Below are 214,333 nucleotides of genomic sequence, written 5' to 3' on the forward strand. Positions count from 1 at the left end.
GGAGAGGGCGCCGGTTCCGGCCAGGGCGCGGAATCTCGCGGTCCGGTCGAACGGACGCGAACGAAGCAACAGCATGAAAGAAATCCTTCGGGTGAAAGATGCCTCGGGCATGTGCATGGCGCAATGCCTCCGGGCTGAGGCTCCCTGAAACCGCATCACCTTAGTGACGTGGCACCGCGCTGCGCATGCGCCGTTGGCCGATGTGCCTGTAGGAAATTGCCGATCGCACGCCGATGCATACCGCGGCGCTACAGTCCGCCCATGCGTGAACACCTTTCCACCACCACCGGTCCCCAGCGTCTTCTCTACGGGGCCGCGGCGGCCGTCGCGGTGGCGCTCGTGCCCTGGCCGATGGGCCTCACGGCGCGCGCGCTGGCCGGCTGGTGCGCAGGCGTGGCGGTGTACCAGGTGCTCAGCTGGTGGCTGGCCGAGACCTTCGACGCCCAGCGCACGCGCGAGCGCGCGCAGCAGCTGGACCAGCCCAATGTCGTGATCCTGGTGTCGATGCTGGTGGCGGTGGGCGTGAGCGTGGTCGCCATCGCGATGCTGCTGCAGCAGGTGCGCCAGCTCAGCGGCTGGGCGCGCGGCGCGCACGTGGCGCTGGGGCTGGTGGCGCTGGCGGGCTCGTGGCTGATGATGCACACGATCTACGCCTTCCACTACGCGCACCGCTACTACATCGACCGCAAGGACAGCGCCTCCGACGGCGGGCTCGACTTTCCGGGCAAGGAAGCGCCCGACTACTTCGACTTCATGTACTACGCCTACGTGATCGGCATGACCTCGCAGGTGTCGGACGTGCAGGCCACCTCGCACGAGATGCGGCGCATCACGCTGGTCCACAGCGTGCTTGCCTTCGCCTTCAACATGCTCGTGCTGGCCCTGTCCGTGAACGTGGTGGCCGGCGTGGTCTGAAGAAAACTCAGCCCGCGGCCTTGCGCAGCGACGGCAGCTTGACGATGCCGGTCGACAGCGCCACGCCGCACACGATCACGAAGGCGCAGATCAGCATCCACTGCGTGATCTGCTCGCCCAGGAACACGGCGCCGTAGAACAGCGCGAACACCGGCACGAGGAAGGTCACGGTGAGGGCGCGGGCCGGGCCGGCGCGCTCGATGAGCCGGAAGAACAGGATGTAGGCCACGCCGGTGCAGGCGATGCCCAGCGCCAGCAGCGCCAGCCACGCGCGCAGGCTGGGCATCTGCGCGGGCCAGAGCCAGATCGCGGGCAGCGCGAGGAACAGGCTGGCGCCGATCTGGCTGCCGGTGGCCGTGGTCAGCGCGGGCACGCCCGACAGGTGGCGCCGCGTGGCGCTGGCCGAGATGCCGTAGCAGAGGCACGCCGCCAGGCAGGCCAGCACGGCCCACAGCGCGGCGTGGTTGCTGGCGCCGGCATGCAGGCCGGCGCTGCGGCTGGCAAGCATCGCGACGCCCGCGAAACCGATCACCAGGCCGACGAGGCGCGAGCCGTTCGGCCGCTCGCGGAACCAGGCCCAGGCCACCAGCGCGCCGAACATCGGCGTGGTGGCGTTGAGCACCGCCGCCAGGCCGGTGTTGATGGTCAGCAGCGCGAAGCAGAACAGCGCGAAGGGCATGCCCGAGTTGAAGATGCCGACCGTGAGGCTGGCCTTCCAGTGCTTGGCGATCGACGGCCCCTGGCCGCGCAGCAGCGCAATCGGCAGCAGGAACAGCGCCGCGATGACCACGCGCACGGCGGCCGTCGGCAGCGCGCCGAACTCTGCCGCGCCGATGCGCATGAACAGGAAGGAGGCGCCCCACAGCGCGCCCAGCAGCACGAGGTCGACGAGCCACGCCTTCGGTGCGAGCGCGGCGGGAGCGGGCGAAGGCGTGGGGGCGACGGTGGTGTTGTTGTTCGTTGTGGTCATGCGTCTCTTTGGGGAATGGCGCGGCGCCACATCGAGGGGATGTGGCGCTGTGCCATGGGCGGTGTTTTCTTCTGTCTTACTTGCCGGTCTCGAGTTCGAGCAAGGCGGTCTTGCGCTCGAGCCCGCCAGCGTAACCGGTCAGCGAGCCGTCTGCACCCAGCACGCGGTGGCAGGGCACGATCACGCTGATCGGGTTGCGTCCGACCGCCGCGCCCACCGCGCGCACCGCGGCCGGGTTGCCCACGCGCTGGCTCAGCGCGCCGTAGGTCGTGGTCTCGCCGGCCGGGATGGCCAGCAGCGCCTGCCACACGCCCTGCTGGAAGGCGGTGCCGTGCGACAGGTCGAGCTGCATGTCGAAGTGGCTGCGGCGGCCCGCGAAGTAGTCGCGCAGCTGCGCGGCGGCCTCGACCAGCGCGGGGTGGTCGTCCTTGGTCTGCCAGCCCGTGGTGTCGGGCCAGTGGCGCTGGTGGTCGAACCAGACGCCGGCCAGGCCCTGGTCGGTGGCGGCCATCGTGACGCCGCCCAGCGGCGTGTCGGTGTGCGAGGTGTAAATGACGGTGCGCTTGAATTTCATGGTCTTTCAGGCACGGGGCCTGCCGTTGCGAGGTCGGAAGAAGTGGCGGTCGGCGCGGCGGCCGATGCCGGTTCGGAGGGCGCGGGCGGCGTGTGCCAGGCCCGCAGCACCGCGTAGCTGCGCCAGGGCCGCCAGGCCTGCGAGGCCTCGCCCGCGGCGCGCGCGGTGGTCACGCCCAGCGCCTTCTGCAGGGCCACGTCGCCGGCGGGAAAGGCGTCGGGCCAGCGCAGGGCGCGCATCGCGATGTACTGCGCGGTCCAGGCGCCGATGCCGGGCAGTTCCTGCAGCGCCGCGAGGGTGGAGGGCACGTCGGCGCCCGCATGCAGCGCCAGCCGGCCCGAGGCCACTTCGCGCGCGATGGCCTGCAGCGCGGCCTGCCGCTGGCGCACGATGCCCAGCTGCCCGAGCGCGTCGCCGCTGGCCGCCGCCAGCGCGGCGGGCGTGGGGAAGAGGCGGCTCAGGCCGTCGATGGGCGTGTCGATCGCGTCGCCGAAAGCCTCGACCAGCCGCGAGCCCAGCGTGCGCGCCGCGGCCACGGTGATCTGCTGGCCCAGCACCGCGCGCACCGCGAGCTCGAAGCCGTCGACCGTGCCCGGCACGCGCAGCCCGTCGCCGTGCGGAAAGGCGGCATGCAGCGCGGCGTTGATGGCCATCGGCTCCGCGTCGAGGTCGAACAGCGCGCGTGCGCGGCTGATGACGATCGGCAGCACCGCGGCCAGTGAATCGCTCACGGCCAGCAGCACCTGCTCGCGTTCGAGGTCGAAGCGCAGCTGCAGCCAGCCGGCATGCGCCTGCCCACCGTGCTGCACGCGCAGGGTGCGCGCCAGCCGCACGTAGGTGGGCGTGCTGCCCTTGGCGGGCTCCTTGCCGTCGGCGGTGTGCACGGTCTCCACGCCGCGCAGCGCGCGCCGTGCGAAGAAGCCGAGCATGGCGTTCGCGTCGTAGGGCGGGCGAAAGCCCAGCCGCACTTCGATGGCCTTGCCTTCGCCGCCCTCGGTGCCGCCCGCGCGGCGCAGTGCGCTCGGGTTGAGCCCGTAGTGCTCCACGAAGGCCGCGTTGAAGCGCCGCACGCTCGCGAAGCCGCTGGCCAGCGCCACCTGCGTCATCGGCAGGCGCGTGTCGGCGATGAGCTGCTTGGCGGCCAGCAGGCGGCGCGTCTGCAGGTACTGCAGCGGCGACACGCCGAACTGCGCCTCGAAGATGCGCCGCAGGTGGCGGTCGCTCACGCCCAGGCGGGCCGCGATCTGCGCCGCGCCGGGGCCTTCTTCCGACCAGGCATCGGGTTCGTCGATCAAGCGCGCCGCCTGCAGCGCGAGGATGCGCGAGGCGTCTTCGGTCGACCAGCTGGCCGCGCGCGGCGCCAGCTCGGGCCGGCAGCGCAGGCAGGGCCGAAAGCCCGCGGCCTCGGCCTGGGCCGCGTGGCGGAAGAAGCGGCAGTTCTCGCGCCGCGGCAGCTTCACGCGGCACACCGGCCGGCAATAGATGCCGGTGGAGGTCACGGCCGTGAAGAACGAGCCGTCGAAGCGCGCGTCGTGCGTCTTCATCGCCAGGTAGCAGGCGTCGCTCTCGAGCACTTCGGAGGGGGCGTGGGCGGTAGACATGGGGAAATGATACGGTTTCGACTCGTTTCAACTGGCCGTTTTCGGACATCGATGTCTACAACGCGTTGCCTACAATGCCCGACTCCGAACCAACAGTGACCCCGCCCTTCATGCAGCTCAGCGCATCGATCTTCAAGGCCTATGACATCCGCGGCGTCGTGCCCCTCAGTCTCGATGTCGAAGTGGCCGAGGCGCTGGGCCGTGCCTTCGGCAGCGCAGCCCGCGCGGCCGGCGAGACCGCGGTGGCCGTGGGCCGCGACGGGCGCCTGTCGGGCCCGGCGCTGGTGGACGCGCTGATCGACGGCCTGGTCGCCACCGGCGTCGAGGTGATCGACATCGGCGCGGTCACGACCCCGATGCTGTACTTCGCGGCCCACACGCTGTGCACGAGCGGCATCCAGGTCACGGGCAGCCACAACCCGAAGGACTACAACGGCTTCAAGATGGTGCTGGCAGGCCGCGCGATCTACGGCGACGAGATCCAGGGCCTGCGCAAGACCATGGAAGACGGCAGCGCGAAGCTCGCGCCCGGCGGTAGCGTACGCAAGGTCGACGTGACCGACGCCTACGTGCAGCGCATCGTGGGCGACATCAAGCTCGCACGCCCCATGAAGATCGTGGTCGATTCGGGCAACGGCATTGCGGGCGCGACCGCACCGGCCATCTTCCGCGCCATCGGCTGCGACGTGGTCGAGCTGTTCAGCGAGGTCGACGGCAACTTCCCCAACCACCACCCCGATCCGAGCAAGCCCGACAACCTCCGGGACCTGATGGCCGAACTGGCCAAGGGCCAGGCCGAGCTGGGCCTGGCTTTCGACGGCGACGGCGACCGGCTGGGCATCGTCACGAAGGACGGCCAGAACATCTTCCCCGACCGCCAGATGCAGCTCTTTGCGCAGGACGTGCTCTCGCGCGTGCCCGGCGGCACCATCGTCTACGACGTGAAGTGCTCGCAGCGCCTGGCGCCAGCCATCGAGGCCGCGGGCGGCACGCCGATGATCTACAAGACCGGCCACTCGCTCATCAAGGCGAAGATGAAGGAAATCAATTCGCCGCTGGGCGGCGAGATGAGCGGCCACATCTTCTTCAAGGAGCGCTGGTACGGCTTCGACGACGGCACCTACGCCGGCTGCCGCCTGCTCGAGATCCTGAGCAAGCACCCGGACGCGAACGCCGTGCTCAATGCGCTGCCCACCAGCTTCTCGACCCCCGAACTGAACGTCGCCTGCGCCGAAGGCGAGCCGCACGCGCTGGTCGCCCGGCTCGTGCAGAACGCGCGCTTCGACGCGCCCGCCCAGGTCTCGACCATCGACGGCCTGCGCGTGGACTGGCCCGATGGATTCGGGCTGATCCGCGCTTCCAATACCACCCCCGTGCTGGTGCTGCGCTTCGAAGGCCAGACCGAGGCGGCGCTCCAACGCATCGAGACCGAGATGCTTGCGGTGCTGCGAACGGTCAAGCCCGACGCCACGCTGGCCGCTGCTGCCCACTGAAGAACCTGTGCGTTCCCTGCTGCTTCGCCTCTACGGCGTCTTCACCACCGCCGTCCAACCGCTGGTCCGCCGCAAGCTGCGGCGCCGCGCCGTCGCCGAGCCCGGCTATGCCGTGGCCGTCGAGGAGCGCTTCGGCCACTACGACGAGGCCACCACCGGCTTTGCCCAGTGCTGGGTGCACGCCGTCTCGCTGGGCGAGACGCGCGCCGCCGCCATCCTGATCGCCGAGCTGCGGCGCCAGTACCCGGGCATTCCGATCCTGCTCACGCACGGCACCGCCACGGGCCGCGAAGAGGGCGCCAAGCTGCTCGAGCCCGGCGACACGCAGGTCTGGCAACCGTGGGACACGCCGGGCGCCGTCGCCCGCTTTCTCGACCGCTTCCAGCCGCGCATCGGCGTGCTGATGGAAACCGAGGTCTGGCCCGAGATGGCCGCCGCCTGCGCCGAGCGCCGCATTCCGCTGGTGCTGGCCAATGCGCGGCTCAACGAGAAATCGCGCGCCGCGGCCGAACGGCTCAGCGGGCTGGCGCGGCCGGCGTACTCGGCGCTCGCCGCCGTCTGGGCGCAGACCGAGGCCGACGCGCACCGGCTGGTGTCGCTGGGCGCCAAGGTGGCCGGGATCTACGGCAACCTCAAGTTCGACGCCACGCCCGACGCGCGGCAACTGGCCACGGCCGTGTCGCTGCGCGAGCACCTGCCGCGCCCGATGGTCGTGCTGGCCAGCTCGCGCGATGGCGAGGAGCGGCTGCTGCTCGAGGTGCTCAAGCGCTTCGGCGCCACCTCGCCGGTGCCACCCGAGCAGGGCGCGATCCGCTCGATCGCCAAGCGCGTGCACGACGTGCAATGGATGATCGTGCCGCGCCATCCGCAGCGTTTCGACGAAGTGGCGGCGCTCATCGAGGCCGAAGGCTTCGCGGTGGCGCGCCGCAGCGCGGCCGGCCAGCCGGCCGAGGCCGAGATCTGGCTCGGCGATTCGCTGGGCGAGATGGCGCTGTACTACGGCTTGGCCGACGTGGCCTTGCTCGGCGGCAGCTTCGAGCCGCTGGGCGGGCAGAACCTCATCGAGCCGGCGGCCTGCGGCTGCCCGGTGGTCATGGGCCCTTCGACCTTCAACTTTGCCGAGGCGGCGCAGCTGTCGCTCGCGGCGGGCGCGTCGCTGCGCGTCGAGGGCATGGAGCAGGCCGTGACGGCGGCGCTCAAGCTGGTCGAGAACCCCGAGCGCCGTGCCGCGATGGCGCAGGCTGCGCTGGCCTTTTCGTCGTCGAACCGTGGCGCGGCCGAGCGCACGGCGGCGGCGGTGCTGGCGATTGCGCAGGCGGCGGAGCCGGTGACGACACCTGTGGCCGGCGACGACAGCGCGCCGCCCGAAGCGGCGCGGGCCGAACCCACGCTGGATTGAGCGGCCCGTTGCCGGGTCAGCGCACCGGCGGGTTCAGGATCACCGGCGGCGGCGGTGCCGACGGCATCGTCGGCGCGGGCGGGTTGAACGGCTGCACCGGCACCGGCGGCACCACCGGAATGGCCGGCGGCGTCACGGGCACCACGGGCGCACCCGTCGTCGCGGCAGGCACCGCAGGCGTGCTGCCATTGCGCGCCAGCGTCGCGTTGATCGCGTTCATGTCGTCGGTGGTCAGCGTGCCGTTGGCCTGGCGCAGCTTCAGGTTGCCCAGCAGCACGTTGTAGCGCGCCTGCGCGAGGTCGCGCTTGGTCTGGAACAGCTGGCTCTGCGAGTTGAGCACGTCGATGTTGATGCGCACGCCCACCTGGTAGCCCAGCTTGTTGGCGTCGAGTGCGCTCTGGCTGGAGGATTCGGCGGCTTCGAGCGCCTTCACCTGGCCGGCGCCCGACACCAGCCCGAGGTAGGCCGCGCGCGTGGCCTGCGCCACGCTGCGGCGCGTGCCCTCGAGCACGCTGCGCGACTGGTCTTCGAGGGCCAGCGTTTCCTTGATGCGGTTCTCGGTGGCAAAGCCCGCGAACAGCGGCAGGTTGAAGGTGACACCGACCGTGGCGGCGTTGACGCGCGTGCCCACGGTGCTGGTGCTGGTGCCGGTCGGATTGCGCGTGACGTTGTAGCCGAGGTTGGCGTCCAGCGTGGGCTTGTGGCCGGCCTGCGCCTTCTGCACCTCGAGCCCGGCCACGTCCAGGCCCAGGCGCGCCTGGCGGATCGCCGGATGCACCTCGTCGGCCTGCGCCACCCAGGCGTTGATGTCGGCGGGCTGCGCGGTCGGCAGCACGACCGGCGCGGCCAGCGGCACGGGCACGCTGCCCGGGCGGCCGACCAGCTGGTCAAGCACCACCTTCTTGACCTGCAGGTCGTTCTCGGCGGCGATTTCCTGGGCGATCACGAGGTCGTAGCGGGCCTGGGCCTCGCGCGAGTCGGTGATGGTGGAAGTGCCGACCTCGAAGTTGCGCTTGGCCGAGGCCAGCTGCTCGGCCACGGCCACCTTCTGCGCGCGCACCAGGGCCAGGCTGTCCTGGCTGGCGAGCACGTCGAAGTAGGCCTGGCTCACGCGCACGATGAGGTCCTGCTCGGCAATGGTGAGCACCGCCTGCGCCACCTCGGCCTGGCGCTTGCCCTGCTCGTAGGTGGCCCAGTTGGCGGGGCGGTACAGCGGCTGCGTGGCGTTGATGCCGACGTTCTGCGTGGTGAAGTCGCGCGAGGCGCTGCTGCCGCGGCCGGTGCCGGTCAGGGTGTCGATGTCCAGGTTGCTGCGGTTCACGCCCGCGGTGAGCCCGACGGCCGGCAGGATGCCGGCCTTGGCCTGCGCGGCGCGCGCCAGGTTGGCCTCGTACTGGGCCCGCGCGCCCTGGTAGGTGGCATCGAAGCCGCGCGCGGAATCGTAGAGTTCGTTCAGTGTCTGGCCCTGGGCCGGCAGTGCGAGCAGGCTCGCAATGGCGCTTGCGAGGGCTGCGGAAAGAGGCAGAAGCCGGGGCCTGGGAGGCATTGAACGTCCTTGGGAGGGAAAGAATCAGTAGCGCGGCACGCTCGGGTCGTGCTGCGCGGACCAGGCGTCGATGCCCCCCGCCACGTTGGCGAGCGAGTCAAAGCCGTTCTGGTGCAGAAAAGCGGCCACGCGCTGGCTGCGGGCGCCGTGGTGGCACAGGCAGGCGATGCGCAGCGCGGGCTGTCCGTCGCCGCTGGCGAGTTCGGCCAGCCGGCCGGGGATCTCGTTCATCGGGATCGCGACCAGCGTGAAGCCCTGCGGCGCGACGCTCGCCGTCTGCAGCTCCCAGGGCTCGCGCACGTCGAGCAGCACGGGGGCGGCGTCGGCGTCCTGTGCGAACCAGGCGGCCAGGTCGGCGGGGCGGACTTGATCGATCATTCGGTGGGCCGCTCGATCAGAACGCGAAGCGCGAGGGCTCGGGGAAGTTCAGCAGGCGCGGCGCCACGGTGTCCCAGGGCTGGATCGTTTCCCACTTGCTTTCGCTGGTGCGGGTCACGAAATGGGCGCGCATCATGGGCTCGTCGCCGACGATGGCCGACAGGCGGCCGCCGACCTTGAGCGAACCGAGCAGGTTCTGCGGAATGCGCGCGACCGAGCCGCTGAGCACGATCACGTCGAAGCTCGGGCCGCTGGCCAGCGGCACGGCGCCGTCGGCGTGGCGCACTTCGACGTTGGTCACGCCGTTGCTGCGCAGCGTCTCGGCGGCGCGGGCGGCCAGCACGGGGTTGATCTCGAGCGACAGCACCTGGGCCGCGCGGGCGCCGAGCAGGGCGGCCATGAAGCCGGAGCCGGTGCCGATCTCGAGCACCGATTCGTGCTTCTGGATGTGCAGGTCCTGCAGGGTGCGGGCCTCGACCTTGGGCGACAGCATGAATTCGCCGGGCACCGAGCCGTCGAGCAGGGGCAGTTCCATGTCGAAGAAGGACAGCGTGCGGTGCGCGTCGGGCACGTAGTCTTCGCGGTGAATCTCGGCCAGCAGCTCGAGGATGTCCGACTCCAGCACGTCCCAGGGACGGATCTGCTGTTCGATCATGTTGAAGCGCAAGCGCTCGAGGGTGGGCGTGGGGTTCATGGCGTGGCTTTCCTTGAAGGCTCTGGACGGGACAAACCTTCAATTTTAGGTCGCGCCGATGACGCCACCGCGCCAGTCGGCCATCCGGCGGGCGTCATGCGGGGCTCCCGGGGCGCACGCAGAGGCCGTAGAGCACGGTTTCGCACTGGGTGGCGATGAATTTTTCGGGGTCGAGCGTGCTCACGCCGTCGACGCAGACCATGGCCGAATGCTTCCAGAGCATGAGGAACACCATGGGCGCGACCACCGAGTAGATGGCGTGGTCGATGTCCATGGGCACGAACTCGCCGCGGTCGATGCCGCGCTGCAGGATGCGGCGCAGCAGGTCGTGGCCGGGGCGCACCACCTGCTGGCGGTAGAACTCCGCCAGCTCGGGAAAATTGCCGCCTTCGCTCATCATCAGCTTGGTCAGGCCCGAGGCCTTGGTCAGGCCGACGCGTTCCCACCAGACGTTCATGCAGTAGCGCAGCATTTCGGCCGTCGTGCCCTCGAAGGCCTCGAATTCGGCGTTCCACTCTGTGAAACGGCCGCCGAGGTTTTCGATCACCACGGCCTTGAACAGCTCTTCCTTGCTCGGAAAGTAAAGAAAGAGGGTGCCCTTGGACACGCCGGCGCGGGCCGCCACTTCTTCCGAGCGGGTGGCGGCAAAGCCCTTTTCGACGAACAGGTCGAGCGCCGCCGCCAGCAGCTCGCCCGGACGCGCTTCCTTGCGCCGCTCGCGCTTGGACGGCAGCGGGCAGAACTTGTCGACGAGGGAGCGGGGGGAGGCCATGGTGTTAATGACTGACGGGTTAGTAATGTAGTGACCGGCATCCGGCCCGTCAAGCCGCGACAATACCGGTCCCCGCTTTTTCCAACCCACCCGGAGCCGCGCCATGTCTTCCTCACCGTCGCCCACCGAAACCATCGTGCTCGGCGGAGGCTGCTTCTGGTGCACCGAGGCGGTGTTCGACCGGGTGCAGGGCGTGCTGGACGTCGAGTCGGGCTACAGCAACGGCCAGACCCTGAACCCGAGCTACGAGCAGATCTGCACCGGCCGCACCGGCCATGCCGAGGTCGTGAAGCTCGAATTCGACCCGGCGCAGATCAGCCTGCGCGAGCTGCTCGAGATCTTCTTCGTGGTGCACGACCCCACCACGCTCAACCGCCAGGGCAACGACGTCGGCACCCAGTACCGCAGCGGCATCTACACCACGAGCGATGCCCAGAAAGAGGTTGCCGAATCCGTGATCCGCGAGATCGAGGCCAGCAAGACCTACAGCTCGCCCGTGGTGACCGAAGTGGCACCGCTGGCCAACTACTCGACGGCCGAGGCCTACCACCAGGACTACTTCCTGAACCACCCGAACCAGGGCTACTGCGCGTTCGTGGTCGGCCCGAAGGTCGAGAAGTTCCAGAAGACCTTCGCCTCGCGCGTCAAGGCCTGAGCCTCTTTTTTTCACGCCCCGTGTCCGCCACCCTGCGCCAGACCCCGAACCGCACGACGCGCGCCACCCGCGCGCTCGTCGTCGCGCTGGCGTTCGCGCTCTGGTTCGCCGGCACGATGGGGCTCATGCACCGTTCGTTGCACGTGCCGGGCCTGCCCGCCGCTGCGGCGGCGAAGGTGCAGGCACAGGCCGCGCACCGGCACGACACCGGCCACACGCTGGCCAGCCTCTTCGGCGTGCACGACGACGCCGACTGCCGCCTGTACGACCAGTTGGCGCACGGCACGGGCGTGCCCGGCGTGCCGCTGGTGGTGCTGCCGATGCTGCTGCCGGCGGCCACGTTTGCTTATCTGCAGGGCGAAGCCATCGCCCGCTGGGTCGCGCTCTTCGACGCGCGCGGCCCGCCGTCCACTCGCTGAATCCCCCGTGTTCCGGTTGCCGCACCCCTTCGGGCGGGTGAGGGCGGCCGGTCGTTCCCCGATTCAACGAGTGTTCTTTCTTCATGACCCCCCAATTCCGTCGCAACGCCATCGGCGCTGCCGTTCTTTCGCTCGCCTCGGTGGCGAGCCTGGCCCAGACCGCCGACACCGCCGCCGCCCCAGCCGCTGACCCCTCCAGCCTGCGCGAGGTCACCGTCACCGGCAACCCGCTGGGCGCGAGCGACCTGATCGCGCCGACCACCTCGCTGTCGGGCGATCAGCTGCTGCTGCGCTCCGAATCGACGCTGGGCGAAACGCTGAACAACCTGCCCGGCGTGAGCAGCAGCTACTTCGGCCCCAACGCCAGCCGCCCCAGCATCCGCGGGCAGGACGGCGACCGCATCCGCATCCTGCAGAACGGCGGCGGCGCGCCCGACGCCTCGGCGCTGAGCTACGACCACGCGGTGCCCGTCGATGCGCTGGTGACCGAGCGCATCGAGGTGCTGCGCGGCCCCTCGGCGCTGCAGTACGGCGGCAGCGCCGTGGGCGGCGTGGTCAACGTGATCGACAACCGCATCCCCACCGAGCCCATCAACGGCTTCGGCGGCCGTGCCGAGCTGGGCTACGCCAGCGGCAACAAGGAAAAGAGCGGCGGCGTGCTGCTCGAAGGCGGCAACGACCGCTTCGCCCTGCACGTCGACGCCTTCAACCGCGATTCGAAGGACGTGGCGGTGCCGGTCGACCTCGAATGCAGCAAGCCCGGTCGCCTGTCGCTCGCGCGCCGCATCTGCAACTCGCAGAACGAGGCGCACGGCGGCGCGGTCGGCGGCACGCTGTTCTTCGGCCAGGGCTGGATCGGCGCCTCGGCCAGCACCTACCGCAGCAACTACGGCACCGTGGCCGAGGACGATGTGACCATCGGCATGAAGTCCGACCGCTACGCGCTGGAAGGCGAGTGGCGCCCGGGCGGCTTCATCCGCAGCATCCACGCGAAGGTCAGCCGCACCGATTACCGCCACACCGAGTTCGAGGGCCGCGAGGCCGGCACCACCTTCTCCAACCTGAGCAACGACCTGCGCATCGAGGCGCGGCACGAAAAGATCGGCAACCTCGAAGGCCTGGTCGGCTTCAGCCGCGAGACCAACCGCTTCGCCGCCGACGGCTCGGAGGCCTTCGCGCCGCACAGCCGCACGCGCTCCAACGCGCTGTTCCTGCACGAAGAGCTCGGCACCTCGTGGGGTCGCCTGAGCTTCGGCGCGCGCACCGAGAAGGTCACGGTGCGCTCGCTGGGCTACCCCGACGACCTGTCGGTGACGCGCTTCGCCATCGGCGAGCGCAGCTTCAATCCGCACAGCGCGGCGTTCGGCGCGCTGGTCAACCTCACGCCCCAGTGGCAGCTGACCTCGAACCTGGCCTACACCGAGCGCGCACCGAAGGACTACGAGCTGCTCGCCAATGGCCCGCACGTGGCCACGGCGGCGTGGGAGGTGGGCGACCCGAACCTGGGCAAGGAAAAGTCCACCGGCTTCGACCTGGGCGCGCAGTGGAAGTCGGGCCCGAACACGGCCCGCGTGAACGCGTACGTCACGCGCTTTCGCAACTACATCGGCCTGACCGCGTCGGGCCGCACGCTCGACGAGGAAGGGCAGGTCGTCACCGACCCCGAAGCCACCGACACACTGGCCGAGTACCGCTACGGCGGCATGCGCGCGCGCTTCACCGGCATCGAGGCCAACGGCAACCTGCGGCTGCTGGGCGCCGACGGCTTCGCGCGCATGGCCGACGCGGGCACGCTCGACCTCGAATGGCGCGGCGACATCGTGCGCGCGAAAAACCTCGACACTGGCGAGCCGCTGCCGCGCATCGCGCCGCTGCGCCTGGGCGCCACGCTGGCCTACGGCAACGGGCCGTGGACCGCGCGCGTCGGCTTCGACTACAACGCGGCGCAGCGCCGGGTGCCGAGCGTGGGCGCGCGCGAGACGGACGCGTACACGCTGTGGAACGCGTCCATCAGCTACCGCATGAAGGTGCAGCGCGCCAACCTCACCTGGTACGCGCGCATGGACAACATCGGGAACACGCTGGCCTACACGCCGACCTCGATCCTGACGACCACGGTGTTCCCGAAGGCGCCGCTGCCGGGGCGCTCGCTGAAGGTGGGTTTGCGCGTCACGTTCTGAGGCGCCGGCCTTTCGCGCGGCGGGCGCGCGCTATCCTCGCCGGGTGAATTCGTTCGTCATTTCTTCCCTGCTGCCCGTCGTTCTTCTCATTGCCGCCGGCTACCTTGCCGGACGGCGCCGGTGGATCGGCGGCAATGCGGTGAAAGACCTGTCGAACCTCATCTTCCTGCTGCTCGCGCCCGCGCTGCTGTTCCGCGCCATGAGCACGGTGCACGTGCAGGAGTTGAGCCTGAAGCCCGTGGCGGCGTACTTCATCGCCTCGGGCCTGCTGTTCGCGGCCACGCTCGCGTGGCGCGGCTTCAACCGCACGGGCGCGGTGCTGGCGCTGGCCAACACCTACAGCAACACCGTGATGATCGGCATCGCGCTGATCGGCCTGGCCTACGGCGAGGCCGGCATGGTGGTGCTGCTCACGCTGATCTCACTGCATTCGCTCGTGCTCATGACCAGCGCCACCGTGGTGCTCGAGCTGGCCGTGGCGCGCGAGCACGCGGCGGTGAGCGGCGCCGACCGGCGCTCCATGGCGCGCACCGTGGGGCGCGCGCTGCGCAACGCCATCATCCATCCGGTGCCGCTGCCCATCATCGCGGGCCTGCTGTTCGCGCAGACGGGCCTCGTGATGCCCGAGGTGATCGACAAGCCGATCCAGCTGCTGGGCCAGGCCTTCGGGCCGGTCGCGCTGGTGATGGTGGGCATCACGCTCGCGCTCACGCCCATCGGACGCCACTGGCGCGGCGCGCTGGTGCAGGCGCTGGTGAAGAACCTCGTGCACCCGCTGCTGGTGGCGCTCATCGGCTGGCTGCTGGGCGTGCGCGGCATTCCGCTCACCGTGATGGTGGTGGCGGCGGCGCTGCCCATCGGCGCCAACGTGTTCCTGTTCTCGCAGCGCTATCGCAGCGCCGAAGACCTGGTCACGGCCAGCGTCGCCGTGTCGACCGTGCTGGCGCTGGGCACGCTCACCCTGGTCATGGTCTGGGTGCAGTGGTTGCCCTGACGGCCCCCATTTCTTCCGCGCTTTTCGCGAACTTTTGCCCGACTGAGCGACAGCGCTAGCCCTATGCCGTTTGGCAGGGGTGGCCGTTTGGTGGGCTGGCGAGCGGCGTTCGCGCCCCTACATTTGCCGGCTGATGACGATCTACCCGGCGCGTGTTTCGCCCCTTGCCCTTGCAGTGACGGCGGTGGTCGCGACGGTGATCGCGCTGCACGGCGCGCGCGCGCATGCGGCGGGCGAGGCCAAGCCATGCCGCACGCCCTGCCTGGCCGTTCCCGTGCCGGTTGAGGCACCGCCGGCCAAGGAAGCGGAGCCCAAGCCCGCCGTCGTGCGGCCGGCGCCGAAGCCGCGCCCGCAGATCACCGCCACCGCCGCGCCGGCCCCGGCGCCCGAGGCGCATCGCGAACCCGTCGAGCGGCGCCCCGCGCCATCGAAACGCTGCAGCGAGATCAACATGCGCGCCGCCGTCGGCGAGCCGCTGTCGGACCAGGATATGAAGATATTGAGGAGCCAGTGCTGATGACCACGACCACAACAGCGAACACCGCCGTCCCCCGAACCCTGTGGCACGTGCTGGCGCTGTGCACTGCCGCGCTGCTGGCCACCGCCTGCGCGCACCGCCCCGCGCCCAGCAGCGCCATGCCCTTCGACCAGGCCGTCACCCAGGCGGTCGACGACCTCATGGTGCAGACCCAGAAACTGCCGGCCTTCCTGGCCAAGGTGGAGTCGACGCTGACGCAGCGGCGCATCGTGATCGATCCGCTGCTCGAAGGCGCCAGCGGCCAGCAGACCGAGGTGACGCGCGTGGCCGAGCAGCGCATCGTGCAGCGCATGCAGGCGCAGTTCAAGCAGTTCACCGTGACGCCGTTCAACGCGAACGAGATCGGCAACGCGCAGTACGTGCTCAACGGCACGCTGGTGCGCGACAAGGACGCCTCGGGCGCGCCGTACCGGTTGAACCTCGCCATGACTGAGATCAAGAGCGGCATGGTGATCGCGCAGTCGGTGGCGCGCATCAGCGATGCCTCGCTCGACACGCGGCCCACCGCCTTCTTCCGCGACAGCCCGGTGAACGGCAAGGACCGCGGCGTGGAAGGCTACATCCGCACCGCCGAGACGCCGGCCGGGCAGGCCGCCGACGCGCTGTACCTGGAGCGCCTGCCGACCGCCACGGTGCTGCAGGAGGCCACCGCCGCCTACGAGGCCGGCCGCATGAGCGAGGCCCTGAGCCGCTACGAGGCCGCGTCGAAGCGCGCCGACGGCCAGCAGCTGCGCATCTACAGCGGGCTGTACCTCACGCAGTCGCAGCTGGGCCGCACGGCCGATGCCGAGCGCACCTTCGGCACGCTGGCGCGGCTGGGGCTCGAGAGCAACAACCTGAGCGTCAAGTTTTTGTTCAAGCCGGGCTCGACCGACTTCCTGGCCGACCCGAAGATCAGCGCGGCCTACCCGATGTGGCTGCGCCAGATCGCGCGGCAGGCGGCGCAGATCGAGTCGTGCGTGGTGGTCACGGGCCACACGAGCCGCACGGGCTCGGAGGCGGTCAACGAGCGGCTGTCGCTGCAGCGCGCAACCAGCGTCAAGGCGCGGCTGGTGGGCGAGGCGCCGCCGCTGTCGAAGAAGCTGCGCGAAGCCGGCATGGGCTTTCGCGAGAACATCGTCGGCACGGGTGCCGACGATGCGAGCGACGCGCTCGATCGGCGCGTCGAGTTCAAGGTTGCGACTTGCGAGGCTTGAGGCAGGCTTAAGGGGCCAGGCGTTCGCGCACCCAGTCCGCGCCTTCGAGCCTGTAGCGCAGCCGGTCGTGCAGCCGGCTCTTGCGGCCCTGCCAGAACTCCCAGCGATCGGGCACCAGCCGGAAGCCGCCCCAGTGCGGCGGGCGCGGCGGCGAGAGCAGGTGTTTGGCGGCGTACACGGCGGCGTTCTTCACCAGCACGTCGCGTCCGCTGATCACTTCGCTCTGCGGGCTGGCCCAGGCGCCGATGCGTGAATCGAGCGGGCGGCTGGCGTAGTAGGCGTCGCTCTCCTCGGCGCTGACCCTTTCGACGCGGCCCTCGATGCGCACCACGCGCTCCAGCTCGACCCAGTGGAACTGCAGCGACGCATACGGGTTGCCCGACAGCTCGCGGCCCTTGCGGCTGTCGTAGTTGGTGTACCAGACGATGCCGCGCGCGTCGTAGCCCTTGATCAGCACGATGCGGCTGGACGGCCGCAGGTCGCTGCCCACCGTGCACAGCGTCATCGCGTTGGGCTCGGGGATGTGCGCGTCGACGGCCTCGGTGAGCCAGCGCTCGAACTGCTGGAGCGGGTCGGGGGCGCTGCGGGTCTCGTCGAGCTCGGCGCGCTCGTAGCTCTTGCGCAGCGCGGCCAGCGCGTCCTTGGAAAGAGGAGAAGAAGTCATGCCGGGATTGTTGCGCACATACTTCGCCCATGACGACGACAGAGGCGAACTCCCCGACCGTGATCGTGCTGGCCTCGGGCCGTGGCGAGCGTTTCATCGCGGCCGGCGGCACGGGCTCCAAGCTGAAGGCGCTGCTCGCGGGCCGGCCGGTGCTCGAGCGCACGCTCGACGCGGTGCGCGCGAGCGGCCTGCCGTGGCACCTGGAAGACGCGGGGCACCCCGGCATGGGCGATTCGATTGCCGCCGCGGTGCGCGCCACGCCCCACGCGGCGGGCTGGCTGATCCTGCCGGGCGACCTGCCGCTGGTGCAGCCCGCGACGCTGCGGGCGGTGGCCGCCGCGCTCGGCGGGCGGGTGAATGCCGTGCAGCCGGAGTACCGGGGCGAGCGCGGGCACCCGGTGGGCTTTGCGGCAGGCTGCGGGGCGCAGCTGGCGGCGCTGGAAGGGAACATGGGTGCATCGCCCGTCCTGCGGTCGATGCGTGCCATCGATGCGGTCGTCGACCTGGCGGTGGACGATGCCGGCGTGGTGACCGACATCGACACGCCCGAGGCCCTGGCGCGGGCCGAGGCGCTCTGGCAGGCGCGCGCGGGCGCCTGACCGCTCACACTTTTTGCTTAGTTCTGGGCAACGACCGCGCAGAGCACGCGCGGGCCGGAGTTGCCGGCGGGCTGCGTCGTGAAGTCGTCGCGGTCGCGGTGCACCACGAGCGCGCGGCCGCGCACGTTGTTGGCGGCGCCGTCGGTCAGCGAGATCGCGTGGTTGTCGACGCTGAAGCGCGCCACGCCGCTGGCATCGGCCACGAGGCTGGGCAGCTCGCCGGCATGGCTGCCGGGCGCGGAGAACTTGCCGTGCGTGCCGCCGGCCGGGTTGAAGTGGCCGCCCGAGGCGTTGCCGTTGTTGCCGCAGTCGCCCTTTTCATGGATGTGGAAACCGTGCTCGCTGCCCGGCGCCAGGCCGCGCACCTCGCCGGACACGCGCACGCCGTGGTCGAGGGCGGTGAGCGTCACCGAGCCGCGCGCGGGGTTGGGCGTGACGGCGGCGGTCGGCGTCAGCTCGACCGTGGTGCTCGGCTTGCCGCCCATGCTGCCGCAGGCGGCGAGCACGGCAGTGGCGAGGAGGGCGGTGCCAGTGGCGAGGAGACGGCGATGGATCATTGGTTTTCCTTGTTGAACGGGGTGGAGGGTTGAGAGGACGCGGTGTCCGAAGACCCCGCAACGTATACCGGAGCCGGGGCTGTCCCGCAATCGGCGGGTGTCTGAAATGGCGGCTCGGCGGCCAGCGCCACCAGCCGGGCCAGTGCCGCGTCGTGGATCGCATGGCGCTGCAGTTCGAGCAGGGTCTGGCGCGCGTAGTCGAGCGAGCTGCCGTAGCGGCCCACGGCATTCGCGAAGATGTGGCGGTAGCGCTCGTCGCTGAGCTCGCCCGTGAAGTTGGGGCTGCGCCGCGACAGCGTGAAGGCCAGCGCGCGCACCGGCCCTTCGGCGGTGCCGCATTGCAGCCACTTGGGGTCGTACACGCCGGTCGGCATCTCGCGCAGCCAGAGGCGCTTGAGCGTCTCCAGGCCCTCGGCCTTCGGCACGCGGAACACCACACCCCGGCAACTGCCGCCCGAGAGCAGGCCGAACACCAGGCCCGGCGTCTGCACGCTGCCGCGGTTGACGCGGCTCCACATCTTGAGCGCGCGGTGCCAGCCGTGCACCGAGGCCGCGCGCCGTTCCGCAAAGCCGAATTCGGGCCGCCAGATCAGCGAGCCGTAGCCGAAGAGCCAGAGATCGTCGCGCCCGCCCCAGTCGGCGATCGCGCGTTCCAGCATCGGCTGCGGGTCGCGCAGCGGACGGGGCATGGGGTCGAGACCCGGCGGACCGGGGTCCGGCGCGACGGCTGACACGGGGGTGTCGGGGGTGGCGCCTACAATTTCGTGATCATGGTTCACCGCACCATTATTTACCGACCCCTTTCCTACGGAGACCGCGCTTCCATGAACAACGACGACAGCCAGCAGAATTTCGCCCTCGGCTTCCTGGTGGCATTGATCGCGCTCGTGATCATGTTCGTGATCGGCGTCGCCTTCTGGCACAAGGGCCTGGGCGCGACGGCCGCGCAGGCCAAGCCCGCTGTCGCGGCTTCGGCTTCAGCGGCGCCGGGCGGCGCGGTGCAGGTGACCGAAGTCACCGAGACCGTCACCGTGGTGATCCCCGACGGCGCCAGCATCCGCGTGGTCGGCGGCGTGGTGAACTTCTACTTCGCGACCGGCAGCGCCGACCTCGCACCGGGCGCGGCCGAGGCGCTGGCCCTGGTCATCAAGGGCGTCGAGGGTGGCCGCAAGGCGGTGGTCTCGGGCTTCCACGACACCACCGGCGACGCCGCCGTGAACGAGGAACTGGCCAAGAAACGCGCCCAGATGGTGCGCGAGGTGCTGGCGGGCCTGGGCGTGCCGGCCGAGAAGATCGACCTGCAAAAGCCCGCCGTCACCGCCGGATCGGGCAACAACGCCGAGGCGCGCCGCGTCGAGGTCCGGCTGGTCGACTGAGCGATCCGGCCTTCCGCATCCCCCATCAAAAAACCCGGCATGGCCGGGTTTTTTTGTGCCTGCACGCGACCGGGTGCATGCCTGAGTAATTTCGTATCGTTCTGCGGCCGGATTTCATCGGGGCGTCGCGCTCGAATTGGTACGATGGGCCTCCAGGCCCACAGTCGCGCCGGCGACACGCAGCAAGAGCCAACTTCCCCATGAGCAGCACACACCCCACCGTCCGCGACGTCACCGATCGCATCCGCGCGCGCAGCCGCGACACGCGCAGCACCTACCTCACGCGCCTGGCCGAGATCCGCGCCCGCGACCGCGGCTCCGACCGCATGGGCTGCGCCAACGTGGCGCACGCCGTGGCCGGCATCCCGGCCAACGACAAGTTCAAGGTGGTGGCCGAGCGCGCGCCCAACCTGGGCATCGTCACGGCCTACAACGACATGCTCTCGGCCCACGCGCCGTATCAGGGCTACCCGGACATCATCAAGCACGAGGCCCGCCGCCACGGCGCCACCGCGCAGGTCGCCGGCGGCGTGCCCGCCATGTGCGACGGCGTCACGCAGGGCACGCCCGGCATGGAGCTGAGCCTGTTCAGCCGCGACCTGATCGCCATGAGCACCGCCGTCGCGCTCACGCACGACATGTTCGACGGCGCGCTGATGCTCGGCGTGTGCGACAAGATCGTGCCGGGCCTGCTGATCGGCGCGCTGCACTTCGGCCACCTGCCCACCGTGTTCGTGCCCGCCGGGCCGATGCCCTCGGGCCTGTCGAACACCGCCAAGTCGAAGGTGCGCGAGCAGGCGGCGCAGGGCCTCGTGGGCCGCCAGGGCCTGCTCGAGGCCGAGATGGCCGCCTATCACACGGTCGGCACCTGCACCTTCTACGGCACCGCCAACAGCAACCAGATGCTGCTGGAGGCCATGGGCCTGCACGTGCCCGGCACGGCCTTCATCCAGCCCGGCGACGCCATGCGCGAGACGCTCACGCGCGAGGCCGTGCGCTCGGTGCTCGGCAAGGCCAGCGACACCGCCTTCAACTGCCCGCCCATCGGCGAGATGGTCGACGAGCGCTGCATCGTCAACGCCATGGTCGCGCTGCTGGCCACGGGCGGTTCCACCAACCACCTGATCCACTGGGTGGCCGTGGCGCGCGCCGCGGGCATCCTCATCGACTGGGACGACTTCTCCCAGCTGTCCGACGTGGTGCCGCTGCTCACGCGCGTGTACCCCAACGGCAGCGCCGACGTGAACGAGTTCCAGGCCTGCGGCGGCCCGGGCTTCGTGATCGGCGAGCTGGTCGAAGCCGGCCTGATGCACGCCGACGTGCTCACGGTGCGCGCCGGCGGCATCCGCGAATTCGCCAACATCCCGTCGCTGGCCGGCGAGAACACGCTGCAATGGACGCCCGCTGCACCGCTGCAGAAAGAAGCCGTCACGCGCCCGGTGGCCAGCCCCTTCAGCGCCACCGGCGGCCTCAAGCTGCTCAGCGGCAACCTGGGACGCAGCGTGATCAAGGTGTCGTCGGTGCCCGACGACCGCCACGTCATCGAAGCGCCCGCGCGCGTCTTCGACTCGCAGGCCGCGCTGCAGAAAGCGTTCACGGCCGGCGAGCTGGAGCGCGACGTGGTCTGCGTGGTGCGCTGGCAGGGCCCGCAAGCCAACGGCATGCCCGAGTTGCACAAGCTCACGCCGCCGCTGTCGGTGCTGCAGGGCAAGGGCTTCCGCGTGGCGCTGGTCACCGACGGCCGCATGAGCGGCGCCTCGGGCAAGATCCCGGCGGCCATCCACGTGTCGCCCGAAGCCGCCGCCGGCGGCCCGCTGGCCAAGGTGCGCGACGGCGACCTGATCCGCCTCGACGCCGTAGCGGGTACGCTTGCCGTGTTGCTGCCCGAAGACGAATGGGCCGCGCGCGAGACCGCGACGCTGTCCGACGCGCAACGCATCGCGGACGGGCACGGCCTGGGCCGCGAACTGTTCGCCGGCATGCGCCGCAACGCCCTGACCGCCGAAGAGGGCGCCTGCACCTGGATGTGACGGGGCCCACGCGGGCCGCAAGAAATTTTTGGAGCCATGAGATGACAGACAGACTCACCCCCCTCGACGTGATGCGCGACGCACCCGTCATTCCGGTCATCGTGCTGAACGACGTGAAAGACGCCGTGCCCCTGGCGCGCGCGCTGGTCGCAGGCGGCATCCGCATGCTCGAAGTGACGCTGCGCACGCCGCAGGCGCTGCAGTGCATCGAGGCCATCGCCAAGGAAGTGCCCGAGGCCGTCGCCGGCGCCGGCACCATCCGCAGCGCGGCCGACGCGCAGGCCTCGGCGCTGGCCGGCGCCAAGTTCGGCGTGAGCCCGGGCTACACGCGTGCGGTCGGCAAGGCCTGCCACGACCTCGGCCTGCCGCTGCTGCCCGGCGTGGCCACCGGCAGCGAGATCATGACGGCGCAGGAAGACGGCTACACCCAGCTGAAGTTCTTCCCCGCGCTGCAGGCCGGCGGCCTGCCGATGCTCAAGGCCTGGCAGGGCCCGTTCGGCGACGTCACCTTCTGCCCCACGGGCGGCATCCATGCGGGCAACGCGGCCGAGTTCCTCGCGCTGTCGAACGTGGCCTGCGTGGGCGGTTCGTGGATCGTGCCGACCGACGCCATCCGCGACGGCGACTGGACCCGCATCGAGCAACTGGCGCGCGCCGCGAGCCAGCTGCCCCGCTGAGCATGTCGGCGGATTTCGACGCGGGCGACCTCAAGGTCATCGCGTTCGACGTGTTCGGCACGGTGGTCGACTGGCACAGCGGCATCGCGGCCGAGGTCGAGCGCGTGCTGCCCGGCGTGGACGGCGCGGCCTTTGCACTGGCCTGGCGCGCCGGCTACCAGCCCGCCATGAAGGCCGTGATGGAACGCATCGCGGCCGGCGAGGGCGGCTTCACGCTGCTCGACGAGCTGCACCTGAGCATGCTCGAACAGGTGCTGCACGACTTCAGCCTGGCCGACCACCTCGACAGCGCCGCCAAGCGCGACCTGAGCCGCGCCTGGCACCGCCTGCCGGCCTGGCCCGATGCGGTCGAGGGGCTCACGCGGCTCAAGAAGAAGTTCACCATCTGCACGCTCTCCAACGGCAACATCGGCCTGCTCACCGAGATGGCCAAGCGCGCCGGCCTGCCCTGGGATTGCGTGCTGTCGGCCGAGGTGTTCAAGGCCTACAAGCCCGACCCGCGCACCTACCTGGGCGTGGCGGGCGTGTTCGACGCGACGCCCGGGCAGGTCATGCTCGCCGCGGCGCACCACGACGACCTGGTGGCCGCGCGCGTGTGCGGCCTGAAGACGGCGTACATCGAGCGGCCCCACGAGTTCGGCCGCAAGCAGCCGAAGGACGTGTCGCCGCAGCCGGACAACAGCCTGCATGTGCGCGACATCGTCGCGCTGGCCGACCGGCTGGGCTGCTGATCGATCAGTCCGTGATGAGTTTTTCCACCGTGCGCAGGTTGCGCGTGGTGGTGCTCGACTTGTAGCGGGTCTTCGCGAGCAGCTTCGCCACCGGCGTCTCCAGGCTTTCGCCGCGCGGGCACTGCCAGTACAGCACGCCATCGCCGCGCACCAGCTGCTCGACCTTGGCATCGACCGTGCCGGCCTTGTCCATGATCTCGTCGAGCATCGCGGCGTCGGAGCCGAACACGAGGTACGGATGGTGCGTGTCGTCGATGCGTTCGAATGGGTAGCTCGCCGCCATGTCGGCCACCTGCCGCTGCGTGAGCAGCACGATCCACGCCTCGTAGCCGAAGCACTGGCGCAGCGCCTGCTCGATGCGCGTGCGCAGCGCGGCGGCATCGGGCGCGTCGGTGTCGAACAGCACGTTGCCGCTGGCGAGCACCGTGCGCACCGCGCCGAAGCCGAGTTCGTCGACGAACAGCGCCTTCAGGTCGGCGCTCTTGATCGTGATGCCGTTGACGTTCACGCCGCGCAGCAGGGCGACGTAGCGCGTCAGCGGCGCGTCCTTCTTCTTTGTCTTCGGGCTTGCCATGGCGTGGGGTGCGGCCCGAAACGGCTCAGCGCAGGCCGCCGCCCGCGGCGTTCTCGTTGCGCTGGATCAATTCAATCTTGTAGCCGTCAGGGTCCGTCACGAAGGCGATCACCGTCGTGCCGCCCTTGACCGGACCGGCCTCGCGCGTCACGTTGCCGCCCGAGGCCTTGATCTTCTCGCAGGCTGCGTAGGCGTCGGGCACGCCGAGCGCGATGTGGCCGTAGGCGGTGCCGAGCTCGTAGCTCTCGGTGCCCCAGTTGTAGGTGAGCTCGATCTCGGCCTGGTCGGGGTTGCCGTTGCCGTAGCCGACGAAGGCGAGGCTGTACTTGTACTCGGGGTTTTCCGACGTGCGCAGCAGCGTCATGCCGAGCACCTGCGTGTAGAAGTCGATGGAGCGCTGGAGATTGCCAACGCGCAGCATGGTGTGGAGAAGTCGCATCTCGTGGGTCGTGTCGTTATGGGGGATGGCGCTATTGTCGCCCTCTGCTCTGGGCGATCAAATCGCCAGCGTCAGCAGGTGTGCCTGGTACTTTTTCAGAAAATCCATCAGATGCTGCGGGTACTCGGGCACCACCGCCGCGCGCACGCTGGGGCGCGCCGCCAGCGCGTGGCGCCAGGCATTCACCTTGGGCAGCGCGTCGAACAGGTGCGAATCGCTGATCGCGTCGAACACCTCGAAGTAGCGGAACACCGGTGCGAACACCGCATCGACGAGGCTGAAGGCTTCGCCCGCGAAGTAGGGGCCTTGCCCCAGCGCGGCCTCGACGCGTTCGAACCTGGCGGCCAGCGCCTCGCGCTTCTGCGCGAACACGGCGGCGTCCTGCGTGGTCTCGTAGCCCCACAGGTCGGCGAGGACGGCCGAGCCGAATTCCATCCATGCGCGGTGCTGCGCACGTGCGAGCGGGTCTTCGGGGTGCAGGCGGGCGCCGGGTTGCGTCTCTTCGAGGTACTCGCAGATCACGTTGCTCTCGAACAGCACGGCCTCGGTGCCGTCGGGGCGCTGCACCTTCAGCAGCGGCACCTTGCCCAGCGGCGAGATCTCGAGAAACCATTGGGGCTTGTTCGCGAGATCGATCACGACGCGCTCGAAGGGCACGTCCTTCTCGTGCAGCGCGATCGCGGCGCGTTGCACGTAGGGGCACAGCAGGTGGCTGACGAGGGTGAGGGCCTGGGTCATGGGGCGTTCCGTCTTCGAAGAAATGGGTGGTCGGATCGCCGCGATTCTTGCGGTCCTGAACAACCTTTTCTGGAAAAGCCCATTCGGGCGCCGCCCGGGTGCTACGGCTTGGGAAAAAGGTACGCGCCGGCCGTAGGCTTGAGAAGGGGCTTGAGTTCGGTGAACGGCAGCGCCACCGTGGTGCCGAGGCAGGCGCCGAGCGCATGCGGCACGCCGCTGACCGCGACGGCCAACGCATCGCGCCCGCGGGTGCGCTCGAAATGCAATGCCAGGTACTCGGGCCACACCTCGTCGCAACCCGTGTAGTGCTGCGGGTCTGCGGCGGCTGCGGATTCGGGCCCACGTCCCTGTGCTTTCAGCTGCTTCCCGATCAGCGCCATGAGCGTCTGGCTCGGCACGAACCCGTCCGGCGTCCTGGTGAACGCGCGGAACAGGCGATCGAAGTCGAGGTACTCGCCACGGACCAGGTCGAGTGTGTAGGGCGCGTAGTGGTTGTGGGGATGGGCGCCGCCGCAGTCGGTGCTTCCCGATTCGACGACGCTCATCAGCGTCGGGCTGAGAAAGGTGACGCGCACCGATTCCGCGTCGTAGTTTCCCAGCGAGCCGGCTGCCGGGTGCGTCTCTGTGTAAAGGGTGGCCTTGCATTCGAGCGCGGCGAGGCTGAGCTGTCCGTGCCTGCGCGCGAGGATGGCGTTGACTTTCTCGACCACGCGCGCATTCGGGTGCCGGGTGAGCCGCGGGTAAGAGAAGCGCGTGCGCGGATTGACGACCATGCGCCATGCCATGGGGCCGCTGACGTGCTCCGCTCCATGCTTGAGCGATGTCTGCAGCTTCAGGTGGTCGTAGGGGGCCGTCTCGATGGAGATCGGCGCGTCCGAAGCCGCGCCGGTGGTGTTGCCTGGCGGGATGGCGCGCGTCACCGGCGCAGTGGCGCCGGGACTCCGGTCTGGGTCGTACTGGCGAACCTGTCGAAGCTCGAACGCGACGCTCTGCTTGCCGGGGCCATCGCTCCAGCTTCCGGCAAAGGTGCCTTTGATCACCTGGCCACGCCATGTCGGACCCGGCTGTCGGGTCTGCGCGTCTTCGAACAACGGCGCGTTGCCGCCTTGTGCCGCCCGGTACATCGCCTCGCCCTGGATCGGGAGGGCTTCCACGAGCTTCGTCACCGGCCCGGAGAGTGGAATGTCGACACCGTGGCGGCGATAGAAATACCGCCCGCCGCCGGAGGCATTCACTTCGAGCACGACCTCGCTGGTGCCGAGGGTGCCTTGGTAGACCGTGCGGACTTCTGCCAGGGCCGGCACCGCCGACCCGAGCAACGTCGCCCACGCGAGGAAGAGTCGGGTCGCGTTGCGCATCGTGGGGCCTTCCGTTACGAGGCCGTCTCCAGCCAGTGCGTGATCCGCCCGTTGTGCATCACGCCGATGCGGTCGGCCATCGCATGCGCCTCGGCCTCGTTGTGCGTGACCAGGATCGCGGTCTGACCGGCCTTCTTCAGGATGCCGCGCACCTCGGCGGTCAGGCGCTCGCGCGTGCCGCCGTCGAGGTTGGAAAACGGTTCGTCCAGCAGCAGCAAGGCGGGCGAGGGCGCCAGCGCGCGGGCCAGTGCGATGCGCTGCTGCTGGCCGCCCGACAGCTCGTGCGGGTAGCGCTCGCCGGCCTCGGCCAGGCCGACCAGCGCGAGCATCTCGGCCACGCGCGCCTGCTGCGCCGCGCGGCCCAGGCGGCGCAGGCCGAAAGCGACGTTCTTCGCGGCCGACAGGTGCGGGAACAGCGCGTACTCCTGGAACATCATGCCCACGCGCCGCTGCTCGGGCGGCAGGTGCTTCTGCGGCGACGACAGCAGCGTGTCGCCGAGGCGGATGGTGCCGGCGCGCACGGGCTCGAAGCCGGCGATGGCGCGCAGCACCGTGGTCTTGCCGCAGCCCGAGGGGCCGAACAGGCAGGCGATCTCGCCCGCGGGCAGGTCCAGCGAAAAGCCGTCGACCACCGTGTGCGGGCCGCGCGGCGTGTCGTACGCGAGCTGGAGCGAGTCGAGATGAAGCGGGGAACTCATGCAGGGTCCGTGTCGGGAGGCGTCACCGCCGGCGTCGTGCCGAGCTGGTTGCGCGCCAGCAGCACCACCGGCAGCAGGCCGGCGACCACGATGGCCAGCGCGGCGATCGCGCCTTCCTCGTAGGTGCCGCGCGCGGCCTCGGCATACAGCCAGGTGGCGAGGGTGTCGAAGTTGGCCGGGCGCAGCAGCAGCGTGGCCGGCAGCTCTTTCATGGCGTCGACGAAGACCAGCAGCGCGCCCGCCGCGATGGCGGGCTGCAGCAACGGAAGGTGCACGCGGCGCAGCGTGCCGCCGGTCGTTTCGCCGAGCAGGCGTGAGGCCTGCTCGATGGCGGGGGGAATGCGCGCCAGCCCGGCCTCGATGCCGCCCACGGGCATCGCAAGAAAGCGGATCGCGCAGGCCATGACCAGCACGATGCCCGCGCCCATCAGCGGCAGGCCCTGCCAGCCCATCGCGCCGGCCAGCGCCGCGTCGAAGGCCAAGGCCGGCGTCAGCAGGCCGATGGCGAGCACGGTGCCCGGCACCGCGTAGCCCAGCGTGGCCGCGCGCGCCTGCCAGCGGGCGCGGTTGAGGTTCGTGCCCTGGCTGCGCGAGGCCCAGGCCACGACCAGCCCCGCCGCCACAGCCACCACCGTCACGCCGGCCGCCAGCGCCAGCGTGTTGCCCAGGCTGGCCACGAGGCCCTGCGAAATGCCGCCGCCCTGGTGCAGCCGCTTGCCGCTTTCCCAGACCAGGTACAGCGCGGGCGCGACAAAGCCGATCAGCACCGGCAGCGCCGCCGTCGCGGTCGCCGCCCAGGCCGCGCCGCCGTGCAGGCGCCGGGGCTGCACCGCGCGCATGCGCTGCGCGGAACCGAAGCGCTGGTGCTGGCGGCCGTTGCGTTCGAGCCAGACCAGCGCCACCACCACGAACAGCATCGCGCAGGCGATCTGCGCGGCGCCGGCCAGGTCGGAGCGCGTGATCCAGGTGGTGTAGACCGCCACCGTCAGCGTGTTCACGCCGAGGAATTCGGAGGCGCCGATGTCGTTGAGCGTCTCGAGCAGCGCCAGGCTCAGGCCCACGGCCAGCGCCGGCCGCGCCAGCGGCAGCGCCACGCGAAAGAACGCGCCGCGCCGGTTCTCGCCCAGCGTGCGCGCCGCTTCCAGCAGGTGCGCCGGCTGGGTCATGAACATCGCGCGCGCCGTCATGTAGACATACGGGTAGAGCACGAAGCCCAGCACGAAGATCGCACCCGGCATCGAGCGCAGGTCGGGCAGGCGGAACTGGCGCGGGCTGTCGAAGCCCAGCATCCAGCGGATCGCGCCCTGCACGGGACCGATCGGGTGCAGCAGGTCGAGGTAGGCGAAGGCGACGATGTAGGTCGGCATCGCCAGCGGCAGCAGCAGCGCCCAATTGAGCACGCCGCGGCCGGGAAAGTCATGCGCCGTGACCAGCCAGGCGCAGCCGGTGCCGATCACGAGGACGAGGGTGCCGACGCCCGCGAGCAGCAGCGCCGTGTTGAGCGCCGCCTGCGGCAGCACGTGCGCGAACAGCGGCCCCCAGTGGCCGACGCCCGAGCCGAACGCGAGCCAGGCCAGCGTGAGCACCGGCGCGAGCACGCCGAGCGCGATCAGGAACGACGCGCAGCGCCATGCCGGGCCCGCAGCGCGCAGGCCCGGCGGCTGGCGCCGCGAAATCAGCATTCAGTTGCCGGCAAGGTGTGCCCGGCCATGCAAGGTCACTGGTCGAAGCCGACCTTGTCGACGAGGGCGCTGGCCTGCTTGCGGTACTTGGCAATCTCGGTCAGCGGCAGCGGATCGACCTTCAGTTCGCCGATGGACTGGCCGATGATCGGGTCGAGGGCCACGCCCTTGCGCACCGGGTATTCGTAGTTGGCGTCGGCGTACAGCGCCTGGGCCGGCTCCGACACCAGGAACTCGAGCAGCTTGACCGCGTTGGCGCGCTGCGGCGCGTTCTTGGCCACGGCCGCGCCGCTGATGTTCACGTGCGTGCCACCACTCTTGGCGCTGGCGAAGGTCGGGCGGATCACCTTGATGGCGTCGCCCCACTTGCGCGCGTCGGTGCCTTCCTTGGCGCTCTTCATCTGGCCCACGTAGTACGAGTTGGCCACGCCGATGTCGCAGATGCCGCCGAGGATGTCGCGTGCCACGTCGCGGTCGCCGCCGGTGGCCTTGCGCGCCAGGTTGCCCTTGACGCCGCGCAGCCACTGCTCGGTCTTGGCCTCGCCGTCGTGCGCGATCATCGCGGCCACCAGGGCCGTGTTGTAGGGATGCTGACCGGCGCGGATGCAGACCTTGCCCTTGTACTTCGGGTTGGCCAGGTCTTCGTAGCGGAAGCTGGTCAGCGGCTGGTTCTTGTCGGCGTACAGCACGCGCGCGCGCAGCGAGAGCGCGAACCATTGGCCGTCGGCGCCGCGCAGGTTGGCCGGAATGGCCGACTCGAGCGCGGCCGACTTCACCGGCTGCGTCACGCCGCCTTCGACGAGGTCGACGAGGTTGCCGATGTCCACCGTCATCAGCACGTCGGCCGGCGAGCGCGCGCCTTCGGCCTTCACGCGCTCCAGCAGGCCGTCCTTCACGAACACCGTGTTGACCTTGATCTTGCTCTGCGCGCTGAACGCCGAGATCAGCGGCTGGATCAGCGCCGGCTCGCGCGTCGTGTAGAGCGTGAGCTCGTCATTGGCGGCGTGCGCGGGCAGGGCGGTGAGGGCGAGCCAGGCGGCGGAAACGCCGAGGAGGGCGTGCGCCACGCGGCCCTGGGGGCCGGAACGGTCGGTCATGAAGAGGATCCTCCAGGTGCGGTGAGGTGTTCTAGGAAAGGCATCGGCGACGGCGGAGCCTGTCGCTGATGCGAACAATTATCACTGACAGGGAGGAGCGGGTTTTCCTTTTGGCTTACAGCTTGAGGGCCTACTTGAAACGCCTCACCGCCCCGCAGGCACCTCGAACACCAGGCACGTCGTCGTCGCATGCGCGTACAGCGTGCCGTCCGCCCCGACCAGCCGAGCCTCTGCCGTGGCGAGCTGCTTGCCGCAGTGGATCACCTTGCCTTCGGCGCGCACGCGCTGCACCTTCGGCGTGAGGCCCTTGACGTAGTTCACGCTGAGCTCGGCCGTCGTGTACGCGCGACCGGGCGGCATCATGGTGTGGACCGAGCAGCCCAGGGCCGAGTCGAGCATCGTGGCGACCCAGCCGCCGTGGATGGTGCCCAGCGGGTTCAGGTGCTGCGGCAGCGGCGTGCCCTGGAAGATGGCGATGCCCTTGCTGACCGAGACGATGGTGAAGTCCAGCGTCTTGGCGATGGCGGCGTAGGGAATCTCGCCGTTGAGCATGGCCTGCATGACCTCCAGGCCGGTCTTGCCGGCGACCTGCTCGGGGCGCGCGAGCCCGGGGCCGGGACCGTTCTCGAGGCGCTCGGCGATCTGCCGTTCTTCGGCGATCCATGCGTCGAGCAGATGGGAGGGGGTGTCGGTGAAAGCTTGCTGCGTCATGCCTGTGTTCCTGCTGGGGGCTTTGCGGGGAGGGGGTGATTGCATATGCAATAGTTGCACATACAATAATACCCCATGGACACACCCACCCAACCCCGCGGCTGCACCAGCTTCAAGACGCGCCAGCTGATGCGCCGCCTGACGCAGCACTACGACGCCGAGGTGTCGCGCAGCGGCCTCAAGACCACGCAGTACTCGCTGCTGTCGCACCTCAAGCGCCTGGGCCCGATGCGCCCGGTCGACCTGGCGGGCGAGCTGAAGATGACCGCCTCTACGCTGAGCCGCAACCTGCAGCCGCTCATTACCGCGGGCTGGGTGGCGCAAGTGGCGGGTGCCGACGCGCGCAGCCGGCTGGTGTCGCTCACGGACGCCGGCGATGCCAAGTGGCGCGAAGCGCAGCAGCACTGGAAGACGGCGCAGCTCAAGCTCAATGCGCTGCTGGGCGTGGAGCGCGTGCTCGCGCTGCATGCGCTCATCGACGAATCGCTCGCGCTGCTGGGCACGGGCGAGCCGGCCGACGTGCAGGACTGACGCTTCCCGCCACCCCCACAACGAACACGTTCCGCGTCTACGCAGTCGCGCGGCCGGATTTCCTGTCTCTTCGTTTCTCCCCCGACCCATTCCAACAGTTCCAGAGGTCCCATGTTCGCCACCCACGTCTCCGCATGGCTGCAGCGCCGCGGCATCCACTACGGCTGGATCGTCGCCGCCGTCACCTTCCTGACCATGCTCACCATGTCGGCCGCGCTCGGCCTGCCGGGCGCGATGATGAAGCCGCTCGGCGAGGAGTTCGGTTGGAGCACCGAGCAGATCTCGTCCGCGCTCGCGCTGCGCTTTGCGCTCTTCGGCCTCATGGGCCCGTTCGCCGCGGTGCTGATGGAGCGCTACGGCCTGCGCGCGGTGATGTGCGCCGGCCTCACGCTGGTCGGCCTGGGCATGGCGCTGGTCACCACGGCCTCGCAGCTGTGGCAACTCTTCGTGCTCTGGAGCCTGATGCTCGGCCTGGGCACCGGCATGACGGCGCTGGTGCTGGGCGCCGTGGTGGCCAACCGCTGGTTCGTCGCGCGGCGCGGCCTGGTCGTGGGCATGCTCACGGCCAGCGCGGCCACCGGCCAGCTGGCCTTCCTGCCGCTGGCGGCCTGGATGATCGAGCATTGGGGCTGGCGCTCGGCCATCGTGCCGATCGTGGTCGGCAGCGTGGTGATCGCGCTGCTCGCGCTGTGCCTGGTGCGCAACCGGCCGTCGGACATCGGCCTGCTGCCCTACGGCGAAGCGCCCGGCACGCAGCCGGCGCCGGCGCCCGCCTTCACGATGAACTTCGCCACGCCGTTTCGCGTGCTGCGCGAGGTGGCGACCAACCGCACCTTCCTGATCCTGGCCGGCACCTTCTTCATCTGCGGCCTGAGCACCAACGGCCTGGTGCAGACGCACTTCATCTCGCTGTGCGGCGACTACGGCATGAGCGCCGTGCCGGCCGCCTCGGTGCTCGCGATGATGGGCGCCTTCGACTTCGTCGGCACCATCCTGTCGGGCTGGCTCTCCGACCGCTACGACAACCGCAAGCTGCTCTTCTGGTACTACGGGCTGCGCGGGCTGTCGCTGTTCTGGTTGCCGCATTCCGAATTCACGATCTACGGCCTGGGCCTGTTCGCGATGTTCTACGGCCTGGACTGGATCGCCACCGTGCCGCCGACCGTCAAGCTCGCGGGCGCCGCCTTCGGCCCTGCGAAGGTCGGGCTGGTGTTCGGCTGGATCTTCGCGGCCCACCAGCTGGGCGCGGCCACCGCGGCCTACGGCGCGGGCTTTGCGCGCACGCTGCTGCTGACCTACACGCCGGCGCTGTACACGGCCGGCGCGGCCTGCCTGTTCGCGGCAGTGATCGTCATGGCGATCCGCCGTCCCGCCAAGACCGCCGCCGCACCGGCCACCACCACCAACGCCGCCGCGCGCGCCTGACCGCCGGAGATCCGCATGACCACCCCCCAACAAGCGAACGGCGACCTCGACCCGCGCACGCGCCGCCTGCTCGAGGCGCCCATCATCCCCACGCTGCTGCGGCTGGCCGCGCCCAATGTGCTCGTGATGCTGGCGCAGGCCTCCGTCGGGCTCATCGAGACCTACTTCGTCGGCAAGCTCGGCACCGACGCGCTGGCCGGCATGGCGCTGGTGTTCCCCATCGTCATGCTGATGCAGATGACCTCCAGCGGCGCGATGGGCGGCGGCATCGCTTCGTCGATCGCGCGTGCGCTGGGCGCGCGCCGCCGGGGCGACGCCGATGCGCTGGTGTGGCACGCGGTGGTCATCGCGATCGGCTTCGGCCTGTGTTTCACGCTCGCGCTGCTGCTGGGCGGGCGCTGGCTCTACGGCGTGATGGGCGGCACCGGCGCGGCGCTGGAAGCCGCGCTCACGTACTCGAACTGGGTGTTCGCGGGCGCGGTGCTGGTGTGGCTGTTCAACTCGCTGTCCGCCATCATCCGCGGCACCGGCAACATGGCGGTGCCGGCCAACGTGACGGTGGTGGGCGTGGTGTTCCTCATTCCCGCGTCGCCGCTCTTGATCTTCGGCATCGGGCCGTGGGGCGGCATGGGCATCGCGGGCGGCGCGCTGGCGCTCCTGCTGTACTACCTGCTGGGCTCGCTCGCGCTCATCGCCTACCTGCGCTCGCCGCGCAGCCTGCTGCGGCCCACGCTGGCGGCGTTCCAGATGCGCTGGCCGCTGTTCCGCGACATCCTGCGCATCGGCCTGATCGGCACGGTGTCGACCGTGGCGACGAACCTGTCGATCGGCATCGCCACCGCACTCACCGGCCACTTCGGCGCGGGCGCACTGGCCGGCTACGGCACCGCGTCGCGGCTCGAGTACCTGCTGGTGCCGCTGGTGTTCGGCCTCGGCGCGCCGCTGGTCGCGATGGTCGGCACCTGCATGGGCGCAGGGCTGCGCGAGCGTGCGCTGCGTGCCACCTGGGCTGGCGCGGCGCTGGCCTTCGGCATGGCCGAGGTCATCGGGCTGGCCGCCGCGCTGTTCCCGCGTCCGTGGCTGATGCTGTTCGGCCACGACCCCGTGATGCTCGAGACCGGCGCACACTACCTGCGCGTGGTGGGGCCGCTGTACGGCTTCTTCGGCGTCGGGCTGGTGCTGTACTTCGCGTCGCAGGGCGCGGGCCGGCTGCTGTGGCCGGTGCTCGGCAACATCGCGCGACTCGCCGTGGCGGGCACCGGCGGATGGCTGGCGCTGCGCTGGGGCGGCGGGCTCACCGGCGTGTTCGCGGCGCAGGGTGTGGCGCTGGTGGTGTACGGCATCGTCATTGCTTCGGCCATCGCGGGCGGTGCATGGTTCGGCCGCGTGGGCTGGCCGCGCACGACCCAGGGGCTGCTGCGCCGCGTGGCGCAGGCCTGAAGCGCTCTCGCTATCTCTTCATCAACGAAAGGCTCGTCATGCAGATCAAGGATTCCGTCGTCTTCATCACCGGCGCCAACCGGGGGCTCGGCCTGGCGTTCGCCAAGGCGGCGCTCGCGGCCGGCGCGCGCAAGGTCTACGGGGCCGTGCGCGACCCGAAGAGCATCACGCTCGCGGGCGTCGTGCCCGTGGCGCTCGACGTGACGCAGCCCGCGCAGATCGAGGCCGCCGTGCGCGCCTGCGGCGACGTGACGCTGCTGGTCAACAACGCGGGCATCTCGCGCGGATCGAGCTTCCTGGGCTCGCCCGACGCGGTGGCCGCGGCGCGCGCCGAGTTCGAGACCAACTTCTTCGGCCCCTGGGCGCTCACGCAGGCCTTTGCGCCGGTGCTCGCGTCGAACGGCGGCGGTGCGGTCCTCAACGTGCTGTCGGCCCTGGCCTGGACGACGTTCCCCGGCGTGGCGACCTACAGCGCCACCAAGTCGGCGGCCTGGTCGCTCAGCAACGGCTTGCGCAACGAACTGGCGGGACAGGGCACGCAGGTCACGAGCCTGCACGTGGCGCTCATGGACACCGACATGGCGGCGCGCCTGCCCGGCCCCAAGACCTCTCCCGATGACGCCGCGCGCCAGGCGCTGGCGGGCGTGGAAGCGGGGCTGCCCGAGGTGCTGGCCGATGAGGTCACGCGCCAGCTCAAGCAGAGCCTGTCGACCGAGCGGCCCGCGTATGCGAGCCCGCCGGTCTGACGTGCGTCAATAGCGGTAGGGGTTGTTCGGGCGACGGTCGTAACGGTTGGGCACACCGTCGCCGTCGTTGTCCCGGCGGCCGTGGCGGCGGTCGTCCCAGCCGCGGCGGCCATGGTCGTAATAGCCGTGGCGACGCGGACCGTCGTAGTAGCCCGGGTGGTAGTGGCGCGGGGGCGGCGGCGGGGCGTAGTAGTGATGACGCGGCGGCGGCGCGGGCGTCACGTACACCTGGGCCTGGATGAACGGGCCGCCAGCCTGGGCATGGGCGGGTGCGGTGAGCGCCGCCAGCGACAGCAGGGCGGCAGCACCGAAGGCGAATGTCAGCTTTTTCATGGCGACTCCTGGGGAGTGATTGCGATGCCTCATCGTCGCGCCATTATGTGAAGTTCTTGTAAGCCGGAAGCGAAATCGCATGAAGAGCTGTAAGCCGCTGCGCTCGCGCTTTTTCAGCGTTGCGGGGCCGGCAGCATGCGCCGCAGGGCTTCGAAGAACAGGTCGGACTGTTCCCTCTCGCCCTGGATCTGCGCCGCCACATGCGCGGCCAGCTTGGCGTTGACCGGCACCAGCGGGCGCCCGGTCGATTGCGCGATCACCTGGTGCAGGCAGGCGCGCTCCAGGTAGTACAGGTCGTCGTAGGCGTGGGCGATGGTGCCGCCCGCCACGATCACGCCGTGGTTCGCGAGAAAGGCGACGTCCTTGCCGGCCATGGCGCGCGCGATGCGCTCGCCCTCGGCGTCGTCCAGTGCCAGGCCGTTGTATTCGGCGTCGATGGCGATGCGGTTCATGTAGCGCATGGCGTTCTGGCTGGCGGTGGGGTCGAGCGCGCGGTCGACCGTGAGCGTCAGCGCCGTCGCATAGGGCATGTGGCAATGCAGCACCACGGCGTGGCCCGTGAGCCGGTGCACCGCGCCATGGATGAAGAGGGCGGTGGGCTCCACGCGGTGGCGGCCCGCGAGCACTTCGCCGTGCACGTCGATCAGCACGATGTCGTCCGGGCCGATCTCGCTCCAGTGCAGCCCGCGCGGGTTGATCAGGTAGCGGTCCTGCGCGCCCGGCAGCAACACGCTGAAATGGTTGCACACACCTTCGGACAGCCCATGGTGGGCCGCGGCGCGCAAGGCGAGTGCGAGGTCTTCGCGCAACTGGCGCACGGCGGGGCTGGCGTATTCGGAATCGGCGGACATCGCGGGGGTCTCCTTCTTTCTTGTGGTGGATGGGGCCTGTCGGATCAGGCGCGGACCAGCCCGGTCCAGGCCGCCACGAAGCGCTGCGCGTCCTCGCGCACGGCGGCGGCGGTCTTGCCGGGTTTGTAGAGCGACGAGCCGATGCCGAAGCCGGCCGCGCCGGCCGCGCGCCATGCGCCCATGTTGTCGGGCGCGATGCCGCCCACGGGCATCACGGGCGTGCCGGCGGGCAGCACCGCAAGCAGAGCCTTGACCACGGCGGGCGAGGCCAGCTCGGCCGGGAACAGCTTGAGGCCCGTGGCGCCGGCCGCGAGCGCGCCGAAGGCCTCGGTCGGCGTCATCACGCCGGGCAGGCAGGCCATGCCCAGGCGCGCCGCCTCGCGGATCACTTCCGCGTTGAAATTGGGCGACACGATCAGCTCGCCGCCGGCCGCATGCACTTCGCGCACCTGCTTCGCGTCGAGCACGGTGCCCGCGCCGACCAGCGCGGTGGGAAAGCGCTGGCGCATCAGCGCGATGCTCTCCAGCGGCTGCGGCGAATTGAGCGGCACTTCGAGCAGCCGGAAGCCGGGCTCGACGATGGCGTCGCCCACGTCGGCGGCTTCGGCGGGCGAGAGGCCGCGCAGGATGGCCACGAGCGGCAGGGCCTGCATCGCGGCGTTGAATTTATCGAGGGGCGTGGTCATGGGGCGGGTGTCCTGTCGGTGTCGAGAAAGCCGGACAGCGTGTGCAGTCCGGCCCAGGTGGCTTCGGCGCCGAGCGTGCGCGTGGCGACGCCGGTGGCGCGCAGGGCCAGGGTGTAGCGTTGGGTGAGGGTGGAAGAGCCGATCAGCACGACCTCGCCGACGGCCTGTACCGATTGCGTGCGCAGCTCTTCGCCGATGAGCAGGCCCGACAGGTAGCTCGACAGCTCTTCCCTGGGCATGCGCTCGAACAGCGCGAGCGTGCGCGTGCCGAAGGCGTTGTGCAGCAGGCCGTGGCCGTTCTCGGAGCGCGTCACGCCTTCGAGGAACGCGGCTTCGTCGAGCGGCGCGGCCGCGTCGAGCGTGCGCCCCAGGATCGAGTGCTGGCTCAGCAGCGCGTAGAACTCGCCCGTCATGTAGGTGCGAAAGCCCGCGACGCGGCCTTTCTTGACCGTGGCCCATTTGTTGTGGGTGCCAGGCAGCACGAAGACGCCGTCGTCCAGGCCGGTGATCGTCATGGCGCCGAGGATCTGCACCTCTTCGCCGCGCATCACGTCGGGCACGCCGGCGTGCTCGTCGCTGAGGCCGGGCACGATGGCGATGCGTGCGCCGGGGATGGCGTCTGTGGCGATGATGCTGCGGCCTACTTCGACGCGGCCTGCGGGGCAGGGGCAGTAGGGCGCTTCGACCCAGCCCTGCTTGCTGCCGGCCATGCCGGAGATCAGGCAGCGCGTGTCTGCCAGGCGCATCCAGTCGCCGAACAGCGACTCGAACACGGCAGGAAAGCCGCCCTCGGGCACGGTGAGGATGCCGCGGGCGTCGCTGCGTTCTTCGATGACCTGCCCGCTCGGGTCGAGCAATGCACCGCGTAGCGAGCTTGTGCCCCAGTCGATGGCGATGAGTCTTGTCATGTTTGTCGTCTGTAGCGTTTCGAGAGGTTGTTTGGGGCGCGTGCACAGGCCACCGGGTACTTCCCTCCGCGAATGTCCCCCGGCCTGCGGCCTCCTCCTTGATTTCGCTGCGGGAAGCACCCAGTGCCCTGAGCACGAGGGCACGCTCTGCGTTTGCAGCCGATCAACGACTGCTCTGAACCCGCTCACGTCGACGGGGTGCCTTGCGCAGCGAAATCAAGGAGGAGCCCGAAGGGCGGGGGACATTCGCGGAGCAAGGTACCCCGTCGGCGGGAGCGCGCCCTGGATCTCTCCAAATCAGTGATTGTCTCGCGGCACAAAGGCCCCACGGCGACCACGCAGAAAGGCCAGGTCCGCCCCCTGGTCAGCCTGCAGCACCGTGTCGACGTACAGCTTCCAGTACCCCGAGTCCAGCGGCGCTTTGGGTGCCACCCACTTCGCGCGGCGCTTCGCCAGTTCCTCGTCGCTCACATGCAGGTGCAGCTTGCGGTTCGGCACATCGAGCTCGACGATGTCGCCGTCCTGCACCAATGCCAGCGGGCCGCCCGCAGCCGCTTCGGGCGCGGTGTGCAGGACGACGGTGCCGTAGGCCGTGCCGCTCATGCGCGCGTCGCTGATGCGGACCATGTCCGTGATGCCCTTGCGCAGCACCTTCGGCGGCAGCGGCATGTTGCCGGCCTCGGCCATGCCGGGGTAGCCCTTGGGGCCGCAGTTTTTGAGCACCATGATGCAGTGCTCGTCGATGTCCAGGTTCTCGTCGTCGATGCGCTTGTGCAGGTCGTCGGCGCTCTCGAACACCACCGCGCGGCCCTTGTGCACCAGCAGCTCGGGCGTGGCCGCGCTGGGCTTGATGATGGCGCCGTTGGGCGCGAGGTTGCCGCGCAGCACGCAGATGCCGGCCTTGTCCTTGAAGGGCTCGGCCTGGGTGCGGATGACCTGCGGGTTGTAGTTCTCGGCGTCCTTCACGTTCTCCCACACGCTCTGGCCGGTGACGGTGAGGATGTCCTTGTGCAGGTGGTCGGCGATTTCCTTGATGACCACGGGCAGGCCGCCGGCGTAGCAGAAGTCTTCCATCAGGAACTGGCCCGAGGGCTGCAGGTTCACCAGGCAGGGCAGGTCGGCGGCGAGGCGGTCGAAGTCGTCGAGCGTGAGCTCGACGCCCATGCGCCCCGCAATGGCCAGCAGGTGGATCACGAAGTTGGTCGAGCCGCCGATGGCCGCGTTGACCTTGATCGCGTTCTCGATCGCCTGGCGCGTGAGGATCTTCGACATGTTCAGGTCTTCATGCACCATGTCGACGATGCGCCGGCCCGCCTGCCGCGCGAGCACGTTGCGCCGGCCGTCGACGGCAGGGTAGGCCGCATTGCCCGGCAGGCCGATGCCCAGCGACTCGACCATGCTGGCCATGGTGCTGGCCGTGCCCATCGTCATGCAGTGGCCGTGGCTGCGGTGCATGCAGCTCTCGGCTTCGAAGAAGTCCTGCAGCTTGAGCGTGCCGGCGCGCACCTGCTCACTCATCTGCCACACGCCGGTGCCTGAGCCCAGCTCCTGGCCGCGCCACTTGCCCGAGAGCATCGGGCCGCCCGACACGCCGATGGTCGGCAGGTCGACGCTGGCCGCGCCCATCATCAGCGCGGGCGTGGTCTTGTCGCAGCCCATGAGCAGCACCACGCCATCGAGCGGGTTGCCGCGGATGCTTTCCTCGACGTCCATGCTCGCGAGGTTGCGGTACAGCATGGCGGTGGGGCGCAGGAGCGTCTCGCCCAGCGACATCACCGGGAACTCGAGCGGGAAGCCGCCCGCCTCGTACACGCCGATCTTCACCTGCTCGGCGAGCGTGCGGAAGTGCGAGTTGCAGGGCGTGAGTTCGCTGAAGGTGTTGCAGATGCCGATGACCGGGCGACCGTCGAACTGGTCGTGCGGCACGCCCTTGCCCTTCATCCAGCTGCGGTAGATGAAACCGTCGCGGTCGTGGCGTCCGAACCACTGCTGGCTGCGCAGTTCGCTGGCGGGCTTTTTCTTCGGGGCGTTGCTCATGGGATGTGTCTCTTCGTCGTTGATGCTTTGCGGAAATCCTCAGGGTTTTTCCTGCGGGACGACCGTTTCAATCATCATATGATAAGCGTGACGAGCTGTCGCGCATTCAGGGTTTTCGAGTGGCCGGCACAGGCAAATCCGCCTGAATCCGGCCCCGATACGGGCAGGCAAACAGGCACCGGACACCACCAGAACCACACCCACAGGCAGGCATGATCAAGAACGTTCACGGCAACACGGTCGACCGCATCGGCAGCGACATCGTCGCGGGCCGCTATGCGCCCGGCGCGTCGATTCCGCCGGAGCCGCTCTTGTGCGAAGAGCTCGGCGTGAGCCGGACCGTGGTGCGCGAATCGATCAAGTCGCTGATCGCCAAGGGCCTGGTGACCAGCGGCCCGAAGGTGGGCACGCGCGTGCAGCCGCCCGACCAGTGGAACTGGTTCGACGCCGACGTCATCGTGTGGCAGACGCAGGCGGGCCTGTCGGCCGAGTTCCTGCGCGACCTGCAGGACCTGCGCCGCGTGGTCGAACCCGCCGCGGTGGCGCTGGCCGCCCAGCGCGCCACCGCCGAAGACATCGCCGACATGGAGGACGCCTACGCAGGCATGAAGCGCGCCATCGAATTCGGCGGCGACTACATCACGCCCGACCTGCGCTTTCACCAGGGCCTCATCCGCTCCAGCCACAACCGCATGCTGGTGCAGATGAGCCGTGCGCTGGGCGCGCTGCTGCGCACCAGCTTCGAGATTTCGACCACCCGCAAGAACGGGCCCGCGAGTTCGCTGCCGCTGCACCGCGCGGTGCTCGACGCCGTCATCGCACGCGATCCGGCCGCCGCCGAAAAAGCCGTGCTGGTGCTCATCGACGGTGCGCGCCACGACATCGAGACGGTGCTGGCCTCGCGCAAGAAGATTCCGCGCATCAGCCGCCCGGCGACGCAGCTGAAGGCCTTCCCGCTCTAGACGCGGCGGCCGCGCAGACATCCGATAACAACACTGGAAAGTCAGGAGACGCAGATGCTGATGCAAAGGGCTATCGACGGATTTTTTCGCCTGCTGGAGTTCCTCGTCGTCGTGTGCATGGTGGCGATGGTGGTCATGGTGTTCGGCAACGTGGTGCTGCGCTACGGTTTCAATTCGGGCATTTCGGTGTCCGACGAGATGTCGCGCTACTGCTTCATCTGGCTCACCTACATCGGCGCCATGGTGGCCATGCGCGACGGCGCGCACCTGGGCGTCGACACGCTCATCAAGCACCTGCCGCTCATGGGCAAGAAGGTCTGCTTCTTCCTGAGCCAGTCGCTCATGCTGTTCTGCAACGTGCTCTTCTTCATGGGCACCTACGAGATGCACGAGCTGCAAGTGACCAACATCTCGCCCGTCGTCGGCATCTCGATGATCTGGGTCTACGGCATCGGCTACGTGGTGTCGGTGGTGATGGCCCTCTTCAACATCGACAAGCTCTGGCGATTGTTCCGGGGCCGGGTGCCCGACCAGGAGCTGATCCAGATCATGGAATCCGAAGAACAGGTGCTCGACGCCGCCGCACACGGGAAGGTGGCGCAATGACCGTCACGATCTTCATCGTCTCGTTGCTCGGCGCCATGGCACTGGGCATTCCGATCTCGTATTCGTTGCTGGTGTGCGGCGTCTCGCTGATGGGCTGGCTGGCCTACACCGGCGGGCTGCCGGCCTTCGACAGCCAGATCATTGCGCAGCGCTTCGTCGATGGCGCCGACAACTTCCCGCTGCTCGCGGTGCCGTTCTTCCTGCTCGCCGGCGAGTTCATGAATGCCGGCGGGCTCAGCCGGCGCATCGTGAACCTGGCGATGGCCTGGGTCGGCCACTACCGCGGCGGCATGGGCTACGTGGCGGTGCTGGCCGCGATCATCATGGCCTCGCTGTCGGGCTCGGCCGTGGCCGACACGGCCGCGCTGGCCGCGCTCCTCATCCCCATGATGAAGGCCGCCGGCTACCAGATGAACCGCTCGGCCGGCCTCATTGCCGCGGGCGGCATCATCGCGCCGGTGATCCCGCCGTCGATCGGGCTCATCGTGTTCGGCGTGGCGGGCAACGTGTCGATCACCAAGCTGTTCCTCGCGGGCATCGTGCCCGGCATCCTGATGGGGCTCGCAGTGGGCGTGGCCTGGTGGATCGTGGCCCGGAAGGACAACGTGAAGTCCTCGCCGCGCGTGCCCTGGGGCGAGCGGCTGAAGGTCACGGCGCAGGGCAGCCTGGCGCTGGCGCTGCCGATCATCATCATCGGCGGCATGAAGTTCGGCGTCTTCACGCCGACCGAAGCCGCCGTGGTCGCGGCCGTCTATTCGCTCGTGGTGGGTCTCTTCATCTATGGCGAACTCAAGGTCAAAGACCTGTACCGCCTCACGCTCGCGGCGGGCAAGACCACCGCGGTGGTGATGTTCCTCGTGGCCGCCGCGATGGTGAGCGCCTGGCTCATCACGGTGGCCAACATCCCGACCGAGGTGGTGGCGCTGCTGGAGCCTTTCCTGGACAACAAGACGCTGCTGATGTTCGTGATGATGGTGCTGATCGTCATCGTGGGCACCGCGCTCGACTTCACGCCCACCGTGCTCATCCTCACGCCGGTGCTGATGCCCGTGGTGCTCAAGGCCGGCATCGACCCGGTGTACTTCGGCGTGCTGTTCATCATGAACAACGCCATCGGCCTGATCACGCCGCCCGTGGGCACGGTGCTCAACGTGGTGAGCGGCGTGGCGCGCATCTCGATGGACGATGCCTTCAAGGGCGTGATGCCTTTCTTCATCGCCCATCTGGTGGTGCTGTTCACGCTGGTGTTCTTCCCGCAGCTCGTGACCGTGCCGCTGCAGTGGTGGATGGGGCGCTAGTTCTTCTTTTTTCCTGTCAGTCAGTTCGTTCAACCAACCCCTCGAATCGAAGGAGACAAGCATGTTGTTTCGCAGAACCCTGATGACCGCCGCCCTCGTGGCCGGCGGCCTGCTGGCGTCGACCGGCGCCCTCGCGCAATTTGCCGAACGCACGATCAAGTTCACCAACGGCGTGAACGAAGACCACCCCGTGGGCGTGGGCGTGAAGAAGATGCAGGAGGTGCTGGCGGCCAAGACCGGCGGCAAGATGAAGATCACGGCCTTCTGGGGCGGCGCCGCGGGCGGCGACCTGCCGGCCACGCAAGCCCTGCGCGCCGGCACGCAGGAAATGGTGTGCACCTCGAGCTCGCCGCTGGTGGGCATCGTGAAGGAACTCGGCGCCTTCGACCTGCCGTTCCTGTTCGCCAACGAGAAGGAGGCCGACGCGGTGCTCGACGGCCCCGCGGGCGAGTACTTCAACAAGAAGCTCGAAGCCGCCGGCCTCGTGAACCTGGCCTACTGGGAGAACGGTTTTCGCAACCTCACCAACAGCAAGAAGCCCGTGGCCAAGGCGGAGGACTTCGAAGGCGTGAAGCTGCGCGTGATGCAGAACAACATCTTCCTGGACTCGTTCAAGACCCTGGGCGCCAACGCCGTGCCCATGGCCTTCGGCGAGGTGTTCACCGCGCTGGAGACCCGCACCATCGACGGCCAGGAGAACCCCTTCGTGACCATCGAGACCTCCAAGTTCAGCGAGGTCCAGAAGTACCTGAGCGTGACGCGCCACGCCTACACGCCGTTCCTCATCCTCTACAGCAAGAAGCTCTGGGACCAGCTCAACCCGCAGGAGCAGGCGGTGCTGCGCGAGGCCGCGAAGGAAGGCCAGAAGGTCCAGCGCGAAGCCAACCGGGCGCTCAACGAGAAGTCGCTCGCCAGCCTGCGCAAGACCATGACGGTGAACGAAGTCTCGGCGGCCGAACAGAAGCGCATGCTGGAGAAGGTCAAGCCCGTGTACGACAAGAACGTGCCCAACATCGGCACGGAAGCCGTGGGCGTGGTCACCGACGCGCTGAAGAAGGCGCGCGGGGGCTGACCGAGGCTTTCGGCCATGCGCTGAATGTTTGCAAGAGCCGCGCGGCACCCGCCGCCGCGGCTTTTTCTTTTTGCGGAACCCCTTTCATGAAAATCACGCAAGTCGAAACCATCCGCCTGGGCGAGTTCCCCAACATCCTGTGGGTGCGCCTGCACACCGACGAGGGCCTGGTCGGCCTCGGCGAGACCTTCATGGGCGCCGAAGCGGTCGAGGCCTACCTGCACGAGTGGGCGGCGCTGAAGCTGTTGGGCACCGACCCGCTGCAGATCGAGGCGCGCAACCGCGACATCACGGGCTACCTCGGCTGGCGCGGATCGGGCGTGGAAACGCGCGGCAATTCGGCCGTGGACATCGCGCTGTGGGACCTGTTCGGCAAGGCCGCCAACATGCCGGTGCACACGGCGCTGGGCGGCAAGAGCCGCGATGCGATCCGCATCTACAACACCTGCGCGGGCTACCAGTACATCCGCAGCGCCACGAACCAGACCAGCTCGAACTGGGGCCTGGCCAACAACAATGGGCCGTACGAAGACCTGCAGGGCTTCCTGCACCATGCCGACGAACTGGCCGAGTCGCTGCTGTCCGAAGGCATCACGGCCATGAAGATCTGGCCCTTCGATCCGGCGGCGGAAAAGAGCCACGGGCAGTACATCAGCAACGCCGATCTCGACACCGCGCTCGAGCCCTTCCGCAAGATCCGCAAGGCGGTGGGCGGCAAGATGGACATCATGGTCGAGTTCCACAGCCTGTGGCGCTTGCCGATGGCGCAGAAGATCGCGCGCGCGCTGCAGGAGTTCGACACCTTCTGGCACGAAGACGCGATCCGCATGGACAGCCTGGACCTGCTCAAGCAGTACGCGAAGGACTGCCAGGCGCTCGTCTGCGCCAGCGAAACGCTGAGCTACAAGTGGGGCTTCAAGGATTACCTGCAGACCGGCGTGGCCGGGGTCGCGATGCTCGACCTGAGCTGGTGCGGCGGCCTCACTGAGGCGCGCAAGATCGCGGCCATGGCCGACGCCTGGCAGCTGCCCGTGGCACCGCATGACTGCACGGGGCCGGTGGTCTGGGCCGCGTCCACGCACCTGAGCCTGCACGCGCCCAACGCGCTCATCCAGGAGAGCGTGCGCGCCTTCTTCACCGGCTGGTACAAGGAGCTCGTCACCGAGTTGCCGAAGGTCGAGAACGGCATGATCAGCCTCAACGACAAGCCCGGCCTCGGCCTGGAGCTGTTGCCCGACCTGCACAAGCGCGCCGACGCGATCGTGCGGGTGTCGAAGGCGGCGTAGGGGCGTCGCTATCAGCGGTTGTCGTCGGTGCGCAGCCGCAGCAGGGCGCGCACGAAGCCGTGATCCGAGCGCGAGCGGTCGCGGCCTTCGTGCAGGTGGTCGTTGAAGTAGTCGACGCGGCGCACGTCGCCCAGGCTGTGGCGGCTGCTGGCGACGAACTCCTCGCTCACGAGGATCTGATCGAGCACGTCCGGAAAGCCCTGGTGGATGTGCGAATAGGCCACGTCCTTCTTCAGCGCCGACTCGCCCTGCATCTCGTAGGCGTTGAACAGCGCCACGTCGCGCGCGGCCTTGTCATAGGCCACTTCGGAGGTCGCGGCCACCAGCTGCGTGGTCACGCTGTGCGGGTTGTCGTTGAAGTCGCCCATCACCACCAGCGGCACGTTGGTGCCCTGCAGCAGGTCGATCACGATGCAGCGCAGGGCCGCGGCCTCGGCGCCGCGCATCAGCAAGGAGCGCAGCGAGGCCATCGCGCCGATCTTGCGGTCGTCGCGGTCTTCGAGGGAGTTGCCTTGCGCGTCCTGCAGGAACTTGGGGCGCTTGGACTTCAGGTGCACCGTCAGCACATGCACCTGCTGGCCGTGCTTCATGCGCACGGTGGCCAGCAGGGGCGGGCGCTCGAAGCGCGTGTGCGGGCCGATGCCCGGCACCTCGACCCCGAAGCCCGAGGGAAAGTCGACGAAGGACTGCACGCTGTCCACCTGCAGCCGAGTGACGATGCCGACGCGCGGCGTGCCCTGTGCGCCCGGCCGCCCGGGCGTGCCCGGCGGGCTCGCGGGCGGTGGCGAGTTCTCGGCGCCGGGCACCGAGACGAAGTCGTAGCGCAGGCCGCTGCGGCCGATGGCAGCCTTCAGCGCGGCCTCGTCCCATACCTCCTGCACCGCGAGCACGTCGGCGTTGAGCGCGTGGATGCGCTCGCCGATCCAGTCGATCTTGCGTTCGTATTCGCGCTCGTTGTAGGCGTCCTGGTTCTCGTAGTACACGCGGTTGGGGTTCGCGAGGTTGAGCAGGTTGCAGGTCGCGACGAAGAGCGTGGCGTAGTTGGGCGGGATGTAGGAGGGCATGGCCCGCACATTGTGTCCTGAGACGGTGCAAACGAACCTGCTGCGCCGGCCGCCCCGGCAGAAACGAAAAAGGGCACCGAAGTGCCCTTTGTGGAATCGACGCGTGTATCGACGCGTGTGTGCGTTTCAGCGACCGAACGAACGACCGCCGCCGCCACCGGAGCGGCCACCACCGCCACCGCCGTAGCCACCACCGCCGCCACCCGAGCGGCCACCGCCACCCGACCGGTTGCCGCCGTAGCCGCCACCGCCGCCCGGACGGCCGCCGCGACCGCGACCACCCATGTGGTCGACGCTCGTGCGCAACGGGTCCGGCTGGCCGGCGCCGCCGCCTGCAACGGCTTCGGCGCGCAGGTGCGCGACCTGGTTGGCCTGCGTCGGGCTGTGGCTGTTGCCGTGATGGCGCGGCTGGCGCTCTTCGTGCGGTGCGTGGTGATGCGGCTGCTGCGGCGCGCGCGGCTGGCCTTGCTGCGGGCCGCGGCCCTGTGCGGGACGGGCTGCGCCCTGGCCGCGCGGGCCCTGGCCCTGGCCTTGGCCGCCACCGTTGGCATTGCGGCCTTGACCGCCGCCGCCTTGGCCGCCACCGCGGCGTTGACCGCCGCCATTGCCGCCGCCACCACCGCCGTTGCCGCCACCCTGGCCGGCCTTGTTCTCGCGGATGCGCGACATCATTTCGGTGCGGGCGGCCTTGGCGGCTGCCTGCATGACTTCGCGGCTCGGCGGACGGCCGGCGCCGCCCCAGATCGTCTGGCGACCCATGGCGATCGGCTCGGCGCGCTCGCCTTCTTCAGGACCGAAGCCCTCGACCTTCTGCACCGGGATCGTCTGCTTCGTGAAGCGTTCGATTTCCTGCATGAAGCCTTCTTCGTCCAGGCACACGAAGCTCACGGCCTCGCCGCTCGAGCCGGCGCGGCCGGTGCGGCCGATGCGGTGCACGTAGTCTTCGCTGACGTTCGGGATCTCGTAGTTCACGACGTGCGGCAGCTCGTCGATGTCGATGCCGCGCGCGGCGATGTCGGTGGCCACCAGGGCGCGGATGTCGCCGCTCTTGAAGCCGGCCAGCGCCTGCGTGCGGGCGCTCTGGCTCTTGTTGCCGTGCAGCGCCATCGCCTCGATGCCGTTCTTGGTGAGGAACTCGGCCACGCTGTTGGCGCCGAACTTGGTGCGCGTGAACACGAGCACCTGGCTCCACTTGTTCTCGTTGATGATGTGCGCGAGCAGCGCCTTCTTCTTGCCGCGGCCCACGGGGTGGATCACCTGCGTGATGCGCTGCACCGTGGTGTTGCGCGGCGTGACCTGGATGCTCTGCGGGTTCTTGAGCAGCGAGCCGGCGAGGTCGCGGATCTCGTCGCTGAAGGTGGCCGAGAACAGCAGGCTCTGCTTTTCCTTGGGCACCAGGGCCAGGATCTTCTTCACGTCGTGGATGAAGCCCATGTCCAGCATGCGGTCGGCTTCGTCCAGGATCAGCATCTGGACCTGGCTCAGGTCGAGCATGCCCTGCTGCTGCAGGTCGAGCAGGCGGCCGGGGGTGGCCACGAGGATGTCGACGCCCTTCTTGAGCTTGCTGATCTGCGGGTTCATGCCCACGCCGCCGAAGATCACGGTGGAGTCGAGCTGCAGGTACTTGCCGTAGGTGCGCACCGACTCTTCGACCTGGGCCGCGAGTTCACGCGTGGGGGTCAGCACGAGGGCACGGATGCCGATGCCGCCGAACTTGTTGGTGGCGCTGCGGCTCATGGTGAGCTTGTGCAGCATCGGCAGGGTGAAGGCCGCGGTCTTGCCGGTGCCGGTCTGGGCGCCGCCCAGCAGGTCGTGGCCGTCGAGGACCACGGGAATGGCTTGCGCCTGGATGGGGGTGGGGGTGTCGTAGCCGTGCTCGTGCACAGCCTTCAAGATGGCGGGAGCCAGCTTCAGTTCGTCAAAATTCATTGTGGAAACAACAAGCGCCATACACGGCGCAGTGGCATCGGCCCGCCAAGCGTCGTTTTGGGGTGACGCCGAGCCAGTCAAGGCAGATGAAGGTCAGGGGTGGGAGCCGGAAGACCCGCGGTGATTTGGGGTTTTCTTCGTCCCCGGCAGAGAGCCGGTTTGCGGGCAACTGGACCCGGCAACGAGGACTATTGTCGCATGAGTCGATAATCATGGGTTCGCCGCGCCCGGATCACTGTCCGGACGACCGTGCTTTTACGCAAATCCCAAGCTACCCAAGGTAATCATTCACAGATGGCTCAATACGTCTATTCGATGAACCGCGTCAGCAAGACCGTGCCGCCCAAGCGGCAGCTCTTGAAGGACATTTCGCTCTCTTTCTTCCCCGGCGCCAAGATCGGCGTGCTCGGCCTGAACGGCTCGGGCAAGTCCACGCTGCTCAAGATCATGGCGGGTGTGGACAAGGAATTCGAGGGCGAGGCCCTGCCCATGCCGGGGATGACGATCGGCTATCTGGAGCAGGAACCCAAGCTCAACGCCGAGCACACGGTGCGCGAATCGGTCGAAGAGTCGATGGGCGCGGTGTTCGCGGCCAAGGCGCGCCTGGAAGAGGTGTACATCGCCTACGGTGCCGAAGACGCCGACTTCGACGCGCTGGCGGCCGAGCAGGCCCAGCTCGAAGCCATCATCGCCACCGCCGGCACCGATTCCGAGCACCAGCTCGAAATTGCCGCCGACGCGCTGCGCCTGCCGCCGTGGGACGCCAAGATCGGCCTGCTGTCGGGCGGTGAAAAGCGCCGTGTGGCGCTGTGTCGCCTGCTGCTGTCCAAGCCCGACATGCTGCTGCTCGACGAACCGACCAACCACCTGGACGCCGAATCGGTCGAGTGGCTCGAAGTGTTCCTGCAGCGCTTCACGGGCACCGTGGTGGCCATCACCCACGATCGCTACTTCCTGGACAACGCCGCCGAGTGGATCCTGGAAATGGACCGCGGTCGCGGCATTCCATGGAAGGGCAACTACAGCACCTGGCTCGAGCAGAAGGGCGAACGCCTGGCGCAGGAGCAAAAGAGCGAAGAAGCCCACGCCAAGGCCCTGAAGAAGGAACTCGAGTGGTCGCGCCAGAACCCGAAGGCACGCCAGGCCAAGAGCAAGTCACGCCTGGCCCGCTTCGAGGAGCTGAGCGACATGGAATACCAGAAGCGCAACGAAACGCAGGAAATCTTCATTCCTGTGGCGGAGCGGCTGGGCCAGCAGGTGTTCGAGTTCCACGGCGTCAGCAAGTCCTTCGGCGACCGCATGCTGATCGACAACCTGAGCTTCACGGTGCCGCCGGGCGCGATCGTCGGCATCATCGGCCCGAACGGCGCCGGCAAGTCGACACTGTTCAAGCTGCTCGCGGGCAAGGAAAAGCCGGACACGGGCGAGGTCGTCATCGGCCAGACCGTGAAGATGGCCTTCGTCGACCAGCACCGCGACGAGCTGGCGTCCGACAAGACCGTGTGGGAAGACATCTCCAACGGCCTGGACATCATCAACGTCGGCAAGTTCCAGATGGCCAGCCGCGCGTACGCGGGCCGCTTCAACTTCAACGGCGCCGACCAGCAGAAGAAGGTCGGCACGCTGTCGGGCGGTGAACGCGGCCGCCTGCACCTGGCCAAGACGCTGATCGCGGGCGGCAACGTGCTGCTGCTGGACGAACCGTCGAACGACCTGGACGTGGAAACCCTGCGCGCCCTGGAAGACGCGCTGCTCGAGTTCGCCGGCACCGTGATGGTCATCAGCCACGACCGCTGGTTCCTCGACCGCATCGCCACCCACATCCTGGCCGCCGAAGGCGACAGCCAGTGGACCTTCTTCGACGGCAACTACCAGGAGTACGAAGCCGACAAGAAGAAGCGCCTGGGCGAAGAAGGCGCCAAGCCGAAACGCATGCGCTACAAGGCCCTCAAGTAAGACCAGACGCAGGCGGCTTCGGCCGCTTCGACGACCAGAGCGCGCGGTTCCGCAAGGGGCCGCGCGCTTTGTCGTTCAGGGAGCGTCGTGGTCGACGAGGTCGGCGTCGAGCCAGCCGCGCAGGCTGTTGACGAAGGCGAGTACCTCGACGCGGGGCAGGTCGTCCACGCGCACGACCGCTTCGGTCAGCTGCCCTTCGCGCAGCCGGCGGGCGCGGCCGATGCCGTCGAGCAGGCCGCAGTGCAGCGGCGGCGTGACCCAGCGGCCGTCGAGCCGCAGCGCGATGTTGCCGCGCGTGCATTCGGTGATCTCGCCGTGGCGGTTCCACAGCAGCGTGTCGAACACGCCGGGCGCGGTGGGCGCGAAGGCCTCGTAGTGCGCACGGCGCGTGGTCTTGAAGCGCGAGAACTCGCTGTCGGCCTCGTCGAAGGCGCGCGCGGCCAGTTGCAGGCGCACGCGCGGCGGCGGGGCGTCCGTGGCGAAGGCTTCGGCGCGCGGTTGTCCTTGCGCGTCGAGCAGCAGGCGCACGCGCCATGTGCCTGCGGCATGCGTGGTGCGTAGTTGGTCCAGGCAGGCCGTCACGTGTGCTTCGTGCCACGGATAGCCGAAGTGCGCAGCCGCGTTGCGCATGCGCGCCAGGTGCGCGGGTGCATCACGCAGTGCGCCATCGGCCAGTGCCAGGGTTTCGAGCAGCTCGAAGGAGGTCATGGTTGCGAAGATACCGCCGCGCCGAGAAAGGCGCGCTTGTGCCGCCACTCGTCCCACTCCGCATCCGCCTGCGCGTCGGCCGTGATGCCGCTGCCGATGCCGCAGCGCGCGGCGTTGCCGCGCAGCGTGACGGTGCGGATCGGCACGTTGAAGGTCGCGTGCCCGCCGGGCCGTACCACGCCCACGGCGCCGCAGTACACGCCGCGCGCGTCGGGCTCCAGCGCGCGGATCATGCGCATGGCGCTCACCTTCGGCGCGCCCGTGATGGAGCCGCAGGGGAACAGCGCCGCGAACAGGTCGGCCAGCGTCGTGCCTTCGCGCAACCGGGCCTCCACGTCGGAGGTCATCTGCCACACGGTGGGCAGCGCCTCGGTGTGGAAAAGGCGCGGCACGCGCACCGAGAAGGGCTGGGCCACGCGCGAGAGGTCGTTGCGGATCAGGTCCACGATCATCACGTTCTCGGCGCGCTCCTTGGGCACGGTGCGCAGCCGCAGCGCATGGGCCGCGTCCTCGGCGGGCGTGGCGCCGCGTGGTGCGGTGCCCTTCATGGGGCGCACGAGGATGCGGTCGCCGTCGCGGTCGAAGAACAGCTCGGGCGACACCGACAGCACCTGCTCGTCGCCGGTGTCGATGAAGGCGCCGTAGCCATTGGGCTGCGCCTGCCGCAGCGCGTGGAACCAGGCCTGCGCGTCGCCGTCGAAGGCCGCGCGCAGCGGCGCCGTGTAGTTGAGCTGGTACAGCACGCCGTCGGCGATGGCGCCGTGGATCGCCTGCATATTGCGGTCGAAAGCCTCGCGCGACAGTTCGGCCGTCCACGCGACGGGCGCTACAGCGGGTGCCGGCACATCCGGCCATGGCAACACCTCGTCATGCACGCCGAACCAGGCCAGTGGCCCGTCGGGCGCATGCACCTCGAACGCCGGATCGAACGCCGCGGCGGCCTCGTAGCGCAGGTGGCCGACGCACCATCGGCCTTCGCGGGCCAGCGCCTCTACGGCCTCCAGCACGGGGCGCACCTCGTGCGGCGCATGGGCGACGAGCACACGCACGGGCGTGCCGAAGGCGGCGCACAGCCGGGTTGCCCCGTCGGTGCGCGGGTCGGCGAAATCGATCAGCGTGGACAGCAAGCGCGCGCCCGGGCCTTTTGTCAGGTGGCCGCGCGGACCGGCGCGGCTGCTGCTGCTGCGCCCGCCGAGCCCGCGAGGGCCCGCTTGCGCACCGCGTAGATGTTGTTGCGCAGCGCATAGAGCTCGTCGGCGTACGACAGCGGCACGGCCACCTTGTTGACCACGCGGTCGAGGTCGTCGAGTTCTTCCAGCAGCTTGTCGCGCTCGGCCTGGCTCTGGCGCCCGTCCACCTTGGCCTCGATGTCGCGCAGCCGCGCGTACCAGCGGAACACGCGGCGGCGCACGCGGAACTGGTACAGCGGCGGGATCACGCGGCTCAGCGGCAGCATCAGCACCAGCACGCCGCCCAGCACCAGCCACATGCGCTCGACCAGGTTGCTGGCCCAGAACGGCAGGTAGCGCTGCCAGAAGGGCGGCGTGCCGTTGATCGCGCGGTCGCCCTCGGGGCTCACGGGCAGTTCGCTGGTGCGGGTGTTGGGGAAGTCGCGCGCGCGGTTGAACCAGCCGGCGTCGCTGTGCACGGTCTGCGCGGCCTGCGCGAACAGCTGGCGCAGGGCCGGGTGGGTTTCGTCGCGCGACAGCAGCGAGGTGGTGGCGGCCAGCAGCGACACGTCGTGCAGCGGCAGGTCCTTCGACAGGTCGACCACGCCGCGCGGCAGCGACACGGCTGAGAGGAACGGAAAGCGCCGCGTGTAGGCCTCGGCCTGGCCGAAGTCCATGAGCTGGATGTCGCCCGCGCGCAGCAGGCGCTGCACCTGCGGCGACTGCGGCGCCGAGAACAGCACGATGGCATCGAGCAGCCCGGCCTGCAGCGCCTCGGCCGCGGCGGCCTGCTCGAGGTTCGACAGCAGCAGGTCGTCGGGCCCGAGCCGGTTGGCCTTGAGCAGCCGCTCCATGATCTCGGGCAGCCCGCTGCCGGGCAGGTCGACGTTCACGCGCAGGCCGCGCAGCTGCGTGAGCGAGGTCAGCGTGCCGGTCTTGCGATCGATCTTCTGCGCGGTGTCGGTGCGGTAGAAGAGCCAGATGGGCTCGAAGAACAGCGCGCCCAGCGAGCGCAGGCCGGCCTCTTCGTCGGCCACCGGGTCGGCGCTGCCGCCGCGCACGAAGGCCACGTCGGCGCCGCCGCTGCGCAGCAGCTGCAGGTTCTCGGTCGAGCCCGAGGTGGCCTTGAGCTCGACGGTGATGCCGCTGTGCTTCAGGGCGTCGGCATAGCGCTTGCCGAACTGCGCGTAGGCGCTGCCCGTGGGGCCGGTGGCCAGCGTCACGTGCTTGGGCGGCTGCGGCTGCAGCCACCAGTAGGCGGCCACCAGCAGGCCGATGACGATGAACACGATCGGGCCGGCCGAGGCGATCAGGTCGCGGATCGACAGCAGGATCAGCTTCAGGGTGCGGGGAAACGCCATGGGGTGCCTCGTCGTGCGGTGCGCGGGTCAGCCGCGCGGTGCGGCCAGGTCGGCGGCGCAGGGAATGTGCAGCTCGCCCACGGTCACCGCGCGCGCGGCGCGCACCGCGCGCACGGTGGCGATCGAGGCGGCTTCGGCGGCCATGGTGCTCAGCACGGTCATGCCGGGCGCATCGCCTTCGAGCGGCACGCGGCCGGTGGCCAGCGCGAACAGCGTGTCGCCGTCGCTCATGGTGTGCACCGGGTTGATGGCGCGCGCCAGGCCGTCGTGCGCCACCATGGCGAGCCGGTTGGCCTGCACCTTGGTCAGCACCGCGTCGGTGGCGATCACGCCGATGGTGGTGTTGGTGCCCGCCAGCAGCGGCTTGGGCAGCTCGCCGCGCAGCAGCGCGCGGCGCGTGTCGAGCAGGGCGGAGCCGTCCTCGGTGCGCGCGCCGGCCACGGGCAGCGCGGTGTCGGGGTCGATGACGTCGCCCAGCGAATTGACCGCGATCAGCGCGCCGACCGTGACGCCGCCCACGGTGACCGAGGCGGTGCCGATGCCGCCCTTCATCGCGCGGTGCACGCCGAAGAGCTTGCCCACCAGCGCGCCGGTGCCCGCGCCCACGTTGCCTTCGGCGGGCGCGTCGGTCGAGGCGGCTTCGCAGGCGGCGTAGCCCGCGGCCGCGTCGGGGCGGATGCGCGCGTCGCCCATCGGCAGGTCGAACAGCACGGCGGCCGGCACGATGGGCAGGGTGCCGAAGCGCACGTCCATGCCGACGCCGCGCTCTTCGAGCCAGCGCATCGCGCCTTCGGCGGCGGCCAGGCCCCAGGCGCTGCCGCCCGCGAGCATGACGGCGTGCACTTCCTGCACGAGGTTGCCGGGCGAGAGCAGGTCGGTCTCGCGCGTGCCGGGCGCGGCGCCGCGCACATCGACACCGGCCACGGCGCCGTCGCGCGCAATGATCACGGTGCAGCCGGTGGGGCGGCGGGTGTCGGAGAAATGGCCGACTTCGATGCCGGCGACGTCGGTGATGGCACCGGCGCGAGAAGAGGGGGAAGAAGACGCAGCGGACATGGCGGCCGATTATGGGACCGCGACCTTTACGATCCCCACAATGACAGTTGCAAGAAGTTTCTCCCCCGAGGGCGGCCGCCGCCACGTGGTGGTGATCGGTGCGGGCGCAGTGGGCTGCGCCACCGCCATCGAGGCCCTGCGCGCGGGCCTGCGCGTGACGGTGCTGGAGCCCGGCGAGCCGGGTGGCCCGCAGGCCACGAGCTACGGCAACGCCGGCTGGCTGTCGTCGCACTCCGTGGTGCCGCCCGCGCTGCCGGGGGCCTGGCGCAAGGTGCCGGGCTGGCTGGCCGACCCGCTCGGGCCGCTGGCGTTGCGCTGGCGCCACCTGCCGCGCGCGTTGCCGTGGCTGTTGCGCTACCTGGCCTCGGGCTGGACCGAGGCGCGCGTGCAGCGCACCGCCGACGCATTGCGCGCGCTGCTGGCCGATGCGCCCGCGCTGCATGCGCAACTGGCCGCCGAGGCCGGCGTGCCGCAGCTCATCGAACGGCGCGGGCTGCTGCATGCCTACCGTTCACGCGCCGAGTTCGACGGCGATGCGCTGGGCTGGCGCGTGCGCCGGCGCGCCGGTGTCCAGTGGGAAGAATGGCCGGCGGACGAACTGCGCCGCCGCGAGCCCGATCTGGCCGCGCGCTACACGCTCGGCATCTTCGTGCCCGAAGCCGGCCACTGCCGCAACCCGGGCGCCTACGTGGCGGCCCTGGCGCACCATGCGCTCGCTGCGGGTGCCGAACGCGTCGCTGCGCGGGCCACCGGCTTTCGCATCGAGGGCGGCCGGCTGCGCGCCGTGCGCACCGAGGCCGGCGAGATCGCCTGCGATGGTGCTGCCATCTGCGCCGGCGCGCGCTCGGGCCCGCTGGCCGCGGCGGCCGGCTCGGCGGTGCCGCTGGAGTCCGAGCGCGGCTACCACGTGGTGCTCGAAGCCGCCACGGCCGGCCCGCGAACGCCGACCATGGTGGCCGACGGCAAACTCATCGCGCACTGGATGGACGGCGGCCTGCGCGCGGCCGGCCAGGTGGAGATCGCGGGCCTCGAAGCGGCGCCCGACTGGCGCCGCGCCGAGATCCTGCACGCGCATCTGCAATCGATGTTCCCGTCGCTGGCACCGCCCGCGCCTGGTGCGCCTTCGGTGGCGCACTGGCTCGGACACCGCCCGAGCCTGCCCGACGGCCTGCCGTGCATCGGCCCGTCGGCGGCCAGCGCCGACATCGTGCTGGCCTTCGGGCATGGCCACGTCGGCCTGTGCGGCTCGGCGCGAACCGGGCGGCTGGCGGCGCAACTGCTGGCGGGCGTTGCGCCGGAGATACCGCTGGCGCCCTTCGATCCGGGGCGCTTCAGGTCCTGAGGCTCAGTTCACCGGCGTGATCGACAGCACGGTGAGTGCGCCGTCGACCTTGTCGACGGTGAACTTCACCTTGTCGCCGGCCTTCACCTTGGCGAGCAGCGCCGGGTCGCTCACGCGGAACACCATGGTCATGCCGGTCATCTCGAGGTTCGGGATGTCGCCGTGGCGCAGGGTGATCTTCTTGGCGTCGGTGTCGACCTTGCGGACTTCGCCGTCGACCTGGGGCAGTGTGGCCTGCGCGAACGCCGCGGCGGCGAGCACGAGGGTGGAGAGGGCGGTGAGGACTTTTTTCATGGTCGGGGTTCCTTCCTTGTTTGGATGGGATGAAGGGTGAAGAAGGGGTCAGCGGTAGCTCTGGAAGACGCGCGTGCTGCCGTCGGCCAGCACCAGCAGCACGTCGTAGGCGTCGCGCTGGTCGCCGTAGGCCGGGCCGTCCATGCCGGGCGAGCCGATCGGCATGCCGGGCACGGCCAGGCCGATGGCCTTGGGCTTTTCCTTCAGCAGGCGCTGCATCTCGCGCGCGGGCACGTGGCCCTCGATGGCGTAGCCGCCGACGCGGCCGGTGTGGCACGAACCCAGCTTCGCCGGAATGCCGAGCCGCTCGCGCGCGGGGCCATTGCCCTCGTCGTGCACGCGCGTGGCAAAGCCGTTCTTGTTGAGGTGCTTGACCCAGTCCTGGCAGCAGCCGCAGTTCGGGTCTTTCCAGATCTCGACCATCGGCGCGGCGGCCTGCGCGGCGAGCGGCAGGGACGCGGTGGCGGCGGCGAGTTTCAGGAGGGTTCGTCGTTGCATGGTGGGTTTCCTTTCAGTGGGTCATCGTGCGGGCGCGGCAGCGGCCCGCACGCGCACGCGGCCGGCCATGCCGAGTTCGTAGTGGTCCTTCACGAGGCAGGCGAAGTCGAAGTCGCCGGCGCGGTTGAAGGTCCAGATCAGTTCGCCGGTCTTGCCCGGTTGCACGTGCGCCATCCAGGGCTCGTCGTGCTCCATGCCGGGGTGCTTCTTCATCATGGCGGCATGGTCCTCGATGACGGCGGTGGTGCCAAGCACGAGCTCGTGCAGGTCCTTGCCGCGGTTCTTCAGCCGCAGGCGGATGGTGTCGCCTTCGCGCACCTCCAGGACCGAGGGCGTGAAGGTCATGTCGTCGGCCATCGCGATGTCGATGGTGCGCTTCACGGCGCTGGCCTTGCCGGCGATGCCCCAGGCTTTCTGCTCGGGCGCGAGCGATGCGGCGGCGGCCTTGCCGGCCTCGGGCGCGTGGTTTTCGTGGGCCGTGGCGAAGGTGGCGACGGCCGCCAGTGCGAGGCCGGCGACGAGGGGGGAGAAACGGGTGTTCATGAGTTGAATCTCAAAAAAGTTGGATCGATGCGATCAGTGGTTGTGGGCTCCATGGCCCGAGGGCTTGCGCACGGTGGCGCTGCCGCTGTCGGGGCTGGCGGGCGCGGCGCCCGTCTTGCGCGGCGCCACGGGCGCACCGCTGGCCGACACCTCGCGCGCGACCGTGCCGGCCGGGTGCTTGAACCAGCCCGGGTCGCGGTAGTCGCCCGGCTTCTGGTCGCGCCGCACCTTCAGCAGCGTGAACATGCCGCCCATCTCGGCCGAACCGAAGGGACCGGTGCCGGTCATCATGGGCACGGTGTTCTCGGGAATAGGCATTTCCATCTCGCCCATGTCGGCCATGCCCTTGTCGCCCATCACCATGTAGTCGGGCACGAGCTTCTTGATCTTCTCGGCCACGCCCTTGTGGTCCACGCCGATCATGGTCGGCACGTCGTGGCCCATCGGTCCCATCGTGTGGTGCGCCTTGTGGCAGTGCAGCGCCCAGTCGCCTTCCTCGTCGGCGATGAACTCCATCTGCCGCATCTGGCCCACCGCCACGTCCACCGACACCTCGGGCCAGCGCGCGGTGCGCGGCACGGGGCCGCCGTCGGTGCCCGTGACCTCGAACTCGTGGCCGTGGATGTGGATCGGGTGGTTGGTCATCGTGAGGTTGCCCGCGCGGATGCGCACGCGGTCGCCACGGCGCACGTTGAGCGTGTCGATGGCCGGGAACACGCGGCTGTTGAAGCTCCAGATGTTGAAGTCGGTCATGGTGTTGACCTTGGGCGTGGCGCTGCCGGGCTCCACGTCGAAGCTGCCGAGCAGGAAGCAGAAGTCGCGGTCGACCTTCTCGATCAGCGGATGCTCCGCCTTCGGGTGCGTGACCCAGAAGCCCATCATCCCCATCGCCATCTGCACCATCTCGTCGGCATGCGGGTGGTACATGAAGGTGCCGGGGCGGCGCGCGGTGAACTCGTAGACGAAGGTCTTGCCCGGCGGAATGTGCGGCTGCGTGATGCCGCCCACGCCGTCCATGCCGTTGGGCAGGCGCTGGCCGTGCCAGTGCACGGTCGTGTGCTCGGGCAGCTTGTTGGTCACGAAGATGCGCACGCGGTCGCCCTCGACCACCTCGATGGTCGGGCCGGGCGACTGGCCGTTGTAGCCCCACATGTTGACCTTGAAGCCGGGCGCCATCTCGCGCACCACGGGCTCGGCGACGAGGTGGAATTCCTTGACGCCGGCGTTCATGCGCCAGGGCAGCGTCCAGCCGTTGAGCGTGACGACGGGGTTGTAGGGACGGCCGTTGGGCGGCACCAGCGGCGGTGCGGTGGCGGTCGATGCCTGTGTCACCGGCTCGGGCAGCGCGGCCATGCTCACGCGGCTCACGGTGGTGGCAGCCACGGCCGTGGCAGCGCCCGCAAAGAAGTTGCGACGGTTCATGTCAGTGGCCTCCCGCCGCAGGTTCGTTGGTGGCCGCGGTCTGCAGGGCCGTCATGCCGCCGGGCGAGCTGCCCGTGAGCACCAGTTGAAGGTCGGTGTCGGCCAGCCAGAAGTCGCGCTGGGCTTCCATGCCGGCGTTCACGGCGAGCATGCTCGCGCGCGTTTCGCCGAGCAGCTCCCACACGCTGGCGAGCATGCCGTTGTAGCGCAGCACCATCTCCTCGTTGACCTGCTTGCGCAGCGGCAGCACCTCGTCGCGGTAGCGGCGCGCCAGGGCGTAGGCGGTGTTCCAGCCCTGCCAGGCTTCGCGCGCCTCGCTGGCGGCGAGCACGCCCACGTCGCGCACGCGCGCGGCCGACTGCAGGTACTGCGCCTCGGCGCGGCCGCTGCGGGCCTGGCCCCAGTCGAAGATCGGAATCGGCAGCTCGAGCTCGAAGCCGCGCGTGGTCGATTTCGAGCGATCGGCGTCGTTCTCGAAGGTGGTGTTGCGCACCACGCCCAGTTCCATCGCATTGATCATGCGGGTGGCGTGCGTGAGGCCGAGCGAGCCGGCCACGGCCGTGTTCTGCGCCTGCGCCGAGCGCACGTCGAGCCGGTCGCGCAGCGCCAGGGCCTGCACGTCGCCGAGTTCGGGCGCGGCTTTCGGCAGCGGCGGCAGGCGGTCGGGCAGGGTGTAGGCGGTGCGCGCGCCGCTCAGGCCCAGCAGGCGCGTGAGCTGTTCGCGGCTGGCGACGGCCGCCTGTTCGGCGCGTGCGAGCTGCGCGGACGCGTCGGCCAGCAGCAGCTGTTCGCGCGTGCGCTGCAGCGCGCTCCAGTTGCCGACCTGGGCCATGCGGTGCGCCAGTTCGGCGCCGGCCTCGGTGGCGTCCTTCGCATCGCGCAGGTAGCTCACGCTCTGCTGCGCGGCCACCGCGCGCACCCAGGCGCGGCGAGTGTCGGCGGCCAGCAGCAACACGTTTTGCGCGGCCTGCAGCTTGGCGGCTTCGTGCCGCTGGCCGGCCCAGCGCGCCTGCCACGGCAGCGTGAGCAGGCCCACCACGTTGAAAGTCAGCATGCGCTCGAACTCGCGTTCGCTGCCCTGCGCCAGGCGACTGAAGGACAGCACCGGGTTCGGCAGGCTCGCGGCCTGCACGCGGTCGGCGTCGCTCAGTTGCAGCGTGGCAAAGGCGTCCTGCACGCGCGGGCTGTTGACGAGCGCGATGCGCACGGCGGCTTCGGCGTCCAGCGGCTTGGCCAGCAGCGCGTCGACGCTTTGCTGCGAGGCGTCGTCCGGCTTGCGCTGGGCCGCGGCGCCCGCCATGAGCGGGTTGCCGTCGACCAGCGCCTGCACGTCGCCGGCGCCGCCGTCGGGCGACAGGCTGGCGCAGCCGGCGAGCACCAACGCAGCGGTCAGCGCGGTGGCGGTTCTGAGGAATGAAAAGCGATTTTTTCGCCCGAGGGGCGGGCTATCTGTTCGATAGCGGGGGATGCCGGCATACGGCCGGCGAGCAAGGGAATTCACGAGCGATCTCCATGGGCAATACGGCGAACGCTGCGAGCCGGGAAGGGCTCACTGCGGACGGACTACGGGCAGGAAGATCAGGAAATGGGCGGCTTGAAGCCCAGGACGGGCTCGGCGCTGGCAAAGCGGGCCGCGTGTGCGGCCGGCGGCGCCTGGGGCGCCGCATGCGGGGTGTCGACCAGCGGCATGCCGCCGAGCGCCACCGTGTGGCAGACCTGGCAGGCGACACAGGTGCCGCAGTTCGCGTGGTCGGTGCCGTGGGACTGTTGCGCGTCGCCGCTGCTGTCGTGCATGGCCGCCATGTCGTGGCCGGTGTCGGCCTCCATGGTGGCGTCATGGCAGTGCGATTCGGCGATGCCGTTTGCCGCGGCCACCACCGCCTCGGCGGCGGGCAGCGAATGCCGCACCATCTCGAGCGCCATGGCGTCGCCGAGCCAGCCGCGGATGGGCAGCAGGGCGATCATGAGGGCGAGCAGCAGGGTGCGCATGGTTGGGCGCGATGATAAACCGGGGCGGGGCGCCGGCGCCTCAAGACACCAGCTGGCCGCGGGCCTTGTCGACCCACACCTGCAGGTTGTCGAGCAGGTCTTTCTGGCTGAACGAGCAGCTTTCCTCGCTGAAGAGCGCGCTCGATTCGAGGCGGTCCAGCAGGTTCAGCAGCACCTCGCTGTAGCGCGGCGGCAGGGCGCCGAGCAGCTCGGTGCTGGCGCGCGCGGCCGTGGAGAGCGTGGCGATGGAGCCGCCACCGCCTTGCAGCGCGGCGATGCCCGAGGCGATGGTGTCGAGTTGCGTCACGGTGCTCATGAGGTGGCCTTCGCTGGTGGTGGCAGTGCCAGTCCGCGCTCGCGCATCAGGTCGCGCAGCACGTCGGGGTAGTCGGTGATCAGGCCATCGGCGCCCGCGTCCATGAGCCGCACCATGTCGGCGCGCTGGTTCACGGTCCAGGGCACGACCTTCATGCCGAGCTTCTGCGCCTCGCGGATCGCGGGGGCGCCCAGGTCGGCGTGCGCCGGCGACCAGATCACCGGGCCGGTCGAGGCACCGGCCGCGGCCTTCACCAGCTGCGGCACCGAGGCGAAGCTCGCGGGGTCGAGGCCGGCGGTCCAGCGGCTGTCCTTCAGCGTGCGGGGCGTGGTGAGGTAGGCGCGCGACAGCTGCGGCGCGAGCTGGCCGACCAGCGCGAGCGTGCGCCAGTCGAAGCTCTGGATGGTCACGCGGTCGGCCATCTTCGCCTTGTCGATCTCGGCCAGCAGCGCGCGCACCATGGGCTCGGGCGCGGCGGTCTCGTCGGGCTTGGTCGGGTCGATCTTGGTCTCGATGTTGAAGTGCACCCGCGCGGCATCGGCGCCGCGCGCCTGCACCTGCGCGAACAGCGCGGCCAGTGTGGGAATGCGCTCGCCGTCGCGCGGCTGCTGCAGCGCGAACTGCTTGCCGTAGTTGCTCTCGGGGTTGAGGCGGCCCACGTCGTAGGTCTGCAGCTGCGCCAGCGTGAGCGAGCGCACGGAAGGGGCGGGCTTGGCCGTGAGCCAGGCGCCGCGCGCGTCGCGCGTGTGGTCGGCGTTGAGCGCCGTGTCGTGCGACACCACCACCACGCCGTCGGCCGTGAGCCCGATGTCGAGTTCGAGCGTGGTCACGCCCAGCGCCATCGCGTTGGAGAACGCGGCCAGCGTGTTCTCGGGCGCCAGGCCGCGTCCGCCGCGGTGGGCCTGCAGGTCGAAATGCTGTTTCGCCTTCGGGGCGATGGCGGCGCAGCCGGCGCCGAGGAGGGCGGCGGCGATCAGGAGGAAGGCGGTGCGTTGTTTCATTTGAGTTGCACTTTGATGCCGTTGTCTTGCACCGTGATGTCGCCCACCTCGTAGGTCTTGCGCCCCACCGTGAGTTCGTCGGCCGTGAAGCTGCGCAGGATCTGGCCCTGCAGCAGTTCCTGCGCGACCACCGCGCCGACCTTCTGCAGGCGCTCGGCGTCGCGGCCTTCCACGCCCTGCAGCTCGAGCCGCTCGGCCTTGGGCTGGTCCAGCCGCAGCGCGCGCGCCGCCGCGTCGTAGCGCAGCGCGCTGCTCACCGACACCACGCCCTGCACCGGCGAGGCCGCCAGCAGCGGGCTGGCGATGGTCAGCGTGGCCGTGATGGCCGCGCGGTTGGCGCGCCCGTCCAGGCCCAGCTGCGGGTCGCGCAGCCCGACCATGAAGATCTCGGCATAGCGCTCGGCCACCGGAAAGCGCTTGGCGATCTGCGACTGCAGCTCCTCGCGCGTGGCGGTGTATTCGTTGGTGAAGAAGTTGAAGCCGGCCAGCGCCGCGAACGGCGCGGGCAGGGCGGCGGCGCCCAGCAGCGCGCGCAGCACCCGACGGCGGAAATGAGAGGGCGGGATTCGGTCGGTCATGGAGCTTGCGAGCTTGCCACAGGCCACGATGTTCCCGCCAGCGCCGAAGGGGCGCGTCGGCGTGTCGGACGGTCAGCCGTCGACGCGCAGTTCGTAGCGCGCAAACGTCTCGCCGCGCAGGTCGATGCAGCTGTGCAGCGCGAAGCCGAAGCCTTCGTACAGCGTGCGCAGCGCGGTGCGGTCGGCCACGCAGTCCAGCCGCAGCCAGGGGCGCCCGAGCGCGCGGGCGTGGTCGCGCGCATGGCCCAGCAGCGCACGCGACACGCCCCGGCCCGCCCAGGCGCGGCGCACGGCCAGCTTGTGGACGAACAGCGCGCTGCCGGGCGCGATCTCGGGCCAGAACGACGGGTCTTCCAGATCGAGGCGCATCACGCCGGCCCAGTCGCCGTTCTCTTTCGCCACCACGTAGCGGCCGGCGTCGGTGTCGCGCTGGATGCGTTCGAGGCCGGTGTCGGCGGCGCTCCAGAGCGGGCGTCCGCCCTCGGCGAGCCATTGCGCGGCTTCGGTCAACACGGCCGCGACGGCGGGCGCTTCGCTGGAAAGGGCGGGTTCGATGTGCATCGGCGCGCAGCTTACCGGCACCGGTGTCAGGCGTGCCGGATCACGTGGAACCCTTCCTCGGCCGTGGGCGGTACGAAGTGGCGGGTGATCAGGTCGAACTGCGCGTCGGAGGTTTCGAAGGGGTGCTCGCCCGCCGCGTTGCGCGCCCGCAGCCGCGCCTTGCAGACCTCGTCCGGCACGTCGAGAAAGTGCAGCTGGTGCGCCGCGCCGGCCTGCTCGAAGAGGCAGCGCGCCCAGGCGCGGTGGCTCACCGTGTTGGCCGGAAAGTCGAGCACCACCGACACGCCGGCGCCCAGCAGCGCGCGGACGTGCTCGCCCATCGCCTGCTTCAGCCGGCCGGCGGCGCGCACGTAGTCGGGCAGTGCGTGGATTTCGCCGGGGTAGAGCGCGGCGAGCCAGGTGTCCTCGCTGATGCACACGGTGGCGGGCGCCTGCGCCAGGCGCCGGGTCAGCGTGGATTTTCCGGCGCCGATCTTGCCGCAGACCATGTGCAGCACGGGCGGGGGAGATGTGGGGGGTGTCGATGTCATTCGGTCTCCTGCGGGTGGGGGGAACAGACCTCGGGAGACGGACAAGAAAAACCCGCCTCCTGGGGCGGGTTGCATGGCGTGGTTTCGAACCGTGCGCTAGCTCACCCGCTCTCGCGAGAGCGGGCGAATGATCGATGCGGTGCGAAGGCGGGCCATGAAGGGCGAGGTTAACCCGGCCCGGGGCGCGCGGGAAAGCGGCGGCGATCACGCGTTGCCGATGACGCGCCATTGACCGGGCCGCGAGGGGCGAACCAGGAACCACGGTTCGAAATGCGCAAGAAATACCTGTGAAGCAGTTTGGGCGCATTTGTGAATCTGATTCGATATTTTTGTTATCTGTGTAATTATTTGTGTTTATTCCATTTTTTATATTCTTCGTCGATGTAACCAGTTCGAACTAATTTGAATTTCTTATTGCGGTCTGGCAAAAAATACGTGCTAAAGAAGCGAACCGGTTTTTTTCGAAGCCGACAGGCCAGGGAAATCGCAGGGCCGCGAGGCTCCGGGCCCTCATTTCTGGAGCAGCTCATGGACGAATTCCTCATCGCCGTCGACGCCGAAGACCGGCCGCTGCACGCGGTCGAAAAGATGAATGCCCACCGCGAGGGCATCCTGCACCGGGCGTTCTCGATCTTCCTGTTCGACACGCAGGGCCGGGTGCTGCTGCAGCAGCGCGCCCTGGGCAAGTACCACTCGCCCGGCCTGTGGAGCAACAGCTGCTGCGGGCATCCGCGCCCCGGCGAAGAAACCGGCGCGGCCGCCCTGCGGCGGCTGCAGGAAGAGCTGGGCCTGCGGTGCGCGCTGCAGCCGGTGACGGCCTTTCTCTACCGGGAGGCGGTGTCCGCGGAGCTGGTCGAGCACGAGTACGACCACGTGTTCGTGGGCATCGCGCACGACCTGCCGCAACCCGACCCCGGCGAGGTGCGCGAGTGGCGATGGCTGGCCTTGCCCGACCTGCACCGCGAACTGGCGCGGGCCCCGGCGCACTTCACCATCTGGCTGCACCGCATCGCCGAGCGCTTCGGGCCGGAAGGCCTGGGGGCCTGGCGGGAGCGCGCATTGGCGACGCATTGACGGCGCATTGACGCGCGGCCCCGGCCAGGCCCGCAAGGCCCACCGATTCCCGTGGCTTTCGGTCGAATTGCACTTACCTCCAAAGTTCTATATCAAAAAATTTCTCTTTAACAGGAACTGTGATTGCACTAAATTCTCAATTCACTCCCGGCGATGCCTTACAAGCCTGGGAGTCGGTTAATTCAAGGATTTGATGAGAAGGAATCACCTCTGTTGAATTGGATTGGATCCGTGGTTTGCGTCCGTAGTCATGGGAATTCACGCAATTAGAATTCCCCGTTGCGTGGCCTTCTCGCCATTCGATGCGATTGAATTGCTTTGAAAGAAGGCAGACATGAAGCAGAAGAGCGAACAGGCCGCGGTGTACCCCTGCACGTCCACGACAGCCCCCGGCTGAAAGGGGGCTGCGGTGTTGCGCATCACCTTCCGGCAACTGGAGGCCTTTCACTGGGCCGCGACATTGGGCTCCGTCAACGCGGCGGCCCGCCACCTCTTTGTCAGCCAACCGGCCATCACGGCCCGTGTGAGGGAGCTCGAAGGCATCCTCGGGCACGCGCTGTTCGCGCGCAGCCAGCAGGGCGTGCAGCTGACCGCGGCCGGCGACGAACTCTTCCAGCAGGTGCAGCAGCTGCTGAAGGCAGGCGAAGAGGTCGAGCGGCGCGGCGGACGGCTGGTGCCGCCGCTGGCCGCGGGGCTGCGGCTGGGCATCGACGAATCGCAGCACCTGTAGCGGCGGCGGCTGCCGCTGCTGCCGCGCGCGCGGTCAGTCGTGCAGCGACGACAGGAACTGCTTCAGCTCCGGCGTCTGCGGCGCACCGAACAGTTCCGCCGGTGGCCCCATCTCGTGCACGCGGCCCTGGTGCATGAAGATCACGCGGTCGCTGACCTTGCGCGCAAAGCTCATCTCGTGCGTGACCATCAACAGCGTCATGCCTTCGTCGGCCAGCGACTCCACCACGCGCAGCACCTCGCCCACCAGTTCGGGGTCGAGCGCCGACGTGATCTCGTCGCACAGCAGCACCGCCGGTTCCATCGCGAGCGCGCGCGCAATGGCCACGCGCTGCTGCTGGCCGCCCGACAGCTGCTCGGGCATCGCATCGAACTTCTCGGCCAGGCCCACGCGCTCGAGCAGCTTGCGCGCCTGCGAAGCGGCTTCCATCGACGATCGCTTCTTCACCAGCGTGGGCGCCAGCATCACGTTCTTGCCCACCGTGAGGTGCGGGAACAGGTTGAAGCCCTGGAAGATCATGCCCACGCGCTGGCGCAGCGTGCGCATGGCCATCGCGCTCTCGTGCAGCAGCGGCTTGCCGTCGACCGTGAGCGCACCTTCCTGGAACACCTCGAGCCCGTTGATGCAGCGCAGGAGCGTGCTCTTGCCCGAGCCGCTCTTGCCGATGATGGCGATCACCTCGCCGCGCTTCACGTCCAGGTCGATGCCCTTGAGCACCTCGTTCGTGCCGTAGGACTTGCGCAGCGCCGTGATGCGCACGATGGGCGCCGCGAACGGTGCGGCTTCGGGTTGTGGTGTTGGTTCAAGCACGGCGGCCATGGGTCTTCCTCTCGAGGGTCTTGGCGTACAGGCTCACGGGGAAGCACAGCACGAAGTAAAGCAGGGCCACGCAGCTGAACACCACGAAGGGCTGGAAGGTGGCGTTCGAAATCATGCTGCCGGCCTTGGTGAGTTCGACGAACCCGATCACCGACGCCAGCGCCGTGCCCTTGATCACCTGCACCAGGAAACCGACCGTGGGTGCGATGGCGATCTTCACGGCCTGCGGCAGGATCACGTGGCGCATCTGCTCGCCGAAGCTCAGCGCCAGGCTGCCCGAGGCCTCCCACTGGCCCTTCGGGATCGAGGCCACGCAGCCGCGCCAGATCTCGGTGAGAAAGGCGCTGGTGTACAGCGTGAGCGCCACGCTCGCGGCGGTCCACGCCGACACGTCGATGCCGAACAGCGCGATGCCGAAGTAGGCAAGAAACAGCTGCATCAGCAGCGGCGTGCCCTGAAACAGCTGCACGTACAGTCCGACAGCCCGCTGCGCCGCCTTGCCGCCGCGCAGCCGCGCGAACAGCAGCAGCGCGCCCACGATCCCGCCGCCGACGAAGGCGATGAGCGAGAGCACGACGGTCCAGCGCAGCGCCATCAGCAGGTTGCGCAGGATGTCCCACAGAGAAAAATCGACCATGGTGCAAGGGCCTCGCGTTCAGCGGCCGAAGAAGAAGCGCGGCCCCGCCCACTGGAGCAGGCGGCGCAGCGCCACGGCCAGCGCCAGGTAGATGAGCGTGGCGACGATGAAGGATTCGAAGGCGCGGAAGTTGCGGCTCTGGATCAGGTTGGCCGCATAGCTCAGCTCCTCGGTCGAGATCTGCCCGCACACCGCCGAGCCCAGCATCACGATGACGATCTGGCTCACCATCGCGGGCCACACCTTCTTGAGCGCCGGCGGCAGCACCACGCGCAGGAACACCTGCGCCTTGCTGAGCGCCAGGCTCACGGCGGCTTCGATCTGACCCTTGGGCGTGGCCTCGATGCCGGCGCGGATGATCTCGGTCGAATACGCGCCCAGGTTCATCACCATCGCGATCACCGAGGCCACTTCGGGCGAGAGCTTCACGCCAGCGGCCGGCAGCCCGAAGAAGATGAAGAACAGCTGCACGATGAAGGGCGTGTTGCGGATCAGCTCCACGTACGCACCCACGAGCGCGCGCAGCCACGCCGGCCCGCCCGAGCGGGCCCACGCGCACAGCGTGCCCACGGCCAGCCCGAGCACGGTGCCGACGGCCGTGAGGCCCAGCGTCCATGCCACGCCGCGCAGCAGCAGCGGCCACTCGGCGAGCACCGCGCCAAAATCGAATTCAATGCCCATGGCCGCGCCTTCAGCTCAGACCGGCAGGTCGCCGGCGGCCTTGCCGAGCCACTTCTTGGACATCGCGTCGAGCGTGCCGTCCTTCTTGGCGGCGGCAATGATCTCGTTGACCCGGGTCTTCAATGCGGTTTCGCCCTTGGCGATGCCGATGAAGCAGGGGCTGTCTTTCAGCAGCAGCTTGTACTCGGCGCTCACCTTCGGGTTCTTGGCGAGCATGTCGCCGGCCACCGCCGCGCTGGTGGCGAGGGTCTGCGTCTGGCCGGCCACGAAGGCGGCGATCGTCGCGTTGTTGTCCTCGAAGCGGCGGTAGTCGACGTTTGGCGGCGCCACCTTGTTCAGTTCCTGGTCTTCCATCGCGCCGCGCGTCACGGCGACGGTCTTGCCGGCCATGTCGGCAAAGCTGGTGAGCTTCATGCTCTTGGCCGCATACACGGCCTGGAAGAAGGGCGCGTAGGCCGCGCTGAAGTCGATCACCTTCTCGCGCTCGACGTTCTTGCCGAGCGTGGAGATCACGAGGTCGGCCTTGCGCGTCTGCAGGTAGGGAATGCGGTTGGCGCTGGTCACCGGCACCAGCTCGACCTTCACGCCGAGCTTGGCGGCGACGAGCTGCGCCATCTCCACGTCCAGGCCCTGCGGCTGCATGTTGCGGTCGACCGAGCCGTACGGCGGGTAGTCGGTGGGCACGGCGATCTTGATGGTCTTGGCCTTGAGCACGTTGTCGAGCGCGTTCTGCGCCTGGGCGGCGCCGGTGGCGGCCAGCAGGGCGACGCTGGCCAGCGCGAGGGCAAGACGGCGGGAGGCGAAAGAGGTCATAGCAGGGCTCCTAGGTAGGTCGATGAATCGGTGGTGGCGTCGTCGGCGGGCGCGGCCTTGCGGCGGCGCTTCGGTGTGGGGGTGTTGTTGAGCGGTGCCAGCGCATCGCGCAGCTGCGCGAGCGGGTCGGCGGGCGCTTGCACGCGCAGCGCCGACTGCACCGTGCCGATGTGTTCGGCCATCAGCGCCTCGGCGGCGGCGTGGTCGCCGCGCTCCAGCGCCGCGACGATCTGCACGTGGTCTTCGCACGACTGCACCGCGTCGTGCGTGCTCTGGTAGAGCATGGCGATCAGCGTGGTGCGCGCGGTGAAGTCGCGCAGCGTGTCGGCCAGCAGCGTGTTGCCCAGGCACTCGGCCAGGCACACATGGAAGTCGCCCAGCAGGAAGCTGCGGTGGCCGACGTCGCTCTCTTTCAGTGCGGCCTTTTCACGCTGCAGGTGCGCCTTCAATTGGCGCAGGGCGGCCTTGTCGATCCGGCCCGTGCTGCGGATGAGGCCGAGCTCGATCACGCGCCGCGCCTCGAAGGCCTCGCGCGCCTCGTCCTGCGAAGGCTCGATGACGAACCAGCCGCGCCGTGCGCTCACCGTGACGATGCCGCGCGCGGCCAGCCGCGTGAGCGCCTCGCGCACGATGGTGCGGCTGCAGTCGAACAGCATCGCCAGCGGCTGCTCGCCCAGGCGCGCGCCGGGCGCGAGCTTCTGCGCCATCACCGCTTCGACGATGCGTGCACTGATTTCGGATGCGGAGATGGCCATAGGCCTGCATATCAGCAGCTTCCGTGCCAACTGGTATGCAAGCCGTGTGCACCGAAATGGGCCGGCCGTGGTGCGCCGGCGGTGCGCGCTACCGTTTGCCGAGCGCGCTGCGGGGCAGGGCCAGCAGCATCAGAAGCGCCGACAGCACCAGCGCGCCGCTCAGCACATACAGGCTGGCCGTGAAGCCGCCTGTGAGCGTCTTGAGCGCGCCCACCATCATCGGCGCCACCAGCCCCGCGCTGCCGCCGATGGTGCTGATGAGCGCAATGCCCGCCGCCGCGGCGCTCTTGGACATGAAGCTGCCGGGAATCGCCCACAGCACGGTGAAGGCGCTCGAGATGCCCATCGACGCCAGCGCCAGGCACAGCACGGCGGCCACGGGGCTGTGCATGAAGAGCGTGGTCAGCGCCAGCCCGGTCGCGCCCGCGAGCGCGCCCAGCGCGAAGTGCCAGCGGCGCTCCTGGTGCCGGTCGGAGTGGCGCCCCACGACGATGTTGGCCGCGATGCCGGCCGCGGCGGGAATCACCGAATAGAAGCCGATCTGCAGCACGCTGAGCCCCATCGACTTCAGGATCGTCGGCTGCCAGAACGACAGCGCGTAGATGCCCAGGATGATCAGGAAGGACATGAAGCCGATCAGCCACACGCGCCCGTCGCGCATCGCCGCGCCGAAGGTGTGGCGACCGGCGGCGCCGTGCGCGGCCTGGTCCTCGGCCAGCAGGTGGGCCACGCGCTGCTTCTCGGTCGCCGAGAGCCACGGCGCCTGCGCCGGGCTGTTCGACAGCGTGCGGAAGGCGATCACGCCCAGCAGCACGCTCGGCAGCCCTTCGAGCAGGAACAGCCACTGCCAGCCGCGCAGCGCCAGCACGCCGTCCAGGTAGGTCATCGTGAGCCCGGCGATCGGCCCCGCGACGATGGGCGCCGCGCCGAAGGCCATGAAGAAGAGCGCGGTCGCCTGCGCGCGGCGGCGCGAGGGAAACCACAGCGTCAGGTAGAACAGCACGCCCGGCGCGAAGCCGGCCTCGAACACGCCGATGAGAAAGCGCAGCACGTAGAACTGCGTGGGCGTGGTGGCGAACATCATCGCCGCCGAGGCCAGGCCCCACAGGCCCATGATGCGCAGCAGCGTGGCGCGCACGCCGATCTTCGCGAGCATCAGGTTGCTCGGAATCTCGAACACCGCGTAGCCCAGAAAAAAGATGCCGGCGCCCAGGCCGAACACCGCGTCGCTGAAGCCCAGCTGGTCCTTCATCTGCAGCTGCGCGTAGCCGACGTTGGTGCGGTCCAGGTAGTTCAGCACGTAGCAGGCGCACAGCAGCGGCATCAGCCGCCAGGTGATCTTGCGAAAGAGCGCGGCGTCGTCGCGCGCATCGGCCGAAGCCGGCGTGCGCGCGCCGGCGGTGGCGTCGAGGGTGGCGGTGTTCATCGGTGTGTCTCCTTTTCTTTTTGGCCGTGGTGCGCGTGTCGGCGGATCAGGCCGGCACGAGCGCGCCGAAGCTGGTTTCGCCCCACAGGTGGCTCGTGGGCGCGCCGGGAAACAGCCAGTGCGGCGAGCACTCGGCCGACGGCACGACGTTGCTGAAGCCGTGCAGCGGCGAGGTGCCCGCGAGCGTCTTCTCGAGCACCATCGACAGGTACTGGTCGTTGCTGCTTTCCTGCGTGTTGCCGTTGAGGATCACCTCGGCGCCCGTGGCCTGCGCATAGCGGCGGATGCCGTTGTGGCGCGACTGCAGCGGCGCCCAGCTGTCGGCCGACACGCCGTTCTCGCTGCTCACGCGCAGGCCGTCGCCCGTGCGGTACACCAGCGAGTGGTTGCCTTCGGTGTGCCCCGGCGTGTGCACCAGCGCGACGCCGGGGCCGAGCTGCAGGCTGCCGTCGAAGGCGACGATGCGCTCGGTCGGCACCCCGTCCAGGCCGTGCGGGCAGTACCACTCGGCCTGCACCGGCAGCAGGCCCTGCACGTTCGCGAGCTCCTGGCGGTGCACCAGCAGCTTCGCGTTCGGCAGCAGGCCCGGCGCGTTGGTGCTGCCGAGCCAGCGGCGCACGTCCTGCGTGTGCAGGTGGTCGTAGGTGATGTGGTCGATCTGTTCGGGCGCCACGCCGCAGCCGGCGAGGGCCTGCAGCACGGTCTGGTAGACCGGCGCGATGGCCTTGTGCAGGAACTTCGGCGTCTGGTCGCTCAGGCGCTTGAAGTAGGGCGTTTCGTTGCCGGCTTCGAAGTCGGCCGGCGTGAAGAGCAGCGTGCGCAGCCGGCCTTCGAAGTCGTCGTACTGAACGAGCACGGTGCGCGCCAGCAGATGCACCATGTGCGGCTTGAGCAGCTGCTGCGAGTACACGCCGGTGAAGGCGAACCACGCGGGGTACGGAATGCGCAGCAGGTTGAAGCTGCGCGCGAAGTGAACGGGCGGTGCGTCGAGCAGCCGCTCGCGCAGGGCCTCGGCGCCGCGGCGGATGGCGCGCAGGCGGTCCTGTGGCATGGCGGCGTGGCGCGTGTCGTCGAGTTCGGTGATCTGCGCGAAGCCTGTGGGTTCGGGGTCTCGGGTCATGGGGTCTCCTGTGTCTGGATGCGTGGGCTTGCGGGTTCGTCGCTCAGTACATCGAGCGCCCTCCGGAGATATCGAACACCGCTCCGGTGCTGAACGAGCACTCGTCCGAAGCCAGCCACGCGGCCATCGCCGCCACCTCGTCGACGTCGACAAAGCGCCCCATCGGCACGCGCGAGAGCAGGGCGGTGCGCAGCTGTTCGCGGTGCTCGGCGGGCACGTCCGCGAAGACGGCCGTGTCGGCCGCCGACGGCGTGATGCAGTTCACCAGCACGCCCGACGAGGCCAGCTCCTTGCCGAGCGACTTGGTCAGCGCGATGAGCCCGGCCTTCGAGGCCGAGTAGGCGGCGTTGAAGCCATTGCCTTCCTTGCCCGCGACCGAGGCGATGTTGACGATGCGCCCGCGCCGCTGCGCCAGCATCAGCGGCGCGACGGCGCGGCAGCACAGCCAGGCGCCCGTGAGGTTGATGTCGAGCACGTGGCGCCACTGCGCGGGCGTGTGCTCCCACGCGGGCACCGTCGGCCCGAGCACGCCCGCGTTGTTGACGAGGACGTCGACGCGGCCGAAGCGCTCCTGCGACTGCGAAGCCGCGCGGGCGATCTGGTCTTCGTCGCGCACGTCGACCAACGATGTGACCACGGTGCCCAGCGGCGCCAGTTGCGCCATGGCATCCGCCAGCGTCGCGGCCTCGACGTCCCACAGCGCGACGCTCGCGCCGTTCGCGAGGCAGCGCCGCGCGATGGCCAGGCCGATGCCGCGCGCACCGCCGGTCACGATCGCATGGCGCCCTTCGAGCGGCCGGGCGAGCGCGTCGGTCATGCCGTGGCGGCCTCGGCCCGCGGGGCGGTTTGGCCGAGCAGCCCGGCGACCAGGCCGCCCACCATCTCCGGTGGCACGCCCACGAGCAGCTGGCGCAGCATCGTCAGCGTGTCGAAGTACACGCGCTCGCACACCAGCCGGTCGCCCTCGAAGATGAAGAAGGCGTTCATGCGGCAGCGAAAGCTGTTGCCCGTCGGCGGCAGGCCCTTGAGCGGGCCGCGGTGCGTGCCGAGCAGCCAGAACTCCACGATCACCGAATCGTCGGCATGGCGCAGCTGGATGATCTCGTGGCGCTGGTCGGGGAAGGCGCGGCGCGTGTCGGTGTAGTACTGGCGCACGTCGGCGATGCCGTCGTGCACCTCGCCGCTGGGAATCAGCTCGTAGTGCGGGTGCGGGAAGGTGCCGAGCACCGCGTCGAAGTCCTGGCGGGTCTCGTCGGCGAAATGGTCGAGCACGAGGCGCTCGCGGCGGGCTTGCAGGTCGGTCAGTGTGGTCATCGGGGTGTGCTCCATGCGACAGGGGTGACAGGGGACATCGGGTTGCCGCGAATGCGTCGACCCGGGTGGCCTGCGTACTATCGACAGCCCCTCGAACCCAGACTGTCCGGTGTTGGCAATCGAGGCCCCGGACAAACCCGCGATGCCACGCCCTTCCCCTTCTTCCAGCGCCAGCCCCGCTGAGCCGGACGCACAGCCTTCGCCCGTGCACAACAGCGACATGCGGCTGGCCGACGACGTGCAGCAGCGCCTGCTCGCGGTGGCGCACCGGCGCACGCTGGTGCGCGGCGAATCGCTGTTCCACAAGGGCTCGTCGCCCGACGCGTTGTTCGGCGTGGTCAGCGGCTCGTTGCGCGTGAGCGTGGTCGCGCCGGGCGGGCGCGAGGCGGTGATCGCGATGCTCGAGCCGGGCCACTGGTTCGGCGAGGTCTCGCTGCTGGTGGGGCGCGAGCGCGTCTACGACACCTGCGCCGTCGACACCACCGAGATGGCCGTGGTCGCCGCAGCCGACTTCCACCGGCTGGTGGCCGACCATCCTGACGTGCACATGGCCTTCACCCGGCTCGTGTGCCTGCGGCTGCGCCAGGCGCTGGCCTGGATCGACGACGTGATCCTGATGCCGCTGCCCGTGCGGCTGGCGCACCGGCTGCTCACGCTGGATGCGCGCGCGGTGGCGCCGACGGAGGAAGGGGGCGGCACGCTGCTGGGCGTGTCGCAGGAAGACCTGTCGTTCATGCTCGGCGTGTCGCGCCAGAGCGTGAACCGCCAGCTCAAGCTGTGGGAGGAAGACGGCACGCTGCGCGTGCGCTACCGCAGCATCGAGTTGCTCGACCGCGCACAGCTGGAGCGGCACGCGGCCACGCCGCGCTGAGCGCGGCCGGGGTTCAGTCCATCCGCGCGCCCGAGGCCTTCACCGCCTTGTCCCAGCGCGGCGTTTCCGTCGCGAGGAAGCGTGCGAAGTCTTCGCTGCCCAGGTAGGCCGGGTCCGCGCCCTGGCTCACCATGCGCTCGCGCACCTCGGGGCTGGTCAGCACCTGCCTGAACGCATCGCTGAGCTTGGCGACCACGTCCTTGGGCGTGTCCTTCGGCGCCAGGAAGCCGTAGAAGCCCACCACCTCGAAGCCCTTGACGCCCGACTCGATGACGGTCGGCACGTCGGGCAGCGCGGGGTTGCGCTCGCGGCTGGTCACGGCCAGCGCGCGCACCTTGCCCTGCTTGTGATAGTTGGCGGCCTGCGGAATCGATTCGGCCATGAACTGCACCTGCCCGCCCATCAGGTCGGTGAAGGCCGGCGCGCTGCCGCGGTAGGGGATGTGCACCATGAAGAGGCCGGTCGCGGTCTTGAACATCTCGGGCACGAGGTGGCTGATGCCGCCGTTGCCCGCCGAGCCGTAGTTGACCTGGCCCGGCCGCGCCTTGGCGTAGTCGATGAACTGCTTGAGGTTCTGCACCGGCAGCTTGGGCGTGACCAGGAGCGCGAGCGGCTGCATCGCGGTGCGCGCGATCGGCACGAAGTCGCGCTGCGTGTTGTAGGGCAGCTTGCTGTAGAGCGCGCCGTTGATCACCGCCACGCCGGTGTTGGCCAGCACCAGCGTGTAGCCGTCGGCCGGGCTCTTGGCGACGAAGTCGGCACCTACCGAGCCGCCCGCGCCGGGCTTGTAGTCGACGATCAGCGGCTGGCCGAGCACGGCCTGCAGCTTGTCGGTCAACAGGCGCGCATGCTGGTCGAGCGGGCCGCCGGCCGGGAAGCCGATGACGACCTTGATCGGCTTGTCGGGGTAGGCGGCCAGGGCCGCCGTGGTGCCGAATGCGCCGAACGCGCCGAGGGCGAAAGAAAGGACCGCCGATGCGGTCCGGGTGGGCTTGCTCATGATCCGTCTCCTTTTTTGTGGAGACGATCATAAGCAGCGCGGTCAGCTCGCCAGCGTGGCCTTCAGCGTGATCTCGGGCACGCTCGCCAGCGCCTTCGACAGCGGGCAGCCCGCCTTGGCGGCGGCCGCGATTTCCTGAAACTTCGCTTCGTCGAGGTTCGGCACGGCCGCATCCAGTTCGAGCTGGATGCGGTCGATCTTGAAACCGGCGCCGTCCTTGGCCAGCCGCACGGCGGCCTTGGTGTCGATGCGCGTCGCGGTCAGGCCCGCCGCCTCCAGCGCGAAGGCAAAGGCCATCGTCAGGCAGGCCGCATGGGCCGCGCCGACGATTTCCTCGGGGTTGGTGCCGCGCCGGTCGTCTTCGAAGCGGCTGGCGAAGCCGTAGGGATAGTCTTTCAGGGCGCCGGTCTCGGTGCTGACCAGGCCCTTGCCGGTCTTGCCGGCGCCTTCCCAGTGAACGCTTGCGTGCTTGTCTGCTGCCATGGACATTCCTTCAGTCAGGGTGGAGGGTGGATCGGAGGGAGAACCGCAGGTATCGCTCCGAAATCCGCGCCTGTCTGTAGTCGCAGAGCGCATCGCATCGGGGGCCGACGTCAGCCGCCGTGCACGCCCCAGGTGCTGCGCTTGAGCTGGCCCCGGACCTCGCCGCCCGGCCAGGCCTGCGTCGACACGCTCACATACCAGAGGCCCGCCATCAGGTCGGCCATCTGGGCGGGCGTCAGCCGGCTCGTGCCGGTGCGCTCGTAGCCGGTGCCGGTGCCGGTGCCGTCGTTGCGCGGCTCCCCCTCGCTGGGCAGCGGCAGCTGGATCGCCAGCGGGCCGTTGCTGCCCGTGGCGGCGGGGCCGTAGAAGCCGACGACCGTCGCCGGCCCGCTCAGGCGTGCGGCGTTCACGCGCCATTCGAACACCCCGGTGGCCAGCGTCAGCGTGCCGGCCGCCGAGCCGCCGGCCTTGCCCTTGTGCGGCGGGACCACGTCGTCGGTCCCGAGCCAGCAGTCGGCCACGAACCATGTCGGTGGTTCCTTGGACGGCGGCTCCGTCACGGGGGCCGACATGCCGAACCGGGGAACCCGCGAGCAGCCCGCCGCGGCCAGGGCGGCCAGTGCGGCACCGAAGAGGGCGATGCGTCGGCGCAAGGTGGGGCGGGCGGGATCGGGCATGGCAGACAGGCACAGGTGAAGCGGAGCCCGCACGATAGCCGATGCGCCTGTGCCTACCCGACGTACGAAGAATGGGCGTCGCCAAGGTGACGCCCCGGGGGCTTCCCCGATGGGAGCGGCGGCCGGTGCGGCTTAGGCTGGCGCATTGCGCCTTTTCGCACCGCTTTCCTTTCCCCTCTCCTTCCTCCTTCGCCTGTTCACAGACCATGCAACCACGCCCGCATTACAAGTTCTGGCCCAAGCGCCTCCCGCATTCGATCACCGTCCCCGCGACCTCGCTGTGGCACAACCTGGCCACCTCGGCGGCGCGCTACCCCGACAAGGCCGCGCTGGTCTTCTTCGGCCGCGTGCTGAGCTACCGCGACGTGGCCGACCAGGTCGAGCGGCTGGCCGGCACGCTGCATGCGCTGGGCGTGCAGCGCGGCGACCGCGTGGTGCTGAACATGCAGAACTGCCCGCAGCTGGTGATCGCGCATTTCGCGATCCTGCGCGCCAACGCCGTCGTGGTGCCGGTCAACCCGATGAACCGGGCCGAAGAGCTCAAGCACTACATCGTCGACCCCGACGCCAAGGTGGCGATCACCACCGGCGATCTCGCGGCCGAGCTGGCCAAGGCCAGCGACGCACTGCCGCCCGAGCAGCGCCTGTCGCACCTCATCGTGAGCCAGTTCACCGACGCCTTCGATGCCGGCGTGACCGGCGACGACGCCCCCGCGCCGGCCTGGGCCGACTGGCTCGGCACGCGCCACCCGCTGCCCGCGCTGGCCGACGGCCAGGTCATGGCGTGGACCGACGCGCTCGCGGCCGGCCACCCGGCGCCCGCGCACGTGGTGGGCGCCAACGACATGGCGCTGCTGCCCTACACCAGCGGCACCACCGGCCTGCCCAAGGGTTGCGTGCACCACCATTCGAGCCTCATGCACAACGCGATGGCCGGCCAGCTCTGGGGCCAGGCCACGTCGGAGGCGGTGGTGCTGGCCGTGGTGCCGATGTTCCACATCACCGGCGTGGTGAGCATGATGCACACCTCGATCCTCGCGGCGGCCACGCTGGTCATCATGCCGCGCTGGGACCGCGACGTGGCGGGCCGGCTCATCTCGCGCTGGAAGGTCACGAGCTGGACCAACATCCCCACCATGGTCATCGACCTCATGGCCAGCCCCAACTTCGCGAGTTACGACCTCACGAGCATGACCCACATCGGCGGCGGCGGCGCCGCCATGCCGCAGGCCGTGGCGCAGCGCCTGTTCGAGCAGTACGGCCTGAAGTACCAGGAAGGCTACGGCCTCACCGAGACCGCCGCGCCCTCGCACACCAACCCCTCGGACCACCCCAAGCAGCAGTGCCTGGGCATTCCGTTCATGAGCACCGACGCGCGCGTGGTCGACCCCGACACGCTGCAGGAGATGCCCATCGGCGAATCGGGCGAGATCATCATCCACGGCCCCGAGGTGTTCCAGGGCTACTGGAAGCGTCCCGACGCCACGAAGTCCGCCTTCGTCGAGTTCGAGGGCAAGCGCTTCTTCCGCTCGGGCGACATGGGCCGCATGGACGAGGAGGGCTACTTCTTCATCACCGACCGCTTGAAACGCATGATCAACGCGAGCGGCTTCAAGGTGTGGCCGGCCGAGGTCGAGCTGCTGATGTTCCGCCACCCCGCGATCCAGGAGGCCTGCGTCATCTCGACCAAGGACGACTACCGCGGCGAATCGGTCAAGGCCGTGGTGGTGCTGCGCGCCACGCACAAGGACACGACCGAGCAGCAGATCATCGACTGGTGCCGCGAGAACATGGCGGTCTACAAGATTCCGCGCAAGGTGGAGTTTGTCGATGCGCTGCCCAAGAGCGGCAGTGGCAAGGTGATGTGGCGCCTGCTGCAGGAGAAGGAAGGCACGGCGGCCTGATTGCCGCTTTGTCTTTGCTAGGGCTGGCGCGCGTAGCGCCCCGGCGCCTGGCCCACATGGCGGCTGAAGGCCGTGCTGAACGTGCTGGCCGAGCTGTAGCCGACGCGCGCGGCCACCTCCGCCGGCGCGCAGCCGCCGCGGCGCAGCAGGTCCTTGGCGAGCGCCATGCGCCACGCCAGCAGGTATTCCATCGGCGGCAGGCCCACGGCGCGCGAGAAGCGCTCGAAGAAGGCCGAGCGCGAGAGCGCGGCCTTGCCGGCGAGCTCTTGCACCGTCCATGAACGCGCGGGGTCCGCGTGCATGTGCCGCACGGCGGCGGCCAGCCGGCTGTCCGCCAGCGCGCGCAGCAGCCCCGGCGGCGCGCCTTCGCCGGGCGCCGAGCGCAGCGCCTCGATCAGCAGCACCTCGACCAGCCGCCCGAGCACGAGGTCGCGCCCCGGCCGCTGCGCCAAGGACTCTTCGCGCACGAGCTGCACCAGCAGCGACAGCCGCGCGACCCCGCGCATGTGCAGCACCGAAGGCAGCAGCGACACCATCAGGGCCGCGTCGGGCGAATCGAAGGCGAAGTAACCGCCGAGCATGCGCACGTCGGGCGGGCCGTTCCGGTCGCCGTGGCGGACCTCGCCATGTGCGTCCTCGCGCACCGCCTGTTCATGCGGGTCGAGAAACACCGGCGGCGCCGGCGTGCGCCCCGACAGCGTGAAGCCGGGCGTGGCCGGCATGAGCAGGAAGTCGCCCGCGGCCAGCGTCAGCGGCGGCTGGCCGTCGACCGCGAGGATGCACTCGCCCTCGAGCATGGTGCAGAAGCTGGGCTGGCCGAAGGCCGTGTAGCGCACGGCCCAGGCGCCGGCGCCCGCGATCACCTTGGAATACACGGCGCGCGGGCGAAGCAGCGCGATGACCTCGGCCAGGGGATCGGCCATGGCTGGACTCCTGCAAAAGAAATGGCGACGTTCGATGGTAGCAAGTCCGGTCGGTCGTCCCTATCGTTGGGGCTCTTCATCACCCACCACCAAGGAACCCCATTGAAAACCGCACTCATCACCGGCTGCTCCTCCGGCTACGGCCTGGCCATCGCGCGCCACTTCCAGGCCCAGGGCTGGCGCGTCGTCGCCACCATGCGCACGCCGCGCGACGATCTCTTTCCCGACGCGCCGAACCTGCGCGTGCTGCCGCTCGACGTGACGCAACCCGACAGCATCGCCGCCGCCATCGAGAACGCGGGCCCGATCGATGTGCTCGTGAACAACGCCGGCGTCGGTCTCTTCGGCGCCTTCGAGGCCACGCCCATGGCCACCGTGCGCGAGGTGTTCGAGACCAACACCTTCGGCATGATGGCCATGGCGCAGGCCGTGCTGCCGCAGTTCCGGGCGCGGCGCTCGGGGGTGCTGGTCAACGTCACGTCGACTGTGACGCTCGCGCCGATGCCGCTGGTGGCCGCGTACACCGCGAGCAAGACGGCGATCGAGGGCTTCACCGCCTCGCTCGCGTTCGAGCTGGCGGCGTTCAACGTGCGCGTGAAGCTGGTCGAGCCGGGCTACGGGCCCGGCACGCGGTTCACCGAGAACGGGGCGCAGCGCATGCAGGGCTTGATCCCGCCGGACTACGCACCGCTGGCGCAGGGCGTCTTCGCGGCGCTGGGCAACCCCACGGCCGTGACCACGGCGGCCGACGTGGCCGAGGCCGTCTGGCGCGCCGCGAACGACGCGGCGGCGACGCTGCGCTATCCGGCGGGCGCGGACGCGGTGGCGCTCGCGGCGGCCCGGCCGGCCTGAGCCACGCAGTCCGCCGCGCGGGCAGGGCGGCACTGCGGCCTTTTTGCTTAAAATGAGAATAATTCTTATTTGTAGGCGGAGCCCCCGCCGCCGTGCCGCCCGCCATGTCCGCTGCCGAAGCCGCCTTCCAGCAAGTCCACACCCTCTACAGCGACCACCACGGCTGGCTGCAGTCGTGGCTGCGCAAGAAGCTCGGCAACTCGTGCGACGCGGCCGACCTGACGCAGGACACCTTCGCGCGGCTGCTGACGGCGCGCAACCCCGAGGTCATCGTGCAGCCGCGCGCCTACCTCACGAGCGTGGCCAGGAACATCCTCGTGAACTGGTACCAGCGCCAGGCGCTGGAGCGGGCCTACCTGGAGGCGCTGGCCGTGATGCCCGAGCCCGAGGCGCCGTCGCCCGAGCAGCGGCTGGTGATTTTGCAGACGCTGCACGAGATCGACGCGATGCTCGACGCCCTCAAGCCGCTCGCGCGCCGGGCCTTCCTGCTGTCGCAGCTCGACGGCATGAAGTACGAGGACATCGCGCGCGAGCTGGGCGTGTCGCTGGTCACGGTCAAGCGCTACATGCAGCAGGGCTTCCGGGGCTGCCTGGCGGTGATGGCATGAGCGCCGCGCCGGGCCGCCCCAAGCAAGCGCGCGCCGAAGTGCGAAGCACGAAGGCATTCTGATGAGCGCGATGAATTTCGAAACATCGACGCTCGCCCCGCGCGTGCTCGACGAAGCCGCCGAATGGCTGATGCGGCTGCACGACAGCGCCGTCACCGACGAAGACCGCCGCGCCTGCGAGCGCTGGCGCCAGAGCCACCCCGACCACGCACGCGCCTGGGCGCGCGCCGAGCAGCTGATGAACAAGCTCGGCGGCCTGCCGCCGGCGCTGGCGATGTCGTCGCTCGCGCGACCTGCGCGCGGCAACGCGAACAACCGCCGCGCCACCCTCGGCCGGCTGGCCGCGCTGCTGGCGGCCGTGCCCGCCGGCTGGCTCGGCTGGCAGGCGGTCGAGATGGCGGGCGAGCGCGGCTGGATGGCCGGGCACCGCACCGCCACCGGCGAGCGCCGCGAACTGCGGCTGGCCGACGGCAGCCGCCTCACGCTCAACACCGCCAGCGCGGTCGATGTGCATTTCGACGGCACGCAGCGTCGCGTGGTGCTGCAGGCGGGCGAGATCTTCATCGCCACCGCGCCCGACCCCGCCGCCGCGCACCGCCCGTTCCGCGTGGCCAGCGCCGGCGGCACGCTGGAGGCCCTGGGCACGCGCTTCAGCGTGCGCAAGGAAGCGGGCGGCGCCACCCACATCGCCGTGCTCGAAGGCGCGGTGCGCATCACGCCCGAGCGCGCCGCCGCGCGCGTGCTGCCGGCGGGGCAGCAGGCCCGCTTTACCGCCGACGGCATCGACGACTTCCGTCCGGCGGACGCCTCGGTGCTGGCCTGGACGCAGGGCATGCTGCTGGCCGACGGCATGCGGCTGGCCGACTTCGCCGCCGAGCTGTCGCGCTACCGCCCCGGCCTGCTGCAGTGCGACGCGGCGGTGGCCGAGCTGCGTGTCTCGGGCGCCTTTCCGCTGGCCGACACCGACGGCGTGCTGCGCATGCTGGTGTCGACCTACCCGGTGGATGCGGCCACGCGCCTGCGCGGCTACTGGGTCACGCTCGTGCCGCGAGCGGCACCCGAAGAGCGCGCGACGGGCGCTTCGAAAAATATATCGATCCGGGGGTGAGACTTTTTTTCGTTTCGGCTGGCAAGGAGGGTGAAGAACCCACCGTTGCCCAACCGAAAGGCCCGTCTCCATGTCTGCATCCCGCCCGTCCGCCTTGCGCCCGTTCGCAGAGCGCCGCCTGAACACCGTCCTTCGCCATGCCCTGGTGGCGCTCGCCCTCGGCGGCCTGGTCGGCGCGGGAGGGCCGGCCTTCGCGCAGGCGTCGTCGTCCTCGCTCGACGCCGCCGCGTCCCACGCCTACGACATTCCCGCCGGCCCGCTGGGCCGCACGCTCGCCGCCTTCGCGGCCGGCAACGGCATCGCGCTGTCGTTCGACCCCGCGCTCACGCAGGGGCGCAGCAGCCCCGCGGTGGCGGGCCGCTACACCGCACGCGAAGCCATCGAGCGCCTGCTCGCGGGCAGCGGCCTGCAGGTGGTGGCGCGCACCGACGGCAGCTACACGCTGAACCGCCGCGAGGCCGGCACGCCCGCCGCAGGGGCCGGCGGCGTCGATACGCTCTCGCCCGTCACCGTCACGGCCGAGGCCGACCGCAGCGGCACCACCGAAGGCACCGGCGCCTACACCACGCGCGCCACGGCGGCGGCCACCGGGCTCGCGCTCTCGCCGCGCGAGACGCCGCAGTCGGTCACCGTCATCACGCGCCAGCAGATCGACGACCAGAACCTGCTGTCGCTCGGCCAGGCCATGCAGAGCGTGCCCGGCGTGTTCTCGGTGAGCTCCGACAGCGACCGCACCGACCTGTACGCGCGCGGCTTCTACATCGACAACTACCAGTACGACGGCGTGCCGACCACGGTCACCACCGACTTCTTCGGCGCCTCCACCAACGACCCGGTGCTGTACGACCGCATCGAGGTCGTGCGCGGCTCGACGGGGCTGCTCACCGGCGCGGGCAACCCCTCGGCCTCGGTGAACCTGGTGCGCAAGCACGCCGACAGCAAGGTGTTCGCCGGCAACGCATCGCTCGCGCTGGGTTCGTGGAACCTGCGCCGCGGCACGGTCGACCTGCAGACGCCGGTCACGAAAGACGGCCGCGTGCGCGCCCGCCTCATCGGCATGACGGAAGACCGTGACTCCTTCATCGACATGTACCACGGCCGCAAGCACGTGCTGTACGGCGTGGTCGATGCCGACCTCACGCCCAGCACCACGCTGAGCGTGGGCATCGAGTCGCAGGCCACGCGGCCCACCTCGTCGACCTGGGGCGGGCTGCCGCTGACCTTCAGCGACGGCACGGCCACGCGCTGGGACCGCTCCAAGACCGTCGGCACACCGTGGACCCACTGGGACACGACCACCACCACCGCCTTCGCGAACCTCACGCACCAGTTCGACAACGGCTGGAAGCTCAAGGCCAACGGCTCGCACCGGCAGAGCAAGCAGAACGCCAAGCTGCTGTACCTGTACCGCGACCTCGACCGCCTCACCGGCACCGGCCTGGGCTCGCTGCCCGGCTACTTCGAGCACCAGTTCCGCCAGAACAGCCTCGACCTGCAGGCCACCGGCCCGTTCACGTTGCTGGGCCGCACGCACGAACTCGTGGTGGGCGTCAGCAACAGCCAGTCGCGCTACGTGGAGGCGAGCCATCCACGCACCAGCGCGTTGCCCGACACCGGCAACTTCTACGACTGGAACGCTGCGTCGTACCCCGAGCCGGGCTGGGACCCGCTGAAGGTCTCGGCCATCACCAAGACGCGCCAGACCGGCTACTACGGCGCCGCGCGCCTGTCGCTGGCCGATTCGCTCAAGCTCATCGTGGGCGGGCGCCAGAACAGCTGGCGTTCCACGCGCCTGACCGCCGACGCCCCGGCCACGCGCAAGCACGAGGTGTTCACGCCCTACGCGGGCCTGGTGTACGACCTGAGCGAGAACTACTCGGTGTACGCGAGCTACACCGACATCTTCCAGCCGCAGAACTACCGCGACGCCAGCGGCGCGTACCTCGACCCGGTGACCGGCAAGAGCTACGAGATCGGCCTCAAGGGCGAGCACCTGAACGGCAAGCTCAACACCTCCATCGCCGTCTTCCGCGCCGAGCAGGAGAACGTGGCGCAGCGCGACGGCACGAAGCTCGTGCCCAACTCGAGCGAAGGCGCCTATTACGGCGCGCGCGGCGTGACCAGCAAGGGCATCGAGCTGCAGGTGTCGGGCGAACTGGCCCCGGGCTGGCAGCTCAACGCAGGCATCGCACGCACGCTGGGCCGCGAAGGCAACGGCAACCGCATCAACACCGCCATGCCGACCACGCAGGCCACGCTGTTCACCACCTACCGGCTGCCCGGCGCGTGGCACCGGCTCACGCTGGGCGGCGGCGTCAACTGGCAGAACCGCACCTACTACGCGTACAGCGTGGGCGATGTCGACCTGCGCTACCAGCAGGGCTCGCGCGCGGTCGTGAGCCTGATGGCGCGCTACGCCTTCACGCCCAGGCTGGCGCTGCAGCTGAACATCGAGAACCTCTTCGACAAGAAGTACTACAGCAACATCGACGGGCAGGCCTACTTCGGCACGCCGCGCAACGCGGTGGCGACGCTGAGCTATGCGTTCTGACCGGGAAAAGGCGCGGGGCATGACCCTTTTTTCGTTCTCGTTTGTCATGTAGGGGAGGGGCGCATGTCCGCGCCCCGTTTTCCGGTCCCCGATGAACACCCGCACCTCCTCCTTTTCTCCCGCCTTGCGGCTGCTGTCCCGCGTCGCGGCCGCCGTGCTCGGCGGCTACGCGCTGGCCTCGGCCGCCGCTGTCTTCCTGGCCGCCGTGCTGCCGGCCGGCCCCGCCGAGGCCGCGCTCGGGGGCATGCAGTTCAGCTTCGCGGTCTACACCGTCGCCGTGATCTGGGCCTTTGCGCCCGTGTCGCTGCCGCGCGCCTGGGCCGGCTTGCTGCTGCCCGCCGTGGTGCTGGCCGGGCTGGGCCTGGCGCTGCGCGGCGCGGGAGGCGGCGCATGAGCACGAAGACAACCAAGGCGCCGTCGCAGGGCGGCTTCCGCCAGGCCCAGGCCTGGCTGCACACCTGGTGCGGCCTGTGGTTCTCGTGGCTGCTGTTCGCGGTGTTCCTCACCGGCACGCTGGCCGTGTTCGACGAGCCCATCACCCACTGGATGACGCCGGAGCACCACGCCGAGGAAGCCGCCGCCGCAGCCAGGAAGGGCGAACCCACGGCCGACCGCGCGCAGCGCCTGGCCTGGGGCATGGCCTACATGGCCGAGCACCACCCGGGCGCCTCGATGTGGGAACTGTGGCCTTCGGATGCGCAAGGCGGCGGCGAGCTGCGCGTGTTCTGGTTCGACGCCAACCGCCAGTACGCGGGCGTTGCGCTCGACCCCGCCACCGGCAAGCCGTTGAAGGAAGACGGCGGTCACGCGGCGCGCGCCACGCTCGGCGGCCACCACTTCGTTGACTTCCACTACGAGCTGCACGCCGGCACCGTCGGCCTGTGGATCGTCGGCATCGCCGCGATGGCGATGCTGGTGGCGCTGGTGTCGGGCGTCATCACGCACAAGCGCATCTTCAAGGACTTCTTCACCTTCCGGCCCAAGAAAGGCCAGCGCAGCTGGCTCGACGCGCACAACGCCGTGGCGGTGCTGACCTTGCCCTTCCAGTTCATGATCGCCTACACCGGCCTCGTGATCTCGGGCACCAGCTTCATGCCGGCCCCCAAGGTCTTGCACTACGGCACGGGCCCGCAGGCACAGGTGCGTTTCGTCTCCGAACTGGGCGACAGCGACAAGCCCGCCGCCACCGGCCGCGCGATGCCCGTGCCCGTGCTCGAACCGTTCGCCGCGCGCGGCCAGGAGCGCATGGGCCAGCCGGTGCGCGCGGTCGTCATCGACCACCCGGGCGACGCGGCTGCGCGTATCGGCGTGTACGGATGGAACGGCGACGACGAATCCGCGCGCCGGCTCAGCGCCACCACCGGCATGGTGCAGTTCTCGGCCGCCAGCGGCGAGGTGCAGCGCGTGCGCCTGCCGGGCGCCGCGGACGGAGGGGCCGCCATGCTCGCGCAGTCGGCCATGGGCGGGCTGCACATGGTCACCTTCGGCGGCTGGCCGATGAAGTGGCTCTACTTCCTGTGCGGGCTCGCGGGCACCGCGATGATGGGTTCGGGTGCCGTGCTGTTCATCGTCAAGCGCCGCCAGAAGCACCTGGGCGAATTCGGCGGCGCGACGGCGCGGGTCTACCGGCTGATCGAAGCATTGAACGTCGCGGCCATCGCCGGGCTGGCCATCGCCTGCGTGGGCTACCTGTGGGCCAACCGGCTGGTGCCGGTCGGCATCGGGCACCGCGCGGACCGCGAACTGCAGGTCTTCTTCGCGCTGTGGGCGCTGGCGCTGGTGCATGCCTTCGTGCGCCCGCCGGCGCGCGCGTGGCGCGAGCAGCTCGGTGCGCTGGCTGCGCTGTGTCTGCTGTTGCCGGTGCTCAACTTCGTGACCACGGGCGATCACTTGCTGGCGCAGTTCCTGCGCAGCGATTGGGAAAGCCTCGGGGTCGAACTGGGTGTCGTGGCCTTCGGGTTTGCGGCGCTGGGCGCGCTGCGCCATCTGCTGCGGAAGGCGGCGCGATGACGACGGCATGGGCTTCGTTGCTTGGCCTTGCGCTGGCGTATGCGGGCATGTCGTGCCTGAGCTTTGCCATGGACCGGCACCATGAGCAGCTGACGCGCGGACGCGAAGTGCCCGCGCGCCGGCGCAGGGGCTTGCGCGTGATCGGCATGGTGCTGTTGGCCGCGGCCATCGTGCCCTGCGTGATGGCGTGGGGCCCCACGGTCGGGACGGTCGCCTGGCTGGGCTTCCTGTCGGCGGGTGCGTTGCCGGTGGCCTTGCTGTTGCCGTACCGCCCGCGCGCCGTGGCGTGGGGCGCCGGCGCTGCCGCCGTGGCCGGTGGTGCGGGGCTTGCGCCGGTGCTGGCGGCGCTGCTGCGCTGAGGTCAGTCCACCTTGATGGCTGCGGCCTTGACCACCTGCTGCGCCTTCGCGGTCTCGTCGGCGATGAACTTGTTGAACTGCGCGGAGGGCATGGTGAAAGGCTCGGCGCCGAGCTTCTCCAGCCGCTCCTTCAGTTCGGGCGCGACCATGATCTTCGCGACCTCGGCCTGCAGCCGTTCCACCACGGGCTGCGGTGTCTTGGCGGGCGCGAACAGGCCGACCCAGAACAGGTAGGCCGAGCCCGGCACGCCGGCCTCCACGGTGGTGGGCGCGTCGGGCAGGACGGACGAGCGACCGGCGGTGCCCACGGCCAGCGCCTTCAGCTTGCCGCTCTTGATCAGCGGCAGCGCCGACACCATCGGCGCGAAGAACCAGTCCACGCGCCCGGCCATCACCTCGGTCATGGCTTCGGGCGTGCCGCGAAAGGGCACATGCTGCGCATCGACGCCGGCCGCGAGGCGGAACACCTCCGCGTTCATGTGCGTGGCCGAGCCGTTGCCCGCGGAGCCGTAGTTCAGCCCGCCGTGCTTGGCCTTCGCCTTGGCCACGAGGTCTTTCACATCGGTGAAGTGCGAGGGCGCGGTCACCAGTACGTTGGGCAGGCTGGCCATCGGCGTCACGCCCGTGAAGTCCTTCAGCGTGTCGTACGACAGGCCCTTGTAGATCCACGGGTTCACGAGATGGCCGGCCGAATGCACCAGCAGCGTGTAGCCGTCGGCCGGCGCCTTGGCGGCGATGGCCGCGCCCAGCGTGCCGCCCGCGCCGGGGCGGTTGTCCACGATCACGCTGGTGCCCAGCGCGGGCCCGAGCTTTTCGGCGACCAGGCGCGCGACGATGTCGGTGCCGCTGCCCGCCGTGAAGGGCACGACCAGCTTGATGGGCTGCGTGCCCGGCCACGCGCCTTGTGCATGGGCGCCGCCGAGCGTGCAGGCCGCGAGTGCCGCAGCGATCGTGAGTGCCTGTCGGCGGCTCCAGGGGAATGTCTTCTTCATGCGTCTTGTCTCCGTTGATTGGTTGGTGCGAGCGATGAATGACTGACTGGGAAAGGAGCGCGCTAGGCGGGCGGTGCGTTCGCCATCACCAGCGCCACCAGCACCGGGCGGTTGCTGCGGTTCTCGAGCTGGCGCTTCTCGCCGGGCGCGAAGCGGCAGCTGTCGTAGGGCAGGAGCACGTCTTCCTGGTGCGCGCCGTCGAGTTCGCCGACGACGTGCAGCTCGCCCTCGAGCACGAGGTAGAGTTTTTCCATCGGCGAGCCGTCCAGCCCGGTGCGGCCGCCGGGCAGGATCTGGCTCATGCCCATCCACATCTGCGTCGAGGGGCCGGCTTCCTTGCCCTGCAGGCGCAGGCAGCGCATGTCGAAGTGGTTGGGCGCCTCGTAGTGCGGCGCCTCGCTGAAACGGGTCACATGCATGGTGGGTGTCCTTGGGGCTCAGGGGCGCAGCACGACGCGGTCGGTGCTGCCCGACAGCACCAGCCGGTAGGCGTCGATCGCTTCGTCGAGCGCGAAGTGGCGTGCCACGGGAAAGGGTTTCAGCGTGCCGCGCTCGAAGCCTTCGCGCATCGCGTCGAGTTGCGCGGTGGACGCCACGCAGTCCATCGCCAGCGAGTCGATGCCCACGTAGGTGTGCATGCCGCGGTAGAACGCGAAGATGTCGAAGGGCACCGCGCGGTCGTGCGTGGCGATGAAGATCTGCGTGGCCCCCTTGGCCATCGCCTTGTTGGCGGCCTCGAAGTAGGCGCTGCCCACGGTGTTGTAGACGATGTGCGCGCCGCGTCCGTCGGTGAGTTCGCGCACCTGCGCGCCCACGTCGGCGTGGTGGCGCGCATCGACCACGTCGACCGGCGCGCTCGCGAACCCTGCGAAGGGCCCGGGGCCGCGCTGCACCGCGATCACGCGCGCGCCGGCCTGCGCGGCCAGCTGCACCGCCGCCTGCCCGACCTTGCCGTTGGCGCCCAGCACCAGCACCGTCTGGCCCGCCTGCGGCATGCCGCAGCGCCGGAAGCCCTCGTAGGCCGTGACGAAGGGCACGCCCACCGCGCCGGCCTCGTCCATCGAGATGCCCTTCGGCTTGGCGCGCAGGGCCGCTTCGGGCAGCACGAGGTAGCGCGCATGCGAGCCGTCGCGCGTGATGCCGACATCACCGCCCGAGCCGTAGACCTCGCGGCCGATCCATTCCGAAGGGCCGTTCACCACGGTGCCCGCGAAGTCGCGCCCCGGCGTGCGCGGCCAGACGGCCTGCGGCATCAGGCCCAGCGCGGCCTTCACGTCGCTCGGGTTCACGGCGGCGGCCATCACGCGCACCACGGCATGGCCGGATGGGGCCACGGGCTCGGGCTGCGGCGCGGCCTCCAGGCGCAGCGCCTCGAGGTTGGCGGCCTTGCCGTTCACGCGCAGGGCGCGGGGTTCCAGATTGACGGCGCTCATCGTGCAGCTCCCTGAACGGCGCGGGTGTCGGCCAGCCCCAGCATCGCGCGGGCCTCACGCGGGTTGGCGACCTTGCCGCCCAGGCTGCGCAGGATGTCGCGCGCCTTCGCCACGAGCTGCGCGTTGCTTTCGGCCAGCACGCCTTTCTCGAGGTAGATGTTGTCTTCCATGCCCACGCGCACGTGGCCGCCCAGCAGCCACGACTGCGCGACGATGGGGAACTCCGTGCGGCCGATGCCGAAGGCGCTCCAGAAGGCGCCGCGCGGCAGCAGGTTGCGCGCATAGAGCAGCGTCTCGGGCGTGGGCGCGAAGCCATACTTCACGCCGAGCACGAAGGTCCACATGGCGGGCCCGTCGAGCGTGCCGTCGGCGATGAGGTCCAGCGCCAGGTGGATGTCGCCCGAGTCGAAGATCTCCAGCTCGGGCTTCACGCCGGCCTCGCGCATCACCTTCGCCATGCGGCGCACGTTCCTCGGCGTGTTGATCACCACGTCGGGGCCGGAGTTCATGGTGTTGAGGTCGAGCGAGCACACGTCGGGTCGGATCAGCGCGATGTGTTCCACGCGCTTTTCGGGCGGCAGCAGCGTGGTGCCGGGCGCGGCGATCTTCGGATCGTCCTCGCTCGGAATGAAGCGCCCGCCCGGCCCGGTCGTGAGGTTCACGATCAGCTCGCGGTTCTCGCGGCGGATGCGGTCGACCACCTCGCGGTACAGCGCGACCTCCATCGAGGGCTTGCCCGTCTCCGGGTGGCGCACGTGGATGTGCACCTGCGCCGCGCCGGCTTCGGCGGCGGCCAGGCATTCGTCGGCGATCTGCACCGGCGTGATCGGCAGGTGCGGCGTCTGCTCGGGCTTCACGAGGTTGCCCGTGACGGCGCAGGTGATGAGCGTCTTCGCGTTGTTCACAGGTGGCGCCCTCCGTCGACCACGATGCGCGTGCCGGTGACGAAGCGCAGCGTGGTGGCCAGCGCTTCCACGGTGGCCGCCACGTCGTCGGGTTTGCCGATGCGCCCCAGCGGCGTGGTGCTGGCCATCTTGTCCGCGAACTCGGCGCCGCGCCCGGGCACGAAGCCCGACTCGACCGCGCCCGGCGACACCGACACCACGCGCACCGCCGGCGCCAGCGCCTTGGCCAGCGCATCGCCCACCACGTCGAGCCCGGCCTTGGCCGCGACATACGCGAGGTTGCTGCCCACGCCCGTGAAGCCGGCGATGGACGAGATGTTGACCACCAGCCCGTCGCCCGTGGCCTTGAGCATCGGCGCGAAGGCGCGGATGGTGGCGAACACGCCGCGGAAGTTGGCGCGCAGCAGCTCGTCGATGAGGTCGTCGGTCAGCGCGTCGAGGTCGCCGGCGGGCACGGGCTGCGTGTGGCCCGCGCTGTTGACCAGGATGTCGCAGCGCCCGTGCGCGGCCTTCACCTCGGCGGCGGCGGCCTGCAGGCTCGGCGTGTCGACGATGTCGGCGCGGATCGCGCCGTGGCGCTGGCCGCTGTCCGAGGGCAGGGCGGCGGCGCGCGCGGCGGCGTTGTTGTTGTCGCCACCGCGGTGCAGCAGCACGCAGGTGGCGCCCAGCGCGGCCAGCCGCGTGGCGGTGGCATAGCCGATGGCGCCGAGGCCGCCGGTGATGACGGCGATCTTGCCGTGGAGTCGGGATTGGGGATCGAAGCTCATGGGATGAAGGGCAGTTGCGGAATCAGGGGATCGGTGGGCGGGGGAACTTCATCTCGCCGGGTTCGAGCTGGAAGTCGTACTGCAGCGTGGCGCTACCGCCGTCGGGCGCGAGCGCGAAGCGGCCGATGAGCTGGCGCGTCACGCCGAAGGTCGGGTCGCTCTCCAGGTTCTCGTCGTCGTCGGCGAACACCTGCGTGACCAGCACCTTGTGGCCCGGCTTGCTCAGCATGAAGTGCAGGTGCGCGGGCCGGTTCGGGTGGCGTTGCTGCGCGCGCAGCAGCACGCCGCACGGCCCGTCGGTGGGCACGGGGTAGCCGGCGGGGCGCACGCTGCGGAAACGGAAGCGGCCTTGCGCGTCGGTGGTGAAGCGCCCGCGCAGGTTCATGTCGTCCTGTTCCGGGTCCTGGTTCTCGTAGAGCCCGACCGGCGAGGCTTGCCACACGTCGACCGTGACATCGGCCATCGGCTGCCCGCTCACGTCGCGCACCGTGCCCGTCACCTCCAGCGGCGTGCCGGGCGTGCCCGAGCGCGCGATGCTCTCGCCCGCCGCGCAGGCCGGCGAGTTGGCGCGCCAGAAGGGGCCCAGCAGGGCGGCCGGCGATTCGCCGTGCGGGTCCTGGTTGTTCTGCAGCGCCACCACGGTGGACACGCCCAGGATGTCGGCCGCCAGCACCACCTCGTTCTTGGTCTCGCCCGTGGCGTGGCCGATGGCGACGATGAATTCGAGCGCCTGCTCGAACTCCTCCTCGGTCAGCTTCACCTCCTGGACGAAGGCGTGCAGGTGGCGCGTGAGCGCGTCCATCACGGTGCGCAGGCGCGGGTCGGGGGTGCGTTGCATGGCGTCGAGCGCAAAGCCGAGCACCGAATCGGGGGAGGTGGCGATGTTCATCTGCAATCCTTGCAATCGTTTGCATGATCTTAAGGCAGATTCCCAAAAAGTAAAATGGCGGGTATCCGGGATGTCAGAATGGAAATTCGCCGACCATGGCGTACCGGATGACCAACAATCGTTTGCACCAATGAGCACCCATCCCCCCTCCAGCCCCGTCACCATCCGCGACGTCGCCCGTGCCGCCGGGGTGCATGTGTCGACCGTGTCGCGCGCGCTCAGTCCCGAGAAGCGCTCGCTGATCAGCGACGAGGTGCTGCGCGTGGTCGAGGAGGCCGCGCAGCGCCTGGGCTACCGGCCCAACCGCGCGGCCTCGGCGCTGCGCACGGGGCGCACCCACACCATCGGCGTGCTGGTGCCCGACATCACGAACGCGGTGTTCCCTCCGATCCTGCAAGGCATCGAGGCCAGCGCGGCCGCGCGCGGCTACTTCGTGTTCGTCACCAACGTGGTCGATCCGGCGCTGGCGCGGCCGGTGCTCGAGCGCATGCTGGCGCAGCGCGTGGACGGCGTGATCCTGGCCACCGCCACGCGGGACGACCCGCTGGTCGACTTCGTCGCCAAGGCCGGCATGACCGCGGTGCTGGTCAACCGCGCCGACGAGACCGGTCGCCTGCCCGCCGTGGTGAGCGACGACCGGCTGGCGATGAAGCTCGCGGTCGACCACCTCGTGGGCCTGGGCCACAAACGTATCGCGCACCTGGCGGGGCCGCAGACCATCCCCACCGGCGTGGGGCGCCTGCTGGGCGTGGAGCAGGCGCTGCGCGACCACCGCATGAAGCCGGCGCGCATCGTCGAGTGCGCGAGCTACAGCCGCGAGGCGGGCGCGGCAGCGATGAAGCAGATGCTCGCGGCCGGCGCCGCGCCGCAAGCCGTGGTCTGCTGCAACGACCTCGTGGCGCTGGGCGCCTACGACGCGCTGCGCGAGGCCGGCCTGCGCGTGCCGAAGGACATCTCGATCACCGGCCACAACGACATGCCGCTGGTCGACATGGTCGATCCGCCGCTCACCACCATCCGGCTGCCGCACCGCGAACTCGGCTGGCGCGCGGCCGAGATGCTGTTCGAGGAGATCGACGGACAGGCGCTGTCGGCCTCCACCGTGGTGCTGCGCCCGGAGCTGGTGGTGCGCAAGTCGACGGCCGCGCCGGCCGCGCGCTGAACGAAGACGAAAACAAATGCATCCGAAGGGCGGCGCGCACACTTCGCGCCGAGAATCGTCGGCCATTCTTGGCCCCGTGTTCCGCTCCCTTTCCGCATGCGCTTTCGTCCCGTCTTCCTGCTTCTTTCCCTCGGTCTTTCCCTCCCGCTGCTGACCCACGCCGCGTCGTCGCGCACCTGCCTCGTCGTGGGCGTGAGCGACGGCGACACGCTCACCGCGCGCTGTGGCCGCAGTGGCGCTTATGAGCAGGTCAAGGTGCGCATCGCCGCCATCGACGCGCCCGAAAAAGCGCAGCCCTACGGCCAGCGCAGCCGCCAGGCGCTGAGCCGCCTGTGCTACGCCGAGAAGGCCGTCATCACCGAGCGTGACACCGACCGCTACGGCCGCACCGTGGCCGACGTGCGCTGCAACGGCGAGGACGCCGGCCGCCGCCTGGTGGCCGAAGGCTGGGCCTGGGTGTACGACTACCACGGCATCGCGAAGAAGCGCGGCGGCGACCTGTTCCGCCTCGAAGCCGCGGCGCGCGCGCAGCACATCGGCCTGTGGGCCGACACCGCGCCGACACCGCCCTGGGACTGGCGCCGCGAACGGCGGGAGCAACCGCGCAACAGCAACAACCACGGCGGCTCGCAGCCCTGGGGTGACGTGCGCTTCGAACCCCTGTCATGACGGCTTCATGGACGCGCGGGAGCATCGCGGGTTCCCACGATTCCCACGGACCCCCAGGACATGGCCAAAGACTTCGCGCGCATGGAGGACTCCAACCCCTCCGGCAATCCCACCATCCACGACGTGTCCGATCCGCAGCGGCGGGTCTTCGTGCGCGGCGGCCTGGCGGCGGCCGTGGCAGGCCTGTTCGGGCCGCTGGCCGGCTGTGCCAGCACGGGCAGCGGCAGTAGCAACGCCGTGAGCGGCCTGGGCCGCGCCATCGGTTTCAAGAGCGTGCCCATGGCGGCGGTCGACCAGGTCGTCGTGCCCGAGGGCTACCGCACGCAGGTGCTGTACCGCTGGGGCGACCCCACGGGCATCGCGGGCCGCATGCCCGCCTTCAAGACCGACGCTTCCGACTCCGCCGACGACCAGGCGCTGCAGGCCGGCATGCACCACGACGGCATGGCCTTCTTCCCGCTCGATGGATCGAACCGCGGCCTGCTGGTGCTGAACCACGAGTACGTGGACGACGGCCTGCTGCACACCGACGGCATGAAGACCTGGAGCGCCGCGAAGGTGCGCAAGTCGATGCACGCGCACGGCGTGTCGGTGATCGAGCTTCAGCGCGACGGCGCGGCCTGGCAGCAGGTGCTGCCTTCGCGTTTCGCGCGCCGCATCACCGCGCTCACGCCGATGACGCTCACCGGCCCTGCGGCCGGCCACCCGATGCTGCGCACCGCGGGCGACCCCTCGGGCACGCAGGTGCTCGGCACCTTCAACAACTGCGCCAACGGCCAGACGCCGTGGGGCACCTACCTGACCTGCGAGGAAAACTTCGCCGACTACTTCGAGGGCACCGCCACGCCCGACGAGCACCAGAAGCGCTGGGGCCTCAAGAAGGGCAACGGCGCCAAGTACCGCTGGCACGAGCACGAAGAACGCTTCGACGTCGCCAAGCACCCGAACGAATCGAACCGCTACGGCTGGGTGGTCGAGATCGATCCGCAAGACTCGAGCTCGACGCCGCGCAAGCGCACCGCGCTGGGCCGCGCCGCGCACGAAGGCGCCGCCGTGGCACTCACCGACGACGGCCGCGCCGTGGTCTACATGGGCGAGGACTCGCGCTTCGAATACATCTACAAGTTCGTGAGCCGCGACAAAGTGCGCCCCGGCGGCGCCGCCGCCAACCGCGACCTGCTCGACCACGGCACGCTCTACGTGGGCCGCTTCGACGTCGACGGCACGGGCGAATGGCTGCCGCTGGTGCAGGGCAAGGGCGGGCTGGTGGCCGACAAGGGCTTCGCCACGCAGGGCGACGTGCTCATCAAGTCGCGCCAGGCCAGCGACATCCTCGGTGCCACGAAGATGGACCGCCCCGAGTGGACCACCGTCGATCCGCTGACGAAGGAGGTCTACTGCACGCTCACCAACAACAGCAACCGCGGCGCGCCAGGTCAGCCCTTCATGGACGCGGCCAACCCGCGTTCCAACAACACGATGGGCCAGATCATCCGCTGGAAGGAAAGCGGCGACCTCGACGCCACGAAGTTCGCGTGGAACCACCTCGTGCTCGCGGGCGACCCGAAGCAGACGCGCTACGAAGCGCAGGGCAACGTCAAGGGCGACGCCTTCGGCAGCCCCGACGGCCTGATGGTCGATGCGCGCGGCGTGCTGTGGATCCAGACCGACGTGTCGACCTCCACGCTCGGCAAGGGCGACTACACGAACCTGCCCAACAACCAGATGCTGGCCTGCGACCCGACCAAGGGCGAGATCCGCCGCTTTCTGCTCGGCCCGGCCGGTTGCGAGATCACCGGCCTCACGGCCACGCCCGACCTGCGCACGCTGTTCATCAACATCCAGCACCCGGGCGAGCCGGCCAACGAGCGCAGCGACCCCGAGCGCCCGCTCGCCGTGTCGAAGTGGCCCGACGGCGCAGGCCGGCCGCGCTCGGCGACCGTGGTCATCACGAAGATCGACGGTGGGGTGATCGGCAGCTGACGCAGCCAAGGGGGCGCCTCGGGGCTTCAGCAGTGGCCCGAGTACCAGCAGCGCATCTCGGGCATGAGCAGGCCCCAGACGAAGCTGATCGCGCACACGACCAGCATCAGCAGCGCGAACATGCGCAGGCCCTCGGCGCCCCAGCGCGGCGCGAAGATGCTCACGAGAAAGCCCGAGAGGAAGGTGCCTTCGAGCCAGGCCGCGCCGCCCCAGCGCAGGATCCAGAGCCAGAACAGCGCATCGAGCGCATGAAAGACGACCCACCAGAGCAACGTCATCGCGCGGCGTGGGAAGTGCTTACGACTCGCTGCGGCCCTGCACGTCGGCCACCACGCGCGCGTTGCGCTGGAAGCTCCAGTAGGCGCTGGCCCAGTCCCACATCACGACGACGCGGTTGCGGAAACCGATGAGGAAGTACGCGTGCGCGAACAGCCAGAACAGCCACGCGGGCCGGCCGCTGAAGCGCAGCGGGCCGAAGGGCGTGCCCAGGTCGACCACGGCCGAGTTGCGCCCGATGGTGGCCAGGTTGCCGTAGTCGGCGTAGCGGAACGGCACCGTGGGCTGGCCTGCCAGGCGGCGCAGGATGTTCGCCGCCGCCGCGCGGCCGGCCTGCTTGGCGCCGGGCGACACGCCGGGCACCGGCTTGGGCGGCTTGCCGGGCGCGTGGCTCATGGCGGCGGCCAGGTCGCCCACCACGCTGATCTCGGGGTGGCCCGCCAGGCTCAGGTCGGGCTCGACCTTGATGCGGCCCGCGCGGTCGCACTCGACGCCCGTGGCGTTGCCGAGCAGCCGGCCCAGCGGCGAGGCCGCGACGCCGGCCGCCCACACCACGCAGCTGCTGGGAATGCGGTAGCTCTGCAGCGGCGCGCCGTCGGGGCCGCCGCCGGTCTGCACTTCGAGGCCGGCGTTGTCGATGGCGGTGACGCGCGCATTCAGCCGCACCTCCACGCCGAGCCGTTCCAGTTGTTCGAGCGCCTTCTGGCTCAGGCTTTCGGGCATGGCCTGCAGCACGCGCGGGCCGCCCTCGACCAGCAGCACCTGCGCGCTGCCGGGATCGATGCGGCGGAACTCGCCCGCAAGCGTGTGCTTGGCGATCTCGGCCAGCGTGCCGGCCATCTCGACGCCGGTCGGCCCGGCGCCGATCACCACGAAGGTGAGCAGCGCGCGGCGGCGCTCGGGGTCGGCGGTGGTCTCGGCCGTCTCGAAGGACATCAGCACGCGGCGGCGGATCTCGAAGGCGTCGGCCAGCGTCTTCAGGCCCGGCGCGGCGGGCGCCCACTCGTCGTGCCCGAAGTAGCTGTGCGTGGCGCCGGCCGCGACGATCAGGTGGTCGTAGGCGACGTGGCTGCCGTCGGCCAGCTGGATGCTGTGCGCGGCCGGGTCGATGCCCGTCACCTCGGCCAGCAGCGTGGTCACGTTGGCCTGCTTGCGGAACAGGGCGCGCACCGGCGCCGCGATCGACGGCGCCGCGAGCCCGGCGGTCGCCACCTGGTACAGCAGGGGCTGGAACAGGTGGTGGTTGGTCTTGTCGATCACCGTCACATCGACGTCGGCCCGCTGCAGCTTGCGCGCTGCCTCGAGTCCGCCGAAACCGCAGCCGATGATGACAACGTGGGGCCTGGCCGAAGGAGAGGGGGTTTGCATCGCCCGGATCATACGCAGCGGGCCGGGGCCGTTGCCCACAGGACGGGCGCTTGCGGCGGCGAGGCGGCGGCGTCTTGTCCTACGTGCTTTTGTCGCCCGAATGGGCTAAAACTTCCGGCTCACCCGACTGGAGACACCATGAAGTTTTCCCGGCCGATCGCCCCCGTGGCGAGCGCCTTGCGCGAGCAATTCCGCACGGTGCGCGCCGCCAGCGTGGCGCTGGCCGCGCCGCTGTCCGCCGAGGACCAGTGCATCCAGTCGATGCCCGATGCCAGCCCGACCAAGTGGCACCTGGCGCACACGACGTGGTTCTTCGAGACCGTGCTGCTGCAGCCGCATGCGGCGGGGTACCGACCCTTCGATGCGCGTTTTCATTACCTCTTCAACTCCTACTACGAAGCGCTCGGCCCGCGCCACCCGCGCCCCCAGCGCGGGCTGCTCACGCGGCCTTCGCTCGATGAAGTGCACGCCTACCGCCGCCATGTCGACGAGGCGGTGCTCGCGCTGCTGGCTGCGCCGGAGGCGCTCGACTGGGTAGCCATCGAGGCCATCGTCGCGCTCGGGCTGAACCATGAGCAGCAGCACCAGGAGCTGCTGCTCACCGACATCCTGCATGCGCTGTCGTGCAACCCGCTGCTGCCGGCCTACAGGCCCGCGAGCGGCCCCGCGCGGCGGCTGGCGGCCGTGCCGGCCGAGGTGCGCTGGCTGGAACAGCCGGGCGGCACGGTCGAGGTCGGGCATGCGGGCGAAGGCTTCTGCTTCGACAACGAGACGCCGCGCCACGCCGCCTTGCTGCGCCCCTACGCCATCGCCGACCGGCTCGTGAACTGCGGCGACTACGCGCAGTTCATCGCCGACGGCGGTTACCGCCGGCCCGAGCTGTGGCTGTCCGACGGCTGGGCCACGGTGCAGGCGCAGGGCTGGCGCCACCCGGCCTACTGGCTCGAAGCCGACGACCCGCGCATCGCCACCCTCGGCGCCGGCGGCGGCCCTGCCGCGCCCGGCGGCTGGCAGGTGTTCGGCCTGCACGGCGTGCGGCCGATGGAGGCCGACGCGCCCGTGTCCCAGCTGAGCTTCTACGAGGCCGCCGCGTACGCCGAATGGGCCGGCGCACGGTTGCCCACCGAGTTCGAATGGGAGGCCGCCTTCGACGCGCCCGGCATCGCGCAGATGAGCGGCCATGTCTGGCAATGGACGCGTTCCTCGTACGACCCGTACCCGGGCTTTCGTCCGCTGCCCGGCATCGCGGCCGAATACAACGGCAAGTTCATGGTGGGCCAGCTGGTGCTGCGCGGCGGCAGCGTGGCCACGCCGGCCGGCCACACGCGGCCGAGCTACCGCAATTTCTTTCCGCCGGCGGCACGCTGGCAGTTCTCGGGGCTGCGGCTCGCGAAAGACCTTTGACCGACACCTCGATGGAGCCGAGCATCATGCGCAATCCGACCGCCCCGTTCGCCCTCGCCAGCCATCTGCAGCGACAGGAAGCAGCGACCCCGCCCGACACCGCCCCGTGGTCCGAGTTCGGCCGCGCCATGCAGGCCGGCCTGGCACGCACGCCGCGCCACATCTCGCCCAAGTTCTTCTACGACGTGGCCGGCTCGCAGCTGTTCGACCGCATCTGCGAGTTGCCCGAGTACTACCCCACGCGCACCGAGCTGGGCATCCTGGGCGCCTGCGCCGGCGAGATCGCCGCGCAGATCGGGCCGAACGCCGAGATCGTCGAGTTCGGCGCGGGTTCGCTCACCAAGGTGCGGCTGCTGCTCGATGCGCTCGAATCACCCAAGCGCTATCTGCCGATCGACATCTCGGGCGAGCACCTCGAGGCCGCGGCGGCGCGCCTGAAGGCCGACTACCCGGCGCTCGCGGTGCAGCCCATCGCGGCCGACTACACCATGCCGCTCGTGCTGCCCGCGCCCATGGCCGGGGCGGGCCGGCGCGTGGGCTTCTTTCCCGGCTCGACCATCGGCAACTTCGAGCCCGACGAGGCGCTGGCGTTTTTGCAGCTCGCGGCGCGCATGCTGCGGGGCGGCGGCCTGCTGATCGGCGTCGACCTGGTGAAAGACCCCGACCGGCTGCACGCGGCCTACAACGACGCGCAGGGCGTGACGGCGGCGTTCAACCTCAACCTGCTGCGGCGCGCGAACGCGGAGCTGTCGGCCGACTTCGACCTCGACGGCTTCTCGCACGCGGCCTTCTACAACGCACCGATGCGCCGCATCGAGATGCACCTCGTGAGCCGGCGCGCGCAGAGCGTGCAGCTGCGCGGCGAGCGCTTCTCGTTCGAGGAAGGCGAGACCCTGCACACCGAGTACTCGCACAAGTTCACCGTCGAAGGCCTGCAGGCCCTGGCGGTGCGCGCGGGCTTCCGCGTCGGGGCGGTGTGGACCGACCCCGAGCGGCTGTTCAGCGTGCACTGGCTGCTGAGCTGACGCGCTAGCTGTCCAGCCCCGCCAGGCACACGTACTTCACTTCGAGGAAGTCGTCGAGCCCGTACTTCGAGCCTTCGCGCCCCAGCCCCGACTGCTTGACGCCGCCGAAGGGCGCCTCGGCCGTCGACACCAGACCGGTGTTCACGCCCACGATGCCCGATTCGAGCGCCTCGGCCACGCGCATGATGCGGCCGATGTCGCGGCTGTAGAAGTACGCGGCCAGGCCGAACTCGGTGTCGTTGGCCGCGGCGATGGCCTCGGCCTCGGTGTCGAACGCGAAGATCGGCGCCAGCGGGCCGAAGGTTTCCTCGCGCGCGAACAGCATCTCGGGTGTGGCGCCGCCGATCACGGTCGGCTCGTAGAACAGGCCGCCCAGCGCATGGCGCTTGCCGCCCGCGAGCACGGTGCCGCCCTTGGCGACGGCGTCGGCCACGTGCTCCTCGATCTTCTCGACCGCCTTGGCGTCGATCAGCGGGCCCTGGTTGACGCCGGCCTCGGTGCCGTTGCCGACCTTCAGTGCGTTGACCTTGGCCACCAGCTTCTGCGTGAAGGCTTCCAGCACACCGCGCTGCACGTACAAGCGGTTGGCGCACACGCAGGTCTGGCCGGTGTTGCGGTACTTGGACACCATCGCGCCTTCGACGGCCGCATCGACATCGGCATCGTCGAACACGATGAAGGGCGCGTTGCCGCCGAGTTCGAGCGACAGCTTCTTGATGGTGTCGGCCGACTGCTTCATGAGCGTGCGGCCCACCTCTGTCGAACCCGTGAACGTGAGCTTGCGCACGATGGGGCTGCGCGTCATCTCGCCGCCGATCTGGCTGGCCGAGCCGGTGAGCACCGACAGCAGGCCCTTGGGCACGCCCGCGCGCTCGGCGAGCACGGCAAAGGCCAGCGCCGAGAACGGCGTCTGCGTGGCCGGCTTCACGACCATGGCGCAGCCGGCCGCGAGCGCGGGCCCGGCCTTGCGCGTGAGCATGGCGGTGGGAAAGTTCCAGGGCGTGATGGCGGCGGTGACACCCACGGGCTGCTTGAGTGCCAGGATGCGGCGGTCGGCCTGCGGCGCGGGAATGGTGTCGCCGTACACGCGGCGCGCTTCTTCGGCGAACCACTCGATGAACGAGGCGGCGTAGGCGATCTCGCCGCGGCTCTCGGCCAGGGGCTTGCCCTGCTCGGTGGTCATGATCAGCGCGAGGTCGTCCACGTTCGCCAGCATCAGGTCGTTGAGCTTGCGCAGGATGGCCGAGCGTTCCTTGGCGGGCACCTTGGCCCAGGCCTTCTGCGCCTTCTCGGCGGCGGCGATGGCGCGCACGGTTTCCTCGGTGCCGCACATCGGCACGGTGCCGATCTGCTCGCCGGTGGCGGGGTTGGTGACGGCGACGGTGGTGCCGTTGTCGGCATTCACCCAGGCGCCGGCGATGCAGGCCTGCTGGCGCAGCAGGGTCGGGTCTTGGAGTTTCAGTGGCATGGGTGGTTTGTCTCAGGCTTGCAATGCGGCGGCGAGGATGTCGAGGCCTTCGCCGAGCACCGCGTCTTCGATGGTCAGGGGGAACAGGAAGCGGACCACATTGGCGTGCACGCCGCAAGTCAGCAGCAGCAAACCCGCGTCGCGCGCTCGGGTTTGCACCTGCTTCGTGAACTCGGGGTCGGGCGCGCCGTCGGCCCCCGCGAACTCGACCGCCACCATCGCGCCCAGGCCCCGCACGTCCGCGATCTGCGGCACCTTCGCGCGCAGCCCTTCGAGGCGCGCCTTGAGCCGGTCGCCCAGCACCTGCGCGCGCTCACACAGGCGCTCGTCCTCGATCACGTCGAGCACCGCATGCGCCGCCGCAATCGCCAGTGCGTTGGCGGCGTAGGTGCCGCCAAGGCCGCCGGGGGCGGGCGCGTCCATGATCTCGGCGCGGCCGCACACGGCCGACAGCGGCGTGCCGCCGGCCAGGCTCTTGGCCATGGTCATGAGGTCGGGCACCACGTCGTGGTGGTCCATGGCAAACCACTTGCCGGTGCGCGCGAAGCCGGTCTGGATCTCGTCGGCGATCAGCAGGATGCCGTGGCGGTCGCAGATCTCGCGCAGCGCGCGCATGAAGGCGGGCGGCGCGGCGTAGAAGCCGCCTTCGCCCTGCACCGGCTCCAGGATGATGGCTGCCACCTGTTCGGGCTCGATGTCGGCCTTGAAGAGCTGCTCGATGGCGCGCAGCGAATCGTCCACCGACACGCCGTGCAGCGCGATCGGCGCGGGCACGTGGAAGATGCTGCCGGGAAAGGGCCCGAAGCCGGTCTTGTACGGCACCACCTTGCCCGTGAGTGCCATGCCCATGAAGGTGCGGCCGTGAAAGCCCCCGCTCAGTGCCATCACGCCGGGCCGGCGCGTCGCGGCGCGCGCGATCTTGATGGCGTTCTCGACCGCCTCGGCGCCGGTCGTGAAGAAGGCGGTCTTCTTGGCGTGGGTGCCGGGCGTGAGGCGGTTCAGGCGCTCGGCCAGCGACACCACGCTTTCGTACGGCACCACCTGGTAGGCCGTGTGGGTGAAGCGCTCGAGCTGCGCGCGAATGGCCTCCACCACGCGCGGATGCCGGTGGCCGGTGTTGAGCACGGCGATGCCCGAGCCGAAGTCGATGTAGCGCCGGCCTTCGACGTCCCACAGCTCGGCGTTGAGCGCGCGCTCGGCATAGATGGGAAAGCCGATGCCGACGCCGCGCGGCGTGGCGGCGATGCGGCGCGCGTCGATGGCGGCGTTGGTCCTGGATGTCATGAGATTCCTTCGTTGCTTGTGTTGGTTGGAGGCTCAGTGGCTGCCCGGTGCCACCATGCGATGGCGGATCTGGTCGGCGACCACGGCCACGATCAGCAGGGCGCCCAGCACCACCATCTGCAGGTAAGAGCCCACGCTGGCCAGGTTCATGCCGTTCTGCACCAGGCCGATGAAGATGGCGCCCATCACCACGTTGGGCACGCGGCCGATGCCGCCGCGCAGGCTCACGCCGGCGATCACGCAGGCCGCAATCGATTCGAGCGCCACGGTGCCGCCGAGGTTGGCCTCGCCGGTTTCCACGCGCGCCGTGAGCAGCAGGCCGCTCACGGCCGCGAGGCCCGCGCACAGCAGGTAGGCCATGAGCAGCACGCGGCGCGTGTCGATGCCCGAGAGCGCCGCGGCCTTGGCGTTGCCGCCCACCGCGAGCAGGTGCGTGCCGGTCGGCAGGCGCCCCATGAGCAGGCCCATGCCGGCCACGCACACGGCCGTCACGAGGATCGGCACCGGCACGCCGAGCACGGTGCCGAAGCCGAACAGCTCGCTGAACTGCGCCGGCATGCCCGACACCGGCACGCCGCCCGTGAGGAACAGCGCGAAGCCGAAGCCGATCGACTGCACGCCCAGCGTCACGATGAAGGGCGACACGCCGATCACCGCCACGCCGAAGCCGTTGATGAGGCCCACCACCAGCCCGGCGAGCATCCCGCAGGCGCAGCCCACGAGCACCACCATCCAGGCCGCGTCGGGAAAGGCCGCGCCCAGCGCCTGCATGGCGAGCGCGGAGACCACCGAGGTGATCGCCATCACCGTGCCCACCGAGAGGTCGAAGCCGCCGGTCACCAGCGCCAGCATCTGGCCCAGCGACACGAGGATCAGGTAGACCGACTGGCGCAGCAGGTTCACGAGGTTCTGCACCGTGAGGAACTGGTCGGACAGCGTGGCGAACACCACGCAGGCGATCACCAGCATGAAGGGCAGCACGCCCAGGCGCAGGAAGAGGCTGCGCAGCAGGCCGAGGGCGCGCCCGGCCAGGCCGGGCGTGGGAGCCGCCGGGGCGGCGGTGAGGGAAGGTGAAGTCATGAGGAGGGGTTCTCGCTGGGGCCGAAAAACAGGTTGAGCACGGCGGTTTCCTGGATGGCGTCGCCGTGCAGCTCGCCGGCGATCTCGCCGCGGCACATCACGTACACGCGGTGGCTCAGGTGCAGCACCTCGGGCAGGTCGGACGAGATCACGACCACCGCCGCGCCGCCTTCGCAGAGCTTGCGGATCACCTCGTACAGCGCGCTGCGGGTGCCGACATCGACGCCGACCGTGGGCTCGTCGAACACGTAGAGCGCGGCGTCGCGCGTCATGCCCTTGCCGAACAGCACCTTCTGCTGGTTGCCGCCCGAGAGCAGGCCCACGGGCCGCTCGAGGTTGCGCGGCGCGAGTTCGACGCGCTCGGCGGCCGTCGTCGAAAGCCGCCGCCCGAGGCGCTTGCGCAGCCAGCCGCCGCGCCCGCGCAGCGGCCCGTGCACGAGGGGTAGGGTGATGTTGGCGCGCGAGGTGAAGCCGAGCACCAGCCCTTCGCCCTTGCGGTCGGGCGGCAGGTAGAAGAGGCCGTCGTCGAGCAGCTGGCGCACCGTCGCGCCGGTGCGCGGCCGGCCCTTGAACAGCACGCGGCCTTCGCTCACGGGGTCGAGCCCGTAGATCGCGCGGAACAGCTCCGACTTGCCGCAGCCGACCAGTCCGGCCAGCCCGACCACTTCGCCGCGCCGCACCATGAGGCTGGCGTGGCGCACGCCGTTCGGCGAGGCCAGCCCTTCGACCTGCAGCACCACCTCGCCGGGATTGGCGGTGATGCGCGGGTAGATGTTGTCGATGGCGCGCCCGCTCATCAGCTCGATGAGCCGGTCGGCGCTGGTCGCATGCGCGTCCACCGTCGTGACCTTGCGGCCGTCGCGCAGCACCGTGATGCGGTCGGCGATCTGTGCGATCTCCTGCATGCGGTGCGAGATGTAGACGATGCCCACGCCGCGCGCCTTCAGCCGCGCCACCAGTTCGAACAGGCGCTGCGTCTCGGTGTCGGTGAGCGAGGCGGTGGGTTCGTCGAGGATCAGCACCGACACCTCGCCGCGCAGGCCCTTGGCGATCTCCACCATCTGCTGCTGCGCGCGCGTGAGGCCCGCCACGGGCGCGTCGACATCGATCTCGAAACCCAGGTCGGCCAGCATAGTGCGGGCGCGTTCGCGCACCGCCGCGCGGTCGAGCAGGCCGCGCTGGCACGGCTCCTCGCCCAGGCTCAGGTTCTGCGCCACCGACAGCGTGGGGATCAGCGAGAACTCCTGGAACACCGCGCTGATGCCGTGGCGCCGCGCGTCGTGCACGTTGGCGAACTTCACCGGCGCGCCGTGCATGCGGATCTCGCCCGCCGTCGGCACGTTGGCGCCGGCCAGCAGCGAGATCAGCGTGGACTTGCCGGCGCCGTTCTCGCCGAACAGCACGTGCACCTCGCCGGCGCGCAGCTCGAAGTCCATCGCATCGAGCGCGAGCACGCCGGGGTAGCGTTTGCCCAGGCCGAGGGTCTGCAGCAGCACGGGAGCCATGGCCGGCCTACTTGACCTCGAACACCGGCTTGAAGCCGGTCGGCGGCAGGATGTCGGCCTGCTTCACGGTCTTGATGTTGCCGCTGTCGACCACGAAGATCTTCGGGCCGACGTGCTTCACCACGTCCTTGTTCTCCAGTAGGCGCACGGCCTGGTCGACCGCGATGCGGCCCTGGATCACCATCGAGTCGGCCGGCGCGGCCACGATGCGGCCCTTCTGGATGCCTTCGTACACGCCCGGCGTCATGTAGAACGAGAGCACCTGCACCTTCTTGTCGAGGTTGCGTGCGCGCAGGATGCCGGTGGCAGCCTCGGCGGTCACTGCCGTGCCGGCGACGTAGGCCAGGTCGGGGTTGCCCTGCAGCACGTCTTCGACCAGCTTGGCCTGCGCCTCCTTGCCGGTGTCGCCGTACTTCGGGTCGAGCACCGTCACGGCGCTGCCCTTGATCGCTTCCATGAAGCCCTTGTGCGCGGCCTCGACCCAGCCCGCGCCGGCCGGGCCGGGGAACCAGCCGACCTTCACCGGCGGCGAACCGGCAGGGTGCTTCTTCGCGAGGTACTCGCCGGTCGACTGACCCATCGTGTAGAACGACACCAGCGACTTGGCCGACAGGTCGGGCGAGCTGATGCCGTTGACCAGGTCGATCACCGGCACCTTCTTGGCGGCCGTGGCCTTGATGACGTTGTTGAGCCCGTCGCCCGAGATCGCGCCGATGACCACCGCGTTGGCGCCGCGCGCCACGCAGTCCTCGATCTGCGAGACCTGCTTGCCCAGGTTGGTGTAGCCGCCCGCGTCGACCACCTGCAGCTTCACGCCCAGGCGACGCGCCTCTTCGATCACGCCGTAGTCCACGCCGAGCCAGTAGGCGTCCTTCATGTGCGGGAACGACACGCAGATGTCCCACTTCTTCGACGCCTTGGCCAGCGGCGTGTAGTCGATGGGTTTCTTCGTGCCCTCGGCCGAGAAGGCGGGCTCGGTGGCCTCGGCCTTGTAGGGAAACCAGTCGGCGGCCGAGGCCGGGGCGTGCCACGCCAGGGCGGTGGCGAGCGAAGCGGCGATCAATGAAACGCGCAGGGGCGAGCTGTTCATGAAGAACTCCTTGGGTGACAGCGGTGAAGAAAAGGGGGAGGGAACGCGTCAGGCCGCGAGTGCGGCCCGCAGGCGATCGAGCCGTCGTCGGCGTTCGGCGCGGGCTTCGAGCGCCTGCGCCATGTCGACCTCGACGAAGCGCGCCTTGTGGTTGGGCTGCATCTGGGCGATGAGGTCCATGTCGGCGCTGATGACCGTGCCGACCATCGCGTAGCCGCCGCCCGACACCGCATCGCGGTGCAGGATGATCGGCTCGCGCCCGCCCGGCACCTGGATGGAGCCGTACGGGTAGCCTGCGTCGACGATGTTCGACGGGTCGTCGCCCGCGCCGAAGGGCGGCGTGCGTTCCTGGAACTTCAGCGGCGTGCCGTGCTTGTAGCGGTAGCCGATGCGGTCGGCCTCGGAGCCGACGGTCCAGGTGTCGGCGAAGAAGCTGTGCACCGACACCTCCTGCAGGCGATGGAAGTAGATGCCCGGCAGCACGCGCAGGGCCACTTCCTTCTCGAGCACCGGCAGCAGCGCGGCATCGACCGTGCGGCCCGCGCGGGCGCCGGCAGCCGGCGTGCCCACGGGCAACTTGTCGCCGGCCAGCAGCTTGCGGCCGTTGAAGCCGCCGAACGCGCCCAGGCCGTAGGTCGAGCGGCTGCCCAGCACCACCGGCACGTCGATGCCGCCGGCCACGGCGATGCACATGCGTGCGCCGAGCTTCATGAAGTCGAAGCTCAGCTTGTCGCCGGCCTGCACCGTGAACGAGGTGTTGCGCGGCGCTTCGTTGCCGTTGAGCTTGATCTTCGCGTCGGCGCCGGTCACCGCCACCAGCGCGGGTGCGTCGAACTGCAGCTCGGGCCCGAGCAGCGTGCTTTCGATGACGGCCGCGCCTTCGTCGTTGCCCACCAGCAGGTTCGCGAGCACCAGGCTTTGCTGGTCGAGCGCGCCCGACAGCGGAATGCCCAGGTGGTAGTAGCCGGGGCGGCCGGCGTCCTGCACGCTGGTCGCGAGGCCGGGCTTGAGGACTTCAATCGCCATGGAGCACCTTCAGGAGCTGTTGGTTGTAGCCGTCGGGGTCGGCCAAAAAATCGTTGAGCGAGAACGACACGGGCGCGATGCGCAGCGCGTAGGTGCCGGCCTCGACCTGCGCGACCTGGCGGTCGTACTCGGCGCGGTCGATGGGCTTCCACTTGACGATGTCGCCGGGCTGGAAGAACACCATCAGGTCCTTCAGGTACGACAGCCGCTGCGCCGGGTCGAAGATCGGTGCGGGCGTGACGCCGAACATCTGGTAGCCGCCCGCGCCGCGCACCGAGTAGATGCAGCTGAAGCAGCCGCCGTGGCCCAGCGTGAGCTTGGGCGTGTCGGTGCGCGGGCTCAGGTACTTGGGCACCTGGATCTGGCGCTGGCGCTCGACCATCTGGAACAGGAAGGGCAGGCCGGCCACGAAACCGACCATCGACACGAACCACGGCGCCGACGAGTGCGCCTCGATGAAGGCCTCGACCGAGGCGTGGCCGTTGATGCGTGCGGCGTACTCGATGTCGGTGCTCGACGGGTCCTGGTGGCGCTCGCGAAAACGCATCAGCGTCTCGTGCGTCCACGGGTCGTTGTAGAGCACCGGGATCTCGACGATGCGCGTCTGCATCTGCAGGTCGGCATCGCCCAGGCCCGCTTCGATGTCCTTCAGCGTGGCCAGCAGCGCGTCGGGCGCGATCGCATCGGGGTCGAAGCGCACGAGGTAGGCGGCGTTGGCCGGGCAGATCTCGGTCACGCCGGGCAGCGCGCGGCGGCGCAGCTCGTTGCAGATCGCCATGCCCTTGAAGAAGGCGGGCAGCGACATCTCTTCGCTGATCTCGACGAACAGGTGCTCGTCGCCGCCGAAGCTGTAGCGGGCTTGCGGGGGGAGGGTGCTTGCAGCGGTCATGCGGCCACCTTCAACATGGGAGGCGCGTCGGCGAGTGGATTCGCCGCGAGCCAGGTTTCGAGAAAGCCGGTATGGAACGCGGCCTTGGCGACATCCGCGTCCTCGCACAGCGCGCGGTGCAGTGGGATCGTCGTATGGATGCCTTCGACCTGCAACTCGCCGAGCGCGCGCCGCATGCGGGCCAGGGCACTGTCGCGGTCGGTGTCGTGCACGATGAGCTTGCCGAGCAGCGAGTCGTAGTACGCGGGCACGGTGTAGCCGGGGAACAGGAAGGTGTCGAAGCGCACGCCGGGGCCGCCCGGCACCACGAGCTGCGACACGAGGCCGGGGCTCGGCATGAAGTTCTTCGCCGCGTTCTCGGCGTTGATGCGCACCTCGATGGCCGCGCCGGTCAGGCGGATGTCTTCTTGCTTCAGACGCAGCGGCTGGCCCAGCGCGATGCGCAGCATTTCCTTCACGAGGTCGACGCCGGTGACCATCTCGGTGATCGGGTGCTCGACCTGGATGCGCGTGTTCATCTCGATGAAGAAGAACTCGCGCGTGTCGTCGTCGTACAGGTACTCGAGCGTGCCCGCGCCGCGGTAGGCCACGGCGCGTGCGAGCCGCAGTGCCGATTCACACAGCGCGGCGCGCGTGGCCTCGCTGATGGCGGCCGAGGGCGCTTCTTCCCACACCTTCTGGCGGCGCCGCTGCAGCGAGCATTCGCGCTCGAAGCAGTGCACCACGCGCTCGCCGTCGCCGAGGATCTGCACCTCGATGTGGCGCGCCTGGCGGATGAAGCGCTCGAGGTACACCTCGCCGTTGCCGAAGGCGGCCTGCGCTTCGGCGGTGGCGGTGGCGAACTGCTGGCGCAGCTCGGCTTCGTCGTGCGCCACGCGGATGCCGCGCCCGCCGCCGCCGGCCGAGGCCTTGATCATGATCGGGTAGCCGATGTCCTTCGCGACTTCGACGGCGGTGTCCGGGTCGGTCACCACGCCCGCGCTGCCGGGCACGGTGGGCACGCCGGCGCGCAGGGCGGCGGCACGCGCCGCGGCCTTGTCGCCCATGGTGCGGATCGCATGCGGCGTCGGGCCCACGAACACCAGGCCCGCGGCCTCGACGCGCTCGGCGAACGCGGCGTTCTCCGAGAGAAAACCGTAGCCAGGGTGCACCGCGCCGGCGCCGCTGTCGGCGGCGGCCTGCAGGATCGCGTCGATGCTCAGGTAGCTTTTGGTGGCGTGCGCCGGGCCGATGCGCACGGCCTTGTCAGCCATGCGCACGGCGAGGCTCTGCGCGTCGGCGTCGCTGTAGACGGCGACGGTCTTCAGCCCCAGTTCTTTCGCGGCGCGGATGATGCGCACCGCGATCTCGCCCCGGTTGGCGACCAGCAGTGTGTCGAATGCGGCGGTCATGGGCGGTTGCCTCAGGCCGTTTCGATGACGGCCAGCAGCTGGCCCGGATCGACCGGCTCGCCGTTCTCGACCGCGAAGCTGGCCAGGCGCCCCGCGGCGTCGGCCGTGACTTCGCTGAACTGCTTCATCACCTCGACCAGGCCGAGCACGTCGCCCACGGCCACGGTGTCGCCTTCGGCCTTGAACGGCGGCGCGTCGGGCGCCGAGCGGCGGTAGAAGGTGCCCGGCAGCGGGCTCAGGACTTCATGGGTAGCGGGCATCGGGACACTCCTGGAACAGGTTCGGGTAACGAGGAAAAAAACTCAGGCGGGCTTGGCCAGGCCTGCAACTTCGATGCCGTTGTCGGCAAGGGCGCGCCGCGTGGCCTGCACCAGCGCGAGCGCGCCGGGCGTGTCGCTGTGGATGCAGACCGAGTCGAAACCGATCGCCACGTCCTGGCCGTCGACCGTGCGCACCACACCCTCGGTGCAGGCGCGCAGCACCTTGGCGGCCACGGCCTCGGGGTCGAGCGCGCCGACGCGGCGCGTGAAGACGATGGAGCCGCTCAGGTCGTAGTCGCGGTCGGCATAGAACTCGCGCACCACCGGCTGGCCGAGCTCGCGCGCCACCTGGAAGGTGACGGACGATTCCATGCAGAACAGGCGCAGCGTGGGTTCGATCTGCTGCAGCGCGGTGACGAGGGCGCGCGACAGCGCCTCGTCGCGCGCCGCATGCATGTACAGCGCGCCATGCGGCTTGATGTGCTGCAGCGTCATGCCGGCCAGGCGCGCGAACTCGCGCAGCGCGCCGAGCTGGTAGACCATGTCGTTCACCAGCTCGTCGGCCGGCGCGGTGATGTGGCGGCGCCCGAAGCCCACGAGGTCACGAAAGCCCGGGTGCGCGCCGATGCCCACGCCGTGTTCGCGGGCCAGCAGCACCATCTTTCGCATGATGTTCGGATCGCCGGCATGGAAGCCGGTCGCGATGTTGGCCGAGCTGATCAGCGGCATGAGCTGCTCGTCCACGCCGTCGCCGATGGTCCAGGGGCCGAAGCCTTCGCCCATGTCGGAATTCAGATCGATCCGCGTTGTCTTCGTCACGTCGTCCCGCCTTTGTGTGGTGCGCATCGCCAAGGGGGCGATGCAGGTTGGCGCGAAGGTTAGTCAGCAGTCGAAAGGCCGAAAAGCATTGTTTTCAGGCGGCCCGGTATCTGAAAAACAGATGCTGCAAGCCGCTGGATTGGGCGCTACGCTGGAGGGAAGCGATCGCGCGGTATCGGGTTTTCGCCCGAGGCGGGCAGCGCGTATCCGTAAATACCCTAGGAAGACGGCGCCATGTCCCTGACCCTTCGCCAGCTCAAGTACTTCTCGGCGGTGGCCGAGGTGGGGCGCATCTCGCATGCGGCGCTGCAGCTGAACATCTCGCAGTCGGCCGTGACCACCGCCATCCGCGAGCTCGAGGAGCTGATGGGGCAGCAGCTCTTCGAGCGGCACCCGCACGGCGTGGAACTCACCAAGGCCGGGCGCCGCTTCCTGAGCCACGCCTACGCGGTGCTGTCGGCGGCCGACGAGGCGGTGCGCATGCCGCACGAAGGCGAGAACGTCGAGGGCTCGCTCACCGTCGCGGCCAGCTACACGGTGCTGGGCTACTTCCTGCCGCACCACCTGCAGCGCTTCGAGCAGCTGCATCCGCAGGTGACGGTGAAGGTGCACGAGGTGGCGCGCGAGGCCATCGAAGAGGGCCTGATCACGCAGCGCTACGACATCGGCGTGGTGCTCACATCGAACGTGGTGCTGCGCGAGCTGTCGCTCGAAACCTTCTTCGGCTCGCAGCGCCGGCTGTGGGTGCCGGCCAAGCACCCGCTGCTGGACAAGGCCGAGGTGACGCTGGCCGACGTGGCGGCCGAGCCCTACATCATGCTCACGGTGGACGAGGCCGCGGCCACCGCGCTCAAGTACTGGAGCAAGACGCCGCACCAGCCGCAGATCCGGCTGCGCACGAGTTCGGTGGAGGCCGTGCGCAGCACGGTGGCCAACGGGTTGGGCGTGACGGTGCTGTCGGACATGGTGTACCGGCCGTGGTCGCTGGAAGGCAAGCGCATCGAGACCATCAACCTGCGCGACGCGGTGCCCACGATGAACATCGGGCTGGGGTGGAAGCAGGGCGTGGAGTTTTCGCCGGCGATGACCGCGTTCCGCAATTATTTCCGGCAGCTGTTTCTCGAGCCGGCGTCGGGGCGCACCGGGCGCGGTCGCGGCTGAGGTTGCGGGGGAAACCCTGCCGGCATCGGGCCGGGATGACCCGGCGCAAGGAAAGCACGTCGCGCCAGCGTCACAATAGCCGCTGTCCCGAGCGCGCAATGCGGCATCGGCACCTTGCACCTCCCCGGAGATCGATCCCATGAAAGCAACCTGGAACGGCGTCACCATCGCCGAAAGCGACGACACCGTGCTCGTCGAAGGCAACCACTACTTCCCGATGAGTTCGCTCAACCGCGACGTGGTCACCTTCAGCAACCACAAGACCACCTGCCCGTGGAAGGGCTCGGCGAACTACTACTCGCTGCTGGTCAACGGCGAGCTGCATGCCGACGCCGCCTGGTACTACCCCGACCCGAAGCCCGAAGCCGAGGAAATCCGTGACCGCGTCGCGTTCTGGAAGGACGTGAAGGTCAGCGCCCAGTGAGCACCGCCGCCTTCGCTCCCCCGTTCACGCCGCCGGCCGAACTGGCCGGTGCGCTGCGCGAGCACGGCTATGCGGTGCTCAGCCCGCAGGGCGTGTGCGACTGGCTCGGCGTGCCGCTGGCGCAGCTCGAGGCGCTGCACGCCGACTGGAACGACCTGCCGCCCGACGAGTACCTGAAGGACGGCGGCCGCTACCGCACGCGGCGCCACGCCTGCTTCACGGTCGAGGCCGACGCCACGCTGGCGCAGGTGCCGCACCGCGCGCACTGGCAGCCGGTCGAATACAACGCGCTGCACGGCGGCATGCAGCGCTGGTTCGCGCCGATGCTCGACGCCACGGTGGCGCAGCCCGTGTGGCAACGGTTGATGCAGCAGCTGGGCCAGGTCAGCAGCGACATGCGCGGCGCACCGCAGCGCTGGTTCGTGGAAGCACACCAGTTCCGCATCGACACCGCCGGCGGCATCGGCCGCCCGACGCCCGAAGGCGCGCACCGCGACGGTGTCGACCTGGTGGCGGTGGTGCTGATCGGGCGCCAGGGCATCAAGGGCGGCGAGACGCGCGTGTTCGAGGCCAACGGCCGGCGCGGCGAGCGCTTCACCATGACCGAGCCGTGGACGCTGCTGCTGCTGGACGACGCGCGCGTGATCCACGAATCGACGCCGATCCAGCCGATGGAAGAGGGCGGCGATGGGTGGCGCGACACGCTCGTCGTCACCTGCCGTTCCGAGGGTTTCCAGGGGGATTGAGACGCCTGCGGGCTTCGCTGGTCGGAGTCCTACAGGGCGGGTTCGGCATAGCGGTTAAATTCGGGGCCCGACCCGGTGCGAACCGGGTCCGTCAGTCTGTCTGTCTGCGAACGCTAAGCGAGGTCCCGCCATGTTCAATCACATCCTGGTCCCCATCGACGGCTCCGAAACTTCCATGCTCGCGGTCAGCAAGGCCAGCGGTCTCGCCCTGGCCTTCGGCAGCCGCATCACGCTGATCCACGTGATCGACAACTACCCCTTCATCGGCGTGGGCGCGGACTATGCGCTCGGCCAGAACGAATACCTCGCGGCGGCCACCGCCAGCGCCAATGCGGCGCTCGCACGCGGCGTGGCCGCCCTGGCGGCCGAGGGCCTGCACAGCGACCAGCGCGTGATCGACGGCCACGTGGTGCACGAAGGCATCGTGGACACCGCCATCGCCATCGCGGCCGACCTGATCGTGATGGGCTCGCACGGGCGCAGCGGCATCGAGAAACTGCTGCTGGGCAGCGTGACGCAGCGCGTGCTGCAGGACGCCACCATGCCGGTGCTCGTCGTCAAGGGCCGCTGAGCACGAAACCCGCCGCACGCTCGAAGTGCAACGGCTCCCGCGTCGCGGGATGCACGAACCCCAACTCCCTGGCATGCAGCAGCAGGCGCGGCGCGCGTGCCTGCAGCGCGGCATTGCCGTACAGCGCATCGCCCAAAATCGGGTGCCCGATCGACAGCAGGTGAACGCGCAGCTGGTGTGAGCGGCCGGTGAGCGGCTCCAGCAGCACGTGCGTGGCCGCAGGGCCGCCGGGCGGCGACACGCTGGTCAGTGCGCGCCAGCGCGTGAGGCTGGGCTTGCCGGCCGGGTCGATCTTCTGCAGCGGCCGGCGCGGCCAGTCGGCCATCAGCGGGGCGTCGATGAGCGACCAGTCGTCGCGTTGCGGCATCACGCCATCGACCACGGCTTCGTAGCGCTTGTGCACCTCGCGGTCGGCGAAGGCCGCGCTCAGGGCGCGCTGCATCTCCAGGCCGCGCGCCATCACCACGAGGCCGCTGGTGCCCATGTCGAGCCGGTGCACGATGAGCGCGTCGGGCCACTGGCGCTGGGCGCGCGCGCTCAGGCAGTCCTGCTTGTCCTCGCCGCGCCCGGGCACGCACAGCAGGCCGGCGGGCTTGTCGAGCACCAGCAGGTGGGCGTCTTCGTGAACGGGGAGCAGGTCGGGCGGCGAAGCGGTCATGGGGACAGCGAGTGTAGAGAGGCTCAGAAAGCCGGAAGAAGGCTGGGCTATCCTCGACCGATATGCCCGGCGCCGCTTCTTCTCCCTTGTCTCCCACGTTCACCGACCTGAGGCGCGAGCGCCCCTTCATGCAGCTGTGGGTGGCGCGCCTGTTCGGCACCGCCGCCTCGCAGATGATGCTCGTGGCCATCGGCTGGCACATGTACGAGCTGACGGGCAGCGCGTGGGACCTGGGCCTGGTCGGGCTCTACCAGTTCGTGCCCGCGCTGCTGCTCGCGCTGTTGGCCGGCCATGTGGTGGACCGCCACCACCGGGGCCGCATCGTGGCGGTGTGCTTCGCGGTGCAGGGCACGGTGGCGTTGGCGCTGCTGTTCGCGGTGCTGCACAAGAACGACACGCGCGGGCTGCTGCTCGGGCTGTCGCTGGTGCTCGGCGCGGTGCGCGCCTTCCAGATGCCGGCGCAGCAGGCGCTCACGCCGCTGCTGGTGCCGCCGCTGCTGCTGTCGCGCGCGATGGCGTTCAGCTCGGCCGGCATGCAGGGCGCGATCATCGGCGGGCCCGCGCTCGGCGGGCTGCTGTTCGTGGCGGGCATGGCGGTGGTGTACGGCGCGAGCGTGCTGTGCTTCGCGGTGGCCTGCGTGCTGGTGCTGCGGCTGCGCTACGACCACGCGCCGGCCGCGCGCGAGCCGGTCACGCTGGCCACGGTGTTCGCGGGCGTCAATTTCATCTGGCAGCGCAAGCCGGTGCTGGGCGCGGTGTCGCTCGACCTGTTCGCCGTGCTGCTGGGCGGCGCCGTGGCGCTGCTGCCGATCTATGCCAAGGACATCCTGCACACCGGCCCCTGGGGCCTGGGCCTGCTGCGCAGCGCGCCGGCGGTGGGCGCGCTGGTGATGTCGATCGCGCTCACGCGCCGGCCGGTCGAGCGCAACGTGGGACGCACGCTGCTGCTGGCCGTGGGGGCGTTCGGGCTGTGCATGGTGGTGTTCGGGCTGTCGAAGAGCTTTCTCGTCTCGCTCATCGCGCTCGCGGTGTCGGGCGGGGCCGACATGGTCAATGTCGTGATCCGCCAGACGCTGGTACAGCTGGAAACGCCCGACGCCATGCGCGGGCGGGTGAGCGCGGTCAACTCGATCTTCATCGGCGCGAGCAACCAGCTCGGCGAGTTCGAGTCGGGCGCCACGGCGGCGCTGCTGGGGCCGGTCGGCTCGGTGGTGCTCGGCGGCGTGGGGACGATGCTGGTGGCGCTGACGTGGTTCCGCCTGTTCCCGTCGCTGGCGCAGCGCGACCGGCTGGTGGTGGCGGCCCCGGCGTCGGCGCGGTCCTGATCGTCAGTCGAAGAGGGCGCGGGCCTGCGGCGTGTCGAGCGTGAGATCGCTCAGCGCCACGGCCACGCACGGAAGAATCCAGCCGTCGATCTTTTCGTCGAAGCTCAGGCCCGGCCATTCGATGAGGTGGCGGCTCTCGCCCGAGAGCCGCTGGCAGATACAGGTGCGGCAGGTGCCGTTGCGGCACGAACTGGGCAGCTCGATGCCGGCCGCCTCCGCCGCATGCAGCAGCGTGACGCCCGCCTCGGCCTCGAATTCGAGGCCCGACGGTTCGAGACGGACCTTCATCGCGTCGGAGGTTCTTGCTGTTGTTGCTGCTGTTCGCGGCGTTGCTCGCGCAGCATGAAGAGGTACAGGCTCTCGACCTTGTCGCGCGCCCAGGGCGTCTTGCGCAGGAACTTGAGGCTGGAACCCACGCTGGGCTCGCTGATGAAGCAGCGGATCGGCACCAGGTGCCCCAGCTGCTCCCAGCCGTAATAATCGGCCAGCGCAGTCACGATGGCCTCCAGCGTGAGGCCATGCAGCGGGTTGCGCGGCTGCGCCGGCTTGGGGGCGGGCGCGGGGACGTCGGTCACTCGGTCACTTGTTCTTGAGCTTGCCGCGCGGAATCACCGCCGTGGTGACGGTGCGCACGGGCTCGATGCCGCCGGTGGGGGCCTTCGGCGGCGAGGTGTCCTTCTTCGGTTTCTTCGCTTCCTTGTTGGTGCGTTGCTGACCCTTGGCCATGTGCTTTCTCCAGTTGATACGTGCGGATGCCGGAGGAGTTTAGCGGTGCGGCGACAATAGCCGGTTCCACACGTTTTTCCGCTTTCATGTCCGATTACGAAGTTCGCCCCGCCACGATGCGCGACGCCAAGGCCGTCGCCGAAGTCCATGCCCTCTCTGCCAAGGCTGCCTACGAAGGCATCCTGTCCGAAGACGACCTGCGCGTGCTGGCCCCCGCCTCGCGCGAGGCCAAGTGGCGCGAGGCCATCGAATTCAGCGAACCCCAGGTCCATGTGGTGACGCACGGCAGCGAGATCGTCGGTTTCGTGGGCTTCGACCGCTCGCGCGACCCCAAGACCCCGCCCACCACGGGCGAGATCTGGGCCATCTACGTCAAGCCCGAGCACTGGGGCAAGGGCGCCGGCGTGGCCCTGTGGGACGCCGCCCGCGAAGGCCTGGCCGAAGAAGGCTGCACCACGGTCACCATCTGGGTGCCGCTGCGCAACGACCGCGCCATGCGCTTCCACGAACTCGCCGGCTTCAAGCGCGAGATGAAGACGGCCAAGACCACCGCACTGGGCACGGTCCGCGTCGAAGAAATCCGCCTGAAGCGGGCGGTGGACTGATCCACCCCCGGATGCCGCGTACGGTCTTCACCGGCGCGGCCATCGGCTGCGGATAAGCTCGCCGCTTCTTCCACAGCCTGACTTTCGCCCATGGCCACCAGCCTGCTCCTGCTGCTCGACGACATCGCCACCGTGCTCGATGACGTCTCCGTCCTCACCAAAGTTGCTGCCAAGAAGACCGCCGGGGTGCTCGGCGACGACCTCGCGCTGAACGCGCAGCAGGTCACCGGCGTGCGCACCGAGCGCGAGCTGCCGGTGGTGTGGGCCGTGTGCAAGGGCTCCCTCGTCAACAAGGCGATCCTGGTGCCGGCCGCGCTGGCCATCGGTACCTGGCTGCCCTGGCTGGTGACGCCGCTGCTCATGGTGGGCGGCGCGTTCCTGTGCTTCGAGGGCGCCGAGAAGCTGGTCCACAAGTTCCTGCACAAAAAGGAGCACGAGGCCGACACCGCGCGCCACCAGCAGGCCGTGGCCGACACCACGGTCGACGTGGTCGCGGTCGAGAAGGACAAGATCAAGGGCGCGGTGCGCACCGACTTCATCCTCTCCGCCGAAATCATCGCCATCACGCTGGGCACCGTGCAGGGCCAGCCGTTCACGACGCAGCTCAGCGTGCTGGTCGGCATCGCGCTGATCATGACGGTGGGCGTGTATGGCCTCGTGGCCGGCATCGTGAAGCTGGACGACGCGGGCCTGTACCTGAGCCAGCGCAGCAGCGCGGCGGCGCGCGCCCTGGGCCGCGGCATCCTGGCGGCGGCGCCGTGGCTCATGAAGGGCCTGTCGGTGGCCGGCACGGCCGCCATGTTCCTCGTGGGCGGCGGCATCCTGGTGCACGGCGTGCCGGCATTCGGCCATGCGGTCGAAGACTGGGCCAAGGCCACGGGCGGCGTGTTCGGCACGCTGGGCTCGATGGGCGTCAATGCCGTCGTCGGCATCGTGGCCGGTGCCATCGTGCTGGCCGTGGTGGAACTCGTCGGCAAGCTGCGCGGCAAGAAGGCGGCGGCGCACTGAGCGCCTGCTGACCTTGCGGTCGGGCCTCAGCGCTCCGGCTTGCCGCGCTGGAACAGGCCGACGCCGACCAGCGCCACCCCCAGCGCGAGCGCGAACCAGCCGACGAGGTACGCGCCGGCCACCATCTCGAACCAGCGCGTGCCCTGCAGGAAGCGCGGCCCCAGCAGCACGGCGACGCCGATCAGGAGGCAGAGGATGCCGCGCTCGATGGTGCGCAGCTGTCGTTGGGGGCGTCGGGCCATGGGGGTCTTTGCAAGGGAAAACGGAAGCGGCCATTGTCCCGCGCCGCGCGGAGAGGCCGGCAGCCGCCTGAAAACGTCGCGTGCGCACATCGATCGGCACGCAAAAATGCTTCCAAACGTTGCAGAATCGCAGGCCATGCCATACCGCCACCTGCCCACCGGTTCCGCCTTCTTCCTCCCGTTGCGACGCGCCTGCGTGGGTGCCTCGCTGGCCTTGATGGCCGCCACGGCCTTCGCGCAGCCGCAGCCCGACCCCGCCGGCTTTCCGATGGACTCGGTCGGCTACCTCAACGAGGAGCTGCCGCGCATGGAAGCGGCCATTGCCGCGAAGGACCGCAGCTTCTTCCTCGGCGCGATGACGCGCATGGTGCAGTTCTCCGAGCGCTGGGGCTTCAAGGCCAAGGCCAACCCCGAGCTGGCCGCCTACCCGATGTGCACGGCGGCCGTCATGGACTACGCGGTGGTCGGCATGTGCAGGCTGAACCCCGCCGACGACGCCTGCGAGCCGGGCCTGGCGCCGCGTTTCGATGCGAACGTGAAGCGCTGCCGCGAGCTGGCCGCGCAAAAATAGGCCTCCGGCCTTTCGTCTTTTCCTCTCACCGAACGAAGTCCCCGCGCCATGGCCGTGCGTGCGGGGCGGAGACACACGCATGGACTACACCCGCTACCAGACCCTCGCCCTCACGCGCCGCGGCGCGAACGGCGCGGTGCTCGACATCCAGATGCGCGCCACCAACGGCAAGCTGCCCACGGCCGGCCATGACGGCCACCGCGAGCTGGCCGAGATCTGGCGCGATGTGGCGGCCGACGACACGGTGCGCTGCGCCGTGCTGCGCGGCGAGGGCATGGGTTTCTCGGGCGGCGGCGACCTGGGCATGGTGCAGGACATGACCACCGACGACACCGTGCGCCAGCGCGTGTGGAAGGAAGCGCGCGACCTGGTCTACAACCTCGTCAACTGCGACAAGCCCATCGTGAGCGCCATGCACGGCCCGGCCGTGGGCGCGGGGCTGGTGGCGGGGCTGCTGGCCGACATTTCCATTGCGAGCAAGAACGCGAAGATCGTCGATGGTCACACCCGCCTGGGCGTGGCGGCGGGCGACCATGCGGCCATCGTGTGGCCGCTGTTGTGCGGCATGGCCAAGGCCAAGTACCACCTGCTGCTGTGCGAGCCGGTGAGCGGCGAGGAGGCCGAGCGCATCGGCCTGGTGTCGCTGGCGGTGGACGAGGCCGACCTGCTGCCGCGCGCCTACGAGATCGCCGACCGCCTCGCGGCCGGCAGCCAGAGCGCGATCCGCTTCACCAAGTACGCGCTGAACAACTGGCTGCGCCAGGCGGGGCCGACCTTCGACGCCTCACTGGCGCTGGAGTTCATGGGCTTCGCGGGCGCCGACGTGCGCGAGGGCGTGGCCTCGCTGCGCGAGAAGCGCGCGCCGAACTTCGGCTGAGCCGAAGCCCGCCGGATCAGGCCTTGCTCAGCCCCTGCAAGGTCTGCAGCAGCACGACGCGCGTCTGGCCCAGCACCATGCCCTTCCACTCGTCGTTGTCGCAGTAGAACGCGTCGCGCAGGCGGCGGCGGATCTCTCGCTTCTGCGATTCGGGTGCCTCGGGGTGGCGGCGCAGCCAGGTGTCGGCGCGCAGGCGGTCGAGCACTTCCAGGTCGGGCAGCGTGCCGAACTCCAGGCCCATGGGCGCGACGCGCGCGTTCGGGCATTCGTCGTAGGCGGTCGAGATCACCGGGCCCGACACGTCGGCCGAGGCCGAGTCGCCCGCGAACGGCGCGAACACGTCGGCGCCCCACCAGGCGTGGGCCAGCGCGAGGTCTTCGGGCGTGTTGCGGCCCGGGTAGATCTTTTCGCCGTGGCCGTAGGGGCCCAGGCCGGTGTGCACGTCGATCCAGCCCAGGTGCGTGGCCGAGGCCGCGTAGCCGCGCAGGATCGCGCGGATGGTGCGGTTGCTCCACGAGGGCGCGGTGCCGCCGTAGAAGAGGCCGTCGGGCGAGGTGTACTGCCCGCGCGTGACGGCCGCGCGGAAGGCGGTCATGCCGTGCGTGGCGATGTAGGCGGCCACCGCCGCGTCGTCTGCCGGCGTCGGCGGCCAGCTGGCGGGCAGCACCAGCGGCTCCACGTCGGCGTACTCGGCGTTCACCGGCAGCGGCGCGCTGAAGTCGATGTGGTTGCGGTTCAGGTCGATGTTGTCTTCGTTGGTGCGGTGCAGGTGCGAGAAGCCGTGCGGGTTCACCGCGTGCACCAACAGCAGCGCGACGCCCGCGCGTTCGAGGCGCGCGAGCAGGTCGGCGTCGTTCAGCGTGGCCACCTGCGCGCCCGAGCCGCAGAAGCCCTCGGGGCCGTGCGTGCCCGAGGTGACGAGCAGCACCTTCTTGGCGTCGGCCGCGCCGATCAGCGCGACGTCGGTGGCGAGTTCTTCACCGAGCGCGCCGCGGTGCGTCGGGTGCACGAACGACTCGACGGTGGCGCCGCGCGCCGCGGCGGCCTCGAGGAACTTGGCGCGGGCTTCGACGTACGTGCCCGAGAAATGGCGGGTGGCGGCGGTGGCAGGCTGGGACATGGCGGGAAGATTCCTGTGCATGAAGGCGGGAAGGAGGAAGACGGTATCAGGCCGGCGCGTGGGCGTTGGCCGCGTCGATGTCGCGGCCCGTGTGGTCGCGCAACCAAAGGAGCCCGAGCAGCGACACCAATGTCATCCCCACCAGGTACCAGGCCGGCGCGAGCTTGCTCCCGGTGGCGTTGACCAGCCAGGTGCTGACGAAGGGCGCGAAGCCGCCGAAGAGCGCCACGCCGACGCTGTAGACCAGCGACATGCCGCTGGCGCGCACGCGCTTGGGAAACATCTCCGGCAGCATCGTGATGCCCGGCACCGTCTGCACCACCAGGCCGATGCTCAGCACGCCGAGCACGGTGAACAGCACCACGGGCGTGGGCGAGGCGTTGAGCCACAGGAAGCCCGGGTAGATCAGGATCGCCATCACGATGCGGCTCCAGAGGATGAGCGTCTTGCGGCCCACGATGTCCGACCACTTGCCCACGAAGGGCGCGAGCGCGAACGACAGCAGGCCCGTGAGCGCCGCGCCGAACAGCGCCACCGAGGGCGTGAGGCCCAGCTCGCGCACGGCGTAGGTCGGCATGTAGAAGGTGACCACGTAGGCCGCCGTGGTGCCGCCCACCAGCGCGAGGATGGCGGCCAGCACCGTCCTGCCGTGCTGCGTGCAGACGATCTTCAGGCTGCTCTCGCGCGGCGCCTTGGCGTCTTCCGGCGAGATGTGCAGCGATTCTTCGAGGTGGCGGCGGATGTACATGCCCACCGGCGCGATCAGCATGCCGAGCACGAACGGCACGCGCCAGCCCCAGCTCTGCATGGCTTCGGCGGACAGCGAGACGGTCAGCACGCCGACCACCACGGCACCCATCAGCACGCCCAGACCCTGGCTCGCGAACTGCCAGCTCGCCATGTAGCCGCGGTTGGCCGGCGTGGCGTGCTCCACCAGCAGCGTGGTCGATGCGCCCACCTCGCCGCCGGCCGAGAAGCCCTGGATCAGGCGCGCCAGCACGATCACGATCGGCGCCGCGACGCCGATGCTCGCGTAGGTCGGCGTGAACGCGATCAGCGCGCAGCCCAGCGCCATCAAAAAGATCGTGAGCGTCATCGCCTTCTTGCGGCCCGCGCGGTCGGCGTACGCGCCGATCACGATGCCGCCCAGCGGCCGCATGATGAAACCGACGCCGAAGCTCGCCACCGTCAGCAGCAGCTGGCCGTAGGAGCTGAAGGTGGGGAAGAACAGCTTGCCGATCACCAGCGCGAGAAAGCCGTAGACGGTGAAGTCGAAGAACTCCAGGCCGTTGCCGATGGTGGTGGCCACGATGGTCTGGCGCCGGCGGGCCGGCGAGGAAGGCGAGGGCTGGGAAGCGGGGGTGTTCATGTGTCTCCTGTGTGTATCGGGGGCGCAGGCCGCGTGGGCTCGAACCGCGGCGGATGCTAGAGACTCGACGCTGTCATGAAAAGACAATAATTGGGCGTCAACGATAACTTTTGGTTGTCACTCCAAAGATGAAACCCAATCAGTTGCATGCCTTCGTGGCCGTGGTCGAGCAGCTCAGCATCCGCGCCGCCGCGCGCGTGCTCGGCATTTCGCAGCCGGCCGTGACCAAGATCGTGCGCGAGCTGGAGCGCGAGGTCGGCGCGCCGCTGGTGGAGCGCAGTGTGAAAGGCGTGCGGCTCACGCAGTTCGGCCTGGCCTTCGCGCCGCGCGCGCGGCTGCTGCTGGCCGACATGGAACGCGCCCGCGACGAAATCGCGCAGATCCGCGACGGTGCCACCGGCTCGGTCTCGCTGGCCGTGAGCGCCTCGTTCGCGCTCACCGTGCTGCCCGCCGCCTTCAAGGACTTCCACACCCGCCTGCCGGCGGTCGACGTGCAGTTCAGCGAGGCCGTGCTGCCGTGGATGCTCGCGCGGCTGCGCGACGGCTACCTCGACTTCGCGGTGGCGCACATCGTGCCCGGCACACTCGATCCGCAGTTCGAGGCGCTGGAGCTGTTCCCGGTGCAGCTGGTGGTCGGCCTGCGCGAGCGCCATCCGCTGCGCAATGCGCGCTCGCTGAACGACCTTTATGCCGCCGAATGGGTCCTGCCGGGCGACGACCACGGCGGAACCAACGCCGTGGCGCCGCTCTTCACCCCGCTCGGGCTGTCGCCGCCCACGCGCGTGCTGCAGGGCCACTCGGTCACCGTGGCGCTGGCGCTGGTGGGGCACATGGATTTGATCGGCCTCTTCGTCGAGCCGCTGGCAGGGCTCAGCTTCAAGCGCCACGGCATCCGTCGCGTCGACGTGCGCGAGACGCTGCCGATGCTGAACGTGTGCGTGGTGCGCCGGCGCGGGCAGCCGTCGACGCCGGCGGCGCAGCATTTCATCGAGTGCATCCAGCGGGCGTCGGCGGCGGCGATGAAGGTGTAGCGGAGGCGGGGCGGCTCAAAGCCCGAACAGCAGCACCACAAGGGCAACGGTCGCGCCGAGGACCACGTAGCCAATGCCGGTCAGCAGCAGCGCGAAGCCGACGAGATAGATCACGCGCCGTCCCCAGTTCGGCGCGCTCGGTACGCAGCGCCAGTAGACCAGCGCGGCCGCGAGGATCAGCATGCCCTCGATTGCATGGGCGATGACGCGCGTGGCCCCGGCAGAGTGAAAGACCGACCGGTCCAGCCACAGGCCGATAACTCCCGCGAGCGGGATCAAGGCGGCCCAGGCGAGCACGCTGAGCGCGAGCCGCCCCGCCGCCTTCATCGGATGGCCTCGCCCTTGAAGAAGTGAAGAGGCATCGGGCTTTCCCAGCCGGGCGCCTGATAACCGGACACCCCGAGATCGGGGACCGAGCCCATCACGCTGCGCAGCAGTGCGGCGAGGTACGAACTGCTGTTGTATTCGCCGGGGTTCATCCGGTCGCCTCGCAAGCGTGCGGGGAAACTGTAGGGGGACACGTAGCTTGAAAAATCCGTGGCGCGCCTCATCAGCGTGCGCGCGAACGCCTCGGAGCTCATGCCACCGGGCGGCGCCAGCGGAATCTTGACGACGACATCGGTGGGCAGCGTGTTGGCATAGATGTTGGTTCGGATCCGTAACACGTTGTGCAACCCCGCTTCGCCCATCGTCGGTTGACCATCGATCACCGTGAGGCCCGAATAGGCGTCATCGATGACCAGCGAGATGTGCAGGCTGGGATAAGGGGTCCCCACAAGCCCGGCAGGACCGGCCGCCACCCGGCCGTACAGCGTGAACGTCGGTGTCGAGTGCTGCGCACGCCCCACCGAGTTTTCATTGGTGTTCATGAATTTCCTCCCTGATTGGCGTTTCGAAATGGAACGCTCTGGAGGCGATGCTAGGGGCGCGAGCGCCAAAACACTGTTGTCAAATGAGGCTTCCGCTCATCCGGGATCCCTGCCGCTTCCGCGCACCGCAAGTGCCACCGGGCCAAGTCTCCATGGCCCCAGCTCAAGGCCAGAACAACACCAGCGCCACGAAAAGCAGTTTGACGCCGAAGGCCACGAGGGCGCTGGCGACCACCATCAGCACCACGAAGGCGACGAAATAGGCCACGCGGCGGCCCCAGTGCGGCACGCTCGGCACGGCATACCAGTAGAGCAGCGCGGCCGCGCCGAGGTTGATGGCCTGGACCGCATACATGGTGACGCGCGAGGCTTCGGGCGAGTCAAGGATCGACGGGCCCAGCCACATGCAGAGAAGTCCCAGCAGCGGAACCACGGTGACCCAGGCGAGCACGCCGAGCGCCAGGCGTCCGGCCGTCTTCATCGCAGGGCCTCCCGCCTGGTCGATGTTTCATTGGCAGTCATGAATTCCTCCTCGATGGCGTTTCGACATCGAACGCTCTGGCGTCCGATCCTATCGGCAGGGTCCGGCAACTGTTGTCAAATGAGAACTCCTCTCATTCATAATCCCTCCCGCTTCCGCACGCCGGAAGCGTCACCAGGCCGCCGGGAGGCGCGCCGCCAGAAGAACATCCAAGGGATTTGAATGAAGAGAGTTTGTGTGGGCCTCGCGCTCGCCGCCGTACAGGCAGCGCAGGCGCAATCCGTGCCTGCGTCCGCTGTTCCCGAATCTCGGGCAAGCGAGCTGAGCACCGTCAACGTCGAGGCCTCGCGCGCCAACGGCTTCCTGGCCGAGACGGTCGAGGCGGGCACGTTCCGGGGCGCGTCCGTGATGGACGTGCCGGCCACGGTCAACACCGTGACGCGCGAGGTGATCGAGCTGCAGGGCGCGGCGGGCGTGTACGACGTGCTGCGCAACACGGCCGGCGTGACGCGCCAGCAGAACGGCGGCGACACCTTCGACCAGCTCGTCATCCGCGGCATTGCCGTGGAGAACCGCACCAACTACCGCCTCAACGGCGCGCTCGCGATCCCCAACGTGTCGGAAATTCCGATGGAGAACAAGGAGCGCGTCGAGGTGCTCAAGGGCGCGTCGGCGCTGTACTACGGCTTCACCACGCCGGCCGGGGTGATCAACTTCGTCACCAAGCGCGCGGGGCGCACGCCCGTCACCTCGCTCGGGATGAGCGTCGACAACCAGGGCGGGCTGCAGGGGCAGGTCGACATCGGTCGCCAGTTCGGCGAGAACGACCAGTTCGGGCTGCGCCTGAACGCGGCGGGCGGCCAGTTGGGCTCGACCATCGATGGCGTGGACGGCAAGCGCAGCTTCGTCTCGGCCGCCCTCGACTGGCGCGTGAACCGGCGGCTCACGCTCAAGGCCGACATCGAGCATTACCGCAAGCGCATCACCGAGCAGGCCGGCATCGCGCGGCTTGCGGCCGTGAACGGCGTCATCGCGCTGCCGGCGCTGCCCGATCCGCACAAGCTGATCGCACCGCCCTGGGCCGTGTTCGAAGCCGAGGTCACCAACACCCAACTGCGCGCCGACTACGCCTTGAGCGACCACTGGGCGCTCAGCGTGGAGGCCGGCCATTCCGAGGCCGAGCGCGACCGGCGCCTGGCGCAGTTCGGCACCTACAACGTGCGCACCGGCATCGGCCGCCTCACGGGCAACGTGCAGCATCTGGAGCAGCGTTCCGACCTGCTGCGTGCCGAGCTGTTCGGCACCTTCGCCACCGGCGCGCTGCAGCACGAGCTGACGCTCGGCGCGGCGCGCAGTGACAAGACGCAGGCGCCCGTGTTCCAGCGCAACTACGGCGGCGCGACCACGCTGCAGAACCTGTACAACCCCGTGCCCATCGGCGCGCTGGCGCTGAGCGCGACGCCCTCGCGGCCCACCTCGGGCGCGCAGGACAGCGAGGAGCTGGGCCTGTACGCGCTCGACCGCATCACCTTCTCGCCGCAGTGGCAGCTGGTGGCCGGCCTGCGCCACACGCGCTACCAGAGCTGGCAGGGCGCAAGCGCCACGCTGCCAGCCCTCGACTACAGCGTGCGCAAGACCACGCCGCTGGCGGCGCTGAGCTACAAGTTCACGCCCGACCTCATGGCCTATGTGTCGTACTCGCAGGGCGTGGAAGAGGGCGAGGTGGCGCCCGCCGGCACCGCCAACCAGAACACGCGCATGCCGCCGGGCGTGAGCCGGCAGAAGGAGGTCGGCCTGCGCTGGCTGACCGGCGGCGGCACGCTGCTGTCGGGCGCGCTGTTCGACATCGAACGGCCCGGCGCCTACACCGACAGCGCCAACACCTTCGTGGCCAGCGGGCGCCAGCGCTACCGCGGCCTCGAGGTGTCGGCGCAGGGGCGGCTCACGCCCGCGCTGGCGTGGCAGCTCTCGGGCCAGTGGCTGGACGCCGAGTTCCGCCGCATCAACGCGCAGTACGACGGCAAGCGGCCCGAGAACACGGCGCGCACCACGGCGAGCGCCTTTGTCTCGTACGACATCGCGGCGGTGCCGGGGCTGTCGGTCAACGGCGGCGCGTACTTCACGGGGCGTCGTCCCGTCGACGACCTGAACCAGGGCTTCATCGGCGGCACCACCGTCTTCGGCCTGGGCGCGCGCTACGTGGCGCAGTTCATGGGCAGGCGCACCACCTTCCAGCTGAACGTCGACAACGTGGGCGACAAGCGCTACTGGTCGGCGGCCGGCACGCGGCTGGCGGTCGGCACGCCGCGTACGATCAAGGCCCTGGTCAAGATCGATCTTTGAACCCGCGCGCCCCGCCTTGGCGGGGCTTCCTGTTTCCCGTTTTCTTCTGTTTTTCATGGCTTTGCTGCGTCGCGTCTGGTTCCAGATCCATTGGTTCATCGGCATCACGGCGGGCAGCGTGCTGGTCGTCATCGGCCTGAGCGGGGCGACGCTGTCGTTCCGCGCCGAGATCACCGACCTGCTGAACCCGATCCCCGCGGCCTCGGCCGCACCCGCATTGGCACCGCCTGCGCTCGTCGCGCGTGTGCAGGCCGAGATGCCCGGGCGGCGCATCGCGACCGTGGCCGTGTCGACCGAGCCCGGGCGCGCCGCGCGCATCGGGTTCGCGCCGCCGCCCGGTGAGCGGCGCGGCGAGACGCGCTTCGCCGATCCCGCCACCGGCGCGCTGCTGCCCGATCCCGTGGGCGAGCACTTCTTCGAGTTCGTGGAAGAGCTGCACCGCTGGCTGCTGCTGCCGCGCGACGACGGCAAGCCCATCACCGGCTCGCTGGCCGGCCTGTTGCTGCTGCTGGCGCTGTCGGGCCTGTACCTGCGCTGGCCGCGCCGGCCCTTCGCGTGGCGCCAGTGGCTGCGCATCGACTTCGCGCTGCGCGGGCGCGCCTTCCTTTGGAACCTGCATGCGGTGGTCGGCACCGTCGCGCTGCTGGCCTACGTGGTGTCGACCACCACCGGCATGTACTGGGCCTTCGACGGCTTGCGTAAGGCGGTCGACGGCGCGGTCGGCGAGGGCCGCGTGGTGCGCGCCGAACGCGCGCCGGCCGATGCCCTGGTGACGCTCGACCTGGCGCGCGTCTGGCAGGCCTTCGTCGACACCACGGGCGGCGACTGGACCCAGGTGACGCTGCGGCTGCCCGCGCGCAACGGCACGCAGGTGGAGGCCGTCTACCTGCGCACGCACGCCGAGCACGAGCGCGCACGCAACCGCCTGTACCTGCAGGCCGCGACCGGCGAGACGCTGCGCCACGAACGCTATGCCGACAAGCCGCTCGCGGGCCGCCTCGTGAACAGCATCTACCCGCTGCACATGGGCACCTACTGGGGCCTGCCGGGGCGCATCGTGATGATGCTCACCAGCCTGGGGCTCGCGCTGTTCGCGATCAGCGGCTGGATGATGTACCTCGGCCGCCGCCGCACCGCGAAGGCCGTGCGCGCCGAGCGTGCGCGGCTCGATGCGGTCGCCGTGCCCGCCACGTCAGGCGATGCGGGGCAGGTGCTGGTCGCTTTTGCGAGCCAGACCGGCCATGCCGAGCGCCTCGCGCTGCAGACGGCCAGTGCGTTGCAGGCGGCCGATGTCGCGGCGGTGGTGCGGCCTGTGTCGGCGCTGAGCGCTGACGCGCTGCTGCATTTCCGGCAGGTGCTGTGGGTGGCGAGCAGCTTCGGCGAGGGCGAACCGCCCGACAGCGCGCGTGCCTTTGCCCGTGCGTTCGCGCGGCAGGGCGGTCCGGGCTTGCGCCACCTGCGCTACGGCCTGCTCGCGCTGGGCGACCGCCACTACGCGACCTTCTGCGGCTTCGGCCGCAAGCTCGACCACGACCTGCACAACCAGGGTGCGCAGCCGCTGTTCCCCATGATCGAGGTGGACGGCGAAGACCCGGCAGCGCTCGCGCGTTGGCACGATGCGCTGCGCGAAACCTTCGGGGTGCGTGATGCCACGTGGCCTGTGCCGACCGCACCGGCCTTCGACGCCTGGCGGCTCGATGGCCGGCGCCTGCTCAATGCGGGCAGCCAGGGCGATCCGCTGTTCGAGATCGAGCTGCGACGCGTCAGTGGCGGCGCGATGGACTGGACGCCCGGCGCACTGGTCGAGATCGTGCCGCGCCAGATGCACGACGACGGCGCCCCGGCGCCCGCGCCGCGCAGCTATTCGGTCGCGTCGATTCCTTCCGACGGCGCCGTCCAGTTGCTGGTGCGTCAGGCGCGGCACGACAACGGCCTGGGCGTGGCCTCGGGCTGGCTCACGGTCGGTGCGCCGATGGGCGCGGAACTCGCGCTGCGCCTCGTCGCCAACCCGGGCTTCGCGCTGCCCGACGACGCGCGGCCCTGCATCTTCAGCGGCAACGGCTCGGGCTTCGCGGGCCTGCGCGCGCTGCTGCGCGAGCGTGCGCGTCGCGGGCACGGCCGCAACTGGCTGGTGTTCGGCGAACGGCAGGCGTCGCACGACGGCTTCGGCGAGGACGAGGTCGCGGCATGGCAGGCCGGTGGCCTCGTGGCACGCGCCGACTTCGTCTACTCGCGCGACCAGGCGCAGCGCGTGTACGTGCAGGACCGCCTGCGCGAGGCTGGCGAGGTGCTGAAGCAGTGGGTGGACGAAGAGGGTGCGATCGTCTTCGTGTGCGGCAGCCTTGAAGGCATGGCGCCGGGCGTGGACGCGGCGCTCACCGAGGTGCTGGGCGAGAGCGGCATGGACGCGCTCATCGCCGAAGGCCGTTACCGCCGCGACGTGTACTGATCAGGCGGGCGGAAAGCTCACGCCCGGTTCGCCCGTCTGCCACGGCGCGTGCTTGGTCATGATGCGCGCGAACATGTCCGATGCGGTCCAGCCCGCGAGCCAGGCCAGCAGGCGCGGCCAGGGCTGGGCGTCGAACCAGGCCACGTCGACCATCGCGAACTGGCGCACGAAGGGCATGAGCGCCGCGTCGGCCAGCGTGGCGTGCGCGCCGGCCGGCTGCGCCGACATCGCGAGCCGGTCTTCGAGCCCTTGCAGGAAGCGCGCACCCTCGTCGCGCGCGGAGCCTTCCGATGCGGGGTAGCGCGCCGGGTACTTGTAGCGGTCGAGCAGCGGCTTGAAGTCGTTATCGCACGCCGTCACCAACGCGAGCAGGTCGTCGAGCGTGCCGCGCTCCGGCGCCAGCCAGCGCAGCGGATCGTGGCGGCGCAGCGCCCACAGCATCACGTCCAGGCTCTGCTCCAGCACCGCCGCGCCGCCGTCGAGCACCAGCACGGGCACGGTGCCTTTGGGCGAGGCCGCGAGCATCTCGGCGGGCTTGCGCTTGAGCTCGACATCGCGCAGTTCGCAGCGCTGTTCGCTCGCCACCAGCGCGAGCCGGGCCCGCATCGCATAGGGGCAACGGCGGAACGAATAGAGCACGGGGAGGGCGGAATCGGGCATGCGAACCAAAGGTGGACAGGGGGAGCTGGCCGATTGTCGGCCCGTGCCCGCCCGGTCGCGTGGCGGCGGGTTTTTCCTCACAATCGACCGCCATGGGCGAACGCCTTTTCCTCCGGCTCCACGACGACCCGCTGCACGGGCCGGAGTCGAGCGTGCCCGACGGCACGCTGCGGGTGCTGCCGATCGCGCCGGTCCTGCAAGCGCATGTCTCGCACCTGCTGATGTACCGCGAGACCTTCGCGCCCGGCCACGAGGTGCGCGAGCGCGTGCTGCCCGACGGCGCGATCCGGCTGGTCTTCAACTTCGGCGATGCGCCCTCGGCCGACGACGCGCCGGGGCAGGCGGTCGAAGCCATCGGCGCCTTCGCCGCGCCCGCCGTGGTGCGGATGCGCGACACGGTCGAAGGCCTGTCGGTGGCGCTGCGCCCCGGCGCGGCGGCGGCGTTGCTGGGCGTGCCGGCCGGCGAGATCGCGGGCCGCGCGGTGCACCTGGACGAACTCTGGGGCGGCGAGGGCACGACGCTGCTCGTGCGCATGGCCGAAGCGCGCGACGATGCTGCACGCGCCGACCTGCTGCAACAGGCCCTGATGAAGCGCCTGCAGAAAGCCGGCGACGGCACGCCGCCGGCCGCCGCGATGCACGCTGCACGGCTCATCGCCGCCGCCGACGGGCGTCAGGCGCTGCGCGAGGTGGCGCAGGCCGTCGGCGTGGGCGAGCGCCGGCTGCAGCAGATTTTTCATGCGCACGTCGGGCTGTCGCCGCGCGCCTGGGGCCGGCTGGCGCGGCTGCATGCCTGTCTGCGCGCGCTGCGCCTGCACAGCGCGCCGGCCTGGGCCGACATGGCGCTGGACCACGGGTTCTACGACCAGTCGCACCTCGTCAACGAGTTCCGCGCCCTGTGCGGCGTGACGCCCACCGAGTTCCTCGGGCGCCGGGTTTCGGTTTCTTCCAAGACGGCGCGCTGAGGCCGGCCTATCGTGGCCGCTTGTCCTGCCCAAGGACCCTCACCGAACGAAGGAGCAACGACACATGACAGCAGCCCCCTCCACCCCTGACGCCGCGCACCGTCCGCTGGCGGGCCGCGTGGCCGTGGTCACCGGCGCCAGCCGCGGCGCGGGCCGCGGCATCGCGCAGGAACTGGGCGCGGCCGGTGCCACCGTGTACGTGACCGGGCGCAGCACCCGCGCGCGGCCGGCCGACAGCTACGGGCAGCTGCTCGCGCTGTCCGAGCTGGCCGCCTTGCCCGGCACCATCGACGACACCGCCGACGAGGTCACGCAATTCGGCGGCCGCGGCATCGCCGTGGCCTGCGACCACACGAAGGAAGACGACGTGGCGGCGCTGTTCGCGCGCGTCGAGCGCGAGCAGGGCCGGCTCGACCTGCTCGTGAACAACGCCTGGGGCGGGCACGAAAGCTTCACGGGTGTCTTCGAGGTGCCGTTCTGGGAGCACTCGCTCGCCAACTGGGATTCGATGTTCGACCGCGGCGTGCGCAACCACCTCGTGGCCAGCCGCTGCGCCGCGCCGGGCATGGTGCGTCGCAAGCAGGGCCTGATCGTCACCACCACCTTCTGGGACCGCGGCCACTACCTGCGCGGCAACCTGTTCTACGACCTCGCCAAGGCGTCGATGACGCGGCTGGCCTTCGGCATCGCGCAGGAACTGCAGCCGCACGGCGTGGCCTCGGTGGCGGTGTCGCCGGGCTGGATGCGCACCGAGTTCGTGCTCGCGGGCCACAAGACCGACGAGGCGCACTGGCAGGAGCGCCCCGCGCTGGCGCGCACCGAGTCGCCGCGCTACCTGGGCCGCGCCGTGGCCGCGCTGGCGGGCGATGCGCAGGTGCTCGACAAGACCGGCCAGGTGCTGCGCGTGGCCGACCTCGCGCGCGCCTATGGCTTCACCGACATCGATGGGCGGCAGGTCGAGGCGTTCGAGCTGTAGGGCGCTTCAGCGCAGGTCGCGCACGTCGATGCGAAAGCGCAGCTCGGGCGCGCCGCCGAGCCCGGGCTCGGTGATGAACTCTTCGACCAGCACACCGCCGTTGGCGCGGACCACGCGCTGCGAGGCGAGGTTGTCGGGGCTGGTCGTGATCTCGACGTGGTCCAGGCCGATGGCGCGCGCATCGGGCAGCAGCGCGCGCAGCGCGGCGGTGGCATAGCCCCGGCCGCTTTTCCACGGCACCACGCCGTAGCCGATGTGGCCGAGGCAGTACGAAGGCAGGGCGTTGGTGCCCGGTTGCCAGCGCAGCTGGATGCTGCCGCAGAACTCGCCGTCCCACAGCCAGCGCCGGTAGCCCGGCAGCCGCGGCACGGTGCCACCGGTGGGCAGCGCGATGGGCGGGCCCTTGGCCTCGCGGTCGACGAGGCCGGCGAGAAAACCGTCGGGGTCGGCGCGGATCAGCGCCAGTTCTTCCAGGCCGGCTTCGGCCCGCAGGTTGTTGGGCGACCAGCCGCGTTCCAGTGCGGCGATGTAGCCGGGCAAATGTTCAGGCGACGGCCAGACGAGTTGCAGTGCGGAAAGGGACATGGGAAACGGTCCTTGTTGCTTTGATCAGTACGAGCGCAGGGCGATGCCCCAGCGCCCCTCGGCCTGCACGACGATCCAGAGGTTGGCGTGCGTGCTGAGCACCGCGCCGGCCGCATCGCGCCGCGTGTAGTGCACGACGAAGTGCACCTTGTCGTGGCTCACGAGCACGGGCTCCTTCTTCTCGTACTGTGTGGAGGCCCAGCCGCTGGCCTTGAGCGTGTCGAAGAAATCCACCGGGTGCCGGCCGGGCGTGGGCCAGTCGAGCCGCTGCGCACCCGAGAGCATCGTGTGCGGAAAGTGCAGCTCGGCGTCCATGCCGCGCGTGTCCGAGGCATTGAACGCGGCCGTGAAACGGTCGAGGCAGGCCGACGCGGCGGCGACGACGGCGGCGTGCGGCGCGTCGGAGGGCGGCGGCGCGACGAAGGCAGAGAAATCGGTCATGTGCCGGATGGTAGGCGAGCGCACGCCTGTCGGTCACGTTTGCTAGAAATGCAACTGAGTTGCGTCAATACCTATAATGCAATTCTGTTGCAACTATGGAGCCTGCCCTCATGGCCGATCGCCTTCCCGTCACCGTGCTGTCCGGCTTCCTGGGCGCCGGAAAGACCACGCTGCTCAATCACATCCTGCACAACCGCGAGGGCCGCCGCGTGGCGGTGATCGTCAACGACATGAGCGAGGTCAACATCGACGCCGCGCTGGTGCGCGAAGGCGGGGCCGCGCTGTCGCGCACCGACGAGAAGCTGGTCGAGATGAGCAACGGCTGCATCTGCTGCACGCTGCGCGAAGACCTGCTGATCGAGGTGAAGCGGCTCGCCAAGGAAGGGCGCTTCGACCAGCTCGTGATCGAGTCGACCGGCATCTCCGAGCCGCTGCCCGTGGCCGAGACCTTCACCTTCGCGGGCGAGGACGGCCAGAGCCTGGCCGATGTGGCGCGCCTGGACACCATGGTCACGGTGGTCGATGCCTTCAACTTCCTGCGCGACTACGGCTCGCCCGACAGCCTGGGCCAGCGCGGCCAGTCGCTGGGCGACGAAGACACGCGCACGGTGGTCGACCTGCTGATCGAGCAGATCGAGTTCTGCGACGTGCTCGTGGTCAACAAGACCGACCTCGTGACGGCGCAGGAGCGCGAGCGGCTGATGGCCATCTTGCGCAGCCTCAACCCGCGTGCGCGCATCGAGGAATCGGAGTTCGGCCGCGTCGCGCTCGACCGCGTGCTCGACACGGGCCTCTTCGACTTCGAGCAGGCCGAGCAGGCGCCCGGCTGGCTGGCCGAACTGCGCGGCGAGCACGTGCCCGAGAGCGAGGCCTACGGCATCCGCAGCTTCGTCTACCGCTCGCGCCTGCCGTTCCATCCGCAGCGTTTCTGGGACCTGGTACAGGGCGAGTGGGAGGGCGTGGTGCGCTCCAAGGGCTTCTTCTGGCTCGCGAGCCGCCCGACCCGCGCGGGTTCGTGGTCGCAGGCCGGCGGCGCCTGCCGCTACGGCGTGGCGGGCCTGTGGTGGGCGGCCGTGCCGCGCGAACACTGGCCGACCGACCCCGACGGGCTCGAACTCATCCGCAAGAACTGGGACGACGCCACCGGCGACGCGCGCCAGGAGCTGGTGCTGATCGGCATCGGCATGGACGAGGCCGCGCTGCGCGCGCGGCTCGATGCCTGCCTGCTCACGCCCAACGAGATGCGCTTCGGCCCCTCGTGGTGGCAGAACCTGCCCGATCCGTTTCCGTCGTGGAACGTGTGAGTGCGCGGGCGTTTCAGTCGCCGGCGCTGCCGGGCTGCATCGCCTGTTGCACCAGCCGCGCCATGGCCGACGCGTTCTCGCTGCCGACGGCGGCCAGCCCCTGCACCGTGCCTTGACGGTCCTGCAGGGCTTCGTCCTGGCTGGCCTTGAGCTTGCCTTCGAGGCGGTCGATGGGAATTTCGATGCCCACCACGGCGCGCGCCAGCTTGCGGATGAAGGTCTCGGGCGCGTCCGTGGTCTGCCAGGGCACGGGTTGGCCGGCCTCGTTCGCCGCGGTCAGCCGCGCGAGCAGGTCGAGCAGCCAGGCTTCGTCGTCGATGGCGCGCGCGATGCCGTGCGCGTGGGCGACGGCGTAGTTCCAGGTCGGCACCACCTGGCCGTGCTCGGCCTTGCCGGGGTACCAGCCGGGCGTGATGTAGGCCTGCGGCCCCTGGAACATCACGACCGACGGGGCCGGGGCATCGAGCTGACGCCACACGGGGTTGGCGCGCGACACGTGGCCGAGCAGCGTGCCGAACGGGCCGCGCGAGCGGTCGAGCAGAAAGGGCAGGTGGTTGGCGACCAGCCCGTCGGCGCCCGACACGACCCAGGCGCCCAGCGGATGCGCGTCGATCAGCGCGTGGCTCGCGCCGAGGTCGGGCTGGCGGTGGTGCCGGGAGACGTACACGCGCGGCCTGGTCGGCTCGGCGAGCTACCGCGCGCAGTCGCCGCACATGCCGTGCAGCGTGAGCGCCGTGTGCCGCGTGTCGATGCCCTGCTTGCGCAGCGCCTTGCCGAGCCGGCCCATCACCTTGGGCAGTTCGGGGTCGGAGGGCAGGGCCAGCACCTTGTGGCACTGGTCGCATTCGAAGGTGTTGCCCGAGGCGGTGTCGACGTGCCGCGCGAAGCGGTTGACCCGGTCGGCGCCCACGCGGCGGTCGCACAGGCCGGCCTCGACCAGCCGGTCGAGCACGCGGTAGAGCGTGACGCGGTCGGGCGGCTCGCCCGTGGCGGCGGTGTAGGCGGCGGCCACTTCCTCGTGGGTCAGCGGCTGCGAGCCGTGTTCGAGCAGCTCGAGCACGGTCTGGGCGGCGCGCGTCACGCGCAGCCCGCTGCCGCGCAGCAGCGCCTCGCTGTCGAAGGCGGGGCCGGGCGACGAGGTCTTCGGGGACGGGTTCGGGGTGGTCTTCATGCGAAACGCCATTGTGTTGCATCCGGCGCTCCCTTGTGCCGGCAAGGGCGCCGGGGCGGCCCGAAGGCCCGGATGTTGCGAGGTGCAAGTCAGCCAACCGGCCGTTTCGCCGCGGCCCGGGTCGCCCGAATGCGCTAAGGTCCGGGCATTCGCATTCCTGAATACCTTCGTTGACCATGTCCCGTCCCCCCATCGAAATCGAAACCGCCCCGAACCCCACCGCCTCGGTGGTCCTGATGCACGGCCTGGGTGCCGACGGCAACGACTTCGTGCCGATCGCCGGCGAGCTCGACCTGTCGGCCGTGGGCCCGGTGCGCTTCGTGTTCCCCAACGCGCCCGTCATTCCCGTGACCATCAACGGCGGCTATGAGATGCCCGCCTGGTACGACATCGCGGTGGCCGACCTGGTGGCGCGCGAGGACGAGGCCGGCCTGCGCCGCTCGCAGGCGAGCATCGAGGCCCTCATCGCGAATGAAAAGGCGCGCGGCATCCCCGCCCACCGCATCGTGGTGGCCGGCTTCTCGCAAGGCTGCGCGATGGCGCTGATGACGGGGCTGCGCCACGGCGAGCGGCTGGCCGGCATCGTCGGCCTTTCGGGCTACCTGCCGATTGCCGCGACCACGGCGGCCGAGCGCCACGGCGCCAACCACGACACGCCCGTGTTCCTCGCGCACGGCCGACAGGACCCGGTGGTGCCGCTGGCGCGCGCCGAACAGTCGCGCGACGCGCTGGTGGCGCTGGGCCACCCGGTCGAATGGCACGAATACCAGATGGCGCACTCGGTCTGCATGGAAGAGATCGCCGACCTCAACCACTTCCTGCTGCGCGTGTTCGGCTGAAGGCCCGCCACGCCGGGCCGCGCGCGCATCCATCCTGATCCTGTCACCCCGCAAGAACGCACAGAAGGAGACCCCCATGATCCTGGTCATCGGACACGCGCTGGCAAAGGCCGACACCCTGCAGGCGATGCTGGCCATCAGCGTGGAACACGTGCTGCGCTCGCGCGCCGAGCCCGGCTGCATCTCGCATGACGTCACGACCGACGTGCAAGACCCGCTGCAGCTCACCTTCGTGGAGCGCTGGAGCGACATGGCGGCGCTGCAGGCGCACTTTCGCGTCGATGCGTCGCGCGCTTTCGGCAAGGCGCTCGCGGCCATGGCCGACGGGGTGCCGTCGATCCATGTCTACCAGTCGGAAGAGATCGACCTGTCGGCGGGCCGCGCCAAGGCCTGAATTTCGAACCCCGCTGCGCGCCGAAAGGCCGGTGGTATTTGAGAGGGTAGCTATGAAAAGAGTAGCAAAAAACAGCATAGCCGGATGCGGGATTCCCTGCTTCAGCAGTGCCTGTCCGCCCGTGCTACCTTCCAGCCCCACAGAAGATTGATGGGTCATAAGAACATGAGCAACAGATTGCAGGAGAGGCTGGGTGCACTCCCGGCCGCGCGATTGAAGGGAATGCGTCGCGGCATCGAGAAGGAAAGCCTGCGCGCGCTGCCCGACGGCAAGCTGGCCCTCACGCCGCATCCGCTGGCGCTGGGCTCGGCGCTCACGCATCCGCACATCACGACCGACTTCAGCGAATCGCAGCTCGAACTCATCACGGGCGTGCACGCGGGCGTGGAGTCGGCGCTCGAAGAGCTCACGCGGGTGCACCAGTTCACCTACCGCGTGCTCGACCAGCTCGGCGACGAGCGCCTGTGGGTGTCGAGCATGCCCTGCGGCCTGCCGACCGACGAGACCATTCCGATCGGCCGCTACGGCTCGTCGAACGTGGGCCGCGCCAAGAGCGTCTACCGCATGGGCCTGAGCCATCGCTACGGCCGCCGCATGCAGACCATTTCGGGCATCCACTACAACTGGTCGCTGCCGGAGGTGTCGAGCGAAGAGTATTTCGCGCTCATCCGCAACTTCCGCCGCCAGGCCTTCCTGCTGCTGTACCTGTTCGGCGCCTCGCCGGCCCTGTGTTCGAGCTTCGTCGCGGGCCGCCCGCACGAGCTGCAGCCGCTGGGCGACGGCAGCATGTACATGCCGCACGGCACCTCGCTGCGCATGGGCCGCCTGGGCTACCAGAGCGAGGCGCAGGCCTCGCTGGCCGTGAGCTACAACAGCCTGGAGGGCTACGGCGCCTCGCTGCAGGACGCGCTCACGCGCCCGTGGCCGGCCTACGAGGCCATCGGCATCCGCAACCTGGGCGGCGACTACAACCAGCTGGGCACCAGCCTGCTGCAGATCGAGAACGAGTTCTACGGCACCATCCGCCCCAAGCGCGTCATCCACTCCGGGGAGCGCCCGCTGCATGCGCTGCGCGAGCGCGGCGTGGAGTACGTCGAGGTGCGCCTGATGGACCTCGACCCCTTCGAGACCGTCGGCATCAATGCGCAGACGATGCGCTTCATCGACGTGTTCCTGCTGCACTGCCTGCTGAACGACAGCCCCGACGACACGCCGCAAGAAATCGCCGACCTGGCGCAGAACCAGCACCTGACGGCCGCGCGCGGCCGCGAGCCGGGGCTGAAGCTGCGCCGCGACGGGCGCGAGGTCGGGCTCACCGACTGGGGCCTGGAGCTGGTCGAGCAGTGCCTGCCGATTGCCGCCGCGCTCGACGCGGCGCAAGGCGGCACGCAGCACGTCGACGCGGTGCGCGCCGCCAAGGCCGGCCTCGAGAACCCCGACAGCCTGCCCTCGGCCCGCGTGCTCGCGGCCATCGAGCAGCAGCACGGCAACTCCTTCGTCGGCTTCGTGCGCGCCCAGTCTGAGCAGACCCGCGCCGCGCTGCTGGCGCTGCCGTTCTCGGCCGCGCAGCAGGCCGGGTTCGAGCAGATGACGGCCGAGTCGATCCAGGCGCAAAAGCGCATCGAGGCGGCCGACACCATGCCCTTCGAGATCTACCGCGAGCAGTACGTCTCGCCGGCGCGCCTGGGCATGGCCCCCGGCCGCCTGCCGGTCGCAGCCTGAGAAGGCCACCCCGGCGGCGCCGGCCGGCGCATGCCGACAGCGCCGCTGGCCGATGGCCTACAGCCATTGACCTGTCCGGCTCACCGTGGCGCGGCGGCCAGCCCCGAAGATGGCGTCATGCGCTGCCCAGTTCCGGACCCGAGACACCCACCATGACGCTCCATGCCTACCTGGTCGAGGACAGTCCGGTGATCCGCGAGAACCTGGTCGACTTTCTCGAGGACGTGGTCGATGCGCATGTGATCGCCTCGGCCAGCACCGCCGACGAAGCGCTCGAATGGCTGCGCGACCATAAGAGCGACTGGGATCTGGCCATCGTCGACCTGTTCCTGCAGCGCGGCAACGGCCTGGCCGTGCTGAACGCCTGCCGCCAGCGCTCGCCGCACCAGAAAGTGGTGGTGCTCAGCAACTACGCCACCGCCGACATGCGCCTGCGCTCGCAGCAGCTGGGTGCCGACGCCTTCTTCGACAAATCGGCCGAACTCGACCAGCTGGTGGCGTACTGCGCCACCGTCCAGCCGTCGCATGGGTGACTCTCGCCGGGGGCGCCCGGCGGCGAACGGGGTGGGGAACTGAGGTAAAACGTTGGGTTGTTGTCAATTGGCAACCCTCACCAACACCGACCCACACCGTTCAGACAGCGAGCAGAGACCTCATGAGCAACAGCACCTCCATCGACTTCCAGGGCCGCGTGGCCATCGTGACCGGCGCCGGCGGCGGCCTGGGCCGCCAGCATGCGCTGGCCTTGGCAGCGCGCGGCGCCAAGGTGGTGGTCAACGACCTGGGCGGTGCGCGCGACGGCTCGGGCGGCTCGGTCAGCGCCGCGCAGGCGGTGGTCGACGAGATCAAGGCGGCCGGCGGCGAAGCCATTGCCAACGGCGCCTCGGTGACCGACTTCGAGGCCGTGCAGGCCATGGTCAAGCAGGCGGTCGACGCCTGGGGCCGCGTCGACATCCTGGTGAACAACGCCGGCATCCTGCGCGACAAGAGCTTCGCCAAGATGGAACTGGACGACTTCAAGCTCGTGGTCGACGTGCACCTGATGGGCGCCGTGAACTGCACCAAGGCCGTCTGGGCGCTCATGAACGAGCAGAAGTACGGCCGCATCGTGATGACCACCTCGTCCTCGGGCCTGTACGGCAACTTCGGCCAGAGCAACTACGGCGCCGCCAAGCTGGCGCTGGTGGGCCTCATGCAAACGCTGAGCATCGAAGGCGCCAAGAACGACATCCGCGTGAACTGCCTGGCGCCCACCGCCGCCACGCGCATGACGGAAGACCTGTTCCCCAAGGACATGCTCGAGGCCTTCCGCCCCGAGGCCGTGGTGCCCGCGATGCTGGTGCTGGCCGCGCAGGACGCGCCGAACCGCACGATCCTCTGCGCCGGCGCCGGCACCTTCGAGGCCGCCCACATCACGCTCACGCAGGGCGCCTGGCTGGGCATTGCCGCCGACACGCCCGAGCAGCTGGCCGCGCGCCTGTCGGAAGTGACGGCGCGCGAGGGCGAGGCCGTGCCGCAAAGCGGCGCCGCCCAGGGCGCGAACGAAGTCGCCAAGGGCCAGGCGAACGCCGGCCGGGGCTGACGCGCCGTTCTTCGGTGCATGGCGCTTGACTTCGAGCGCACTCGAGCATTTCCAATGAATTCACCGGATGTCCGGTGTCTTCATTCATCCAAGGAAATCACGCCATGCACACGATCGACAACAAGGCCCTGGTCCAGCGCATCCACGCGGAGCTGGACAAGGGCAACGGCCAGGCCTTCATCGACAGCCTGGCCGACGACGCCAGCTGGACGCTGGAAGGCAGCACGCCCTGGTCGCGCACCTACCAGGGCAAGCAGGCGATCCGCGAAGAGCTGATCAAGCCGCTGTTCGGGCAGTTCGCCGGGCCCTATGTGAGCAAGACCGAATGCATCATTGCGGAAGGCGACCGCGTGGTGGTGCTGTTCAGCGGGGACGTGCCCACCAAGGCCGGCAAGCGCTACAACAACCGCTATTGCTACGTCTACCGACTCGAAGGAGGCCAGGTGAAAACATTGACCGAGTACTTCGACACCGCGCTGGTCGAGCGGGCGCTCGATGCGCCGACCACCCATGCCGGCTGAGCCCGGCGCTGCCGCGCCGTTCCATATCGGCGAGCTGGCCGCACGCACCGGCCGCACGGTGCACGCCATCCGCTGGTACGAATCGCAGGGCCTGGTGCCCGGCGTGGCGCGCGACGCGGGCGGGCGGCGCGTGTACGGCGAACTGCATGTGCGCTGGCTCGACCTGATGGACCGGCTGCGCCGCACCGGCATGTCGATTGCCGAGATGCGCGACTACACGGCGCTCGCATTGCAGGGCAAGGCCACGCTGCGCCAGCGGCGCGACCTGCTCGAGGCGCACCGCGCGCGCGTGCACCAGACCATTGCCGACTGGCAGCAGGCGCTGTCGCTGGTCGATCGCAAGATCGATTTCTACGACGCCTGGATGGCCGACGGGCGGCGCCCGCCGCTCATTCCGGTGGAAACGCCGCAGCGCCTGCCCGCGCCGAAGCGCACGCCGGCGCGCTGAGCTTCGACTCGACTACTCGGCGACGAAGCCCTCGCCGTCGCGGCGAATCGAATCGCGCGCGCGGTGGTTGTTGAGGCGGCCCAGCGTGTTGTCGAGCAGGCGCTTGAGCTTGTCGGCCGCGCCGCGGAAGGCCTCGTCGAGGCTGGTGGCGTGCTGTGTCACCGCGAGCGGCTGGTGGTGCGCCAGGCGCGCTTCCATCACGCAGCACTTGTCGCCGCCGCCGGCCTTGTCGTGGTTCTCGTCGCTCAGGTGCACCTCGACGCGCGTCACGTCTTCGACGAAACGGCTCAGGTGCTGCTTGATCTCGGTGCCTGCCCAGCGCTCCAGCGTGTCCTTGTTGGTGATGCCATTGCTCGTGTTGACCTGGATCTGCATTGCGTATGTCCCTGCTGGATGGTGAACGAGCCTTCACTGTGCACCCGAAAGAGTGCCCCTGTGCGTAGGTGTGTTGCCCCTTTTTGCCGGGGCATGACCGCGTGCTCAGCTCTGGATGTAACTGGTCAGCTGGGTGATGGTCTGCTCGTGCTCGGAAATGATGTCGTCCATCAGGTCTTGAATCGAGATCATGCCGACCACCTTGTCGCCGTCGACCACGGGCAGGTGGCGGAACTTGCGCTGGCTCATGAGCGCCATGCAGGCGCGGGTGCGGGTCTGCGGGGTGACGGTCATCACGTCGGGCGTCATGATCTCGGCGACCTTCATCTCCTTGGAGTTCTTGCCCTGCAGCGCCACCTTGCGGGTGTAGTCGCGCTCGGACAAAAAGCCCACGAGCTTTTCGCCGTCCATCACCATGAGCGCGCCCACTTCGAAATGCGCCAGCGTGGCCAGCGCGTCGAACACGCTGGTGTCGGGCGAGGTGCGCCAGGCGGCGGAATCGTGGCGCTTGAGCAGTTCGGAGACGGGTTTCATCGCAGGCACTCCATTCAGGGGTTTCGATCCGGCCGACGCACGTGGCGGCGCCGTGCTTCGGACAAATCATAGGGGCGGAATCGCCCTTCGCGATGCAAAACCCTCCCGGGTGTTGCGCGTGTCATGCCGCGCACACGAACCCGGGGATGATCAAGGGTGCTCAGGGCGCGGCGGCGAGCACGCGGCTCAGCGCCACGGCATTGCCCGCGACGTCCTTCACGAGGCCCTGCGCGTCGAAGTTCACCTGGAACTCCGACCAGCTGTCGCGCCAGTAGCGCCACACCGGCGCGTCCAGGCTCGGGTTCTCGCTGGCCACCGGGTAGCCCAGCGCCATCAGCACCTGTTCGCGCGTCATGCCCGGCATCACCTTGCCCGCGAGGATGGCGGCGCCCACCGCGGGCGGAAAGCCTGCGATCTTGCGCTTGGGGTCTTCGGTGACCACGTAGCGCTTGGCGAAGTCGATCAGCGTGATGTTGCGGCTGTAGTCGTTCTTGATGCGCTGGGGCTTGCCCGCGAGATCGAGGTTGAAGAAGCGGAAGTCGTAGGCCGTGATGCGCGCCGGCGTGCCCACGGGGACGATGCTCGTGCCCTGTTCGTCGTAGTTGATGTCGCTGATCGAGTCGCCATACGTGCGCATGTTGCAGCACAGGAAACCGTCGGTCAGCGGGCCGGGCGGGGGCGACGGGCGCTGGGCGTGCACCGCAGTGGCGGACAGGATGGTGGTGGCCGCGAGCAGGGCGGCGGCGGCAAGGCGCTGGACCATGAAAAGGATCTCCCTCGATGTGACTTTTTGAAACGGCTGCGGGCGCAGCGCGCGGATTCTAGGGGTGATCTGGCGGCCAACAAGCCAGTGAATACGCCAGTTGGTGCTATCAAAAGCGCAGCAACGAGGAATCGGTCCGTTTCCCGGTTCACAATGCGCACCCGGCCTGCGAGGCCGACCCCCTTCCAGACAGCGCGAAAGAAAGAGCATCCATCGATGGCGATCCAGTGGTTCCCCGGTCACATGTATTCGACCCAGAAGGCCATCACCGAACGGGTGAAGGACATCGACGTGGTGATCGAACTGCTCGACGCGCGCCTGCCCGGCTCCAGCGCCAACCCGATGCTGGCCGAGCTCACGGCCGGGCGGCCCACGCTGAAGGTGCTCAACAAGCAGGACCTGGCCGACCCCGCGCGCACCGAGGCCTGGCTGGCGCACTACAACGCGCTGCCCGACACCCGCGCCATCGCGCTCGATGCCAGCCTGACCACGCCCGCGCAGCGCATCGTGCGCGCCTGCCACGAGCTGTCGCCCAACCGCGGCGGCATGGCCAAGCCGATGCGCGTGCTGATCTGCGGCATCCCCAACGTGGGCAAGTCGACCCTCATCAACACGCTCACCGGCGGGCGCAAGGCCAAGACCGGCGACGAGGCCGGCATCACCAAGCTGGAGCAGCGCATCACGCTGGCCGACGACTTCTATCTGTGGGACACGCCCGGCATGCTGTGGCCGCGCATCATCGTGCCCAAGAGCGGCTACAACCTCGCGGCCAGCGGCGCGGTGGGGCGCAATGCCTTCGACGAGGAAGAAGTGGCGCTGGAGCTGCTCGACTACCTCAAGGCGAACTACGCCGAGGGCATCGTCGCGCGCTTCAAGCTCGTCGAACTCGACCCCGCCACCCTGGCCGGCATGAAGGACGAAGACGTCCTCGACACCATCGGCCGCAAGCGCGGCGCGCTGCTGGGCAAGGGCAAGGTCAACCTGCAGAAGGCCGCCGAGATCGTGATGCACGAGTTCCGCGCCGGCAACCTGGGGCGCATCACGCTCGAGACGCCCGAGGAGTTCGCGCAGTGGCTGGCCGCCGGCCAGCGTGCCGACGCCGAGCGTGCGGCGAAGAAGGCGGCGCGCGGCAAGAAGGGCAAGGCCAAGCCCGAGGTGCCCGAGGCAGACGGCGGCCCGACGGCCGACGCGTGAAGGTCTTGCGCGCGGCTCGCTGAAGGCCGCGCGGGCCGCCCCTATCATCGAGAGATGCAACGTCTCACGCGCCAGCGCAACGCCGTTTTCTCCGCCTTCAGCGACGCCGGTCGCGTGCTGACCGCCCCCGAAATCCTCGAACACGCACGGGCCATCGTGCCCGAGATCAGCCTGTCGACGGTGTACCGCCAGGTCTCGCTGCTGCTGGCCGACGGCGAGATCGCCAAGGTCGAGCTGCCGGGCGAACCGGCGCGTTACGAAGTGGCCTGCAAGGCCGACCCGCACGACCACCATTCGCACGGCGCCAGCGAAGGTGGCGATGCAGGGCACCACCACCATCACTACTTCCATTGCTCGCACTGCGGCCAGGTGTTCCTGCTGCACGCATGCCCGGGGCCGATGCACGACCTCGCCCCCAAGGGCTTCCAGGTGACGCACCACGAGGTCACGCTGCATGGCCTGTGCGCGGCCTGCGTCGACGCCGGCGCGAAAGCGCCGAAGGCGCACCCGCCGCACTGACGACGGCGGGGCCCCGGATGCCGGGAGAGGGTTAACAAAGTTATTGAGAATGAATTCGCAATAACGTATATTCGCGTGTCCGAACGAACTCCCCGGCCACGCACATGCAAGTCCTGTCCTCGCTCAAGGAAGCCAAGAAGCGTCACCGCGATTGCCAGGTGGTGACGCGGCGCGGCCGCACCTACGTCATCTGCAAGTCCAACCCGCGCTTCAAGGCGCGGCAAGGCGGCGCAAAGAACAAGAACAAGCGCTGACGCGCGGCGGCCCAGAAGCCGCCTTCATTCCCCATTCGATGACTGCATCGGCGTGCCCACGCCGGGGGCGTGCCTGCGCGCGTCTTTCCCTTTTCTTCTTCCTTCCATCGGAATCCCTCCGCCATGCTCCGAGCCACCGGCCTCACCAAACGCTACGGCGCGCACACCGCGCTCGACCGCCTCGACCTCGACATCCGCGGCGGCGACATCTACTGCCTGCTGGGTGCCAACGGCGCGGGCAAGACGACCACCATCAACCTGTTCCTGAACTTCATCGCGCCGACCGACGGCACGGTGCAGATCAACGGCACCGACGTCACGCGCCACCCGGTCGCGACCAAGCAGGACGTGGCGTACATCCCCGAGCAGGTCACGCTGTACGGCACGCTCTCGGGCCTGGAGAACCTGCGCTTCTTCGCCGGCCTGGCGCTGGGCCACGAACTGCCGCGCGATCGCCTGCTCGCGCTGATGACCGAGGTGGGGCTCGACCACGCCGCCGCCGACAAGCGCGTCAGCATGTATTCGAAGGGCATGCGCCAGAAGGTGTGGATCGCGGTGGCGCTGGCCAAGCAAGCCAAGGCGCTGCTGCTCGACGAGCCCACCTCGGGGCTCGACCCGCATGCCGCCGCCGAGTTCTCCGACCTGCTGCGGCGCGCGGCCGACCGCGGCGTGGCCGTGCTCACCACCACGCACGACCTGTTCCATGCACAGCAGACCGCCACGCGCGTCGGGATCATGAAGCGCGGCCGGCTGGTCGAAAGCCTCGACGGCGCGCAGATCGGCCAGACCGACCTGCAGTCCCTCTACCTGCAACACATGAGGGCCTGACCCGATGACGATGCGCTGGATCGCCCGACGCGAATTCACCGAACGCCTGCGCGATGGCCGCCTGTATTGGGCGGGCGGTCTCGTGGCCGTGCTGCTCTTCACCGCGCTGGCCGTCGGCTGGGCGCACCAGCGCGGCGCGCATGCCGAGCAGGTGGCCGCGCAGGCCATGGACTACCGCGACTGGCTGCACCAGGACAAGCGCCATCCGCACGACGCCGCGCACCAGGGCATGCATGCCTTCAAGCCCGAGCCGCCGCTGTCGATGGTCGACGCGGGCATCAACCCCTACATCGGCAGCACCGTGTGGCTGCAGGCGCACCGCCAGAGCGAGGTCAAGTTCAACGCCGCGCAGGACGCGACGGGCCTGCAGCGTTTCGGCAACCTGTCGGTGGGCTGGATCCTGCAGGTGCTCGGCCCGCTGCTGGTGATCGTGCTGGGCTTCAACGCCTTCGCGGGCGAGCGCGAGCAGGGCATCCTGCGCCAGACGCTGAGCCTGGGCGTGGCGCCGCTGCGGCTGCTGGCCGGCAAGGCGCTCGCGCTGTCGGCGCTGCTCGCGGTGCTGCTGGTGCCGGCGGCCCTTGTCGCGGCCGTCGCCGTGGCGGTGGGCGCGGAGCCGGGTGGGCGCATCGATGCATTGCTGCGGCTGGGCGCGTGGTCGCTGGGCTACGCGGTCTACCTCGGCATCTTCGTGTGCCTGGTGCTGGGCGTGTCGGCGCTGTCGTCGACCTCGCGCATGGCGATCACCGTGCTGCTCGCGCTGTGGATCGGGCAGGCCGTGATGGCGCCGCGCGTGCTCTCCGAACTCTCGCGCACGTGGTTCCCGAGCCCGACGCGGCTCGAGTTCAACAAAGCGCTGGGTGCGGAACTCAAGGCCGTGTCGAACCAGGTCTGGCAGCAGAACTTCGGCACCACCGAGCGCTGGGGCCGCGACGTGCCGCTGAGCAAGTGGGGCATCGCGTTGCGCCTGGACGACCAGGCCTCGTACCCCGTGTACGACCGCCACTACGGCCGCCTGTGGGACACCTGGGAACAGCAGCAGAAAGTGCAGGAGTGGAGCGGCCTGCTGCTGCCGCTGCTTGCGGTGCGCAGCTTCTCGATGGGCATGGCGGGCACCGACTTCTCGCACCACCGGCGCTTCACCACGGCGGCCGAACTGCACCGCCGCAACATCCAGGACCTGATGAGCAAGGACCTCGTGGCGCATGCCGATCCGCTCGGCGACCGCCACTTCTCCTACCAGGCCACGCCCGAGCTCTGGGCCACCGTGCCGCCCTTCGACTACCACCCGCCGGGGGCAGGGTGGGCGCTGCGCCACCAGGCGCGCAGCTTCCTCGTGCTGTGCGCCGGCCTGCTGCTCGCGGCGGCGTTCGCGGCCTTCGCCACCCTGCGCCAGCGCGCGCTCTGAGAGGGGATGCCACCCATGTCGTCCCTCCATCCTCCCCAAGGTCGCCGCCTGCTGGCCGTGATGCGCCAGGAAGTTCGTTTGATGCTCGCCGAGCGCGGCCTCTGGGTCGTCGGCGCGCTGTTCCTTTTGCTCGTGGCCTATGCATTGGGCAACGGCCTGCTGCAGACCGCCCAGCGCGACCGCGCGCAGGCGGCCGTGGCGCAAGCCGACCGCGACACCCGCACCGCGCAGCGCACGCTACTCGAAGCCATCCTGGCCGGCACCGCGCAGCCCACGCCCTTCGAGAACCCGGCCGACCCCTCGCGCATGGCGAGCGGCTACGGCGGCCAGCATGTGCTGCTGCCGACCGCGCCGCTGGGGCCGGTCGCGCTGGGGCAGAGCGACCTGTTCCCGAGCCAGTACCAGGTCACGAACCAGAGCCGCGTGGTGTTCATGAACCCGAGCGACATCGAGAACCCGTGGCACCTGCTGAGCGGGCATTTCGACCTGGCCTTCGTCATCGTCTACCTGCTGCCGCTGCTCATCTTCGCGCTCAGCTACAACCTGCTGTCGGCCGAGCGTGAGAACGGCACCTTGCGCCTGCTGTTGTCGCAACCGCTGCGGCTGCGCACGCTGCTCGCGGGCAAGCTCACGGTGCGCGCCGCCGTGCTGCTGGGGCCGGCGGTGCTGCTGCCGGTGGCGGTGCTGTGGATTGCGCGCCATGCGGGGCTCACGGCGGGCGGCGCGGGCAGCGCCACGCTGTGGTGGGCGTTGCTGGTCGGCGCCTACGCGCTGTTCTGGTTCGCGCTGGTGGTGGCGGTCAATGCCTTCGGCGCCTCGTCGGCGACGAACGCGATGGTGCTTGTCATCGCCTGGGTGCTGCTGGTGCTCGTGGCGCCGGTGCTGCTCAACCTGGCTGTCACGCAGGCCGCGCCCGCGCCGTCGCGCACCGAACTGGCCACGCGCCAGCGCGTGGTCACGGCCGAGGCGATGAAGCGCTACCAGGACCTGCTGGGCACCGAGTACCAGCACGTGGGGCAGGGCGCCATCCTCGTGCCGCGCGACGGCAAGATCGAGATCGCCGGCCGCTCGCTGGCCAACTACCGCATCCAGCGCGAGGTCGACGAAGCGATCCGCCCCGCGCTCGCGCGCTTCGACGCGCAGCAGGCGGCACAGCAGGCGCTGGTGGGCCGCTTCGGCGCCGTGTCGCCGGCGGCCGTGGCCTACGAAGGCATGACTGCGCTGGCCGGCAACGGCGCACGCCGCCATGCGCGCTTCGACGCCCAGACCGTGGCGCACCACGAAGCCTGGAAGGCCTTCTTCTTCCCGCGCATCGACGCACGCGATGCGCTCGCCCCGGCCGACTTCGACCGCATGCCCGCCTTCGCCTGGCACGAGGAGCCCGCCGAGCTCGTGCGCGGGCAGGCCGCGCTCGCCGTGCTGCAACTGCTGGTGCCGAGCCTGCTGCTGTTCGGCCTCGCGGCCTGGCGGCTGCGGCGCTTCTCGGTCGCCTGACGCTTTCTTCATTTCTTCCACGCACCGCTCCATGACCCCGTTCACCCGCACCACCGTCGCGCTGGCCGCCTTCACCGCCTTGCAAGTCGCCTCTGCACAAGGCAGCAGCAACAACGCCGAACTCGGCACCGTCACCATCGAAGGCAGCCGCGACGCGAACAGCCTGCACCTCGATGATTCGAGCGGCACGGCTTCGCGCCTGGGCCTCTCGGTGCGCGAGACACCGGCCTCGGTCGAGATCCTGTCGCAGGACGCGATCCAGCAGCGCGGCGCGCGCACCTTCAGCGAGGCGCTGCGCGGCATGGCGGGCCTCTCGGGCGGCGGCCCGCCGTCGTCGCCGACCACGCTGTCGCTGCGCGGCTTCACCAGCCTCATGTACCTGTACGACGGCGTGCGCAGCTCGGGCGCGGGCGTCACCAACCGCGTGCAGGACACCTGGAACTACGAGCGCATCGAAGTGCTCAAGGGCCCGGCCTCGGTGCTCGACGGCGAGGGCGCCATCGGCGGCATCGTCAACTTCGTGACCAAGCGGCCCGACCGCAGCAACCCGCACAAGGAGGCGCTGCTCTCGTACGGCAGCTACGGCTCCACGCGCGCGGCCTTCGGCTTCGGCGGCGCGCTGGGCGAGGCCAGCGCCTACCGGCTCGACTACAGCCGCAACGACACGAAGGTGGGCACCATCGACCGCAACGGCGAGCGCATCGACCACTTCACGAGCGGCCTGCTGGTGGACCTGGGCGGCTCGGTCAAGCTGGACCTGTCGTTCGACTACCTGCGCGACGACAACGACGCCTACTGGGGCACGCCGCTCGTGCCGCGCAGCTTCGCCACGCAGCCGACCAACGTCGTCAGCACGCCCGACGGCCGCGTGATCGACCGGCGCATGGCGCGCACCAACTACAACGTGCGCGACGACGAGAATTCGTCGGAAACCTACTGGCTGCGCGCGCGCCTCACGGGGCAACTGGACGGCGGCTGGTCGTGGCGCAACGAGTTCTCGGCCAACCAGTCCAAGCGCATGTTCCGCAATTCAGAGAGCGCGACCTTCGTGCCGCCCGCCAGCATCGCGCGCGACCAGACGCTCATCACGCACGACCAGGACTTCTGGCTCGACCGCTTCGACGCCACGCACAAGGGAAAGATCGCCGGCCTGGACAACCGCTTCGTCGTCGGCGGCGAATACAGCGAAACGCGCTTCGGCAGCCAGCGCCGCTTCTCGAACAGCAGCCCCGCCACCGCCGCGCAACTGCGCGTGCCGGTGTTCGACCCGTACACCGGTTACTTCGACGACAACCCCGCGCTGACCACCGGCGCGGGCAACCGCGCCGACACCTTCTCGCGCGTGAAGGTTGCCTCGGTCTTCGTGGAGGACGCGCTCAAGCCGATGCGCGACCTCACGCTGGTCGGCGGCCTGCGCCACGACCGCACCGAGGTCGACCGCCGCATCTGGGACCTGAACGCGGGCAGCGTCACGCGCTTCGGCGCGAGCTACCGCGCCACCTCGGGGCGCATCGGCGCGGTGTACGACCTGTCGCCGCAGTCGAGCCTGTATGCGCAGTACACCAACGCCACGCTGCCGGTGGGATCGCTGTTCCTGCTGTCGGCCTCGAACGCCGCGTTCCCGATGTCGCGTGGCAAGCAGGCCGAGGTGGGCTTCAAGCAGAGCCTGCCCGCGGCGAACCTGGAGTGGACGGCCGCGCTGTACAAGATCGAACTCGACAACGTGCTCTCGCGCGACCCGAACAACGCCGCCACCACCGTGAACAACGGCCGCCAGTCGTCGCGCGGCCTCGAGCTGTCGGCCGTGTGGAAGCCCACGCGCGAATGGACGCTGGCGGGCAACCTCGCGGCGCTCGATGCGCGCTTCGACACGCTGGTCGAAGCCGGCAACGTCTCGCGCGTGGGCAAGACCCCGCCGAACGTGCCTGAGCGCATGGCCAATGTCTTCGCCACCTACCGGCCCGACGGCTCGAAGTTCGAATACTTCGCGTCGCTGAACCACACGGGGCCGATGTACACCGACAACGCCAACCAGATCCGCATCAACGGCTTCACCACGGTCGATGCGGCCGTGAGCTACCGCCTGAAGAATGCGCTGCTGAGTTTCCGCGTGCGCAACCTGACGGACCGGCTCTACGCGACCTGGACCGGCCGCGCCGCGAGCCAGGTTCTGCTGGCGCCGCGGCGGACCTTCGAGGTGTCTGCGAAGTTTGATTTCTGAAGTGCCGAGTGTTCAGGGCGGCGCTCCCGCCGACGGGGAGCCTTGCTCCGCGAATGTCCCCCGGGGCTTCGCCCCTCCTCCTTGATTTCGCTGCGCAAGGCACCCCATCGACGTGAGCGCGGTCAGAGCACTTGTTGATCAGCCGCACACCACCGCCGCGTCCCGTGCGCAGGGCACTGGGTGCTTCCCGCAGCGAAATCAAGGAGGAGGGCGAAGCCCGGGGGACATTCGCGGAGGGAAGTACCCGGTGGCCTGCGCACTCGCCCTGAACAAACCCAGCCTCAGCGCATCTGCAACCGCGCATCCTTCGGATACCCGATCGTGTAGTCCGCCGACACGCGCGCCGTCTGCCCCGCGTCCAGGTCGAAGCGCCACATCGCCAGCCCCGGCTGCTTGTTCCACGCCTGATCAGCGGGTTGCGGTGCAAAGCGTGTGGTCACGCGCACCTGCTCGTCGACCGACACCGGCGCGGCCTCCAGCACCTGCACCGCGATCGGCGTGCGGTGGCGGTTCTCGACCACATAGGCGCGCTGCACCTGGCGCTCGGCGCGCGAGCCGACGAAGCCGCCCGAGCCCTGGTTGTCGCGCTCGGGCTCGACCTGCACGCGCACCAGCTCGTCGCGGCCGAACGAGAGCGTGAGCTTCGCGTCGCTCGGTGCGTTCCAGCGGCCCTGGCCAACGAAGTTGCCGTCGCGGTACAGCTGCATCGGGCCGGCCGGCCACACGCCCGAGGGCTGCGTCATCTCGGCGACCAGGAAGGCGCTCGGGTCCACGCGCGGGCTGGTGCGCGCGGCGAGCTGCGCCGTGTCCTCATGCTGGCCCAGCGCCAGGGTCACGCGCTGGCCGTTGGAAGGCACGTCGATGCTTTGCGGCACGGCGAATTCGGTGGCGAAGCTGTTGTCGAACACGCTCACATCGAACAGCGGCTCGCGTGCGCGCTCCATCGCCATCTTGCGGTCGGCGGCAATGGGCGAGGGGGCGGCGGCCATCGGCGCGGCCATGTACGCCGACTCGGCATTCGCGCGCGGCGGCGGCTCGATGCCGATGCGCCACGCGCTCGGCGTGCGCCCCGTGGTCTCGCGGCGCGGCTGGCCGGTGGACAGCACCAGCTTCACGCCGCGCCAGTCCTCGCCCGTGGCCTGCGCCACCAGCGCCTGGCGCTCGATGCGCACCTTGCGCGTCGTGGTGTCGAGCAGCGCGCGGTAGCTCGGCGTCCAGCCGGGGCCGTTGACCTGGTAGCTGAGCTTCACGTCGGCATCGGCACTGGCGGCGAGCGTGACGGTGACGGCCGTCACCTGCGCGCCCTGGCCCTGCGTGCGACCGCGCTCGGCCAGCAGCGGCTTGAGCTGGCGGTCGAGGTCGGTCTGCTGGCGCTGGATCTGGTGCTGCTTGAGCAGCGCGTCCTGGCCCGAGCGGCGCATCGCCTCGGTCATGGCCGCGAGGTTGCGCGCGTCCATCGGCGCACGCGCGCCGGGGCCCGACTCGCCGCCCGACAGGCCCTTGAGATAACCCGTGACCATGCCCAGCGCATCGGTCTCGGCCTGCAGCGCGGCCTTGCGGTCTTCGAGCTCGCGGATGCGGCCGTCGAGCGCGCTGGTGGCGCAGTTCGCCGAAAGCTCGCGCGCCTCGCTGAGCACCGAGGTCTCGCCCACGCGCACCGCCGCGCCAGCCGACACCTGCAGGCTCTGTACGTCGAGCCCGGCCGGCAGGCAGGCGAAGGTGACCGAGCGGCTGCCCGCCGCGACGCGCGCCACGCGCTCCACCGTGGCGCTGCCGGGGTAGACCTTGACCTGGGTGATGCGCGAGGCGTCGGCCTGCAGCTGCGCGTGGGCGCCGGCGCCCGCGGCCAGCCAGAGGGAAGCGACGGCGGTGGCGCGCAGGAGGGGACGGGCGGAGAACGGTGTGTGCATGGAAAGCCTTCCGGAAGAAAGTCGGTGACGAATCTCTGCTTCTACGGACGGGGCGGGCGAACGGGGTTAAGGCGTTGCGAAGTTTTTTCATGACGCCGATGTGACGCGGACGCGTTGCTGTCGCGCAGGCATCTGCCGGCGGCGAACCGGTCACCCAAGAGACGGTGCGCGGCGGCTCCGCTTCCTAGAGTGGGTCTCGCCTTCCCTCCATTGATTCACCCTGAAAGGACACCCCCATGCTCGACACGATCCAGGCCATCAACCGTTCGGCCGCCTTCAACCGCTGGGCCGGCTTCGACGTCACCCAGGCCGCCGACGGGCAGGCCGAACTGCGCATGAAATGGCGCGAAGAAGACATGGGCCAGTACACCGGCTTTCTGCACGCAGGGATGATCGCCGCGCTGCTCGACACCGTGAGCGGCTTCGCGGCCGCCACCGTGGCGGGCCGCGTGCTGGCCTCGCACTTCTCCATCAACTGCATCTCGCCCGCCATCGGCGAGGCCTTCGTGGCGCGCGGGCGCGTGGTGAAGGCGGGGCGCAAGCAGGTGTTCGTCGGGGCCGAGCTGTTCGCGCAGCCTGAAGGCCAGGGCGAAGACAAACTCAAGCTCGTGGCGACGGCGAACGCCATCCTGGTGCCGGTGGACGAGGCGTCGACGACGCCGAAGCCGAAGCAGGCGGCGTAAGCACCATCGTCTCGGCTTCGGGCTTGCGCTTCAGCCCGAACAGCGGGCGCAGCCAGCCGATGCGGCGGATCAGCCCGTCGGTCAGCAGCCAGCAGCCGGCGATCGTCACGACGACCAGCGCCATCGGCTCCCACACCGGGCCGAGTGCGAGCGGCGCCAGCAGCGCCACGCCCGCGACGATCAGCGTCTGGTGCAGCATGTACCAGGGGTAGACCGATTCGTTGGCCCAGCGCAGCCACGGCCAGGGGCGGTTCAGGTGGCGGTGGCCATGGCCCAGGATCGTGGCGACCGCGAGCCACAGGTAGGCCGTGCGCAGCACGTCCATCAGCAGCCCTTTGGGCGGAACAAAGGCCCCGACGCGCAGCGCGATGAACGCGCCGATCGCCACCGCCGCCAGCAGCAGCGACACGCGGCGCAGCCGTTCAAGCTCGCGCCAGATGCCCGTGTCCACGCCCATCCAGTAGCCGTAGAGGAAGACGGTGAAGTAGATGCTGTGCAGGTGGAAGTCCCACACCAGGTTGTGCGTGGCCGGAAAGTGCCGCGCCAGCAGCACCGTCCACGCCAGCAGTGGCAGCGCCGGCAGCACCAGCAGCTGCCAGCCGCGCAGCCCGTTGAAGCGCCGCCGCACCCACTGGCCGGCCGCCGAGCGCCACAGCGGCAGCGTCAGCGCGACCAGTGCCGTGTAGACGAACAGGTAGGGCAGGTACCAGAGGTGGTTCCAGGTGATGCCGAACTCCGCCCCCGCGAACGCGCCCTTGGGCCACGGTGCGCCCATCGACAGGTAGCGCAGCAGGAAGGTGCCGAAGCCCGGCGCCACCAGCCCGCGCGCCACGCCCTCGGCGTAGGCCTGGTAGGGCACGATCACCGCCATGCCGAAGGCCAGCGGCAGCATCAGCCGCAGCCCCCGGCTGCGCAGCAGGCCCCAAGTGCCCTGGCCCCGGCTCAGGAAACCGAGCGACACGCCGGAGATGAGAAACACCAGGTCCATGCGCCACAGGTTCAGCACCCGCATCGGCCACGGCAGCCACTCGGCCGCGTGCGGGCTCTTCAGGTGCCAGGGCCAGTCGGCCACGTAGTACATGCCCACGTGATAGAGGATGACGAGCAGGAAGGCGAGGGCGCGCAGGGCGTCGATGTCGTGGCGGCGCTGCGGTGTGGGAACGGAATCGGAGGGCATGGCGGGCTCCTGGAACGAAGAAACGGCGGCCATCGTGGCCCCCGCGCCCGTCCCCGGGGCCATCGCCGGGACGGATCGGCCCGGATTTGTGACGAACGGTGGCCCCCAGGGACGAAATCCGGCCCCCGGTTCGCGAGAATCCCCGCATGAGCGAGCCGCACAAGAACCTGTACGAGCGCTACGAACCGATCCGACGGTACGTCGAGGTCGGCTTCTGGATCGTGCTGATGACGGTGCATGCCGCGATCAGCACCGTGGTCGCGCTCATCGACGCCCGCAGCCGCGCCGTGCCGCGCGCGAACTGGGAGGTCATTACCTGGGAGGTGTCGAGCCACATCGCGCTGCTGGCCCTCGTACCCGTGCTGGTGGCCGTGGAGCGCCGGCTGTCGCCGTTGGCGCGCGACCACTGGGTGCGCTTTCTTGCGGGGCATCTGGTGGCCAGCGTGCTCCTGAGCCTGGCGCACGTCGCCGCGATGTTCGGGCTGCGCGCCGCGGTGTATGCGGCCGCCGGCGAGCCCTACGACTTCGCCGGCGCCATGGGGCGATGGGGTTACGAGTACCTGAAGGACGTGCGCGTCTACGCCACGATGGTCTTCGGCGTGTGGGCCTACCGGCTCTTCATGCTGCGGCTGCAGGGCGAGGCGCGCGTGCTCGATCCGCCGGAAGAGGGTGTGGCGCCGGTGCCCGAGGCGCTGGCGGAACCGGAGGGTTTCGAACCTTCCGTGCAGGAGACGCCCCCACCAGTAGCGCCGCCGCCGGCCCGCCCCGAACGCTTCCTCGTGCGCAAGCTGCGCCGCGAATTCCTCATCGCCGCCACCGACATCGACTGGTTGCAGGCCGAGGGCAACTACGTCGGCCTGCACGTCAACGGCCACGACTACCTGCTGCGCGCCACGCTCACCGACTTCCTGACCCAGCTCGACCCCGCCACCTTCGTGCGCGTGCACCGCAGCCACGCGGTGAACCTGGGCCGCATCAGGGAGATCGAGCCGCTCGACGGTGGCGACGCCCGACTGCACATGCACGACGGCACGAGCGTGCCCTGCAGCCGGCGGTATCGCGACGCGTTGCGCGGCGCGGGCTGATCGCTGCGGCTGCGCGTTCCGATCCGGTGCGTGCCCTGCGAAATCGGCCCATTCTTGGGTCGTTTCGCACCATCAAAGAGCCTTCAGGCACCATTTTTGCTTTCTTGCGCCGGCGCCCCGAGCCGTTCGGGTGCGACGCACCAAATCAAACCAAAAACCTGCAAGAAGCTCTCATGGACGCACTCAAACAGGGCGCTGACGCGCTGTTCATCCTTCTCGGCGCCATCATGGTCCTGGCCATGCATGCCGGCTTTGCCTTCCTGGAACTGGGCACCGTGCGCAAGAAGAACCAGGTCAATGCGCTGGTCAAGATCCTGGTCGACTTCTCGGTGTCGACCATCGTGTACTTCCTGGTGGGCTATGGCGTGGCCTACGGCACGCATTTCTTCGTCAGCGCCACCGAACTGTCGGCAAGAAGCGGCTACGAGCTGGTGAAGTTCTTCTTCCTGCTGACCTTCGCGGCGGCCATCCCGGCCATCATCTCGGGCGGCATCGCCGAGCGCGCCAAGTTCTGGCCGCAGCTGATCGCCACCGCGGTGATCGTCGGTTTCGTCTACCCGCTGTACGAGGGCATCGCCTGGAACAAGGCCTTCGGCATCCAGGGCTGGATCGCCTCGGTCACCGGCCACGAGTTCCATGACTTCGCCGGCTCGGTCGTCGTGCACGCCGTGGGCGGCTGGCTCGCGCTGCCGGCCGTGCTGCTGCTGGGCGCGCGCCGCAACCGCTACCGCGGCGACGGCTCGCTCAGCGCACACCCGCCGTCGAACATCCCGTTCCTGGCGCTGGGCGCGTGGGTGCTGTGCGTGGGCTGGTTCGGCTTCAACGTGATGAGCGCGCAGAGCATCGACAAGATTTCGGGCCTGGTCGCCGTCAACTCGCTGATGGCCATGGTCGGTGGCACGCTGGTGGCGCTGGCCATGGGCAAGAACGACCCCGGCTTCGTCTACAACGGCCCGCTCGCCGGCCTCGTGGCCGTCTGCGCCGGCTCCGACCTCATGCACCCGCTGGGCGCGCTCGTGGCGGGCGGCGTGGCCGGCGCCATCTTCGTCTTCATGTTCACGCGCACCCAGAACAAATGGAAGATCGACGACGTGCTCGGCGTGTGGCCGCTGCACGGCCTGTGCGGCACCTGGGGCGGCATCGCGGCCGGCATCTTCGGCACGCAGGCGCTCGGCGGCATCGGCGGCGTGAACCTGTGGGCGCAGCTCATCGGCACCTTGCTCGGCGTGGTCTGGGCGCTGATCGGCGGCGCGGTGGTGTACGGCGTGCTCAAGGCGACCATGGGGTTGCGGCTGTCGCAGGAAGAGGAATACGACGGGGCGGACCTGTCGATCCACCATATTTCGGCGACGCCGGAGCGCGAAGTGAATTGGTGAGGGCGTTGCGGCTCAGGACATGAGCCGCATCGGGGGATTTGCGGCGCACGGCACGAATTTGCCAGCTGTAGCAAACTTGCCGGCGGCCCCCGATCCCACCTGTTCACCACCCCATGACCCAATTGCCCCCCGCCCTCGAAGTCCTCCCCCGCGACCTGTTCGCCTACCGCGAGGGCAACGTCGGCATCGACTACGTGCACCGCTTCGAGTCCGGCAAGCCCGGCCCGCACGTGCTGATCAATGCGCTGACGCACGGCAACGAGATCTGCGGCATGACCGCCGCGACGCACCTGCTCGACACCGGCGTGCGCCCGAAGATCGGCACGCTCACCGTCAGCTTTGCCAACGTGGCGGCCTACGAGTCCTTCAACGAGGCGCTGCCGTTCGACAGCCGCCAGCTGGTGCACAACCTCAACCGCGTGTGGTCGCCCGAATGGCTCGACGGCAGCGAGGACAGCCCCGAGCTGCGCCGCGCCCGCGAACTGCGCCCGGTGGTGAGCGCGGCCGACCACATCCTCGACATCCATTCCACGAGCCAGCCCGTGATCCCGTTCTGGGTGTACCCGGCCTTCGACCGCAACGCCGAGGCCGCCATGGCCATCGGCCGCCCGTCGGTGCACCTGGTGATGCCCGACGGCCTGGGCTCGGGCACGCCGCTGATCCAGCACGGCCAGCATGGCCGGGCCGACGGCAAGGGCGTGGCGCTGGTGGCCGAGTGCGGCCAGCATTTCCTGCGCTCGGCCTCCGAGCTGGCCACCGCCATCTCGCTCGACTTCCTGGCGCACTTCGGCCTCATCGACAAGGACCCGGCCGTGCCCGCGCCCGGCGAGCAGCGTCGCTTCGAGCTGCTCCAGACGCACGTGATCAAGTCGGAAGACTTCGCCTTCGTGCGCCCGCTGATCGGCTTCGAGACCTTTGCCAAGGGCGAACTGATCGCCACCAACGGCCCCGACGAGATCCGCGCGCCGTGCGACGACTGCACGATCTTCATGCCCGCGCAGCGCACGATCGTGGGGCGCGAAGCGGTGTACCTGACCAGGCCGCTCTGAGGCCGGCGCCCTTCAGTTCAGCAGATCAGCAGGTGCCGCGGTTTGTCCGCGGTGCTGTAGTCGGCATGCCAGTAGTGCGGGTCGTCGCAGAGGCTGAAAGCGGCGTCTGCGCTGGCGTGGCGGTCGCCGAAATGTTTGCCCATCGTCACGTGCACCGAGCCCAGGTCGGGCCAGTCGATGCCGACGCCATTGACGCGGTTGCCCGAGGCGACTTCGGCGGCGACGATTTTCTGCAGGACGGGGTGCAGGCGGGTGTTGAGTAAGGCGAGGGCTTCGCGGCGTTCGCTGGTGCGCGCGAACGAGGTGTCGAGGCAGGCTTCGGTGAACATCGGTAGATGGGCCATGGCGCGCTTTCCGGTCAGACCGTTGCAGATGCCCTCGACTTCGGGATCGTCCGGCCTTTGCACTTCGGATAGTGGGCGCAGCCCCAGAAGCTGCCGTCGTTCTTGGACGATGTCTTTTCGATCATCTTGGTGCCGCAACTCGCACAGGTCGGCCGCCAGTATTCGCCTTCGTAGGCCACGGCGAGCAGTGCCGCCTGTTGTTCGGGCGTGCGCTGGCCGATGAGCCGGAGCAAGGCTGCGCCGTCTTGGGCGTGGATGCCGTTCGCCTTCGCAAACGCCGCCGCTTCCGCCGAGAAGGTCGAGCTCGTCACGTAGGTGCCGCTCTTCAATTGGTGCGAAGCCATCACGCCAAGGAACTCGCGCATTTCCTTGACGCCCACGGCTTTGCTCTGCCAATGCTTGCACTGGACGATGCGCGGCACGTCACTGTGCCTGGACTGGAGCCAGATATCGACGCCGCCGTCCGCGCCATGCGATTGGCTGCGCGTGGTGAACCCGGCTTGCGCATAGAGCGCCTCGCACAAGGCCTCGAAGCGACGCCATTCGATGGCCTGGAGCACGGCGGGGCTCCACTGCGATTCCTGGCCCGCATGGGGTGTTGTCGATGGCGCGGGCGACAGCACGGGCTCGCGACGCTCGGCTGTGGAGGTGGGCGCGGGGCGTGCGGGAGCGCGAGTTGCCGCGGGTTCGATCTCCACGTGGGCGGTTTGACGACGGACGATGTAGTGCAGGCCCAGCAGCACGGCCCCGACCGCCAGCGCGACCCAACCGGCAGGCCGCAGCGCCGGCCCCAGCGTGCCCACGATCGGCCCTTTCAGGAAGGCGGGGGCAACCACCAGCAGCAGGATGCCGACGAAGATCGCCATCCAGGCCTTGCCGGCCAGTTCCTGTCGCGCCCGCTCGCGTCGGCGCTCGGCTCTTGTCTGTCTTGCCATCGTTCGCTTGCCTCGCTCCTCGAAAGATCTCTTTATAAGCCGGGGCGGGGCCCGGGTCTTCACCGTGCGACCGCGTTGCTCTGCGCGTCTCGCAGCGCGTTGTCCGCGGCTTGCCGCGCTTGCGAGCTGCCCGATTCGTGGGCACGCGCTTCTTCCGGTGTTTCGGGCGACTTGTTGATCTCCTTGACCAGGTCGGCCAGGTGCGTGTCGTCGTCTCCCCCGCACTGCTCGGATGGCCACCTCAGACGGGCGCCGTCGAAGTGCCAGCCGGCCGTGCCGCCCGTGGCGGCTTTTGTGCGCAGCCAGAGCTGTTCCCAGCGCGGAAATGCCGCGGGGTCGCCGCGCCGGTGCAAGTCCCGCAGCATGTCGTAAAGGGCCACCTGCGTTTCGCGCTGAGCAGGCTGCGTCGAAACGAGGATCTCGGCCACCTCGAAAAGTCGCGGCGTCGAGATGAAGTAGCGATTTCCCTGGCGGGTGCGCTGCGTGTCCGGGCCCTCGGGCATGAGATAGCCTGAGCCGCCGGTCCCGCTCTCGGAACCGAGGATGCAGAGCGCTTCGGCCGGCGTGAAGCGCCTGAGATCGTCGAGGGCCGCTGCTGTGGCCTTTCGATCCCCGCGTGCCACGACTTGGCTGAACTGCCGGAATTCGTTGTACGAAGCGTTCCAATCCGCTCGGTCAGCGGTTTTGACGATGTCGTAGGCGACGAACACCAGCACGACGCCGGCAGCGAGGCCCCCGAAGCTCGCGCCAAGGGTCTTGGTTGCGCCGCCTGCCGCCACGATCGCCACGAGGATCATCAGCAAGGCCACCCCGATCGCATAGGGCAAGAGGTACACGAACCACAACGGCAACAGGTTCAGGCCAATGACGCACAGGGCCGAGAGCACGGGGACGACGGAAAGCCAGATGAGGAAGGATTTCGTCCGGACGGTCATGCGCCGCGATCCCCGAGGCTCGTGAGGGCTCGTTCCCACGCGCGCAACTCAACTGGCAACGAACAACGCCGGGTCCACCATCGTCCGGTTCAGCATCACCCCCCAATGCAGGTGCGGCCCGGTCACCCGTCCCGTCGCGCCCACCGCGGCCAACGGGTCGCCGGCCTTGAGCACGTCGCCCACCTTCACGTCCCATCGGCTCAGGTGGCAGTACATCGTCAGCAGGCCGCCCCCGTGGTCGACCCAGACGGTGCCACCGTTGAAGAAGTAGTCGCCGGTGTCGATCACCTTGCCGGCCAGCGGCGCGCGCACGGGCGTGCCGGTGCCGGCCGCGATGTCCATGCCGCTGTGCGGATTGCGCGACTGGCCGTTGAACACGCGGCGCAGGCCGAACGAGCTGGAGCGACGGCCCGGCACGGGCACGCGCATCTGCAGCGCGGCGTCGGGGCGCAGGTCGGAGAGCGTGGCCATCACGCCGGTCAGGTGATCGCGCTCCTTGGTGTAGCGAGCCTCGTCCTCGGGCGACAGGTCGACCGTGCGCGGCGCCACTGTCAGGCGTTGTTCGCGGTACTGCTTTGGGGCGACGGTGTAGGCGATCTGGCGCTCGGGCTTGTTGCCCTCGGCGCGCACGCTGATGCTGGCTTCGCCGGGTGGGGTGGCCAGCGGAATACCGACCAGCGCGGTCCATTCGATCGGATCGCCCAGCACCAGCAGCGGCACGTCACCGGCGAAGGCCTTGGGGCGCGTGGCGGCAGGGCCGAGCGACAGGCGGGCGACGCCGCCGGGCACTAGCAAGGCGCGTGGCCAGACATCGGGCGCCTGCGGCTTGCTGTTCTTCTTGGCCGGGGCCGCGGCACCGGCAGGCAGCGCCAGCAAGCCGAGGGCGCCGAGCACGGCGCTGCGGCGGTTCAACGCAGCAGAAGGGAGATCGGGGAGAGGAAGGTTCATGTGCATGGACAGGATTCGAATGAGGAGTTGAGGGTGCGGCGGTTCAGTCGCCGCTCTGTTCCCGCCAGGTTCCGGGCGCGAGCCCGTCGAGTGTGTAGGGCCCGATGGAGGCGCGGATGAGGCGCAGCGTCGGCAGCCCCACGGCCGCCGTCATGCGCCGCACCTGGCGGTTGCGGCCTTCGCTGATCGCCAGCTCCAGCCACGCGGTGGGAATGAGCTTGCGCTCGCGGATCGGGGGCTCGCGGTGCCACACCTCGGGCGGCGGATCGAGCCGGCGCGCCCGTGCGGGGCGCGTGGGGCCGTCGTTGAGCTGCACGCCGTTGCGCAGCGCCGCCAGCGCCTCGTCGGTCGGCACGCCCTCCACCTGCACCCAGTAGGTCTTCTCCATCTTGAAGCGCGGATCGGCGATGCGCGCCTGGAGCTTGCCGTCGTCGGTGAGCAGCAGCAGGCCCTCGCTGTCGGCATCGAGGCGGCCGGCGACGTAGACACCGGGGAGGTCGATGAAGTCCTTCAGCCCGCGCCAGCGGCCCTCGGGCGTGAACTGGCTGAGGACGCCGTAGGGTTTGTTGAAGCGGATCAGGCGAGAAGAAGGGCTCGTAGTGTTCATGAACCGACAGGATAGCCGGGGTCTGTCGACGCTCGGCGCAAGAAAAAAGCCGGAGCCCTGACGGCCCCGGCTTTGCGGGAGAGAGATAGACCGGGCTTACTTGGCCCAGCTGTCCCGCATCCCCGCCGCGCGGTTGAACACCACCTGCCCGCCGGCGCCGCCGCCCTTCGTGTCGCGCACGAAGTAGCCATGCCGTTCGAACTGGATGCCCACGCCGGGTTCGGCCTTCGCCAGCGACGGCTCGACGAACGCCGTGCACACCTCCAGGCTGTGCTTGTTCAGCTCGTCCAGCAGCTCGCCGCTGCCGGGGTTGGCTTCGGCGAACAGGCGCTCGTACAACCGCACCTCGGCCTGCACGGCATCGGCCGCGGCGACCCAGGTGATGTTGCCCTTGACCTTGATCGCGTCCGCGCCGGGCGTGCCGCTCTTGGTGTCGGGCACCAGCGTGGCCTGCACTTCGAGGAGCTTGCCGTCGGCGTCGCGCGTGGCGCCGGTGCATTCGATGACGTGGCCGTACTTCAGGCGCACCTTGTTGCCGGGGAACAGGCGGAAGAAGCCCTTGGGCTGCACGTCTTCGTAGTCGGTGCGCTCGATCCAGACTTCGCGGCCGAGCTTGAATTCGCGCTTGCCCATTTCGGGGTGGTGCGGGTGCACGGGGGCGGAGCAGTCGTCGAGCGTGTCGTCGCTGCCCATCAGCTCACCCCAGTTGGTGATGACGAGCTTTACCGGGTCGAGCACGGCCATGGCGCGCGGCGCGATGGGGTCGAGGGTGTCGCGCAGCGCGGCCTCGAGGCTGGCGTACTCGATCCAGCCGCCCGACTTGGTGGTGCCGCTGCGTTCGCAGAACAGCTGCAGCGCGGCGGGCGTGTAGCCGCGGCGGCGCAGGCCGGCGATGGTGGGCATGCGGGGGTCGTCCCAGCCGTCGACGTGCTTTTCCTCGACCAGCTGGCGCAGCTTGCGCTTGCTGGTCATCACGTGGGTCACGTTCAGGCGCGCGAACTCGTACTGGCGCGGGTGCGGGCTGGCGACGAGGCCGCCTTCGGCCAGGCGGTCGAGCAGCCAGTCGTAGAAGGGGCGCTGGTCTTCGAATTCGAGCGTGCAGATGGAGTGGGTGATCTGCTCCAGCGCGTCTTCGATGGGGTGCGCGTAGGTGTACATCGGGTAGATGCACCACTTGTCGCCCGTGTTGTGGTGGGTGGCGCGGCGGATGCGGTACAGCGCGGGGTCGCGCATGTTGATGTTGGGGCTCGCCATGTCGATCTTGGCGCGCAGGATGGCGGCGCCGTCGGCGAGCTTGCCATCGCGCATCTCGCGAAAGCGCGCCAGGTTCTCGTCGGGCGTGCGGCTGCGAAAGCGGCTGTCGGTGCCGGGCGTGTTGAAGTCGCCGCGGTTGGCGCGCATTTCTTCGGGCGTCTGCTCGTCGACGTACGCCAGGCCGGCGCCGATCAGGTACTCGGCGGCTTCGTACATGAAGTCGAAGTAGTTGCTGGCGAAGTACTCGTGCTCCTGAATCGTGCCGGGCGCGCTGGGGCGGTCGGCCAGGTAGGTTTCGTAGCCGAGCCACTTCACGGCGTCGCGGATGGAATCGACGTACTCCTGCTCTTCCTTCTCGGGGTTGGTGTCGTCGAAGCGCAGGTGGCACACGCCGCCGTATTCCTTGGCCAGCTCGAAATTCAGCCAGATGCTCTTGGCGTGGCCGATGTGCAGGTAGCCGTTGGGCTCGGGCGGAAAGCGCATGCGCACCTTGGCGGGGTCGGGCATGCCCTGGGCGTGGTGGGCGGCGTCGCCCGGGGAACCGCCCCAGGTGCGGCCTGCGTAGGCACCCTGTGCGAGGTCGTTCTCGATCACATGGCGCAGGAAATTGCTCGGTGCAGCGGTCGTTTTGGTGCCGCTTTTGTCGGTCGGGGAGGTCATCGCGTCATTCTAGAGGGGGGCCTGTCGGGGTTACTTTTGGCAACGCTCTTCACAATGCAGCGTCCACCCGCTTTGCAATTGCAGCGTTCAATACGGACATGGGGCGCACAACGCCCCCCAACAAGGAGTCCCACATCATGAGCGTCACACGTTCTACCCTCTTCAAATGGGCCGCCGCCGGTGCGGTGGCCTTCGGTGCGCTGTTTGCCGCCACCTCGGCCAGCGCCCGCGGCGACGTGAGCTGGTCGATCGGCGTCGGCGTGCCCGGCGTGGCGGTCGGCGTGGGCGGTCCCGCCTACTACCCGGCCCCGGTCTATGCGCCGCCGGCCCCGGTGTATTACGCACCGCCGCCCCCGGTCTACTACCGTCCGCCGCCGCCGGTGTACTACCGTCCGGCACCGGTCTACTACGCACCGCCGCCGGCCTATTACGGCCCGCGCTACTACGGTCGTGGTTATCACCGCGGTCATGGCCACGGACACGGCCACTGGCGCTGATTTACAACGTCATTCGTGACTGAATGAAAAAAGCCGGCCCCGAAAAGGCCGGCTTTTTGCTGCGTGCGGGGCGCGCAGATTTCACATGGCGCGAAACAGGTGGGCGTAGAGCCGGCTGACCGGGATCTTCTCGGCCCGCCCGCGCAGAGCGAGGTGCAGCTTGCCGGCCTCGTCGCGGTGCACCGCCTCGATGACGGCGCTGCGCACCACCACCGCCCGGTGCACCTGCCAGAAGGTGTCGGCATCGAGCTGGGGCAGCAGTTGCTTCAGGGGCGTGCGGATCAGGTATTCCTGCGTGGCGGTGAGCACGCGCAGGTATTTGTCGGCGGCCTCGAAATACAGCACCTCGTCGATCGGCACCATGCGCACGGTGGCGCCGCCCGCATCGCTGGCGGCGATCATGCGCAGCGGCGCTGCTGACGTCGACGAGGCAGAGGGCGCACCGCCGGCGGCGCCCAGCACCTGGCGCCATTGGGCAAGGGTGCGCTCCAGCACCTCGTCGGGCGGGATGGGCGGGGTCATCGACGGCGCGGCCGCCGCCAGCGCCTGCCGCAGCCGCGCCACGGTCCTGCGCAGGCGCTCGGGCTGCACGGGCTTGAGCACGTAGTCGATGGCCTCGGCCTCGAAGGCGCGCGCGGCGTATTCGTCGTAGGCGGTGACGAACACCAGCTGCGGCATCGGCGCCTCGTCGGTGGGCCAGCTGTCGGCCAGCTCGGCGGCGGCGCCCAGGCCGTCCAGGCCGGGCATGCGGATGTCGAAGAACAGCACCTGCGGCAGCAGCCGCAGCGCCTCGCGCACGGCGCTGCGGCCGTCGCGGGCGGTGGCGACCACGCGCAGCTCGGGCCAGGCGGCGGCCAGTTCGGCCTGCAGGGCCTGGGCCAGCAGGGGTTCGTCTTCGGCGATGAGGGCGGTGAGGGGCATCGTCTTCTTGTTGTCGTGGGGCCTGTTCAGGCGGGCAGGGGAAGGTTCAGGGTGACGCACGTACCGCCGCCCGCGGGCGCGGGGCGCAGGCTCAGCCGGCCTTGCTCACCGTACACGGTGGCCAGCCGCTCGCGCACCTGTTCGAGCCCGAAGCCGCTGCCTTCCGAAGGCTGCGGTGGTGCCGCATCGAGCCCGACCCCGGTGTCGCTCACCTCGATGACCAGTTCGCCCGCCTCGCGGCGCGCGCGCACGGCGATCTCGCCGCCTTCGACCTGGGGCTCGAGGCCGTGGCGGATGCTGTTCTCGACCAGCGGCTGCAGCAGCAGCGGCGGCACCGGCGTGTCGCGCAACTCGTCGGGCAGCTCGAGCGTGTAGCGCAGGCGCTCGCCCATGCGCACCGACATCAGCTCGAGGTAGTCGCCCAGCCGGTCGAACTCGGCCGACAGCGGATGCGACAGCGCGCGCGAGCCGCTGAGCGTCATGCGCAAATAACCGTTGAGCCGGTCGAGCATGGCCACGGCGCGCGGCGGATCGACGGTGATCAGCACGCGCAGGTTGGCCAGCGTGTTGAACAGCATGTGCGGTTCGAGCTGGGTTTCGAGCAGCTTGAGGCGCGCGTCGGTGGCGTCGCGCTGTGCCAGGTCGAGCTGGCGCTGCATGTGCTTGCTGCGCCCGAGGCTGTAGAAGAAGTAGCACATGCCGATGGTGGCGGCCAGCGTGATGACAATGGTGGAGACCATCCGGTGCCGGGCGAAGCCGGTGAAGTCGAACAGCGGCCGACCGACCCAGGCGTCCCCGATGGCGCCGCCGCCGAGGAAGCCCAGCGTGACACCGAAGGCCACCAGCACGAAGCCCCAGGGCCCGTGCGGCCAGAGCACGTTCTGGTGGCCGCTGATGAACAGGCGCCCGGTGTCGATGACCAGCCAGCTGATCGTTCCGATCGACAGCGAATACACCATCTGCGAACTCCAGCTGCCCATGCCCGAGACGGTCAGCGCCGCGGCGATGACGCAGCAGAAGGCGGCCGTGATCAGGCCGTGCCGCAGGATGTCTCGCAGGTTCTCGGCGCGAAAGCGCGACGGGCGTGGCGTGTCGTCCGCCGTGGCCGTCACCGGCGGTCCCCGCCACCTAGCGCGCGGCGCTCACGTTCCAGCAGCTGGTCGTACAGGCCGCCGCCGGGCGCGATGAGCCAGACCACGGCACCGTGGATCAGCAGGCCCAGGCCCCAGCCCATGAGTGGGTAGACGGCCCAGTTGTGGCCGCGCGAGGCGGCAAGCGCCACCAGCCCGACGTTGACGACCACGTAGACGAAGGCATGGATGAACCAGCCCATCTTGGCGCCGGCGCGGCGGCGGGCGCGCCGTTCGATGTCGGCGGACGAGGAAGAGGAGGAGGAAGAAGAGGAAGAGGACATGGGGGTCATGACAGCTCCTTGAGAGAGGCAGGTGAAAGGGGAACGAAGTCGCTGGCGGCCGATGCCGGCATTGACGGTGAAGGTGGCAGTGCCGCGCGCTGGCGCAGCTCCTCGGTGGTCTCGCCCGGCCCGTCCGGCCGCCAGCCCGGCGGCTTCACGAGGTAGCCGACGAAGGCGCGCAGCGAACGCGCCGAGCGCAGGTCGCGCCACAGGTCGCGCCATTGGCTGAACTCGATCTCGAACAGGTTGTACGAGGTGATCGGCTTCACCAGCCCGTAGCGGCAGGGCAGGTCGGCGCGCTCGGGGATGTAGGTGCCGAACAGGCGGTCGAACACGATCAGCACGCCGCCGTAGTTGCCGTCCAGGTACTCCAGGTTCGAGGCGTGGTGCACGCGGTGGGCCGAGGGCGTGTTCAGCACCCATTCGAGCGGGCCGAGCTTCGGAATCCAGGTCGCGTGAATCCAGAACTGATAGAGCAGGTTCAGCGTGAGCATCAGCAAGATGATCCGCGGCGGCATGCCCAGGAGCGGCGCCAGCAGGAAGAAGGCCAGCGTGCCGGTGAGCCGGCCGGTCCAGCCGAAGCGGTAGGCGGCCGACAGGTTCAGCTGGTTCGGCGAGTGGTGCACGGCGTGGGTGCACCAGAACCAGCGCACGCGGTGCGCGGCGCGGTGGTACCAGTAGTAGCAGAACTCCTGGCCGACGAAGCAGGCGAGCCAGCCGGTCCAGTGGTCCATCGGCAGCGTGAAGAGCCGGTGGGCGTAGAGCCAGTCCATGGCGCCGACCCAGAAGGCCAGCGGCAGCAGCCAGCGCAGCGGGTATTCGCGCACCAGGAAGTCGAACACCGAGATGCCCGCCGCCTTCCAGTCGTAGCTGCGCCAGCCGTTGCGCCACGACAGCACCAGCGCTTCGGCCAGCGAGGCGAGCAGCACCACCGAGATGGAAATCTTGAGGATCAACACGAGCACAGTCATGGCGGTTCCTGGCGGCGAAGGGCGGGCGGGGCGTCGGAATCTTAGGCCGCGCGGGCGCCGCTGACCATCGCGCCCGACGCGGCGGCCAGCCGCCACAGGCGCGCGGCGCGGGCCGCGAAGACACCGCTGAAGGCGCCGTACAGCGCCGGCACGCCCAGGGCGAAGGCGGCCTGGTGGCGCAGCTCCGGATGCAGGGCCAGCGACACGCCCACCACGTACTTGGTGAGGAAGATGCCCATCATGAGCATCAGCGGCACGGCGGTGCCGGCCACCTCGAACTGGCGCGCCGCCGCGTCGTAGCGCGTGGTCGCCGGCAGCGGGCGGCGCAGCACCAGCGCCACGAGCAGCAGCGCGGCCACGGCCCAGCCGAGCAGGGCGCCGGCCGACTCGCCGGACACCGACACCACGCCCCAGAACGACAGGCCGGCCATGGCGACCGGCATCACCAGCACGCGGTTCAGGCCGATGCGGTTGGCCACCAGCTGCCGGCCACCGAGCCAGGCCAGCAGGACGAACACGGCGAACACCCACTTCGGGGTGTGAAGAAGGATTTGCATCAGCATGGGAGGCTCCGTTGGGTGGAAGGAAATGAGGGCAGGGAGGGAATCGATGGAGCGGACTGTGCCGATGCCGCCCGGCCGCCGCCACGGCCATGCGACGAAATGCGGGTGGGCGGCGTGAAGTGCCGGTCGCCGGCGCGAATGGCGAGCGCGGGATGGCGTGGTCGCCGCGCAAACGGAAGCTTTACCGTCGCTTTACGGCACGGAAAACTGCGGGAGTGATATTTCGCGCTGTACTCTAGGCCGCCTCCCTTCAGGCCGCCTTTTCGCACCCCTTCGCACGCACCGCCCATGGATTCCCAAACGCCCCCCGAACCCCTGCCACCCGTCGTGTCGCCGACCCATCCTCCGGCGCGCCGGCGCCGCTGGGTCGGGAGCCTGCTGGCCCTGCTGCTGCTCGTGGCGCTCGGGGGCGGTGCCTGGTACCTGGTGCAGCGTTCCAAGTCGCCGGCACCGGGCGCGGGCGGACCGGGTGCAGGCGCAGGCCGCCCCGGCGGCGGTGGCCCGGGCGGTCGGGCGGGCGGCGGGGGCCCGGCCTCCAGCACCGTCGGCACCGCCGTCGCGCGGCAGGCCGACATTCCGGTGCAGCTCGAAGCGCTGGGCACGGTCACGCCGCTGGCCAACGTGACGGTGCAGCCGCAGGTGTCGGGCGTGCTCACGGCCGTGTTGTTCAAGGAAGGCCAGATGGTCAAGAAGGGCGACGTGCTCGCCACCATCGACCCGCAGCCCTTCGAGAACGCGCTGGCGCAGGCCGCCGGTGCCCGCCAGCGCGACGAGGCGCAACTGGCCGCGGCGCGCGTCACGCTGCAGCGCTACCAGACGCTGCTCGGGCAAGACTCCATCGCCCGCCAGGACGTCGACACCCAGGCCGCGCTGGTCAAGCAGCTCGAAGGCACCGTGGCCATCGACCGCGCCAACGAGAACACCGCCAAGCTCAACCTCGCCTGGAGCCGCATCACGGCGCCGGTGAGCGGGCGCATCGGCCTGCGGCCGGTGGACGCGGGCAACTACATCTCGACGGGCAGCACGGGCGGCGTGGCCACCATCACGCAGATCGCGCCCATCGACGTCGAGTTCGCCATTCCGCAGGACCGCGTGCCCGAGGTGCAGGAGCGGCTGGGCCAGGGCGCCACGCTCGCCACCACCGCCTTCGACCGCACGCGCACGCGCCGGCTGGCCGACGGCAGCTTCTCCACGCTCGACAACATGGTCGACACGCAGACCGGCACCGTGAAGGCCAAGGCGCGCTTCACCAACGCCGACGGCGCGCTGTTCCCGAACCAGTTCGTCAACCTGCGGCTGCTGCTGCGCACCGTGAGCAGCGCGGTGGTGGTACCGGTCACGGCGCTGCGCCACGGCCCCAACGGCGACTATGTGTACGTGGTGACGGCCGAGAACACGGCCTCGCAGCGGCCGGTGACGCGCGGCGAATCGAGCGTCGATTTCGCCTCGATCACCAAGGGCCTGCAGCCCGGTGAAACCGTGGTGACCGAAGGCGGCGACCGCCTGAAGGACGGCGCGCGCGTGCAGACCACGGTCGACCGGCCGGCCGGTGCGGCCTCCGGGGCGGCAGCGCCGGGCGGACGGCGTGGAGGACGTCGGCAGGAAGGTGGCGGTGGTGCCGGTGGTGCGCAAGGCGGCGGTGCCCGTCCGGCCGAAGCGGCGGCGCCGGCTTCGCCCTCGCAGGCCCCGGCCGCACCCGCTGCTGGAGCGGCTTCGCCGGCTGCAGCGCCCGCGGCAGCAACGCCTGCACCTGCAGCCACGCCCGCCAAGCTCCCTACCGCCGAGCAGCGCCAGCGCATGCTCGACGCGGCCAAGGACGACCCCGAACAACTCGAACGCCGCAAGCGTTTCCTCGAAGCCCTCGACCGCGGCGAGCCGGCCGCGCTGGAACGCTGGCAGCGCATGGCCGAGCGCGGCGGCGCCGGCGGCGGCGAACGCGGCGGTGAGGGACGGCGCAGCCCATGAGCCCCTCGCGCCCGTTCATCCTGCGGCCGGTCGCCACCTCGCTTCTGATGCTGGCCATCGTGCTGGCCGGCCTGGTGGCGTTCCGCTTCCTGCCGCTGGCGGCGCTGCCGCAGGTCGACTACCCGACCATCCAGGTCCAGACGCTCTACCCCGGGGCCAGCCCCGAGGTCATGAGCAACACCGTCACTGCGCCGCTGGAGCGCCAGTTCGGCCAGATGTCGGGCCTGGACCGCATGAGCTCGACCAGCGCCGCGGGCGTGTCGATCATCACGCTGCAGTTCTCGCTGGGCCAGACGCTGGACGTCGCCGAGCAGGAAGTGCAGGCCGCCATCAACGCCGGCGGCTCGCTGCTGCCGGCCGACCTGCCCGCGCCGCCGGTGTACGCCAAGGTCAACCCGGCCGATGCGCCGGTGCTCACGCTGGCCATCACCTCCGACACGCTGCCGCTCACCGAGGTGCAGAACCTCGTGAACACCCGGCTCGCGCAGAAGATCAGCCAGGTCTCGGGCGTGGGCCTCGTTTCGCTCAGCGGCGGGCAGCGCCCAGCCGTGCGCATCCAGGCCAACACGCAGGCGCTCGCGGCCAACGGCATCGGGCTGGATTCGCTGCGCACCGCGATCAGCGCGGCCAACTCCAACGGCGCCAAGGGCAGTTTCGACGGCCCCAAGCGCGCCTACACCATCAACTCGAACGACCAGCTGCTCACGGTCGACGACTACAAGAACCTCATCGTCAGCTACAAGAACGGCGCGCCGATCCGCATGGTCGACGTGGCGCGCGTGGTCAACAGCGCCGAGAACACGCAGCTCGGTGCCTGGGCCGGGCGCAAGGTCGACGGGCAGGTGCAGCTCACGCCGGCCATCATCCTGAACGTGCAGCGCCAGCCCGGCGCCAACGTGATCGCCACCGTCAACGCCATCAAGAAGCAGCTGCCCGAGCTGCAGGCCGGCATGCCCGCGGGCCTGCAGGTCGAGGTGCTGAGCGACCGCACCGCCGGCATCCGCTCGTCGGTGCAGCACGTCGAGATGGAACTGGTGCTGGCCGTGGTGCTCGTGGTGCTGGTGATCTTCGCCTTCCTGGGCAGCCTGCGCGCCACCGTCATCGCCAGCATTGCCGTGCCGATCTCGCTGATCGGCAGCTTCGGCCTGATGTACCTGCTGGGCTACAGCCTGAACAACCTGAGCCTGATGGCGCTGACCATCGCCACCGGCTTCGTGGTGGACGACGCGATCGTCATGATCGAGAACATCGCGCGCTACATCGAGGAGGGCGAGAAGCCCCTGCAGGCCGCGTTCAAGGGCGCCGCGCAGATCGGCTTCACCATCATCTCGCTGACTGTGTCGCTCATCGCGGTGCTCATTCCGCTGCTGTTCATGGGCGACGTGGTGGGCCGCCTGTTCCGCGAGTTCGCGGTGACGCTGGCGATCACCATCCTGATCTCGGGCGTGGTTTCGCTCACGCTGGTGCCGATGATGTCGGCGCGCTGGCTCAAGCACGAGCCGAAGAAAGACGCATCGGGCACCGGCTTCGGCGCGCGCGCCCAGCGCTTCTTCGACGGCGTGATGGTGCGCTACGACCGCTCGCTGCACTGGGTGATCGCGCACCAGCCGCTCACGCTGCTGGTGGCGCTGCTCACGCTGGTGCTGACCGTGCTGCTGTACCTCACGATCCCCAAGGGTCTGTTCCCCACGCAGGACACCGGCCAGCTTCAGGCCCGCGTGCAGGCCGCGCAAGACGTGTCCTTCGAGCGCATGGCGCAGCTGCAGCAGCAGGCCGCGCGCGCCATCCTTGAAGATCATGACGTCGAGAACCTCAGCTCCTTCGTCGGCGTGGACGCGGCCAACAACACGATGCTGCACACCGGCAGCATGCTCATCAACCTGACCCGCAGCCACGACAACCAGCAGGAGGTGATGGAGCGCCTGCGCGAGCGCGTGCGGCAGGTGGCCGGCCTCACGCTGTACCTGCAGCCCACGCAGGACCTGACCATCGACGCCGAGACCGGGCCGACCGAGTACCGCGTGTCGCTCGAAGGCGTGAACAGTGCGCTGGTCACCGAGTGGATGCAGAAGCTGGTGGCGAAGCTGCAGGAGTCGGACAAGGTGCGCAACGTGAGCAGCGATGCCGGTGCGCAGGGGTTGGCGGCGTATGTGAACGTGAACCGCGACACGGCGTCGCGGCTGTCGATCACCGCGAGTTCGGTGGACGACGCGCTGTACAGCGCCTTCGGGCAGCGCATCGTGTCGACGATCTTCACGGAGACGAACCAGTACCGCGTGATTCTGGAAGCGCAGCCTGGCATGGTGAATACGCCGCAGACGCTGGGGCAGTTGAACCTCATTGCGGGGTCGGGCACGGCGACGCCGTTGTCTGCGTTTGCGGAGATCAGCGAGCAGCAGGCTCCGCTGCAGATCACGCACGTGGCGCAGTACCCGGCGAGTACGTTGAACTTCGATACGGCGCCGGGGGTTTCGCTCGGTGGATCGGTTGCCGCGATTCGCGCGGCTGCTAAAGAGATCGGGCTGCCGAGCAGTGTGACGATGACTTTCCTGGGGGCTTCAGGGGCTTATGAGAAGTCGTTGTCGAATCAGCTGTGGTTGATTCTGGCGGCGGTGGTTTGTGTGTACATCGTGCTGGGGGTGCTGTACGAGAGCTATGTGCATCCGTTGACGATCTTGTCTACGTTGCCTTCTGCTGGGGTCGGGGCTTTGTTGGCCTTGATGCTGACTGGCAATGACCTGGGGGTGATCGGGATCATCGGGATCATTCTGCTGATCGGCATCGTGAAGAAGAACGCGATCATGATGATCGACTTTGCTATTGATGCGGAGCGGACGCAGGGGAAGTCGGCTCGTGAGGCGATTCATCAGGCAGCTTTGCTGCGGTTTCGTCCGATCTTGATGACTACTTTGGCTGCGCTGTTTGCTGCTGTGCCGCTGATGTTCAGTTTTGGGGATGGGGCGGAGTTGCGGCGTCCTCTCGGGCTTGCGATCTTTGGCGGGTTGATCGTTAGTCAGTTGCTGACTTTGTTTACTACGCCGGTTATTTATCTGGCGTTTGATCGGTTGGGTGGGGGGAGTGCTCGGGCTTCTTCTTCGGAGCTTGAGGAGGAGGCGGCTTGATCTGTCTGTACTCCTGCTGCTTGTTTGCTTCCCGGGGCCGGGAGTTCCGCCCGGCGGCGGACTCACTTTCTTTTGCTTCGCCAAAAGAAAGTAAGCAAAGAAAAGGCGACCCCACTGTCTGCGACCCCTTCGCTTCGCTACGGGGCAACCTGCGGTGCTCACGTTTCGCGGGGTCTCGCAGAACTCGCTTCGCTCAAACAGCTGCGAGCCCTGATCCGCGAAACGCTCCGCTCCTCGGCGCAGCCAGAGGGGAGGGGAGCTTCGGGCCGTCGCTTCGCTCGGCCATGCAGTACCAAGAGCCGAATCCAATGCGCATGCGCGCGGCTTCGCCTGCGCGCGGCTCCTTGCCAACAGCAAGGGCAATGCAAACGCCAACGGCGACACCAGCACCAGCGCCAGCGCCAGCGCACCAACCACTCCCAGCCGCAGCAGGCGCAAAGCGCCTGCTGCGGCCCACTGGCCGAGCGCAGCGATGGCCCGTTGGTATCCAAACCCCTTCTGTATGCGCCGAGGAGCGCAGCGTTTCGCGGATCAGGGCTCGCCCTTGTTTGAGCGAAGCGAGTTTGGGCGAGACCCCGCGAAACGCGAGCACCGCAGGTTGCCCGCAGCGAAGCGTAGGGACGCAGACAGTAGGGTCGCCTTTCTTTTGCCTACGTTTCTTTGGCGAAGCAAAGAAAAGTAGGTCGCCTGCCGGGGCGAGACCCGGCCTCCGTCCTTCGCCGGGAGCGCAGCGGTGAATTTGTCGCGCCCCTTCGTCCGCCGCCCCATAGGCACAGTCCTCCTGACCATAGGCATCGCCCTGGCAGGAATTGCAGCGTTCTTCGTCCTCCCAGTCTCCCCGCTACCCCAAGTCGACTATCCAGTCATCTCGGTAAGAGCCTCCATCCCAGGAGCAAGCCCAGAGACGATGGCAACCAGCGTCGCCACGCCATTGGAAAGACACCTGGGCACCATCGCAGGCGTCAACGAAATGACGTCCACCAGCTCCGTAGGCTCCTCCCGAGTCACGCTGCAATTCGACCTAAGCCGCAACATCGACGGTGCCGCAAGAGAAGTCCAGGCCGCCATCAACGCCAGCCGCGTAGACCTGCCCGCCACGCTAAGAAGCAACCCCACCTACCGCAAAGCCAACCCAGCCGCCTCCCCAGTCATCATCCTGGCCCTCACGTCCAAGACCAAGACCCCAGGCCAGATCTACGACGCCGTCTCCAACATCGTCAGCCAGCGCCTGTCGCAGGTAGACGGCGTAGGTGACGTAGAGATCGGCGGCGGCTCGCTCCCCGCAGTACGCATCGAACTGCTCCCCTTCGCCCTCAACCGCTACGGCATCAGCACCGAAGACGTGCGCGCCGCCATTCAGGCGTCGAATGCGAACCGCCCCAAGGGCATGGTGCAGGGCGAAGGCCGCAAGCTGCAGATCTACACCCAGACCCCGGCGCTGCGCGCGAGCGACTACGCCTCGATGGTCGTGGCCTGGCGCAACGGCGCGGCGGTGCGGCTGCGCGAGGTGGCCGACGTGATCGACGGCGTGGAAGACACGCGCACGCTGGGCCTGTTCAACGGTGAGCCGGCGATCATCGTGCTGATCACGCGCCAGCCCTCGGCCAACATCATCGAGACCGTCGACAACGTGCGCGCGCTGCTGCCCGAACTGCAGGCGCAACTGCCGCCCGACGTGACGCTGCAGGTCGCCTCGGACAGCACCAATTCCATCCGCAGTTCGCTGCGCGAGGTGGAGATGACGCTGGTCATCGCAGTGCTGCTGGTGGTGCTGGTGGTCAGCCTGTTCCTGCGCAGCGTGCGCGCGACGGTGGTGCCGGCGGTGGCCACGGTGGTGGCGCTCCTGGGCACGTTCGGGGTGATGCACCTGCTGGGCTTCAGCCTCAACAACCTGAGCCTGATGGCGCTCACCGTGGCCACGGGCTTCGTGGTGGACGACGCCATCGTGGTGCTGGAGAACACCAGCCGCCACATCGAATCGGGCATGTCGCGCATGAAGGCGGCGCTGCTCGGCGCGCAGGAAGTGGGCTTCACGGTGTTGTCGATCAGCGTGTCGCTGGTGGCGGTGTTCATTCCGCTGCTGTTCATGGGCGGGCAGGTGGGGCGGCTGTTCCGCGAGTTCGCGGTCACGCTGTCGGCGGCGGTGCTGATCTCGCTGGTCATCTCGCTCACCACCACGCCGATGATGTGCGCGTGGATGCTCAAGCCGGGCGGCGAGCACGACAAGAACAAGCCGCAGGGCCGCTTCGGCCGCGCGGCGGCGCGCAGCTACGACTGGATGCTCAAGCGCTACGAGAGCGCACTCGACTGGGCGCTGGACAGCAAGGCGATCGTCATGGTCGTGCTGCTGGCGGTGGTGGGGCTCAATGTGTACCTGTTCAGCGCGGCGCCCAAGGGCTTCTTCCCGCAGCAGGACAGCGGCCAGCTCAACGGCGGCCTGCGCGCCGACCAGAGCATTTCGTCGCAGGCCATGGGCGCCAAGCTGCGCGAGGTGGTCGACATCATCCGCAAGGACGAGGCGGTCGACACCGTGGTGGGCTTCACGGGCGGCGGGCGCGCGGGCGGCGGCTTCATGTTCGTCAACCTGAAACCGGCCAGCCAGCGCAAGGACAGCGGCCTGGCGGTGATCGCGCGGCTGCGCCCGCAGCTGGCGCAGGTGACGGGGCTGCGCGTGTTCCTCGGCCCGGTGCAGGACGTGCGCTCGGGCGGGCGCTCCAGCAACTCCACCTACCAGTACACGCTCAAGAGCGACAGCCTGTCCGACCTGCGCACCTGGGCCGTGAAGTTGGCTGACGAGATGAAGCAGCAGCCCACGCTGACCGACATCGACACCGACCAGGACCAGAACGGCGTGGAGACGGTGGCCAAGGTCGACCGCGACAGCGCGCGGCGGCTGGGGCTCACCTCCACCGCCATCGACAACGCGCTGTACAACGCCTTCGGCCAGCGGCAGGTGGCCACCATCTACACCGAGCTCAATCAGTACCACGTGGTGATGGAATGGGCGCCGGGCTACACGCGCAGCCCGAACGCGCTGCGCGACGTGTACGTGCCGGCCACCAAGACCTCGGTGGTCGCGGGGCAGGCGGTGACCACGCAGGTGGCGGCCACGACGTCCACGGGCGGCACGACGACGTCTGCCAGCGCCGCTGCCGCGACGGTGCCGGTGTCGGCCAACGCCGGCTCGCGCAACGCTTCGACCGGCAACGTGCTGAGCAACACGGCCACCGCGCTGGTGCCGCTGTCGGCGGTGGCGAAGTTCGAGGAGCAGTCGGTGGCCACGTCGGTGAGCCATGAGGACGGCGAGCTGGCCACCACCATCTCGTTCAACCTGGCCGAGGGCGCCAACCTCGGCGACGCGCGCGAGGCCATTGCCAAGGCCGAGGCCAACATCGCCATGCCGACCAACGTGCGCGGCGCCTTTGCCGGCACCGCGCTGAGCGCGCAGCAGTCGCAGGGGCAGCAGGCGATGCTGATCGTGGCGGCGCTGGTGGTGATCTACATCGTGCTGGGCATCCTGTACGAGAGCCTGGTGCATCCGGTGACGGTGCTCTCGACGCTGCCTTCGGCCGGCGTGGGCGCGGTGCTGGCGCTCTTGATGTTCCGCATGGAGTTTTCCATCATCGCGCTGATCGGCGTGTTCCTGCTGATCGGCATCGTGAAGAAGAACGCCATCCTGATCATCGACTTCGCGCTGGAGGCCGAGCGCTCGCGCGGCCTGAGCCCGCTCGAGGCGGTGCGCGAGGCCTGTCTGCTGCGCTTCCGCCCGATCCTGATGACCACGCTGGCCGCCGCGCTCGGCGCGCTGCCGCTGGCCATCGGCTTCGGCGAGGGCGCCGAGCTGCGCCGGCCGCTGGGCGTGGCGATCATCGGCGGGCTCATCGCGAGCCAGCTGCTGACGCTGCTCACCACGCCGGTGGTGTACCTGCTGCTGGACAAGCTGCGCCGCCGCGGCATGAACGAACACGCGCTGAGCCGCGCCCCGGCCGTCTGAGATCCATGACCATGAATGCCTCCCTTTCTTCTATCGGCCCTTCACGCCGTTTCTTCGCGCTGAGCACGCTCGCGCTGGCCGCCGTGCTCGCCGGCTGCGCCGTGGGCCCGGCCTACAAGGTGCCCGAGTCGGCGGCATCGGCCGGCTGGAAGGAACAGCCCGCCGCCGACGGCTGGCTGCCCGCCGCGCCGGCCGACGCGCTCGACCGCGGCGAGTGGTGGAAGCTTTTCGGCGACGCCACGCTCGACGAACTCGCGGCGCGCGTGCAGGTGTCGAACCAGAACATCGCCGCCGCCGTCGCCAGCTACACGCAGGCCCAGGCGCTGGTGCGCGAGCAGCGCGCGGGGCTGTTCCCGTCGGTGTCCTTCGACGGCAGCGGCAAGCGCTCGGGCACGGTGGGCGGCAACGCCTCGGCCAGCCCGTCGAACACCTTCGGCGCCACGCTGGGCGCCAGCTGGACGCCCGACGTGTGGGGCCGCCTGCGCGAGGCCGTGAACAGCGCGCAGGCCAACGCCCAGGCCAGCGAAGCCGACCTGGCCTCGGCGCGGCTGTCGGCCGTCGGCGACCTGGCGACCAACTACTTCTCGCTGCGCGAGGCCGACGCCGAGATCGTGCTGCTCGACGAAACCATCCTCGGCTACCAGCGCGCCTTCGAGATCACGAGCAACCGCTACGCCGCCGGCATTGCCGCGCAGACCGACGTGCTGCAGGCGCAGACGCAACTGGTGAACGCCAAGGCCGACCGCGTGGGCCTGCAGCGCACACGCGCCACGCTGGAGCACGCCATCGCGATGCTGGTGGGCGTGGCGCCGGCCGACTTCAGCCTGCCGCCCGCGCGCTGGACGCCCACGGTGCCCGGCGTGCCGACCGGCGTGCCCTCGACGCTGCTGCAGCGCCGCCCCGACATCGCGGCGGCGGAGCGCGCGGTGGCCGCGGCCAATGCGCAGATCGGCGTTGCGCGCTCGGCCTACTACCCGAACATCTCGCTCACGGCCTCGGTCGGCAGCAACGCCAGCCGCGTGAGAGACCTCTTCGGCGCGGCCAACACGCTGTGGGGGCTGGGCCTGTCGGTGGCGCAGGTGGTGTTCGATGCGGGGGCCATCAGTGCCAGCGTCGATGCCGCCAAGGCCGGCCACGAAGCCAGCGTGGCGCGCTACCGGCAGACCGTGCTGGCCGCGTTCCAGGCCGTGGAAGACCAGCTGACCACCGGCGCCACGCTGGCGCAGCAGGAAGGCTTGCGCCGCGAGGCCACGGCAGCGGCCGACAAGACCGAGCAGCAACTGCTCAACCGGTATCGCGCGGGGCAGGTGAGCTACACCGATGTGGTGCAGGCGCAGGCCGCCGCACTGAGCGCGCGGCGCGCGCTCGTGCAGCTTCAGGTCAATCGCCAGGCCGCGGCAATCGCGCTGATCCAGGCCATGGGCGGCGGTTGGCAGGCCGACTGGATGGGGGCGACCCGTCCGGCCGGCAACAGCACTTCAAACAACAGCGCCGCTTCCCGCACACCGTAAGGGGCGGGTGTTGCGGGCGGGCATGGGAACCTGCCTGGCCCGTCGGCCCGACCGGCGCGAACACCGGACCGGGCGTCGTCGCTTCGCGGCGGTGGTCACCGCTCGGCGCTCACAGGATCGCTCTCTCCCCATCAGTGCGCTGGTCGGTCGAGGGCCTCGCCCAGGTAGTCCTTGTCTGTCACCAGGACCCAGAGGGCGAGCACCATGATCACCGCAGCCACGAGGACTGCATTGACCAGCGCCGGCTCGACCATGCGGAAGTCGAGCAACCAGGGCGACACCGCCAGCCAGGCTGCCAGCGCCACTTCGGTCCACTCTTCCCACTGGTGCGGCACGAAGGTCGCGCCCAAGGCCACGGCGCCCAGCACGATGCCGGTCGCCACCATGGTCCACATGGCGAGCGAATTGCCCTGAAAGCCCAGTACCCATGGCGAGACGATCAGCCACACGCCGGCGACGGCGTTGACGGGGTCCTGCCAATGCTTCACATGCTTCATGGTCGTACCTCCTGTCGCAGCACGACGCCACGACTCTGGTTGGACTGCCGCGCCGCGCCGTGGTTCCGCCATGCGGCATGGCGCGGGCCGCGCGGGGCTTGCGGATCGGCGCCGCGTTCCTATACTTGAGTGAGCACTCAACTAAACGAACGATGGAGACCGTCCGCGCATGGCCCGCCCCCGCAGTGTCGACAAGCACAACGCCATCCTCGAGGCGGCGCTGGTCGAGTTCGGCCGGCGCGGCGTGTGGGCCACGCCGACCTCGGCGATCTCGCGCACCGCGGGCGTGGCCGAGGGCACGCTGTTCACCTATTTCGCGAGCAAGGCGCTGCTGACCGACGCGCTGTACCGCGCGCTGAAGACCGAGCTGGCCGGCGTGATGCTGGCCGACTGGCCCGAAGCGGCCGATCCGCGCACCCAGTTCCGCCACATCTGGGACCGCTACGTGCGCTGGGGCGTGGCGCACCCCGGCAAGCTGCGCGTGCTGGCGCAGCTCAAGGTCTCCGACGAACTGAGCGACGAGAGCCGCGCCGCCGGCATGGCGCCGTTCGCGCGGCTGGAAGCGGTGGCGCAGGAGTGCATGCGGCGCGGGCTGGTCGTCGAGCGACCGATGGAATTCCTGGGCGCGATGCTCACGGCGATGGCCGAGACCACCGTCGGCTACATCGCGCAGGCGGGCGACGCCGAACCGGCCTTCGACTACGCCGAAGCCGGCTTCGAGATCTTCTGGCAAGGCATCGCCGTGCCGCCCTGACGACGACACCTTCCGCACGAACGACAAGACCCCTACCGAAGAAAGACCCCGCCATGCCCACACTCAAACGCCGCCACTTCGTGCTCGGCACCCTCGGCGCCGCCGGCGCCCTAGTCGTCGGCTGGGCCGCCACGCCGGCGGCTTCGCGCCTCGTGCCCGGCGCGCCGCTGCCGGCGGGCAACGGGCAGGTCGCGCTCAACGGCTGGGTCAAGGTGGGCAGCGACGACACCGTCACGCTGGTGATGACGCAGTCGGAAATGGGGCAGGGCACGCACACCGGCCTGGCGATGCTGCTGGCCGAAGAAATGGACGCCGCGGTGTCGCAGGTGCGGCTCGAGCAGGCCGGCTTCGACGCCATCTACAACAACCAGGCCATGATCCTCGACGCGCTGCCCTTCAAGCCCGGCGACGAGGGCTTCGGCAAGCGCGCGGCGCACCAGGTCGTGGGCAAGCTGCTGCGCACGATCCCGGGGCTCTCGGGCACGGGCGGTTCGTCGAGCGTCACCGATCAGTGGGGGCCGGTGCGCGAGGCCGGCGCGTCGGCGCGGCTCATGCTGGTGGGCGCGGCGGCGGCGCAGTGGCAGGTGCCCGCCAGCGAATGCGGCACCGAGGCCGGCCGCGTGCTGCACCCGGCCTCCAACCGCAGCGCGCGCTTCGGCGAGCTGGCGGTAAAGGCCGCGCAGCAGCCGTTGCCCACGGCGGTGAAGCTCAAGGCGCAAGCCGACTTCCGTGTCATCGGCCAGCCACAGCGGCGCATCGACAACGCCGGCAAGCTCAATGGCACCGCCACCTACGGCATCGACGTGCTGCCGCCGGGCCTGCTGTACGCCAGCATCGCCATGTGCCCGACGCTGGCCGGCCGCGTCGCGCGCTTCGATGCGAAAGCCGCCGAGGCGCTGCCCGGTGTGCGCAAGGTGATGGCGCTGGAGCCCGTGGCCGCGAGCCTCGTGGGCACCGGCAGCACGGCGGGCGGCGTGGCCGTGATCGCCGACACGCCGTACCACGCGATGCGCGCGCTGAAGCAGGTCGACATCGAATGGGACCACGGCCCCGCCGCGAGCCTGTCGAGCGCCGAGATGATCGACCGCCTCGCGCGCACGCTCGACGCCGACGCAGGCAACGCCCGCCTTGATACCGGCGGCGTGGCGGCGGCACTGAAGTCCGCCGCGCGCACGATCGAGGTCGAGTACCGCGTGCCCTTCCTGGCGCACGCCACCATGGAGCCGATGAACTGCACCGTGCAGTTCAAGGACGGCGCCGCCACCGTCTGGGCGCCCACGCAGGCGCCGGGCTTCGCGCGTGCCGCGGTCGCCAAGGCGCTGGGCATCGATGCCGAGAAGGTCACGCTGCACGTGACCTACCTGGGCGGCGGCTTCGGGCGGCGCTACTTCATCGACTTTCTGGTGCAGGCCGCGCAGCTCGCGCGCGAGGCCGGCGGCGCGCCGGTGCAGCTGATCTGGTCGCGCGAGGAGGACATGACGCACGACTTCTACCGCCCCGCCTACGTGGCGCTGTGCAAGGCCGGCTTCGACGCGGCGGGTGCGCTGGTCGCGTGGCAGACCACCAGCGCCGGCTCCAGCCTGGGTGCGCCGTCCTTCATGGACAACTCGACCGACGGCGCCTGGAACACCGCCTACGACTTCCCACAGGCCCGCGTGGCGCATGTGCCGGTGGAGTCGGCCGTCACCACCGGCATCTGGCGCTCGGTGGCGCATTCGCAGAACGGCTTCTTCGTCGAGAGCTTCATCGACGAATGCGCCGTCGCCGCCGGCAAGGACCCGGTGGCTTTCCGCGCCGGCCTGCTCGCCAAGGACGCACGCCACCTGGCGGTGCTCAAGCGTGTGGCCGAACTCTCGAAGTGGGGCGAGCCGCTGGCCGACGGACCCGACGGCACGAAGCGCGCGCGCGGCGTGGCCATTCACCGCGCCTTCGGCAGCATCGTGGCGCAGGTGGCCGAGGTGTCGGTGACGCCCGAGCGGCAGATCCGCGTGCACCGCGTGGTGTGCGTGATCGACTGCGGCCTGCCGGTCAACCCGAACCTGATCCGCCAGCAGATGGAAGGCGGCATCGTGTTCGGCCTGTCGGCCGCGCTGCGTGGCGAGATCACCGTGGCGCGCGGCCAGGTGCAGCAGAGCAACTTCCACGACTACACGCCGCTGCGCATCGACGAGTGCCCGGCCATCGAGGTCGACATCCTCGCCGGCACCGGCGCCGAGGTGCCGCCCGGCGGGGTGGGCGAGCCGGGCACGCCGCCCATCGCGCCCGCCGTGGCCAACGCCGTGTTCGCGCTGACCGGCCAGCGCCTGCGCAGCCTGCCTCTGCGGCTGGCCTGATCTCCCGGAACAGCAAGAAAGACACCCCATGACCACCACCACGCTGAAGATCAACGGCCAGACCGCCACCGTGAGCGCCGAGCCCGACACCCCGCTGCTGTGGGTGCTGCGCGGCGAAATGAAGCTCGTCGGCACCAAGTTCGGCTGCGGCAAGGCGCTGTGCGGCGCCTGCACCGTGCACCTGGACGGCCAGGCCGTGCGCTCCTGCGTCACCCCGCTGGAGGCCGTGGGCGGGCGCGAAGTCACCACCATCGAGGGCCTGAAGGGCCGGGAGGCCGACGCCCTGCGCGCGGCCTGGACCGAGGTCGACGTGGTGCAGTGCGGCTATTGCCAGAGCGGCCAGCTCATGTCGGCCTGCGCGCTGCTCAAGGCGACCCCGAAGCCCAGCGACGACCAGGTGTCGGACGCCATGCGCGGCAACATCTGCCGCTGCGGCACCTACCCCCGGATTCGCGCCGCGATCCACCTGGCGGCAGAAACAGCGGGGCGGTAACGCAGAAACCGGGGTGGTTGTTTACAGAAGTTAATAATTTTTCCGTAATTCTCGAAAAAGTCGCCAGAACGGTATTTTTACGGAAATTGGGGATATGAAGCTTCGATACGCCGCCGTACCATCCGCGCGGCCCGCTTCCGGCCGTCCCCTGTTTCCGACTTTCGATGACCCCCCCAGATCCCTCGCGGACGCGCGTTCTGTCCGTGGCCGACACGCTGCGCACCCGCATCTTCGACGGTGCGATCGCCCCCGGCGCCCACCTGATGGAGATTTCGCTCGCCAACGAGCTTGGCGTGTCGCGCACCCCTGTGCGCGGCGCCATGGCGCGGCTGGCCGACGAGGGGTTGCTGGTCTACCACCCGCAGCGGGGTTTCCAGGTGCGCCGTTTCGACGCCAAGGACGTGTTCGACGCCTTCAGCGTGCGCGCCACGCTCGAAGGCATGGGCTGCCGCCTGCTCAGCGAGCGCGGCCTGGACGACGAGGCGCTGGCCGAACTGACGGCCATGGTCGACGAGCAGCATGCGCTGCTGCACGACAGCGGCGAATGGACCGACGAGCGGGCCGACCAGTGGCAGGACCTGAACCAGGCGTTCCACCACAAGTTGCTGTCGCTGGCCGACAACCGCTGGCTCAGCGAGGCCGTGCAGCGCGCCTGCCAGCTACCGGTGATCTTCGACAGCCGCTCGCGCCCGCACAGGCACGATGCCGCGATGCTGCTGTACCGCCATAGCCAGGCCCTGCAGGCGCTCGAAGAGCACCGCTGCATCGTCGAGGCGCTGGGTCGTCAGGAGGCCTCGGGCGCCGAAGCCGCGATGCGCGAGCACATCAACGCCAACCGCGACCTGCTGGTGCTCTACCTGCGCCAGAGCGCCGGCCGCACCCGCGCGCTGGCCTGATCAGCCGCCCCGCGCCACCGGCGCCATGAGGTAGGCCCCCGACTCGAACAGCTGCGCCTCGGCCTGGTCGATGCGCCGGATCACCGGCTTGCCCGCACGGCTCGCGAGCAGCTCGACCAGCGCTTCCGTCACCGCCACGCCGGCCGCCACCGACGGGAAGAATGAGGGGCTGTGGATGGTGAAGAGCAGCGTCTCGTCCGCCAGCAGCGACAGCGGCGAGGTCACGCTGTCGGTGATCGCCACGATGCGGCAACCGGCTGCCTTCGCCGCCTCGGCCACCTGCAAGGCTTCGCGCGAGTAGGGCGCAAAGCTCGCCACCACCAGCGCGTCGCCCTTGGCGAAGGCGCGCTGCTGCATCTCGAGCGAGCCGCCCTGGCCGTCCACCAGGTGCACGCTGGTGCGAAAGAGCCGGTACACGTACACGAACGAGAAGGCGATCGGAAAGCACGCGCGAAAGCCCGCCGCGTGCACGGCCGGCGCCTTCTCCAGCAGCGCGCAGGCCTTGAGCAGCGCCGGCCCGCTCTGTTGGTGCGTGAGCTCCAGGTTGCGCCGCTGCACCTCGAACATCTCGCCCGCCAGGCCCTGGTCGGCGACGCGGCCCACCAGCTGCTTGGCGCGCCCGCCGTAGGTCTCGCTGCCCAGGCCCATGTCGGCGGCGAAGGCCTCCTTCAGCTGCGGCCAGCCCTCGAAGCCCAGGTGCTGCGCGAAACGCACCAGCGTGGCCGGCGTGCTCTGCGCGCGCGTGCCGACGTTGCGCATCGAGCCCGTGACCACTTCGTTCGGGTGGTCGAGCACGTAGCGCGCGACCTGCTGCAGGGCGGGGCTCAGTTCGTTGAAACGCTGGCGGATCAGTTCTTTGGCGCCCATGGCGGTGTCTCTTTTCGTGCGGTGTCTGGAACAAATGTACCGGAGCAGGGAAATCCCGGGAGTTGACGGAACAAATGTTCCAAACAATAATTCGAACGAAACGTTAGTTCCAAACACGGACCCTGCTTTCCTCCCGCCATGACGCACGTCTTCCACCGCCACCTCCGCCAGACCCCGCCCGTTGCCGCCGGCGCGCAGGGCATGTTCATCCGCGACGCCGAAGGGCGCGAATACCTCGATGCCTCGGGCGGCGCGGCCGTGTCCTCGCTCGGCCACGGCCATCCCGAGGTGATGGCGGCCATGCACGCGCAGATCGACACACTGGCCTACGCCCACACCAGCTTCTTCACGAGCGAGGTGGCTGAGCAGCTGGCCGACGAGCTCATCGGTGGCGCCCCCGAAGGCATGAGCCACGTGTACCTCGTGAGCGGTGGCTCGGAGGCCGTGGAGTCGGCGCTGAAGATGGCGCGCCAGTACTTCGTGGAAATCGGCCAGCCGCAGCGCACGCACTTCATCGCGCGCCGCCAGAGCTACCACGGCAACACGCTGGGCGCGCTCGCGGTGGGCGGCAACGCCTGGCGGCGCGAACCCTTCGCGCCCATCCTCGTGCCGGCCACGCACGTTGCGCCGTGCTACCCCTACCGCGAGCAGCGCGCCGATGAAAGCGCCGAGCAGTACGGCCTGCGCCTGGCGGCCGAGCTCGAAGCGGCCATCGTCGCGCAGGGCGCCGACCGCGTGATCGCCTTCGTGGCCGAGACCGTGGGCGGTGCCACCGCCGGCGTGCTCACGCCGGTGCCGGGCTACTTCAAGGCCGTGCGCGAGGTCTGCGACAAGTACGGCGTGCTGCTGATCCTCGACGAGGTGATGTGCGGCATGGGCCGCACCGGCTCGCTGCATGCCTGCGAGCAGGAGGGCGTGGTGCCCGACCTGATGACCATCGCCAAGGGCCTGGGCGGCGGCTACCAGCCGATCGGCGCGGTGCTGGCGCAGCGCCGCATCGTCGAGGCCATGTCGAAAGGCAGCGGCTTCTTCCAGCACGGCCACACCTACCTGGGCCATCCGATGGCCTGCGCGGCGGCGCTCGCGGTGCAGCAGGTGATCCGCCGCGACGGCCTGGTTGCCAAGGTGCGCGACGACGGCATGGCCTTCGGCGCGATGCTGGCCGAGGCGCTGGGCGACCACCCGCACGTGGGCGACATCCGCGGGCGCGGCTTCTTCTGGGGCGTCGAGCTGGTGGCCGACCGCGCGAGCAGGCAGCCCTTCGATCCGGCCCTGGCCGTCAACGCGCGCCTCAAGAAAGACGCGATGGCGCGCGGCCTGCTGTGCTACCCCTTCGGCGGCACGGTGGACGGGCGCCAGGGCGATCACGTGCTGCTGGCGCCGCCGTACATCGCGACACGCGACCACCTGCACGAAATCGTCGCGCGGCTCACGGCCTCGGTCGACGCGGTCACGCGCGGCGTGACGCGCTGAGCCACCGCCCCTTTTTTCTTCAACCGCCGTTTCGAGGAGCGTTCCATGCCCCAGCTTCGCCCGTCGCTTTCCATCGCCGCCGCCGCCTTCGCGCTGGCCCTTGCCGCCCTGGCTCCGACCGCTCCCGCGCAGGCGCAGCCCGCCAACGACACGCTCGCCAAGATCAAGGCCAGTGGCGCCATCACCTTCGGCTACCGCGAGGCCTCGTTCGGCTTCTCGTACCTGGACGCCAACCTCAAGCCCGTGGGCTACAGCATCGAGATCTGCAACCGCATCGTCGACGCGGTGAAGACCGAGCTGAAGCTTCCGGCCGTCGAGGTCAAGTACCAGGCCGTGACCTCGGCCAACCGCATTCCGCTGGTGCAGAACGGCACGGTGGACATCGAGTGCGGCTCCACCACCAACCTGGTCGAGCGCCAGTCGCAGGTGGCCTTCTCGCCGGACATCTTCCGCTACAACGTGCGCACGCTGGTGAAGGCCGATTCGGGCATCAAGAGCATCGCCGACCTGCAGGGCAAGACGGTGGTCACCACCGCCGGCACCACGTCGTTCCGCCTGCTGCGCGCGGCCGACAAGGGCCGCAGCCTCGAGGTGAACCAGCTCTCGGGCAAGGACCACACCGACTCGTTCCTGCTGGTCGAGAGCGGCCGCGCGCAAGCCTTCGTGCTCGACGACATCCTGCTGGCGGGCCAGATCGCCAACGCGCGCAATCCGAAGGACTTCGTCATCACCGGCGAGAGCCTGCGCACCGAGAACCAGTCGCTGATGTTCCGCAAGGACGACCCGGCCTTCAAGGCGCTGGTGGACCGCGTGGTGTCGGGCATGATGAAGTCCGGCGAGATGGAAAAGCTCTACAGCAAGTGGTTCATGTCGCCGATTCCGCCCAAGGGCATCAACATCAATTACCCGCTCAATGCCGAGACGAAGGAGGCCTTTGCCAACCCGTCGTCCAAGGGCATCTGATCTCACCTGACTTCATGACACGCATCGCCCTCATCCACGCACTCTCGCATTCCGTCGCCCCCATCAACGAAGCCTTCGCGCGCGACTGGCCCGAGGCCGTGCGCATGAACCTGCTGGACGACAGCCTCTCGGCCGACCTCGCGCGCGACGGCAAGGGGCTCGACGCGGCGATGCACGAGCGCTTCCAGCGCCTGGCGCAGTACGCGGTGGACACGGGCGCGCGCGGCATCCTCTTCACCTGCTCGGCCTTCGGGCCGTGCATCGAGGCGGTGGCGCAGCGGCACGCGGGCATTCCGGTGCTCAAGCCCAACGAGGCCATGATCGAAGAGGCCGTGCAGGGCGAGGGCCGGCTGGGGCTGATCGCGACTTTTGCGCGCACGCTGGAATCGATGCCGCCGGAGTTTCCTGCGGGCATGGCGCTCGAACTCGCGCTGGCCGAGGGCGCGCTGGCCGCGCTCGATGCGGGCGACACGCAGCGCCACGACGCGCTCATCGCCGAACAGGCCGCCGCGCTGCGTGCGCGCGGCTGCACGCGCATCGCCCTGGCTCAGTTCAGCATGGCGCGGGCGCGTGGTGCCTGCGAAGCGGCCAGTGGCCTGCCGGTGCTGACGACGGTCGACAGCGCGGTGCGCGCGCTGCGCCGGCGTGCTTCAGCTTCAGTGTGAGCCGCCGTTGCCGACGACCGTGACCAGCGTGGTCATTGCCACCTGCGCGGCCTCGCCGCGCGCGAGCGGGCGGCCCGGGCCGGCGTTGCCGCTGTCGGTTTCCAGGCCCTGCGCCAGGCGGCGGTAGATGTCCGACGAGGGCATGGTCGCCGCCGTGCCGAGCGCGTCGCAGTAGGTGTCGGTGAGCACGGAGGCCAGCCGTTCGCGCTCGGCGTCGCACAGCACGGGCGCGTCGGCGGCGAAGACCGATGCCACGCAGTGCATCAGGTAGGCCTGGGTCTCGAGCGAGAAAGCCTGCTGGCGCACGTAGTCTTCCACCGCGTGCCAGAAGAGGGTGTCGGAGGTGCGGCGCCAGCTTTCGAGCACCTTGCGCGACTTGGCGACCAGGTCGGCGTGCGCGTCGTGCGGTTCGGCCGGCCGTAGCGCCAGGCCCTGCAGCGTGAGCGCGGCCACCGGGCCGGCCGCGCCGAGCAGGAAGCTCCAGAACTTCCAGCGCGCAAACCATTTCTTGTCATGGGCCGGGCCCAGCGGCTCCAGCAGCCGGAAGTCGATGCACAGGGCCGCGTTGGCCTGCAGGCCGGAGGCCATGCGGTCGGCCTCCACATGGCCTTGCGCGACGATGCAGGCGCTGGCGCCGCAGCGGTCGATGTCGGCCAGGCGCTGCGTCAGCTGGCGCAGCTCGTGGGCCGAGGCGCCGGTGGCTTCGGCCACGCGCAGCATGCCGTGGCACTGCTCCCGCTCCAGCTGGCAGGGGCTCTTGAGACGGTCTTCGACATGGTCGTCGAGCGTCGAGGGGCGTTCTTCTGCGACGCAGTCCTCGAGTTCACTCCCGGTGGTGAACGTTGACATGGATGCTCCTTCGGGCGCAGATGAATAACTGTTATCAATATGTATTAACGCGCCGAGGTCGAACATCACCTGAACTAGGTATTTCCGTGGGCGGGCTGCCTTGCGTTCCACCGGCGGAACGGCGCCTGAACAGGGCCTGACCGATGGCCTCGCCATAATTGCCGCTCTTTCAAGGAGTACGCGTGGATATCGTTTTGCTGGTCAAGGCCGCTGTCATGGGCATCGTGGAGGGTCTGACCGAATTCCTGCCGATCTCGTCGACCGGCCACCTCATTCTTGCGGGCTCGCTGCTGGGCTTCGACGACGCCAAGGCCAAGGTGTTCGACATCGCCATCCAGACCGGCGCGATCTTCGCGGTGATCCTGGTCTACTGGCAGAAGATCCATTCGACCGTGGTGGCGCTGCCGCGCCAGCCCAAGGCGCGCCGGCTGGCGCTGAACATCGTCATCGGCTTCCTGCCCGCGGTGGTGCTGGGCCTCCTGTTCGGCAAGATGATCAAGGCGCACCTGTTCATTCCGACCGTGGTGGCCAGCACCTTCATCATCGGCGGCTTCATCATCCTGTGGGCCGAGAAGCGCCCGCCGGGTTCGGTGCGCGTCGAGCACGTGGACGACATGACGCCCTGGGACGCGCTCAAGGTCGGCCTGGTGCAGTGCTTCGCGATGATCCCCGGCACCAGCCGCAGCGGCTCGACCATCATCGGCGGCATGCTGCTGGGCCTGTCGCGCCAGGCGGCGACCGATTTCTCGTTCTTCCTGGCCATTCCGACGCTCATCGGCGCGGGCGCCTACAGCCTCTACAAGGAGCGCGCGCTGCTGTCGGTGGCCGACATTCCGATGTTCACGGTGGGGCTGGCCTTCTCGTTCATCAGCGCGTGGCTGTGCGTGCGCTGGCTGCTGAAGTACATCAGCACGCACAACTTCATTCCGTTCGCCTGGTATCGCATCGCCTTCGGCATCGTGGTGCTGGCCACGGCGTGGACCGGCGCAGTCGTCTGGGCCGAGTAAGACAGCAGCTTCAGGCCGCCGCGCCCAGCAGCGCGCCGGCCGCCTTCGCCTCCCGCCGCACGGCGATGGCGATCGGCCCGTCGATCGACGGGTCGAACCCGCCCGTGGCACCCAGCGCGGTGATCACGGCGCACACCCTTCCCGCGTAGTCGTACACCGGCGCCGCCACGGCGCTGATGCCGCGCAGGTAGGTGTCGCGCACGATGGCGCAGTGCGCCTGCTGCACCTCGCGGCGCAGCGCGCCGATGGGGTCGTCGGCATCGAGCAGCGCGCGCATGTCCTCGGTGGCGTCGGCCAGTTCCTGCTCGGCCAGCGCCACCACGCGCGACTCGTCGAGCAGGCCCAGGAAGGCGCGCCCGGTGGCCGACCACAGCATCGACATCACCGAGCCGGCGCGCACGTTCACCGTCACCGGCAGGCCCGGCTCCTCGAAGCGCACGATGGTCGGGCCCTTGTTGCCCATCACCGCGACGAAGCAGGTCACCTCCAGCGATTCGCGCAGGCGGATCAGGCAGGGCTCGGCCGCGCGGATCGGGTCGGCCTGGCGCATGGCGGCCAGGCCGATCTGGATCGCCTCGGGCCCCAGGTAGTAGTGCTGCGAGGCGGTGTCCTGGCGCACCAGGCTTTCTTCCATCAGGCTCGCGAGGTAGCGGTGCACCTTGGCCGGGCTCTCGCCCACGTGGGTGGCCAGCGCCGTGAGGCTGCTGCGCCCGCCCAGGTGCGCCAGGCCCTTGAGCACGGCCATGCCGGTCTCGGCGGACTGCACGCGCTGGCGGCGCTCGCGGGGAGGGGAAGAGGGTGCTTCGGCGGGGGAGGTCATGTCGTCCTCATCTTAGGTGGCGGCCTCGGTGGTCGGGTAAACCCGTGGTTTGGTGATTACGCAATGCGTATGATAATTACGCAATACACAATTTCCACCCCGGAGACACCCCGATGAAGAAGCACTTCGCCCGCGGCCTTGCGGTCCTGTCCCTGGCTGCCCTGGCCACTGCCGCCAGCGCCCAGACCACCTTTCCTGCCAAGCCGATCCGCTGGCTCGTGCCCTACGCCGCGGGCGGCGGCTCCGACTTCCTCGCGCGCACCGTCGCCCAGACGCTGTCGACGCAGGTCGGCCAGCCGGTGCTGGTGGACAACAAGCCCGGCGGCAACACCGCGCTGGCCGCCGCCGAAACCGCGCGCGCCCCGGCCGACGGCTACACCGTGCTCTCGGCCGACAACGGCACGCTGGTGTTCAACCCGGCGCTGTACAAGTCGCTGAGCTACAGCCCCACCAAGGACCTGGCGCCCGTCACGCTGATGGGCAAGTTCCCCATGATCCTGGTGGTCGGCGCCAACTCGGGCTTTGCCACAGCCAAGGACTTCATCGCCCAGGCCAAGGCCAAGCCGGGCGGCATCAACTACGCCTCGGCCGGTGCGGGCAGCCCGCACCACCTGGCGATGGAGCTGCTGAAGGTGGAAGCCAAGCTCTTCATGGTCCACGTGCCGTACCGCGGCGCGGCGCCCGCGCTGGCCGACGTGGTCGGCGGGCAGCTGCCGGCCATGATGGTCGACATGGCCGCCGGCGCCGGCTTCATCAAGGGCGGCAAGGTGCGCGCGCTGGCCGTGGCCAACCCCACGCGCCTGCCGCAGCTGCCCGACGTGCCCACCTTCGCCGAGCTCGGCTACAAGAACGTCGAGGCCGCCGCGCTGGTCGGCGTGGTGGTGCCCGCGGCCACGCCGGCCGACGTGGTGAACACGCTCAACCGCCAGCTGGTGGCCGCCATCCACGAGCCCTCGGTGAACAAGCGCATGGTCGACTTCGGCGTCGAGCCCGTGGGCAACACGCCCGCGCAGTACACCGAGCTGCTCAAGGCCGAGACCGCGCGCTGGCACAAGCTGATCCGCGACCTGAAGATCACGCTCGACTGAGTCTGCTGCCATGTCCGATACCGCCATGCCTTCGCGCACCTCCGGTTGCCCCGTCGCGCACGGGGCGCTCTCCGCCGAGCGCACGCCCACCGGCTGCCCCGTGAGCCAGCGCGCCGCCGAGTTCGATCCCTTCGAGGACGGCTACCAGCAAGACCCGCCCGAGTACGTGCGCTGGGCCCGCGAGCGGGAGCCGATCTTCTACAGCCCCAAGCTGGGCTACTGGGTGATCACGCGCTACGACGACATCAAGGCGGTGTTCCGCGACAACCTCACCTTCAGCCCGTCGAACGCGCTGGAGAAGATCACGCCCACCGGCGAAGAAGCCAACGCCGTGCTCGCAAGCTACGGCTTCGCGCTCAACCGCACGCTGGTGAACGAGGACGAGCCGGCCCACATGCCGCGCCGCCGCGCGCTCATGGACCCGTTCACGCCCGAGGCGCTGAAGCACCACGAGCCGCTGGTGCGCGAGCTGGCGCGCAGCTATGTCGACCGCTTCATCGACGATGGCCGCGCCGACCTCGTCGACCAGATGCTGTGGGAAATCCCGCTCACCGTGGCGCTGCACTTTCTCGGCGTGCCCGAGGAAGACATGGACACGCTGCGCCAATATTCCATTGCGCACACCGTCAACACCTGGGGTCGCCCCAAGCCCGAGGAGCAGGTGGCCGTGGCGCACGCCGTCGGCAACTTCTGGCAGTACGCCGGCAAGGTGCTCGACAAGATGCGCCAGGACCCCGACGCACCGGGCTGGATGCAGTACGGCATCCGCAAGCAGATGCAGCACCCCGAGGTCGTCACCGACTCGTACCTGCACTCGATGATGATGGCCGGCATCGTGGCCGCGCACGAGACCACCGCCAACGCCACCGCCAACGCCGTGAAGCTGCTGCTGCAGCATCCGCAGGTGTGGCAGGAGCTGTGCGACGACCCGGGCCTCATTCCCAATGCGGTGGAAGAGTGCCTGCGCCACAACGGCTCGGTGGCCGCCTGGCGCCGGCTCGTCACCAAGGACACGCAGGTCGGCGGCGTCGACCTGCCGGCGGGCTCGCGCCTCTTGATCGTCACCTCGTCGGCCAACCACGACGAAGGCCACTTCGCCGATGCCGACCTGTTCGACATCCGCCGCGACAACGCCAGCGACCACCTGACCTTCGGCTACGGCTCGCACCAGTGCATGGGCAAGAACCTGGCGCGCATGGAGATGCAGATCTTCCTGGAGGAGTTCACGCGCCGCCTGCCGCACATGCGCCTGTCGGAGCAGCGCTTCAGCTACGTGCCCAACACCTCGTTCCGCGGCCCCGAGCACCTGTGGGTCGAGTGGGACCCGCGCGCGAATCCGGAGCGCGCCAACGCGGGCCTGCGCGACGTGCAGGTGCCCGTGCGCATCGGCGAGCCTTCAGCGCACGCCATCGCGCGGCCCGTGGTGGTCGAGCGCGTGACGCCGGTGGCCGACGGCATCGTGCGCCTGCGCCTGGTGTCGCCCGACGGCAAGCCGCTGCCGCGCTGGACGCCGGGCTCGCACATCGACGTGGAATGCGGCTCGCCCGAGTTGTCGCGCCAGTACTCGCTGTGCGGCGACCCCGACGAAGCCCACGCGCTGGAGATCGCCGTGCTGCACGAGCCCGAAGGCCGTGGCGGTTCGGCCTGGGTGCATGCGAACGTGAAGGTGGGCGACCGCCTGCGCATCCGCGGCCCGCGCAATCACTTCCGGCTCGACGAGTCGCTGCCGAAGGCGATCTTCATCGCCGGTGGCATCGGCATCACGCCCGTGAGCGCGATGGCGCGGCGCGCCAAGGCGCTGGGCATGGACTACGAACTGCACTACAGCGGCCGCAGCCGCACGAGCATGGCCTTCGTCGACGAGCTGGCCGCGCTGCACGGCGAACGCCTGCACGTGCATGCGGCCGACGAAGGCCGGCGCAACGACCTGCGCGCGCTGCTGGCCAGGCCCGTGCCCGGTGCGCAGGTGTACGCCTGCGGCCCGCTGCGCATGCTCGAAGCGCTCGAAGATTGCTGCGCCGCGTGGCCCGAAGGCGCGCTGCGCGTGGAGCACTTCGAATCGACGCTGGCCACGCTCGACCCGTCGAAGGAACATGCCTTCGAGGTGGAGCTGAAAGACTCCGGCCTCGTGATCACCGTGCCGCCCGACCAGACCTTGCTGACGGCCCTGCGCGCGGCCAACGTCGATGTGCAGAGCGACTGCGAGGAAGGCCTGTGCGGTTCGTGCGAAGTGCGCGTGCTGGCCGGCAAGGTCGATCACCGCGACGTGGTGCTCACGCGCAGCGAGCGCGATGCGAACACGAAGATGATGGCCTGCTGTTCGCGTGCCTGCGAAGGCCGGCTGGTGCTCGAGCTTTGAGGCTTTTCGCCGCGCATTGATTCATCGCAAGTGTTTCGCGGCACGCCCACCGCACAGTGGGGCGTGCCGAATCGGCACCTCACCGAAGGAACCATGTGATGAAGACGAGAACCACCGCGGCCCTGCTTTTCACGGCGCTGCTTGCAGGCCCCGTGCTGGCCGCCACCTGCGACATCGAGATCGAAGGCAACGACGCGATGCAGTTCAACAAGAGCGCCATCGCGGTGCCGGCCAGCTGCAAGCAGTTCACCGTGAAGCTCAAGCACGTCGGGAAGCTGCCCAAGGCCTCGATGGGCCACAACTGGGTGCTGAGCAAGGCCGCCGACGCGCAGGGCGTGGCGGCGGACGGCATCGGCGCGGGGCTGGACAAGGCCTACGTGAAGCCGGGCGATGCCCGCGTCATCGCGCATTCGAAGGTCATCGGCGGCGGCGAGACCGATGCCGTGAGCTTCGACGTGAGCAAACTCAAGGCGGGAGACAGCTATGCGTGGTTCTGCTCGTTCCCGGGCCACGCGTCGCTCATGAAGGGCACGCTGGCGCTGGTCAAGTAGCCGCCGCACCGCCCAGAGGCATCCGCAGCACCACCTGCGTTTCGCCGGGGCGCGACTGCAGCTGCAGCTGCGCGCCCAGGCGGCGTGCGCGCGCCCGCAGGTTGCGCAGCCCCGCGCCGCCGCTCACGCCGTCCACTGCAAACCCCCGGCCGTCGTCGCGCACGCTGAGCTGCAGTTCGGCTCCCGCGCGCGCCACCGTCACGTCCACGCGCCGGCCCGCGCTGTGCTTGAGCACGTTGGTCAGCGCCTCCTGCAGGAAGCGCATCAGGTCCAGGCTCTGCGAGGGCGCGAGCTCCAGCGTGTCGATGCCCGAGACCTTCCAGCGGCAGTCGATGCCGTTGGCGTCCAGCAGCTGCGCGCTGCGGTAGCGCAGCGGCGCCAGCAGTTCGCCGAGCGCGCGCGCGCCGTCGTCGCGGCCGGTGGCGTCGATGATCAGTCGCAGGTCGTCGCGCAGGCTCTTGAGCATCGCCAGCAGCTGCGGCGCGCTGAGGTGCTCGGGCGTGCGCTCCAGCGTCGCGATGCTGCCCACCAGCATGCCGCCCAGGCCGTCGTGCAGGTCGCTCACCAGGGCCACGCGCTCGCCGATGCGCGCGTGCGCGAGCTCCAGCGCGTGCTGCTGCGCGAGCGTGGACGCGAGCTCGGCCTTGGCGGCGTTCACTTCCTCGATCAGCTCGGTGTTGAAGTTCTCGATGCGCCGCAGGCTCTGCACGAAGCGCCCGGCCTGCGTGAGTGCCATGCCCAAGAGCAGCACGTACGAGGACATGGTCGTGTAGTAGATGTTGCTGTCGATCACCTGCGTGAACACCAGCAGGTCGTGCGCGCCCGTGAGCGCCGACACCGCCATGAACGGCGCGAGCGAACGCATCGGGCTGCCCCGGTGGCGCAGCGCGTGGAAGATGCCGCTGCTGTTCACCACGATGATCGTGAGGCCGCCCACCAGCGTCCAGATCGCGCGGTGGGTGGGCAGGTTCGCGGTGCCCGCGAACCACAGGTCGAGCACGCCGACGGCCGCCACCGCGAACGCCGCGATCTCCAGGCGCGGCAGGCGCCGCCCGGCAAAGCGCAGCACGAACACGCCATACGACACGCTGAAGAACAGCAGCAATGAGGTGTTGAGCGCCTGCCAGCTGTGGTTGCTGGCAAAGGGCCAGGGGCTGGTGGCGATCTGGTTGTAGCCGAACAGCAGCCACAGCACCGACATCGCGGCGAACCAGCCGTAGGCCGTCTCGCGCCGGCGCAGCAGCCACCACGCCGCGAAGAAGGCCGACACGGCCGCGCTGGTCGCCAGGCCGAACACCTGCAGGTCGCGCCGCATGAGCTGCTCGCGGCCGAACTCGGCCTGCATGGCCGCGGGCGTGCCCAGGCTCACCGGCCCCAGCCCGGCCTGGTAGGCCGACAGCCCCGACACGCGCACCAGCAGCGTGTTGGTGCCGGCGCGCAGCTGCGGCGCGTCCAGCAGCCAGTAGCGCGGCGAGTTCCATGCGCGCGTGAGCGGCTCGACCAGGCTGCGGTCGCGCCAGATCGTCGTGCCGTTGAGCGAGACCTCGCCGGCCATGTTCAGGTAGTGCAGCAGCAGCCCGGTCTCGCCCGCCGGCGCGGGCTGCTCCCAGGTCAGCCGGTACCAGACCACGCCGTCGAAGCCGGGCCAGCGCGTGGCCCAGCTGTCGGGCAGGGCAACGGGCGTCCAGCCGTCGGCGGGCGGCGTCGTGTCGTCCCAGCCGGTGCCGCGTGCGGCTTCGGCGCGAAGCTCGGGAACCACCGGTGTTTGTGCGTGTGCGCTGCCCGTCCAGAGCAGCAGCCACAGGGCCCACATCGCGAGGCCCGCGAAGACCGTCAGCGCAGCAAGCCCTGCCTTCGGCCCTGGTAGACCGCCTCGGTGCGCGAGTTGACGGCCAGCTTGCGGTAGATGTTCTTGGTGTGGCATTCCACGGTGAGTCTGGAGATCGACAGCGCCTCCGCCATGTCGCGGTTGCTCATTCCTTGCGACACGAGCTCGAGGATTTTGCGCTCGCGCGGCGTCAGCATGACGGGCGTAGTGGCGGGCGTCAGCGACGGGTCGTCGGGCGGCGAGGGCAGGCCGGGCAACTGGGTCGCGACCCAGCCGAGGATGCGGCGCGCGATGGCCGGGTCGATCGGCGCGCCGCCTTGCTCGATGCTGCGCAGCGCGATGCTGAGCTCGAGGTCGTCGCGTTCCTTCAGCAGGTAGCCGATGGCGCCGGCGCGCAGCGCCGCGAAGATCACGGCCTCGGTGCGCCAGGCCGAGATCACCACCGCGGGCACCAGCCGGTGGTGCACGTGCATCCACTCGATCAGGTCGACGCCGCTGCCGTCGGGCAGGCCGATGTCGACCAGCGCCACGCCGAAATGCTGCTGCTCCAGCAGCGAGCGGGCCGAGGTCAGGCTGTCGGCCCAGGCGATCTGGGGCTCGTCGCATCCGAGTGTCGACAGCACGTACGCCAGGCGCTCGCGCATGGCCGGATCGTCTTCGACCACCAGCGCGGGGCTCAGCGAGACCACTTCAACGTCTTCCAGGAGAGGGGCAGACATAGGACGACATTTTTGAGCCGTGGTGTACGTGGTGCAACGTTTTTTCTTAAATGAAACGACTGTTTCTAAAGTTCCTATTTGTATCTTGATGTTAATTCAAAGCGACCACAACCCTAATCGAGGATGACCCCTCCGCTCAGGTTGACTATTGCGCCCGTCATGGCCCCGGCCAGCGGCGAGGCCAGGAACACCGCGGTGCCCGCGAGCTGGTCCAGCGAGGGCAGGCGTTCGACCAGCAGCCCCTCGGGCCGCGCGGCCAGCATCTGCTCGACCGTGAGGCCCATGCGCTCGGCCGCCGGGCGGAACACCTCGCCGCTGTGCGAGCCCGCGGCCACCGCCTCGGGAATTGCGTGCGAGCGGATGCAGGCCGTGCGGATGCGAAAGGCCGCCAGCTCGCCCGCCATGTGGCGCGCGAGCCCCTCCACGCCGGCGCAGGCCACGGCATGTCCGAGGTACCCGGGGCCGGGTAGGCGCGAGGCGGGCGTCGACACCGACAGGATCACGCCGCCGCCGCGCGCCGCCATGTGCGGTGCCACGGCCTTGGCGGTGAGGAAGTTGGCGCGCGTGTAGGCGTGGATGGGGAGGAAGAAGTCCTCCAGCGACAACTCGGCCAGCGGCCGGCCCTGCACGTGGAAGACGCCGACGGCGTTGAACGCCAGGTCGATGCCGCCGGCCCGTTCGGCGACCTCGGCCGCGTGGCGCAGCATCGCGGCTTCGTCCAGTGCGTCGACCACCGCGGCCTGCGCATGGCCGCCGGCTTGGGTGATGTCTCGCACCACCGCATCGAGCTTGTCGCGGCTGCGGCCGGTGACGAACACCCGGGCGCCTTCGCGAGCAAAGGCGCGGGCGACGGCGCCGCCGAGGGCACCGCTGCCGCCGTGGATCACGGCGCAGCGGTCTTGCAAAGAGGGGACATTCGAGGGCATGGACGTTTCTCCTTGGAGTGTTTGGCGCCCGCGACATGCGGGCGCTCGTTCCAAGGACGGCGCAGGCCCAGCTGATCCGACAGCGCAGTGGAGTTTTTTTCAGACCTGCGGGATGCGTGGTGCGATCACGCCCGGGTCGTACCAGGTCACCGGGCGGATCTCGAACACGCCGCCCTCGAAGTCCAGCCGCCGCGCCGCATGCCGCGCGTCTTCGAGCGACTCGCACTCGACGATGTAGATGCCCATCAGCTGCTCCTTCGTCTCGGCGAAGGGCCCATCGGTCACCAGCGGATGGGCGGCACCGGCGTGCCGCACGGTGGTGGCGGTGTCGGGCATCAGGCGCAGCACGGTGCCGAGCCGGCCGGCGGCCTGCAGCTCGTCGCGCAGGTCGGTGTGGCGCTCGAGCATCTCGTCTTCGACCTCGGGCGCCCAGTCGGCCGCCGCAGCTTCGGAACCGTAGATCAGGATGGAATAGAGCATCGTGCGTCCTTTGCTTGAAGGGAGTCGGAAGAGGCGCCCGCGCCGAGACGGTCGAGCAGCAGGCGGATGTGCGCGGCCTCGGCGGCGGTGCGGGCCAGCGCGAGCGCGTCGGCAAAGGCGCGGCGCGCTTCGTCGGCGCGGCCCAGCTGCATCAGCAGCCCGCCGCGCAGGCCGTGAAAGTGGAAGTACGCCGACAGCGGCTCCGCCAGCCCGTCGACCATTGCCAGCGCCGCCCCGGGCCCGCGCACCTTGGCCACGGCCACCGCGCGGTTGAGCGTGACCACCGGAGAAGGCTGCAGCTTTTCGAGCCCGGCGTAGAGCCGGTCGATCTCGGCCCAGTCGGTGTCGGCGGCGCGCGTGGCCCGTGCGTGCGTGGCCGCGATGGCCGCCTGCAATTGGTACGGCCCGATGCGGCGCTGGCGCAGTGCGGCGTCGAGCAGGGCCAGGCCTTCGTCGATTGCCGCGCGGTGCCATCGCGTGCGGTCCTGGTCTTCGAGCAGCACGACCATGCCGCCCGCGTCCAGCCGCGCATCGGCGCGCGCGTGCTGCAACAGCAGCAGGGCGCACAGGCCAGCGGTTTCGGGCTCGTCGGGGAACAGGTCGCACAGCAGGCGCGCAAGGCGGATCGCCTCTTCGCACAGCGCCACGCGCACATGGGCCGTGCCGCCGCTGGCCGCGTAGCCTTCGTTGAACAGCAGGTAGACCACCGCGCCCACGGCCGCCAGCCGCTCGCCGCGCTCGCGCACACCGGGCGCATCGAAGGGCAGGCCGGCCGCGGCCACGCGCTGCTTGGCGCGCGTGATGCGCTGCTCCATGGCGCGCTCGCCGACCAGGAAGGCGCGCGCGATCTCCGGCACCGACAGCCCCGAGACGATGCGCAGCGCCAGCGCGATCTGCTGCGCGAGCGGCAACGCGGGGTGGCAGCACACGAAGAGCAGGCGCAGCACATCGTCGCGGTAGTGCGACTGGTCGAGCTGCTCGGCGAGGTCAGGGTCGAGGGCCATGTCCGCGTCGCCGTCATCGGCTTCGGGCAACGGATCGTGCCGGTCGCGCCGCCGCAGTTCGTCGAGCGCCGCGTTGCGCCCCACGAGGATCAGCCACGCCAGCGGATCGTCGGGTGGCCCGTGCTCGGGCCAGTGCCGCAGCGCACGCAGGCTGGCTTCCTGGAAGCCTTCCTCGGCCGTGTCCAGGTCGCGGAAGTAGCGCAGCAGCGCCGCCACCGCGCGCGGGCGCGCGGCGGTCAGCGTGGTGGCGATCCAGCTCAGCTCGGTGGTGGTCATCGTCGGCGCGGTCGTGTCGCTTCGAAGAAGGTCGGTTCAACCCCAAGGACGCGCCAGTATGCGGCGGGCCGACAGCGGTGCGCAAAAAAAGTCCGCGTGGACAATGCGGCGCATGTCCGACCTCCACGCCCTGACCCGGCAGTTCCCGCACCCCGGCCGGCTCGACGCCATCCTGCTGCGCCCCGCGCGGCGCACGCCTGTCGCGTCGGTGCAGGAGGTGCTGGCGATCGAAGGGCTGGGGCTGGCCGGCGACCGCAGCAGCGCCGGGCGCGGCGGTGGCAAGCGGCAGGTCACGCTGATCCAGGCGGAGCACCTGCCGGTTGTCGCGGCGCTCGCGCAGCGCATGGAGGGTGTGGACGCGGGGCTGCTGCGCCGCAACCTCGTCGTGTCGGGCCTCAACCTGCTGGCAGCGCGGTCGCTGTTTCGCGATCAGCCGTTGGTGCTGGCGCTCGGGCCCGAGGTGCTGCTCGAGATCACCGGGCCCTGCGAGCCCTGCTCGCGCATGGAAGAGCTGCTCGGCGCCGGTGGCTACAACGCCATGCGCGGGCATGGCGGCGTGACGGCGCGGGTGCTGCGTGGCGGTGCGCTGCGCGTCGGCGACGCGGTCGCCTGCCGCACCGCCTGAACACCACCTACATCAGGTTGCGCAACGAGGCCTCGATGGCCGCCGCCGTGGCCAGCGGCTTTTCCATCGGAAACAGGTGGCTGCCGTCGAGCATCGTGATGCGGCCCTTGGTGACCTGCTCGGTCATCGCCATGCCCACCTGCTTCATCTCGACCGACTGGCGCCCGCCGATGAAAGCCACCTTGCACTTGAGCGGGTGGCGGCGCAGCAGCCCGCCCAGCGTGTGGGGCAGGGTGTTGTAGATGGCGGTTTCCACATCGCGGTCGAAGCTCAGCGAGCGCGTGTCTTCGCTGTCGAAGGTGCCATGGTCGATGTAGTCGTGCAGCACCTGCTCGTCCCACTTCGCGAACGCCTTCTTGCTGCGGAAGTGCTCGAACACCGCCTCGCGATGCTCCCAGCTGTTGCGGCGCTTGCGGCTGGTGGCGCCGGGCGAAATGCTCTTCATGAGCGGCGTGCGCTTGACCATGTTGAGCGTGTTCGCGCGCCAGCCGCCGAGGATCGGTGAATCGATCAGCAGCACGCCGCGCGCCAGCTCGGGGTGGCGCGCCGCGCACATCAGGCTCAGGAAGCCGCCCAGCGAATGGCCGATGAGAAACACCGGGCCGCCCGCGCGGTCGGCACGCAGCTTGGCGAAGTCGGCCAGCTGCTGCACCAGGTGCGGCCAGTTGTCGGTGACGGGGTACTTCGGGTCGTGCCCGAATTTCTCGATGGCGTCGACCTCGAAGCCCCGGTTGCGAAGGCTGTCGAGAACGACGCGGTAGGTGCTCGCCGGAAAGCTGTTGCCGTGCGAAAAGATGACAGGAGGCACGGACAGATTCAGATGAGCTTTTCGTCGGGGGTCGAGATCTTGCGCAGCGGGCTGTGGCGCGTGGCCGGCATCCGCAGCGGGTGTTCGGTGGCGCTGTCGTCCCACACCGGGTCTTCGATGCTGTCGAACACCTCGCGCAGCTTCTGGCCCCAGCTGTTGTGCATCATGCGGTAGTAGGGGTTGTCGGCATCGATGCAGATCACGCGGTCGGTCTCGAGCTTGTTGGCCTCGTACACCACCAGATCGAGCGGCAGGCCCACCGACAGGTTCGACTTCATGGTCGAGTCCATCGACACCAGCGCGCACTTGGCGGCTTCGTCCAGCGGCGTTTCGGGCGTGAGCACGCGGTCGAGCACGGGCTTGCCGTACTTCGATTCGCCCACCTGGAAGTAGGGCGTCTCCGTGGTGGCTTCGATGAAGTTGCCCGCGGCGTAGACCAGGAACAGGCGCATGCCTTCGCCCTTGACCTGCCCGCCGAAGATGAACGACACGTTGAAGTCGAGGCCCGCATGCTTGAGTGCCTCGGCGTCACGGTCGTACACATGGCGCACGGCCGAGCCCAGCACGCGCGCGGCGTCGAACATGCTCTTGGCGTTCCAGATGGTGATGGGTTCGCCCTGCGTGCCGTCTTCACGCGTTTCGCGCAGCTCTTCGATCTGCAGGATTTCGCGCACCGACTGCGAGATGCTCAGGTTGCCCGACGACAGCAGCACCATCACGCGGTCGCCCGGCTGCTCGTAGACGATCATCTTGCGGAAGGTGCTGATGTGGTCCACCCCCGCGTTCGTGCGCGAGTCGGAGAGAAACACCAGGCCGGCGTTGAGTTTGATGCCTACGCAATAAGTCATGGGTTCGCCTTGCAGGAACTGGGCCCGCTCATGCGGTACTGCGTTCACGTGCGTTCAGTTTCTGGAGGGCATAGAGCGCGTCGAGGGCTTCGCGCGGGCTCATGGCGTCCGGGTCGAGGGCAGCCAGCGCGGATTCTACGGCGCTGGCCATGGGGGTTTCGGTGGCCGGCGGCGGCGCAAACAGGTCGACCTGCGCACGCGTTTGCGCATGCTGCGATTCGAGCGCATCGAGCGCCTGCCGCGCGTGGTTGACCACCGCCGCGGGCATGCCTGCGAGGCGCGCCACCTGGATGCCGTAGCTCTTGCTGGCCGGGCCGGGCTGCATCTCGTGCAGGAACACGATGTCGCGGCCCGACTCGGTCGCGCTCACGTGCATGTTCACGGCGCCGTGGTGCGTGGCCGGGAACTCGGTGAGCTCGAAGTAGTGGGTGGCGAACAGCGTGAAGGCCTTGCTGCGGTCGTGCAGCTGCGCCGCGATGCCGGCCGCCAGCGCCAGGCCGTCGAAGGTGCTGGTGCCGCGGCCGATTTCGTCCATCAGCACCAGCGACTGCGCCGTGGCACTGTGCAGGATCTGCGCGGCCTCGGTCATCTCGAGCATGAAGGTCGACTGCGCGTTGGCCAGGTCGTCGGCCGCGCCGATGCGCGTGTGGATCGCGTCGATCGGCCCGAGCCGGCAGGCCGTGGCCGGCACGTGCGAGCCGATGGAGGCCAGCAGCACCACGATCGCCACCTGCCGCATGTAGGTCGACTTACCGCCCATGTTCGGGCCGGTGATGATCTGCATGCGCTGCTGCGGCCCCATTTGCGTGTCGTTGGCGATGAAGCCGCCCGACGACTTCTCGGCCAGCCGCGCCTCCACCACCGGGTGGCGGCCCTGCTGGATCTCGATGCACGGGTGCGACACGAAGGTCGGCGCGCGCCAGTTCAGCGTGTGCGAGCGCTCGGCCAGCGCGCACAGCGCGTCGAGCGCGGCAATGCCGCCGGCCAGCTGCGTGAGCGCGGGCACCGAGGGCTGCAGCGCGTCGAGCAGCTGCTCGTACAGCCACTTCTCGCGCGCCAGCGCGCGGTCTTGCGCGCTCAGCGCCTTGTCTTCGAAGGCCTTCAGCTCGGGCGTGATGAAGCGCTCGGCGTTCTTCAGCGTCTGGCGGCGGCGGTAGTTGTCGGGCACCTTCGAGAGCGCGCTTTGCGTCACCTCGATGTAGAAGCCGTGCACGCGGTTGAACTGCACGCGCAGGTTGCTGATGCCGGTGCGCTCGCGCTCGCTGATCTCGAGCTTGAGCAAAAAGTCGTCGCAGTTCTCGCTGATCTCGCGCAGCTCGTCGAGTTCGGCGTCGTGGCCCGTGGCGATCACGCCGCCGTCGCGCACCAGCGCCGACGGATCGGGCTTGATCGCGCGCACCAGCAGGTCGGCGCAGCCCGGCGGCGGCGCCAGGCGCTCGGTGATCTGCGCCAGCAGCGCGGCGGCGCCCGGCAGCAGCGGCGCCAACTGCTCGGCCTTCGCCAGCGCGAGCTGCAGCGCCACCAGTTCGCGCGGGCGCACCTGACGCAGCGCGATGCGCGCCGCGATGCGTTCCACGTCGCTGGTGTTCTTCAGCTGCTCGCGCAGCGTGCGCCAGGGCGCGGCGGTGGCACCGGGCCCGGGGGACTGCAGCGCGCCGATGGCGTCGAGCCGGCCCTGGGCTTCGCTGCGGTCGCGGCGCGGCGAGAGCAGCCAGCGCTTGAGCAGGCGGCTGCCCATGCCCGTCATGCAGGTGTCGAGCAGCGAGAACATCGTGGGCGCGTCTTCGCCGCGCAGCGTCTGCACCAGTTCCAGGTTGCGGCGCGTGGTGGGCGGCAGCTCGATCAGGTCGCCGTCGCGCTCCACCGACAGCCGCTGCACGTGCGACAGCGCGCGGCCCTGCGTGTGTTCGGCATAGCCCAGCAGCGCGGCGGCGGCGGCGTGCGCGTTGCCCAGCGATTCGGCGTTCCACGCCGCGAGGCTGTGGCTGCCCATCTGCTCGCTGAGCTTGCGCTCGCCCAGGCCGGGGTCGAACTGCCAGGCCGGACGCAACGACAGCGTGAACGGCACGGCCGCGCGCGCGGCCTTCAGGCGCTGCTCGAACGCGGGCGTGACCTCGGCGCTGTACAGCAGCTCGCTCGGCGCGATGCGCGCGATCCAGGCTTCGAGCGCGTCGGCCGGGCACTCGGCCAGCCGCAGCTCGGCGCCTGTCACGCTGAGCCAGGCCAGGCCGCAGAAATTGCGCGTGCCCGCATGCACGGCAAGCAGCAGCGAATCGCTCTTGTCGTTGAGCAGCTCCGAGTCGGTCAGCGTGCCGGGCGTGACCACCCGCACCACCTTGCGCTCGACCGGCCCCTTGCTGGCACCGACCTCGCCCACCTGCTCGCAGATGGCGACCGATTCGCCCAGCTTGATGAGCCGCGCCAGGTAGGTGTCGACCGAGTGGAAAGGCACGCCGCACATCAGCACCGGCTGCCCGGCCGACTGGCCGCGCTGGGTGAGCGTGATGTCGAGCAGACGCGAGGCCTTTTCGGCGTCGGCCCAGAACAGTTCGTAGAAATCGCCCATCCGGTAGAACAGCAGGGTGTCCGGATGGTCGGCCTTGAGGCCCAGGTATTGCGCCATCATGGGCGTGTGCCCGGAGAAGTCGCTGGAGGAGGGGGCGGGGTGGGCAGTCGTCGTTTTCACTCGGGCGATTATCGGGGACGGGCGGACGGGGATCAGCCGACGGTCGGTGTGACCGGCTTGCCGATGCGGTTGCGCATTGCGACCCGCGTGTCGTCGATCTGCTTGTGCGATGCGGCCTGCAGGCGGCGGGCCTTGGCTGGCGCAAAACCCAGTTCCAGAAAGAGGTTGGTGCCCGGCGGGGTGACGTGGCGGATGGCGGTGTCGGTCTTCATGGTCTGCTCTTCCTGAGAGGGGTCGCCGGGCGGTCGTGTGCTTCTGGCTCGGGTCGGCATTGTCGAGAAGCGCCGGAGGTCTTCGCCTCGCGTGGCACCATGCCGGTCCCGATGACCGTGAACTTTGTGGGGATCCGGCGCAGATCCACCACGCGGCCTGTTCCAGGCGCGGCGCCCCGCCGCACGCGCTTCTTGGCCGTTCCTGAATCCAGACAGCTCCCCGCGCGTAGTCATGCGCATGCGCATGACTACGCGGGCGCACGCGACCTTCATCGATGGAGACCCCAGTGAGCTACGAGGACATCCGGAAACGATTTCATGTGCCTGCCCGCAAGGGCGCCAGGGTGCTGGTGCACGGGCAGCCCGGCACCGTGACCACCGTGCGGGGGCTCACGCTGCGCGTGCGGCTGGACGGCATGAGCTGGTCGCGGCCGTACCTGCCGGACGAGCTGCAATGGCTGCCGGCCCCAGCACCCGAGCCGCAGGGGCCGGGCGGCCCCGAGCACTGACGCGGCCGGGCGGCCCGTACTGCCCTCCTAAAATCCCTCGGCGCAAACCCCGCGTGAAGAACAAAGGCGCCCATGGCCCCGTCGGATGAAATCAAAGGCCCTGCAGCGGACGCGCTCCCGGACACCGCCACCTTGCCCGCTGACCTTGCGGCGCTGTATCTGTGCATGTCGCCGGCCCAGCTGGCGGACCTGCGCAAGTCGAAACGGCCCGAAGGGCGACCGGGCACGGGCAACAGCGGCCCGTCCGTCATCCGGCCCGTCGAAGGCACGGGCGGCGCCAAGGACCCGGCGCTCTACCAGCTCGGCACGCTGCGCGAGTTTGCCAAGGCGAACGCCGCGCCCTCGGCCTTCGACACCGCGCTGAACACCGGCCTGCCGGGCTGGTTCGGCGCCAAGCTGCCTTTCTTCGCCGAGCGCGAGCCCCGCATCAAGCGCGGCAAGCGCGTGCTCATCGGCGGCGCCTGGGACCGGGCCGATCCGCTGCGTGAGCAGCGCTTCGTCGCACTGGCCAAGGGCCGCATCCGCTTCACGTCGCTGACGTGTGCCGAAGCCGCGGCGAGCCTGTGGGCCGACGTGGCCAGCCACCGCGCGTTCGCCGACCAGGGGCTGGCCCTGCTCGCGCGCGAGACGCAGGCCATCGAGGCCTCGCTGGCCGACACGGCCCGTCTGGCCGCGACCGCACCGACCGATGCGGTGGCCTGACCTCCCTTCAAGTTCGACGATGGAAGTGCTCCGATGCTGATCAACTGCGTGGCCTATGAAAACGGCGCCAAGCTCGCCGACATTCCCGTCGAGGACATCAGCGACTACATCTCCCGCGCCGGCTGCTTCGTCTGGGTGGCGCTGAGCGACGCCACGCCCGAAGAGCTGGCCCAGATGCAGGACGAGTTCGACCTGCACCCGCTGGCCGTCGAAGACGCCCAGCACGGCCACCAGCGCCCCAAGGTGGAGGAGTACGGCGACTCGCTGTTCGTCGTGATGCACCTGGTCGAGCCTTCGACCGACACCGAGGGGGAGGGTGGGCACAGCGTGAACGTGGGCGAGGTCAACGTGTTCGTCGGCCGCAACTACGTGCTGTCGGTGCGCAATCGCAGCCAGCAGGGCTTCCTGGGCGTGCGCGAGCGCTGCGAGCGCGAGCCCGACCTGCTGCGCAACGGCGCGGGCTTTGTGCTCTATGCGCTGATGGACGCGGTGGTCGACCGCTACTTTCCGGTGATCGATGCGCTCGAAGTGGAACTCGAATCCATCGAGCAGCAGATCTTTGCGCAGGGTGGCGCGGCGCGCGACAAGATCAAGCAGCTGTACGACCTGAAGCGCCGCAGCCTCATCCTCAAGCGCGCGGTGGCGCCATTGGTGGAGGCGGCGGGCAAGCTGCACGGCGGGCGCGTGCCGCAGATCTGCGTGGGCACGCAGGAGTATTTCCGCGACGTGGGCGACCACCTGGTGCGCATCAATGGCTCGATCGACGCGGTGCGCGACACCATCGCCACGGCGGTGCAGGTGAACCTCTCGATGGTCACCATCGAAGAGAGCGAAGTGACCAAGCGGCTGGCCGCCTGGGCCAGCATCTTCGCGGTGTGCACGGCCTTCGCGGGCATCTGGGGTATGAACTTCGAGCACATGCCGGAACTGAAATTCCGCTATGGCTATGCGATGGCGCTGGGGCTGATCGTCAGTACCTGCGGGTACCTCTACTACCGGTTCAAGCGCGTCGGCTGGCTCTAGCGCGAAGCCCGGCCACGGGCTTCACGACTGAATCGCGCTTTCCTTATTCGTCGTGCGTGTCGTGCGTCGCCACGGCACCGCGACGCCAGTAACCCGATGCCCGAACCCACTTCGGGTTCGCGCTGCGCTCGCCCACGAGGTGCGCGCGCAGCGCCTTCGCGATCGCCGATTCGCAACCGACCCAGGCGTGAAAGTCGCCGGCCGGCAGTGCCATCGTTTTCAGCGTGTCGACCAGCACGGGGCTCAGTCCCGGCGCGGCGCCTTCGCGGTGCACCCAGCGCAGCGTGAGTTCGGCCTGCGTCTCGAAGGGAATCTCGTCGGCCTTGCTGTCGACTTCCGCCAGCACCACCACGCGCGCACCGGCCGGCAGTTCGGCCAGGCGGCGCGAGATGGCGGGCAGGGCGGTGTCGTCGCCGATCAGCAGGTGCCAGTCGAATTCGGTCGGCACGATGAACGAGCCGCGCGGGCCGCCCACGCCGACGATGTCGCCGGGCTTGGCCTGCTCGGCCCACTGCGTGGCGGGGCCGGCGTCGTGCAGCGCGAAGTCGATCTCCAGCGTGTTGGCTTGTGCATCGTGGCGGCGCGGCGTGTAGTCGCGCATGGCGGGGCGCCCGCCCTCGGGCCACACGGGGCCGTCGGGGCCGGCGGTCGGCAGCGTGAGCTGGCCGGTGACGACATCGGGAAAGAACAGCTTCGCGTGGTCGTCGAAGCCGGGGCTGGTGAAGCCCTGGAGCGCGTCGCCGGTCAGCGTGATGCGGATCAGGTGCGGCGTCACGCGCTGCACGGTCTTCACCGTGAGCTGGCGAAAACGCAGTTCGTGGCGCACGCGGCGCGGCGTGCGGTCGGGCGTGTTGGAAGAAGAAGCAGTGGTGGTGGTGAAGTCGGTCATTTGCAGAGATGGGTTCAGATGCGTTCCAGCTGTTGTGCGGCGCTGTCGAGCACCGCGGCGAATTCGTGGGCTTGTTGTTCGGTGAGAGGGGCGCCGCCGAGGCGCAGGCGCATCGCGAGCTTGAGGTTCTCGATGGCGCGGGTGACTTGCGGGGGCCGTCCGGCGCGCGGGCCGGCGCCGTCCACGCCGCCTGCCATGCGGGCCATCATGGCGTCGGCCGTCTCGCGGTTGGCGGCCAGGAACTCCTGGCCGCTCGGCGTGATGCTGTAGCGCTTGCGACCGCCGACGTCCGCGGTTTCCACGCTCAGGTAGCCCAGCTCTTCCAGCAGCGTGAGCGTGGGGTAGACCACGCCGGGGCTCGGCGCGTAGGTGCCGCCCAGGCGGTCCTCGATGGCCTTGATGAGCTCGTAGCCGTGCGAGGGCTTGTCGGCAATGAGCTGCAGCAGCACGAAGCGCAGCCCGCCGTGGCCGAACACCCGGCCCGCGCCGCCGCCGCGCCCGCCGCGCATTCCGCGGCCGCCGCCGGCCAGGCCGTCTTCGTGTTCGCCGCGCGGGGCGTGGCGGTGGTGATGGTGGTGCGGAGCGTGGTGAAGGTGGCGCATGGGGATGGTTTTTTTGAGTGGGTCGAGACTATTCTAGATATATCGAAATAGAAAGCGAGAGCCCGCCCATCGGGCGACCCTGCCGGTCGCATGGGTTCTGGCGCGCGGCCCCGGCGGGCGAGAGCGGGCTACAGCGGACGCAAAGGCGCCGCGCGCGCCATCAGGCGGATCTGCTCGAAGTCCAGCCGGTCCAGCGCCTGGCGAAGCGTCAACACCATCGGCTGGCTGTGCGCCTCGGCGGCCAGTCGGTTCACCCATTCGTGCAGGTCGCTCCAGCGCCCGTCGCGGGCGAGCGCTTCGAGTTCGTCCTTCTGCGCCGGCGACAACGGCGTCAACACCGGAAGTGGCCGGCGTGCCCTGGGCTTTGGGCGCGGACCAGGCGCGGCGATGGGTTCCGGCAACGGCGGTGCAGGCGCATCCGACGAAGGCGCCGGCTCGGTCGACAGCGAGAAGACCACCCGCGTCCCCGTGCCCATGCCGCTGTGGATCGCGAGCCGCCCGCCCATCCGCTGCACGATGCGCTGCGCGATCACGAGCCCGAGGCCGCCGCCCGCCATGCTGGGGGCGTTGTCGGCCAGCAGGCGGGTCATGCGATCGAGCGTGTCGGTGTCGATGCCCGTGCCGCTGTCGGTCACCTCGAAATGCAGCTGCCACGCGCCGTGGGACGGCTGCGCCTGCAACCGCAGCCCGATGGTGCCGTTGCGCGTGAACCTGGCCGCGTTCGACAGCAGGTTCAGCACCACCTGCTGCAGCCGCTTGCCGTCCAGGCGGACCAGGGCCGGCAGCTCGCCGTCGATCGTGAGTTCGAAGCTGTTGTGCTGGCGCTGCGCGAGCGCGTGCGCGTACTGCGCGACGTTGTCGACCAGCGTGCGCAGCTGCACCGGCTGCGCCTCGACGGCCAGCGGCGCCAGCTCGCCCTTGGCGTAGTCGACCAGGTCATCGATCAGCTCCAGCTGGTAGGCCGCGCTGCGCTCGATGGTGGCGAGCCGCGCGGGCGCGGGCGTGTCGCTGCCGTCCTGCATCAGCTTCAGGTTGCCCAGGATGGTGGCCACCGGCGCGCGCAGGTCGTGGCTGATGTAGGCCAGCAGTTCCTTCTGTTCGCGCGTGCGCTGCTCGGCCTGGCCCAGCGCCTCGCTCAGCGCGCGGGTCTTGCGCACCACTTCTTCTTCGAGCCGCTGCTGCTCCTGCGCCTGCCATTGCAGCAGCGTCTGCTGCGCCGCGTTGCGCTGGCGCGTTTCCTGGAACGACCACGCCGTGATCGCGAAGGCGCCCACCAGCATGCCCGGGAACGCCAGCGCATAGTGGTCGAAGTCGGACATCGAGCGCTCCGCGAACATCAGCGCCGACATGCGCATCAGCGCGCCCACGCAGATCACGAGCATCACCAGCAGCGACAGCCGCCCGCCCGGCCCGGCGCGTCGCTGGTAGATGAAGGTGCAGACCGTCAGTGCGAGCACGATCAGCGGCGCGTTCACGATGCCGATGGCCGCGAAGGTCGCGTAGGGGCCGAGCAGTGTGCCCAGCAGCACGACGATCTCGACGCCGGCCAGCACGAACAGCAGCGGGCGCCCGGGCACGCGCACCGGGCTCTGGCGGCCGCGCTCGTGAAAGTACAGCAGCAGGCACAGCGCCGTGGCCGCCACCATCACGCTGTGCCCGCGGTAGCTCCAGTCGGTGCTGTTCGGCCACAGCGCGATGCGCGCATAGCCCCGGTAGGTGGCCTCGTACAGCGCCAGCAGCGCGAAGCTCCCCGCCTGGAACGCGAGCATCGGCGCGCGCGAAATCCACCACAGCGCGGCCGAATACACCGCGAAGGCCAGCAGCCCGCCGATCAGCAGGCCGCTGAGCAGCGCATGGTTGCGTTCGATGTGATGCCACGCCTCGTCGGTGTGCAGCTCCAGCACCAGCTTGATCTGGCCCGTGCTCATCACGCGCACCAGCACCTGCACCGACTCGCCCGGCTGCAGGTCGATCTGCAACTGCGGAATGCGGTCGTGGCGATGCGTGGCGTCCATCGGGTCGGACACGCCGGCCTGCGCGTGCGTCCATGCGGGTTGGCCATTGCGCGTGCGCAGCAGATGAAAGTCGACATGCCGCAGCCACGTCACGTTGAGCCCGAGCCGCGCTGTGCGCACTTCCTGCGCATCGTTGACCAGCGACAGGCGCAGCCACACCGCCGAGGTCGAGAACCCGCGCATCAGCTGGTCGGGCGTGGCGGGCACGAACCCGTTCGCACCGCCGCTGGGCAAGGCGAGCACCTCGCGCGCCGACAGGCGGGCCGTGGGGTCTTCCAGCACCTCGACGGTCTGTTCGACGGAGACATTGCCCCGGTTCAGCGCGCTGAACCTGACGGCTTCCGCCGCGCTGGCCGCGAAGCCCCACAACCACAAGGCCAGGCCGAGCAGCAGACCGCTTGCCCACCAGGGGCGTGTGCGCACCGGATGCATCGCGCGTCAGGTGCCGGAACGTTCGACACCGGCCTGGCGGCAGGCTGAGGGCGTGCAGTCGAAGTACTCGCGAAACGCCGTCGCGAAATTCGCGGCGCTCGAGAACCCCACCGCCGCGGCGATCTCCTCGATGCGCATGGCCGATTCGAGCAGCAGGCGCTGCGCCTCGTGCAGCCGCGCCTCGCGCACGAACTCGAACACCGTGCGGTTCGTCAGCTCCTTGAACACGCGCGACAGGCGCTTTTCGTGCGTGCCCACGCGCGCCGCCAGCTCGCGCAGCGGCAGCACGCGGCTCAGGTCGGCCAGTATCAGCCGCTCCGCCGCCTGCATGAGTGCGCGGTCCATGCCCGAGCCCGGCGCGCCGCCGTCGTTCGCGGCGGGGCTGTCGGGCGGGGGCGCCGCCTGCGTGGCAGGGGCGGTGCGCGCCCTGCGGGATTCCGCCAGCGCCAGGTGAATCTCGACGCGGGCCATCACCTCGGCCGGGTCGAAGGGCTTCACGATGTAGTCGACCGCGCCGGCCCGCAGGCCTGTCAGGCGCTCTTCCAGGCTGGCCGACGAGGTCACGAAGATCACCGGAATGTCCGCCGTGGCCGGGTCGGCCTTCAGCAGGCGGCAGGCGGCAAACCCGTCGGTGCCGCCCAGGCGCACGTCCAGCAGCACCAGGTCCATCTGCAGCGTCGTCGCGCGCCGGTAGCCCTCCATCGCGTCGAAGGCGAGCGTGATGCGGTAGCCGGTGCCCCGCAGCGTTTCCAGCAAGAGCTTGAGTTCGTCAACGTTGTCGTCGACAACCAGCAGATGAGCTCTCCGGGGCTCCGGAGGTGACCAATAGGACATGGAAAGAGGGGGCGCCGGCACTGCGTTGGAACGCCCTGTGACCGAAACAATGTAACCAAGAAATTAATTTGGTAATCATTGTCACAAGAAATGCAAATTCATCCAATGACCGGTCTTAATTCCTGATCGATCCGCCCGCCATTGCCGCTCGAGGCCTTAAAAAAGGTGCCGCGGCGAGGGGGGCTGTCAGAGGGAAAACGGGGTGCTGGACAGGGCTCGTTCGGTATTGCAGGAAATAGCCGGGCCGATTCCGTCCATCAAAAGAATTGGACGCTCCGGCAAAAGCCCGTAAGCCAAAAGACCGCCAGCGCCCGCTTTCCCAGCTTGCGAATTGCTGATTTTCTTTCGCCAATCGTGTGAAGTATTCGACATTCACACACGTTTGTGAACAGTTGTACGCCACGGCAAACGCCACGGCCTCTCCGGCAAAAGTCCGGACACCCCCCCGAACCAAGAATCCCGCCCCATGCAAGCGCAAGCCTGCGTGACCCGCGCACCGGGTCGCGCCGGCGAGTCCTCGAGAGCCACCCGCGGCCTTCGAGATTTCCCAACGTGCGACCCGGGCTGTTCGCTGAAAGCGAGGGCTCGCCCGAGGTCCGGAGTCAAGGAGAAAGACCAATCATGGAAGCTGTTTACAAGTCTGGTGGCGCGTCATCCCGCAAAGCGACGGCGGAAGCCCCTCTGGTTCTGGATCGCCCGTCGATCGTCACGCTGAAGATCGCGCCCGAGAGCGTGCTCAAGTTCGAGCGCCGCGGCGACGACCTCGTGCTCGTGCTGCGCGACGGCCAGGAAGTCGCCGTGCGCGGCTTCTTCGCCGAGTACCCCGACGCCGGCCGCAACGACCTCGTGCTCGAAGACGGCGCCGGCGTGCAGTGGTGGGGTCAGTACACCGCGCCCTGGAAAGACTTCCACTTCACCGAGATCGAATGGAACGACGCCGGCGGCGCCTTGCTGCCCGACGGCGTGCCGGGCTGGCTGCTGGGCGCGCTCGGCGTGCTGGGCGTCGGTGCCGCCGCGAGCGGTGGTGGTGGCGGCGGCGGTGGCCCGGCCTTCATCCCGCCGTTGCTTCCCGCGCAGAACCGCGGCCCCGAAGGCAAGGCCGACCCTGTCGTCACCGATCAGGACAAGCCCGTGACCGGGCAAGTGCAGGCGACCGACCCGGACCGTGACACGCTGACTTACACCGTCGCCAAGGGCCCCGAACACGGCACCGTCACCGTCGATCCGACCACGGGCCAGTTCGTCTATACGCCCAAGCCCGGCTACGAAGGCCCCGACAGCTTCGAAGTGACCGTCAGCGACGGCAAGGGCGGCACCACCACCGTCAAGGTGCCCGTGACCGTCTCGCCCGTGAACGACGCGCCCACCGCGCCCGACTACACCGAGACCACGACCGAAGACACGCCCGTGAGCGGCCGCGTGACCGGCAGCGACATCGACAGCGGCGACACGCTGACCTACACGAAGGGCAGCGACCCGGCGCACGGCACGGTGACGGTCAACCCGGACGGCACGTACACGTACACGCCGAACCCGAACTTCAACGGCACCGATACGTTCACTGTCACAGTGAGCGATGGCCATGGCGGGACGACGACGAGCACGGTGACGGTGACGGTCTCGCCCGTCAACGACGCGCCCGAGGCGCCCGACTACAACGAGACGACGAACGAAGACACGCCGATCAACGGAAGCGTGGTCGGCACCGACGTCGATGGCGATGCGCTGACGTACGTGAAGGGCAGCGACCCGGCAAACGGCACGGTCACGGTCAATCCCGATGGCACGTATGTCTACACGCCGAATCCGAACTTCAATGGCACTGACAGCTTTACCGTGACGGTGAGCGATGGTCATGGCGGGACGACGACGAGCACGGTGACGATTACTGTCGATCCGGTGAACGACGCACCGACGGTGCCCAACTACAACCAGACCACGGACGAAGACACTCCCGTCAGCGGCCAGGTCGTTGGCAGCGACGTCGATGGCGACACCCTTACGTACACCAAGGGCAGCGATCCGGCACATGGCACCGTCACGGTCAATGCCGATGGCACGTACACCTACACCCCCGGCGCAAACTTCAATGGCACCGACAGCTTCACGGTCACCGTGAGCGACGGCCACGGCGGAACGACCACCAGTACGGTGAACGTGACCGTGAACCCGGTGAACGATGCACCGACGGCACCGAACTACACCGAGACCACGAACGAGGACACGCCGGTCGGCGGGAAGGTGATCGGCAGCGACGTCGATGGCGACGCGCTGACCTACGTGAAGGGCAGCGATCCGGCGCACGGCACGGTGACGGTCAATCCTGATGGCACCTACGTCTACACGCCGAACCCGAATTTCAACGGCACCGACACATTCACTGTGACAGTGAGCGACGGCAACGGTGGCACGGTCACCAGCACCGTGACGGTCACCGTCGATCCGGTGAACGATGCACCGACGGCGCCCAACTACAACCAGACGACGAACGAAGACACGCCGGTCAGTGGAAAGGTCGTCGGCACCGACGTCGATGGCGACACGCTGACGTACACCAAGGGCAGCGACCCAGCGCACGGCACGGTGACGGTCAACGCCGACGGCACGTACACCTACACCCCCGGCGCTAACTTCAACGGCACTGACAGCTTCACCGTGACGGTGAGCGACGGGCACGGCGGTACGACGACGAGCACCGTGAACGTGACCATCAACCCGGTCAATGACGCACCGACGGCGCCCAACTACACCCAGACCACGAACGAAGACACGCCGGTCAGCGGAAAGGTGACGGGCGCTGACGTGGACGGCGATGCGTTGACCTACACGAAGGGCAGCAATCCTTCGAATGGCTCGGTGGTCGTCAACCCCGACGGCACCTACACGTACACGCCGAACCCGAATTTCAACGGCACCGATACGTTCACCGTCACGGTGAGCGACGGCCACGGTGGCACGACGACCAGCACCATCACGGTCACCGTCGATCCGGTGAACGATGCCCCCACGGCGCCCAACTACAACCAGACCACGAACGAGGACACGCCCGTCAACGGCAAGGTCATCGGCAGCGACGTCGACGGTGACGCGTTGACCTACACCAAGGGCAGCAATCCTTCGAACGGCTCTGTCACGGTCAATCCCGATGGCACGTACGTCTACACGCCGAACCCGAACTTCAACGGCACCGACACGTTCACCGTGACGGTGAGCGATGGTCATGGCGGCACGACGACGAGCACGGTGACGGTCACGATCGATCCGGTCAACGACGCACCGACGGTGCCCAACTACAACCAGACCACGAACGAAGACACGCCCGTCAGCGGCAAAGTTGTTGGCAGTGACGTCGATGGCGACACGTTGACGTACACCAAGGGCAGCGACCCCGCGCACGGCACGGTCACGGTCAATGCCGATGGCACGTACACCTACACCCCGGGTGCTAACTTCAATGGCACCGACAGCTTCACCGTCACGGTGAGCGACGGCCACGGCGGCACGACCACCAGCACGGTGAACGTGACCATCAACCCGGTGAACGACGCACCGACGGCGCCCAACTACACCGAGACGACGAACGAAGACACGCCCGTCAGCGGGCAAGTGACCGGCAGCGACTTGGATGGCGACCCGCTGACTTATGTGAAGGGTAGCGACCCCGCGAACGGCACGGTGACGGTCAACGCGGACGGCACCTATACCTACACCCCGAATGCCAACTTCAACGGCACCGACACGTTCACCGTCACGGTGAGCGATGGCCATGGCGGCACGACGACCAGCACCATCACGGTCACGGTCGATCCGGTCAACGATGCGCCGACAGTCCCCAACTACACCGAGACCACGAACGAAGACACGCCCGTCAACGGTCAGGTCGTCGGCAGCGACGTCGACGGCGACACGCTGACCTACACCAAGGGCAGCGATCCGGCGCATGGCACGGTCACCGTCAATGCCGATGGCACGTACACCTACGTCCCTGGTGCCAACTTCCACGGCACGGACAGCTTCACCGTCACGGTGAGCGACGGCCACGGTGGCACGACGACCAGCACCATCACGGTCACCGTCGATCCGGTGAACGACGCCCCCACGGTGCCCAACTACACCGAGACCACGAACGAAGACACGCCGGTCAGCGGTCAGGTCGTCGGCAGCGACGTCGATGGCGACACGCTCACCTACACGAAGGGCAGCGATCCAGCGCACGGCACGGTGACGGTCAACGCCGATGGCACCTACACCTACGTCCCCGGCGCGAACTTCAACGGCACCGACAGCTTCACGGTGACGGTGAGCGATGGCCACGGTGGCACGACCACCAGCACGGTGAACGTGACCGTCAACCCGGTCAACGACGCACCGACGGCGCCCAACTACACCGAGACCACGAACGAAGACACGCCGGTCAGCGGTCAGGTCGTCGGCAGCGACGTCGATGGCGACACG

General features: G+C 69.5%; 215 protein-coding genes (1 of these 215 cut by a window edge). 95 read left to right on the forward strand and 120 right to left on the reverse strand.

Annotated elements, in window-relative coordinates; all coding sequences use genetic code 11:
• Positions 1-75: the 5' end (the start) of a hypothetical protein gene (locus AC1RLW_RS14435; protein WP_493193598.1), read on the reverse strand. Its footprint begins 765 nt before the window's first position; only the first 75 of its 840 coding nucleotides appear in the window; the start codon lies at positions 73-75; its stop codon lies off the left edge, out of view.
• Positions 76-261: 186 nt separating this feature from the next.
• Here AC1RLW_RS14435 and AC1RLW_RS14440 point away from each other — a divergent pair, with 186 nt between their 5' ends.
• On the forward strand, positions 262-915 hold the full coding sequence (locus AC1RLW_RS14440) for a DUF1345 domain-containing protein (RefSeq protein ID WP_070062606.1): 654 nt from the start codon (positions 262-264) through the stop codon (positions 913-915).
• 7 nt (positions 916-922) lie between these two features.
• Here the strand turns inward: AC1RLW_RS14440 and AC1RLW_RS14445 are convergent, their stop codons facing one another.
• The 3 genes from AC1RLW_RS14445 to AC1RLW_RS14455 all read right to left on the reverse strand — a co-directional run bounded on the left by AC1RLW_RS14445 (position 923) and on the right by AC1RLW_RS14455 (position 4,060).
• Positions 923-1,885: a DMT family transporter gene (locus tag AC1RLW_RS14445; RefSeq protein WP_493193600.1), complete on the reverse strand. Its 963-nt coding sequence runs from the start codon at positions 1,883-1,885 to the stop codon at positions 923-925.
• A gap of 76 nt (positions 1,886-1,961) precedes the next feature.
• Positions 1,962-2,459 carry a methylated-DNA--[protein]-cysteine S-methyltransferase gene (locus tag AC1RLW_RS14450; protein WP_062469816.1) on the reverse strand — a complete coding sequence of 166 codons (498 nt, stop codon included), beginning with the start codon at positions 2,457-2,459 and terminating at the stop codon, positions 1,962-1,964.
• Entirely contained in the window at positions 2,456-4,060 is a 1,605-nt protein-coding gene (locus AC1RLW_RS14455; RefSeq protein WP_492728023.1) for a DNA-3-methyladenine glycosylase 2 family protein, read from the reverse strand. Before AC1RLW_RS14455 ends, AC1RLW_RS14450 begins: the two co-directional genes overlap by 4 nt.
• A 110-nt stretch (positions 4,061-4,170) precedes the next feature.
• On the opposite strand from AC1RLW_RS14455, the gene AC1RLW_RS14460 reads away from it, so the two are divergent.
• The gene (locus tag AC1RLW_RS14460) at positions 4,171-5,553 is read left to right on the forward strand and encodes a phosphomannomutase/phosphoglucomutase (protein WP_493193601.1); all 1,383 of its coding nucleotides are present in this window, start codon (positions 4,171-4,173) and stop codon (positions 5,551-5,553) included.
• A gap of 7 nt (positions 5,554-5,560) precedes the next feature.
• Positions 5,561-6,952, forward strand: a complete 1,392-nt coding sequence (locus tag AC1RLW_RS14465; RefSeq protein WP_493193602.1) for a 3-deoxy-D-manno-octulosonic acid transferase — start codon at positions 5,561-5,563, stop codon at positions 6,950-6,952.
• Positions 6,953-6,968: 16 nt separating this feature from the next.
• Here AC1RLW_RS14465 and AC1RLW_RS14470 read toward each other — a convergent pair whose 3' ends face one another.
• The 4 genes from AC1RLW_RS14470 to AC1RLW_RS14485 form a co-directional block, all read right to left on the reverse strand.
• Entirely contained in the window at positions 6,969-8,498 is a 1,530-nt protein-coding gene (locus tag AC1RLW_RS14470; protein WP_062469804.1) for a TolC family outer membrane protein, read from the reverse strand.
• 24 nt (positions 8,499-8,522) lie between these two features.
• Positions 8,523-8,876: a rhodanese-like domain-containing protein gene (locus AC1RLW_RS14475; RefSeq protein ID WP_493193604.1), complete on the reverse strand. Its 354-nt coding sequence runs from the start codon at positions 8,874-8,876 to the stop codon at positions 8,523-8,525.
• Between the two features lie 16 nt (positions 8,877-8,892).
• Positions 8,893-9,570, reverse strand: coding sequence for a protein-L-isoaspartate O-methyltransferase family protein (locus tag AC1RLW_RS14480; RefSeq protein WP_062469799.1), 678 nt, complete (start codon positions 9,568-9,570; stop codon positions 8,893-8,895).
• 94 nt (positions 9,571-9,664) lie between these two features.
• Positions 9,665-10,342, reverse strand: coding sequence for a TetR/AcrR family transcriptional regulator (locus AC1RLW_RS14485; protein ID WP_492728020.1), 678 nt, complete (start codon positions 10,340-10,342; stop codon positions 9,665-9,667).
• Between the two features lie 103 nt (positions 10,343-10,445).
• Here AC1RLW_RS14485 and msrA point away from each other — a divergent pair, with 103 nt between their 5' ends.
• The 6 genes from msrA (at position 10,446) to AC1RLW_RS14515 (ending at position 16,324) form a co-directional block, all read left to right on the forward strand.
• Positions 10,446-10,997: a peptide-methionine (S)-S-oxide reductase MsrA gene (msrA, locus tag AC1RLW_RS14490; RefSeq protein WP_492699282.1), complete on the forward strand. Its 552-nt coding sequence runs from the start codon at positions 10,446-10,448 to the stop codon at positions 10,995-10,997.
• A gap of 20 nt (positions 10,998-11,017) precedes the next feature.
• Positions 11,018-11,416: a hypothetical protein gene (locus tag AC1RLW_RS14495; RefSeq protein WP_493193605.1), complete on the forward strand. Its 399-nt coding sequence runs from the start codon at positions 11,018-11,020 to the stop codon at positions 11,414-11,416.
• A gap of 83 nt (positions 11,417-11,499) precedes the next feature.
• Positions 11,500-13,596, forward strand: a complete 2,097-nt coding sequence (locus AC1RLW_RS14500; RefSeq protein ID WP_493193607.1) for a TonB-dependent receptor — start codon at positions 11,500-11,502, stop codon at positions 13,594-13,596.
• Between the two features lie 43 nt (positions 13,597-13,639).
• Positions 13,640-14,590 carry an AEC family transporter gene (locus AC1RLW_RS14505; protein ID WP_493193608.1) on the forward strand — a complete coding sequence of 317 codons (951 nt, stop codon included), beginning with the start codon at positions 13,640-13,642 and terminating at the stop codon, positions 14,588-14,590.
• A 133-nt stretch (positions 14,591-14,723) separates the two neighbouring features.
• Positions 14,724-15,107, forward strand: coding sequence for a hypothetical protein (locus AC1RLW_RS14510; RefSeq protein WP_493193609.1), 384 nt, complete (start codon positions 14,724-14,726; stop codon positions 15,105-15,107).
• On the forward strand, positions 15,107-16,324 hold the full coding sequence (locus AC1RLW_RS14515; RefSeq protein ID WP_493193611.1) for an OmpA family protein: 1,218 nt from the start codon (positions 15,107-15,109) through the stop codon (positions 16,322-16,324). Before AC1RLW_RS14510 ends, AC1RLW_RS14515 begins: the two co-directional genes overlap by 1 nt.
• A 7-nt stretch (positions 16,325-16,331) precedes the next feature.
• Here AC1RLW_RS14515 and pdxH read toward each other — a convergent pair whose 3' ends face one another.
• A complete protein-coding gene (gene pdxH, locus AC1RLW_RS14520; protein WP_369629666.1) occupies positions 16,332-16,988 on the reverse strand; it encodes a pyridoxamine 5'-phosphate oxidase in 657 nt (218 codons plus the stop codon).
• 29 nt (positions 16,989-17,017) lie between these two features.
• On the opposite strand from pdxH, the gene AC1RLW_RS14525 reads away from it, so the two are divergent.
• Complete coding sequence (locus AC1RLW_RS14525; protein WP_493193613.1) at positions 17,018-17,587, forward strand: nucleotidyltransferase family protein; 570 nt, start codon at positions 17,018-17,020, stop codon at positions 17,585-17,587.
• Positions 17,588-17,604: 17 nt separating this feature from the next.
• On the opposite strand, the gene AC1RLW_RS14530 is transcribed toward AC1RLW_RS14525, so the two are convergent.
• Complete coding sequence (locus AC1RLW_RS14530; protein WP_493193614.1) at positions 17,605-18,144, reverse strand: superoxide dismutase family protein; 540 nt, start codon at positions 18,142-18,144, stop codon at positions 17,605-17,607.
• Positions 18,141-18,833 (reverse strand): gamma-glutamylcyclotransferase, encoded by a 693-nt coding sequence (locus AC1RLW_RS14535; RefSeq protein ID WP_307637857.1) that lies wholly within the window; start codon positions 18,831-18,833, stop codon positions 18,141-18,143. The genes AC1RLW_RS14530 and AC1RLW_RS14535 overlap by 4 nt, the downstream gene beginning before the upstream one ends.
• Positions 18,834-18,968: 135 nt before the next feature.
• Here AC1RLW_RS14535 and AC1RLW_RS14540 point away from each other — a divergent pair, with 135 nt between their 5' ends.
• The 4 genes from AC1RLW_RS14540 (at position 18,969) to AC1RLW_RS14555 (ending at position 22,958) form a co-directional block, all read left to right on the forward strand.
• Positions 18,969-19,520 (forward strand): OmpA family protein, encoded by a 552-nt coding sequence (locus AC1RLW_RS14540; protein WP_307587379.1) that lies wholly within the window; start codon positions 18,969-18,971, stop codon positions 19,518-19,520.
• 200 nt (positions 19,521-19,720) lie between these two features.
• Positions 19,721-21,550: a phosphogluconate dehydratase gene (edd, locus tag AC1RLW_RS14545; RefSeq protein ID WP_139702881.1), complete on the forward strand. Its 1,830-nt coding sequence runs from the start codon at positions 19,721-19,723 to the stop codon at positions 21,548-21,550.
• A gap of 41 nt (positions 21,551-21,591) precedes the next feature.
• Positions 21,592-22,227 (forward strand): bifunctional 4-hydroxy-2-oxoglutarate aldolase/2-dehydro-3-deoxy-phosphogluconate aldolase, encoded by a 636-nt coding sequence (gene eda, locus AC1RLW_RS14550; RefSeq protein WP_070062470.1) that lies wholly within the window; start codon positions 21,592-21,594, stop codon positions 22,225-22,227.
• A gap of 2 nt (positions 22,228-22,229) precedes the next feature.
• The gene (locus tag AC1RLW_RS14555; RefSeq protein WP_493193616.1) at positions 22,230-22,958 is read left to right on the forward strand and encodes a haloacid dehalogenase type II; all 729 of its coding nucleotides are present in this window, start codon (positions 22,230-22,232) and stop codon (positions 22,956-22,958) included.
• 4 nt (positions 22,959-22,962) lie between these two features.
• On the opposite strand, the gene AC1RLW_RS14560 is transcribed toward AC1RLW_RS14555, so the two are convergent.
• The 8 genes from AC1RLW_RS14560 to AC1RLW_RS14595 all read right to left on the reverse strand — a co-directional run bounded on the left by AC1RLW_RS14560 (position 22,963) and on the right by AC1RLW_RS14595 (position 30,255).
• On the reverse strand, positions 22,963-23,532 hold the full coding sequence (locus AC1RLW_RS14560; RefSeq protein ID WP_493193618.1) for a DUF1697 domain-containing protein: 570 nt from the start codon (positions 23,530-23,532) through the stop codon (positions 22,963-22,965).
• Between the two features lie 25 nt (positions 23,533-23,557).
• Entirely contained in the window at positions 23,558-23,971 is a 414-nt protein-coding gene (gloA, locus tag AC1RLW_RS14565; RefSeq protein WP_493193620.1) for a lactoylglutathione lyase, read from the reverse strand.
• Between the two features lie 57 nt (positions 23,972-24,028).
• Entirely contained in the window at positions 24,029-24,709 is a 681-nt protein-coding gene (locus AC1RLW_RS14570; RefSeq protein WP_493193621.1) for a glutathione S-transferase family protein, read from the reverse strand.
• 101 nt (positions 24,710-24,810) lie between these two features.
• Positions 24,811-26,067, reverse strand: coding sequence for a hypothetical protein (locus AC1RLW_RS14575; protein WP_493193622.1), 1,257 nt, complete (start codon positions 26,065-26,067; stop codon positions 24,811-24,813).
• A gap of 14 nt (positions 26,068-26,081) precedes the next feature.
• Positions 26,082-26,765, reverse strand: coding sequence for an ABC transporter ATP-binding protein (locus AC1RLW_RS14580; RefSeq protein ID WP_493193623.1), 684 nt, complete (start codon positions 26,763-26,765; stop codon positions 26,082-26,084).
• Positions 26,762-28,447 (reverse strand): ABC transporter permease, encoded by a 1,686-nt coding sequence (locus AC1RLW_RS14585; protein ID WP_493193625.1) that lies wholly within the window; start codon positions 28,445-28,447, stop codon positions 26,762-26,764. Before AC1RLW_RS14585 ends, AC1RLW_RS14580 begins: the two co-directional genes overlap by 4 nt.
• 35 nt (positions 28,448-28,482) lie before the next feature.
• Positions 28,483-29,544, reverse strand: coding sequence for a Fe(3+) ABC transporter substrate-binding protein (locus AC1RLW_RS14590; RefSeq protein ID WP_062480133.1), 1,062 nt, complete (start codon positions 29,542-29,544; stop codon positions 28,483-28,485).
• A gap of 144 nt (positions 29,545-29,688) precedes the next feature.
• Entirely contained in the window at positions 29,689-30,255 is a 567-nt protein-coding gene (locus tag AC1RLW_RS14595) for a PaaI family thioesterase (RefSeq protein ID WP_070062479.1), read from the reverse strand.
• A 75-nt stretch (positions 30,256-30,330) separates the two neighbouring features.
• On the opposite strand from AC1RLW_RS14595, the gene AC1RLW_RS14600 reads away from it, so the two are divergent.
• From AC1RLW_RS14600 to AC1RLW_RS14615, 4 genes are all read left to right on the forward strand, one after another.
• Positions 30,331-30,786: a MarR family winged helix-turn-helix transcriptional regulator gene (locus AC1RLW_RS14600; protein WP_159270852.1), complete on the forward strand. Its 456-nt coding sequence runs from the start codon at positions 30,331-30,333 to the stop codon at positions 30,784-30,786.
• A 111-nt stretch (positions 30,787-30,897) separates the two neighbouring features.
• Positions 30,898-32,211, forward strand: a complete 1,314-nt coding sequence (locus AC1RLW_RS14605; RefSeq protein WP_493193627.1) for an MFS transporter — start codon at positions 30,898-30,900, stop codon at positions 32,209-32,211.
• Between the two features lie 15 nt (positions 32,212-32,226).
• On the forward strand, positions 32,227-33,651 hold the full coding sequence (locus tag AC1RLW_RS14610) for an MATE family efflux transporter (RefSeq protein WP_062480125.1): 1,425 nt from the start codon (positions 32,227-32,229) through the stop codon (positions 33,649-33,651).
• Between the two features lie 38 nt (positions 33,652-33,689).
• Positions 33,690-34,397, forward strand: a complete 708-nt coding sequence (locus AC1RLW_RS14615; protein WP_493193629.1) for an SDR family oxidoreductase — start codon at positions 33,690-33,692, stop codon at positions 34,395-34,397.
• A gap of 6 nt (positions 34,398-34,403) precedes the next feature.
• On the opposite strand, the gene AC1RLW_RS14620 is transcribed toward AC1RLW_RS14615, so the two are convergent.
• The 5 genes from AC1RLW_RS14620 to AC1RLW_RS14640 all read right to left on the reverse strand — a co-directional run bounded on the left by AC1RLW_RS14620 (position 34,404) and on the right by AC1RLW_RS14640 (position 39,212).
• Positions 34,404-34,730, reverse strand: coding sequence for a hypothetical protein (locus AC1RLW_RS14620; RefSeq protein ID WP_062480121.1), 327 nt, complete (start codon positions 34,728-34,730; stop codon positions 34,404-34,406).
• Between the two features lie 113 nt (positions 34,731-34,843).
• Positions 34,844-35,626, reverse strand: a complete 783-nt coding sequence (locus AC1RLW_RS14625; protein WP_493193966.1) for an aldolase — start codon at positions 35,624-35,626, stop codon at positions 34,844-34,846.
• Positions 35,626-36,267, reverse strand: coding sequence for a 2-dehydro-3-deoxy-6-phosphogalactonate aldolase (locus AC1RLW_RS14630; protein ID WP_493193630.1), 642 nt, complete (start codon positions 36,265-36,267; stop codon positions 35,626-35,628). Before AC1RLW_RS14630 ends, AC1RLW_RS14625 begins: the two co-directional genes overlap by 1 nt.
• Positions 36,264-37,175, reverse strand: coding sequence for a 2-dehydro-3-deoxygalactonokinase (locus AC1RLW_RS14635; protein WP_493193631.1), 912 nt, complete (start codon positions 37,173-37,175; stop codon positions 36,264-36,266). The genes AC1RLW_RS14630 and AC1RLW_RS14635 overlap by 4 nt, the downstream gene beginning before the upstream one ends.
• A gap of 297 nt (positions 37,176-37,472) precedes the next feature.
• Positions 37,473-39,212, reverse strand: a complete 1,740-nt coding sequence (locus tag AC1RLW_RS14640; RefSeq protein ID WP_062476021.1) for an IlvD/Edd family dehydratase — start codon at positions 39,210-39,212, stop codon at positions 37,473-37,475.
• Positions 39,213-39,424: 212 nt separating this feature from the next.
• Here AC1RLW_RS14640 and AC1RLW_RS14645 point away from each other — a divergent pair, with 212 nt between their 5' ends.
• The 5 genes from AC1RLW_RS14645 (at position 39,425) to AC1RLW_RS14665 (ending at position 44,436) form a co-directional block, all read left to right on the forward strand.
• A complete protein-coding gene (locus AC1RLW_RS14645; protein WP_062476018.1) occupies positions 39,425-40,174 on the forward strand; it encodes a FadR/GntR family transcriptional regulator in 750 nt (249 codons plus the stop codon).
• Between the two features lie 54 nt (positions 40,175-40,228).
• Entirely contained in the window at positions 40,229-40,780 is a 552-nt protein-coding gene (locus tag AC1RLW_RS14650; protein ID WP_223301408.1) for a TRAP transporter small permease, read from the forward strand.
• Positions 40,777-42,078 carry a TRAP transporter large permease gene (locus tag AC1RLW_RS14655; RefSeq protein WP_062476015.1) on the forward strand — a complete coding sequence of 434 codons (1,302 nt, stop codon included), beginning with the start codon at positions 40,777-40,779 and terminating at the stop codon, positions 42,076-42,078. The genes AC1RLW_RS14650 and AC1RLW_RS14655 overlap by 4 nt, the downstream gene beginning before the upstream one ends.
• Positions 42,079-42,139: 61 nt before the next feature.
• A complete protein-coding gene (locus AC1RLW_RS14660; RefSeq protein ID WP_062476013.1) occupies positions 42,140-43,150 on the forward strand; it encodes a TRAP transporter substrate-binding protein in 1,011 nt (336 codons plus the stop codon).
• Between the two features lie 86 nt (positions 43,151-43,236).
• Positions 43,237-44,436 carry a mandelate racemase/muconate lactonizing enzyme family protein gene (locus tag AC1RLW_RS14665; protein ID WP_492684460.1) on the forward strand — a complete coding sequence of 400 codons (1,200 nt, stop codon included), beginning with the start codon at positions 43,237-43,239 and terminating at the stop codon, positions 44,434-44,436.
• Positions 44,437-44,447: 11 nt separating this feature from the next.
• Here AC1RLW_RS14665 and AC1RLW_RS14670 read toward each other — a convergent pair whose 3' ends face one another.
• Positions 44,448-45,500 (reverse strand): endonuclease/exonuclease/phosphatase family protein, encoded by a 1,053-nt coding sequence (locus tag AC1RLW_RS14670; RefSeq protein WP_493193634.1) that lies wholly within the window; start codon positions 45,498-45,500, stop codon positions 44,448-44,450.
• A gap of 126 nt (positions 45,501-45,626) precedes the next feature.
• Entirely contained in the window at positions 45,627-47,429 is a 1,803-nt protein-coding gene (locus AC1RLW_RS14675) for a DEAD/DEAH box helicase (protein WP_062476001.1), read from the reverse strand.
• Between the two features lie 294 nt (positions 47,430-47,723).
• Between AC1RLW_RS14675 and ettA the strand changes: the two genes are divergently transcribed.
• Positions 47,724-49,385: an energy-dependent translational throttle protein EttA gene (ettA, locus tag AC1RLW_RS14680; RefSeq protein WP_062475998.1), complete on the forward strand. Its 1,662-nt coding sequence runs from the start codon at positions 47,724-47,726 to the stop codon at positions 49,383-49,385.
• 75 nt (positions 49,386-49,460) lie between these two features.
• On the opposite strand, the gene AC1RLW_RS14685 is transcribed toward ettA, so the two are convergent.
• The 4 genes from AC1RLW_RS14685 to AC1RLW_RS14700 are packed head-to-tail and all read right to left on the reverse strand — an operon-like array spanning position 49,461 to position 53,679.
• Positions 49,461-50,093: an aminotransferase class IV gene (locus AC1RLW_RS14685; RefSeq protein WP_493193637.1), complete on the reverse strand. Its 633-nt coding sequence runs from the start codon at positions 50,091-50,093 to the stop codon at positions 49,461-49,463.
• Positions 50,090-51,220: an aminodeoxychorismate synthase component I gene (pabB, locus tag AC1RLW_RS14690; RefSeq protein ID WP_493193639.1), complete on the reverse strand. Its 1,131-nt coding sequence runs from the start codon at positions 51,218-51,220 to the stop codon at positions 50,090-50,092. Before pabB ends, AC1RLW_RS14685 begins: the two co-directional genes overlap by 4 nt.
• A gap of 20 nt (positions 51,221-51,240) precedes the next feature.
• Entirely contained in the window at positions 51,241-52,623 is a 1,383-nt protein-coding gene (locus tag AC1RLW_RS14695) for a TAXI family TRAP transporter solute-binding subunit (protein WP_493193640.1), read from the reverse strand.
• Between the two features lie 27 nt (positions 52,624-52,650).
• Positions 52,651-53,679, reverse strand: a complete 1,029-nt coding sequence (locus AC1RLW_RS14700; protein WP_493193642.1) for a P1 family peptidase — start codon at positions 53,677-53,679, stop codon at positions 52,651-52,653.
• A gap of 40 nt (positions 53,680-53,719) precedes the next feature.
• Here AC1RLW_RS14700 and AC1RLW_RS14705 point away from each other — a divergent pair, with 40 nt between their 5' ends.
• Entirely contained in the window at positions 53,720-55,021 is a 1,302-nt protein-coding gene (locus tag AC1RLW_RS14705) for an NAD(P)/FAD-dependent oxidoreductase (protein WP_493193644.1), read from the forward strand.
• Positions 55,022-55,024: 3 nt separating this feature from the next.
• Here AC1RLW_RS14705 and AC1RLW_RS14710 read toward each other — a convergent pair whose 3' ends face one another.
• The 11 genes from AC1RLW_RS14710 to AC1RLW_RS14760 all read right to left on the reverse strand — a co-directional run bounded on the left by AC1RLW_RS14710 (position 55,025) and on the right by AC1RLW_RS14760 (position 62,753).
• Positions 55,025-55,315: a copper-binding protein gene (locus AC1RLW_RS14710; protein WP_493193646.1), complete on the reverse strand. Its 291-nt coding sequence runs from the start codon at positions 55,313-55,315 to the stop codon at positions 55,025-55,027.
• A gap of 48 nt (positions 55,316-55,363) precedes the next feature.
• A complete protein-coding gene (locus AC1RLW_RS14715; protein WP_492680591.1) occupies positions 55,364-55,813 on the reverse strand; it encodes a DUF411 domain-containing protein in 450 nt (149 codons plus the stop codon).
• A 21-nt stretch (positions 55,814-55,834) separates the two neighbouring features.
• Entirely contained in the window at positions 55,835-56,356 is a 522-nt protein-coding gene (locus AC1RLW_RS14720; RefSeq protein WP_493193647.1) for a cupredoxin domain-containing protein, read from the reverse strand.
• Positions 56,357-56,389: 33 nt separating this feature from the next.
• Positions 56,390-57,778 carry a multicopper oxidase family protein gene (locus tag AC1RLW_RS14725; protein ID WP_447746243.1) on the reverse strand — a complete coding sequence of 463 codons (1,389 nt, stop codon included), beginning with the start codon at positions 57,776-57,778 and terminating at the stop codon, positions 56,390-56,392.
• 1 nt (position 57,779) lies between these two features.
• Positions 57,780-59,156: a TolC family protein gene (locus AC1RLW_RS14730; protein ID WP_493193650.1), complete on the reverse strand. Its 1,377-nt coding sequence runs from the start codon at positions 59,154-59,156 to the stop codon at positions 57,780-57,782.
• A gap of 200 nt (positions 59,157-59,356) precedes the next feature.
• Positions 59,357-59,767, reverse strand: a complete 411-nt coding sequence (locus tag AC1RLW_RS14735) for a hypothetical protein (RefSeq protein WP_493193651.1) — start codon at positions 59,765-59,767, stop codon at positions 59,357-59,359.
• Positions 59,768-59,807: 40 nt separating this feature from the next.
• Positions 59,808-60,083: a hypothetical protein gene (locus AC1RLW_RS14740; protein ID WP_493193652.1), complete on the reverse strand. Its 276-nt coding sequence runs from the start codon at positions 60,081-60,083 to the stop codon at positions 59,808-59,810.
• Positions 60,080-61,084 carry a glycerophosphodiester phosphodiesterase gene (locus tag AC1RLW_RS14745; protein WP_493193654.1) on the reverse strand — a complete coding sequence of 335 codons (1,005 nt, stop codon included), beginning with the start codon at positions 61,082-61,084 and terminating at the stop codon, positions 60,080-60,082. The genes AC1RLW_RS14740 and AC1RLW_RS14745 overlap by 4 nt, the downstream gene beginning before the upstream one ends.
• A complete protein-coding gene (locus AC1RLW_RS14750) occupies positions 61,081-61,662 on the reverse strand; it encodes a YceB family lipoprotein (protein ID WP_062475964.1) in 582 nt (193 codons plus the stop codon). Before AC1RLW_RS14750 ends, AC1RLW_RS14745 begins: the two co-directional genes overlap by 4 nt.
• A 72-nt stretch (positions 61,663-61,734) precedes the next feature.
• Positions 61,735-62,223: a GNAT family N-acetyltransferase gene (locus AC1RLW_RS14755; RefSeq protein ID WP_493193655.1), complete on the reverse strand. Its 489-nt coding sequence runs from the start codon at positions 62,221-62,223 to the stop codon at positions 61,735-61,737.
• 26 nt (positions 62,224-62,249) lie between these two features.
• Positions 62,250-62,753, reverse strand: a complete 504-nt coding sequence (locus AC1RLW_RS14760; protein WP_493193657.1) for a P-loop nucleotide/nucleoside kinase family protein — start codon at positions 62,751-62,753, stop codon at positions 62,250-62,252.
• Positions 62,754-63,281: 528 nt separating this feature from the next.
• On the opposite strand from AC1RLW_RS14760, the gene idi reads away from it, so the two are divergent.
• Complete coding sequence (gene idi, locus AC1RLW_RS14765; RefSeq protein ID WP_493193658.1) at positions 63,282-63,827, forward strand: isopentenyl-diphosphate Delta-isomerase; 546 nt, start codon at positions 63,282-63,284, stop codon at positions 63,825-63,827.
• Between the two features lie 409 nt (positions 63,828-64,236).
• The gene (locus AC1RLW_RS14770) at positions 64,237-64,557 is read left to right on the forward strand and encodes a LysR family transcriptional regulator (RefSeq protein ID WP_159275929.1); all 321 of its coding nucleotides are present in this window, start codon (positions 64,237-64,239) and stop codon (positions 64,555-64,557) included.
• A 33-nt stretch (positions 64,558-64,590) separates the two neighbouring features.
• Here AC1RLW_RS14770 and AC1RLW_RS14775 read toward each other — a convergent pair whose 3' ends face one another.
• The 9 genes from AC1RLW_RS14775 to AC1RLW_RS14815 all read right to left on the reverse strand — a co-directional run bounded on the left by AC1RLW_RS14775 (position 64,591) and on the right by AC1RLW_RS14815 (position 72,122).
• Positions 64,591-65,376 (reverse strand): amino acid ABC transporter ATP-binding protein, encoded by a 786-nt coding sequence (locus tag AC1RLW_RS14775; protein ID WP_369629633.1) that lies wholly within the window; start codon positions 65,374-65,376, stop codon positions 64,591-64,593.
• Positions 65,360-66,013: an amino acid ABC transporter permease gene (locus AC1RLW_RS14780; protein ID WP_095746234.1), complete on the reverse strand. Its 654-nt coding sequence runs from the start codon at positions 66,011-66,013 to the stop codon at positions 65,360-65,362. Before AC1RLW_RS14780 ends, AC1RLW_RS14775 begins: the two co-directional genes overlap by 17 nt.
• A gap of 18 nt (positions 66,014-66,031) precedes the next feature.
• The gene (locus AC1RLW_RS14785) at positions 66,032-66,694 is read right to left on the reverse strand and encodes an amino acid ABC transporter permease (protein WP_062475944.1); all 663 of its coding nucleotides are present in this window, start codon (positions 66,692-66,694) and stop codon (positions 66,032-66,034) included.
• Positions 66,695-66,709: 15 nt separating this feature from the next.
• Positions 66,710-67,507 (reverse strand): transporter substrate-binding domain-containing protein, encoded by a 798-nt coding sequence (locus AC1RLW_RS14790; RefSeq protein WP_095746233.1) that lies wholly within the window; start codon positions 67,505-67,507, stop codon positions 66,710-66,712.
• Positions 67,504-68,262, reverse strand: coding sequence for a GntR family transcriptional regulator (locus AC1RLW_RS14795; RefSeq protein WP_159270871.1), 759 nt, complete (start codon positions 68,260-68,262; stop codon positions 67,504-67,506). The genes AC1RLW_RS14790 and AC1RLW_RS14795 overlap by 4 nt, the downstream gene beginning before the upstream one ends.
• A gap of 88 nt (positions 68,263-68,350) precedes the next feature.
• Positions 68,351-69,688 carry an MFS transporter gene (locus AC1RLW_RS14800; protein WP_493193660.1) on the reverse strand — a complete coding sequence of 446 codons (1,338 nt, stop codon included), beginning with the start codon at positions 69,686-69,688 and terminating at the stop codon, positions 68,351-68,353.
• A 46-nt stretch (positions 69,689-69,734) separates the two neighbouring features.
• Complete coding sequence (locus AC1RLW_RS14805; protein WP_493193662.1) at positions 69,735-70,808, reverse strand: MBL fold metallo-hydrolase; 1,074 nt, start codon at positions 70,806-70,808, stop codon at positions 69,735-69,737.
• 43 nt (positions 70,809-70,851) lie between these two features.
• Positions 70,852-71,625 (reverse strand): SDR family NAD(P)-dependent oxidoreductase, encoded by a 774-nt coding sequence (locus AC1RLW_RS14810; RefSeq protein ID WP_493193663.1) that lies wholly within the window; start codon positions 71,623-71,625, stop codon positions 70,852-70,854.
• Positions 71,622-72,122, reverse strand: a complete 501-nt coding sequence (locus AC1RLW_RS14815; protein ID WP_223301409.1) for an ester cyclase — start codon at positions 72,120-72,122, stop codon at positions 71,622-71,624. Before AC1RLW_RS14815 ends, AC1RLW_RS14810 begins: the two co-directional genes overlap by 4 nt.
• A 142-nt stretch (positions 72,123-72,264) precedes the next feature.
• Here AC1RLW_RS14815 and AC1RLW_RS14820 point away from each other — a divergent pair, with 142 nt between their 5' ends.
• Positions 72,265-72,993, forward strand: a complete 729-nt coding sequence (locus AC1RLW_RS14820) for a Crp/Fnr family transcriptional regulator (RefSeq protein WP_447746199.1) — start codon at positions 72,265-72,267, stop codon at positions 72,991-72,993.
• A 13-nt stretch (positions 72,994-73,006) separates the two neighbouring features.
• On the opposite strand, the gene AC1RLW_RS14825 is transcribed toward AC1RLW_RS14820, so the two are convergent.
• From AC1RLW_RS14825 to AC1RLW_RS14835, 3 genes are all read right to left on the reverse strand, one after another.
• On the reverse strand, positions 73,007-73,993 hold the full coding sequence (locus AC1RLW_RS14825; RefSeq protein WP_062475921.1) for a Bug family tripartite tricarboxylate transporter substrate binding protein: 987 nt from the start codon (positions 73,991-73,993) through the stop codon (positions 73,007-73,009).
• Positions 73,994-74,035: 42 nt separating this feature from the next.
• Positions 74,036-74,476, reverse strand: coding sequence for an OsmC family protein (locus tag AC1RLW_RS14830; RefSeq protein ID WP_062475918.1), 441 nt, complete (start codon positions 74,474-74,476; stop codon positions 74,036-74,038).
• A gap of 110 nt (positions 74,477-74,586) precedes the next feature.
• Entirely contained in the window at positions 74,587-75,153 is a 567-nt protein-coding gene (locus AC1RLW_RS14835) for a CHRD domain-containing protein (RefSeq protein ID WP_493193665.1), read from the reverse strand.
• Between the two features lie 206 nt (positions 75,154-75,359).
• On the opposite strand from AC1RLW_RS14835, the gene AC1RLW_RS14840 reads away from it, so the two are divergent.
• A complete protein-coding gene (locus AC1RLW_RS14840) occupies positions 75,360-77,057 on the forward strand; it encodes a long-chain fatty acid--CoA ligase (protein ID WP_062475913.1) in 1,698 nt (565 codons plus the stop codon).
• A 17-nt stretch (positions 77,058-77,074) separates the two neighbouring features.
• Here the strand turns inward: AC1RLW_RS14840 and AC1RLW_RS14845 are convergent, their stop codons facing one another.
• The gene (locus AC1RLW_RS14845) at positions 77,075-77,980 is read right to left on the reverse strand and encodes an AraC family transcriptional regulator (RefSeq protein ID WP_493193666.1); all 906 of its coding nucleotides are present in this window, start codon (positions 77,978-77,980) and stop codon (positions 77,075-77,077) included.
• A 102-nt stretch (positions 77,981-78,082) separates the two neighbouring features.
• Between AC1RLW_RS14845 and AC1RLW_RS14850 the strand changes: the two genes are divergently transcribed.
• The 7 genes from AC1RLW_RS14850 (at position 78,083) to AC1RLW_RS14880 (ending at position 85,468) form a co-directional block, all read left to right on the forward strand.
• Positions 78,083-78,832 (forward strand): SDR family oxidoreductase, encoded by a 750-nt coding sequence (locus tag AC1RLW_RS14850; protein WP_493193668.1) that lies wholly within the window; start codon positions 78,083-78,085, stop codon positions 78,830-78,832.
• A 104-nt stretch (positions 78,833-78,936) separates the two neighbouring features.
• A complete protein-coding gene (locus tag AC1RLW_RS14855; RefSeq protein WP_492736609.1) occupies positions 78,937-79,440 on the forward strand; it encodes a sigma-70 family RNA polymerase sigma factor in 504 nt (167 codons plus the stop codon).
• 61 nt (positions 79,441-79,501) lie between these two features.
• The gene (locus AC1RLW_RS14860; RefSeq protein ID WP_492736607.1) at positions 79,502-80,548 is read left to right on the forward strand and encodes a FecR domain-containing protein; all 1,047 of its coding nucleotides are present in this window, start codon (positions 79,502-79,504) and stop codon (positions 80,546-80,548) included.
• Positions 80,549-80,618: 70 nt separating this feature from the next.
• Positions 80,619-83,099, forward strand: coding sequence for a ferric-rhodotorulic acid/ferric-coprogen receptor FhuE (gene fhuE / locus AC1RLW_RS14865; protein ID WP_493193670.1), 2,481 nt, complete (start codon positions 80,619-80,621; stop codon positions 83,097-83,099).
• A 91-nt stretch (positions 83,100-83,190) separates the two neighbouring features.
• On the forward strand, positions 83,191-83,493 hold the full coding sequence (locus AC1RLW_RS14870) for a DUF3649 domain-containing protein (RefSeq protein WP_139705706.1): 303 nt from the start codon (positions 83,191-83,193) through the stop codon (positions 83,491-83,493).
• Complete coding sequence (locus tag AC1RLW_RS14875) at positions 83,490-85,109, forward strand: PepSY-associated TM helix domain-containing protein (RefSeq protein ID WP_493193671.1); 1,620 nt, start codon at positions 83,490-83,492, stop codon at positions 85,107-85,109. The genes AC1RLW_RS14870 and AC1RLW_RS14875 overlap by 4 nt, the downstream gene beginning before the upstream one ends.
• Positions 85,106-85,468 carry a DUF3325 domain-containing protein gene (locus AC1RLW_RS14880; RefSeq protein ID WP_493193673.1) on the forward strand — a complete coding sequence of 121 codons (363 nt, stop codon included), beginning with the start codon at positions 85,106-85,108 and terminating at the stop codon, positions 85,466-85,468. The genes AC1RLW_RS14875 and AC1RLW_RS14880 overlap by 4 nt, the downstream gene beginning before the upstream one ends.
• A 2-nt stretch (positions 85,469-85,470) precedes the next feature.
• Here AC1RLW_RS14880 and AC1RLW_RS14885 read toward each other — a convergent pair whose 3' ends face one another.
• The 6 genes from AC1RLW_RS14885 to AC1RLW_RS14910 form a co-directional block, all read right to left on the reverse strand.
• Complete coding sequence (locus AC1RLW_RS14885; protein ID WP_493193674.1) at positions 85,471-86,460, reverse strand: Bug family tripartite tricarboxylate transporter substrate binding protein; 990 nt, start codon at positions 86,458-86,460, stop codon at positions 85,471-85,473.
• Positions 86,461-86,522: 62 nt separating this feature from the next.
• Positions 86,523-86,879, reverse strand: coding sequence for a cupin domain-containing protein (locus AC1RLW_RS14890; RefSeq protein ID WP_070062522.1), 357 nt, complete (start codon positions 86,877-86,879; stop codon positions 86,523-86,525).
• A gap of 18 nt (positions 86,880-86,897) precedes the next feature.
• Positions 86,898-87,893 (reverse strand): quinone oxidoreductase family protein, encoded by a 996-nt coding sequence (locus tag AC1RLW_RS14895; RefSeq protein ID WP_493193676.1) that lies wholly within the window; start codon positions 87,891-87,893, stop codon positions 86,898-86,900.
• The gene (locus AC1RLW_RS14900) at positions 87,890-88,798 is read right to left on the reverse strand and encodes a beta-keto acid cleavage family enzyme (protein ID WP_493193678.1); all 909 of its coding nucleotides are present in this window, start codon (positions 88,796-88,798) and stop codon (positions 87,890-87,892) included. Before AC1RLW_RS14900 ends, AC1RLW_RS14895 begins: the two co-directional genes overlap by 4 nt.
• Positions 88,795-89,565 (reverse strand): SDR family NAD(P)-dependent oxidoreductase, encoded by a 771-nt coding sequence (locus tag AC1RLW_RS14905; RefSeq protein ID WP_492736595.1) that lies wholly within the window; start codon positions 89,563-89,565, stop codon positions 88,795-88,797. The genes AC1RLW_RS14900 and AC1RLW_RS14905 overlap by 4 nt, the downstream gene beginning before the upstream one ends.
• A gap of 22 nt (positions 89,566-89,587) precedes the next feature.
• The gene (locus AC1RLW_RS14910; protein WP_493193681.1) at positions 89,588-90,454 is read right to left on the reverse strand and encodes a dioxygenase family protein; all 867 of its coding nucleotides are present in this window, start codon (positions 90,452-90,454) and stop codon (positions 89,588-89,590) included.
• 130 nt (positions 90,455-90,584) lie between these two features.
• Here AC1RLW_RS14910 and AC1RLW_RS14915 point away from each other — a divergent pair, with 130 nt between their 5' ends.
• From AC1RLW_RS14915 to AC1RLW_RS14925, 3 genes are all read left to right on the forward strand, one after another.
• Positions 90,585-91,616, forward strand: a complete 1,032-nt coding sequence (locus AC1RLW_RS14915; RefSeq protein ID WP_062477653.1) for a LacI family DNA-binding transcriptional regulator — start codon at positions 90,585-90,587, stop codon at positions 91,614-91,616.
• 96 nt (positions 91,617-91,712) lie between these two features.
• Positions 91,713-92,285, forward strand: a complete 573-nt coding sequence (locus tag AC1RLW_RS14920; protein WP_493193682.1) for a thermonuclease family protein — start codon at positions 91,713-91,715, stop codon at positions 92,283-92,285.
• Positions 92,286-92,345: 60 nt separating this feature from the next.
• Complete coding sequence (locus AC1RLW_RS14925; RefSeq protein WP_493193684.1) at positions 92,346-94,268, forward strand: PhoX family protein; 1,923 nt, start codon at positions 92,346-92,348, stop codon at positions 94,266-94,268.
• 26 nt (positions 94,269-94,294) lie between these two features.
• On the opposite strand, the gene AC1RLW_RS14930 is transcribed toward AC1RLW_RS14925, so the two are convergent.
• Together AC1RLW_RS14930 and AC1RLW_RS14935 are read right to left on the reverse strand one after the other, a co-directional pair.
• Positions 94,295-94,546, reverse strand: a complete 252-nt coding sequence (locus tag AC1RLW_RS14930; RefSeq protein WP_070062528.1) for a hypothetical protein — start codon at positions 94,544-94,546, stop codon at positions 94,295-94,297.
• Between the two features lie 19 nt (positions 94,547-94,565).
• Positions 94,566-95,912, reverse strand: a complete 1,347-nt coding sequence (locus AC1RLW_RS14935; protein WP_493193686.1) for an NAD(P)/FAD-dependent oxidoreductase — start codon at positions 95,910-95,912, stop codon at positions 94,566-94,568.
• Between the two features lie 138 nt (positions 95,913-96,050).
• Between AC1RLW_RS14935 and egtB the strand changes: the two genes are divergently transcribed.
• Together egtB and egtD are read left to right on the forward strand one after the other, a co-directional pair.
• Positions 96,051-97,316: an ergothioneine biosynthesis protein EgtB gene (gene egtB, locus AC1RLW_RS14940; RefSeq protein WP_493193687.1), complete on the forward strand. Its 1,266-nt coding sequence runs from the start codon at positions 96,051-96,053 to the stop codon at positions 97,314-97,316.
• A gap of 26 nt (positions 97,317-97,342) precedes the next feature.
• Entirely contained in the window at positions 97,343-98,341 is a 999-nt protein-coding gene (gene egtD / locus AC1RLW_RS14945) for an L-histidine N(alpha)-methyltransferase (protein WP_139705681.1), read from the forward strand.
• 4 nt (positions 98,342-98,345) lie between these two features.
• Here egtD and AC1RLW_RS14950 read toward each other — a convergent pair whose 3' ends face one another.
• From AC1RLW_RS14950 to AC1RLW_RS14995, 10 genes are read right to left on the reverse strand one after another with little or no spacing between them, the layout of a single operon-like run.
• Positions 98,346-99,809, reverse strand: coding sequence for an NAD-dependent succinate-semialdehyde dehydrogenase (locus AC1RLW_RS14950; protein ID WP_493193688.1), 1,464 nt, complete (start codon positions 99,807-99,809; stop codon positions 98,346-98,348).
• Positions 99,810-99,821: 12 nt separating this feature from the next.
• On the reverse strand, positions 99,822-101,093 hold the full coding sequence (gene gabT / locus AC1RLW_RS14955; RefSeq protein ID WP_493193690.1) for a 4-aminobutyrate--2-oxoglutarate transaminase: 1,272 nt from the start codon (positions 101,091-101,093) through the stop codon (positions 99,822-99,824).
• Positions 101,094-101,126: 33 nt separating this feature from the next.
• Positions 101,127-102,173: an ABC transporter permease gene (locus AC1RLW_RS14960; protein ID WP_354343694.1), complete on the reverse strand. Its 1,047-nt coding sequence runs from the start codon at positions 102,171-102,173 to the stop codon at positions 101,127-101,129.
• Positions 102,170-103,678 carry a sugar ABC transporter ATP-binding protein gene (locus AC1RLW_RS14965; protein ID WP_493193691.1) on the reverse strand — a complete coding sequence of 503 codons (1,509 nt, stop codon included), beginning with the start codon at positions 103,676-103,678 and terminating at the stop codon, positions 102,170-102,172. Before AC1RLW_RS14965 ends, AC1RLW_RS14960 begins: the two co-directional genes overlap by 4 nt.
• A 7-nt stretch (positions 103,679-103,685) precedes the next feature.
• Positions 103,686-104,768, reverse strand: a complete 1,083-nt coding sequence (gene torT / locus AC1RLW_RS14970) for a TMAO reductase system periplasmic protein TorT (protein ID WP_492742410.1) — start codon at positions 104,766-104,768, stop codon at positions 103,686-103,688.
• A 48-nt stretch (positions 104,769-104,816) separates the two neighbouring features.
• Positions 104,817-105,794 carry a 5-oxoprolinase subunit C family protein gene (locus AC1RLW_RS14975; protein ID WP_493193692.1) on the reverse strand — a complete coding sequence of 326 codons (978 nt, stop codon included), beginning with the start codon at positions 105,792-105,794 and terminating at the stop codon, positions 104,817-104,819.
• Positions 105,784-106,683: a 5-oxoprolinase subunit B family protein gene (locus AC1RLW_RS14980; RefSeq protein WP_493193693.1), complete on the reverse strand. Its 900-nt coding sequence runs from the start codon at positions 106,681-106,683 to the stop codon at positions 105,784-105,786. The genes AC1RLW_RS14975 and AC1RLW_RS14980 overlap by 11 nt, the downstream gene beginning before the upstream one ends.
• Positions 106,680-108,074, reverse strand: a complete 1,395-nt coding sequence (locus AC1RLW_RS14985) for an acetyl-CoA carboxylase biotin carboxylase subunit (RefSeq protein WP_493193695.1) — start codon at positions 108,072-108,074, stop codon at positions 106,680-106,682. Before AC1RLW_RS14985 ends, AC1RLW_RS14980 begins: the two co-directional genes overlap by 4 nt.
• Positions 108,075-108,085: 11 nt before the next feature.
• Positions 108,086-108,334 (reverse strand): acetyl-CoA carboxylase, encoded by a 249-nt coding sequence (locus AC1RLW_RS14990; protein ID WP_070062539.1) that lies wholly within the window; start codon positions 108,332-108,334, stop codon positions 108,086-108,088.
• 42 nt (positions 108,335-108,376) lie between these two features.
• Entirely contained in the window at positions 108,377-109,180 is an 804-nt protein-coding gene (locus AC1RLW_RS14995; RefSeq protein ID WP_493193697.1) for a 5-oxoprolinase subunit PxpA, read from the reverse strand.
• A gap of 207 nt (positions 109,181-109,387) precedes the next feature.
• On the opposite strand from AC1RLW_RS14995, the gene AC1RLW_RS15000 reads away from it, so the two are divergent.
• From AC1RLW_RS15000 to AC1RLW_RS15015, 4 genes are all read left to right on the forward strand, one after another.
• Entirely contained in the window at positions 109,388-110,314 is a 927-nt protein-coding gene (locus AC1RLW_RS15000) for a LysR family transcriptional regulator (RefSeq protein WP_493193698.1), read from the forward strand.
• A gap of 139 nt (positions 110,315-110,453) precedes the next feature.
• Positions 110,454-110,738, forward strand: a complete 285-nt coding sequence (locus AC1RLW_RS15005; RefSeq protein ID WP_056579293.1) for a DUF427 domain-containing protein — start codon at positions 110,454-110,456, stop codon at positions 110,736-110,738.
• Positions 110,735-111,484, forward strand: a complete 750-nt coding sequence (locus AC1RLW_RS15010; RefSeq protein WP_159270900.1) for a 2OG-Fe dioxygenase family protein — start codon at positions 110,735-110,737, stop codon at positions 111,482-111,484. Before AC1RLW_RS15005 ends, AC1RLW_RS15010 begins: the two co-directional genes overlap by 4 nt.
• Before the next feature lie 130 nt (positions 111,485-111,614).
• Positions 111,615-112,055: a universal stress protein gene (locus tag AC1RLW_RS15015; protein WP_056579296.1), complete on the forward strand. Its 441-nt coding sequence runs from the start codon at positions 111,615-111,617 to the stop codon at positions 112,053-112,055.
• On the opposite strand, the gene AC1RLW_RS15020 is transcribed toward AC1RLW_RS15015, so the two are convergent.
• Entirely contained in the window at positions 112,042-112,713 is a 672-nt protein-coding gene (locus AC1RLW_RS15020; RefSeq protein ID WP_493193700.1) for an RluA family pseudouridine synthase, read from the reverse strand. The genes AC1RLW_RS15015 and AC1RLW_RS15020 overlap by 14 nt on opposite strands.
• A gap of 128 nt (positions 112,714-112,841) precedes the next feature.
• Between AC1RLW_RS15020 and AC1RLW_RS15025 the strand changes: the two genes are divergently transcribed.
• The gene (locus tag AC1RLW_RS15025; protein WP_492742441.1) at positions 112,842-114,038 is read left to right on the forward strand and encodes an MFS transporter; all 1,197 of its coding nucleotides are present in this window, start codon (positions 112,842-112,844) and stop codon (positions 114,036-114,038) included.
• Positions 114,039-114,041: 3 nt separating this feature from the next.
• Here the strand turns inward: AC1RLW_RS15025 and AC1RLW_RS15030 are convergent, their stop codons facing one another.
• The 3 genes from AC1RLW_RS15030 to AC1RLW_RS15040 are packed head-to-tail and all read right to left on the reverse strand — an operon-like array spanning position 114,042 to position 114,764.
• Positions 114,042-114,326: a 2Fe-2S iron-sulfur cluster-binding protein gene (locus AC1RLW_RS15030; RefSeq protein WP_159275965.1), complete on the reverse strand. Its 285-nt coding sequence runs from the start codon at positions 114,324-114,326 to the stop codon at positions 114,042-114,044.
• Positions 114,323-114,613: a VF530 family protein gene (locus AC1RLW_RS15035; protein ID WP_095746194.1), complete on the reverse strand. Its 291-nt coding sequence runs from the start codon at positions 114,611-114,613 to the stop codon at positions 114,323-114,325. The genes AC1RLW_RS15030 and AC1RLW_RS15035 overlap by 4 nt, the downstream gene beginning before the upstream one ends.
• Before the next feature lie 4 nt (positions 114,614-114,617).
• On the reverse strand, positions 114,618-114,764 hold the full coding sequence (locus tag AC1RLW_RS15040) for a hypothetical protein (RefSeq protein ID WP_167395057.1): 147 nt from the start codon (positions 114,762-114,764) through the stop codon (positions 114,618-114,620).
• An 86-nt stretch (positions 114,765-114,850) separates the two neighbouring features.
• On the opposite strand from AC1RLW_RS15040, the gene AC1RLW_RS15045 reads away from it, so the two are divergent.
• Together AC1RLW_RS15045 and AC1RLW_RS15050 are read left to right on the forward strand one after the other, a co-directional pair.
• Positions 114,851-115,369 carry a GNAT family N-acetyltransferase gene (locus AC1RLW_RS15045; RefSeq protein ID WP_062477596.1) on the forward strand — a complete coding sequence of 173 codons (519 nt, stop codon included), beginning with the start codon at positions 114,851-114,853 and terminating at the stop codon, positions 115,367-115,369.
• A 90-nt stretch (positions 115,370-115,459) separates the two neighbouring features.
• Complete coding sequence (locus AC1RLW_RS15050) at positions 115,460-116,377, forward strand: DUF808 domain-containing protein (RefSeq protein ID WP_493193704.1); 918 nt, start codon at positions 115,460-115,462, stop codon at positions 116,375-116,377.
• 26 nt (positions 116,378-116,403) lie between these two features.
• Here the strand turns inward: AC1RLW_RS15050 and AC1RLW_RS15055 are convergent, their stop codons facing one another.
• The gene (locus AC1RLW_RS15055) at positions 116,404-116,619 is read right to left on the reverse strand and encodes a hypothetical protein (protein ID WP_070062548.1); all 216 of its coding nucleotides are present in this window, start codon (positions 116,617-116,619) and stop codon (positions 116,404-116,406) included.
• 136 nt (positions 116,620-116,755) lie between these two features.
• On the opposite strand from AC1RLW_RS15055, the gene AC1RLW_RS15060 reads away from it, so the two are divergent.
• Together AC1RLW_RS15060 and AC1RLW_RS15065 are read left to right on the forward strand one after the other, a co-directional pair.
• On the forward strand, positions 116,756-117,190 hold the full coding sequence (locus AC1RLW_RS15060) for a hypothetical protein (protein ID WP_253252475.1): 435 nt from the start codon (positions 116,756-116,758) through the stop codon (positions 117,188-117,190).
• Between the two features lie 79 nt (positions 117,191-117,269).
• Positions 117,270-118,067 (forward strand): enoyl-CoA hydratase/isomerase family protein, encoded by a 798-nt coding sequence (locus tag AC1RLW_RS15065; RefSeq protein ID WP_492696509.1) that lies wholly within the window; start codon positions 117,270-117,272, stop codon positions 118,065-118,067.
• A 16-nt stretch (positions 118,068-118,083) separates the two neighbouring features.
• Here AC1RLW_RS15065 and AC1RLW_RS15070 read toward each other — a convergent pair whose 3' ends face one another.
• Both AC1RLW_RS15070 and AC1RLW_RS15075 read right to left on the reverse strand, forming a co-directional pair.
• Entirely contained in the window at positions 118,084-119,187 is a 1,104-nt protein-coding gene (locus AC1RLW_RS15070) for a M14 family metallopeptidase (RefSeq protein WP_070062550.1), read from the reverse strand.
• A 46-nt stretch (positions 119,188-119,233) separates the two neighbouring features.
• Entirely contained in the window at positions 119,234-120,556 is a 1,323-nt protein-coding gene (locus tag AC1RLW_RS15075; protein WP_493193706.1) for an MFS transporter, read from the reverse strand.
• 128 nt (positions 120,557-120,684) lie between these two features.
• Here AC1RLW_RS15075 and AC1RLW_RS15080 point away from each other — a divergent pair, with 128 nt between their 5' ends.
• The gene (locus AC1RLW_RS15080) at positions 120,685-121,587 is read left to right on the forward strand and encodes a LysR substrate-binding domain-containing protein (protein ID WP_493193707.1); all 903 of its coding nucleotides are present in this window, start codon (positions 120,685-120,687) and stop codon (positions 121,585-121,587) included.
• Positions 121,588-121,602: 15 nt separating this feature from the next.
• On the opposite strand, the gene AC1RLW_RS15085 is transcribed toward AC1RLW_RS15080, so the two are convergent.
• The 3 genes from AC1RLW_RS15085 to AC1RLW_RS15095 form a co-directional block, all read right to left on the reverse strand.
• A complete protein-coding gene (locus tag AC1RLW_RS15085) occupies positions 121,603-121,914 on the reverse strand; it encodes a hypothetical protein (protein WP_493193708.1) in 312 nt (103 codons plus the stop codon).
• Entirely contained in the window at positions 121,911-122,456 is a 546-nt protein-coding gene (locus AC1RLW_RS15090; protein WP_493193709.1) for a hypothetical protein, read from the reverse strand. Before AC1RLW_RS15090 ends, AC1RLW_RS15085 begins: the two co-directional genes overlap by 4 nt.
• A 163-nt stretch (positions 122,457-122,619) precedes the next feature.
• Positions 122,620-122,937, reverse strand: coding sequence for a hypothetical protein (locus AC1RLW_RS15095; protein ID WP_493193711.1), 318 nt, complete (start codon positions 122,935-122,937; stop codon positions 122,620-122,622).
• A gap of 222 nt (positions 122,938-123,159) precedes the next feature.
• On the opposite strand from AC1RLW_RS15095, the gene AC1RLW_RS15100 reads away from it, so the two are divergent.
• Together AC1RLW_RS15100 and AC1RLW_RS15105 are read left to right on the forward strand one after the other, a co-directional pair.
• Entirely contained in the window at positions 123,160-125,280 is a 2,121-nt protein-coding gene (locus AC1RLW_RS15100; protein ID WP_493193712.1) for a TonB-dependent siderophore receptor, read from the forward strand.
• A 55-nt stretch (positions 125,281-125,335) separates the two neighbouring features.
• On the forward strand, positions 125,336-127,729 hold the full coding sequence (locus AC1RLW_RS15105) for a PepSY domain-containing protein (RefSeq protein WP_493193713.1): 2,394 nt from the start codon (positions 125,336-125,338) through the stop codon (positions 127,727-127,729).
• On the opposite strand, the gene AC1RLW_RS15110 is transcribed toward AC1RLW_RS15105, so the two are convergent.
• Positions 127,730-128,389 carry a glutathione S-transferase gene (locus AC1RLW_RS15110; RefSeq protein WP_493193714.1) on the reverse strand — a complete coding sequence of 220 codons (660 nt, stop codon included), beginning with the start codon at positions 128,387-128,389 and terminating at the stop codon, positions 127,730-127,732. It abuts the gene before it with no gap.
• A gap of 92 nt (positions 128,390-128,481) precedes the next feature.
• On the opposite strand from AC1RLW_RS15110, the gene AC1RLW_RS15115 reads away from it, so the two are divergent.
• Complete coding sequence (locus AC1RLW_RS15115) at positions 128,482-129,354, forward strand: helix-turn-helix domain-containing protein (RefSeq protein ID WP_493193716.1); 873 nt, start codon at positions 128,482-128,484, stop codon at positions 129,352-129,354.
• Between the two features lie 64 nt (positions 129,355-129,418).
• On the forward strand, positions 129,419-130,330 hold the full coding sequence (locus AC1RLW_RS15120; RefSeq protein ID WP_493193718.1) for an SDR family NAD(P)-dependent oxidoreductase: 912 nt from the start codon (positions 129,419-129,421) through the stop codon (positions 130,328-130,330).
• A 6-nt stretch (positions 130,331-130,336) separates the two neighbouring features.
• On the opposite strand, the gene AC1RLW_RS15125 is transcribed toward AC1RLW_RS15120, so the two are convergent.
• Together AC1RLW_RS15125 and AC1RLW_RS15130 are read right to left on the reverse strand one after the other, a co-directional pair.
• A complete protein-coding gene (locus AC1RLW_RS15125) occupies positions 130,337-130,915 on the reverse strand; it encodes a GNAT family N-acetyltransferase (RefSeq protein WP_493193720.1) in 579 nt (192 codons plus the stop codon).
• Positions 130,916-130,939: 24 nt separating this feature from the next.
• Entirely contained in the window at positions 130,940-131,356 is a 417-nt protein-coding gene (locus AC1RLW_RS15130; protein WP_493193721.1) for a hypothetical protein, read from the reverse strand.
• 110 nt (positions 131,357-131,466) lie between these two features.
• Between AC1RLW_RS15130 and zigA the strand changes: the two genes are divergently transcribed.
• Positions 131,467-132,660 (forward strand): zinc metallochaperone GTPase ZigA, encoded by a 1,194-nt coding sequence (gene zigA, locus AC1RLW_RS15135; protein WP_493193723.1) that lies wholly within the window; start codon positions 131,467-131,469, stop codon positions 132,658-132,660.
• A gap of 13 nt (positions 132,661-132,673) precedes the next feature.
• Here zigA and AC1RLW_RS15140 read toward each other — a convergent pair whose 3' ends face one another.
• Together AC1RLW_RS15140 and AC1RLW_RS15145 are read right to left on the reverse strand one after the other, a co-directional pair.
• Positions 132,674-133,327, reverse strand: a complete 654-nt coding sequence (locus AC1RLW_RS15140; RefSeq protein WP_493193725.1) for an FMN-binding negative transcriptional regulator — start codon at positions 133,325-133,327, stop codon at positions 132,674-132,676.
• Between the two features lie 24 nt (positions 133,328-133,351).
• Positions 133,352-133,831 (reverse strand): Fur family transcriptional regulator, encoded by a 480-nt coding sequence (locus AC1RLW_RS15145; RefSeq protein ID WP_062477006.1) that lies wholly within the window; start codon positions 133,829-133,831, stop codon positions 133,352-133,354.
• Between the two features lie 176 nt (positions 133,832-134,007).
• Between AC1RLW_RS15145 and AC1RLW_RS15150 the strand changes: the two genes are divergently transcribed.
• The 7 genes from AC1RLW_RS15150 to AC1RLW_RS15180 all read left to right on the forward strand — a co-directional run bounded on the left by AC1RLW_RS15150 (position 134,008) and on the right by AC1RLW_RS15180 (position 139,337).
• Complete coding sequence (locus tag AC1RLW_RS15150; protein WP_369629587.1) at positions 134,008-134,670, forward strand: alpha/beta hydrolase; 663 nt, start codon at positions 134,008-134,010, stop codon at positions 134,668-134,670.
• A gap of 76 nt (positions 134,671-134,746) precedes the next feature.
• Positions 134,747-135,064: a putative quinol monooxygenase gene (locus AC1RLW_RS15155; protein WP_159270917.1), complete on the forward strand. Its 318-nt coding sequence runs from the start codon at positions 134,747-134,749 to the stop codon at positions 135,062-135,064.
• 165 nt (positions 135,065-135,229) lie between these two features.
• Positions 135,230-136,786 (forward strand): glutamate--cysteine ligase, encoded by a 1,557-nt coding sequence (gshA, locus tag AC1RLW_RS15160; protein WP_062477001.1) that lies wholly within the window; start codon positions 135,230-135,232, stop codon positions 136,784-136,786.
• 152 nt (positions 136,787-136,938) lie between these two features.
• Positions 136,939-137,319 carry a response regulator transcription factor gene (locus tag AC1RLW_RS15165; RefSeq protein ID WP_307696152.1) on the forward strand — a complete coding sequence of 127 codons (381 nt, stop codon included), beginning with the start codon at positions 136,939-136,941 and terminating at the stop codon, positions 137,317-137,319.
• A 122-nt stretch (positions 137,320-137,441) separates the two neighbouring features.
• Complete coding sequence (locus AC1RLW_RS15170; protein ID WP_095948938.1) at positions 137,442-138,368, forward strand: SDR family NAD(P)-dependent oxidoreductase; 927 nt, start codon at positions 137,442-137,444, stop codon at positions 138,366-138,368.
• Positions 138,369-138,472: 104 nt separating this feature from the next.
• Positions 138,473-138,889, forward strand: a complete 417-nt coding sequence (locus AC1RLW_RS15175) for a nuclear transport factor 2 family protein (protein ID WP_493193727.1) — start codon at positions 138,473-138,475, stop codon at positions 138,887-138,889.
• A complete protein-coding gene (locus tag AC1RLW_RS15180) occupies positions 138,879-139,337 on the forward strand; it encodes a MerR family transcriptional regulator (protein WP_493193729.1) in 459 nt (152 codons plus the stop codon). The genes AC1RLW_RS15175 and AC1RLW_RS15180 overlap by 11 nt, the downstream gene beginning before the upstream one ends.
• A gap of 12 nt (positions 139,338-139,349) precedes the next feature.
• Here AC1RLW_RS15180 and AC1RLW_RS15185 read toward each other — a convergent pair whose 3' ends face one another.
• From AC1RLW_RS15185 to bamE, 3 genes are all read right to left on the reverse strand, one after another.
• Positions 139,350-139,712, reverse strand: coding sequence for an HPF/RaiA family ribosome-associated protein (locus AC1RLW_RS15185; RefSeq protein ID WP_493193731.1), 363 nt, complete (start codon positions 139,710-139,712; stop codon positions 139,350-139,352).
• Between the two features lie 105 nt (positions 139,713-139,817).
• Positions 139,818-140,246, reverse strand: coding sequence for a CBS domain-containing protein (locus AC1RLW_RS15190; protein ID WP_070062567.1), 429 nt, complete (start codon positions 140,244-140,246; stop codon positions 139,818-139,820).
• A gap of 160 nt (positions 140,247-140,406) precedes the next feature.
• Entirely contained in the window at positions 140,407-141,009 is a 603-nt protein-coding gene (gene bamE, locus AC1RLW_RS15195) for an outer membrane protein assembly factor BamE domain-containing protein (protein ID WP_307587551.1), read from the reverse strand.
• A 216-nt stretch (positions 141,010-141,225) separates the two neighbouring features.
• Here bamE and ylqF point away from each other — a divergent pair, with 216 nt between their 5' ends.
• The 7 genes from ylqF (at position 141,226) to AC1RLW_RS15230 (ending at position 148,924) form a co-directional block, all read left to right on the forward strand.
• Complete coding sequence (gene ylqF / locus AC1RLW_RS15200; protein ID WP_493193733.1) at positions 141,226-142,203, forward strand: ribosome biogenesis GTPase YlqF; 978 nt, start codon at positions 141,226-141,228, stop codon at positions 142,201-142,203.
• A gap of 54 nt (positions 142,204-142,257) precedes the next feature.
• Entirely contained in the window at positions 142,258-142,722 is a 465-nt protein-coding gene (locus AC1RLW_RS15205; RefSeq protein WP_307587555.1) for a Fur family transcriptional regulator, read from the forward strand.
• 104 nt (positions 142,723-142,826) lie between these two features.
• On the forward strand, positions 142,827-142,976 hold the full coding sequence (ykgO, locus tag AC1RLW_RS15210) for a type B 50S ribosomal protein L36 (RefSeq protein WP_013542562.1): 150 nt from the start codon (positions 142,827-142,829) through the stop codon (positions 142,974-142,976).
• A gap of 123 nt (positions 142,977-143,099) precedes the next feature.
• The gene (locus tag AC1RLW_RS15215; RefSeq protein WP_493193735.1) at positions 143,100-143,804 is read left to right on the forward strand and encodes an ABC transporter ATP-binding protein; all 705 of its coding nucleotides are present in this window, start codon (positions 143,100-143,102) and stop codon (positions 143,802-143,804) included.
• Positions 143,805-143,808: 4 nt separating this feature from the next.
• The gene (locus AC1RLW_RS15220) at positions 143,809-145,209 is read left to right on the forward strand and encodes an ABC transporter permease subunit (RefSeq protein ID WP_493193736.1); all 1,401 of its coding nucleotides are present in this window, start codon (positions 143,809-143,811) and stop codon (positions 145,207-145,209) included.
• A 15-nt stretch (positions 145,210-145,224) separates the two neighbouring features.
• Positions 145,225-146,703, forward strand: a complete 1,479-nt coding sequence (locus AC1RLW_RS15225; RefSeq protein WP_493193737.1) for an ABC transporter permease subunit — start codon at positions 145,225-145,227, stop codon at positions 146,701-146,703.
• Positions 146,704-146,734: 31 nt separating this feature from the next.
• Positions 146,735-148,924 (forward strand): TonB-dependent receptor, encoded by a 2,190-nt coding sequence (locus tag AC1RLW_RS15230; protein WP_493193738.1) that lies wholly within the window; start codon positions 146,735-146,737, stop codon positions 148,922-148,924.
• Between the two features lie 281 nt (positions 148,925-149,205).
• On the opposite strand, the gene AC1RLW_RS15235 is transcribed toward AC1RLW_RS15230, so the two are convergent.
• Complete coding sequence (locus AC1RLW_RS15235) at positions 149,206-150,834, reverse strand: DUF4139 domain-containing protein (protein ID WP_493193739.1); 1,629 nt, start codon at positions 150,832-150,834, stop codon at positions 149,206-149,208.
• 236 nt (positions 150,835-151,070) lie between these two features.
• Between AC1RLW_RS15235 and AC1RLW_RS15240 the strand changes: the two genes are divergently transcribed.
• Positions 151,071-151,517 (forward strand): PaaI family thioesterase, encoded by a 447-nt coding sequence (locus tag AC1RLW_RS15240; protein WP_062476955.1) that lies wholly within the window; start codon positions 151,071-151,073, stop codon positions 151,515-151,517.
• Here AC1RLW_RS15240 and AC1RLW_RS15245 read toward each other — a convergent pair.
• On the reverse strand, positions 151,435-152,694 hold the full coding sequence (locus AC1RLW_RS15245) for an acyltransferase family protein (protein ID WP_493193741.1): 1,260 nt from the start codon (positions 152,692-152,694) through the stop codon (positions 151,435-151,437). The genes AC1RLW_RS15240 and AC1RLW_RS15245 overlap by 83 nt on opposite strands.
• Positions 152,695-152,840: 146 nt before the next feature.
• On the opposite strand from AC1RLW_RS15245, the gene AC1RLW_RS15250 reads away from it, so the two are divergent.
• The 3 genes from AC1RLW_RS15250 to AC1RLW_RS15260 all read left to right on the forward strand — a co-directional run bounded on the left by AC1RLW_RS15250 (position 152,841) and on the right by AC1RLW_RS15260 (position 156,204).
• Positions 152,841-153,779, forward strand: a complete 939-nt coding sequence (locus AC1RLW_RS15250; protein ID WP_493193742.1) for a LytTR family DNA-binding domain-containing protein — start codon at positions 152,841-152,843, stop codon at positions 153,777-153,779.
• A gap of 173 nt (positions 153,780-153,952) precedes the next feature.
• Positions 153,953-155,155, forward strand: a complete 1,203-nt coding sequence (locus AC1RLW_RS15255) for an ammonium transporter (RefSeq protein WP_062476947.1) — start codon at positions 153,953-153,955, stop codon at positions 155,153-155,155.
• A 113-nt stretch (positions 155,156-155,268) separates the two neighbouring features.
• Positions 155,269-156,204, forward strand: a complete 936-nt coding sequence (locus AC1RLW_RS15260) for a M14 family metallopeptidase (RefSeq protein ID WP_493193743.1) — start codon at positions 155,269-155,271, stop codon at positions 156,202-156,204.
• 17 nt (positions 156,205-156,221) lie between these two features.
• Here the strand turns inward: AC1RLW_RS15260 and AC1RLW_RS15265 are convergent, their stop codons facing one another.
• From AC1RLW_RS15265 to AC1RLW_RS15290, 6 genes are all read right to left on the reverse strand, one after another.
• Positions 156,222-156,548: a hypothetical protein gene (locus tag AC1RLW_RS15265; protein ID WP_493193745.1), complete on the reverse strand. Its 327-nt coding sequence runs from the start codon at positions 156,546-156,548 to the stop codon at positions 156,222-156,224.
• Positions 156,549-156,562: 14 nt separating this feature from the next.
• Positions 156,563-157,483, reverse strand: a complete 921-nt coding sequence (locus tag AC1RLW_RS15270) for a restriction endonuclease (RefSeq protein ID WP_493193747.1) — start codon at positions 157,481-157,483, stop codon at positions 156,563-156,565.
• A gap of 59 nt (positions 157,484-157,542) precedes the next feature.
• Positions 157,543-158,418 carry a hypothetical protein gene (locus AC1RLW_RS15275; protein ID WP_493193748.1) on the reverse strand — a complete coding sequence of 292 codons (876 nt, stop codon included), beginning with the start codon at positions 158,416-158,418 and terminating at the stop codon, positions 157,543-157,545.
• A 48-nt stretch (positions 158,419-158,466) separates the two neighbouring features.
• A complete protein-coding gene (locus tag AC1RLW_RS15280; RefSeq protein ID WP_493193749.1) occupies positions 158,467-159,366 on the reverse strand; it encodes a peptidoglycan DD-metalloendopeptidase family protein in 900 nt (299 codons plus the stop codon).
• Positions 159,367-159,409: 43 nt separating this feature from the next.
• Positions 159,410-159,973, reverse strand: a complete 564-nt coding sequence (locus tag AC1RLW_RS15285; protein WP_493193751.1) for a pseudouridine synthase — start codon at positions 159,971-159,973, stop codon at positions 159,410-159,412.
• 96 nt (positions 159,974-160,069) lie between these two features.
• Positions 160,070-161,887 carry a glutamine--tRNA ligase/YqeY domain fusion protein gene (locus AC1RLW_RS15290; RefSeq protein ID WP_493193752.1) on the reverse strand — a complete coding sequence of 606 codons (1,818 nt, stop codon included), beginning with the start codon at positions 161,885-161,887 and terminating at the stop codon, positions 160,070-160,072.
• Positions 161,888-162,024: 137 nt separating this feature from the next.
• Here AC1RLW_RS15290 and AC1RLW_RS15295 point away from each other — a divergent pair, with 137 nt between their 5' ends.
• Positions 162,025-162,384 carry a hypothetical protein gene (locus AC1RLW_RS15295; RefSeq protein ID WP_070062581.1) on the forward strand — a complete coding sequence of 120 codons (360 nt, stop codon included), beginning with the start codon at positions 162,025-162,027 and terminating at the stop codon, positions 162,382-162,384.
• 81 nt (positions 162,385-162,465) lie between these two features.
• Here AC1RLW_RS15295 and AC1RLW_RS15300 read toward each other — a convergent pair whose 3' ends face one another.
• From AC1RLW_RS15300 to AC1RLW_RS15320, 5 genes are read right to left on the reverse strand one after another with little or no spacing between them, the layout of a single operon-like run.
• Entirely contained in the window at positions 162,466-163,305 is an 840-nt protein-coding gene (locus AC1RLW_RS15300) for a LytR/AlgR family response regulator transcription factor (protein WP_493193754.1), read from the reverse strand.
• A gap of 26 nt (positions 163,306-163,331) precedes the next feature.
• Entirely contained in the window at positions 163,332-164,417 is a 1,086-nt protein-coding gene (locus tag AC1RLW_RS15305) for a sensor histidine kinase (protein WP_493193756.1), read from the reverse strand.
• Positions 164,414-164,728, reverse strand: a complete 315-nt coding sequence (locus AC1RLW_RS15310) for a 2TM domain-containing protein (protein ID WP_159270941.1) — start codon at positions 164,726-164,728, stop codon at positions 164,414-164,416. The genes AC1RLW_RS15305 and AC1RLW_RS15310 overlap by 4 nt, the downstream gene beginning before the upstream one ends.
• Complete coding sequence (locus tag AC1RLW_RS15315) at positions 164,725-165,690, reverse strand: sterol desaturase family protein (RefSeq protein WP_159275999.1); 966 nt, start codon at positions 165,688-165,690, stop codon at positions 164,725-164,727. The genes AC1RLW_RS15310 and AC1RLW_RS15315 overlap by 4 nt, the downstream gene beginning before the upstream one ends.
• A gap of 41 nt (positions 165,691-165,731) precedes the next feature.
• Positions 165,732-166,319, reverse strand: coding sequence for a DUF6622 family protein (locus AC1RLW_RS15320; protein ID WP_493193968.1), 588 nt, complete (start codon positions 166,317-166,319; stop codon positions 165,732-165,734).
• 222 nt (positions 166,320-166,541) lie between these two features.
• Between AC1RLW_RS15320 and AC1RLW_RS15325 the strand changes: the two genes are divergently transcribed.
• The 4 genes from AC1RLW_RS15325 to AC1RLW_RS15340 all read left to right on the forward strand — a co-directional run bounded on the left by AC1RLW_RS15325 (position 166,542) and on the right by AC1RLW_RS15340 (position 176,845).
• The gene (locus AC1RLW_RS15325) at positions 166,542-168,218 is read left to right on the forward strand and encodes an efflux RND transporter periplasmic adaptor subunit (protein ID WP_492684382.1); all 1,677 of its coding nucleotides are present in this window, start codon (positions 166,542-166,544) and stop codon (positions 168,216-168,218) included.
• Positions 168,215-171,340: an efflux RND transporter permease subunit gene (locus AC1RLW_RS15330; RefSeq protein WP_492684381.1), complete on the forward strand. Its 3,126-nt coding sequence runs from the start codon at positions 168,215-168,217 to the stop codon at positions 171,338-171,340. Before AC1RLW_RS15325 ends, AC1RLW_RS15330 begins: the two co-directional genes overlap by 4 nt.
• Before the next feature lie 733 nt (positions 171,341-172,073).
• Positions 172,074-175,334 carry an efflux RND transporter permease subunit gene (locus tag AC1RLW_RS15335; RefSeq protein WP_493193759.1) on the forward strand — a complete coding sequence of 1,087 codons (3,261 nt, stop codon included), beginning with the start codon at positions 172,074-172,076 and terminating at the stop codon, positions 175,332-175,334.
• An 11-nt stretch (positions 175,335-175,345) separates the two neighbouring features.
• On the forward strand, positions 175,346-176,845 hold the full coding sequence (locus AC1RLW_RS15340; protein ID WP_493193760.1) for an efflux transporter outer membrane subunit: 1,500 nt from the start codon (positions 175,346-175,348) through the stop codon (positions 176,843-176,845).
• 131 nt (positions 176,846-176,976) lie between these two features.
• Here the strand turns inward: AC1RLW_RS15340 and AC1RLW_RS15345 are convergent, their stop codons facing one another.
• On the reverse strand, positions 176,977-177,342 hold the full coding sequence (locus tag AC1RLW_RS15345) for an SPW repeat protein (protein WP_062474873.1): 366 nt from the start codon (positions 177,340-177,342) through the stop codon (positions 176,977-176,979).
• 169 nt (positions 177,343-177,511) lie between these two features.
• Here AC1RLW_RS15345 and AC1RLW_RS15350 point away from each other — a divergent pair, with 169 nt between their 5' ends.
• The 4 genes from AC1RLW_RS15350 to AC1RLW_RS15365 all read left to right on the forward strand — a co-directional run bounded on the left by AC1RLW_RS15350 (position 177,512) and on the right by AC1RLW_RS15365 (position 181,818).
• A complete protein-coding gene (locus AC1RLW_RS15350; RefSeq protein ID WP_492684379.1) occupies positions 177,512-178,096 on the forward strand; it encodes a TetR/AcrR family transcriptional regulator in 585 nt (194 codons plus the stop codon).
• 53 nt (positions 178,097-178,149) lie between these two features.
• Positions 178,150-180,429, forward strand: a complete 2,280-nt coding sequence (locus AC1RLW_RS15355; RefSeq protein ID WP_493193761.1) for a xanthine dehydrogenase family protein molybdopterin-binding subunit — start codon at positions 178,150-178,152, stop codon at positions 180,427-180,429.
• A 28-nt stretch (positions 180,430-180,457) separates the two neighbouring features.
• Complete coding sequence (locus AC1RLW_RS15360; RefSeq protein WP_070062620.1) at positions 180,458-180,922, forward strand: (2Fe-2S)-binding protein; 465 nt, start codon at positions 180,458-180,460, stop codon at positions 180,920-180,922.
• A gap of 164 nt (positions 180,923-181,086) precedes the next feature.
• A complete protein-coding gene (locus AC1RLW_RS15365) occupies positions 181,087-181,818 on the forward strand; it encodes a GntR family transcriptional regulator (RefSeq protein WP_083259300.1) in 732 nt (243 codons plus the stop codon).
• Here AC1RLW_RS15365 and AC1RLW_RS15370 read toward each other — a convergent pair whose 3' ends face one another.
• Positions 181,819-182,685, reverse strand: a complete 867-nt coding sequence (locus tag AC1RLW_RS15370; protein WP_493193762.1) for a MurR/RpiR family transcriptional regulator — start codon at positions 182,683-182,685, stop codon at positions 181,819-181,821.
• Between the two features lie 138 nt (positions 182,686-182,823).
• Between AC1RLW_RS15370 and AC1RLW_RS15375 the strand changes: the two genes are divergently transcribed.
• The 3 genes from AC1RLW_RS15375 to AC1RLW_RS15385 are packed head-to-tail and all read left to right on the forward strand — an operon-like array spanning position 182,824 to position 185,786.
• On the forward strand, positions 182,824-184,158 hold the full coding sequence (locus AC1RLW_RS15375; protein ID WP_493193763.1) for an aspartate aminotransferase family protein: 1,335 nt from the start codon (positions 182,824-182,826) through the stop codon (positions 184,156-184,158).
• Positions 184,159-184,203: 45 nt separating this feature from the next.
• Complete coding sequence (locus tag AC1RLW_RS15380; RefSeq protein ID WP_062474902.1) at positions 184,204-185,121, forward strand: transporter substrate-binding domain-containing protein; 918 nt, start codon at positions 184,204-184,206, stop codon at positions 185,119-185,121.
• A 14-nt stretch (positions 185,122-185,135) separates the two neighbouring features.
• A complete protein-coding gene (locus tag AC1RLW_RS15385; protein WP_307637585.1) occupies positions 185,136-185,786 on the forward strand; it encodes an aspartate/glutamate racemase family protein in 651 nt (216 codons plus the stop codon).
• Here the strand turns inward: AC1RLW_RS15385 and AC1RLW_RS15390 are convergent.
• Positions 185,778-186,635, reverse strand: a complete 858-nt coding sequence (locus tag AC1RLW_RS15390; protein ID WP_493193765.1) for a hypothetical protein — start codon at positions 186,633-186,635, stop codon at positions 185,778-185,780. The genes AC1RLW_RS15385 and AC1RLW_RS15390 overlap by 9 nt on opposite strands.
• A 182-nt stretch (positions 186,636-186,817) precedes the next feature.
• Between AC1RLW_RS15390 and AC1RLW_RS15395 the strand changes: the two genes are divergently transcribed.
• On the forward strand, positions 186,818-187,642 hold the full coding sequence (locus AC1RLW_RS15395) for an undecaprenyl-diphosphate phosphatase (RefSeq protein WP_062474913.1): 825 nt from the start codon (positions 186,818-186,820) through the stop codon (positions 187,640-187,642).
• Between the two features lie 10 nt (positions 187,643-187,652).
• Here the strand turns inward: AC1RLW_RS15395 and AC1RLW_RS15400 are convergent, their stop codons facing one another.
• Positions 187,653-188,462, reverse strand: a complete 810-nt coding sequence (locus AC1RLW_RS15400) for an IclR family transcriptional regulator (RefSeq protein WP_062474916.1) — start codon at positions 188,460-188,462, stop codon at positions 187,653-187,655.
• Between the two features lie 113 nt (positions 188,463-188,575).
• Between AC1RLW_RS15400 and AC1RLW_RS15405 the strand changes: the two genes are divergently transcribed.
• From AC1RLW_RS15405 to azu, 3 genes are all read left to right on the forward strand, one after another.
• A complete protein-coding gene (locus tag AC1RLW_RS15405) occupies positions 188,576-189,550 on the forward strand; it encodes a Bug family tripartite tricarboxylate transporter substrate binding protein (protein ID WP_095746145.1) in 975 nt (324 codons plus the stop codon).
• 10 nt (positions 189,551-189,560) lie between these two features.
• Positions 189,561-191,909 carry a cytochrome P450/oxidoreductase gene (locus AC1RLW_RS15410; protein WP_493193767.1) on the forward strand — a complete coding sequence of 783 codons (2,349 nt, stop codon included), beginning with the start codon at positions 189,561-189,563 and terminating at the stop codon, positions 191,907-191,909.
• Positions 191,910-192,007: 98 nt separating this feature from the next.
• Complete coding sequence (azu, locus tag AC1RLW_RS15415; protein WP_307589052.1) at positions 192,008-192,460, forward strand: azurin; 453 nt, start codon at positions 192,008-192,010, stop codon at positions 192,458-192,460.
• Here the strand turns inward: azu and AC1RLW_RS15420 are convergent.
• From AC1RLW_RS15420 to AC1RLW_RS15440, 5 genes are all read right to left on the reverse strand, one after another.
• The gene (locus AC1RLW_RS15420) at positions 192,453-194,219 is read right to left on the reverse strand and encodes a sensor histidine kinase (RefSeq protein ID WP_493193768.1); all 1,767 of its coding nucleotides are present in this window, start codon (positions 194,217-194,219) and stop codon (positions 192,453-192,455) included. The two genes, azu and AC1RLW_RS15420, sit on opposite strands and share 8 nt — an antisense overlap.
• 74 nt (positions 194,220-194,293) lie before the next feature.
• Positions 194,294-195,007 carry a response regulator transcription factor gene (locus AC1RLW_RS15425; protein ID WP_095948901.1) on the reverse strand — a complete coding sequence of 238 codons (714 nt, stop codon included), beginning with the start codon at positions 195,005-195,007 and terminating at the stop codon, positions 194,294-194,296.
• 113 nt (positions 195,008-195,120) lie between these two features.
• Positions 195,121-195,933, reverse strand: a complete 813-nt coding sequence (locus AC1RLW_RS15430; protein ID WP_493193770.1) for an SDR family NAD(P)-dependent oxidoreductase — start codon at positions 195,931-195,933, stop codon at positions 195,121-195,123.
• A gap of 99 nt (positions 195,934-196,032) precedes the next feature.
• On the reverse strand, positions 196,033-196,413 hold the full coding sequence (locus tag AC1RLW_RS15435; protein ID WP_493193771.1) for a YciI family protein: 381 nt from the start codon (positions 196,411-196,413) through the stop codon (positions 196,033-196,035).
• A complete protein-coding gene (locus tag AC1RLW_RS15440; RefSeq protein WP_493193772.1) occupies positions 196,395-197,693 on the reverse strand; it encodes an RNA polymerase sigma factor in 1,299 nt (432 codons plus the stop codon). Before AC1RLW_RS15440 ends, AC1RLW_RS15435 begins: the two co-directional genes overlap by 19 nt.
• 112 nt (positions 197,694-197,805) lie before the next feature.
• On the opposite strand from AC1RLW_RS15440, the gene AC1RLW_RS15445 reads away from it, so the two are divergent.
• Positions 197,806-198,318 carry an MOSC domain-containing protein gene (locus AC1RLW_RS15445; RefSeq protein WP_493193773.1) on the forward strand — a complete coding sequence of 171 codons (513 nt, stop codon included), beginning with the start codon at positions 197,806-197,808 and terminating at the stop codon, positions 198,316-198,318.
• 7 nt (positions 198,319-198,325) lie between these two features.
• On the opposite strand, the gene AC1RLW_RS15450 is transcribed toward AC1RLW_RS15445, so the two are convergent.
• From AC1RLW_RS15450 to AC1RLW_RS15465, 4 genes are read right to left on the reverse strand one after another with little or no spacing between them, the layout of a single operon-like run.
• The gene (locus AC1RLW_RS15450) at positions 198,326-199,132 is read right to left on the reverse strand and encodes an alpha/beta fold hydrolase (RefSeq protein ID WP_493193969.1); all 807 of its coding nucleotides are present in this window, start codon (positions 199,130-199,132) and stop codon (positions 198,326-198,328) included.
• 2 nt (positions 199,133-199,134) lie between these two features.
• Positions 199,135-199,974, reverse strand: a complete 840-nt coding sequence (locus AC1RLW_RS15455; RefSeq protein WP_062474940.1) for a proteasome-type protease — start codon at positions 199,972-199,974, stop codon at positions 199,135-199,137.
• A gap of 28 nt (positions 199,975-200,002) precedes the next feature.
• Complete coding sequence (gene mutS / locus AC1RLW_RS15460) at positions 200,003-202,660, reverse strand: DNA mismatch repair protein MutS (protein ID WP_435533319.1); 2,658 nt, start codon at positions 202,658-202,660, stop codon at positions 200,003-200,005.
• A gap of 32 nt (positions 202,661-202,692) precedes the next feature.
• Complete coding sequence (locus AC1RLW_RS15465; protein WP_354344846.1) at positions 202,693-202,872, reverse strand: hypothetical protein; 180 nt, start codon at positions 202,870-202,872, stop codon at positions 202,693-202,695.
• 320 nt (positions 202,873-203,192) lie between these two features.
• Here AC1RLW_RS15465 and AC1RLW_RS15470 point away from each other — a divergent pair, with 320 nt between their 5' ends.
• The 3 genes from AC1RLW_RS15470 to AC1RLW_RS15480 all read left to right on the forward strand — a co-directional run bounded on the left by AC1RLW_RS15470 (position 203,193) and on the right by AC1RLW_RS15480 (position 205,106).
• Positions 203,193-203,381, forward strand: coding sequence for a polysaccharide deacetylase (locus tag AC1RLW_RS15470; protein ID WP_254668067.1), 189 nt, complete (start codon positions 203,193-203,195; stop codon positions 203,379-203,381).
• A 132-nt stretch (positions 203,382-203,513) separates the two neighbouring features.
• Entirely contained in the window at positions 203,514-204,083 is a 570-nt protein-coding gene (locus AC1RLW_RS15475; protein ID WP_493193775.1) for a hypothetical protein, read from the forward strand.
• 33 nt (positions 204,084-204,116) lie between these two features.
• Positions 204,117-205,106: a magnesium and cobalt transport protein CorA gene (locus tag AC1RLW_RS15480; protein ID WP_070062639.1), complete on the forward strand. Its 990-nt coding sequence runs from the start codon at positions 204,117-204,119 to the stop codon at positions 205,104-205,106.
• A 43-nt stretch (positions 205,107-205,149) separates the two neighbouring features.
• Here AC1RLW_RS15480 and AC1RLW_RS15485 read toward each other — a convergent pair whose 3' ends face one another.
• The 4 genes from AC1RLW_RS15485 to AC1RLW_RS15500 form a co-directional block, all read right to left on the reverse strand.
• Positions 205,150-205,995: a siderophore-interacting protein gene (locus tag AC1RLW_RS15485; RefSeq protein ID WP_493193776.1), complete on the reverse strand. Its 846-nt coding sequence runs from the start codon at positions 205,993-205,995 to the stop codon at positions 205,150-205,152.
• A gap of 14 nt (positions 205,996-206,009) precedes the next feature.
• Entirely contained in the window at positions 206,010-206,597 is a 588-nt protein-coding gene (locus tag AC1RLW_RS15490) for a PadR family transcriptional regulator (protein ID WP_062474958.1), read from the reverse strand.
• Positions 206,598-206,725: 128 nt separating this feature from the next.
• Positions 206,726-209,035, reverse strand: a complete 2,310-nt coding sequence (locus AC1RLW_RS15495; RefSeq protein WP_493193779.1) for a sensor histidine kinase — start codon at positions 209,033-209,035, stop codon at positions 206,726-206,728.
• Positions 209,036-209,050: 15 nt separating this feature from the next.
• Positions 209,051-209,878 carry a response regulator transcription factor gene (locus AC1RLW_RS15500; protein WP_369629543.1) on the reverse strand — a complete coding sequence of 276 codons (828 nt, stop codon included), beginning with the start codon at positions 209,876-209,878 and terminating at the stop codon, positions 209,051-209,053.
• A gap of 621 nt (positions 209,879-210,499) precedes the next feature.
• Here AC1RLW_RS15500 and AC1RLW_RS15505 point away from each other — a divergent pair.
• A partial coding sequence (locus tag AC1RLW_RS15505) for a tandem-95 repeat protein (RefSeq protein ID WP_493193780.1) occupies positions 210,500-214,333 on the forward strand: 3,834 nt, incomplete at its 3' end.

This window comes from Variovorax sp. GW822-FHT04A09 (genome assembly GCF_058801005.1).

Bases quoted from the DNA above. Each gene is read 5' to 3' on its own strand.
- AC1RLW_RS14440 (WP_070062606.1), top strand. From the start codon at position 262: ATGCGTGAACACCTTTCCACCACCACCGGTCCCCAGCGTCTTCTCTAC.
- AC1RLW_RS14445 (WP_493193600.1), bottom strand. From the start codon at position 1,885: ATGACCACAACGAACAACAACACCACCGTCGCCCCCACGCCTTCGCCC.
- AC1RLW_RS14450 (WP_062469816.1), bottom strand. From the start codon at position 2,459: ATGAAATTCAAGCGCACCGTCATTTACACCTCGCACACCGACACGCCG.
- AC1RLW_RS14455 (WP_492728023.1), bottom strand. From the start codon at position 4,060: ATGTCTACCGCCCACGCCCCCTCCGAAGTGCTCGAGAGCGACGCCTGC.
- AC1RLW_RS14460 (WP_493193601.1), top strand. From the start codon at position 4,171: ATGCAGCTCAGCGCATCGATCTTCAAGGCCTATGACATCCGCGGCGTC.
- AC1RLW_RS14470 (WP_062469804.1), bottom strand. From the start codon at position 8,498: ATGCCTCCCAGGCCCCGGCTTCTGCCTCTTTCCGCAGCCCTCGCAAGC.
- AC1RLW_RS14475 (WP_493193604.1), bottom strand. From the start codon at position 8,876: ATGATCGATCAAGTCCGCCCCGCCGACCTGGCCGCCTGGTTCGCACAG.
- AC1RLW_RS14480 (WP_062469799.1), bottom strand. From the start codon at position 9,570: ATGAACCCCACGCCCACCCTCGAGCGCTTGCGCTTCAACATGATCGAA.
- AC1RLW_RS14485 (WP_492728020.1), bottom strand. From the start codon at position 10,342: ATGGCCTCCCCCCGCTCCCTCGTCGACAAGTTCTGCCCGCTGCCGTCC.
- msrA (WP_492699282.1), top strand. From the start codon at position 10,446: ATGTCTTCCTCACCGTCGCCCACCGAAACCATCGTGCTCGGCGGAGGC.
- AC1RLW_RS14500 (WP_493193607.1), top strand. From the start codon at position 11,500: ATGACCCCCCAATTCCGTCGCAACGCCATCGGCGCTGCCGTTCTTTCG.
- AC1RLW_RS14510 (WP_493193609.1), top strand. From the start codon at position 14,724: ATGACGATCTACCCGGCGCGTGTTTCGCCCCTTGCCCTTGCAGTGACG.
- AC1RLW_RS14515 (WP_493193611.1), top strand. From the start codon at position 15,107: ATGACCACGACCACAACAGCGAACACCGCCGTCCCCCGAACCCTGTGG.
- pdxH (WP_369629666.1), bottom strand. From the start codon at position 16,988: ATGACTTCTTCTCCTCTTTCCAAGGACGCGCTGGCCGCGCTGCGCAAG.
- AC1RLW_RS14525 (WP_493193613.1), top strand. From the start codon at position 17,018: ATGACGACGACAGAGGCGAACTCCCCGACCGTGATCGTGCTGGCCTCG.
- AC1RLW_RS14530 (WP_493193614.1), bottom strand. From the start codon at position 18,144: ATGATCCATCGCCGTCTCCTCGCCACTGGCACCGCCCTCCTCGCCACT.
- AC1RLW_RS14535 (WP_307637857.1), bottom strand. From the start codon at position 18,833: ATGCCCCGTCCGCTGCGCGACCCGCAGCCGATGCTGGAACGCGCGATC.
- AC1RLW_RS14540 (WP_307587379.1), top strand. From the start codon at position 18,969: ATGAACAACGACGACAGCCAGCAGAATTTCGCCCTCGGCTTCCTGGTG.
- edd (WP_139702881.1), top strand. From the start codon at position 19,721: ATGAGCAGCACACACCCCACCGTCCGCGACGTCACCGATCGCATCCGC.
- eda (WP_070062470.1), top strand. From the start codon at position 21,592: ATGACAGACAGACTCACCCCCCTCGACGTGATGCGCGACGCACCCGTC.
- AC1RLW_RS14555 (WP_493193616.1), top strand. From the start codon at position 22,230: ATGTCGGCGGATTTCGACGCGGGCGACCTCAAGGTCATCGCGTTCGAC.
- AC1RLW_RS14560 (WP_493193618.1), bottom strand. From the start codon at position 23,532: ATGGCAAGCCCGAAGACAAAGAAGAAGGACGCGCCGCTGACGCGCTAC.
- gloA (WP_493193620.1), bottom strand. From the start codon at position 23,971: ATGCGACTTCTCCACACCATGCTGCGCGTTGGCAATCTCCAGCGCTCC.
- AC1RLW_RS14570 (WP_493193621.1), bottom strand. From the start codon at position 24,709: ATGACCCAGGCCCTCACCCTCGTCAGCCACCTGCTGTGCCCCTACGTG.
- AC1RLW_RS14575 (WP_493193622.1), bottom strand. From the start codon at position 26,067: ATGCGCAACGCGACCCGACTCTTCCTCGCGTGGGCGACGTTGCTCGGG.
- AC1RLW_RS14580 (WP_493193623.1), bottom strand. From the start codon at position 26,765: ATGAGTTCCCCGCTTCATCTCGACTCGCTCCAGCTCGCGTACGACACG.
- AC1RLW_RS14585 (WP_493193625.1), bottom strand. From the start codon at position 28,447: ATGCTGATTTCGCGGCGCCAGCCGCCGGGCCTGCGCGCTGCGGGCCCG.
- AC1RLW_RS14590 (WP_062480133.1), bottom strand. From the start codon at position 29,544: ATGACCGACCGTTCCGGCCCCCAGGGCCGCGTGGCGCACGCCCTCCTC.
- AC1RLW_RS14595 (WP_070062479.1), bottom strand. From the start codon at position 30,255: ATGACGCAGCAAGCTTTCACCGACACCCCCTCCCATCTGCTCGACGCA.
- AC1RLW_RS14600 (WP_159270852.1), top strand. From the start codon at position 30,331: ATGGACACACCCACCCAACCCCGCGGCTGCACCAGCTTCAAGACGCGC.
- AC1RLW_RS14605 (WP_493193627.1), top strand. From the start codon at position 30,898: ATGTTCGCCACCCACGTCTCCGCATGGCTGCAGCGCCGCGGCATCCAC.
- AC1RLW_RS14610 (WP_062480125.1), top strand. From the start codon at position 32,227: ATGACCACCCCCCAACAAGCGAACGGCGACCTCGACCCGCGCACGCGC.
- AC1RLW_RS14615 (WP_493193629.1), top strand. From the start codon at position 33,690: ATGCAGATCAAGGATTCCGTCGTCTTCATCACCGGCGCCAACCGGGGG.
- AC1RLW_RS14620 (WP_062480121.1), bottom strand. From the start codon at position 34,730: ATGAAAAAGCTGACATTCGCCTTCGGTGCTGCCGCCCTGCTGTCGCTG.
- AC1RLW_RS14630 (WP_493193630.1), bottom strand. From the start codon at position 36,267: ATGACCACGCCCCTCGATAAATTCAACGCCGCGATGCAGGCCCTGCCG.
- AC1RLW_RS14635 (WP_493193631.1), bottom strand. From the start codon at position 37,175: ATGACAAGACTCATCGCCATCGACTGGGGCACAAGCTCGCTACGCGGT.
- AC1RLW_RS14640 (WP_062476021.1), bottom strand. From the start codon at position 39,212: ATGAGCAACGCCCCGAAGAAAAAGCCCGCCAGCGAACTGCGCAGCCAG.
- AC1RLW_RS14645 (WP_062476018.1), top strand. From the start codon at position 39,425: ATGATCAAGAACGTTCACGGCAACACGGTCGACCGCATCGGCAGCGAC.
- AC1RLW_RS14650 (WP_223301408.1), top strand. From the start codon at position 40,229: ATGCTGATGCAAAGGGCTATCGACGGATTTTTTCGCCTGCTGGAGTTC.
- AC1RLW_RS14655 (WP_062476015.1), top strand. From the start codon at position 40,777: ATGACCGTCACGATCTTCATCGTCTCGTTGCTCGGCGCCATGGCACTG.
- AC1RLW_RS14660 (WP_062476013.1), top strand. From the start codon at position 42,140: ATGTTGTTTCGCAGAACCCTGATGACCGCCGCCCTCGTGGCCGGCGGC.
- AC1RLW_RS14665 (WP_492684460.1), top strand. From the start codon at position 43,237: ATGAAAATCACGCAAGTCGAAACCATCCGCCTGGGCGAGTTCCCCAAC.
- AC1RLW_RS14670 (WP_493193634.1), bottom strand. From the start codon at position 45,500: ATGCCCTCCTACATCCCGCCCAACTACGCCACGCTCTTCGTCGCGACC.
- AC1RLW_RS14675 (WP_062476001.1), bottom strand. From the start codon at position 47,429: ATGAATTTTGACGAACTGAAGCTGGCTCCCGCCATCTTGAAGGCTGTG.
- ettA (WP_062475998.1), top strand. From the start codon at position 47,724: ATGGCTCAATACGTCTATTCGATGAACCGCGTCAGCAAGACCGTGCCG.
- AC1RLW_RS14685 (WP_493193637.1), bottom strand. From the start codon at position 50,093: ATGACCTCCTTCGAGCTGCTCGAAACCCTGGCACTGGCCGATGGCGCA.
- AC1RLW_RS14695 (WP_493193640.1), bottom strand. From the start codon at position 52,623: ATGGCGTTTCCCCGCACCCTGAAGCTGATCCTGCTGTCGATCCGCGAC.
- AC1RLW_RS14700 (WP_493193642.1), bottom strand. From the start codon at position 53,679: ATGTCCGCTGCGTCTTCTTCCCCCTCTTCTCGCGCCGGTGCCATCACC.
- AC1RLW_RS14705 (WP_493193644.1), top strand. From the start codon at position 53,720: ATGACAGTTGCAAGAAGTTTCTCCCCCGAGGGCGGCCGCCGCCACGTG.
- AC1RLW_RS14710 (WP_493193646.1), bottom strand. From the start codon at position 55,315: ATGAAAAAAGTCCTCACCGCCCTCTCCACCCTCGTGCTCGCCGCCGCG.
- AC1RLW_RS14715 (WP_492680591.1), bottom strand. From the start codon at position 55,813: ATGCAACGACGAACCCTCCTGAAACTCGCCGCCGCCACCGCGTCCCTG.
- AC1RLW_RS14720 (WP_493193647.1), bottom strand. From the start codon at position 56,356: ATGAACACCCGTTTCTCCCCCCTCGTCGCCGGCCTCGCACTGGCGGCC.
- AC1RLW_RS14725 (WP_447746243.1), bottom strand. From the start codon at position 57,778: ATGAACCGTCGCAACTTCTTTGCGGGCGCTGCCACGGCCGTGGCTGCC.
- AC1RLW_RS14735 (WP_493193651.1), bottom strand. From the start codon at position 59,767: ATGCGCACCCTGCTGCTCGCCCTCATGATCGCCCTGCTGCCCATCCGC.
- AC1RLW_RS14740 (WP_493193652.1), bottom strand. From the start codon at position 60,083: ATGAGCACCGTGACGCAACTCGACACCATCGCCTCGGGCATCGCCGCG.
- AC1RLW_RS14745 (WP_493193654.1), bottom strand. From the start codon at position 61,084: ATGAAACAACGCACCGCCTTCCTCCTGATCGCCGCCGCCCTCCTCGGC.
- AC1RLW_RS14750 (WP_062475964.1), bottom strand. From the start codon at position 61,662: ATGACCGACCGAATCCCGCCCTCTCATTTCCGCCGTCGGGTGCTGCGC.
- AC1RLW_RS14755 (WP_493193655.1), bottom strand. From the start codon at position 62,223: ATGCACATCGAACCCGCCCTTTCCAGCGAAGCGCCCGCCGTCGCGGCC.
- AC1RLW_RS14760 (WP_493193657.1), bottom strand. From the start codon at position 62,753: ATGACATCGACACCCCCCACATCTCCCCCGCCCGTGCTGCACATGGTC.
- idi (WP_493193658.1), top strand. From the start codon at position 63,282: ATGGACGAATTCCTCATCGCCGTCGACGCCGAAGACCGGCCGCTGCAC.
- AC1RLW_RS14775 (WP_369629633.1), bottom strand. From the start codon at position 65,376: ATGGCCGCCGTGCTTGAACCAACACCACAACCCGAAGCCGCACCGTTC.
- AC1RLW_RS14780 (WP_095746234.1), bottom strand. From the start codon at position 66,013: ATGGTCGATTTTTCTCTGTGGGACATCCTGCGCAACCTGCTGATGGCG.
- AC1RLW_RS14785 (WP_062475944.1), bottom strand. From the start codon at position 66,694: ATGGGCATTGAATTCGATTTTGGCGCGGTGCTCGCCGAGTGGCCGCTG.
- AC1RLW_RS14790 (WP_095746233.1), bottom strand. From the start codon at position 67,507: ATGACCTCTTTCGCCTCCCGCCGTCTTGCCCTCGCGCTGGCCAGCGTC.
- AC1RLW_RS14795 (WP_159270871.1), bottom strand. From the start codon at position 68,262: ATGGCCATCTCCGCATCCGAAATCAGTGCACGCATCGTCGAAGCGGTG.
- AC1RLW_RS14800 (WP_493193660.1), bottom strand. From the start codon at position 69,688: ATGAACACCGCCACCCTCGACGCCACCGCCGGCGCGCGCACGCCGGCT.
- AC1RLW_RS14805 (WP_493193662.1), bottom strand. From the start codon at position 70,808: ATGACCCGAGACCCCGAACCCACAGGCTTCGCGCAGATCACCGAACTC.
- AC1RLW_RS14810 (WP_493193663.1), bottom strand. From the start codon at position 71,625: ATGACCGACGCGCTCGCCCGGCCGCTCGAAGGGCGCCATGCGATCGTG.
- AC1RLW_RS14815 (WP_223301409.1), bottom strand. From the start codon at position 72,122: ATGACCACACTGACCGACCTGCAAGCCCGCCGCGAGCGCCTCGTGCTC.
- AC1RLW_RS14820 (WP_447746199.1), top strand. From the start codon at position 72,265: ATGCCACGCCCTTCCCCTTCTTCCAGCGCCAGCCCCGCTGAGCCGGAC.
- AC1RLW_RS14825 (WP_062475921.1), bottom strand. From the start codon at position 73,993: ATGAGCAAGCCCACCCGGACCGCATCGGCGGTCCTTTCTTTCGCCCTC.
- AC1RLW_RS14830 (WP_062475918.1), bottom strand. From the start codon at position 74,476: ATGGCAGCAGACAAGCACGCAAGCGTTCACTGGGAAGGCGCCGGCAAG.
- AC1RLW_RS14835 (WP_493193665.1), bottom strand. From the start codon at position 75,153: ATGCCCGATCCCGCCCGCCCCACCTTGCGCCGACGCATCGCCCTCTTC.
- AC1RLW_RS14840 (WP_062475913.1), top strand. From the start codon at position 75,360: ATGCAACCACGCCCGCATTACAAGTTCTGGCCCAAGCGCCTCCCGCAT.
- AC1RLW_RS14845 (WP_493193666.1), bottom strand. From the start codon at position 77,980: ATGGCCGATCCCCTGGCCGAGGTCATCGCGCTGCTTCGCCCGCGCGCC.
- AC1RLW_RS14855 (WP_492736609.1), top strand. From the start codon at position 78,937: ATGTCCGCTGCCGAAGCCGCCTTCCAGCAAGTCCACACCCTCTACAGC.
- AC1RLW_RS14860 (WP_492736607.1), top strand. From the start codon at position 79,502: ATGAGCGCGATGAATTTCGAAACATCGACGCTCGCCCCGCGCGTGCTC.
- fhuE (WP_493193670.1), top strand. From the start codon at position 80,619: ATGTCTGCATCCCGCCCGTCCGCCTTGCGCCCGTTCGCAGAGCGCCGC.
- AC1RLW_RS14870 (WP_139705706.1), top strand. From the start codon at position 83,191: ATGAACACCCGCACCTCCTCCTTTTCTCCCGCCTTGCGGCTGCTGTCC.
- AC1RLW_RS14875 (WP_493193671.1), top strand. From the start codon at position 83,490: ATGAGCACGAAGACAACCAAGGCGCCGTCGCAGGGCGGCTTCCGCCAG.
- AC1RLW_RS14880 (WP_493193673.1), top strand. From the start codon at position 85,106: ATGACGACGGCATGGGCTTCGTTGCTTGGCCTTGCGCTGGCGTATGCG.
- AC1RLW_RS14885 (WP_493193674.1), bottom strand. From the start codon at position 86,460: ATGAAGAAGACATTCCCCTGGAGCCGCCGACAGGCACTCACGATCGCT.
- AC1RLW_RS14890 (WP_070062522.1), bottom strand. From the start codon at position 86,879: ATGCATGTGACCCGTTTCAGCGAGGCGCCGCACTACGAGGCGCCCAAC.
- AC1RLW_RS14895 (WP_493193676.1), bottom strand. From the start codon at position 87,893: ATGAGCGCCGTCAATCTGGAACCCCGCGCCCTGCGCGTGAACGGCAAG.
- AC1RLW_RS14905 (WP_492736595.1), bottom strand. From the start codon at position 89,565: ATGAGCTTCGATCCCCAATCCCGACTCCACGGCAAGATCGCCGTCATC.
- AC1RLW_RS14910 (WP_493193681.1), bottom strand. From the start codon at position 90,454: ATGAACATCGCCACCTCCCCCGATTCGGTGCTCGGCTTTGCGCTCGAC.
- AC1RLW_RS14915 (WP_062477653.1), top strand. From the start codon at position 90,585: ATGAGCACCCATCCCCCCTCCAGCCCCGTCACCATCCGCGACGTCGCC.
- AC1RLW_RS14920 (WP_493193682.1), top strand. From the start codon at position 91,713: ATGCGCTTTCGTCCCGTCTTCCTGCTTCTTTCCCTCGGTCTTTCCCTC.
- AC1RLW_RS14925 (WP_493193684.1), top strand. From the start codon at position 92,346: ATGGCCAAAGACTTCGCGCGCATGGAGGACTCCAACCCCTCCGGCAAT.
- AC1RLW_RS14930 (WP_070062528.1), bottom strand. From the start codon at position 94,546: ATGACGTTGCTCTGGTGGGTCGTCTTTCATGCGCTCGATGCGCTGTTC.
- AC1RLW_RS14935 (WP_493193686.1), bottom strand. From the start codon at position 95,912: ATGCAAACCCCCTCTCCTTCGGCCAGGCCCCACGTTGTCATCATCGGC.
- egtB (WP_493193687.1), top strand. From the start codon at position 96,051: ATGAAGTTTTCCCGGCCGATCGCCCCCGTGGCGAGCGCCTTGCGCGAG.
- egtD (WP_139705681.1), top strand. From the start codon at position 97,343: ATGCGCAATCCGACCGCCCCGTTCGCCCTCGCCAGCCATCTGCAGCGA.
- AC1RLW_RS14950 (WP_493193688.1), bottom strand. From the start codon at position 99,809: ATGCCACTGAAACTCCAAGACCCGACCCTGCTGCGCCAGCAGGCCTGC.
- gabT (WP_493193690.1), bottom strand. From the start codon at position 101,093: ATGACATCCAGGACCAACGCCGCCATCGACGCGCGCCGCATCGCCGCC.
- AC1RLW_RS14960 (WP_354343694.1), bottom strand. From the start codon at position 102,173: ATGACTTCACCTTCCCTCACCGCCGCCCCGGCGGCTCCCACGCCCGGC.
- AC1RLW_RS14965 (WP_493193691.1), bottom strand. From the start codon at position 103,678: ATGGCTCCCGTGCTGCTGCAGACCCTCGGCCTGGGCAAACGCTACCCC.
- torT (WP_492742410.1), bottom strand. From the start codon at position 104,768: ATGAACAGCTCGCCCCTGCGCGTTTCATTGATCGCCGCTTCGCTCGCC.
- AC1RLW_RS14975 (WP_493193692.1), bottom strand. From the start codon at position 105,794: ATGGCGATTGAAGTCCTCAAGCCCGGCCTCGCGACCAGCGTGCAGGAC.
- AC1RLW_RS14980 (WP_493193693.1), bottom strand. From the start codon at position 106,683: ATGACCGCTGCAAGCACCCTCCCCCCGCAAGCCCGCTACAGCTTCGGC.
- AC1RLW_RS14985 (WP_493193695.1), bottom strand. From the start codon at position 108,074: ATGACCGCCGCATTCGACACACTGCTGGTCGCCAACCGGGGCGAGATC.
- AC1RLW_RS14990 (WP_070062539.1), bottom strand. From the start codon at position 108,334: ATGCCCGCTACCCATGAAGTCCTGAGCCCGCTGCCGGGCACCTTCTAC.
- AC1RLW_RS14995 (WP_493193697.1), bottom strand. From the start codon at position 109,180: ATGCGCACCACACAAAGGCGGGACGACGTGACGAAGACAACGCGGATC.
- AC1RLW_RS15000 (WP_493193698.1), top strand. From the start codon at position 109,388: ATGTCCCTGACCCTTCGCCAGCTCAAGTACTTCTCGGCGGTGGCCGAG.
- AC1RLW_RS15005 (WP_056579293.1), top strand. From the start codon at position 110,454: ATGAAAGCAACCTGGAACGGCGTCACCATCGCCGAAAGCGACGACACC.
- AC1RLW_RS15015 (WP_056579296.1), top strand. From the start codon at position 111,615: ATGTTCAATCACATCCTGGTCCCCATCGACGGCTCCGAAACTTCCATG.
- AC1RLW_RS15020 (WP_493193700.1), bottom strand. From the start codon at position 112,713: ATGACCGCTTCGCCGCCCGACCTGCTCCCCGTTCACGAAGACGCCCAC.
- AC1RLW_RS15025 (WP_492742441.1), top strand. From the start codon at position 112,842: ATGCAGCTGTGGGTGGCGCGCCTGTTCGGCACCGCCGCCTCGCAGATG.
- AC1RLW_RS15030 (WP_159275965.1), bottom strand. From the start codon at position 114,326: ATGAAGGTCCGTCTCGAACCGTCGGGCCTCGAATTCGAGGCCGAGGCG.
- AC1RLW_RS15040 (WP_167395057.1), bottom strand. From the start codon at position 114,764: ATGGCCAAGGGTCAGCAACGCACCAACAAGGAAGCGAAGAAACCGAAG.
- AC1RLW_RS15045 (WP_062477596.1), top strand. From the start codon at position 114,851: ATGTCCGATTACGAAGTTCGCCCCGCCACGATGCGCGACGCCAAGGCC.
- AC1RLW_RS15050 (WP_493193704.1), top strand. From the start codon at position 115,460: ATGGCCACCAGCCTGCTCCTGCTGCTCGACGACATCGCCACCGTGCTC.
- AC1RLW_RS15055 (WP_070062548.1), bottom strand. From the start codon at position 116,619: ATGGCCCGACGCCCCCAACGACAGCTGCGCACCATCGAGCGCGGCATC.
- AC1RLW_RS15060 (WP_253252475.1), top strand. From the start codon at position 116,756: ATGCCATACCGCCACCTGCCCACCGGTTCCGCCTTCTTCCTCCCGTTG.
- AC1RLW_RS15065 (WP_492696509.1), top strand. From the start codon at position 117,270: ATGGACTACACCCGCTACCAGACCCTCGCCCTCACGCGCCGCGGCGCG.
- AC1RLW_RS15070 (WP_070062550.1), bottom strand. From the start codon at position 119,187: ATGTCCCAGCCTGCCACCGCCGCCACCCGCCATTTCTCGGGCACGTAC.
- AC1RLW_RS15075 (WP_493193706.1), bottom strand. From the start codon at position 120,556: ATGAACACCCCCGCTTCCCAGCCCTCGCCTTCCTCGCCGGCCCGCCGG.
- AC1RLW_RS15080 (WP_493193707.1), top strand. From the start codon at position 120,685: ATGAAACCCAATCAGTTGCATGCCTTCGTGGCCGTGGTCGAGCAGCTC.
- AC1RLW_RS15085 (WP_493193708.1), bottom strand. From the start codon at position 121,914: ATGAAGGCGGCGGGGCGGCTCGCGCTCAGCGTGCTCGCCTGGGCCGCC.
- AC1RLW_RS15090 (WP_493193709.1), bottom strand. From the start codon at position 122,456: ATGAACACCAATGAAAACTCGGTGGGGCGTGCGCAGCACTCGACACCG.
- AC1RLW_RS15095 (WP_493193711.1), bottom strand. From the start codon at position 122,937: ATGAAGACGGCCGGACGCCTGGCGCTCGGCGTGCTCGCCTGGGTCACC.
- AC1RLW_RS15100 (WP_493193712.1), top strand. From the start codon at position 123,160: ATGAAGAGAGTTTGTGTGGGCCTCGCGCTCGCCGCCGTACAGGCAGCG.
- AC1RLW_RS15105 (WP_493193713.1), top strand. From the start codon at position 125,336: ATGGCTTTGCTGCGTCGCGTCTGGTTCCAGATCCATTGGTTCATCGGC.
- AC1RLW_RS15110 (WP_493193714.1), bottom strand. From the start codon at position 128,389: ATGCCCGATTCCGCCCTCCCCGTGCTCTATTCGTTCCGCCGTTGCCCC.
- AC1RLW_RS15115 (WP_493193716.1), top strand. From the start codon at position 128,482: ATGGGCGAACGCCTTTTCCTCCGGCTCCACGACGACCCGCTGCACGGG.
- AC1RLW_RS15120 (WP_493193718.1), top strand. From the start codon at position 129,419: ATGACAGCAGCCCCCTCCACCCCTGACGCCGCGCACCGTCCGCTGGCG.
- AC1RLW_RS15125 (WP_493193720.1), bottom strand. From the start codon at position 130,915: ATGTCCCTTTCCGCACTGCAACTCGTCTGGCCGTCGCCTGAACATTTG.
- AC1RLW_RS15130 (WP_493193721.1), bottom strand. From the start codon at position 131,356: ATGACCGATTTCTCTGCCTTCGTCGCGCCGCCGCCCTCCGACGCGCCG.
- zigA (WP_493193723.1), top strand. From the start codon at position 131,467: ATGGCCGATCGCCTTCCCGTCACCGTGCTGTCCGGCTTCCTGGGCGCC.
- AC1RLW_RS15145 (WP_062477006.1), bottom strand. From the start codon at position 133,831: ATGAAGACCACCCCGAACCCGTCCCCGAAGACCTCGTCGCCCGGCCCC.
- AC1RLW_RS15150 (WP_369629587.1), top strand. From the start codon at position 134,008: ATGTCCCGTCCCCCCATCGAAATCGAAACCGCCCCGAACCCCACCGCC.
- AC1RLW_RS15155 (WP_159270917.1), top strand. From the start codon at position 134,747: ATGATCCTGGTCATCGGACACGCGCTGGCAAAGGCCGACACCCTGCAG.
- gshA (WP_062477001.1), top strand. From the start codon at position 135,230: ATGAGCAACAGATTGCAGGAGAGGCTGGGTGCACTCCCGGCCGCGCGA.
- AC1RLW_RS15165 (WP_307696152.1), top strand. From the start codon at position 136,939: ATGACGCTCCATGCCTACCTGGTCGAGGACAGTCCGGTGATCCGCGAG.
- AC1RLW_RS15170 (WP_095948938.1), top strand. From the start codon at position 137,442: ATGAGCAACAGCACCTCCATCGACTTCCAGGGCCGCGTGGCCATCGTG.
- AC1RLW_RS15175 (WP_493193727.1), top strand. From the start codon at position 138,473: ATGCACACGATCGACAACAAGGCCCTGGTCCAGCGCATCCACGCGGAG.
- AC1RLW_RS15180 (WP_493193729.1), top strand. From the start codon at position 138,879: ATGCCGGCTGAGCCCGGCGCTGCCGCGCCGTTCCATATCGGCGAGCTG.
- AC1RLW_RS15185 (WP_493193731.1), bottom strand. From the start codon at position 139,712: ATGCAGATCCAGGTCAACACGAGCAATGGCATCACCAACAAGGACACG.
- AC1RLW_RS15190 (WP_070062567.1), bottom strand. From the start codon at position 140,246: ATGAAACCCGTCTCCGAACTGCTCAAGCGCCACGATTCCGCCGCCTGG.
- bamE (WP_307587551.1), bottom strand. From the start codon at position 141,009: ATGGTCCAGCGCCTTGCCGCCGCCGCCCTGCTCGCGGCCACCACCATC.
- ylqF (WP_493193733.1), top strand. From the start codon at position 141,226: ATGGCGATCCAGTGGTTCCCCGGTCACATGTATTCGACCCAGAAGGCC.
- AC1RLW_RS15205 (WP_307587555.1), top strand. From the start codon at position 142,258: ATGCAACGTCTCACGCGCCAGCGCAACGCCGTTTTCTCCGCCTTCAGC.
- ykgO (WP_013542562.1), top strand. From the start codon at position 142,827: ATGCAAGTCCTGTCCTCGCTCAAGGAAGCCAAGAAGCGTCACCGCGAT.
- AC1RLW_RS15215 (WP_493193735.1), top strand. From the start codon at position 143,100: ATGCTCCGAGCCACCGGCCTCACCAAACGCTACGGCGCGCACACCGCG.
- AC1RLW_RS15220 (WP_493193736.1), top strand. From the start codon at position 143,809: ATGACGATGCGCTGGATCGCCCGACGCGAATTCACCGAACGCCTGCGC.
- AC1RLW_RS15225 (WP_493193737.1), top strand. From the start codon at position 145,225: ATGTCGTCCCTCCATCCTCCCCAAGGTCGCCGCCTGCTGGCCGTGATG.
- AC1RLW_RS15230 (WP_493193738.1), top strand. From the start codon at position 146,735: ATGACCCCGTTCACCCGCACCACCGTCGCGCTGGCCGCCTTCACCGCC.
- AC1RLW_RS15235 (WP_493193739.1), bottom strand. From the start codon at position 150,834: ATGCACACACCGTTCTCCGCCCGTCCCCTCCTGCGCGCCACCGCCGTC.
- AC1RLW_RS15240 (WP_062476955.1), top strand. From the start codon at position 151,071: ATGCTCGACACGATCCAGGCCATCAACCGTTCGGCCGCCTTCAACCGC.
- AC1RLW_RS15245 (WP_493193741.1), bottom strand. From the start codon at position 152,694: ATGCCCTCCGATTCCGTTCCCACACCGCAGCGCCGCCACGACATCGAC.
- AC1RLW_RS15250 (WP_493193742.1), top strand. From the start codon at position 152,841: ATGAGCGAGCCGCACAAGAACCTGTACGAGCGCTACGAACCGATCCGA.
- AC1RLW_RS15255 (WP_062476947.1), top strand. From the start codon at position 153,953: ATGGACGCACTCAAACAGGGCGCTGACGCGCTGTTCATCCTTCTCGGC.
- AC1RLW_RS15260 (WP_493193743.1), top strand. From the start codon at position 155,269: ATGACCCAATTGCCCCCCGCCCTCGAAGTCCTCCCCCGCGACCTGTTC.
- AC1RLW_RS15265 (WP_493193745.1), bottom strand. From the start codon at position 156,548: ATGGCCCATCTACCGATGTTCACCGAAGCCTGCCTCGACACCTCGTTC.
- AC1RLW_RS15270 (WP_493193747.1), bottom strand. From the start codon at position 157,483: ATGGCAAGACAGACAAGAGCCGAGCGCCGACGCGAGCGGGCGCGACAG.
- AC1RLW_RS15275 (WP_493193748.1), bottom strand. From the start codon at position 158,418: ATGACCGTCCGGACGAAATCCTTCCTCATCTGGCTTTCCGTCGTCCCC.
- AC1RLW_RS15280 (WP_493193749.1), bottom strand. From the start codon at position 159,366: ATGAACCTTCCTCTCCCCGATCTCCCTTCTGCTGCGTTGAACCGCCGC.
- AC1RLW_RS15285 (WP_493193751.1), bottom strand. From the start codon at position 159,973: ATGAACACTACGAGCCCTTCTTCTCGCCTGATCCGCTTCAACAAACCC.
- AC1RLW_RS15290 (WP_493193752.1), bottom strand. From the start codon at position 161,887: ATGACCTCCCCGACCGACAAAAGCGGCACCAAAACGACCGCTGCACCG.
- AC1RLW_RS15295 (WP_070062581.1), top strand. From the start codon at position 162,025: ATGAGCGTCACACGTTCTACCCTCTTCAAATGGGCCGCCGCCGGTGCG.
- AC1RLW_RS15300 (WP_493193754.1), bottom strand. From the start codon at position 163,305: ATGCCCCTCACCGCCCTCATCGCCGAAGACGAACCCCTGCTGGCCCAG.
- AC1RLW_RS15310 (WP_159270941.1), bottom strand. From the start codon at position 164,728: ATGACCCCCATGTCCTCTTCCTCTTCTTCCTCCTCCTCTTCCTCGTCC.
- AC1RLW_RS15315 (WP_159275999.1), bottom strand. From the start codon at position 165,690: ATGACTGTGCTCGTGTTGATCCTCAAGATTTCCATCTCGGTGGTGCTG.
- AC1RLW_RS15325 (WP_492684382.1), top strand. From the start codon at position 166,542: ATGGATTCCCAAACGCCCCCCGAACCCCTGCCACCCGTCGTGTCGCCG.
- AC1RLW_RS15330 (WP_492684381.1), top strand. From the start codon at position 168,215: ATGAGCCCCTCGCGCCCGTTCATCCTGCGGCCGGTCGCCACCTCGCTT.
- AC1RLW_RS15340 (WP_493193760.1), top strand. From the start codon at position 175,346: ATGAATGCCTCCCTTTCTTCTATCGGCCCTTCACGCCGTTTCTTCGCG.
- AC1RLW_RS15345 (WP_062474873.1), bottom strand. From the start codon at position 177,342: ATGAAGCATGTGAAGCATTGGCAGGACCCCGTCAACGCCGTCGCCGGC.
- AC1RLW_RS15350 (WP_492684379.1), top strand. From the start codon at position 177,512: ATGGCCCGCCCCCGCAGTGTCGACAAGCACAACGCCATCCTCGAGGCG.
- AC1RLW_RS15355 (WP_493193761.1), top strand. From the start codon at position 178,150: ATGCCCACACTCAAACGCCGCCACTTCGTGCTCGGCACCCTCGGCGCC.
- AC1RLW_RS15360 (WP_070062620.1), top strand. From the start codon at position 180,458: ATGACCACCACCACGCTGAAGATCAACGGCCAGACCGCCACCGTGAGC.
- AC1RLW_RS15365 (WP_083259300.1), top strand. From the start codon at position 181,087: ATGACCCCCCCAGATCCCTCGCGGACGCGCGTTCTGTCCGTGGCCGAC.
- AC1RLW_RS15370 (WP_493193762.1), bottom strand. From the start codon at position 182,685: ATGGGCGCCAAAGAACTGATCCGCCAGCGTTTCAACGAACTGAGCCCC.
- AC1RLW_RS15375 (WP_493193763.1), top strand. From the start codon at position 182,824: ATGACGCACGTCTTCCACCGCCACCTCCGCCAGACCCCGCCCGTTGCC.
- AC1RLW_RS15380 (WP_062474902.1), top strand. From the start codon at position 184,204: ATGCCCCAGCTTCGCCCGTCGCTTTCCATCGCCGCCGCCGCCTTCGCG.
- AC1RLW_RS15385 (WP_307637585.1), top strand. From the start codon at position 185,136: ATGACACGCATCGCCCTCATCCACGCACTCTCGCATTCCGTCGCCCCC.
- AC1RLW_RS15390 (WP_493193765.1), bottom strand. From the start codon at position 186,635: ATGTCAACGTTCACCACCGGGAGTGAACTCGAGGACTGCGTCGCAGAA.
- AC1RLW_RS15400 (WP_062474916.1), bottom strand. From the start codon at position 188,462: ATGACCTCCCCCGCCGAAGCACCCTCTTCCCCTCCCCGCGAGCGCCGC.
- AC1RLW_RS15405 (WP_095746145.1), top strand. From the start codon at position 188,576: ATGAAGAAGCACTTCGCCCGCGGCCTTGCGGTCCTGTCCCTGGCTGCC.
- AC1RLW_RS15410 (WP_493193767.1), top strand. From the start codon at position 189,561: ATGTCCGATACCGCCATGCCTTCGCGCACCTCCGGTTGCCCCGTCGCG.
- azu (WP_307589052.1), top strand. From the start codon at position 192,008: ATGAAGACGAGAACCACCGCGGCCCTGCTTTTCACGGCGCTGCTTGCA.
- AC1RLW_RS15425 (WP_095948901.1), bottom strand. From the start codon at position 195,007: ATGTCTGCCCCTCTCCTGGAAGACGTTGAAGTGGTCTCGCTGAGCCCC.
- AC1RLW_RS15430 (WP_493193770.1), bottom strand. From the start codon at position 195,933: ATGCCCTCGAATGTCCCCTCTTTGCAAGACCGCTGCGCCGTGATCCAC.
- AC1RLW_RS15435 (WP_493193771.1), bottom strand. From the start codon at position 196,413: ATGCTCTATTCCATCCTGATCTACGGTTCCGAAGCTGCGGCGGCCGAC.
- AC1RLW_RS15440 (WP_493193772.1), bottom strand. From the start codon at position 197,693: ATGACCACCACCGAGCTGAGCTGGATCGCCACCACGCTGACCGCCGCG.
- AC1RLW_RS15445 (WP_493193773.1), top strand. From the start codon at position 197,806: ATGTCCGACCTCCACGCCCTGACCCGGCAGTTCCCGCACCCCGGCCGG.
- AC1RLW_RS15455 (WP_062474940.1), bottom strand. From the start codon at position 199,974: ATGACTTATTGCGTAGGCATCAAACTCAACGCCGGCCTGGTGTTTCTC.
- AC1RLW_RS15465 (WP_354344846.1), bottom strand. From the start codon at position 202,872: ATGAAGACCGACACCGCCATCCGCCACGTCACCCCGCCGGGCACCAAC.
- AC1RLW_RS15480 (WP_070062639.1), top strand. From the start codon at position 204,117: ATGCTGATCAACTGCGTGGCCTATGAAAACGGCGCCAAGCTCGCCGAC.
- AC1RLW_RS15485 (WP_493193776.1), bottom strand. From the start codon at position 205,995: ATGACCGACTTCACCACCACCACTGCTTCTTCTTCCAACACGCCCGAC.
- AC1RLW_RS15490 (WP_062474958.1), bottom strand. From the start codon at position 206,597: ATGCGCCACCTTCACCACGCTCCGCACCACCATCACCACCGCCACGCC.
- AC1RLW_RS15500 (WP_369629543.1), bottom strand. From the start codon at position 209,878: ATGTCCTATTGGTCACCTCCGGAGCCCCGGAGAGCTCATCTGCTGGTT.